The organism is Flavobacterium sp. JAS (assembly GCF_020991455.1).
Lineage (GTDB): Bacteria > Bacteroidota > Bacteroidia > Flavobacteriales > Flavobacteriaceae > Flavobacterium.
Window position 1 is genome coordinate 1 of sequence record NZ_JAJMOX010000013.1, and the last position, 223,674, is coordinate 223,674.

Genomic DNA, 223,674 nt, shown 5'->3' on the forward strand with positions numbered 1-223,674 from the left:
AACGTGCCTTGTAGCGAAGAAGAACACCAAATGAACAGAAGAAGTGAGTTTCTTATTTCGGCATTATGATAAATTTTTGTGAAAAAACAATTTTAGGTTCGATTTTTGTCTATACTGTATGTAATTAATTTAATTTTATAAAAAATTGAAATCATGAAATTAGTAAAACAATTATTTATAGCAATATTATTTTTTGCTGTGAGCTCTTCGCATGCACAGGTATCGGTCAATGTCAATATCGGAACTCCACCAGCTTGGGGGCCTGTAGGTTATACCGATGTACGTTATTATTATTTGCCTGATTTAGAAATGTATTATGATATTAATGCATCAAGTTACCTCTATATCAGCAATGGAAGATGGTTAAGAGCCAGAAGTTTACCAAGTCATTATAGAAATTATGACTTATATAACGAATATAAAGTTGTCCTTACCGATTACAGAGGAGACAGACCTTATGACAATTATAAAGTTCACAAAGTAAAATATGGTAAAGGTTACAAAGGAAAACCACAAAAAACTATTGGTCAAAAACCAGGTAAAGGCAACAACAAAAATTATAGTGGAAACAATGGAAACGGAAATGGCAATGGAAACGGGAAAGGAAATAATGGAAATGGAAAAGGCCACGGAAACGGAAAACATTAAACTATAATGCTAAAAAGGGGTTTTCGTAAATCCTCTTTTTATATAAATACTAACACAAGAAGTTTTAAATAAAATTGTATAAAAAAACCTGTTCATTTACTTGAACAGGTTTTATATTTTTATTTAATAATGAGTTTTTAAAACTAACTATTTCTTCTGTTGCCCCGGTGCATAAGCTTTGGCACTCTTACTTCCATTCATCTTTTTTGCCTGCCCCGGAGGAATTTTTCCAGAGTTTGAAGATGAATTATGACCTGTATGAACAGTATGAACACTACAGCTTGTAACAAATAATGTAAACAAAATAGTAACGAAGAAGTATTTAAAAGATCCGGTAATTTTCATAGGTTTTGTTTTTGATTTGGTTTCCAAAGTTACATTTTTTCCTATCATATCATAAAATGATTTACGTTTTTTTACTGCAGCCCGAATACTTCTCCTGTATTATACCATAAACTTGTACACTGAAATATTGTCAAACCTTAAAACTGTTTTTATTGTAGTTTTTGATTATTTTAAATATATTTGAGATATGGATACAATTAATCAAAACATCACCACCAGACCAGCTACAAGTACAGATTTACCGCAGCTTAATGAATTCCTGCAATTTTTGGTTGAGGCAGAACGTCCTTTTGATCCCACCTTAAAAGATGGAAAAATCTTTTATTATGATATTCAAGAACTTATACTAGATAAGGATACAGAAATTTTGGTCATCGAAGATAATAATGAAATTATAGGATGTGGCTACGCCCAAATTAGATCGGCTAAAGCATATCAACATCACGAACTTTTTGGATATCTTGGCTTTATGTATGTAAAACCAGAATTTAGAGGAAGAGGCATTAACAACTTATTATTAAACGATCTTAAAAAATGGATCTTATCAAAAGGAATTACTGAGGTTCGACTGGAAGTTTACTCATATAATGAAGCTGCTATTAGAGCCTATGAAAAAGCAGGTTTCAATAAAATAATGACCGCAATGCGTTGTGAAATTGACTAGTTCCTGGTCATAAAAAACTGCACTTCTTTACATTTCCATTTCAAACATCAAACAGACACTGCAGAATAGAACTTCTACGAAAATTTTAAATAAGTTTTTTTATCTTTCGCAAAATCACTAACTTGTTAATAATTAGGTACGCTACACATCTTTGAATTATTTTTTTTAATAGTTCCATTTCTACATTTTCCTAAAATAAATTATATCGTAGTATACCTGAAGTAAATATTCTAACATTAAAAAAAGGATTTATTATGCGAGTATCAGTCATCCGAAAAAATATAATATTTACCCCTGATTCCAAAAGAGTTGTTGCCCGATATTTTATGAATGGCGATGACCGAACCCAACAAATGGTACTACGCATAATGATGCTGGATGAAAAGCAAGTGCTGGAAACTCTAGAACAGACACTTCGTGAATTTGCCAGACGTCATCGAAATATTTCGTCCATATTTTTTCAACATTGCGAACGAATAAGAAGTCTGATAGAAGCATTGCAAATTGATTATGAAGCAATGTCTCTGGACAGAAAAATGCTTATAGGTTCTTATTGTACTATGGAATACGCCATAGAATCGGCAGCTATTTTTAATCCATCTATTATTGAGGATCTTGATCAATCAGGGCTCGAAGCAGGTGAAAAACGTGTTATTATTTCTTTTAGAGCAACTGGTGAAGGCCATATTTCATCAATTGTTTTTAGAAGAGGAATTCTCGACAGGAATAATAACCTGCAAGTCATGAAAATTGGCCATAATATTGATAAGGCCGAGATTAATCATAAATCTACTTTCAATAAAGAACGATTTTTACTGAAATTGTCTGAAATGCATACGCAGGACAAATACATCACACAAATTATGCAAGAGCTGCCTGACGATTTTGAGTATGCTGTTCTAAAAAATATAATTACAATAGCCTTAAGCGACCCATCAATTCGCGAAGAAAGAAAAATTGCTCTAAATGAAATAATGTGGCTGGCCAAATCATTTTACGATTTAGAATTCAAACATGATTCTGATATTACCGAGCGCGTTATATTTCCGATATCAGATTCTGAAAGCCGCGGAATCGAAGATGCTCGTTTTGTCCGTTTTGTCGACGACGATGGTTCTACTCGCGTTATGGCTACTTATACAGCTTATAACGGTCACGCTATATTACCAAAGCTTATTTCCACCGAGGATTTTTACTCCTTTAGAGTAATGCCTTTGCATGGTATTGGTGCTCAAAATAAAAATCTGGCATTATTCCCCAAAAAAATCAACGGAAAATTTGCCATGCTTGCCAGAATCGATGGTGTCAACAATTATATCATGTATTCTGACAGAGTTACACAATGGAATAATCCTGTGCTCCTTCAGGAACCGCGTTATACCTGGGAATTTACACAAATAGGAAATTGTGGATCACCACTTTGGACTGAAGAAGGCTGGTTGGTTATTACCCACGGCGTTGGTACAATGAGACGCTATTGCATTGGCGCATCCTTGTTTGACCTCGATAATCCAACTAAAGAAATTGGAAGACTGCAAGAACCACTGCTTTCCCCACTGGAAGATGAGCGAGAAGGTTATGTCCCAAATGTTGTTTATTCCTGCGGTGCTATTATCCACAACAATAGTTTAATTTTACCCTACGCCGTATCTGACTACTCCTCTACCTATGCCATAGTTGATATGGTAGAATTATTAGATGCGTTGAAGAATAGTCAGTAAATTATTTTTTAAAAACTCCAAATGTAAAATTCTGAACAGTATCGAAAGGAGTTTTATGATCAACGGTAAAAGAATCTAATAACTCAAAATCTGGGGTAAATTTTGCTTTCAAAGCACTTTCTGAATATTGTTTTATTGGTATACCGCTACATTTTAAAGGTCCGGTTTCTGAGAAAGTTCCTATTACTAAAATGCCATTTTTACTGATTCCGTCTTTAGCAGCTTGCAAATAAGATACGATATCCTTCTCCTCCGTTAGAAAATGAAAAGCCGCACGATCATACCAAAAATCATATTTAGTAGTGGGTTTAAAATCTGTAATATCACTAACAATCCAATTTACCTTTTCTGAATCGTTCAATAAACGCTTTTTGGCTTTAATAATCGCTTCTTCAGAAATGTCCAAAACAGTAATATTATTATATCCCAATTGCAGTAAATGATCGACAAAAAAACTATCTCCTCCGCCAATATCAATAATAGCAGCATCCAACGGAATAGCATATTGCTGCAATAAATCAAGTGACGTTTGAGGAATTGGTTGATACCAACTAACTTCTGTAAGTGCTTTAGTTTGATAAATATTTTCCCAGTGTTTCTTCTTATCCATTTCTTTATGTAATAACTAATGTTTTATACTGCAAAAATATAAATAAACAGCTTTAGTTTTAAAGCATCTTATATTGTAAATCTATAATTCTCTATCTTTATAAAAATATTTTATAACAATGACCATTCAGCAACTAAAATATATTGTAGCCTTAGACGAAGAACGCCATTTTGCACGAGCGGCAGAAGTTTGTATGGTAACTCAACCCGGACTAACGATTCAGCTAAAAAATCTTGAAGAAGAAATTGGAATCAAAATTTTCGATCGAAACAAAGTACCCTTAACTCCTACTCTGCTTGGAATTGAAATTATAAATAGGGCTAAAAAAATTCTCCGTGAAGCCGATGAAATTCGGGATTTTGTGGTTAACGAAAAAAACAAACTCGAAGGAGAAGTCAAAATTGGAATAATCTCAACATTATCGCCTTATCTGATTCCGCTTTTTATAAAGGCAATGAAAATAGCAACGCCAAAAATGCAATTCATTATCAAAGAAGCCAATACGGGTCAGCTTATGAATGATGTGATGACAGGCGCAATTGATGTGGCAATTATGGCGACACCTACCGGAAACCCAAATTTGATTGAACATCCGGTTTTCAAAGAACCTTTTGTTGCTTATTTAAATACGGTGCATCCCATGGCTGCCGAATCTCACTACGAGTTACAGCCTTCAGACAAAACCGAATTGCTTTTACTGCATCATGAGTATTGCTACAATGCACAACTACTGGATATTTGCGACATTAAAAATCCGGGAAAAATTAAAGATCAGTTCAGTTACGATATCAGCTCTATTGAAACCTTAAAAAATCTGGTAAGAGCACAATTAGGATTTGCCATTATACCACAACTTTCGATGATTAACGAAGTCGAAACAGGTCTTTTTAAACATTTTAAAGAACCAAAACCGGTACGCGAAATCAGTCTTGTAGTATCTGATACTTTTTCGAAAAAACTATTACTCGAAAAAATGAACGAAGCAATCTGGAATTGCCTTCCGGAATCCTTGCAGCAAAATTTTGCCTACCGAAAAATAAAATGGAACGATTCGCCATATTTTATCAAAGCCACAACAAGATAGATTTTATAAAAACTAAATGATGCTATAAGCATATATTTTGTGCCGTTAGGCACTAAAGGTCGGTAGAAAATATAAATTGTAATAAAATTAGCATGCCGTAGGTATGCAATGGGAACGTTTCATGGCGTACCTACGGCACGCCTGCAAAATCCCTAATCTCATTTAGCTACCGACCTTTAGTGCCTAACGGCACATTTAAACTACGCATTGTATAAAACATAAAAAAAAAGCCGAAACACTTTTCAGTATTTCGGCTTTTTTATGAATAAGATGTTTGTATTATTTTGCGCTTAAATCTTTGGCTGCACCAATAATTACATTAGCAACTGCCTCTGGTTGAGAGATAAAAACACAGTGGCTTCCTTTTACTTCTGTAACTTTAGTTTTAGAACGTTTGTACATTGCATGTTGAATAGAAGGATCAATACTTTTATCTTGTGTTGCAAGAACAGCATAAGCAGGTTTATCTCTCCAAGCCGCTTTTGTTACAGGCGTTCCAAATCCTTTAGCATAAAATGCACCTTGTGAGGCATACATAAAAGCAGCTAATTCTTTGCTTACATCAGCACAAAATCCTGCATGAAATTTAGCTTGATCATAATAAACAATTCCTTTATCGTTAGGAGGTAAAACACCATTTTCAGGAGCCGGAGGTGCAGTTTGCAACCATTGTACAGTTGTTTCTCCATTATCTGGCTGGAAAGCCGCTACATAAACCAATCCAACAACTTTTGGATGATTTCCGGCTTCAGTAATTACAGTTCCTCCCCAAGAGTGTCCTACCAAAATTGTTGGTCCATCCTGATTGTCAAGTACTACTTTTGTTGCTGCTACATCATCTTCAAGAGAGCTTAAAGGGTTTTGAACAATTGTTACTTTATATCCTTTTTTTGAAAGGACATCATATAAATTTCTCCATCCAGAACCATCAGCGAAAGCTCCGTGTACCAAAACCACATTTTTAACCTTTGTTGCCGGCGCTTGCGCATTTGCATTTGTAGCAAATAAAATACTCATAATTAATGCTGCAGACATGAATAAACGATTCAATTGTCTTTTTAAAATTGCTGTTCCCATTTTTTTATTTTTTAAGATGTTATTGATTTGATTTATTAAAGTTATTGAATTTTATTAAAATATTAATTATCAAGATAGTAGAGTTATTTTTAAAGCTATTTCTGTATTAAGCAATTTTGAAATTGGGCAAATTTCTTTTGCTTTTTGAGCAGTTTTTTCAAAATCTTCTGTTGAAATTCCAGGAACAGATCCTGTAAGTTCAAGAGTAATTAAAGTAATTGTACCATCTTCAAAAGTTACTTTGGCAGTTGTATTAAGGTCTTCCGGTACAAAACCGGCTTCTGATAATAAAAAGCTCAATTGCATGGTAAAACATCCTGCATGTGCCGCAGCGATCAATTCTTCAGGGTTAGTTCCTACTCCTTCTGCAAAACGAGTTTTAAAAGACAGTTGAGCATTGTTTAATGTTGTACTTTGTGTAGTAATGGTTCCTTTTCCTTCCATTCCTGTACCTTTCCAGTTTGCGTTTGCGTTTCTTGTAAATTTCATGACTAAAGTTTTTAATGTTATAAATTTTTGATTTTCAAATAATTGTTCTGATTTGATAGGACAAATGTATGGCGACTATCTTCATTAATCAAATTGATAATTTTGTAGTCTTATAAATAAATTTTATAATCTTGATTTGCAATTTCAGAAAATGCCCGCCATTTATGGAGATCCATACCATAATGTTCTCTCTGCTCCTGCACTAGTATTCCATAATTATTTTAGCCAACATATATGCCATGATCAAAATACCTTGGAAAACCTGTTATTTGTATCAAAAAACTTTTCTTGCAATTGCCATATTTCGCTATAACTTCACAAATGATAATGATATCTCAACATAAATTATTAATATTCAAAATTTTACTAGTTTTAAATTCTAAGACTAAATGAAATTTCCAGAAACAAAAGCCTCTCTATTTTGATAATTAATTTCTACCAAAGGCAATAAATCTCCATCAACGAATGTTATCTAAGTAGGCATTAATCAGTTTTTAATGCTTTAAATTAATTTAAGAAGTATGAAAAAAATATTGTTTATAATTATAATAACCGGGGTTTCTCTACAAGGATATGCGCAAAAAGAAGTGAATGGTAAATACAAACCAATTCCGTCTACCAATTCTGAGGTTAAAGAAATTCTACCACCAACAGAAACGCCACCAACCGTAGATACACCGCCAGTAAAAGACCCAACCGTTTTAAAAATTAATCCGGATGATCTGTATAAAAATAATATTCTGTATAAACGAGAAGCCAATGTTGAAGGCGTTTTTTACAGAAGAAATGAATATTTAGGAGGTTTTGTAACCAATACAACTGTTTCTACTATTCGTTATCGTGATGCCGCTTTTGTAGATGGCGACAAGATTAGAGTTTATTTGAATGATAAAGTGATTGAAAAGGAAGTAAGGTTAAATGGTGATTTTCAAGGATTCAAAATAAACTTAGTAAAAGGAATTAATAAAATTGACTTTGAAGCTTTAAATGAAGGTTCTGCATCACCAAATACAGCCGAATTTCAGGTTTATGATGATAAAGGTACTGTAATCGAAGCCAGCCAATGGAATGTTGGTACTGGTTATAAAGCAACTATTATATTGTATAAAGAATAAAAACTGCAATTTTCTAATTGAATGCAAAAAACAAAAAATCCCATTTTCATGAAATGGGATTTTTTACTTTTAACTCTTTTTATATTAAGACGTTTTTCGATAATTAAGAATGGCAGCAAAATTCAACACAATTGCAAAACCCATTATTATCAGAATATGTTTTGAAATATCCCTAAAACCGCTTCCTTTTATGATAACCATTCGCATCACATCTATAAAATAGCTTATCGGATTAAATTTCGAAACCTTTTTTGCCCAATCCGGCATGCTGTCAATTGGTGTAAACAAACCACCCATTAAAACAAAGATCATCACAAAGAAAAACATGATTAACATTGCTTGTTGCTGCGTTTCGCAAATGGTTGATATCAATAAACCAAAGCCTAAAATTGCCAATAAATAAACGCAAACAAAGGCATATAAAACCAATAAATTTCCTAACGGAATTATGCCATAAAATAACCATCCAACCAATAATCCCAGGGTAAATACAACATTGCCCAGAATCCAGAACGGAATCAATTTCCCTAATATAAAATGATATTTTTTGACCGGAGAAACATTGATTTGCTCAATTGTTCCGGCTTCTTTTTCTTTTACAATATTCAAAGCCGAAAGGAATCCGCCCACAAGGGTAACCAAAATCGCCAAGATTCCCGGAACCATATACAATCTATAATTCATATGCGGATTGTACCAGTTTGAAGAAGCAATTTCTATTTGCGGCATTGGATTAAAACTGCCTTTCGGATTATTCTTCACTCTCAATTCATTGTTATAATCTCGTATAATATCAGAAATATATCCGGCACCCAAACCTGCTTTCGTTCCGTTTATGGCATTTACGCCAATAAAAAGCTGTTGGTGATTCTCGCGCATTAAATCCTGCTCAAAACCGTGTGGAATTTCCAGAATTAAATCGGCGCGATCTTCTTCAACCTGAGTAAAAGCTTGTTTATAAGAGTCGTTGTAACTGCGAAGTTTAAAATATCCCGAAGCCACAACTTTATTAATCAAATCTCTCGAATAATCAGATCGGTCATTGTCTACAACTGCCAGATTGATGTTTTTAATTTCATAATTCGCAGCAAGTGGTAAAATAATAAGCTGTATAACAGGCATTACCATTATCACCGCCAATATAGCGCGATTGCGGAATATTTGTTTGAATTCTTTGATGAGCAAAAATTTTATAATTCTCATTACAAACGTATTTTAAAGCTTTTAAGGCTAATTATCAATAAGAAAAGCGTAATCCCAAAGAGAATCAGAGTTTCTTTCCACACATACGAAAATCCTAATCCCTTGATCATAATTCCTTTTACAATGATGTAATACCATTTTGAAGGCACTATATTCGAAAACCATTGCAAAGGAACCGGCATATTCTCTATCGGGAACATAAAACCGCTAAAAAGCAATGTCGGCAAAAGCATTCCTAATAAAGAAATCAACATGGCAGTTTGCATCGAATCTGTTTTTACCGAAATAAATATTCCTAACGTTAAACAGGTTATGATAAACAAAGTGCTTTCGGCAAAAAGCAACAAAATATTCCCCACAATAGGAAGATCAAGCACAAAAACGCTCAATGCTAAAATAGAAATCACATTTACCATCGAAAGCAACAAATACGGAACTGCTTTTGAGAGTATTACCATAAGAGGTTTAAAAGGCGAAACCAAAAGAATTTCCATTGTTCCGGTTTCTTTTTCTTTCACGATAGAAATTGCCGTCATCATGACACAAACCAGCATTAATACCAAAGCCATAACTCCGGGAACAAAATTTGGAGCACCTTTTAACTGCGGATTATACAACATTTTTACTTCTGGTTTAATTTGATACGGAACTGGATTATTTTCCTTCATTTGCGCCTGATAATCGCCTATTATCGATGATAGATAATTGGTTAATGTTGTCGCATTATTAGGGTCTGATGCATCTGCAATAACCTGAATCTGCGCTTTGTTCTGATGTAATAACTGATTGTTAAATCCTTCCGGAAATACAATTGCCATTTTTATTTCTCCAGTTCTAAAAGCCGCTTCGAGTGCTGCACTTCCGGCAAGGCTTTTCGTAATTTCAAAATAACGGCTCGCTTCGATTTTAGTAATGATTTCCTGCGAAGCCATATCTTTAGCATAATCGACAACCACGATTTCCGAATTTTTTACTTCGTTTGTCAAGGCAAAACCAAAAATCAGGATTTGCACAATTGGCATCCCAAACAGAATAAATAGTGTTTTCTTGTCGCGCAGTACGTGCAAAAACTCTTTCCTTACAAATGTCAAAAACTGTTTCATATCTCTAATTATTCTCCGCGTTTTGCTTCTCTTGCTAAATGATAAAAGACCTCGTCCATTGTGGCAGAGTCAAATTGTTTTTTTAGATTAGTTGGCGTATCCAGTGCTTCTACCCTGCCATCGACCATTATTGAAACTCTGTTGCAATACTCCGCTTCATCCATATAATGTGTCGTTACAAAAATGGTAATTCCGTTTCCTGAAGCTTCATAAATTAAATCCCAAAATTGCCTACGAGTAACAGGATCAACACCTCCCGTTGGTTCATCAAGAAATACAATTTCCGGTTTGTGAATTATCGCAGTCGAAAATGCCAGTTTTTGTTTCCATCCTAATGGAAGTGAACCTACTCTTTTATTCGCCTGATCTTCCATGCCTAATTGTTTTAAAAGTGAAGCGCTATTTTCTTTAATCGCTTTATCCGAAAGTCCATAAATTCCAGCAAAAAATGTAATGTTTTCCTGCACCGTCAAATCATCATACAAAGAGAATTTCTGACTCATATAACCAATACTCTTCTTTATTTTCTCTGTTTCTTTATACACATTAAATCCAGCAATTGTAGCTTCTCCCGATGTTGGAATCGATAATCCACACAGCATTCGCATTGCGGTCGTTTTTCCCGCTCCATTTGCTCCAAGAAAACCAAAAATTTCGCCTTTTTGCACGTCAAAAGTGATGGAATCTACGGCTGTAAAATTTCCAAATCGTTTGGTTAATGCATTGCATGAAATTACTTTTTCATTCATAATTGTTGATTTTAAACCGTTTTGGTAAGCTACTATTAATACAAACCTTTCTCAATCTTGTCATTTCGACGGAGGAGACTCGAGCGATAGCGAACAGACGAAGTAAATCCTCGCAAGAAACTCCGCAATCAAAAGTCTTAATCTTTGTCGAGCTACTCGCGGAGATCCCTCGTTCCTCGGGATGACAAAAATGCGCTGACTCACTTTAAGTATAAACTACAACATCTTTGTCAAAGTTCAAAACTTTGACAAATGTCATGACCTCCCTAATCTTTAACTCAAGAGCTTAATAAAGCTGTCTTCAATCGTTACTTCAGATTCTTTTATCTCGATATTTTTAATTCCTTTACTTTCTAAAAACTGCTTTAAATCTCCTTTATCAGGATTTCCTTTGAAAGAAAAATGAGCAAATTCTCCAAAAGCATAACTCGAAAGTCGGTTGGGATATAATGCCAAAGCTTTTAGAAGCGGATACATTTCGGAAGCTTTTACCGCAAAAAGCACATCTGGATAATTACTGATTATATTTTTGGGAGTATCTATCGATAATATTTTTCCGTCTTGTATCAAGGCAATTCTATCGCAAAGATTGGCTTCGTCCATATAAGGCGTTGATACGATAATGGTAATATCCTGCTGTTTTAGTTTCTTGAGCATTTCCCAAAATTCCTTTCTTGAAACGGGATCAACTCCGGTCGTTGGTTCGTCCAAAAACAAAACATTAGGTTTGTGAATCAACGCACAGCACAGTGCCAGCTTTTGTTTCATTCCGCCTGATAGTTTTCCTGCTCTTCGGGTTTTAAAAGGTTCAATCTGAATGTAAATATCTTTTATCAAATCATAATTTTCCTCAATCGTGGTTCCGAATAAAGTGGCGAAAAAATTCAGGTTTTCTTCGACAGTCAAATCCTGATATAACGAGAATTTTCCGGGCATATATCCAATTGTGTTCCGAATCGCTTTAAAATCTTTTACCACATCAAGACCATCAACTGTAGCCGAACCCTGATCTGCAAGTAAAAGTGTCGTCAGAATTCTGAAAATACTGGTTTTTCCAGCACCGTCAGGACCAATTAAGCCAAAAAGTTCGCCTTTATTTACGGAGAAAGAAACATCGTTTACGGCGACTTTCTTTTCCTTCCCGTAGGTTTTGACAATATTTTTTACAACAACGGATTCCATTATTTCGAAAGTTTTATTTCGCCATACATTCCAATTTTAAGATAACCCTCATTTTTGACTCTAACCTTCATGGCATAAACCAAATTGGCACGTTCGTCTTTTGTCTGAATCGTTTTTGGCGTAAACTCCGCCTTATCGCTAATCCACTCTACAACACCTTCATATTCTTTATAGGTTTTGTTTGTGGCATCAACAAAAACCTTCACTTTATCATTCAATTTAACCGTTGGTAATTGATCTCCGGTAATATAAACCCTTAAAATTATAGTCGATAAATCTGCGATTTTATACAGTGGCTTGCCAATCGTTGCCATTTCGCCAGCTTCGGCATATTTTGTCAAAACCGTTCCATTGGTTTTGTTTACGATTTTCGATTTTGATAATTGGTCTTTAATTTGGCTTATTTGCACTTTCAAAGTTTGTGTTTCATCATCGATTCCGGTTGTACTAATATTCAGCTGAGTTTGCAAAGCGGTAATTTGTTTTTGAATCACAGCAACTTTTGTTGTAGCATCATCAAGTTGTTTTCTGGTTGCTGCATCAGCTTTTACAAGATTTTGCATGCGTTGCTGATCGATTTTCGCCTGACGCAATTCTTCTCTGTAAACATCCAATTGCGAATTGATATCCGGTTTTTTACTTTGTGTTGCTTTAATTTGCGCCAATAATTGATCTCGCTTAAGCGAAAGTTGGATCGTATCGATATAACCCACAACCTGACCTTCTTTTAAGGCATTTCCTTCCTCGACTTTTAATTCTTTGATTATTCCGCCTGCTTCTGCCGGAATAATCGTTTCTACGGCTTCAAAAGTCCCCGTGGCATCAAATTCATTCTTATTATCAGAACATGATGTTGCAAATGCTGCTATTGTTATGAATAGTATTCTTTTCATCTTTATAATTAATTACCGGTTATTAATTTTTGTCTGTATTGCGCCAGAAGCAAATCTGTTTCATGGATTATTTTGTTCTGTGTTGCCGTATTTTCCTCGTTTACTTCGCGCAAATAATCACTGGAATCAATGACACCGTTTTCTAATTGTGCCAAAGCTGCCTTTTTTACATTATTTCTAAGTGTTATAATTTCATTGTCCGAAACAAGATATTCTTGCAGTTTTGTGATTTCGGCATTTTGCTGTTTCACAGATTGATTGGTATTGAAAAGGAAAACTTCTTTATCGACTTCGAGTTGTTGCTTGTTGATATCGATAATCTGCTTTTGTTTTTTATCCGTATAAAGTCCGGTTAACGACCAATTAAGTTTAACACCTCCAATATAATAACCTTTCCAGCCTTCTTCGAGCATATTCAATCCCGGATTTCCCACACCGCCTTGCACGAAAAAATTAAACTTGGGTAAATTCTGAATTTCAATCGTTTTTTTGCCGAGTTCCAAACTTTCATTTCGATAACTAAAAAGTTCCAGTTCAGGACGTTTTATTTCTGTTGAATTGACAACATTTGCGGGAGTTTCCAGTTGTGTGTCCGAAGCCAATTCTGAGTTAATGAAAAGCCCGAGCATGTCTAAATATGATTTTTTGTAATTGCGAATCCCAATTGCCATTTGATCAACTTTGAGGTATTCTGCTTTAAGTAAATCTAGATTACTTCTATAAGCTGTACCGTTTGCAAGTTGTGCCTCGACGGTTTTCATTCCGATGTTGATGTCGTTTTTAAGCAAATCATTCTGACGAAGCTGTTCTTCAAAAACAAGGATTCCGAAATAAAGCTCGGTAATACGCTGTTTTACGGCATACAAATCGACTTTGAGTTGTTGTTCCGAAACTTTGGTTTGCTTTTCGACAATTTCTTTCTGTTGTTTCAAAGCACCGCCGTCATAAATAAGCTGATTTACTTCCGCGTAAGCGCGGTATTGATCGTTCTTTAAAATAGGCACTTCAAGCCCCGGAAGCCGAACGGGCAATTTTGTAACATCTGATTGATACGTCGCCTGACCAAAAATGTCAAACTTTGGATAATATCCTTTTGCAATATTATCAATCGTGTATTCGCTGCTTTTGACAATCAAATCTCTTTTTTTAGATAACGGATAATTTTCTTCTGCCAATGCATAACAGTCATCAAGCTTTAAGATCTTGCGTTCTTGCTGTGCATAAAACTGAAATACAGGAAAAACAACCAGTACAACAACTAATAACCTTTTCATAATCATTTTTTTTTATTATTTAAACCCGTTAGGTGTAATTACTAAAATTTCATTTAACACATAGAAACATAGATTTTGAATCTGTAAAAAGAGTATAAAAAGAAACATGTTTCTCACACATAGCTATGTGTGTTAATGCAAGTGAAACGCCTTTTTTGAGCGTACAGAGGCTATGTTTCTATGTGTTAACAATAATTACGCTCACAACTTATTTAATATTTCGTTTTAATCATTTGATTAAATTAAGTCCAAAAAAATAGCTACGAATCAATCATAGCTTTAAACCATTTTACAATTAATACCTTTCTTTCTTCTGTAAAATCACTTAATTGATTTGCTGAAAGAATTCCTGTAGACTCTAAAACAGGTTTTGCAATAAACGGAAAAATACACATCGATAAAACGTTTATAATAAAATGCAACGGATGTATATCTGGTCTTCTTTCTACTAATTGCTTCACAAAATAAGATTCTGTCAACAATTTTCCAGCTTGCATTTTATTACCAAAATGCTCCGGATTGTTTCGTATTTCGCTTAAAACAAACAATGGCAATCCAGGATTTTGCGTCAGCATTGTAATATAAGCGTCCGCAATCAAAGTTACTTTTTCGTCTAGAGAAGTATTTTGATTATTAACAATTGGTGCAATTACTCCAAACAATTTGGCTACTTTCTCTACCATTACTAGCTCAAAAAGTTTTTCTTTACTTCTAAAGTAATAGTTTAATAAAGCGAGGTTAATTCCTGCTTCTTCAGCAATATCACGAGTACGCGTAGCCGAATATCCTTTTTGTGTGAATACAGTGCGGGCTGCTTCTTTTATTTTTTCCTCGGTGCTTGCGTCTTTGCTTTTTGGTGCCATAATTTTTTTAATCTGAGGCAAAGATATAAATTAATTCTAGAATTAAACACAAGATTTAATCAAATGATTAAAAATTAAAAATAACTAATTTTAAAATCCATCGAAAAGTGAAAAAATTTAACAGATGACTTTCTAACAAAAAAAGAAGCTAATTCTATCGTTTGAAGTGTGTTTATCTGGCCATTTTATTCCTTTTTTTAATTCCAATAGAAACAAACTTTTTCTAACAACATCAGCAAACAATAAACATAAACCGTAATTAACTCCTTATAAAATAATTAAATCGTTTATTTTTTAACATTATATTATTATTTTTATTATCATTGTAGCACAGTATAGTATAGTACTGCATCTTAACTATTTAAAATAAATTATTATGCAAGAAAAAATTACAAAGGAAAAAATTTCGGTTAAAGTATTTCTTACCGTCATAGTATTATTATTTGCCCTATCGGGTTCAGCTCAAACTTATGAGTTCGAAAATGGCACACGTACCAATAACGCCAACATACAAAACTGTGATGCCTGTTCCGGCACAATAGTGGGTAATTTGGGTGGCGACAGCAGTGTTTCTGTAAATGTAACTGTAGCGGCTACAGGCTGGTACAATTTGCAATTATTCTATTGTACAGGCGATCCAAGAACGATTCGTTTAACGGCAGGTTCGGCGACATCCATAGCGATTCCGTGTGAGCCAAGCGGTGGCTGGAGTACCGCGGCTTCAAAAAACATAAGTGTTTATTTAAACAGCGGCACTACTACCCTACTTTGGGATAACACGAGTTCATGGGCGCCTAATCTGGACAAATTTGTTTTGACTCCTATGGGTGCCTCTAGTACGCAAACAGTGAATTTTGGAACCAATAATAGTGTGGTTTACAATTTAACCAATAAGACTTACAACGTAAAATTCAATGGTGCAACGGTAGTTACAAATGCATCTGCTTATGCTTTTAGTGATCAACAATATGTGAGCAGTAATTTTGCAACAGCGGTTTACACGACAGAATCCTTTACAGATAATATTGGCAGCGGTACGAAGCATATTTTCACTTTAAGTGGAAATTATACGCTGGGCATGCAACAGATTTTCTACACCTATACCAATAAAAATTATCTTGCCGTTCAGGTTGTCCTTACTGGAAATGGCTCTAATTGCTATAAAATGTCGCCATTGACCAGTTATCAGGTTACACCAAACTTTGGCAGCGGAGACACCAGAGCTGTATTTGTGCCTTACGATAATGATGCCTGGGTTCGCTACAATGCTTATCCACTTAATTCTGCTGATTTTACAGCGTCTGAGGTTACTAATATTTACAACAATACTAATCGAAAAGGTTTGGTTATAGGGTCTTTAGAACATACAAAATGGAAAACCGGGATTACTGTAAATGGCGGCGGAACCACATCTGCTTATGTTTCGGTTATTGCAGGATGGACAAAAAAGGAAATTACAAGAGATACTCGTGGTCACGGTTGGGTAAATGTTGGTCAAACGAGTTGTCCTTCGCCAAAGGTAATTATTAGTGCTAATGACGACTGGAGATCTGGTTTTGAAGAATTTGCTCAGGCAAATGCCACGCTGCAACCTAAATATATTTTTGACTGGACGGCTCCAAAGCCTATGGGTTGGAACAGTTGGGGCGCTATGCAGACTTCTATCAACTTAACTAAAGTGAATACGGTTGTAGACTTTTTTCATGACGATGCTCCGGCATTCAAAACCGAAGACAACACGTTATTCATCGACCTTGATTCGTATTGGGATAATATGAGCGATGCACAACTGGCACAATTTGTTACGTATGCTAAAAGCAAAGGTTTTAAAGCTGGTATTTATTGGGCTCCGTTTGTCGATTGGGGAAAATACAATCGTCAGGTCGAGGGCAGTTCCTACAACTATAATCAATGTTGGACTACAGTTAACGGAGCACCTTTTGAGCTTGACGGCGCTTATGCGATGGATCCTACAAGTCCGGGAACTAAAGCAAGAATACATTATTTCATTAATCGTTTTAAAGCTGCCGGATTTGAAATGGTAAAAGTCGACTTTTTAACACACGCCAGTATAGAAGCCGATAGTTTTGTGAACTATCAATTGCATACTGGTATGGAGGCTTATCAGGAAGGGATGAAATACTTAATTGACGAAATTAATGGAACCATGTTAGTTGAAGCTGCAATTTCGCCAAATATTGCAACGGGACCTTATGTTCACGTGCGCCGTATTGCCTGCGACGCTTACAGCAGCATTGGCGATAGTGATTATACACTTAACAGTACAACTTATGGCTGGTGGCAAAATCAGATTTACGATTATCTGGATGCAGATCATGTGGTATTTGGCAGTGTTACCGCGGGAGAAAACCGTGCGAGACTTTTAAGCAGTGTTGTTACGGGAACTATTACAAGTGGTGATGATTTTTCTGTTGCAGGTGCGTGGAAAGCGAAAGCACAATCTCTTTTGCAAAATAATGACGTTATGAATGTTGCCCGAGCCGACATGGCATTTCGTCCTGCGGATGGTAATACGGGTTACAATGCTGCTAATATTTTCTCGGCTACGCATAATGATGTTGTTTATGTTGCGGTTTTTAATTACAGTGATGCAGCAGTAACTAATAATGTTAGTTTAAGTCGCCTTGGTTTAGGATCTGGAAATTATACGGTTAAAGAATTATATTCTGGTACAACAAGTACAACGCAAGGAACATTAAGTGTTCAGTTGCCAAAAGCAGATGCTGCATTGTTTGCCATTTCTCTTGGGTCGACATTGAGTGCGCCCGGTTTTTTGAAAACCTCCGCAACCAACTATATTTTCCCGAATCCGGCATCGAATACGTTTAGAATAAAATTTGATCATTCAATCAATGGTCCGGTTGGGCTTTCTATGTATGATACGGCGGGAAAAGAAATCTGGAAAACGACTATTATTGCCGAAGATATGATTACTTCTGAAATTCCGGTAAATGGGCTGGCTAGAGGTATTTATATGATCAAAGTTTCTACAGAAGGAAATCCGGTACAGAGCTTTAAATTCGTTAAAAACTAAAGTTTATAATTTGCTCTGATTCTAAACTAAAAAATCCCATTTCTTAATTGAAATGGGATTTTTTTATGTTGAAAATTATTAATTCTTTGAGGAATATTTAAACACATAGAAACATAGATTTTGTAAACTCATAGAAGGCGTTCCACTTTTTTTAACGCACATAGTTAGAGCTATGTGAAAGAAATTTATTTCTTTTTTATGTTCTTTTTTGCATTTAAAATCTATGTTTCTATGTGTTAAATAAAATTTTATAGCTTACCAAATCATAACAAATTCACTTTTACGCTGTTTATTTTTCCTTCAAATTTATAAGGCGCTTTTTTGTAATAACGCATCGAAACTGAACCTCCTAAATCCTCGCCTACATCAAAGGTTTCGCTGGCTGTAAACGCGGCAGGAACAGTTCGTTTTACTTCTCCTTTAGCATATTCTTTCCCGTCTAAAGTTATTACAACTTCGGCGGCGGCTCCGGGTTTCGCAATTGTTGTCAGGACTTCAACCTGATGTTTTCCGGCTGTTAGTTTTTTATCGGCTTCGACCGTATATCTTTCAATAATCAGCATATTATATTCATATACTAATTTTCCGTTTTCCATAAACAAAGTTACACCTCCTCCATTGCCTCCTAAGGCATACAATACTCCTGAAGTATTCTCCTTTACATCCATATCAATGACCACTTTGTTGCTCTTTTTTCCTAAACCGGGTGCACTAAATTCGGGCATTCTTTTAGTATTTTTATCAAAAACCCATGAATTATACGGCGATCTGATGACATCTTCAGGATGAAGACGCAGCCAGATTCCGGCACCAATAGGATAATCTTTATTGTCTTTTGCCTGTTTATTGAAAACCTCCTGAAGCTCTTTTAATTTTTCAGGATTTTTTGCTGCGAGATCGTTAAACTGAGTAAAATCTTCTTTTATGTTGTAAAGTTCCCAAACATCTTTTGTTGAATCCCATTGTGCCAAACCTTTCTGAGCCGGAATCCAAGGATATAGCGGTCCGAAAGTACAAGCGTACCAACCATCTTTGTAAACACCACGGCTTCCGTTATTATCAAAAAACTGAACTTTAGATACTTCTTTAGCTTTAGCATCATTAAACGTATATTTCATACTCACACCGTCCATTGGCATTTGTTCAAAACCGTTTACCACTTTTGGAGCCGGAATATTTAAGATATCATAAATCGTTGGTACAATGTCATTGATATGATGAAACTGACTGCGCGGCGTTTTATCCGGTTTAATCATTTTTGGCCATCTGATAACCATCACATTTTGAGTTCCTCCAAAATGTGAAGCTACTAATTTTGTATATTTAAAAGGTGTGTTTCCTGCCCAAGCCCAAGAAGAATGATAATTATTTTCTAATAATGGTCCTCCAATTGCGTCTAAACCTCCCAGTTTCTCTAAAGCAGCCAATTGTTGCTCGATAGTATTTGAAACTCCATTTTGAGCTAATAATTCACTTATAGAACCGTTTTGTCCTTCTGCACTTGAACCGTTATCACCCCATATAAAAAACACGATCGTATTTTCTTTTTGTCCGTTGGCTTCAATTGCATCCAAGACCCTTCCTACTTCATGATCTGCATGTTCTACATATCCGGCAAACACTTCCATCATTCTAATTTGAAATGCTCTTTCAGTTTGCGGAATACTTTCCCATGAAGCCATCGTTTTATCACGGGCTGTAAGTTGTGCACTTTTTGGAATCCATCCTAATTCTTTCTGACGTTTGAATACTTTTTCGCGATAAGCATCCCAGCCATCATCAAATTTTCCTTTGTATTTATCTGCCCATCCCTTAAAGATATGATGCGGTGCGTGACCTGCACCCGGGGCAAAATAAAGTAAAAACGGTTTATCGGCCGCGTATGCTTTATGCTGACTCATCCAGGTAATGGCGTGATCTGCTAAATCTGTTGTTAAATGATAATTTTCAGTTTTTGGAGGTTCTACCGGTGTAAAGTCGTCTACCAAACGAGGTTCATATTGTGATGTTTCGCCGGCAAGGAAGCCATAAAAGTGCTGAAAACCATAATTTACCGGCCAATAATCAAATGGTCCGGCAACTGTAGTTTGATTTGCAGGCGTATTATGCCATTTTCCAAAGGCTGATGTACTGTAGCCATAATTTTTTAGGACCTCTGCAACTGTAGCGGCTTCTTTGGGTATAATTCCCGTATATCCATCCCAGTCTACGGCTCTTTCGGCAATTGTTCCGCTGCTGACTCTTGTATGATTACGCCCCGTTAACAAAGCCGCTCTGGTTGGCGAACATATCGAGGTAGTATGAAATTCATTGTAAGCAATTCCTTCACTATAGACTTTTGAAAGTGTTGGCGTATTCACCCCGCCGCCAAAAGTAGAAGGTGTACCAAAACCCACATCATCCATTAAAACAATAACAATATTGGGTGCATCTTTTGGTAAATGTTCGGGCTGTGCTCTTCGTTTTTGTGTGCTTTCGGCAAGAGTTTCATTGGCAACACTGGCACTTGGAACCGGAGGAAATGGCAAAACATCCTGAGCATGAAGATTTGCAATTGTTCCCAATAAAAGTAAAAAAACTAAAATTGTTCCGTTACGGAAACCTTTATAAAAGGATATTTTTCTAATGTCATTTGATTCCTTCTTAATAAAATAAATTTCACTCATTTTTAACTGATTTTAGAATTTAATTATAGGTGTTTTCGGACAATCAAAACAATAAAAAGCTCTTAGAATCTAAGTACTTTCGGGAATGCGTTTTTCATGGGGAAAATTTTAAACGCTCAATTACCATAAGATAATCGATATAAAAAACTGATATTATGGCATTTGATGTCTAAATTACAAAAATTAGCATCATAAAATTGGTGAGGCTTAATTATTTTTAACAAAAAAAATAGGAAGAAAAACTAAACCAAAAGTATTCTCTTTCTTACTCTGGTTTTGATTGATTTAGAAATTATTTCGTGAAGATTATAAAGCAAAAATCCCATTTCGCACTGAAATGGGATTTTTAATTATTTTAGATCATTGTCAAACCTTGAAACTTTGACAATGTTTATTTAAATATATCGATTAACAATATTCTCAAAAAGTTCTTGTTTTCCGCTTTGTAATTCCAGTTCTCCATTTTCTCTCGCAATACTGTACAACTCTTTAAAATTTAATTTACCTTCTTCAAATTCTTTCCCTTTTCCACTATCGAAAGAACTGTAGCGCTGTTTTCTCATGTTTTCATAAGGCGAAGAAGTCAAAATTTTATCTGCTGTCAACAAAGCTCTTGCAAAAATATCTGCACCTCCAATATGTGCCAGAAAAATATCCTCCATATCCGTGGAGTTTCTTCTGATTTTTGAATCAAAATTTACTCCGCCACCCTGAACTCCTCCCGCTTTCAGAAAAACCAACATTGCCTCTGTAACATCCTGAATATTGTTTGGAAACTGAGAAGTATCCCAACTATTCTGACTATCTCCTCTATTGGCATCAATACTTCCTAACATTCCTGACATTGCCGCTACTTCAAGTTCGTGCTGAAAAGTGTGCTGAGCCAATGTTGCATGGTTTACCTCGATATTTAGTTTAAAATCTTTCTCTAAACCATATTTATGTAAAAAACCAATAGTAGTTGCGCAATCAAAATCGTATTGATGTTTAGACGGTTCCATAGGTTTTGGTTCAATCAAAAAGGTGCCTTTAAAACCTTGTCCTCTCGCATAATCCCGTGCCTTTTCTAAAAATGTTCCCATATGATCCAGTTCTCGTTTCATATCTGTGTTCAATAAAGTCAGATATCCTTCGCGAGCTCCCCAAAAAACATAATTTTCGCCATTAAGTGCAATAGTAGCATCTAAAGCCAGTTTTACCTGAGCAGCAGCTCTTGCAACTACCTTAAAATCCGGATTTGTAGCAGCTCCGTTCATATAACGTGGATTAGAAAAACAGTTTGCAGCGCCCCACAGCGCTTTTATACCTGATACATCTTGTTTTTCTTTTATATAGTCTGTCATAGTGGCTAATCGCAACTCTGACTGAGCAAAAGTCTGTCCTTCCTGAACCAGATCATAATCGTGAAAACAATAATAATCAAAACCCATTTTGCTTATAAATTCAAAAGCAGCATCGGCTCGGTTTTTTGCGGCCTGAATTGGCTCTCTAAATTCGTTCCAGGCAAGAGTTTTAGTTGCTTGTCCAAAAGTATCCGCGCCATTACCGCCGAAACTGTACCAATAGGATATAGCAAATTTAAAATGTTCACGCATAGTTTTACCTGCGACAATTTGTTCCGGATTGTAATATCTGAAAGCTAACGGATTATCTGAATCCTTTCCTTCAAAATTAATTTTATCAATTCCTTTATAATACTCTTTGTCTCCTAAAATTACCATTATATTTACCTTAAAATTAACCTATTTTTTTGTCTTTAACCCTTGCTATATCACAGAACCAAAGATATAGTTTAAATGACCCTCTGAAAATAAAAACATGTTTCAAAATTTTATTTTAAAGCAGATTTTGTTACAAATTCAAGGTCATAAAATAACCGAACTAACAAAATATCTTCCTCAAAAATATCAATTTAATATTCTAAAATTCCGCATAACTTTCTCTTAAATTGCTGTCTAAATGTACATTAAAATTTTGATTTCAATTGTTTTTAAATAAAAATTTAATACGTTTTTACTTTGTAAAAAATAGCCGTTTTTTAATTCTTATCTCTCTTAAAATCACGTCTAAAAAAACTTAATCAATTGATTTTTAAACAATAAATCAATATAAAACACAAATAAATGTAGTATTTTTATAACAAAGTAAATAAGTGAGTCTACTATGAAAGAAATAAAAAGCACAAAAAATACTTTAAACACCCTCAAAAAAAGAGTACTAAATTTCTTCTCTAAAAATGGCAAACTACTCGTGCAAATTGCCTTGACATTTATCTTTTTTCTGATCGCTTTTTCGTTTATCAAAGAAGAACAAAGCGAACTTTATCAAATCAAAAACAGCATTACCGAAGCAAAACCGATTTGGATAATCATTGGCTTTTTAACCACCCTATTTTACATCTTTCTGCAAGGATTAATGTACGTCGTTTCATTTGCTGCCATTGGTGCAAAAATCACCCTGAAAGATGCTATCTCTTTATTTCTAAAACGCAATTTTATAAGCGTGTTTATTCCTGCGGGCGGCATCACTTCGCTTTATTTTTTTACTGAGCCTTTGTTAAAAAAAGGAACAACAAAAACAGAAGTTCACTTAGCTTCTGCGATTTATGGTTTCGTTGGCATTGTGTCTGTAGTTCTTTTTGCCATACCATTATTTCTCTTTTCATTATTAAAAGGATCTATTGGTTATGATGAGTGGTTGGTTTTGGGTCTCGTAATCGTCATTATTCCGCTGTTTTTTCTTTTGTTTAATTCTTTAATTCAGAAGGGAAAACTTTATAGGTTTATTTTGAGAAGCTTTCCTAAAATTGAACCATTTCTAATTGATTTACAAGAACATAAAATCAACCGAAATAAGTTTTTAAAAATTGTTCTTTGCTCTGTACTAATTGACGCTGTTGGAATCACACATATTTACATTGCTATGAAAGCATTGCAATTTGAGTCGTCTGTTTTTGCTGCAACAATGGCTTATGTTGTTGCGGTTATTTTCCTGATTATTTCTCCATTTTTAAGAGGTTTGGGCGCTGTCGAAGTTTCGATGGGTTATGTATTAATTAAATATGGTTTTAATAATATGGAGGCGGTTGCAATCACCTTATTCTATCGTTTTTTCGAATTCTGGCTTCCATTGTTTGCGGGTATAATGCTCTTTGTTTCCAAAATTCAAAAGCTTTTAATGCGTATTATTCCGGCCTTGCTTCTGCTGGTTCTTGGTATTGTCAATATTGTTTCTGCAATTACACCGGCGATTCATAGCAGACTCCATACGCTTAAAGATTTTTTGCCTCTCGAAGCAATCCATACTTCAAACTATCTGGTACTATCAACAGGTCTATTTTTATTAGTAACTTCGGCATTTATGCTAAAAGGTCTCCGCATAGCCTGGTGGTTTGCTATACTATTATCTATAGTCTCTTTGATAGGAAATCTAACCAAAGCCATTGATTTTGAAGAATCTATTGTCGCGCTTCTGGTGCTTTTTGTTTTGATTGCCACAAGAAAAGAATACTATGTAAAAACAAACCCAAGGCTTGGTATTATTGGCTTACAAACCTCCTTGTTAAGTATTCTTGCGGTTTTGATTTATGGCGTTTTAGGCTTTTATTTCTTTGATAAAAAGCATTTTAATATTGATTTTAGTTTAGGACAATCGATTCAATATACGATTCAGAATTATTTTCTGATTGGCAGCGATAATCTGCATCCAACAGGAACTTTCGCAACGCATTTCCTGGCTTCACTCAAGATTAGCGGATTCCTTTCGTTTTGTTTTTTAATCTATACTTTGGTAAAACCTTCGATCTTAAAAAGCGTAGCGACTGATGAAGAAAAAGAACTCGTAACCGAGCTAATGCACAAATACGGAAACTCAAGTCTGGGGTATTTTAAGACTTATTTTGATAAATTATTCTTTATTTCTAAAAGCAAAAATGCCTTTATTTCGTATCGATTAGCAGGAAATTTTGCTGTTGCTTTAGAAAATCCTGTTGGAAGTTCTGATGAAGAAATAAGACTTTGTATTCTTGAATTTGATAAGTTTTGTTACGATTTTGGACTCAGAAGTATGTATTATCGAATACCTCAGACGAGCCTTAAAACATATACTGAAATTGGTAAAAAGCACTTTTTTCTCGGGCAAGCTGCGGTTGTTGATCTCAGAGAATTTCATCTGGAAGGACAAAACAAAAAATCATTGCGAAATGCTTTAAAAAAAATCACCGATCTGGGCTTGCAAACCACTATAAATGAACCACCAATAAAAGACGGATTACTGCAACAACTTAAAGCTGTAAGCGATCAATGGCTTCAGGAAACTTCGAGAAAAGAAATACTTTTTTCGCAGGGAATTTTCCTGTGGGAAGAACTCAAAAAACAAACTATTATTACCGTCGAAAACAACGAAGGAAAAATTCTTGCCTTCATAAATATTATTCCGGATTACGCTAAAGACGAAAGCACTTATGATTTGATTCGAAAAACAGACGACGCTCCAAATGGTATTATGGACTTTATTATGGTCGCACTTTTTAATTATCTTAAATCAAAAGATATTATTTATGTCGATCTTGGCCTGGCACCAATGAGCGGACTCGAAAATCCGCAGACGATTCAGGAAAAGTCAATGAAATATGCGTATGAAAAAGTAAGGTCCTTTTCGCATTATAAAGGTTTACGCAACTTCAAAGACAAATTTTCTCCTTCGTGGCACAATCAATATATTGTTTTTGAAGATGATTATGATTTGATTCAAATACCTCGAATTTTATCTAAAGTAATAAAGCCTTAATCTTAAAAATGAGTTTTAACTCTGCGGAACCAAATCATCTAAATCCGACAAAGTATAAAATTTAAGATCGTTTTGTTTCATGTATTTACAGATAAACTCCAAAGTTTCGATTTTTGTCTGATAATTTTCAGTTACATTTTTAACCGGTTTATGTCCGCAAAGAAGTAAGATTTTGTTATTCTTTTTGGCATAATCCAGTAACTCTAAAAGATACGGAATACTAAAATGAATGTGGCTGTTGTCAATATCAAACGCAAATACAATTTTTGACTTATTAAAATAGCTATCTTGTTTTTCAGGGATTTCCCCACCAAAAGCCCTTCCTCTAATAATTTTAAATTGTTTAGATAATGCGCTATCAAGTGCATCAGATCTTTCTCCATAAGGATATGCAAATGAAGTTACTTTAAACGAGTGCTTTTTCATGGACTCCATCATAGGATCTATTTCCTGCTTCATATAAGCATCAATTCCGTATTTTTGAACAAACTTTATCGCATTGTAGTGGTGATATCCGTGTCCGGCAATCTCATGTCCTTCTTTTTGCATTTCAAGAAGTTTTTTGATCTCAGGCTTACCAATAAAATCTATTCTGCAAACGTTAAAAGTCGCTTTCCAGCCATATTTCTTCAAAACCTGATCAGCATCATACCACTCGTCTACATAAGCATCATCAAAAGACAAAATTACTCCCGCTTTATAAGCTTTCGGTTCTTCTTTTTGCTTTTTTGATTCGCAGGAAAATAAAGTTAAAAGCATTAAAAATAATATTGTTTTCAAAAAAAAGATCTTCATAAAGCACTTTGTGTATTAGATAATTATAGTTTAACTGCTTTTAACCAAAATAGATTCTGATCTCTCAAATATAATCCTTTTCAATGTCTAATACATAAAAAAAGCGATCCAATGTAGATCGCTTTTTTATTTATATAAAACCAAATCGCTTTTATTTATTCTGAAAACTAAGACTCTTGCTAATTACACTGCTTAATCTGTATTTATTAAAAATGATAAAAAGAATACTGATAAATATGATTAAAGAAATGTTTGCTGCCCCTAGCAATAATTGGCTTTTTACAGCATATAAATTTACAAATCCGTAGCTGAATACAGAACTTACCATATAAGTAGCTCCGCCTGTTAAGCCACTTGCCACGCCTGCATTTTTAGAAAAAAGGCTTAAACAATATCCATAAATTGTATTAAAAATAAAACCACCGCAAATATTTACTCCCATTGTAAAACCTACTAAAGTATAAATATTACTGACCATGGGAGCCGTAGAAATCATAAGTAATACCAAAACTGCCTGCAAAGAAACTGCCACAGCTACTTTTTTACCCAAAGGTTTATGAATAAGTGATTTTGAGATAATTCCGCCCGTCATTACAGACAAACCAGACAATAAGGAACTGTAACCTGTAGTAACAGCCGAATAACCTAAAACACGCTCTACAATAAATGGACTTGACAAGTTGAAAATAACAACCAGACCAAAACAGATACCCAGAATTACGATTCCTAATGTAAAGTCAGGTGTTTTGATCATTCCGATATAGGTTTCTGCAATGTTTTTTAATTTAAAAGGATGAAAATACTTTAAAGATTCGCCACTATAAAGAAGTTCTAAAATCAAGAATAGCAATGATAATCCGCCAAGAAAATAAAAGTTTGATCGCCAGCCAAAGATATTTTGCAAATATCCTCCTAAAAACGGCGCCATAATAGGTGCACACGCCCAAATAATAGAAAATAAACTAATATAACTTTTTAACTTCTCGCCCGAAAAAAGATCAACAAAATAGGCTCGTTTTGCTATAACAATAAAGGCAATGGCGATTCCCTGTATAATTCGCATGGCATATATTACGTAGATATCCGGCACAATGGCAATAACAAAACTGGTTAAGGAAAATATAGCCAGTGAAACAATACTAATCTTAAAACGTCCGAAACTGTCGAGTATGCTTCCAATAAAAATCTGACTGATTCCTAAACTGAACATAAAAAACACAAGTGAAAGCTGAATCGCTGAAGCAGAAACATTCAGGTCTTTTGCCATGGCGGGAAGCGAAGGCAAATAAATATCAGTTGCAAATCCTGATAAGGGAATAAGGGCAAGGGCTAAAAAAGTGCTAAAACCTTGATGGTTTTCTTTTAAATTTCTCATTTCTAAAAATTAATTATTAATAAATAGACCGATCGGTCTAAAAAAGATCAAAAAAAAACTATAAAACATAAGTTTCAAATTCAGTTTTGATGCTGTCTAAAACAATATTCATTTGTTCGTTAGTATTTAATATTTCACGGCATAAAATGGCGCCTTCAATCATGGCAAAAACTTTTATGGCAAAATGTTCCGGATTTATTTTTGATGACAGTTCGTTATTGGCAACACCATTTTCAATAAGAGTTGCAAATCTTCTTTGAGCAGAATGAATCGATTTTTTGACGTATTCTTTGATAATAGGATTGGTGTCGTCTGCTTCTACTCCAAAATTCAATATCGGACAACCGCCAACGGTATTTTTATCATCGCCGTAAGCTTCCAGTAAATTTATAAATTTGGCTTTAGCCGAAATACCCTGAGCGACAGCAGCATCTAATTTAGCAGCCAATTGTGATCTTAAATATAAAAACGATTCGGTACAAATTTCTTCTTTATTCTCAAAATTGCCATAGATACCACCTTTTGCTAATTTTGTAGCTTCCATAATATCACTCAATGAAGTACCGGCCATTCCCTTTTTATTAATAATAGGTGCCGATGTCTCAATAATAAATTGTCTGGTACGGTCTGCTTTACTCATCACTTTAGATTTAACGGGACAAAGATAAGACCGATCGGTCTAAATATGCAAATCTTTTAACTTTTTTTTAGTTTTTAAAGAAAATCATGCCTTCATCCCTTGATTTTATTGCAAAATATTCTACTTATTTTCGAAGTAAAAAATAAAAAAACTCACCAGATTATGATGAGTTTTGAAATTGAAAATATAGTAAATAAGAAATTACCAGCCTTTTACCGCTCCGCCTTTAAATTCGCGAACGGCAGCCTGCTCTACTTCTACAGATTGAAAAGCTTTTACAAATTGCTGTATTCTTTCATCTTTTTTGTTGTCTTCACGACTTACGATAAGGTTTACATAAGGAGAATCTTTATCTTCTACAAACAAAGCGTCACGTGCAGGAACTAATCCGGCTTGAGAGGCAAAAGTATTGTTGATGATTGCAATCGTTACATTTTGATCGTCTAAAGCACGCGGCAATTGTGGCGCTTCCAATTCTAATATTTTTAGATTTTTAGGATTCTCCACAATATCTGTTACTTTAGGCAATAATCCCACATTTGGGCGCAATTTCAACAATCCGTTTTTTTGTAAAAGTAATAAAGAACGTCCTCCGTTTGTTGGATCATTTGGAATAATAATCGTGCTTTCGTTTTTTAATTCCGAAAGATTTTTGATCTTTTTAGAATAAGCAGCAATTGGATAAATAAAAGTTTTTGCAATTATCGACAATTTATAGCCACGTTGTTTTGATTGCTCGTCAAGATATGGTTTATGCTGAAATGCATTTGCATCGATATCACCTTGGCTTAAAGCCTCATTTGGAATTACATAATCGTTAAACGAAACCAATTCTACATCAAGACCGTATTTGTCTTTTGCTACTTTTTGCGCTGCTTGTGCCACGGCATATTCCGGTCCTGTTGCAACACCCACTTTTATATGGTGTGGATCGTCGTTTTTACTTTTACCACAATTAGCCAATGATAATGACAAGGCTATAACTCCGATTGTTTTTAAAAATTTTATCTTAGTAATCATTCTATTTTTTTAATTTATAATTAATATTTATCTGTTGTGTTTTTTAACCGCAGAGGCCGCAAAGCTTTTTTACGCAGATTTAAAAAGATTTAAGCTGATGAACGCAGATTATTAAATTCAAATCTGCCAAATCTGCGTGAAACAAAAAATTATTCACTTAAATAAACTTAGCGTCTTTGAGCCTTTGTGGCAAACTTATTCTATTATCTATGATCAAATCGTTTTGATAAGCTGTCGCCCGCAAATTGTATCAGAAACACCAATAGTACAAGCAATGCCAAAACCGAGTTCATAGTTACGGCATCGTATCCAATATATCCGTATTGATACCCAACTTGTCCTAAACCTCCTGCTCCAACGGCTCCACCCATTGCCGAATATCCAACAAGTGTAATCAGCGTTATGGATGCTGCGTTTATTAAAGATGGCAAAGCTTCGGGAAGTAAAACTTTGTATACAATTTGTAAAGGTGTTGCGCCCAAAGCTCTTGCTGCCTCGATTAATCCTGACGGCAAACCTAGTAAACTATTTTCTACAAGACGTGCAATAAACGGTGCTGCGCCAATACTTAACGGAACCAATGCAGCGCTAACGCCAATTGAGGTTCCTACAAGTGCGCGTGTAAACGGAATCATCCAGACAATTAATATAATGAATGGAATAGAACGAAAAATGTTAACCAAAACTGACAAAGTTCGGTTTAAAACCGGTTGTTCTAATATTTGATTTTTTCGGGTCAGAAAAAGTAAAATTCCTGTTGGAAGTCCCAGCACAAAGCCAAAAAAACCAGAGACAAATGTCATAACGATTGTTTCCCAAGTGCCTTTTAATAATAATTCAAGAATGGATTCAGACATAACCTATGATTTCTGTTTTAATGTGTTTAGAAATAAAATATTGAATTGCAGCTTCGTAATTCTCCTTTTTACCGGACAATTCGATCAGCATAACTCCGAAATTAACATCTCCGGCCTGATCCATTTGTGCGCTGACAATCTTAAAATTAGTATCAAATAATCTCGAAACTTCAGAAATAACGGGTTCATTTACTGATTTTCCGGTCATTTCAAGTCGTAACAACGGACTTAAACCTTCGCTATCTTCCTTTTGAAGTCTTTCCTGATAAACAGTTGGAATATCAATATGTAAAGACGACGAAATAAATTCTTTTGTTAGTTCATGTTTTGGATCTGCAAAAATTTCTCCAACACTTCCCTGCTCTATTAGTTTTCCGTGGCTGATTACAGCAACTTCATCACAAATTGATTTCACAACTTCCATTTGGTGTGTAATCAATAAAATCGTGATATTAAGACGTCGATTGATATCTTTTAATAAATTCAGAATCGATCTTGTAGTCGCCGGATCCAATGCACTAGTGGCTTCATCGCATAATAACACTTTTGGATTGTTTGCCAAAGTTCTCGCAATTGCCACTCTTTGTTTTTGTCCGCCCGAAAGACTTGCAGGATAATCGTTTGCTTTTTCGGCTAAGCCAACTAATTGCAGCAATTCTAAAACGCGGGTTTTAATATCTGATTTTGAAGCTCCAACAAGTTCTAACGGAAATGCAACATTCTCAAAAACAGTTCTGGACGAAAGCAGATTAAAATGCTGAAAAATCATCCCGATTTGTCTTCTTTCAATCGCAAGCTGCGCATTTGATAATTGCATTAACGATTTTCCATCTACGATAATCTCTCCGGAAGTTGGTCTTTCTAACAAGTTTACACATCGAATTAATGTGCTTTTTCCTGCTCCCGAAGTTCCTATTACGCCAAAGATTTTCCCTGGTGGAACTTTTAATGAAACATCTGATAAAGCCGAAACAATCCGGTTTTTCTGATGGAAATTTTTAGTAACATTTTTTAACTCAATCATTTTTTATTCAAGTTTGTTTTGGGCAATAAAATTTTTCATTGCTTTAGAAATTGATAAATTTTAAAATAAAAAAAGCCTCTCAAGTGTTCATGAAAGGCCTTAAAGTATATTAAACTTTTATATCAGCCAGATCAAAACATACGCATAGCAACATCACAACACATCATCATGCTGCAGCTATAATACATTATATTCTGGTTATTGTTTTTCATTTCTGCGGCAAATTTAAAGAGTTATTTTTAATTTTTATGCATAAAACACTAAAACTTTCATTATCCCATCAACGTAATAGGTTAATTGATAATGAAAATTGAGGAATCTTAAAAAAATAATGAGGTTTTATATCCTTTTTCACCTCTTATTTTGATTTCTAAAAACTTAAAAAGAACTAAAAATCAGACATATCAAAATTTTTCGTACCTTTTCTATGCTAAAAGTCTGTTAAATACCCCCTTGTCTATAAAACTAAACTGTCAAATTTTACGTATATAGAGAAATACGGTAGTCTGGAATGGTATATATTCAAATGGTAATAGGTTTTTGGAACATATTGAATTATATCACACTCCAGACTATCGTTTTTTTTATTAAACTTTAAATTGTATTAGAGTGGAAAAATTAGACATTCAGAGATTAAAAAAAGCTTTAGAGTATCTGGAAAGCAAACAGCGAGAATTAAAAAGAGAGCTTCAAAATGACACCCGAAGTATTGAATCTTTGATTAATTATTTAAAAAAAGATATGCTGGAACAGTTTCGCTTATCTAATTATGATCCAAAAATTAAACCTGAGGTCAAAAACACGGAAATTTTTATTAGCAATGTAAAAAATATTATAGAAAAAAACTCTTGATTAGTTCTAAAAAAAATTAAAGCTCCGAATGAAAATTCGGGGCTTTCTCTTAATTATTAATATCTAAAAGTGAATCTTCTACTTTTTATAATTCTTCTAAAACAGTAAATCCCCAAGCTGGCAGGGTAATTTGGCTTTGTGATAGCTGTTTTTCATCTGTCAATAAAATTTTTGCTTTTGCGTAAGGATAAATAAATGATTTAGATTCTGCCGAGTAATTAAAATAGTAATGAATAACCTTGCCCAATTGATTTGTTCCTGATTTCACGACAATTGGAAACTTCAATTCCTGATCTTTTCCCCATAAACCAGCATTTTTAACCGCTCCTTCAAGCACTTTTTCTGTAATTGATGCGGTTGCTCCAAAACCTATATAAGTAGCAATACCTTTTCCGTAATTATTTTGTGTTACTGCGGCATAAATTCCCCAAACCGGATGATCGTACCAAGCTAAAACTTTTGCTGTAGTTGGCACTAAAAATTCCATCCATTTCTCTGCTTTATTCTGCTCTGCTCCTACTTGAAACGGATCGCCTTTTAGACTTACCTTCTCAGGAACTGTAAATTCTGAATAAGTAATTCCACAAGCTTCACTAATAATTCCCGGCTGACGAACCACTCTTACTTTATTGTGTTCATCGGCAAATCCACTTTTAAAAGTATAAACAATATTTCCTCCATTCTTTACAAAATTATTCAAACGAACCAATAAACTATCTGGCGCAGCATATAAAGCCGGTACGATAAGCAATTTGTAATTTTCTATTTGAGTGCTTGACGGATCAACAAAATCAACACCAACATTCATCTTATAAAGAGCATCATACATTGGTCTCAAAGTGCCATTGTAACTTCCGGGGCCAAAAGAATTATATGCTGTCAAAGCCTCATTACTGAATAAAATAGCAACATCATTTTTCTTTTTAAGATGAAGTAAATTTTGGCTTAACTTCTTAAAATCGGCACCAATGGTTTTTGCTTCGTCATAAGTTGGATTTGGTTCAAAATCGTGACTCAACAATCCTTTCCAATACGTTTCTGCCGAATTGTGAATGGAATGCCAATGCCAATACGAAACCATATCTGCGCCAGAAGCCAAATGACTGAAAGCCTGTAATCGCAACTGACCCGGATAAGGAACCCATTCCGGAAACCCCTGTGCTTCTGTTTCGATTACAAAATAATTTTGTCCACCTTTCATGGAACGTGCAACATCGCCTCCAAAAGAAATTTCTAATCCAGTAAGCTTACTTTGCGATGGATGATAAATATCGACACCGGAAATGTCTAATACTTTTGACACAGCAAAATGATCTACTTCCGGCTGAATTCCGTATGAATGTCCCCACCAGTCAAAATCGAAATTCTGAGTAACAAACTGATCCGGTTTTTTGTATTCGCGTACAATTTTAGATTGCCATCCTAAATATTCCGTAACCAAAGAGCGCTGGAATTTAGCAAACTCAGCATTCAGACTCGCATTGATACTTCCGTTTACAGACGGAAAATCATTCCAATTATTAATTCTATTACTCCAATAATCCAAACCAAATATTTTGTTTAAATCGTCAAGCGAAGGATATTTGGCTTTCATATACGCCACAAATTGTGCTTGTACATTGGGACCGCTTGTTCCGTAGGCTTTGGTTTCATTATCAATTTGATATCCAATAATTGCGGGATGATCTTTAATATGTTCCAGCATTTTTCGGATTGCTTTTTCGGCATAGGCTCTAAAATGTTCGTTTGCAATATCCATATTCTGACGTGGACCATATTGATTTGGGCCTCTATTGGTAATCGCAAGTACATCAGGATATTTTTTTACCAACCAGGTAGGAACTGCATAAGTTGGCGTTCCAATAATAACACTTATACCCGCTTTTTGCATGGCATTGAGCACACGATCAATATGACTAAAATCGTAAATACCTTCCTGTGGTTCCATGGTGCTCCAGGTAGATTCAGCAATACGAACGACATTGATACCTGCTTCTTTCATCATTTTTACATCTTTATCAAGACGTTCATACGGCATATATTCATCATAATAAGCAACGCCATAAAGCAATTTATTCTGCTTTATTTGTGCAACAATCGAATTAAAACTCAAAACAAACGTAAAAATAATACTTATAAAGAAAGGTGATCTTTTTTTCATACCGGTAAATATTTTTTTACGAATATAAATAAAAAAGTGTAAAAACAACACTTTATACATTAACCCCTGACAAAGACATTATTGTAACAGAGAAAAAAGAGGGAAATTATTAAGTTGGCTTACCGAAAATTAGACAATTATTGATATAAAAATATTTTATAAAAAAAGAGCTGATTTTTTAAATCAGCTCTTTCTATAAGATTTAGAAACTTGCAGCAAATTCTTTTGCAAAATCTTCTAATTTCGTCTTTCCGTCAACAGAAATTTTATGGCTTAAAAAATCTTCCTGAATTTTTCCACTTCTTAAACCCGCTCCCATTTCTGTATATAATCCGGCCATTTCATCCGGTAATCCTGCCTGTTTCATTCCGCCAAGAGATTGTTCGTCTGTAAATTCTACCCACGGCAGCTCTGGTTTGCCAATTGCCAGACCTAAAACTTTTGCCACTTCATTTGGCGTACGTACATCACTAATAATGTAACGAACATTCTTTCCTGTTGTTGTTTTTTGTAACTCTTCGGCTGCTGCAGTTGCAATATTTTCAGGATGTACAAAAGGCATTTTTGTTTCTGCTGAATAATTGGCACCAATAATCCCCACTCCTTTTATCATCGGAACATCATTGTACAAATTCGTATAGAAAAATCCGGCACGAAGAAAAGTAACCGATACATCTTCTAATGTTTCGTAGATTTTCTCAATATTGTGAAGTCCCGTAATTGGTCCAGTTCCGCCAGGTAAATCAGCGCCAATACTACTTAGCATTACAACACGTTTAACTCCCGCAGCTACAATTGCTTCTGCGATCGCTTTTCCGGCATCAGTCGTATTTGCAATGATATTTGAACCTCCCATATTTGGCGGCGTTAACGCAAAAACAGCATCCGTTTCGGCAAATGTATTTTTCAAAAAAGCAGCATCACCAACAGATCCAATTGCAGCTTTTGCGCCCAAAGCTTCAATAGCTTCTACTCTATCTGGACTACTGCTAACTACAGTTACCTGATTTCCTGATGCGATAAGTTTCTGAGTCAAAGGTTTTCCGATGTTTCCTAATGAACCTAAAATTGTAATTTTCATATCTTATTATTTTTTATGGTATAATTGTTTTTTATTATCTGCAACAAAGGTATATTTGCACTTACTTTTACACAAGTACTTACCCTAAAGTATGCGCAAATGACAGCAATCAAAGAATCCTCGACAATTCAGGAAAATAAGCAATATGCCTTAGATACATGCCCTGTAACGTATGTTATGGAAAAAATTGGCGGCTATTGGAAACCTATTATTATATATCATCTTTCTGGCGGAAGTAAACGCTATAGCGAATTAAAAAGAGCTATTCCGGCAGTGACAGAGAAAATGTTAATTCAGCATTTAAAACAGCTCGAGACTGATAATCTTGTTATTAGAGAAGCAAAACCGGTTGTTCCGCCTTTTGTAACCTATCGTTTGAGCGCTGCCGGAAGTGGGCTAATGCCAGTTATCGAAGCAATGGCAACCTGGGCTTTTAAGGATAAAGAAGATGGGTTTAACGAAACCTCATCTGGACTGTAGTTTTTGTGTAAATTGGTATAGAAAATTGGTCCACTACAACAATACTTTTGTATAAAAATTTTATTCAAATGAAGAAAGTATTAGTTTTAAATTCAAGTGCCAGAAAACATAATTCTAAAAGCAGAAAACTTACCGAAGTATTTACAGAACACTGGAAAAACATCCATAATGACCTTATCAATTATCGGGATTTAAGCGAAAGTCACGTTCCTCACATCAACGAGAATTGGATTGCAGCGGCTTTCAAACCGGAAGTTTCGCGGTCCTTGCAAGAAATTGAGGCCTTAAAAATAAGCAATGAATATATTGCCGAATTACGCGAAGCCGACGTTATTGTAATTGGTGCGCCTATGTACAATTGGTCTATTCCGAGTACGCTTAAAGCTTATATTGATCAAATTTTGAGGGTTAATGAAACCTGGAAACTTAATACGGAGAATATTCAGAATCCGTATATTGGTTTGCTTGAAAACAAAACTGTATTTTTATTGCTTTCCAGAGGCGCTCAGGGTTATGAAAAAGGAGAATATAACGAGCACATGAATTTTCAGAGCAATTATCTAAAAACCGTTTTTAATATTATTGGCATTACAAATATTCATACCGTTGCCGTAAACGGAGAAAGTTTTGATCCCGAAAAATATCAGCAATCTATACATGATTCACATCAAGCTATAAAAACACTGATTGAAAACGAATTAAACTGATTTTATTAAACACGAATTTCACAAATTTACACGAATTCTTTCGTGAAATTAATTAAGAACCAAATTTACCATTTCAATTAGTGTAAATTTGTGAAATTCGTGTTTAAAATTACTTCTTTAATCGATTAGCCAAATGAACAGCGGTCAATTCAAATCCGTTTTTTAAATATACTTTTTGGGCTGTATTGTTTGTAAAACCTGTGTCCAGAACTACAGCTTCTTTATTGAGCGAAATCGCGACCTCTTTTACATGATTTAATAATTGAGTAGCAAAACCTTTTCCTCTATACTCTTCCAGCGTGCACAAATCATCAATATAAATAATGTTTCCGCTATGCAAAGAAGTCATAATTCGGTATCCAGCAAAAGCAGCGACCTTATCACTATCCATGATTCCGGCGATGCTGTACTTTTCGTTTTGCATCATTTCTGCAATAGTTGCGTTCCAGTTATTCTTATCCAAATGTGGTCTTAAAACATAAGCTACATCCCAACATTGATTGATTTCTGTTGTTGTTTCGATTTTTTTAATCTGATAAATAGACTCCATAATTGTGTTTTTTATACAAAATTAGGCCAGAGATCAGAATGTAAAATACCCCAATTCTAAAATCGATAGTAGTCCAGAAGTCTTATTGAAGTACGTTTTTCAGAATAACTAATGCTTTTTCCATTTCAATTTCGGTCAAAGAAGCAAATCCCATTCGAATTGCATTTGGAGAGAAATTATCGTTTTTGTAAAAATTGCCGTTACTAATCGAAAGTCCTTTTTTAGCGGCTTCATCAGACATTTTTATCAAATTAATGTTGTCGTTAAAATTCGCCCAAACTGCCAATCCGCCTTCGGGAATCCTGAATTCTATTTCGTTTTTAAAATCAGAAGTCAGAAGTTCACAAAAATGATTTCGGCGTTGTTTGTAGATTTTTAATGATTTTCTGAAATGCCTTTCCATTTCTCCATTTTCAAACATTATTGCAAAAGCTTCTTCGAGAAGTGTATCACCTTGTCTGTCAATCATTTTTCGTAAAGATGCCGTTGCTTCAATAAACGCTGGTGGTCCAACCATAAAACCAATTCGCAGGGCGGGTGCAAAAGTTTTTGAAATCGATCCAATATAAATCACATTCTGATTGTGATCAATACTCGCCAACGGCAAATAAGGTTTGTTATCATAATGAAAATCAAAATCGTAATCGTCTTCTATAATTGCAAAACGATATTCTTTGGCAAGATTCAATAGTTTTAAGCGGCGCTCCATACTCATCGTTACTCCCGTTGGACAATGGTGGTGTGGAATAATATAGACTGCTTTTATCTTTTTGTGTTTCAGGACTTCCTGCAAATAATCAACGTCCATTCCGTTATCGTCTATTGGAATTCGTTCTAAATTTGCGCCACGATATTTAAAAGTATCATCGGCAGTTGTAAAACTCGAAACACCAACAGCAATCGTATCATTTGGATTTAGAATTAACTGCGACGCCAGATAAATTCCCATTTGGCTGCCTTTTGTAATAATAATATTTTCGGGCGAAACCACTAAACCACGTGTGTTCGAAAGATAATTGCAAATCGCAATACGAAGATTTTCAGATCCCATTGTACTACCGTATTTCAGGAAATTTTTACCGTAAAACTTTCTGGATAAACTTCGGTATTCCCGCATTAATTGGTCTATCGGCGCTAAGCGAACATCGGGAAAACCATCATCTATAACAATAGGATCTTTATGAATGGATGTACTGGAAAGGGTAATTTCTTTCTCAAAGTTATTCGTCCATAAAAAACCTTCCTGAAACTGACTTTTATTGATTTCCGGCAATTTTACTTTTGAAATTATAGGCAATTTCGAAAGTACAAAAACGCCTTTCCGATCTACAGATTCTGCCCAACCCTGACTAATTAATTCTTCATAAGCCAACTTAACCGTATTTCTATTAATCCCAATTAATTCTGATAAAACACGGGAACTCGGCAACGCATCTGACGGTTTTAATGTTCCATTGGTTATTAATGAAATAAAGGTATTGCACACTTGTATATAAAGTGTGATCGACGATTGGCGATCAATTTGAATTAAAGATTTATACGGTAACATCTGGGCTGTGGTTTTTATATAAATTGGCTCACAAAGTTACCCAACATCTTTTTACTTTTACATAAAAGATTTATCCAAATGAAAAATATAACAATACCACAAGCCGGTTTAATTTTAAGGATCGTTTTAGGAATTACCATGTTATCTGCAGTTGCAGATCGTTTTGGACTTTGGGGCGCGCCCGGAGATCCGGGAGTTGCATGGGGAAACTGGGAGAATTTTATTGCCTACACCCAAACCTTAAATTCTTTTGCCAGTAAATCTGTGGCGGGAATATTGGGCGCTTTGGCTACCTTTTTAGAAATTGTCTTGGGTATCTTCCTAATCATCGGATTCAAAACCAGAATCGTTGCTTTTGGAACTTCAGGATTAATGCTGCTTTTTGCTTTAAGTATGGCGATTTCGGTTTCTATAAAAGCCCCTTTCGATTATTCAGTTCTGACAAGTTCTGCCGCAGCATTATTACTTTCTACAATAGAAAGAACTTCTTTTGCCTTTGATAACAAATTCAGGAAAATATAAAACACTATATAAACTAATTTTTAAAAAGCCCTGAAAGTTCATTCTTTCGGGGCTTTTTGGCGTTTTGTAGTTTTAATTATTTGAAGTTAACCAAACCTTTCCCAATTCAAAAAAGGCAAATTCTGATTTACATCTTAAAAAACTGATATCATGTTATTTAAAAAATAATTCGTCATAAAAAACTTATCAATTCTAATATAATTTTAATAAATTTAACAGTAAATTATAAGGTACAGAATCCTTTGTGTTAGCCTACTTTATAAAATATCCTTTATTTCCAAATAAGCATAAGCCAACAAATTAAAAATTCCAGATTTATGAAAAGAACTATTTTGATTAAAAGAATTTCGCTTGCTTTCCTTTTTATTATTTGCTGCCAAAAAATATCGGCGCAGGCAACACCACTAAGTAAGGCAAAACCAATACCAGGAAAAGAAAACTGGCAACCGGCTGTTCCAAATCCTGAACAGGATAAAATAGCCGTCGATAAACTGGCTGCACTTAAAAAGAAAACTGGAAAAAAGCCGAATATTATCTGGTTCTTAATTGATGATATGGGCTGGGGAGATCCCGGATTTAATGGCGGAGGAGCTTCAATTGGAGCTGCAACCCCCAACATGGATCGATTGGCAAAAGAAGGATTATTGTTGAGTTCTACTTATTCACAGCCAACCTGCACACCTACCCGATCTGCTATTTTAACGGGACGTATTCCTGCTCGAACTGGACTTACAAGACCTATTTTGGCAGGTGATGTTTTGACAGCAAATCCTTGGGCAGATGAGATTAGTTTACCTAAAATATTGAGTCAATCCGGTTATAAAACAGTTCTTACCGGAAAATGGCATGTGGGTGAATTAGAAGGAATGCGCCCTTTTGAAATTGGTTTTGACGAATACTACGGTTATTATGCTGCCGAAAAAGAAATCACTCAATCTTTTGACAAAAGACGTTATCCTGACTTGGTTTTAGATCCTTTTAAATTGGAAGCTTACAATAAAATGGGAGCTTCTAAAGATTTAGTTTATGGGAAAAAAGGCGGAAAAGAGGAACTAATTAAAGCTACAACAAGCACAGAAGATATTGCAGAAGCGGATCAGACTCTGGAAGCTTTTTCGATTAAAAAAATCAAAGAATTTGCCAAATCCGGAGAGCCTTTCTTTATAGAACATGCTTTTATGAAAGTGCATACAGACAATTGGGCTTCAAAAAAATATGAAGGAAAAAGTGATAGTAAATATCCATACAAAGATGGCGTTGTTGAAGTTGATGGCATTATTGGAGAAATTGTAGCCGAACTTGAAAAAAACGGCTTACTTGAGAACACTTTTATTTTTATAACTTCTGACAATGGTCCGCAGGGAGATTCATGGCCAGACGGTGGTTACACACCTTTTAGAGGTACAAAAGGATCTGCTTGGGAAGGTGGAACACGTGTTCCGGGTGTTGCATACTGGAAAGGAATGATCACACCAGGACGCCAAAGTGCACAATTATTTGATTTAATGGATTTATACAATACTAGTGCTTACATTGCTGGCGCTTTTGACAAAATCCCAACCGATCGCCCAATTGATGGTATTAATCAAACTTCGTTTTTATTGGCTGATAACGGGGTTTCGAATCGCGACCGGGTTTATACTTGGGTTGAAACGCAATTAATGTCGATTCGTCTTCATGAATATAAAATGTATTTTAATATCACAGAATCTCAAGATCCGCATTTGATGATCGATCAGTCTACGGTAACCAAAACCGGACTAGCACCATGGTTATTCAACTTATACATTGATCCAAAAGAAACCCGAGTTGTAGGTCACGCCCTCAACGCCTGGACGGCTCCAATGGCAGCCGAAGCAAAATATCACGCTGCCTCTTTTGTAAAATTTCCTCCTAAAAAAGTAGGATTAGGACAGTAATTTTTTTTAGCCACAGATTGAAATGTGATTTTTGATTTGTGTTGTATATAGAAGCTCCCCTTTTGGGGAGTTTTTTATTTGTTCCTACTGAAATTAAACAAAACATTATCAATCAACTAAATTCAAAAACATGGAAATTCTATAACTTTTTTCTAAAATTATGTAAAATTTTATAAGAACTAAATCCCCAATTTACGTGCGTCAATGGAGGTATTCTATTCCTGAGTGTGTTTACACATAAATTTTAGTTGTTTTAAAACACCTTAAGCCTTACTTATTCTCCTTAGTTATCGTTTTTTAGTAAATTTAAAATTAGATAAGAGATTGGAAAAAATACACATTCAAAGATTAAAAAGGAGTTTACAATATCTGGAAAGCAAACAGAGAGATTTAAAAAGACAACAGGATAACGATACCCGAAGTCTTGACTCCATCATAAAATATTTAAAAAAGGACATAATCGAGCAGTTTAAACTATCAGATTATGATCTTTCTATTAAACACGAAATCAAAAACACCGAAACTTTTATTAGCAGTGTACAAAAAATAATAGAGACCAATTCTTAAAGATTTACTTTAAAAAATGGTCTCTAAATAGTAATACTTTCTAACTAAAATAAGGAATTATTCAGGTTTTTGTAATTTCTTTAAGTTAGCGTATGACAACACTGCAGTAATACGAACCATATTTGAATCAGCGCCATTATCTCCAGCGATAATAGTACCATAAGTGGCATTTAATCCTAACATTTTCAGCAACTGATAACCTACAGTAAAACCTCCACCAAGGATATTCTGTTTATTGTCCTGATCAATTCCATCAACAGCAACATCTCCTCCGTATTGGTATCTTAAATCGGCACTAGCCCAAAATTTATCAGTAATATTATGCGATAAGTGATTCTCAAGAGAATATAAGGCATGTTGTTGTGTTTTATTTGCCATCGATATAACCAAAGGATCGTTATTTGGTGTGTACATGTGAATTGAAGGATATATTTCAAGCCAAGTTGGTCTTTTAGGATCTTTGCTAAGCCAAAGATCTATAGGAAAACCAATTTCAAAAGTCAATCGGTTTGAGCCTAAATTAAGAGGTTTTGTATTGTCATAAGAACCCGAATACCATAATCTGGTGTAAACCATCATCGAGAATGTCTTTTTTTGATATTGGCTGTATTCAATAACATTTAAAGCGGGCTGATTTATCAATCCTAATTTAAAACCTATAAAACCGTCAGCAAAACCGGAAGAACTCAAATGCGGAGCCGGAAGACCTGGCTGATTTGCTGCTAATCTTCCCGAAACATCACCAGGAACTGCATTTAGCATAACCTGAGCGTATCTATTGGCAAGTCCGAAATTGTAAACCAATGTTAGCGGAAATGCATCAATATGCAAATCTGCATCTTTTACCAGGACATTTCCCGGAGTAATATTCTGATTCATTCCCATCCATTTTGGTAAAAATGCAAATGTTCCTTTTGGACTCCACAGTAAATTTCTTGGACCATCGCCTTGAGCAAAAGTCGATAAACTTATACTTAAACATAATAAAATCAAAACTAATGAACCGTTTGGTCTCTGTTTTTCCATATTTATTGCAATTAAATGATAACAAATTAACTTTTCTATGAGCGAATAATCTAAATGATATTAGACTACACTAATGTATAACTAATTAACTTACAAATCAATAACAAACAGTTTCATTTTATAATTTGAAACGAATAAATAGAACTTAATAAAATCTTCTAAGCCTTGTTCCCTTTTTGTTTCTGATTTTACTTTTTAATATTTTATTATGAAATAAAACTTTTCACCAGAAAATATCAATTCGTAAATTAGCCACAACAAAATTTATTAGAATGACAGTACTTACATTTACGCTGATTATGATTCTTGGTGCTTTTCTAGCAGGTTTTATTGGTTCATTATCAGGTTTAGGTGGCGGAATCATTATTATTCCTCTTTTAACAGTCATTCTTAATGTCGATATTCATTATGCAATTGGTGCCGCTTTGGTTTCTGTAATTGCAACTTCTTCTGGTTCAGCTTCGGCTTATGTGAAAGAAGGAATTACCAATATGCGTTTGGGAATTTTTCTCGAAATTGCTACAACAATTGGAGCCGTTTGCGGAGCGTTACTTTCGACAATTGCGCCAACCTCATTTATAGCCATATTATTTGGACTTACTTTAATTTTCTCGGCTATTAATTCTCTTCGAAGAAAAGAAGAGCATATCGTTTTAGAATCAAGTCCATTGGCCAAAAAACTGCGATTAAACGGTACTTATCCCACGCATGACGGCGAAGTAATAAGCTACGGAACCAAAAATGTTGTTGGTGGTTTTGGTATGATGGGAATCGCCGGAATGATGTCAGGATTATTAGGAATTGGTTCGGGTGCTTTTAAAGTGATTGCGATGGATAATATCATGCGAATTCCGTTTAAAGTATCTACCACAACCAGTAATTTCATGATGGGTGTTACAGCAATGGCGAGTTCTGTAATCTATATTCAAAAAGGTTATATCGAACCCGGAATTTGTATGCCTGTTGTAATTGGAGTTTTGTTTGGAGCTATGGCTGGAGCCAAAGTATTAGTGCGAACAAATCCTAAAAAACTACGAATATTTTTTGCCTGCCTGATTTTTGTACTTGCAGTGAATATGATTTATAACGGAATTAATGGAAAAATCTAAGGTTATGCAAAACGAAAAATTTGGAGAAAAAGATTTTCAAACCATCATCGGAAATTTATTGCGTTACGGCGTCTGGACTTCTTTGTCTGTCGCTTTTATTGGCGGAATTGTTTATTTATTCGGACACAGCTCAGATATTGAAGATTACTCGGTATTTCATGAAAATGATCGCAATATATTCGAAGTAATTTCGGCTATTTATAAGGGCGCAATTCAGGGAAATGGTGAATCTTTAATCTTTGTTGGAATTATTTTACTCTTTCTAACACCCGTTTTTCGTGTATTACTTTCTTTGTTTTCTTTCCTTTTAGAAAAAGATTATCTTTATGTTGTCATTACACTAATTGTGATCCTGATCATTTTAACTAGTGTATCTTTCGGGTTTTCACATTAGTAAGGCTGTATGCTTTAAGTATTAGGCGTTAGGCTTCTTTGGAACGCTTAAAACGTATTGTCTTTAGCTTAAAGCTAATAATATAATTGAGAATGCTGTAAGCTTTAAGCTGTAGGCTATAGGCTTTTTGAAGGGCGTAAAGCGTATTGCCTTTAGCTTAAAGCTAATAAATAAATATTGTTGGATTTAGACATTTTTGGAAAGCTTAAAGCGTATTGCCTATAGCTTAAAGCTAATTACTAATGCTAATAAATAATAATTGCGATAACTATAAGTATCGGCTTCTATAAAAAGCTTAAAGCTTATAGCGTATTGCCTAAAGCTTAAAAAAAATGGAAATAGGAATAGACAGTTTTGCTTCGGCGATGTACGGAGACAACAACACTTTGAGCAGTGTTGATGCAATGGAACAATTGCTTCAAAGAATTGAGCTGGCAGATCAGGCCGGACTTGACGTTTTTGGAATTGGAGAACATCATAAAAAAGAGTTTTTAGATTCGGCTACCGTTGTGATTTTAAGTGCCGCTGCTGCAAAAACAAGTCGCATTCGTTTGTCCAGTGCTGTTTCGGTGTTAAGTGCGGCTGATCCTGTGCGCGTTTACCAAAGCTTTGCAACGCTTGATTTAATTTCGAAAGGAAGAGCTGAAATTGTCGTAGGCCGTGGATCTTCTATTGAAGCTTATCCCCTTTTTGGATTTAATCTGAATGATTACGATGCACTTTTTAAAGAGAAATTAGAACTTTTTCTGCAAATTAGAGACAATGAATTTGTAACCTGGTCAGGGAAATTTCGCCCTGCTTTGAATAATCTTCCTATTTATCCAAGAGCCATACAGGAAAAATTACCAGTTTGGCTTGGTGTTGGCGGAACTCCCGAATCTTTTGTCAGAGCCGGAAGTCTTGGTTTACCTTTAATGGTGGCTATTATTGGAGGTCAAACGCATCGTTTTCGTCCTTTAATTGATTTGTACCGTGAAGCCGGAAAAGCTGCAGGTTTCAAACCCGAAGAGCTTAAAGTGGGAATACATTCCCCAGGCTATGTGGGAACTACAACCGAAAAAGCAATCGAAGAATATTATCCGGGTTACGCTGAACTTTGGACAAAATTAGGACTCGAACGCGGCTGGCCACCCGTTACAAAAGCCAAATTTGACGGACTTATCGACGATCTGGGCGTTTTAATTGTAGGAGGTCCGGAACGTGTTGCCGAGAAAATTTTAAAACACGGCGAAGCACTTGGAGGAATCTCAAGATTTACTTTCCAAATGGATAATGCAGGACTTACACATACGCAGTTAATGAATGCAATAGAACTTATAGGTTCAAAAGTGATTCCGTTGATACGTAAAGGATAAACTTTTATTTGCCCACGGATTGTGCGGATTAAACGGGTTTTCACTGATCTGTTTTAAAGAAAACTGTCAAAAGAAAACTTTATAATCAGTGCAATTTATAGCAAAAAGATATCTTCATTTTATTATAAAAGAAAAACCAGCGAAAACCCGTTCAATCCGCGTCATCCGCGGGCTAAAAAAAACATAAAAAAAGCATCCGCTGCTAACGGATGCTTTTTGTTTATAAAGAGATTATTCTTAGAATTTATATGTAACACCAACTCTAAAGTTTCTTGGTGCTTCTGTTTGCCAGTAATAAGCATTAAGCCACTCATAATAAGATCCGCTGTAAAGATATTTATCCAAAATATTAAATACGTTAGCCGTAATTTTTACTTTTCCTGTTTCATAAGATAAACCTCCGTCAAGTCTAAAATAGTTTGGCAACTTTTCAGCTCCTGCGCTCCAGGTATCTGTTTGACGGCCTGCAAGATAAGTTCCTCCAATAGAAGCACCTAAACCTCTAAGTTTACCACTTTGTAGACTATAATTTAACCACGCATTTGCAGTATGTTTAGAATATCCTGGTACAACAGAACCTACGCTTATCGTAGAAATTGCTGAACTTGTTACCACAGATTCTGTAAAAGCATAATTGGCAATAAGATTAAGACCGTCTAATAATTTTCCTCTAACGTCAAATTCAACACCTTCGGCTCTTTTTTCTCCCAAAACAATTTTAAAAATATCATTTGGACCATTATTAGGATCAGCCGTAAGTTCGTTTTGTTTTACAATTCGATACGCTGCCAATGTAGTACTCCAAGAGCCGTCAAACCAGTCTTTTTTCACACCAAATTCAAGATTGCTTCCTGTAAGTGGTTTTACTTTATCGCCATTTTTAATGATACCCGATTGCGGTAAAAAAGCCTGATCATACAATCCGTAAACTGCCAAATTATCTGTTACAGAGACACTAACACCTACACGTGGTGTAATATGGCTGTCTGCCTGAGTTTCACCCCAGCTTGTTTGACTAATCCAGGTATATCTTCCCGCAAGAGTTAATCTAAGTTTATTTTCAAAAAAGCCAAGTTCATCCTGAATATATCCTGCCGCATATTCTGAATTCATTTTTCCGCCAGCTCTTACAGAAAGCGGTGTTGTGTGATCAAAAGCAGGTAAACCATTCGATGGCGTACCATAATTTGGGTTATATACATTAAATGGATTGTCTACAGTATCAAGATCATGAGATTGTCCCCAATCTGCCATATAATCTTTATTTCCTAAATCTACGCCACCTAATACTTTATGCGTTACAGGTCCTGTTTTGAACTTTCCGTTAACGAATATCTGACCTAAATACATATTACTATCAGCATCCCAAATACCAACGTTTCTAATGATTTCTCCCTTTTTCAAATTACCTTCAGGAACTCCGTTAAAATCTCTGTCCACCGGACTAGGACCTACAACACCCGGCCAAGAACTATATCCTTGCTGAATGTATTTAAAGTAAGAAGTTTGTGCCGTAAGTTTCCAGTTATCGTCAAACTTATGCTCAAACATAAGGTATCCGCTATGATCCTGAATATTAGTATCAGGCAATCCCGGTTGTGTCATTGTAAATCCAACAGGCAAAGTCGCATATCCTTCAGATTTAGGACCAAAAACATAATAAGAACCTACCTCAGTCATGTTGGCGTATTGAAAATTGTATTCAGCCGTAATTTTTGTATTATCATCAATTTGATACGAAACTACCGGAGCTAATACATAACGATTGTTGTGTTCATATGCACGGTGCGAACCTTTGTTTTGAGCCGCTCCGTTGAATCTGTATAATAATTTTCCTTTTTTATCTAATTTCCCGTCAAGGTCAATACTCACTCTGTAAAAATCGTAGCTTCCGCCTAATACAGAAACCTCACCTTTAGTAATTCCCGTTGGTTTTTTAGTAACCACATTATAAAGTCCGCTTGGATCTCCGCTGGAAAGCATAAATCCTGCAGGTCCTTTTACAAATTCAATATGATCTACAAAACTCATGTCTTCCGTAAGAGGTCCCCAGAAAGACGAAACTACATTGAAACCATTACGAAAAGCCTGAATTTGAGAACCACGCATCGTAATATTCGTATATAAATCTCCCCAGTGTTCTAAACGAACCGCTCCACTCACGTTTCTGATAACTCCGTCACTCATACTTGTAATTTGTTGGTCTTTTAAAGTCTGACCGCTTACAATCTGGATATTTTGAGGGATTTCAAGTACAGGAGTCTGCAAACGCAATGATAGTGAAGGTTTGTCTTGTTTGTACTTGTTTTTGGTAATGACTACTTCATCAAGATCTTCCTGACTTTCAGAAAGTGTGAAGTTTTTAGTAGTCGTTTGTTTTGCTTTAACTACAATTTGATCTTCAACTTTATGAATTCCAACCGATCTGATAATAATTGTATAGCTTGCTGGTTTAACATTTTTAATCTCGTAGTATCCGTCTTCGTTAGTAACGGCAATGTATCGTGTTCCTTTAAGAATAACAGAAATATTTTCGGCTGGTATATTTCCGCTTAGCGAAACTTTTCCAGTTACTTTTCCCAGTTCCTGACTCATCATTTGCAGTGAACTTAGAAGCATCAGACAAAATAAAACTTTTTTTATAGTCATTATATTCATTTTAATTGGTTTTGATTTTCGTGGCAAAAGTAATTGCTAAATCTTTCTTAAACAAGATTATTTTTAATTATTCTAAATAAAAACAAATTGTAATACTCCAGTTAAAAATTCAAAACAATATTATCTTACAAAAACTCAAATTATAAATAAGTCTCCTTATCTTTAAGCTGAAAAATTAAAAATCGATCTTTCAAAACAAACCTCAAACTATGAATAATACCAAAACTGTTAGAAAAGTAGCCATCGTGGGTTACAATCGAATTCCGTTTGCGAGAGCAAATACGGCCTACGCCGAAGTTGGAAATACAGAAATGATGACCGCCGCCCTAAACGGACTTATTACCAAATACAAACTTGAAGGCAAATTGTTAGGGGAAGTTGCCGGAGGTGCAGTAATTAAACATACTTATGATAATAATTTGATCAGAGAATGTGTCATGAAAACTTCTCTTGATCCCGCAACTCCAGCTTGTGACTTACAGCAAGCTTGTGATACCGGAATTGAAAGCGCCATTTATATCGCCAACAAAATTGCGTTGGGACAAATAGAATCCGGAATTACCGGAGGTGTTGATTCTATTAGTGATATGCCAATCGCGGTAAGCGAAAAACTGAGAAAGATTTTATTGAATGCCAGACAAGCAAAATCATTAGGCGAAAAAATCAAGTTGTTTTTAAAACTGCGTCCAAAAGATTTGTCGCCATTGGTTCCTAAAAATGAAGAATCTCAAACCGGGCTTTCGATGGGTGGTCATACTGAAATTACGGCCAAACATTATCAAATTTCCCGTGAAGATCAGGATAATTTTGCCCTTAAAAGTCATTTGAATATGGCAAAAGCTTATGACGAAGGTTTTTTTGATGATATGATTACTCCGTTTAACGGACTTGAAAAAGATAATAATCTAAGAAGAGACAGCACCATTGAAAAACTGGTAAAATTAAAACCTGCATTTGATAAAATAAACGGAACGCTTACAGCAGGAAATTCCACTCCGCTTACAGATGGTGCTTCATGCATACTTTTGGCAAGTGAAGAATGGGCTTTGGCGCAAGGACTTCCAATCTTAGCCTACATTTCTTTTGCCGAAATTGCAGCGATTGAATACGTCAAAAACCAGCAAAACCTTTTGTTAGCGCCATTATTTGCTGCCAGTAGAATGCTTGATAAAGCGGGTTTGACTTTACAGGATTTTGATTATTATGAAATTCACGAAGCTTTTGCCGCACAAGTTTTAGCAACTTTAAAAATCTGGGAAAGCCCGGAACTAAGCACTCAAATTGGACTCAAAAAGCCTCTTGGTGCTATTGACAGAAATAAACTAAATGTAAAAGGAAGCAGTCTTGCCGCAGCTCATCCTTTTGCTGCAACAGGCGGAAGAATAATTGGCGTCATGGCAAAATTATTAAACGAAAAAGGTTCCGGAAGAGGATTTATTTCCATTTGCGCTGCCGGCGGACAAGGCGTTACTATGATTATTGAGAAATAATAATTGAACGTAATTATCTTTGTCAAAGTTTAAAACTTTGACAAAGATTTGACAATTCAAATCATAATTATAATCCACATAAAACCCGACAGGTTTCAAAAACCTGTCGGGTTTACTACATACGAAAATGTCCAACTCTCGTACTTTTTATTTTCAATTTAAAAAGCAAATTCCTCAACTGCAGACAAAGCTTTAGGTAAAGCATTTTCGGCAAAATCAGGGATAGCAGTTCCTTCAACGCGGAAAGTTGTAACATCGGTTATTCCTAAAAAGCCTAATACGGCACGCAAATACGGTTCAGAGAAATCATAACTTTTGTATGGTCCTTCAGAAAATATAGCGCCCGAAGCAATAGATAAAAATACTTTCTTATCAGTTAACAACCCTTTTGGTCCACTGGCATCGTAACTGAAAGTCTTTCCTGCCCTTGCAACCTGATCAATCCAGCCTTTTAATACTGCCGGAATTCCAAAATTGTAAAGAGGAACCCCAATCACAATGATGTCAGCTTCTAAAACATCTTTTGTAGCTTCATCAGAGTATTTAAGAGTCTCTTTTTGGACTTCTGTTTGCTGTTCTGCCGGAGTATAAAAGGCACTAATATCCAACTCACTTAAATAAGGCAAAGGAGTTTTAGAAAGATCAAGCGTTTCTACTGTACTTTCAGGATATACCGCTTCCAGTTTTTCCAGAACGGCATTCGATAATTTATTACTAAATGAAGCATCGCCTTTGATGCTTGTTATTATATTCAGAATCTTTTTGCTCATAGCATTACTATTTGTTTTACGATACAAACTTATCTACATTTGCTATCTCTTTTATAGTACTATCCTCAAGGATAGCGCTATCCTTGAGGATAGTAACATGATAAATATGAAAACAAAGAGCGAAATAACAAAAGAAATGGGCTGTGGTGGTGAACCAGAAGAATGCCTGGGAGCATTATTACCGGTAAGAGATGCTTTGGAAGTTTTAAGCGGAAGATGGAAGCTGCCAATTTTGATTGCATTATCGAACAGACCAAAACGATTTAAGGAGATTTCTAAAGATGTAAAAGGGATTACGGATAAAATGCTTTCGAAAGAACTTAAAGATCTGGAGATAAACAAACTGGTTACCAGAACTGTTTATGATACTTTTCCGCCAACTGTTGAATATGCAAGAACAGAACACAGCCATACTTTATATAATGTCATTGGAGCATTGAATGAATGGGGAACTTTACACCGAAAAGAAATCATTGGACATTAAATATTTCCATAAAATCCAAACCCGACAGTCCCGAAGTCCAATATCATTAAGTTAAGGGAAAATCTATAAAATCACTTAACAGTTTAATCAAGAAAGTAATTAGAAAAATCTGTTTTTATCAGCGTTTTCGTTTTAGCGAATCAGTAAAATCAGCGTCTAATTTTGACGCGGATAAAACAGATTTACTTTGTAAAAACGCAGATAAAAACGGATTTGATTTGCAATAATTTTATTTTCTAAAAGCTTAACTTAATGGCATTGCCCGAAGCCTCGAGATGAAAACTGCCGGGTTTATTTTTTATAAAATACTACACAAAACTGTAACAAAATCAAAAAACACGTCTCTATAATAAAAAAGTCATTGTAAAATCAACCTATACTTTTTATTATGAGAACCTTAAAACTAGTTACTTTACTTATTCTCAATTTCTTTTTATTTTCGAAAACAAATGCCCAAACGAATCAAAATGACAGTATAAAGCTCGATTATACTAAGATTTATGCTTTGGCATTAGACGGAAATCCAAAACAGGCTTTACCATTATTAGAAATTGATTCCACTAAAAAAATAGCTTCAAAAGACTTAAAATTCAAAAACAATTTTGAAAACCGCTTTAAGTTTAAAGAAGACAAAAGTGATTTTTTGGAAACCCGAAAATCAAAAATAGACGAATTATTAAAAATTTACAGGGATTACTGGCGATTCTCTTTCTTAAATAAAGAAAAGAAAACGGATACACTTATTATGAAAAATGTTTCTAATTTTCTTAAAGCTAATCTTCCATCTGCAAAAAACTTAATTCTTAATGAAGACAGCATCAGTGTTTATCAAAAAAAGTACATCACTGATTTGGGCTATCATACTACGGGATTTGGAAAAACGGGAGGTTTATATGATTTATTAGTTTGGAAAACAGAAAAAGATACCATTTATAAACTCAATTATGAAGGAAAGGAAACCGCTGTCAAAGTTTATTTTATGGATGATTTTATAACCTTAGGCTGGAGCGAATATGCTACTTTAGGACGATACCATCCAGCAGGCTGGGCACATACAGATGCCTTGTTTTGTGTAAAAAAATCATACGATTTAAAATCAGAAAATTTTAGAGTGAGTTACCTTGGTCATGAAGGCCGACATTTTGCTGATTATAAATTGTTTCCAAAATTAAAAGGCGTTGGTTCTGCCGATTTAGAATACAGGGGAAAACTCACTGAAATAGCTCTTTATTCTAAAGACGGACTATACAAAAGATTAGAGTTTTTTATTAATAATGGTAATTACGATAGCCAGAACGGTCATTCGATTGCAGCTTATTGTGTGGTTAGGGATTTATCCAAACAATTATTCAATACCGATTATGAAAGAAACTTAGACAAATGGAAAGCAATTCCGGTCAATAAAATAAATGAAGCTGCCGCCAAAATCCTCGAAGAAAACACCAAAGCATTAGAGAAAATTCCAAATGTAGAAAAGTTTATCAAACAATAATTCTGTTGATTTATCTTAGAACTAAAGAAAGTTTAGCAGAAAATATCTTTTAATAAATTAGTCCAAATTAGCAAAAAATAGTTTTTTCTTTACAAAAAACCGTTTTTTTATAGTAAATTAGATCTCCTTAACGTTCTAATTAAGTTTTTTATTAGAATTTGTGTATGAATTCATTTTAAATAAAATAAAAATGATAGACTCAAAAATACCCGAAGGTCCACTTGCTGATAAATGGAATAATTATAAAGCAAAAGCTAAACTTGTAAATCCTGCCAATAGAAAAAAACTAAATATCATAGTGGTTGGGACTGGTCTTGCGGGGGCTTCATGTGCTTCATCACTAGCAGAGCAAGGGTATAATATCAAATCATTTTGTTTTCAGGATTCTCCAAGAAGAGCCCATTCTGTTGCTGCTCAAGGCGGAGTTAATGCTGCAAAAAACTATAAAAATGACGGAGACAGCACTTTTAGAATGTTTTACGACACTATAAAAGGTGGCGATTTTAGATCTCGTGAAGCCAATGTTTACCGTCTGGCGGAATGTTCTGCACATTTAATAGATCATGCCGTTGCACAAGGCGTTCCTTTTGCCAGAGAATATGCCGGATATCTTAATAATCGATCTTTTGGAGGTGTTCAGGTTTCAAGAACCTTCTATGCCCGCGGACAAACGGGGCAACAACTTTTACTTGGTGCTTATCAGGCTCTATTACGTCAGGTTTCATTAGGAAAAGTAGCCATGCATACCCGTCACGAAATGCTGGAATTAGTGGTTATTGACGGAAAAGCAAAAGGCATAATCGCCCGAAATCTTGAAACCGGAGAACTCGAGCGTCACGTTGCTGATGCTGTTGTATTAGCTTCCGGAGGTTACGGAAAAGTATATTATTTGTCTACATTGGCAATGGGCTGTAATAGTTCGGCCATTTGGCGTGCACATAAAAAAGGCGCTTATATGGCGGGTGTAAGTTGGATTCAGTTTCACCCTACTTCACTTCCACAACACGGAGAAAATCAATCTAAGTTGACTTTAATGTCGGAATCTTTGCGTAATGACGGACGAATCTGGGTTCCGAAAACCGCTAAAGACGACCGAAATCCAAATACAATTCCCGAAGAAGAGCGCGATTATTATTTAGAGCGCAAATATCCTTCTTTTGGAAATCTGGCGCCAAGAGACATTTCGTCAAGAGCTGCCAAAGAAAGAATCGATGCCGGACATGGCGTTGGACCAATGAAAAATGCTATTTATCTCGACTTTTCGGATGCCATAAAAGCGCAGGGAAAAGATAAAATCGAAGCTAAATACAGTAATCTTTTTGCGATGTACGAGAAGATTACCGGAATCAATGCGTATAAAGAACCAATGCTAATCTCGCCATCGGCACATTTTACGATGGGCGGACTTTGGGTTGATTATGAATTAATGAGTACAATTCCTGGATTATTTGCTCTCGGAGAAGCTAATTTTGCTGATCATGGCGCTAATAGATTAGGCGCAAATTCATTGCTTCAGGCGTGTGTAGACGGTTATTTTATTGCACCTTACACGATTCCGAATTATTTGGCGGGCGAATTAAATACTCCAAAACCAACTATAAATCATCCCGCTTTTGACGAAGCCGAAACTTCGGTAAGAGCACAATTAGATAAATTCTTAAATAGTAAAGGAACACTTTCAACCGATTATTTCCATAAAAAAATCGGAAGATTGCTTTACGAAAAATGCGGACTTTCGAGAAGTAAGGAAAAACTGGAAGAAGCCTTAAACGAAATCAAATCACTAAAAGATTCTTTTGAAAAAGATCTTCTAATTACCGGAGACGATACGCTAAACAGCGAACTGGAAAAAGCCGGACGTATTGCTGATTATATCGAATTAGCTGAATTAATGTGTCACGATGCCCTACAACGAGAGGAATCCTGCGGCGCACACTTTCGGGAAGAATACCAAACTCCTGATGGTGAAGCGGTTCGGAATGATAAAGATTTCTGTTATGTTTCGGCCTGGGAATGGAAAGGAAAAACACAAAATCCTGGATTACACAAAGAACCTCTTGTCTTCGAATCAGTCGAACTTGCTGTTAGAAGCTACAAATAATCAAAAGTTAAGAATATGAAACTATATCTTAAAATATGGCGACAGCACAATACTTCTTCCAAAGGAGAAATGGTAAATTATGAAATAGATAAAGTTTCTGAACACATGTCTTTTCTGGAAATGCTCGATCTTTTGAACGAATCTTTAATTCAGAAAAAAGAACGTGTTATAGAATTTGATCACGATTGCAGAGAAGGAATTTGTGGGCAATGCGGTGTTATGATTGACGGTAGAGCGCACGGACCTTTAAAGAATACCACAACTTGCCAGCTTCACATGAGAAGTTTTAAAGATGGGGATACCATTTATATTGAGCCTTTTCGTGCCAAAGCATTCCCTGTTTTAAGAGATTTAAAAATTGATCGATCTGCTTTTGATTCCATTATTGAAGCAGGCGGTTTTATTAGTGCATCAACAGGTCAGGCGCCGGAAGCAAATACTATCCCAATATCTTACGAAACTGCCGAAGCTTCCTTTGATGCTGCGGCTTGTATAGGATGCGGAGCCTGTGTAGCAACTTGCAAAAACGCAAGTGCTGCTTTGTTTGTAGGCGCAAAAATTACACATTTGGCTTTGCTTCCACAAGGGAAAATAGAGGCTTCAAAAAGGGTTTTAACAATGGTAAATCAAATGGATTCTGAAGGTTTTGGAAATTGCTCTGATACAAGAGCTTGTGAAATCGAGTGTCCGCAAGGTATTTCGATTCTTTCTATAGCAAAAATGAATTTAGAATATAGTAAAGCTTTGATTTTTAGAAAATAATACAATATATAACTTAAAATATTTATTTAGACACATAGAAGCATTGGTTTTTACACTCAAAAATTGGCATTTCACTTATCTAAAACATGCATAATGCTCTTCATGAGAGAAATGCTGTTCTTTTTTTGAAGCCTTTTTGCCCCTAATTCTCTATGTTTCTATGTGTTAAATAAATATGATCTTTAAAATTAGATTGCAAACTTTTTAGTAAACCCGACAGGTTTTAAAAACCTGTCGGGTTTCATCATAATATCAAAGATTATATTGCAAAGTAAGGCGACAAAATATCTTCAAAATTGTATAATCCTTTTTGTTTATTTTCTAAGTTTTCGGCAACAAAAACAACTCCGTTCCCAAATGCTTCCCTAGAAATCGATTCGTGAATTAACCGAACCGTTTGATATGGAAATCCAAATATAACCTCATGTTTCCCAACGATTCCTCCTGCCCTAACCGAGTTTATATTGTCTTTATCAAGATCTAAGGCTTCTGCAATTTTAACAGCCGTCCCTGATGTTCCTTGTTTCTTTTTAAAATGTTCCTCATTAACTTCAATATCAACCCAAGGCGCAATCTTTTTTAGAAATTTAGCTGCAAAAAGTAAATAATTCACTCCCAAAGTAATATTTGGAGACCAAAATACGGTTGTTTTGTGCGCTAATTTCTTTAATAACTGCAGTTCTTTATCTTTATAATGCGAGATTGCCGAGATAATTTTAACCTTTCGCTGCGCTGCAATTTCTCCGTAAGTATAAATTCCTTCACTTGATGAAAAATCAATAATTACATCAACGGGATGTTTATCCAGTAATTCTTCCATGGTAGTTTTAGAGCTAGAGTAAATTAGTCCCGGCTCATCTGACTGAACTCCTAAAAATTCAGGAACAGATCTGTGTTCTAAAGCAGTACTTTGTCTTAGAACCCATTCCAGGCAAAATTTATTATTTTCGAGTAGTACTGATGCAACTGATTTTCCAGTTTTTCCGAATCCGATTAGTCCTATTTTCATAATTTATTTTTTTTTGAGCAGTACGCTCGTTAATAGAAATTGGCATGTTTTGAAGTTTATGCCAAATCAAAAATTTAATTATTATCTAAGTTGATAATTGTCCTCTAGTAGTAAAAATAGGAATTATATAACGGGATTACGAACAAATACTGAGATATGTAACAATAAAAAGCCTTATTAACAAGAATAATAGTGTGAAAGTATTTTTCATAAAAACTTTGCGTCTTTGTGACTTTGCGAGATTATTTTTTAAGTTTTTTTTACATAACAGCGAGATTTTCGGCAAAGTCGCTAAGGCGCCAAGTTTAAAACTTAAAATAAAAACTTTTTGATTCTGTGACTTTGCAAGATTATTTTTTAAAATGAAATGAAAAATTCCGATTAATACTACAGATAATATTTGCTTAATATATCTAAAAAAAAACGATACAAAAAAATCGATGTGAATGTGCAACTTAACATATTTTCAGTAGTTTTACGACCTGATTGCCCCAAACAAAATCAGTAAATAATGGCCTACAATAATAAAGAATTAGTACGTTTTTTAGACGCACAAAATAAATTATACCTATCGGCACTTTCCGAAATTAAAAAAGGAAAAAAAGAATCTCCATGGATGTGGTTCATTTTTCCTCAGATAAAAGGGCTTGGTTCCTGCGATACCTCAAAATTCTACGAAATTAAAAATGCCGACGAAGCAATTGCTTTTTTAGAACATCCAATTCTTGGAAAACATCTTCTGGAAATTACCGCTGAACTAATCAAAACAGATGAAAAAACTGCCGTAGATATATTTGGGAATCCTGACGACGAAAAACTGCAATCCTGTATGACTTTATTTGCCAGTATTCAGAATTCCGAACCAATGTTTGAAGAAGTATTAGACAAGTATTTTGATGGCTCTTCTGATTTTCATACACTACAATTGTTGTATAGTAATTTTTAGTTTTAATTATAATTAGTGCAAACAATAAATCTAAAATAATATCCAATTTTAGTGTATTTCTAAATAAGATATCTATATTTGCAACAAAGTTGCGTTATATCAAAAGCTGTAAAGTCCGCGACACATAAGGATTTCCAAACAAGAATGAAAAAGAGAATTGTCTTAATTAATCTTTTTATGTCTGTTACCGTATTGTTCGCAATGCTGTTTCAGACGATACATTCTTACGAACATGTTTACAAGCAATTAACCGAAAAACGTTGTAATCATCATTCTGTTGTTGGACAAAAACAAATTACGCACAGCCATACTGTAGACACTAATTGTCACGTTTGCCATTTTGCGTTTAGTACATTTATTCCAAATTCATCTCAGGCTTTATCCTTTCATAAAGTAACTATTGAAACTTCTTATGTATACTATTATACAAAAGTTGCTTCAAACTTCTTTAAAGGCAGCCTTTTTGCCCTTAGAGCACCACCTTCAATCATTTAGTTTACTACATTTTATTCGAAAAATTAAAATGCTCCTTGCCTATTCTCGATAATCGATAGTGGGTAAAACTTATTTGTAGCTCTATTTCGATTATTTTCTAAAATAAAAGAAAATGATGCGTCATATAGGCTCAAAAACGTATGCTTTTTTTCAAATTCAAATAGAAATTCTTCTATTAAAATAGCTGTAAACTATCCCCTCCTTTTAACAAAGTTCTAAAAACTGGCTTCCTCAAGCTCAGACTAAAAACTATGGATAAAAACTAAAAAATCACCCAAATACATAAAAATTATGCTTATAGCCGAGAATCTAACTAAAAAATACGGCGATCATGTCGCATTAAACAAACTGAATTTGACCATTAAAAAAGGCGAAATCTTTGCGCTTTTAGGGCAGAATGGTGCCGGAAAAACCACTACAATTAATCTCTTTTTAGGTTTTATCGAACCAACTGACGGAGAACTAAAAATCAATAACATTTCGGTTATAGAAAATGCACAGGAAACCAAGAAATATGTTGCTTATATTCCCGAAACTGTCATGCTATATCCTAATCTTACGGGCTTAGAAAACTTAAAATTTTTCTCGTCTCTGGCGGGGTTCAAATATTCTGCAGGAGAATTGACTTATTTTCTCTCCAAAGCAGGTTTACAAGTTAAAGCACACGATCAGAATCTTGGTGGATATTCTAAAGGAATGCGTCAAAAAGTAGGTATTGCCATTGCGATTGCCAAAAAAGCCAAAGTGTTACTATTAGATGAACCAACGAGCGGACTTGATCCTAAAGCATCTAACGAATTCTCTCAAATCCTGAAAGAACTTTCGGCAGACGGAACAGCGATATTAATGGCAACACACGATATTTTCAGAGCCAGAGAAGTCGCTTCACACATCGGAATAATGAAACAAGGAAACCTGGTAACGGTTATCGAAGCTGACAAAATATCGGCGAACGAACTCGAAAATCTGTATTTACAAACTGTATAAAAGGGAATAGCATTTTCTAAATCCAACCAAAAAAAATGAAACACTTAATTTTTTATATATTATTATTCAGCAGTTCTCAATTTGTACAATCTCAAACAATTAATAAAAAAACGAAAGATAGTATTGCTTCCGATTCTATCAAACACAACGAACTTCAAACTGTTGAAATCATTGGCCGTTCAACAAAAAAATACAACAGCGATTATTCTTTTGCAGCAACAAAAACGGCTGCACTTAATAAAGATATTCCGCAATCTATCTCAACTATTACTAAGGAATTAATTGCTGACAAAGGCGCTTTTTACCTTGCCGATGCTGTAAAAATGGCAAGTGGCGTAATTCCGGCGAGTTATTACAATCAATATACGATTCGCGGAATTAGTCAAAACGAAGAAGGTCAGATTGTAAACGGAATGCGAACACGCCAATATTACTTTCTACAGCCTTTGACCAATAATATTGAACGTGTCGAAGTTATCAAAGGACCTTCAAGCGCTACGTTTTCATCCGTAGATCCGGGTGGAAGCATCAATTTGGTTACCAAAAAACCTTTGGCTGTCGACCGAAAAGAAGTGAGTTTGAGTGTAGGAAGTTTTAGCACACTACGCGGAACTTTAGATTTTACAGGACCTCTTAACGAATCTAAAACTCTTTTATACCGTGTAAACGGTGCCTATCAGGAAGCAAAATCATTCAGAGACTTAGTAAGTAATAAATCGTTTTTGATCTCTCCATCGTTCAGTTATATTCCGAATGAAAAAACCGCTATCAATACCGAATTGATTTTAAGCAATATGACAGGAACGCTCGATCGCGGACAGCCTATTTTTGGTGCCGTTGCCGGAGTTACTAACTTAAACCAAACGCCAATTAGCCTAAATCTTGGTGCTCCAAGTGATTTCTTTAAATCGAAAGAAATGATTTTGATGACTAATTTCGCTCATAAATTCAATTCTAAAATTGGTTTTAATGCGCAATACATGAAACAAACCTGGACCGAGAATCTTCAAGAACACAGAACTACAAATGCTTTTGCAGTCGATATGAACAATAAACCTGTTACAAATCTGGCGATGATGCAATTTGTGCAGCGTCAGCAATATTGGGATGTAGACAATTTGAGTACCTATTTTAATTTTGATTTAAAAACAGGAAAACTCAAACATAAATTACTAGCAGGTTACGATTTAACCAGTTGGAACAAAACCAAAGGCGGCGGACAAAATGCAGCAAGAGGCTATTTACTAAAAGACGGATCAGTTGCGAGTACTTTTGTTCCGGCAAACGCTGCCAATTACCAAACTACAACTGTTGACGGGGTAGTTTTGCCAAAACCGAACGTCAATTACTTCAATTTAAACAATCCAACTTATAGGCTAACAAGTCCTGATGATTATACGCTAAATGTTAGAACTGCATTGCCATCGGCGTTAACGACAACAAATGCGATTTATATTCAGGATCAGATTCAATGGGAAAAATTTACTTTTTTACTGGGTTTGCGAAACGAATGGTTTGAAGACATTACCAATTACGAATCAAACAATGAATTGAAAGTCAAAAAGACAGCTTTGTTGCCACGTATAGGGCTTACTTACGCAATTAACGACGAAATCAATGTCTATACGACTTATCTTGAAGGTTACCAGCCACAATCGAATACAGTGACTTTGATGCCGCAAACGGGAACTTTACCCGCAGGAAGTCTGTTTGATCCGCTTGAAAGTAATCTGAAAGAAGTAGGTTTAAAAGCAACTTTCTTTAATAATTCAATGAGTTTTAATGCAGCGGTTTACGAAATCAATCAACGCAATATTTTGATGAATGCCAATGATCCTGCAAATCCTGATTTATTGATTACCAGAGGCGCTGAAAGAAGTCGTGGTTTTGAGTGCGATTTAGCGGGTTATATCACCGCCGATTGGCAAATAAACGCTTCATACAGTTATATCGATGCCAAAATTACAAACGATCGCGATCCGGCTTTAATTGGCGCCAGAAAACAAAATACACCAAAAAACAGTGCAAATTTATGGACACGCTACAACTTCAACTCAGATTCGGCTTTGAAAGATTTGGGTATTGGTTTCGGAATGCAATATCAAAGCAGTAAAGTGCCTTGGTTTACAAGAGCATTCACACTTCCTGATTTCACCGTTTTTGATGCCGCTTTATATTACAAACCTAACAAAAGCAACATGCAAATTGCTGTAAATGCGGGTAATTTATTTAATAAAACCTATTGGTTAGGCGCACAAAATTACTTGCGATTATTTCCCGGAGCTCCCCGAAACTATAGCCTTACCGTAACTTATAAATTTTAATTGGTATGAAATCCTTACACATAGAAATTTTAATCGCCAAACATCTCAGGAATTCTGTTTTTAAAAATACAGCTGTCTTTATCATCACGCTTTTTATTGGACTTATTTTACTTTACGCCGCTTTTTCAGGTTGGGAAAATTATACCAATCAAAACCAAACAAGCGAAAAATACCAACACGAATCTCGCAAAGACTGGCTTAACAATCCGGACAAAAACCCACACAGAATGGCACATTACGGAAACTTTGCTTTTAGAAAAAGTACTCCATTAAGTGTTTTTGAATTTGGAATGGAACCGTTTTTCGGGAACGCCATATTCTTGGAAGCGCACAAACAAAATACCGCCAATTTCTCTGAAGCCGGATTTTCGAACAGTATGCTTCGTTTTGGAGAAATTAGTATTGCGATGGTTTTGCAAGTATTACTCCCTTTATTGATCTTTTTCTTAGGATTTAATTCGGTCGCAGCCGAAAGGGAAAACGGAACCCTAAAACTTCTTTTAAGTCAGGGAATCAATTGGAAACAGTTATTAATTGGTAAAACATTAGGAATCGCTTCCGTTATTATGATGCTTTTTCTTCCAACAATATTGGTTCTTGTTTTTATATGGTTATTGCTTCAGAATTTTATTATTTCGGCAGATGAAACAATCAAGATGTTATTGTTTATTGGGTTTCATTTTATATATCTGATGTTCTTTTGTGTCATTGCTGTTTTAATTTCCGCTTCAAGCAAAACATCCAAAAAAGCATTGATTTCATTGATCGGAATTTGGTTGGTTTTCACCATAATTCTACCTAGAACTACTCAGGCAATTGGCGCTTATATCTATGAAACGCCTTCTAAAATACAATTCAACAGCAATATCGAAAAAGACATTCTGAAACAAGGCGATAGTCACAACCCTAACGATTTGCATTATAAAGCCATTAAAGATTCGTTATTGAGCGTCTACAAAGTCGATTCGGTACAAAAACTTCCCTTCAATTATTCGGGTTTTATTATGACCGAAGGAGAGAAAATCAGTTCTAGAATATACAATCAGCATTTAGAAAACTTATTGAAGGTTTACGAAAAGCAAAACAGTTTTTCTAAGACCATTTCTTTTGTAAATCCGTACATCGCCATAAAGAATTTATCGATGGGATTATCAAACACGGATTATGATTCGTATATCGATTTCCAGAAACAAGCCGAAGTTTACCGCTATACTATGGCACAAAAAATGAACGCTTTGCAGGTAAAATACATCAGCAATAATAAGCCAAAACCAACTGATAAACCTTTGACTATTGGCAAAGAACATTGGGCTGATTTGGCCGAATTTCATTATGAACCAAAAAGAATCCGGGACGTTTTAAAATCTGAAATCGTTTCTGTTCTTTCTATTATTCTCTGGATTATAATGCTGTTTCTTTTGATTCGAATTGCAGCTAAAAACCTTAAAGCCATCTAATATGTTAGCATTACTTTTTAAAAATTTCATACGATCTAAGGGAACCAAAATTGGACTGATTTTCCTTTTAATCATTGGATTCATAAGTCTATTAATCGGACAACAATTTCAGCAGAAACAACAAAATAATATCACCGAAGCGGCAATATATCAAAAAGAACATATTGCCAGAAATGCTGCTTTCCATAAAAACGAAATTGGACTTCTACTCTACTACATCAAGTTTTCACTGGTCAACAAAACATTGCCTATTAATAGTCTGGCAATTGGTCAGCGTGATGTAAACCCTTCGATACAAAGTGTTACGATTCGCGGTTTAGAAGCTCAGAAATACGACTCAGAACTCAATAATCCTAATAATCTGTTATCGGGAAATATCGATTTTAGCTTTGTCTTGATTTATCTTTTTCCGCTCTTGATTATTGCGTTTTCCTATAATTTGGTTTCGGAAGAAAAAGAAAGCGGAACCTGGGAAATTGTTGCAACACAAAGCCAAAACACTTTTGTATACGTTCTGAAATTATTCTACATCAGAATTCTAAGCTTAATAACACTATTAACTATTGTATTTATTGCGGCCATTTTACTTTTAAAAATCCCATTTGACCAATCACTTTTTACATTTTACATACTTGGTGTTTTGTACATTCTGTTTTGGTTTGCCGTAAGCTTTTTTATTGTTTCATTGCAAAAACATTCTAACTTTAATGCCGTTATTTTATTGACGATTTGGTTGTTTTTAATTATCATTTTACCCGCAACAATCAATACTTATATTGTCAATAAATATCCAATTCCCGAAGCTTTAGAATTGACTGTAAAACAACGAAATGCGTATCATGAAAAATGGGATATGGATAAAAAAATTACGATGGATAAATTCTACAATCATTATCCACAATTTAAACGTTATCCTTTGCCAAACGCCGAATTTAGCTGGCTTTGGTATTATGCAATGCAACAAGCGGGCGACGACGATTCGGCACAACAATCAAAAGAATTAGAAAACAAATTGCAACAACGAAACAAAGCAAGTCAGAATATCGCACAATTTATTCCCACTTTACACACTCAAATTCAGCTGAACGAAATTGCCAAATCAGACTTAGGAAATCAGCTTTTATTTCTGAAAGAAACCAAACAATTCCACGAAAAAATGCGTTTGTATTTCTATCCAAAAATCTTTGATAATGCAGAAGTTGAAAAACAAAACTGGTCGAAGTTTAAGGTTGAAACTTTTAATGATCCATCTGAAATAAACTTTTCAAAAGCATTTTTACCGTTATTAATTTTCAATCTGTTATTGATTGGTTTAGGCTGGCGAAATTTTAATCGTAAGGTTATTTAACCGCAAAGTTTTTTTACCGCAAAGTACGCAAGGTTTTTACGCAAAGTTCGCAAAGCTATTTCAACATATAGCTTTGCGAACTTTGCGTTTTATAAAAATCCTGCATAGCAAAAAACTTTGCGTGCTTTGCGGTTAAATATCCCAACAATTAAAAAGTCGTATTACTTTATAAACTGAATAATAAATCCGCCTTTAGGAGCTAAATTATATTTCCAGTTTGAAGTTAAAGGATACGTTTCGACTTTAAATTCCATTAATGCATCTTTTCCTTCAGATATAACTCTGAATTTTGAAAAGCCCTTACCGTATTTTTTAAGATCGATTGAAACCGGTGATGCTGAATTTGTACCATTTATCCCTACGATATAAGAAAGATTGTCTTTTTGACGAGATAAAACGATTGCTTTTCCCGGTTCTGCAACTATATAATCTGTTTTATCCCAAGTTGCAGGCATCTCTTTTAATAAGTTTTTAAGTGCATTAGGAAGTGAATTAAAAACCTCTTCCGAATCTGCGAAATGAATAACGCCCGAGGTATAAATCATAGCCGTTGCCAATTCATGAACTGCCGTATTTAAACGTGTATATTTTCTAAAAGTCAACGCAAACGGCGTATAATCAGCTGGCCCTGCTACGTTTCTTGTAAAAGGTAATACCGTATTTTGTTCAGCAGCTTTTTCTGGAAATCTTGACTCATAAAAATAACTTTCGGTTCCTAATATAGCTTCTGCTGTTACAAAATTTGGCCAAGTTCTGTGCCATCCTCTTGGTACCGTTGTACCATGAAGATTTACCAATAAATGTTCTTTAGCTGCATCTTCAAAAACACCTTGCAACGCAGCCATAACTTCTTGACGATCTGAACACCAAAAGTCTATCTTTACACCTTTTACGCCCATTTGAGCCAATTCTTTGAACCTTTTTTTCCTTTTTTCCGAATCAAAATACTCTGCCGAATATCCCCAAACTAATGGTTGAACTCCTTTTGATAATGCATAATCAATAATTTTTCCTTCTTTATTCGCCTTTTCCCATCCCGCATCAAAAAGCGTATATCTAAACCCAAATGAAGCCGAAACATCCGTAAACTTATTATACATTTCTGGCGTAAAATCTTCAGGATGTGACCACCATGACCAAGCTGCTTTTCCAGGTACAATCCACGAAGTATCTTCGATTTTAGAAGCCGGAGCCAAATCCGTAATCATAGTAGATAATAATATATCTCCCACTTTATCACCAATCATAATAACTCTCCAAGGCATTGTCCACGGTAAACTTGATTCAGGATATGCCTCTTTATCCGGCAAAGGCAAAGTGAATTTCTCGTCTTTTTTAGCAAATGCAATACTGTAAATTCCGTCTTTAGAATCCGGTTGTAAATGACATCCGGAGAATGAACCATCTGTTCCCGATTCTGCAATTAGAACCCAGTTTTTAGTATTATTTACATTAAAAAGTGCCGGCATACACCAACCCACAGATTCATTTCGTGCGCCACTTATTGGATCACCCGACTTTACATTAACATAAAAATCTTCATAACCCGGAGTATAATCTCCCGCTTTATTATAAGGCTGAAGCCAGCCTTTTGCATTTTGCTCAATATGAAATCCTGTAATTTCATTTTTAAGAACTCTCTTTTGTGGCTCTTTGTCAGTGAATTTATATCTAAAAGCAACACCTTGTTCTCCTGCAATTAAATCGATTGTCATTAAAGCGCCTTGTTGGTTTTTGAAAGTTATGCTTTTAGTTTCAAAAACATGATCGGCAACTTTATTACTGGCAACTTTAAGTTCATATTTTTCACGCTTTTCTTCAATTGTTGAAACTTTTACAACGGACAAACCAGATGTAAAATCATTGTTTTCGAAAGTCAAACCAAGCGGAGAATCTAAAATTATCATTTTATCCTTGCGCGTAACTTTATAAGACAGTTTTCCTCCTTCGGCTAAAGACAATTCAATTTTATTAAGATTGTCTTTTGACTTCAGAGAAAATCCTTCATTTTGTGCTTTAACGCTGATATGTGCAAGAAATATTGCAGGTATCAGCAAACTTAAAGAGCGATGAATAAACATTTTTTTCATTTATATAGTTTTTAGAGATTAGTTTTTAAAGTTTTATTGGTTTGTAAAGTTTTTTGGCCACGAATTGCACAAATTTTCACAAATTAATTCGTGCTGATTCGTGAAATTCGTGGCAGAAAGAAAATAATTTAATCTGTGGCATATTTTGGAATCATAACATCAAAAGCATAAGTAATCGTTTCGTTATAAACCTGTCCAGATTTAAATATTGTATTGGGAAAATGAGCATGATTGGGACTATCCGGATAATATTGGCATTCTAAACAAAGTCCGTCAAAAGCTTTGTAATGTTTTGAATGTTCTCCAATTGTTGCGCTGTTTAAGTAATCTCCGGTGTACAATTGCACGCCTGGATACGAGGTATAAACACGCATTAATCGTCCCGATTTTTCTTCGAACAATTCGCAGACAGCATTTTCATTGGCAGAAGTTCGATCTAAAACATAATAGATATTCAATCCGTTATGTTGCATGACATCGGTTAGTTTGTAATTAAAAAACAAATAGTTATCTGCTGGAATTATTTTTCCTGTCGGAATATAATCCGGAATATTTTCGAGAATTTTAATCGCCTGAATATTCAGCTTATGATTGTGTATTTTCTCGGCGCAAGCGGATAAATTAAAATAGGAATGATTGGTAAAATTGAGCGGCGTTGGTTCATCAGCTACAGCCAAAAATTCAATTTTAAGTTCGTTTTTATCCGTCCATTTATAAATGATTTTTGCGCTTACATTTCCAGGAAAACCACCTTCTTCATTTTTGCTTTCTAAAGAAAAAACCACCGAATCTTCGTTTACAATAAAATCAAATATCTTGTTATTAAATCCTGCCGAACCGCTGTGATTGTTGTTTTCCCCATCATTTTTATCGAGATAATACGTTTTATTTTCGATAGAAAACTCGGCATTATTAATTCTGTTTGCAAAACGTCCAACCGTTGCTCCTATATAAGCAGTATCTTTTAAATAACCTTCTAAAGTTGGAAATCCAAGAACTACATTTTCCAGAATTCCATTTTTATCCGGCACAACTATGGATTTTACTATGGCTCCATAATTAAGCAGTTCAACGTAATTTCCTTGAACATTTTTTAATCGGAATTTAAAAATTTCTTTTCCTTTATACGAACCAAAAGGCTCATAAGTAATAGTATCTGAGGGATTCATATTGTTTTATAAAAATGGTAAAAACACTATCTGTATAATAGTATTTCAAATGTAACTTTGATTATTTGCATCAAAATGGACATTTTTTCCTTAAACATGGATTAAATTACGATATTTGAAAAATAGATTCTAAAAAATGAAGAATTCATCACAAAAGGAAAAGATAAAAGTAAAAGAGGGCTTTTTAGGACAACGCATGATTGTGATTCCTAAAAACATACTTTCGGAAATAAAGAATAATGGACTTATATCAAGTTTGTATTTTACCGATATTGGCGTTTTCCCAAATGCAAGTCATCACTCGATGAAACGCAAACACGGAAGCAAACAATATATCCTGATTTATTGTTATAAAGGTGAAGGCATTATTAGCAAAGAAAACAAAACCATAACGCTCAAGGCGAATACCTTTTATATAATACCTCCCGAAGTTGCACATGATTATTATGCTTTAAAACAAAATCCGTGGAGTATTTTCTGGTTGCATTTTACAGGACCACAAGCACCACATTTCTACGAAAAATTCATAACCGAATTTCCTGAGACAGCACCACAATTATCGCTTGAAGAAAGACGAATCGAACTTTTTGAAAACATTCTCGATGTTATGGAAGACGGTTATAGCGCGAGTAATCTCGAATATGCCAATCTCTCGTTATGGCAATTACTGAACGCTTTTTTATATGAGCGATTCTTTATCAAAAAAAACAGAAAATTTTCAGAGGATAATACTATTGAGTCTGCAATTGACTATATGAAAAAGCATTTGGATTTATCCTTAAAAATCAATGATGTAGCCGCGTATTTTAATTATTCATCTTCGCACTTTTTTACCTTGTTTAAGAAGCAAACTGGTTACTCCCCAATACATTATTTCAATTACTTAAAAATGCAAAAAGCCTGTCAATATCTAAGCTTCACGACTATGAGTATTAAGGAAATCAGCTTTACTTTGGGGTTTAATGATCCGTTGTATTTCTCTCGTTTGTTCAAAAAGATAATGAGTACGTCGCCCATTCAATATCGCACAGAATACAAGCAGTAACGCAATTGATTTCGTATTTTAACACAGAGCATCATAAAATCAGATTATAATCCATCTATTCAAAAAAAATATCCATAATTCTAAGGTTCCTATTCCGCTAATTTTACAAAAGCTATTAAAACCTTTTTATGAAAAATTATAATTATACCTTTTTACTATCAATTAGCCTTGTCGCAGCATTGGGTGGTTTACTCTTTGGTTACGACTGGGTTGTAATAGGTGGTGCAAAACCATTTTACGAAATTTATTTTGGCATTTCAGATTCTCCTGCTTTACAAGGCTGGGCAATGAGTAGTGCACTTTTGGGCTGTGTTGCGGGTGCAGCCGTTGCCGGAAAACTTGCAGATACTTACGGAAGACGTCCTATGTTAATCGCTGCCGCAGTATTATTCTCTATATCGGCGATTGGAACCGGAGCTTCAGAAACCTTTACGATCTTTATTATTTGGAGAATTATTGGTGGAATCGGAATTGGGATTGCATCGACAATTTCACCCTTATATATTGCCGAAATCGCGCCACAAGAAACCCGCGGACTTTTTGTTTCAATCAACCAACTTACTGTAGTTATTGGTATTCTTGCCGCTCAAATCACTAATATGTTGATTACCGAGGTTATTCCGGCTGGTTATTCTCATGCTGAAATTCTGGCTTCCTGGAACGGACAAATGGGTTGGAGATGGATGTTTTGGGCAGGATTTTTTCCGGCTGTTCTCTTCTTTATTTTAATGTTTTTAATTCCGGAAAGCCCTAGATATTTGGCGAAAAAAGGAAATCACGATACGGCAGAAAAAACACTTACTAAAATTGGCGGATTAGCGTACGGCAAAGAAGAAATTGTAAAAATAAAAGAAACCTTCACACACGAAACTGAGAAAACCGATTTCAAAATGCTGTTGGACAAAAAAGCATTACCTATACTTGTAATCGGGATTGTTTTGGCCGCTTTCCAACAATGGTGCGGTATCAATATCATTTTTAATTATGCTCAGGAAATCTTTGTTTCGGCTGGTTATAGTATTAATGATTTGTTCATGAATATAGTAATTACGGGAAGCATCAATCTTGTGTTTACACTTGTTGCCATGGGAACTGTTGATAAACTTGGGCGTAAAAAATTAATGCTTTTTGGCTCTGGTGCACTTGCCGTAATCTACGCTTTATTAGGTTATTTTTATTATACGAATGTTACCGGTTTCCCATTATTATTACTGGTACTATTGGCCATTGCAATCTACGCAATGTCCCTCGCTCCTATTACCTGGGTGATTTTATCTGAAATTTTCCCTAACCGAATCCGTGGTGTTGCAATGTCCGTAGCCACATTTGCCCTCTGGATCGCCTCTGCACTTTTGGTACAAACCTTCCCCATTTTCAACGAATATCTGGGCACATCAGGCACTTTCTGGTTGTATGGAATTATCTGTGCCTTAGGATTTGTGTTTGTATTTAGAAAACTTCCTGAAACCAAAAACAAAAGTCTTGAAGAGATTGAAGAACTGATGGTTTCTGATAAAAAATCAAAGAATATTCAATAATCTAAATTTCATTACATCATGCAAAAAGTAAATGTTTGGAAGGAAAAAATAATCCTACCAACCTATGAGGTGGGCAAACCTGAAAAAAATCCTGTATTTATTGAGAAAAGAGTGTATCAGGGAAGTAACGGATCTGTCTACCCTTATCCGGTTATTGAAAAAATCGCAGACGAAAAAATCGACAAAGAATATCAAGCGGTTTATCTTGAAAATGAATTCGTTAAAATAATGATCCTGCCTGAACTTGGCGGACGTGTTCATATGGCGTATGATAAAACCAAAGAACGTCATTTTGTATATTACAATCAGGTGGTAAAACCGGCTTTGGTAGGACTTACAGGTCCGTGGATTTCTGGCGGAATCGAATTTAATTGGCCGCAACACCACAGACCAACCACTTTTGATCCTGTTGATTTTACAATTGAAGAACACGAAGACGGAAGCGCAACAGTTTGGTGCAGTGAAGTCGAGCGTATGTTTAGAACCAAAGGTATGGCGGGATTCAGATTGTATCCTGACAAAGCCTATCTGGAAATTAAAGCACAATTGTATAACAGAACATCGTTCCCTCAGACTTTTTTATGGTGGGCAAATCCTGCTGTAAAGGTGAATGACGATTATCAATCGGTATTTCCGCCGGATGTAAATGCTGTTTTTGATCATGGCAAACGTGATGTTTCGTCTTTTCCAATTGCGAAAGGGACGTATTACAAAGTAGATTATTCACCGGGAACTGATATTTCCCGTTATAAAAATATTCCGGTTCCAACCTCTTATATGACGATTGCATCCAAATATAATTTTGTGGGCGGATATGAAAATGATTCAAAAGGCGGATTATTGCACGTAGCCAATCACCATGTCTCTCCGGGAAAAAAACAATGGACTTGGGGTCACGGCGATTTTGGTCGTGCCTGGGATCGCAATCTTACCGATGAAGATGGTCCGTATATCGAATTAATGTGTGGGGTTTATACGGATAATCAGCCAGATTTTACGTGGATTATGCCAGGTGAACAAAAAGATTTTACGCAGTATTTTATGCCGTATCGCGATTTAGGAATCGTGAAAAATGCGACCAAAAATGCAATGGTTAATTTGGAAAGTATCGATAATAAATTAATCATTAAAGCTTATACAACAGGAGTTTATCCGAATACTACGGTTACTTTAAAGAATAACGATACTATTTTATTCCAAAAACAATACGATGCTTCGCCCTACAATTCATTCGAAGAAACGATTGATTTTAATAATACTTCTTTAGAAGGATTATCAATTTCTGTAACGGATGCTGATGATAAAGTTTTGGTTGATTGGATTTACGAAGGACCAAATGAAGCCGAAATTCCCGAAGCTGCAAAACCTGCTCTTGCTCCTGAAGATATTGAAAATAACGAACAATTGTTCCTGACAGCGCAACATTTAGAACAATACAGACACGCCACATACAGTCCGATTCCGTATTATAAAGAAGCTATAAAACGTGATGCTGGAGATATTCGTTCGAATAATGCGATGGGATTATGGTTGATGCGAAGAGCAAAATTCACAGAAGCTGAACCTTATTTTAGAGCGGCTATCAAAACATTGACCCAAAGAAATCCAAATCCTTATGAAGGTGAAGTGTATTTTAATTTAGGATTGTGTCTTAAATATCAGAATAAAAACCAGGAAGCTTACGACGCTTTCTACAAATCAACGTGGAATGCGGCCTGGCAAAATCAGGGCTATTTTTATGTCGCGCAATTGGATGCTTTAAACGGGGATTATGAATTGGCATTAACACACATCAAAAAAGCAATTTCTAAAAATACCGAAGATCACAAAGCATTGCATTTGCAAGTTACCTTTCATAGAAAATTAAATCAAAAAGAAAAAGCGCTTCAATTGGCGAATACTTATTTAGAAAATGATTGTTTCAATTTTGGATTGCTTTACGAGAAATACCTTTTAAGCAATGACAAAAAAGACCTTGCTTATTTCAACTCATTGATCAGAGACAATATCCATACATATATAGAATATGCTTTAGATTATGCTTTGGCAGGTTTGTATAATGAAGCTGTAAGTTTATTATCTGAAGGTTTAAAAGACGAAGAAACATATCCAATTGCGTGGTATTATGCGGGTTCTTTCTATGAGAAATTAAATGATTTCGGTCAAGCCGAAGAATGCTTTAAAATGGCTTCTCAGGCAAAACCGGATTATTGTTTCCCAAATCAGATTGAAGCTGCTTTAGTACTTCAAAACGTGATTAAAAAGCAAAATAATGATGCAAAAGCGCTGTATTATTTAGGAAACTTTTGGTACGCTTCAAAATTTTATGACGATGCTATTTGTTGCTGGGAACAATCTGTTGCGATCGATGATCGTTTCCCAACTGTACATCGTAATTTGGCTTTGGCGTATTATAATAAATTAGAGAATGAACAAAAAGCACTTTCTAGTTTAGAAAAAGCATTTTCGTTAGACTTGACTGATTCCAGAATTTTAATGGAGTTAGACCAATTGTACAAACGTTTGAACAGAGATTTAGTTTTCAGACTGGCTTTCTTAGAAAAACATTTAGAATTGGTAATTCAACGTGATGATGTTTACTTAGAAAGAGTTGCTTTGTACAACCTTTTAGGAAAACACGATAAAGCCCTAACCTTATTACAAAACCGAATTTTCCATCCATGGGAAGGCGGTGAAGGAAAAGTAAGCGGCCAATATCTGGTTTCTTTAACTGAGATTGCCAAACAGCAAATCTCAGAAGGGAATTACGACGAAGCAATCGAAAACTTAGAACAAGCTCAATTTTATCCTGATAATTTAGGTGAAGGAAAATTACCGGGCGCTCAGGAAAATGATATTCATTATTGGTTGGGTGTTGCTTTCGAAAAGAAAAACAATCTCGAAGAAGCTAAAAACTGGTGGAATAAAGCCACTCAAGGATTAGAAGAACCTACAGCAGCTATTTTCTATAACGATCAACAACCGGATAAAATTTTCTATCAAGGTTTGGCATTCTTAAAATTAAACCAACAATCTGAAGCTGATAAACGTTTTGAAAAATTAGTCGCTTACGCTAAAAAGAATCTAAACGATCATGTTACAATCGACTATTTTGCAGTATCACTTCCGGATCTTATGATTTGGGAAGACGATTTAGATAAACGTAACAAAATTCACTGTTTGTATATGCAGGGATTAGGGCTTTTAGGCTTGGATAAAAAAGCGGAAGCCGAAGAAGTTTTTGAAAGTGTTTTATCTGAAGAAAAAAGTCATTCAGGAGTTACGATACATTTGTCTTTATTGAAGAATGAAGAATCGGTATCTTTATAATTGTTAATTGTTGATTATTAATGGTTAATTCTTGAAAAGAGAAAAAGGTTTGATGATTAATTTCATCAAACCTTTTTTTATTGTCATAATCTTGTTATCCGTAGAATGGAATATGGCACGCGGATGTTACGGATTCGCTTCGCGAAAACGCGGATAAAAACGGTTTTTTTATTTTGCTTACATTAGTTTATTTCAATCTTGTCATCTCGACCAAGGAGAGATCACACTCGTAGATTGACAAAGATTGTTTTTTTTCGTTGTGGCGTTTCTTGTGTGATCTCTCCTCTGTCGGGACGACAAAAATATACATACAAATAGTAAAGAAAAAATCAGCTAAAATCCGTTTAATCCGCCTAATCCGCGGCTAATTTTTTTTTCATAAAAATTCAAATCTTACTCAACTGGTCTGTCTTCCAATTTAGTCCCCCATTTCTTATTCGGTTTTGATCCCATAGTAAATTCTAAAATTCCGCCTGCATCAATATCCGCTTGACGAATAAACGTTTTGGTATAAGATTTACCATTTAGTTTAGCACTTTGGATATAAATATTTTTATCAGAAACATTGTTTGCTATAACTTTAAACGTCTTTCCATCTTTCACTTGAATCGAAGATTCTTTAAGAATTGGTGTTCCAATAACATAGATGCTGCTTGAAGGATTTACAGGATAAAATCCCATCGCACTAAAAACATACCAAGCCGAAAGTTCACCGCAATCATCATTTCCGGAATAACCTGACGAAGTCGTATTGTACATTTTCTTCAATATCTCTGATACATATTTCTGGGTTTTCCAAGGTTGCCCAGCATAATTGTATAGATAAGCAATATGATGACTTGGTTCATTTCCGTGTGCATATTGTCCGATGAAACCAGAAGCATTGTCATTTACTTCTTCTGGTTTGTCTTCTAATGTGAAAAAAGTATCGAGTTTTTTAGTAAAAAGATTATCACCGCCAACTAGATTCACCAATCCTTTTACATCTTGCGGAACGTACCAAAAGTATTGCCAGCCATTTCCTTCCGTAAAAGAATATCCACCGTTTGCGCCATATTTTAACGGATTAAATGGACCAATCCAATTGCCTTTATCATCTTTGGCTCTGAAGAAACCAATTTGTTTGTCGTATAAATTTTTATAGAATTGCGAACGTTTTGTAAAATGATTGTAGTCATCGGTTTTACCCAATTTCTTTGCTAATTCTGCCACACACCAATCATCATAAGCCATTTCTAAAGTCAAGGAAACGGATTGTGATTTTAAATTCTCAGGAATATAGCCATATTTCTCCCAAATACCAAATGGCGATCCCGGATGTTCACATGTTGCGGAATTCTTTACGGCTTCAAAAGCTAAATCTTTATCAATTCCTGGCAAGTTTTTAAGCACAGCATCAACCACAACCGGAATGGCGTGATTGCCTATCATACAATAGTTTTCCTGTCCCCATAATTGCCAGATTGGCAAATAACCAAAAGCTTTGTAATACGTCAACATACTATTTACAAAATCGGCTGAACGTTCCCGTTGGGTTATCGTATATAATGGATGAGCACCACGATACGTATCCCACAAAGAGAAAGATGAATAATACGGTTTGGATGAATTTTTGACAGTATAATCAGCTGATGGATAATCTCCGCTAACATCTGATAAAGTATTTGGCTGAATAAATGTGTGATACAAAGCGGTATAAAAAATTTGTTTTTGCTCTGTTGTTCCTTCAATTTTTATTTTGCTGAGTTCTTTTTCCCAAACAGTATCAGCGGTATTTACAGTTCCTTCAAAATCCCAGGCGGGAATTTCAGCTTGTACATTCAATCGTGCATTTTCTATACTGGTTGCCGAGATTCCCACTTTTATCAAAACTTCTTGTTGTTTTGAAGTGTCAAAGTCCAGAATGGCTCTTATTGCATTTCCGTTTACTACTTTAGGATTATCATAAACATTTCCACCATCTGTTACATGATTGTGAATTATAGGCTGTGAAAACTCTGCGTGAAAATACACTTTTCGCATTGGTGCCCAACCGGTAATAATACGATATCCTTCAATTGTATGATCGTTAAGAAAAGAAAGTTGCGATGCAATAATACGTGTATTCCAATCCGATTTTTTCATCGAATGATCTAAATCGATTACGATATGCGCTTCTTTATTTTTAGGAAAACTGTATTTATGAAAACCTGCATGTGATGTGGCTGTCAATTCTGCTTTTATCTGATAATCCAAAAGTTCCACGCTGTAATAACCCGATTTTGCTGATTCTTTATCATGAGAAAATTTGGATTGATAGGCATTTTGTCCTGCTGCTCCTTTGACAATTGTCCCACTAAATGGCATCAACATAACGTCGAATAATTCGGCTACACCAGTTCCGCTAAGATGTGTGTGGCTGAAACCTGCGATTGTAGTGTCATTATAATTATAGCCACAGGCAACGCTCCAATCTGGCGTATTGCGAGTATCAGGACTCAATTGTACCATCCCGAATGGAACTGTTGCGCCGGGATAATTATTTCCTGAAAGTGGTGATCCGTGTGCGGCTCCGGTACCAATAAACGGATTTACGTGAGCTGTGATTTTATCAGAAGTTTGTGCTTCAAGAACTATGGAACTTAACAATGTCCCAAAGAGTATTATTTTATTTATTTTCATTGTATGGAATTTAATGAAATATCGTTTCATGATTTTTTTGAATAGACTCCAGCTTTAGCTGGAGATCAAAAGAGTCGAATATAAAAATAGGCTTTAGCCGAAATCTTAGCGTATTTCGGCTAAAGCCATATTGATGTTCATCCGTCCTGCAAGGTTTTCAAAACCTTGTAGGTTTAGCCAATATAGTTTAGTAGATGTGATCGACAATCATTGTCGAGCTACTTGCGGAGATTCCTCGTGCCTCGGAATGACAAATAAGATCGGATATTTTCAATCTCACAGTTTTACTTCTAATCTTATTATGCAATCTATAACTACAAGGTTTTGAAAACCTTGAAGGTATTGTAAACTATAATTTAGAAGATGTGATTTCTTTTAATTCTCCATTAACCTTAACTTTCACTTTGGTTGGTACAGGAGATAAAACTTCATACTTCGTTACTTTACCTTTTTCCCATTTGATATTTATGGTAAAATTTCCTTCGGCTTTCAGTCCTTTTACTTCACCTTCGTTTAACCAAACGTCTGGCATTGCAGGCAATAATTCAATAAATCCGGCATGACTTTGAATCAACATTTCGCCAATTCCGGCAGCTGCACCAAAATTTCCATCAATTTGAAAGGGTGGTCCTGCAGAAAGTAAATTTGGATAAACTCCTCCTCCTGCTCCATAATTGATGTTCGTTGCAAGTGTTGGTCTTAATATTGTTTTTAATAACCTATAGGCTTTGTTTCCTTCTTTCAAACGTGACCAAAACAACATTTTATAGGCGATTGACCAGCTTGGTCCGTCATCTCTTCTTACTTCAAGTGTTTTCTTGATTGCCTCTACAAGTTCAGGTTTGTTTTCAGGAGTTATTAAAGATCCTGGATATAATGCGTACAAATGCGATATGTGGCGGTGTTGTGGGTCTTCTTCTTTATACGGTTTTAACCATTCCATGATTCTTCCGTCAGGACCAACAACTCCAGGTGGCGGCAATAATTTTAATTGTTTTTCCAGTTCAATGCTTAAATCATTGTCTAAACCTAGTTTTTTAGAGGCTATTATCACGTTGTTAAACAATTCACGAATAATCTGATTATCGATTGTAGGTCCCATACAAACGTGAGAAGCCTCTCCGTTTGGTAATAAAAATGAATTCTCAGGTGATACAGATGGCGAAGTTACCAACCAACCCGTTTCTGGATCTTTCACCAACATACTTTTATAAAACTGAGCTGCTCCTTTTAATACCGGATAGATCTCAGCCAAATATGCCTGATCATTTGTGTATAAATAATGGCTCCATAAATTGTTACACAACCACCCCGATCCCGATTTTGTGATTCCCCATGAAGCACTTTCGCCAGGTTCTGTAAAACCCCAAACGTTAGTAATTACGTGCGCTACCCAACCATCTGCATTGTAATACGCTTTGGCCGTTTTTTCTCCGTTTGGTACCATTGCTTTAGTCAGATCTTTTAACGGAAGATTTAATTCTGATAAATTAGCTGTTTCCAGTGCCCAGTGATTCATTTGAACATTTACGTCTAAATGATAATCTGCGTTCCAAGGTGTTTGCACGTTATTTGCCCATAATCCTTGCAAGTTTGGTGGCAACAATCCTACTCTGGTGCTGCTGATACTTAAATAACGTCCGTATTGATAAAACAAAACCGGAAGTCCGGTATCTGCATCTGGTTCTTTTATAAAGGTATCTAAACGCTCATTTGTAGGTAATGCTTTTTTCGCAGTTTTTCCGAAATTTAATGTCACACGATTGAACAATTTTTGATAATTTTCAATGTGATTTTTCTTCTGATCCTGGTATTTCTTTTGCATTGCTGCATCCAAAATTTTATCTACTGAAGTTTCGAAATTTTTATCTTTATAATCTGTTCCTGCAGATATAAAAATCACGACTTCGGTTGCATTTTTTATTTCGATTGTATTATTTGTATACAAAGCATTACCATCTGTTATTTGAGCTTTTACTTTTGCTTTGTATTTCATTCCTTTTCCGTCAGTTCCGTTGTTTAACTGCCCTGTCATTACTAAAGAATTATCGGTGCCGTTTACGGTTTTAAAACGTTCCGGTCTGTCTAACTGAACAGTAAAATTTAGCTTTCCTTTTTTACTTGAAGTTAATTTGATAAAAGAGGCATCATCACCAAAACCTGCAAAATATTCACGTTTGTAAGTTACACCATCAATTGTAAATTGAGTCGCCGCAACTGCCGTTTGTATGTCTAAATTTCTGGTGTAATTAACGGGTTGAGATTTTGTTTTATAATCAAATTTTAGCGTTAAATCTCCCAAAATCTGATACGCTCCAAATGGCACATCAGCTCCATTTCCGCTTCCGGAACCAGCACCTTTGCAAATAAAATGTTCGTCAATCAATTTTTGGGCATCTTTGTTTTTATTAGCTAATAACAATTCTCTAATTTGTGGTAAAAAAGAATACGCTTGATAATTATTAGCATCTTGCGAAGACCCGCTCCATAAAGTGATTTCATTCAAAACTAATTTTTCGGTTGTCACTCCGCCATCCGGCATGATTCCTAAACGCCCGTTTCCTAATGGTAATGTTTCTTCCCATTGAGAAGCTGGTTTTGTATACCATATCTCTAATGGATTTGTTTGTGAATAGCCTAGTAAAGGCAATAATATAAAAAGCAGTGCTTTAAATTTTTTAATATTCATAATTCTCATTTTAAATTATTCTATATATTCTGCAAGGTTTCCAAAACCTTGTAGGTTTAAAATTATCTTGTAATGCGCAGCTATACACTAATAATTACAGGCAAAATCTGAGTTCCTGAAATAAAAATCACTGAACTTCATATTGCTATTTTATGGATTTACAACTTGTAAATAATTATATAAATGAATGCCATTTTGGAATAAGCTTTTTCTAACAGAAAACTCACTTAGTACTGTTATTGCCTAAACCAAAATGGCATTGCAAATCAAACCTGTGATCCAAACCAAATCACATGACCAAAAAAATTAAAAAAAATTACATTAAAACTATTTTTAAGGATATTAATAACCCGGATTTTGATCAGCATCGCTAATATCATCATTAAGCTTGATCTCTCCGATAGGAATAGGATAACGGTTATGAAATGCAGCAATTGTACCGTTTTGTTTTGCCCATTTGTTACGGGCACTTACTAATTCCACCAATTTTCCTGTACGAATAAGATCCATTCTTCTCCAGCCTTCAAATGCTAATTCACGCATACGTTCGTCAAGGATTCTATCTCTGAATTCTGTTTGAGAAAGTCCGCTCCAGTTCATTCCTGTTGGCAATGTTCCTCCAAAAGCTCTTGTACGAACTTGATTTACATATCCTTCGGCATCAGAAGTACTTCCTAATTCATTTAAACATTCTGCGTAGCAAAGCAACACATCTGAATAACGAATGTATGGTTTGTTTTTTCCTGAATTCCAGAACGATTGCTTTCCTTGTACACGAATATCTTCGTATTTTTTAATGTGTGGATCCAACTCATCACCACCAAAACCGGCAGGAAGTGATGGTTTAACTCCTTTATATGTAAAATCATAACGAATACTCGCGTCTTTACGTACATCACCTGCTTCCCATAATCCGCCATCAGCTTTATCTTTATAGCAGTACTGAGTAGGAAGTATAAGATCATAACCTCCAAAATAAGCATATTGGTCAATATTTGCCAAAACTCTTGAACCTGTTTGCCACTGTATCTGGTTATTATCAGGCCAGTTATTAGTATACTGCCATTCATATAAGGATTCTGAAGAATTGGCATGATCCGGACTAAAAATATCTGCGTAATTAGGCAGTAAACTATACTTCCCAGAAGTAATAACTGCTCCAAACCATTGCTTTGCTTTAGTATAATCACGGTATCCTGACGCTTCGGGAGCATATAGATATACTTTTCCTAAAAGTGCCTGAGCTACACCTTTTGCAGGAAATGCAGGATTGCTCTGTGTTACAGGAAGTTTTTCAACTGCTCTTTCTAAATCGGCAACTATATAAGAATAAACCAAAGCCAGAGGTTGACGTTTTAAACCAAATTCTGCCGATTTTGCTTTATCATTAATCGGTATTTCTCCCCAGTATTGTGTTAGTTCAAACATTAATGTTGCTCTTAAAAAACTAGCTTCTCCCATTAAAAGATCACGTTTTGTACTATCTTCTTCGGTATTGATTCCTAATGCTCTAATAGTTTGTGCAGCTACTTCAATTACTGGCCATCTGTCATTCCACAATTGTCCAATTGCCTGATTCTCCTGGCTTAGAAAACCATTGTACAAATCAAGTCCTGCCTGGTTTGCATCTCCGGTTACCTGCAAAGCTCCTTGTTGTGCTTCATCTGTACCAAGAGAAGTATAAAGTCCCGCACGGTCTTTTTGCATATTCCTCCAATTCGTTATAGCTCCCAAGAGAACAGGCTCTATTTTACCTAAACTGCCGTATGCCTGGGCAGCAGTAAGTGAACTTTTAGGCTCTTCCTCCAAAAAATCTGACGAACAGGAAGCTGATAATATTGCTAGCGCTATAAAGGCTATAATTTTTGCTTTCATAAAATAATTTTTTAAATTAATTTGATTAAAGAGATACATTTAATCCCATAACTAGCATTCTGGATATAGGATAAGAATCTCCTCCTTCAGGATCATACCCTTTATATTTAGTTACAATAAATAGATTAGATCCTGTTACATAAAACCTTACATTTTTAAGAAAAACACTTTCTGCAACCTTGTCTTGTAATGTATACGATAATGTAAGTGCATTTAATCTTAAGAATGAAGCATCTTGTATTGCCTTATCTGTCTCACCTAAAGTATATCTTCCTCCTCCATAATAGGCTCTTGGTACATCTGTATTGGTATTGGTAGGAGTCCAGCGATCCAAAAGATCTGTATGTGCTGCACTCATCCCTCCTGAGTTCATATAGCTTTCGTAGGTTGAACTTGGTCTCTTACCTCCTATTGAATATGAAAATACTGCATTTAATGCAAAACCTTTGTAATTAAGATCTGTAGAAAAACCTCCATAATAATCAGGATTCAAATCGCCAACCACATACCTGTCTTTATCGTTTATTACACCATCGCCATTGCGATCTTTAATTTTAATATCTCCAGCCTGAACAGTTCTACTTCCATAATTTACTCCACTAAGGTTTTCTCCCTGCTGTGCAATACCATCATAATCAAACACATAAACAGTGTTTACCGATTGGCCTAAGAAAAAGTTCCCCGTACGTTGGATCTCATTGTTACTATAACCACCCAAGTTATATATCTCTGTAGCATCTCCATAAAGTTTTGTAACCTTATTTTTTGCCGATGATATGTTGGCAGAAACATTCCATTTAAAATCTTTGTTTTTAATAATGTCTCCGCTAAGTTCTAATTCTATACCTTTATTAGTTGTAGAACCAATATTATCCAGCTTATATTTATACCCTGATGAAACCGGCATATTACGCAACATTAAAAGATCGTCATTATTTATATGAAAATAATTAGCACTTACAGTCAGCCTGTTATGAAAGAAACCAGTATCAAGTCCAACATTAAATTGTTTTTGTTTTTCCCATCTTAAATCAAAATTATCAATATAATTATCAGACACGTAAGTCCCTGAATTATTACTAACTTGTGCATTATATAAGGCAAAATACCTGTAAGCATCTACATTTTGATTACCCACCATACCATAACCTACACGAAACTTAAGCTGATTTAGTTTTTCAAATCCCGAAAGGAAATTTTCTTTAGCAACATCCCAACTTCCTGCTATAGAAGGAAAGGTACCCCATTTGTTATTAGGTCCAAATTTAGAAGAACCATCTCTTCTTATTGTTCCTGTAATATTATATTTACCATCATAAGTATAGTTAGCTCTTGCGAAATATGATTGGTTTGAATAATCTGTAAAATTCGAGCTTAATTGCGCATTATCTTTTTGATATGCACCTGATAATGCCATATAAGTCAAATCATCACTAACAAATCCACGAGCTCTTACATCAGTACTATTACCAGAATTACTCATTACAGAAAATCCTCCCATAACACTTACGTCATGTTTTAAAGCAAAAACTTTACTATAACTTACGGTATTATCCCACTGATAATTCAATTGTGAATATCTATAATGATGCGCTTCCCCATCCATAGAATTTCTAAGTGACTGTCCTGTATAACTTGGCACATAATCAAAATTTGCCTGATCTGTAACATCTACAGATAAAGTAGTTCTGATATCAAGTCCCTTTACCGGTTTTAGACTTAAAAAATTACTGCTTGTAAGTCTGTTACGTGTACTTGAATTTATGATATCAAGACTTTTTATCGGATTATAAAGATTCTGGTCAAACACTTCACCATATCGAAGATAAGTAGCTTTAGAATCTATAGGTAATAGTGGATTTGCTCCCAATGCCACACCAAAGGCACTACCCTCCTGATAATTGCTCTTGCTTCTTGAAAAAGTTGTATTGGTACCAAACTGCAGCCATGATTTTAAATCCTGCGTAAGGTTAATTTTTCCATTATATCTTTTAAAATCAGAGTTTTTAAGAAGTCCCTCTTGATTAACATAATTAAAACTTACAAAATAAGTCCCTTTTTCTCCGCCTCCGCTAAAACTTAGATTATGATTCGTTTGAAAACCTGAACGCGTTACCTGATCCAGCCAATTGTAACTTTTACCTGTTCTGTAAGATTCCAATTCATAAGGCGCAAATACAGTCGAACCATCTGACTTAATTTGATTAACATAAGCAGCACGATCAGCTCCGGGATTCTCATCCATATAACGATTCGCATAAGCATCAACCCTTAGATCAAATAATTGTTGGCCATTCATCAACGGTATAGTCCTTGCAAATTCAGATACACCTGTCCATGTATCATACTGTATTTTTGCTTCTCCTGATCTTGAACCTTTTTTTGTCGTAATTACTATTACTCCATTAGCAGCTCTTGAACCATATAATGCAGTAGCAGAAGCATCTTTAAGAACTTCCATACTTGCAATATCGTTAGGGTTAATGTTTTCAAAATTGCTATCAGTAACCAAACCATCTATTACAAATATTGGGTTACCGCCAAAGTTTAGAGAATTATTTCCTCTAATTCTTATTGAACCTGTTTGACCAGGTACAGCACTTTGTTGTACATATACACCTGAGGCACGCCCTTGTAACGCCTGCACTACATTTGGCGTAGGAACCTCTCTAAGCTTATCACCAGAAACACTACTTACAGCCCCTGTCAGATCTCCCTTTTTCATTGCAGCTCCAACTATTATAACTTCACTTAATTCCTGAGAGCTTGGTTTTAAAGAAGCATTTACAACCGGCTTATTGGCCGCAATACTTTGCGTATTAAATCCTATGAAACTAAATTCTAAAGTAGATCCAGTTTTAACATTTGCTAATTTGTAACTTCCGTCAATGTCAGTTACAGTTGAGTTCTGTGTACCCTTTACTACAACTGTAGCGCCAGGCAGTGGTAAATTTTCATTATCTGTAACTTTACCGGTGATGGTTTGGGAATAAAGTGTACCGGCGGACATCATAACTACTAAGAAGCATAAGTATCTTATTGCGATTCTCATAATGATTTGGTTTTTAGTTAATAAAATATTGAGTTGGTTTTTTTTATATTGAGCACTTAAAATACGAGAAAACGAATTGACTTATACTATACTATACTACAACACTACAAACATACAAATATTTTCATAACATCCAAATTATGTTTTAAGAATCTGTTATTTTTTTACGTGATTTATTTCGGCATTTGTATAAATAATAATACTTAAAAAAGAATAAGAGAAAAAAAGCAAAGAAAAAGTAAAGAAATCTCAGACAAAAATAAAGCACATGTGCCTTAAAAAAGAGAAAATAAGTACTTTATAGGGGTTTTTATAGTCCCGAATTTATTTTTAAGCTAACTCGCCATAAAAAAGAAAAAACAGAAATAAACAGAAGAATTATTAGTCAAATCATTCTTAATAAATCTTTTGAGGACGTTTTGTCACTTCGTCGGAGGAGAAATCACACGTGTAACTCGGCAAAGATTGGCGATTTTAGGGACGGAGTTTCTTGTGTGATTTCTCCTATGTCGAAATGGCAAGATTGTGGTTACTTTGCGTTTCAAGGGATTGAAATCCCTTGCTACAAAATAAATCATTCCTTCGGGATTTTATAAAGAGTTCCGAAGGGGCAACGAATATTGTAGGGATAGATTTCAATCCGTCCATCGCAATCAAAATCGATAATTATTTGAAAGAAAAAAAGACACACTGCTGTGCGCCTCTACGTTAAAACCTTTGTCCCTTTGAACCTCAGAACCTTTGAACCTTCCTCCTACGCTATCCCCCATTTCGAGAATAAAATAAAGATAGCCACCATTCCTATCAACAGCGCACCAAAATACCAATAACGGTTTTTCCATGGTGATAATTCAACAGATTCAAGTTTTATTTCGGTATACTTATAATTGGGATAAAACCTGGAAGCCACCAACATACATATTGTAGTAAAAACAAATAATAATGCCAACATGTGCAGGTAATGCAACTCAATTTCCAGAATATAATTAAAGATTACATAACTTAAAATAAAGAATATCATTCCGATTTTAGCTGCTTGTGGCGGAACTTTTTTGGAAACAAAACCAACCAGAATAATCGTAAAAATCGGCAAACAAAACATTCCAGCAAGCTGTTGCAAATACGTATAGAAACCAGCTTTGCTAAACATGATAAACGGAGCTGAAAACATGGCTAAAGCCGAAATAATTATTTCGAATTTACGTCCCGTATAAACCAGATGTTTCTCTGTAACTTCTTTATTTCTTTTTTCTAACCAAGGCTTATAAAGATTGAGCACAAACAATGTACTGCTACTATTCAAACCTGCATTAAATGTACTAATTGCCGCGCCCAGAACTACAGCAGCAGTAAGGCCAATCATAATTCCCGGCAAGGTATCTTTTACAACAAGAGGGAAAACTTCGGCAGTATTTTCAAGGTTTTTATACAAATGAACTCCAATCAATCCGGGAATATTAATAATAAAAGGACATAACAATTTCCCTAAACACGCCAATCCCATTCCTTTTTGACTGTGCGAAAGACTTTTTGCCGAAAGTGCCTGCTGTACAATAAACTGCTCCATTCCCCAATAGTACAGGTTCATGATAAACATTCCGGTAAAAATAGTACTTAACGGTATTTCATCTTTTGGTCCTCCAATAGCGTTTAAATGTTCTTTATTCTGCGAAAGCATAATATGCAAACCTTGTGACCAATCGCCATGACCTAAGAATTTGAATCCAAAATAAGGAAAAGCAATCCCAATGGTCAATAATCCGATACTTAAAATGGTGTCGCTTATAGATATCGCACGTAAACCTCCAAGTACAGAATAAGCGCAACCTGTTAAGCCTATCACCCAAACCATAATCCAGATATTTTGCCAATACGTTAATTGCAAAGGCAATAAAAAGTTGAACATTCCGGTAAGGGCAACCGCGCCACCGTATAAAACTGCGGGAAGTAAATTAACAATATAACTGCATAGAAATACAATTGAAACCAATCTTTTGGTCGATTGATCGTAGCGTTTTCCTAAATAATCCGGAATTGTCATCGCTCCGGTACGAAAATAAATAGGCAAAAAATACTCTGCAACTAATAACATTGCCAGCACAGAACTCACGCCCCACGCTATAACGCTCATGTTATTGGTATAAATAGATTCGTTTTCGCCTATAAATTGATTCGCACTTATATTGCTTAACAACAATGCTCCTCCAACGATGAAAAAGTTATTGTTGTGATCTGCAAAAAAAAGTCCATCTGTGGTTTGTACCTTCTTTTTACGCGTTTTTATTGCTGAAATAAAGGCAATCAGACCTGTAATTAGTAAAAAACTAACAATGGACAATACACTCATAAACTACAACGAATTTCGATCCACAAGAACTGTTGGAATAATCTCTTGAATCTTTTTACGATTCAGGACAAAATTTGCCGCTTTTTTTCCCATTTCAGAGAAATCCGTAGAGAATGTAGTAACCCCGTCAAAAATGATCTCTTTTACGATATCATCATTATGCGAAATAAACCCAATATCTGTACCGATTTTAAGGCCTTTTACTTTAGAATCTTTCAGCATTTCCCAAAGTTCAAGGTTGTGAATCGTGAAATATACTTTTCCTTTTTCAAGAGATCCTGAAACGTATTCTTCTTTAATTACACCTTTGATATTATAATCTTTCATGAATCTTTTAAACGAATTTAAAATTTCATCAGGTTCAGCAGACGATGGTTTAAAGAAGAAAATAATCTCGTCGTATTTCTTAATTTTATCTTTTAGCTGTACAAAAGCGTTGTATGACGAATCGCCAAACTCTTGTGCAACATAATTGTAATCTTCATCTGTTTCTATGTAACGATCCACAAGCAAAACCCTGTTAGTTGGCAATTGTTTTAAAACTGCTGGAGTTTTTGGGCTCGGGATCGGAGCGATAACAAACATTCCGTATTTTCCCTTCATATTTTGAACAATACTCTCGAATGTATCAAAATTATTATGGTGAAAAAAGATATCCAACTGAACATTTTTTCCAAGACCTTTTCTGAAATTTTCATAAAATGTTTCCTGAAAAATATCAAATGCAAATATTAGTAAAGCTACTTTTAGCTCTTGTTTAACATCATTTGTTGCCACAAAATAGCCCAGTCGATTTTTAGATTCGATGATTCCTCTGTGTACAAGTTCTTTATATGCCTTGGCAATTGTTTCTCTGGCAAAACCTAATTCGCTTATAAAAGTATTTACCGATGGAAGTAAATCACCTTTTGTGACTACCTTTTCATCAATGGCATTAATTATTCCTTGAACCAATTGCTCATGTTTAGAGAAGGAATTTATAGATTCAAGATTTTTTATCTGTTGAATAATTTGCTTCATAAAACGTTATAATAGGTATTTAATTAGAAATATATTACAAATATATACTAATGTTCGAGATTTAGTTTAGGCCTTAGTAATTTTTAAAACAACACTGCTATTTGATGAATTCACATTTGGGTTAATTCCAACCTGCATTAAAAAATCACCTGAGTATGTTACCGTTTCTACTGCTGCTTTTTTATCCGGATAAATGTTGATTTCTTCTACTTTATAGTTTTGCCCCGCTTGTAATCCTTTTAATTTTATAGGAAGATGTGTTCCTGCTTCATATCTTGAATTTACCAAATAGTTGAAAACTACCGCTTCGTTACCATTTTTATTCACAAACATTACAGAAGCTGCATCATTACCCCAAGGATTTTGCAAACGATATTGATCTCCTTGCCAGATTGTATTGCTCAAAGAACCGTAGTTTTTTATGGCTTGTTGTGCATAAGCCAAGTCTTTCTCGTTAAGATCTTTAACTACAATATCAAAACCTAATCTACCCATCATGGCAACATCAGTTCGGTATTTAATAAGCTGTTTTCCCCAATCTGTAACATGCGCCGCAATCGTCAAAGCAGGATAAAAATACGAGTATTCCCATTGCATATATACACGTTCTAACGGATCTGTATTATCACTTGGCCAGAATTCTGTAAAATATTTCAATGCCGCATAATCTACTCTACCGCCACCGCCAGAGCAAAGCATCATTGGCACTTTTGGATATTTTACACGAATACGTTCCAGAACTTTATAAAGTCCGTTTACATAATCTGTATAGAAATTATTCTGTTTGTCTTTTAAATTAGAAGAATAAGCATTGTAAATCACTGCATTACAATCCCATTTGATATAAGCCAATTCTGGATTTTCAGTAAAAAGATTGTCTACAACTCCGTAAACAAAATCCTGAACTTTTGGGTTTGATAAATCTAAAACCAATTGATTACGGAAATAATGCTCCGCTCTTCCTGGTTGTTTTACAATCCATTCCGGATGTTTTTTATACAAATCACTCGCTGGATTTACCATTTCAGGTTCAATCCAGATTCCGAATTTTACCTGATTGTCTTTTGCCGTTTTCACTAAAGTTCCAATTCCGTTTGGTAACTTCTTTTTATTGACATCCCAATCGCCAAGAGCCGCGTCGTCGTTGTTACGAGGATAATTGTTTCCGAACCATCCGTCATCCAATAAAAACATATCTACACCTAGTTTTTTACTATCGGCGATAAGCACTTTTAGTTTGTTTTCGTCAAAATTAAAATAAGTCGCTTCCCAGTTGTTTAGCAAAGTCATACGACTACCTTTTCCTTCTAATATTTTGTAATTTCTTGACCAATCGTGCAAATTACGGCTTGCATTTCCTTTTCCTTTTGAGGATAAAGTGTACCAAAATTTAGGCGTTGTAAATACTTCGTTTTTAGGCAAAGAATAATTTGCCGCAGCATTGTTAATCCCCGAAATAACACGAAGGTTATTTAAAGGATCTAATTCTAAATCTGTTCTGAAATTTCCTGACCATTCTAATCCAGCAAACAAAACTTTTCCTTCGTCTTCAGTAGATGGTTTGTCCAGAGAAACCATAAATACAGATGGCTGAAATAAGTTGGCACGAGAACCTAATTTAGTATCTAAAACTTTAATTCCATGTGTCAGTTTTGTTTCTTCAGGCTGCATTTCTTTTGCCCAATCACCATGATATTGGTTTAGGTAAAAATTGCTGTATCCTTTTAAATATAAATTTGCCGAAGCGTATTTGTTCAACGTAATATTTGCTTTTTCGCTATGCTGAATTGTTGTCCATTGTTCGATCACATCAGTATCATAATACGCCTGAATAAACATATGAACTTCAACCGGATATACAGGATCTTTAAGGGTAATTTCGGTTTGAGAAATTCCTGTACTTATCGTTGATGTTTTATGCGTTACATATAATAAATCCAATGACATATTTCCGTCAGCGTGTGTTACGGCAATTGCAGGTTCTAACAAATTTTTAGATCCAGATGGCGTATAAGCTGCGTTGTAAATCCCCGAATAATCTGTTCCCTGACGAAACTGACCTTGAATTTTTACATACTCAAAATCGTTTGCCAGTTTTTCTCCTAAATAAATGGTGTTCAATTCTTTCCCCGGAGTTACCTGCAAAACAAGTGCATTACTTTTTGTTTTTACCGAGATAATTTGTTGCGCCGTTATTGTGCTGCAATAACTCGTCAGAATAAAAAATGCGATCGTAAAAGACTGCCTTAATGATATAAATTGTTTTTTCATTTTATTATATGTTATTTTCTTATTTCTTTTCTTGTGTAATTCCCGCCCAATTATCTGTTCTAAAAGATGATGCAGCCAAGCCTGATGCGTTTGTTAAATTTCCATCAGGATTATCAGCCCAATTGTAGCGAACTGCAACGGGATTTGGAACTTCCTGAGCGTAAACTTCGACTTTGCCATTTACTATTTTTGCCATTGCCCAATAAAACTTCTTGTCAGCTCCAGCAATCGAAAATCCTTTTAATTCGCTGTTTTTGGCTTTGATATTCTCCTTAAAATCAAAATCGATGGTAGCAATATTTCCTTCTATTTTATACGATTTATAAAGCGGTCCTGAATAATCGATTTTAGTATTATAAACTTTTGCCAAAGCTATATTTGCCAATCGCCCTCCAACATCTTGTTTGTTTTTTGGGTGAATATCTTCCCCATTTCCAATATCAGTTGTAACAGCCATTCCTGTATTTGGTAATTTCAAAGCCATGAATTGTGCTTCACGCAACTCTGCCCAATCAGATGCTGCAGGTTGTTGTTTTCGTTCTTTATAATTTGCCAATTGAACAAAGAAAAATGGCAAATTTTTATCTTTAAATTTTGCTCTCCAATCGTTTATCAACAACGGAAATAAGGTTTGATATTGGTGTGCTCTTTCAGCATTATTTTCGCCCTGATACCAGATAACACCTTTTATTTTATAATCTAACAAAGGCGCAATCATCGCATTATAAATCGCACTTGGTCTGTTTTGTCCTTGTGCCAAATAAGGTTTTACAGGTAAATCTTTACTGTCAACACCAATAGTATATTTCCAATTTCCGGCTAATAAAATACTTTCTTTTCCAGATTTCAATGAGAAGTTTTCTTCACCATAAACACCGCCATTTCCTGCACCGTCAAAAACTCTGATTGTAATTGTGTTTTCTCCTTTTTTTAGGTATTTTGAAGGAATTGTATAATGACGTTCTACATTATAGCCTTTGGTTTCACCAATATAATTGCCATTAATCCAAATCATATCATCATCATCTGCAAAATAACTTAGACTAAAGTCTACACTATTATCTGAGATTGTAAACTTTTTTCTAAACCAGACTACTCCATCAAAATTGCCTAATCCGTTACTATCAAAAAACGATGGTAATTTCATTGTTTTCCATGAAGAATCATCAAAATTGGGTGTTGCCCAAATCACTTTTCCGGTCTCAAATCCTTCATCAGAACCTGCTACTTTCATTTCCCAATTTGCCAGATCAACATTGTATTTTTGTAATAACGCTGCTGCATCCGTTTCTGATTTCATCGCCTGAATTTCAGTATCAAAATCATGAATTGTGGTTAACGCTCCAGAACTTGTCCAGGCTTCAATTGATGTTCCTCCCCATGAAGAATGAATTAAACCTATTGGAATCTTCTTTTCGTTGTAAATCTTTCTGGCAAAAAAATACGCCGTTGCACTAAAATCAGCAATCGTTTTTGGGCTGCAAACATTCCATCCGTCGTGTTGTACTTTTAAGGTATTTAATGGTAAAGTACTCTCTATATGTTCAGCCTGTAATAATCGTATTTGAGGATAATTAGCGTTTTCTATTTCTTCCTTATAATTATTGATTTTCCCCCAACCTTCAAGAGGCATTTCCATATTACTTTGTCCGGAACACAACCAAACTTCCCCAATTAAAACATTATTTAGCGTTTTAGTTGTTCCGTCATTTATCGTAATTGTATAAGGTCCTCCGTAAACGGGAGTTTTTAAAACCACATTCCATTTGCCATTTGCAACATTGGTTTTGTATGTTTTTTTATCCCAAGATGTAATTATTTCAATAGATTTTCTGTCGCTTTCTCCCCAAAACGGAACTGCGCTTTTTTGCTGCAAAACCATATTATCAGTAAAGAAAGAAGGCAATGATACTGTAGCATGAACGCTATTTGACGATAAAATAAACAAGGTAAATAATAGAATCGTCTTCTTAAAAAAGTGTTTTTTCATATTACCTCAATTAACGATTTACGATTTTATACAAATGAGCATCTTTTGCACCAAGTGTAACATTTATAGTATTGTTTTTTACCTCTGTATTTTCAGAAGTAAAAAGATTCTGCAGTTTATAGTTACCATTTTTTACGCCTAATCTTTCTAGTGGAAGTGCGTAATTTTTGCTTGAAACACCATAATTTAAAACTGCAACGTACCAATCATTTCCTATTTTTTGTTCGAAAACTTCGGTCGTTAATTTTCCTGTATTTCCTTCTACCGGACGAAAAGCCACGCCGTGTGAAACAATTTGAAGCAATTCTTTATTCTGAAGCCATTCTTTTGCACGTTTGCTCCAGATTCCGTCTTTGCTATAATCGTCACCCGTAATCAATGTTCCGGTAATTACTGCCGAGATTAATCTTGCACGATTTTCGCCTTCCGTAACATCGGCAAAAACCACGTGATCTGCATCAATATAATTGTAAGCATACGTTTGCCACCAACCATAATTGACACTATTTAAGGTATATTGAGTTTGTTCGATTGTTTTCCAGGCATCGCACGCAATACGACGAACGTGTGCATAACGTGATGTTGCTATATTTGGAGAAATCGCCGCATAGATTAACATTTGTCCGTCAAGTGCATTCACTAAATGCTCCATTCCAACTTTGTAAGCCTGCATTCCCGTAGTAACATTTTTGTCATAAAACGAAGTAGATTCCGCAGCAGCGTGAACTAAAAAGTCGATTTTAATCATTTTAAAACCACACGCTTTTAGCTTATTAATCACATAATCCACACGCTTAAGCGTTCCCGGATGTGTAGGATCGATAGCGCGAGCACCGTCAAAATCAAAATAAGTATTTCCGGTTTTCGTCCACATTTCACCAAACGTATAATCACTTCCTTCAGCTTTGCGATTTGGACCATCTTTCCAGCCCCAATCTGTAAACGGTGCCCAATAAGCGCCCGGTTCAAGACCTCTGCTTTTGCAATAATCTGCGAATTCTTTTAGTTTGCTAAAATCTCCCGTAAAACCACCTTTAACCATATTATCCCAAAAAGAATCGAGATCGATAAAAGCGGTATTTCCAACACGAAATTGCGGAACTGAATTAGCAAAGAAATCAGCCACTTTGGTCGTATTATCATAATTTATTTTTCCCATCAAAACACCCCAACTGTTCCAGCCAACCGGAGTTGGTTTATCCCAATTAAAAACAAAAGGCTTTTCTACAACACGATTTGTTTTGGCATATTCTTCCATTCCGTTTCTCCAATCTGAGTAATATCCAATAAAGAATTTCGGAGACAAAACCTTATCCCCTTTTACAAGACCGTGCGCAATACTATCACGTGTTACTTCTTTTTCTGAATATCCCGCCCAAGCCGAAAATAAAGGTTGTTTGTTTTTATTGATGGTTTTTACAGCACTTTTCCAAACGGTGTGTTCAAGCGAACCTATTATAAAACCATTTCTCGATGTATTATTAAAAAGGATTCCAACTTCTGCACTTGTGTTCTGGGAAATGGTATCTAATTTTTTTGAATTGTAACTTATAAAAGCATCATTATCATAAGGAACAAAAACGGTTTGTAGATTTTCTATTTTGTCAAAACCAACTTTTCCTAAATCTAAAGGCGAAATGTAATTGGTTGCGATTTGTTTTCCGTTGCCTAAAATTTCAATTTGAGTTATAAAATAGTCCTTATTATTATAAGTTATAAAACTTTGGATTAGCGTTGGATTGTTTTTCTCTTTATAGGTAAGCGTATATTTTAAACCTTTTCCTAAATTATCATTAATCGTTTCTTTTGATAAAACAGCAGCCGGATAATCAGTAACCGAGATTGTTTTACCATTTACAACAACCGAAGCTTTTGCACCAGAAAAAATATTTTTTCCAGATTGACTTACTGCAATTGTTTTTTGTTGAACATCATAAGTAATAATTCCGCTTTTACCAAAAGTCATCTTGATGCTGTTTTGGGCTTTCGCCGAATTGCAAAAAGTGACCATAAATAAAATCGATAAAAACATGTTTTTTAATAGAAAAAGATGCTGCTTCATTAAATAAAAGATTATTATACTATTCTATACTACAATGATACAAATTAAAATTTATTTACCAATAGTTAAACTAAAAATTTTTAATTATTGAAGGCTTTTTCATCCTATAAGGAATATAAGTTCCTATGAAAGTTTGAAAAAAGTAGAATTTCAGTTGAAAAACAGAACTCTTGTCCCTGAACATTTCCACGTTACAGAGGCTAAACTTTTGCACATCATCAATCTATCAGAAGAAAACTAAATACTAAGGATTTGAATAACTAAATGTTGCAGTGCATTACAAATTTCTTAACTGTCGTTATACTAATTTAAAAGCCTATCTCAAATAAATGAAATAGGCCTTTTTATTAAAAAATTATCTCTAACTTTTCATTTTACTTTATTTTGAAAGCTCCTTTAGCTCTTTTATCTTCTTACTTATTCTAGTTTGGTATCCCGGATCTGTATTTAATTCCACTGCTTTGGTATAACTCACTATAGCATTTTTTATATCTTTATTTACTTCATAAGCTTCTCCTAAACTGTCATAAACATTACTCGATTTAGGAAATTCTTTGGCATTTAAGCTAAACACCGAAACTGCTTCAGGTACTTTTTTATCCACATATAAAAGCATATATCCAATTCTATTGAGATGTTCTTCAAAATTAACATTTGAATACTTTGGATCTTTTCTTAAAGTTGCAAAAGTGTTTTTAAAGCCTGAAACGTTTTCCTGTGCGCTTTTCATTAGAGTTTCATAGGCAACAAAACCATAGTCTATAATATCATTATCAACAAGATAGGCGATATGATTAACAATATCTTCGACATTAACATCACTTCCTATGCCATTTGCCAGAAATATAATACTCAGATTGTCCTTTGGGAAATTTCTATAGGCAGCTCTTCTTCCTCCCGAAAAACCGTATGATTTATGTTCGTTTATAACACGTTCATCCCAGCCATAAGTAAATTTGTAATCTGTTTTGCTGTACGGAAATAACTCCCACATTGTCTTTTTAGTTTTCTCATTAATGAGTTTATTTTGATTGAATTTACTGTCCCATTGTATAAATTCATCCATTGTAATATTAATACCATTGCAACTGTTTAAGTAACTTTTGTTATTTGAAAGTCCTATTTGCATATTACCACCAGAAAAATTATTGTACGGTGTAACCCTATTCAAAATAATATCTCTCGAATCTGTAGAGAAAAAAACATTCGTATTGGCCGTTTGATTTCCAAACTGATTTCCAATTATAAACATTTCGATATCTTGTTTGCTTATGGTTTCAATAATTTTCTGAAGCAGCCAAAAATTGGTTTGATTGTATTCGTATTTTGAACCTTTCTCAAATTGAATGGCATCAGCAAATACTTTTTCTTTAGCTTCATTTTCTGGCAATTGTTCGTAATTTACGATATCCGGAAGTCCGGAAGAATGTGTAACTAAATGTTTAACTTGAACAGAATTCCAGGTTGAGGGTAAATCCGGAAGGTATTTTGAAATTGGATCTTCTAATGCTAATTTATTTTGCTCAATTAATTGAAAAATTCCTGTAACAATCATAGTTTTTGTTAGCGAATAAATTCTAAAAATAGATTTATTAGATACTGGAACATCAAACTCAATATTTGCTTTTCCGTAATTATTTCTGTGGATAATTTTATCGTTTTTAATTACTGCAACAGCAATTCCAGGCATATTATATTTACCAACAACCTCAGCTAAATACTGATCAATTTGTGTATTTGGATTCTGCGTTGTTTTTGCTTTTTCTTGTCCTGTTACGACCGTAAAGGATAATATGGCAGCAAGCGAAATAAATAGTTTTAGCATAATAAATTTGTTTTTCGGTTAAAGGTTTTTTCTTTTTTATCTTTTATAACAATTACATTTTATAATTAGCAAAATCTATTCATAATATATAAAATTGTCGCTTTTTGTCTCTAAAATTGTATAAATATAACCGAATTTTTTCATTGAAAAGCTTATACGCAAAACTTCTCTATAATAATTTCTTATTCTTTCATTGAAGTATAAAATCGCTAGTCAATCAGAATACTGTGGGCATTTTTTAAATTTGTTTGAGACCAAATGAAGCTTTTGCCTCTTTATAAAATACCACAATTATGAAATTAGAACACATACAGATTCAAAGCAACAATATTCTGGAAACCGCTGCATTTTATAAAGATACTCTGGAACTCCCAATTATAGAAAAAACTTCACAAACCGTTACCATTAAAGCGGGGGATTCAATCTTAAAGTTCATCGAAAATCCTGATTTCAATTCTATCTATCATTTTGCTTTTAATATTCCTGAGAACAAACTTGAGGAAGCGATCAATTGGTGCAAAAACAAAATAGATTTACTAATTATTGAAGATCAACGCATCATTGCCAATTTTGAAACCTGGAATGCCAATGCCGTTTATTTTTACGACAACAATGGTAATTTATTAGAGTTTATTGCCAGACATGATCTTGATAATTTGCAAATAAAAGAATTCAGTTCTAAATCAATTTTATGCATTAGCGAAATTGGAATTGTTGATGAAAATCCAATGGAATTAGGAGAGCAATTAATAGAAGATCATGATCTTGCTTTTTTTTCTAAAAACTTTAACAGCGAAAATTTTGCTGCTATTGGTGATGACGAAGGTTTACTGATTATTGTAAAACCGTATCGAAATTGGTATCCAACCCAAACACCTTCTAAAAGGAATAAAACAGATATTGGATTGGAAAATAACGGAATCAAAATTGAATTAAATTTTTAGTGTTAATTCTAATTTCTCAAAACTTAATATTTCCTATTTTTATAGAAAATCTTTTTACCACTAAATAAAACTCCAAAAAATGCCATTTGTCCGAATCAGTTTACCGAAAAAGCTTTCGCTGGAAACCAAAAACAATATTTCAGCAGCGATACATCAATCTTTAATAGAAGAATTTAATATCCCTACAGCTGATTATTTTCATGTAATTGAAGAATTGGAAACGCATCAAATAAAATATCCTGAAAGTTATCTTGGAGTGTCACATTCTGAAGAAATTGTTTATGTTCAGATTATTGCAGGACAAGGAAGAACTTTGGATCAAAAAAGAAAATTATACAATCAAATTGCTACCAGAATTTCGACGGCAACAGAAATCCTGATCAATAATGTTATCATTGTTTTATTAGAAAATAATGGTCTTGAAAACTGGTCTTTTGGTAATGGTGAAATTCAGGAATCTACACATTTAAAAGAATTACAATCTAAATAAACTTTTAGGTTGTAATTCATTAAAAAGCTTCCCCAATACGGAAGTAAATTCCCCAGTCTCCTTTCCCAACGGCGCCATCAAGTCCAATATTAAATTTTTCCTTCTTAAAGGCTCTGTAGCGATAGCCTACGCCCGCTCCCGGATATAATTTCCAGTTAAAACTAGTTGTATCAGATCCGTAAATCGTGGCTACGCCGGCAAAACCAACAACGCCCATTCTTTTACCAAAATTGTATCGATACTCGCCTTGCAAATCTATAAGTCCGTCGCCACGATATTTCCCTTCAGAATACCCTCGGATATCTTCACTACCAATAGTTACCTGCTGTTCGAAAGCAATATTCCCTAATCCGAATTTGCCAGCAAAACGAGCCGCTAATACATCAGTTCCGTTTCGCATTGGAAAATATTTGTTGTATTCTGAGAGAATTTTATTGGCGCTCACATCATTTCCAAACCATGTAGGATAGGTAAGCCATCGTATTCTTATTTTATCGCCTTTGGTTGGGTAGTAAACGGCATCCCGAGTATCATATAGCGTAATTAACTGCAAACCATTTGTGTGCGTTATAGATGACGGTTCTATATTATCCTGATAATTGGTATTGTAATGCGCATAAGAATAGCCTAAACCAGCGTACAAACCTTTTATTATTTTGCGTTGTACACTAAAGTTTACTATAGTCATTTTAGTACCATAATCGTAAAAATCTGAGGCATTAAGATCATCTACATAAAACTGTGCGTTTTTATTACCTGTCATCAGGAAAGCTTGTATGCGCCATTTATCCTCATCAAAATACCATTTGTTGAATGAGGATACAAAATAAGATTTGTTGGTAGTATAAATTGCCGAAATACCGGATAATGATTTAGGAGAAATAGTATCGGCTTTATTCAGTCTATACATCATCATGGGGATTGCTCCAAACATAAAATCCAGAGTTCTATTGTAACTAAGATAAGGCATTACATTAAAATCAATATTCTTGGTTTTTGGCTTTGCTGTCTGGGTACTGTCGGCAGGTTTTGTCTGCGCCCAAGCCGTCGAACAACTTAAAAACAATAGCATTAACACGAAAAGTACTTTCTTCATAATTTTGTTTTTGATGTATAAACAAAACTAATACTTCACTTAAGAACAATGCTTTAATTTTACAAATCTTGAGTTTCATCTTATAAAATGAAACCAGCTTTATCCTTTTATTTACTGTCTAAATAAAAATCGCCGCGAAATTGCGGCGATTACCTAAAACTTCATCTTTTGAATCCTAACGGCATTTAGTATTGCCAAAAGTGCTACTCCAACATCGGCAAAAACGGCTTCCCACATCGTTGCAAGTCCACCTGCGCCCAGAATTAGTACAAATGCTTTGACTACAAATGCCATAGTAATATTTTGCCAGACTATCTTTTTAGTTTGTTTCCCAATGTTTATCGCCATTGGGATTTTACTTGGTTTATCGTCCTGAATTACAATATCGGCAGTTTCGATTGTGGCGTCGCTTCCTAAACCTCCCATCGCAATCCCAACCGTGCTTAAAGCGATAACCGGAGCATCATTTACACCATCGCCCACAAAAGCTACGGTTTCGTTTTTGGCTTTGATCTCGTTCAGTTTATTGACTTTATCCTCTGGCAATAAATCTCCAAAAGCATTTGAAATTCCTAGTTTATTGGCAACAAATTGCACCACATTGGTTTTATCACCGCTTAACATAGTTACTTTAACGCCTAATGCTTTTAGTTTGTTTACCGTTTCCTGTGCATCGACTTTAATTTCGTCAGCAATAGTCAGATATCCTGCAAACTTTTTATCGTAAGCAATAGCAATTGTAGTGTACACTACTGCATTTTGATCAACATTATAAGCAATATTAAATTTATCCATTAGTTTGAAATTCCCAACATGCAATTCTTTTCCGTCAATTTCGGCTTTTAATCCGTGTCCGGAGATTTCCTCTACATTTTTCAGTTTTATCGAAGCATCAATTGGCCCCACATGATTGTGAATCGCCGTCGCCACCGGATGTGTACTCTGACTTTCGAGAACATTTACCAGTTTCAGGATTTCTTCTTTATCAAAATTATCCTGAATAATAACTTCCTGAACTTTAAAAACGCCTTCGGTCATTGTTCCGGTTTTGTCCATCACAACATTCTGAATCGTTGAAATACTGTCCAAAAAGTTACTTCCTTTAAAGAGGATTCCGTTTTTACTCGCAGCGCCGATTCCGCCAAAATAACCCAACGGAATACTAATCACCAAAGCGCAAGGACAAGAAATTACAAGGAAAACCAGAGCTCGATACAACCAATCACTAAATACGTAATTGTCTACAAAAAGCATTGGCAGCAAGCAAATCGCAATCGCCAGATAAACTACGATTGGGGTATAAATCTTGGCAAATTTCCGAATAAACAATTCCGCAGGAGCTTTTTTAGTCGTAGCATTCTGAACCATTTCCAGAATTTTAGAAAGCTTACTATCATTATAAGCCGTCGTTACTTTCACTAATGCAATTGTGTTGCTATTAATCATTCCGGCCAAAACAACTTCGCCTTTTACTTTAGTATCAGGCTTACTTTCTCCCGTAAGTGCCGCAGTATTAAATGAAGCAGTATCTGATACTAATTCTCCATCTAAACCTAGTTTTTCTCCCGCTTTAAGCTGAATTATTGATCCTATTTTAGTATCAACAGCTTTAATTTTTGTTGTAACATTATTCTCTAAAATATTTACCTCATCCGGTCTTTGGTCTAATAAGCTTTTGATATTTGATTTTGCCCTGCTTACTGCCAATCCCTGAAAGTTTTCTCCAATGGTATAAAACAACATTACAGCAACTCCTTCAGGAAATTCACCAATTGCAAATGCGCCAATTGTAGCAATACACATCAGAAAAAACTCTGAATATACATCGCCTTTCCTAATGCTTTCATAAGCTTCTTTGAGCACGGGAAGTCCAACAGGCAAATAAGCCACAACGTACCAGGCAATTCTAACATAACCTGAAAACCAGGTTTGCGGAAAATAATTATCTAAACCAATCCCAATAAGCAATAAAACAAATGAAATTATAGCCGGGACAAACATTTGAAACAAACCGCCTTCTGTACCGTGTTCGTGATCATGATCGTGTCCGTCATTGTCAGTATGGCTATGATCTTCGTGGGCTGAGCAACATCCTGATTGGTTGATTTTCTTTTTAATTACTTTTTCTTCTATATGTTGATGTTCCATAGGAAATTCTCAGATTGAAATTTTATTTAAATATGTTCTAAATTTAAGGATTTTGTCGCAATTGTTTCTATGTAAAATTATTTAATCTCGTAAAGTCGCAGAGTCGCAAAGTTTTTATTGCGTTATGCTTTTTTTTAAGTTTTAAAAGATTAAAAACTTTGCGACTCTGCGACTTTGCGAGCAAATTTAACCACATTTCAGAACTTGAAACCTGAAACAAACAAAACCTGAAACTTTTTAATGATCATGTTCTCCCCCGCCCTTCAATGCCGAGAGTAAATAAAAAGCCCCTTTAGTAACAATTTTAGCGTCTGCATCAATTTTATCTACAAACTTCACTTCAGTAAAACCTAGATCTGTCGTTCCTGGAATCACTTCAATCGCTTTAAAATGAATTTCCTTTTCATGTGGTGTTCCTTTTTCTCCTTCTTTTTCTTCGTGTTTCTCTGCATGTTCATCTTCTTCAACAAAAACAAAATACTTATCTGCATTTTTAACCACAGCGTCTTTTGGTAAAGCCGGAACTGTCGTATTGGTAATGTTGATATTCGCCGAAACATACATTCCCGGAATCAGTCCTTTTGCATCTTCCGATTCAATTTTGGCGTGGACAGCAACGGTTTTACTTTCGTTAGAAAAAGATTTATTGATTCCGAAAATCTTTCCTTTTATCGATTTGTTTGATTGATTTGTAAGCACGAAATCAATTACCTGCCCAACCGAAATTGAGCCTAAATCTTTCTCATAAACATTCAGGTCTAAGTGCATCTGGCTATTGTCTACAACTTCAAACAATACAACTCCGGTTTGTGCATAGGCTCCTTTTGCTATTTTTATATTCCCCACATAACCGCTGATTGGCGCCACAATTGGAACTAGTGAAGTACTTCCTTTTGTACTTACATGCAATGCTTCTAATTTGTTTTTTGCGGCTTGTGCTCTGGCTCTTTCGGCTGCTAATTTTGCTTTTACTTCCTGAAAAACTTTCCTCGGATTTACATTTTCATCGCTCAATGTTTTCTGGCGATTGTATTCTAATTGCAAATATTCGATATTGGCTGTAGCCGAATGATATTCTTCCTGCATTTCGATAACTTCCAGATTCTGAATCGTAGCCAAAACTTTTCCTTTGTTGACAAAAGTGCCTTCCAGAACAAAAATATCCTTAACTGTTCCTCCTATCAAAGTCGAAACTTCGGCAGAATTTTGTGGCGGAACTGTCGTGTAACCGTTGGCTTTTATGACTTTGTTCAGATTTCTGTTTTCTACAACTCCAGTTTCGATTCCTACTGTTTTATATTGAGATTCGGTTAATTCAACTTCTGTTTGCGCTTTTTCTTCTTCCGGCGCTTCTTCTGTTTTTTTCTCATTACATGAAGTAAAAACTATGCTATACGCAATAAGCAATAAGCTATAAGCTAATTTTCTTTGCGAACTTTGCGATAAAATCTTTGCGAACTTTGCGGTTAAATTTATTTTCATTTTAATTGTTTTTGATAGTTGGAAATTGAAGTTCGATAGCACTTTGATTGTAGTTATGAGTCGCCTCTGTATATTGTTTTTTAATATCAATTGCCTGATTTAAAAAACTGATGTACGACCAATAACTCATATCGCCATTGACATAACTTTTTTGCGCTGTGTTAATAATCTGATCTGCATATTGCAAACCTTCTTTTTGATAATAATCTAGTGCTTTTTGCTGCTTATCAAAATTGTTTTGCAATTCTTGTTTTTGCAGATTCAGCGTTAGTTTATTTTTATCTAAAGCTAATTGTGATTGCGAAATACTAATTTCAGAAGCTTTGGCTTTCGCCGAATTTACGCCGCCAAACAACGGAATTTGCAATCCTGCCGTAAAACCCTGAAACAAAGATTCGGTGTTGATGGTTTGTGCAAAATAGCCCAATCCAAGTTTTGGAGTTCGCATCGCTTTGTACGTATTGGTTTCTTTTTGATATACCGAAATCTGCTGTTGGTAAAAATCAGTTATTAAACCTTCTGCTTTCGAATTTCCTTCTTCTTTCAAAATTGCATATTGTAATGAAGTTTTATCATCAGGAACAATGTTTTCATCCGTCTGAATAAAAAATTGCAATTGCTTTTGATAAATCACCAAATCATATTCTAATTGTGCCTTTTGGGTTTCAATCTCTTTTACTTTCGCTTTAGCACTAATAACTTCAATGTTTCCACTTTCTCCGGTTTTAAAACGAAGCTCTGCATTCTTTAGAAATTTGGTATAAATATCATTCAATTCCGAGTTTAATTTCTGAATCGAAACACCATACAAATATTGGTAATACGATAATATTACGGCTTTTTCTATTTCGTAAGAAGACAACGCTTTTCGTCTTTCGGCCAGTTTTACCAGTTCTTCCTGCAATTGTCGATTGGCTTTGGTAATATTCCCTATTGGAAAAAACTGCTGAATCGAAACGTTGTGATCAAAATCGGCGCTATTGAATTGTCCGCCCTGATATTGCACTTGCAACGGTTCTGGCTGAAATGCGGTCTTTTTTAGAACCGTTTGTTTTTCAATTTCTTTATCAGCGATTTTTAAATCTATGTTGTTTGATTTTGCAAGTTCTATTGCTTTTTCTAAAGTTACCTTTTCTTGTGCCGATGTTAATGTGGTTACTAATAGGAACGCTATTAACCACAAAGTTTTATTTGCCAATAGCAGCTTATTTAACCGCAAAGTTCGCAAAGGAAGATTCGCAAAGTTCACAAAGGTTTTTGTGTATATTATATTTTTTGAATTCATTTTTTTAATGTTTTAATTTCTTTGCCTTGATTTTTTGTTTCTCGCAGATTTTGCAGATTTAGGAGATTCTTTTATTTATTTTCTAATAAATCTGCTCAATCTCCCACCCGAGCGATAGCGAACTGGCGAAGCAAATCTGCGAGAAAAATCATTTTGCTCAAAGTAGTTATTGTCTAATTATCAAATTTTCTCATTATCTAATTATTCTTTGCGGTTAACTCCTCGTTCCAATAACAAATACAGAATTGGCAAAACGATTAACGTCAATAAAGTTGCCGATACTAATCCGCCAATAACTACAGTTGCGAGAGGCTTTTGAACTTCTGCTCCACCGCTTGTCGATAATGCCATTGGCAAAAATCCAAGTGAAGCTACGGCTGCGGTCATTAAAACGGGACGTAATCTGGTTTTAGTTCCAATTAAAACTCGTTGCAGCGGATCTAATATTCCTTCTGTTTTCAATTGATTGAAATACGAAATCAATACGATTCCATTTAAAACTGCAATTCCGAATAAGGCAATAAAACCAATTCCTGCGGAAATACTAAACGGCATTCCACGCATCCAAAGCGCAAAGACACCACCAATTGCCGATAACGGAATGGCTGTAAAAATCAATCCTGCCTGTTTGAAACTTTTAAAAGTGAAATAAAGCAAAACCAATATTAATCCCAAAGCGATTGGCAACGCTACCGAAAGTCGTTCGGTGGCTTCAATCAGGTTTTGAAACTGTCCGCCGTATGTTACATAATACCCGGGAGGAAGTTTGTAATTCTTATCTAATTTTTGCTGAATTTCCTCGACAACGCTTTTAATATCACGGCCACGAACATTTAGCCCAACAGTAATTCTACGTTTACCGTCTTCGCGGGTTACTTGCACCGGACCTTGTTCATAATCAACAGTTGCGACTTGCGAAAGCGGTACTTGCTGTCCGTTTGGCAACGGAATAAACAAATTGCTTACATCTGTAATATCTGCGCGATAGTCCTGATTCATTCGCACGACAACATCAAATCTTTTGCTTTCGTCGTAGATTTTACCGGCACTTTCGCCTGCAAATGACGAACGGATAATTTGATTGATATCAGAGATATTCAATCCGTATAAAGCGATTTTATTATAATCGTATTTAATCGTTATTTGAGGTAATCCCGTTACTTTATCGGCTTTTAAGTCGCCAATTCCTTCGATGTTTTTAATTTTCGAAATTAATTCATTTGCTTTAGCATCCAGAATATCTAAATCATCACCAAAAATCTTAATCGCAATATCGCTGCGGCTTCCGGTCATTAATTCGTTAAAACGCATTTGTATAGGCTGCGAAATCTCAATATTGGCACCTGGAATCACTTCCATTTCTTCTTTCATGGCATTCGCCAAATCTTCCCAATTATGGTATTTTCCGGTCCATTCTTTTTTGTCTTTCAAAACAATAATCAAATCGCCGCTTTCAATAGGCATTGGATCGGTTGGGATTTCTCCACTTCCAATTTTGGTTACGATAGTTTTTATTTCAGGGAATTTGGCTTTTAAAATCTGTTCATATTTTGTGGTGGTTTCTACCATCTGCGTAAGCGAACTTCCGGTCATAATTGTGGCATTTATAGCCAAATCGCCTTCTTCGATAGTTGGGATAAATTCTCCTCCCATATTATTAAAGACGATTAACCCAAGCGCAAATAAACCTAATGAGAGTCCTAAAACAATCTTTTTAAATTGTAATGCTTTTTCGAGAAACGGCGTATAAATTGACTCTAACCAAGTCATCATTCGATCACTGAAATTCTCTTTATGTTCTGTGTTTTTAGACAAGAACAAAGCACTCATCATAGGAACATAAGTCAGCGAAAGTATAAATGCTCCTGCAACTGCAAAACCAACGGTCATCGCCATAGGTTTGAACATTTTTCCTTCTGTTCCTACTAAAGCCAGAATTGGTAAATACACGATCAGGATAATAATTTCGCCAAAAGCGGCACTATTTCTAATTTTTGAAGCCGAGTTGTAGACTTCGATATCCATTTCGCTTTGCGATAATTCTTTCTTTCTTCTCAGTTTTTGCAGATGATGCATTGTGGCTTCAACAATAATCACGGCTCCGTCAACAATGATTCCAAAGTCGATTGCTCCTAAACTCATCAGGTTTCCACTTACGCCAAAGGCATTCATCAAAATAACCGCAAAAAGCATTGCTAACGGAATCACAGACGCTACGATTAAACCAGCGCGAAGATTCCCCAGAAATAAAATCAGGACAAAAATCACGATCAGTGCTCCTTCTAATAAGTTTTTTGTTATTGTTCCTATTGCATTATCTACTAGTTTTCCTCTGTCAATAAAAGCTTCGGCAACAACACCTTCTGGCAGGCTTTTGTTAATCTGAATCATTTTTTCATGAATTCTGTTAACTACTGCACTGGAATTTTCTCCCTTTAACATCAAAACTAATCCGGACACGATTTCACCTTTGCCGTCTTTGGTTGATGCTCCGTAACGTAAAGCAACGCCTTCACGAACTTCGGCAACATCACGAACTAAAACCGGAGAACCATTGCGGTTTTTCACTACAACATTTCCTAAGTCTGTGATTCCTTTTGCCATTCCTACACCACGAATGAAATAAGCTAACTTATCTTTTTCGATATAAGCACCACCAGTGTTTTGGTTGTTTTTTTCAAGTGCCTCAAAAATTTCAGTAATTGTAACACCCAAACTATTTAGTGTATTTGGGTTTACGGCAATTTCATATTGTTTTAGTTTTCCGCCCCAGGCACTAACTTCTGCAACGCCTTTAACGCCCTGCAATTGCGGAATTATAATCCAATCCTGAATGGTTCTTAATTTTACCGCATCATATTTGTCTTCATAGCCTTTTTTGGCATAAACATCATATTGGTAAATTTCGCCTAAACCGGTTGTAATTGGCGCCAATTCTGGCGAACCGGCATAAGCAGGAATATTTTCTTCGGCTTGTTTTAAACGCTGGAATATTTGTTCTCTGGCCCAGTAAATATCAACATCGTCGTCAAAAACAACGGTAACAACTGATAATCCAAAACGAGAAATACTACGGAGTTCGATAATATCCGGGACTGTTTTTACAGCTTGTTCCAGCGGATATGTAATTAATTGCTCCACTTCCTGACTTGCCAATGTTGGCGCAGTTGTAATAATCTGTACCTGATTATTGGTCACATCCGGCAAGGCGTCAAGTGGCAATTTTTTAAGCGAATAGCTTCCCCAAGCTATTAAAATAAGGGTAAATAGTAGTATAACGAATTTGTTCTTTATACTAAACTGTATGATTTTATCTAACATTTTAATGGTATAATGATGTGAGAAATCAGGCAAAGTGCTGCCTATTTTAATACTGCGGAAAATCCACAATTCTCTAACCCAAATCCCGAAACGTCGGGACGGGCAATCATTATGCTATTTGAGGGGGTTGCCAAATACTTCCGTAGAAACTGGAAGCAAAAACAGAATTATAACTTGGTAATTGAATTGAAATAATTGAAGTAAGGACAGGGAAATCAAAACTTGCAGTAGTTTGATAACTCAAAATCTGTGCACCACAACAATTGCAAGCGCAAAATGGTGAACATAAATCATTGTCTTTATCGTGCGAATGATTTGCTTCTGATGAAAACTGGGCAGTTTTATGAGCAGCACTATTTACTTCCATATCTGCACAGGGCATATTTGAAAGTGCCATTAAATAAACTGATAATATAATTGTTATCCATTTCACGGCACAAAAATACTATTTATTTCGATTCAAAAACTTAAAAATTTAGAAATGATGTTCCTCAAAAAGAATAAATGCCTTACAAATCCAATTGAAAATTTTTCGCAAAAAATGTGCACTTTCTCGAAAATTATTGCAACTGGTAAGAAAATTTATTTAACTTTAACACTAATTAACATATAATACAAAAACAAAATACCTATCCATTTTTAATCCAATTTATTGAAATACAAAAGATAAGAAGACATTTCTTTAAGAATACATTAGTACATATTTTTTTTACGCAGTTCTATTTTAAATAATTTTATAATACTACAAAATCAATGAAATGTAATACACTAATATTAGCCTTATTATTCTTTAGCATGCCGATTTTTGCACAGGTTTACACCGATAAAATCGTAGGGCAAAAAAATCAGCTTCTTAAAGATAGTCTTAAAATCGAAAACTACCCTTATGCTTTGCCTATCTGGGGAGAAAAAGTGGCCCAAAAAGGATATAACTTACCTTACTCTGCAGGACTTTCTGTAAATTATTTTTGGCAGGATTCTGAGATTATCATCAATGACTTAGAAGTAGGTTTTAATAATGGTCCTATGTATAATTTGGACGAAATTGTTCGTTTTGATAAATCTTCTGTAGAAGCAGGAGCTTTAACGATCAGACCTGATATTTGGCTGCTTCCCTTTTTGAATGTGTACGGGATTTTTGGAAAAGCAAATACTGCAACCAAAATCAATGCTGGAATTTGGGTTCCTGATGCTGATAATAATTGGTCGCAAGTTGCTAGTTTTAGCACTAAAGCAAATTTTAATGCCACTACATTCGGACTCGGTTTAACGCCAACCATAGGTATTGGAGGCGGCTGGTTTGCCCTCGATATGAATATGTCCTGGACCGATATAAGCTCTTTAGACAAACCTGCGTTTTCTTATATTTTTGGGCCTAGACTGGGTAAAACTTTTAAATTGAATAAACCCGAAAGAAATATTGCGCTTTGGGTTGGTGGTTTTAGAGTTCATATTTCCGGAGATACCAACGGAAACATTGCAATGTCTGACGTATTTGATTTAAGCAATGCTCAGGAAAAAGTCGACGAAGGATTGACAAAAGTAACCGACAATCAAACTAAAGTAGACAATTGGTGGAATGGATTAACGCCCGCACAACAAGCAAATCCAATAAATGTTGCCAAACATAATACTGCAAACCGGGCACTCGAAAAAGCCGGAACATTCTTAACATCTTTAGACGGTGCTTTGAGTACAGCTAGTGATTCATCTGTTCAATATTCGCTTCAAAAAGCACCAAAAGACATGTGGAACTTCCTGATAGGAACTCAATTTCAATACAATAAACATATTATGTTTCGTGCAGAAGTTGGTTTCTTAGGCAGCCGTACACAAGTTTTAGGTGGTCTTCAGTATCGTTTTGGACTTTAAACCCAATTATATGAAAAAAGGTTTATTATTGCTTATCACATTGCTTTGCTTTGCTCCTGCTCAATCACAAGTTTTAATTTCCTTGATTTTTGGAGACAAACTTAATTCTCCATTTTTAGAATTCGGTTTAGAAGGCGGTGTCAATTTCTCTACGATTTCCGGTTTGGATACTTCCGGCACTGAACCCGGATTTAATCTTGGTTTTTATTTTGATATTAGATCTAAAAAAAATCCGGCATGGATGATCAATACAGGTGTTATTGTAAAATCGCCAATGGGAGCGCACGGTTTACCGGTGTATTCCTTAAACGATGAAAATCTGGATAGTACGTTTGCCGGAGGAAGTGTTAATCGCGAAATCCGCTATTTTAACGTTCCGATTTTAATTAAATACCAATTCAAAAACAGAATTTACCTCAAAACCGGGCCTCAATTTGGTTTATTAGCCAAGGCTTTTGACCAATTCAAGAAAGAATACGATAAAGATGATGTGGTTTATAAAAAGAATATCAGAGATCAAATACGTGTTATTGATGCAGGAATTGCACTTGGCGCAGGTTATCACATGAATGTTGGAAACGGTTTGAATTTTACGGTTCAATATTACTACGGATTGGTGCCCGTAATGAAAGGCGACGGTCCAAATGTTTACAACAGATCTTTGTATATAACGGCAGGAATCCCAATTGGAAAAGGAAAAGCAGCGCAAAAAAGGGCTGAAAAAGAAGCTGAACTTAATAAAGTAATCCTGCCGGAAGATGAAACTCCTAAAAAATAAGTTTTACGTATAACTATAAATTAGTTTTAACAGACAGAAACATCGTATTTTAGCTTTAATAAAGGCGTTTTACTTATTTAAACGCACATAACGAGCTTCGTGTTAGATTTTTTTATGACCCGAGCGAAGTAAAACAGATGCGATAATTACACCCAACGTGTTAAATAATGCCCTAAATCTAATCAGAGACGGAAAAACTTAGATCAACACATACTTTGTGTCACAACAAATAAAAAACAGCTCTAAGGAGCTGTTTTTTATTTGTATTAATTTAAAGAAGCCATTAAGCGCTTATTAACTAACTTTTTTTCGATTGAATCAGCTAACTAGTACCAATGGTATTTTTCTTTAAAATGTTACGTCAAATAGCTTCATCTTGCTAATCTAATGCATGGATCGCTTTCAGCAAATTTCTGCACGAAATACTTTTGATTTCCTTTATTGATCTTTCATTTTAATAAACACTTTTGGACTACAAAATTCACTCTTAATTACATCGCAGGATTTGCCACAAAAATCATTTTGCATCTTAACTTCTTTGTGACAAAAGGAACCAAGAGTCAAATGTTTTTTTGACGAAAAACAGCAATCTCTAAAAATATTCGGTTCCGAAATGAATGCTAACAATGAAAAAGTAAATCAACGAATAACTTTTCAAAAGCACACCGTTTGTAGTTTTGATTGTCTGCATAAATAAGAGTTTACACTGATTTTAAAATAAAAGTAAACATTTAAATAAAACTTATTAAAGCCACTGATAATCAACACTAAACATGTTTTTATTATTTAAAATAAGAATGAATTATTATTTTAAATTTGCTAACAAATTAGAACAAACTCATCTGAACAAATTTCTCTAACCGAATGTTTAGACAATTTCGAGAAAGAAACAAAAGTCCTACTTGCAATCCAGAGCTTTTTTAAGTCAAATTTTTCAGCATTAAAATTAAAACAAATCAATTCAATAACATAAATTATTAGTTTATATAAAACAAACTAATACTAACATAATAACATATTTATATAATAAATAAAATATAATATTTCAAATAAAAAAAATCTAAAAACCCTCTGAACGGATTTTTAAGAAAGCAAAGTCAAAAATCACATCAGAAACACAAAAGATAGAATTAAAAAAGGCCAAAACTATAATTTTATACATCCAAATAATTGCAAAATCGGCACAAGAGAACTAAAAAAATCACAGAGAAATCGAGCATCAAAAATTCGCTTACTTCTAGGGAGTATTGCCGCAAAATTTACTGTTTTTTACCAAAAAATTTCCATAACTTCACATTATAGCATTAATCTAAACAACTTAAAAAGAATACTTTTAAAACTTTATATAAAGTAATTAATTAACATCTTAAAAATCTAAGTACTTTTTTATTTTTTCACTTTTTATGTCTCTAATTTTAATAATTGGCGCAAAAAAACTCCCCTATTATCTTTCAACTCCTTGATACTTTTTGAGTCTAAATATTCCGAATAAAATTTATAAGGGTAAAAAATCATATTTCTCGAAGGTTTTTCATTTTTAAAAATTCATTTGCGATACAACCCCTATCCTTTTTTATTTTTCCAATATTAATCTCCTGGCACAAAATTTATCGTAGAAATTAATCTTGAAACAGAAACCGATTGAGCATATTCTACTTCAAAAAGGACTACAAAAACAGCATTAAAATTTCACAATTAACCCTTGCTTCCATCTTTAAAATTAAGGCATAAAAAATCCCAATTCTTTCGGAATTGGGATTCGTAATTCTATTTGTGTAAACAATATTTTTAACTTTCGTATGAAGGAAACAAATAAGCAAAAACATCAAAATCGGCATTATTAAACTTAAAGCTGCTTACTTTTTTAATTCCCATTTTTTCATGCGCTCTTAAAGAAGCTTCGTTATCGCTTTTAATAAATAAGATTCCTTCTCGATTGGGTTCCTTTTGCAAAAGCTCTCTAAACATCAATTGCGCTAAACCTTTTCCGCGTTGTGTATTACTAACGCATACAGGCCCGTAAATGTACGAATCAGCATTACCGGTATACGAAGTAAACATCGCGTCTACAATCGCCACATTTCGCCTTTTATTTACATCTTGAGAAGTCGTCAATAAAAACCCAACAACCTCATCATCTACAATAGCGACAATTTGAGGCATATCGCTCATCATTTCCTGAATTTGCTCCGGCGTAAGTTCAGCTGATAAACTTCCGCCCTGAGCGATTTGATTTTCTTTCTGAAGCTTTACAATTCCTGGCAAATCTGCTGGTGTGGCTGTTTTTATGATTGTGTTTGATGTGTTCATTGCGAAGATGATTTTTTTAATTAAACCTTGCAACCGTAAAAGAAATAAATAACATTCCTGTTACGAGGATTATAAAATAAAGGAATTTCTTAATGTCTTCAAAATTTCGTCCTTCTTTCAATATTAATGTTCTGAAACTCTTTGAAATCAAGGCTGAAATTGAACTTAAAAAAACAAATCCAAGTGCAATATTGGCTCCAATTCCTATCGAAAAGCCTTTTTCTTGCGGATTAGTAAAAATTGGAATGAAAGACCACAATAAAAGTAGGTTCCAAATCAGTACAAAAAATATAACTGCTGATTTTTTGATCGGAAAACTGCCTTGCCCCTGTTTCTTTATAATTTCTAAATCGGCTTCGCTTAAAATGCTATTTGTATTACTCAAAAAACCTGTTTTTTCAATTTCTTTAAGTACAAAACTTGGATCTTTAAAAGTCCAAAATATTACTTCTGAACTATAATTTTCGATTCTATGAATGATTTTAATTCCGTTTCCTATAACAGGAATTGATCTATAAGGTTTTAATTCGAAATATCTTTCGCCTGAAAAATTAGATTCCCCACAATCGAAGCGTCTATTTTTAAAACATTCTTATCAACATCTAGTTTCGCAAAAGGATAACTTGCATTTGCTCTTCCAATTCGTGCGCCTCCGGTTAAGGTAAATCTTTCGTTCATGTTTTTTTTGTTAATGGCAGTAGTCTCTAAGTTTAATAGTTTTTAGTGCAATTATAAATTGTTTCTCTGTTTTCTCTTTCAAATTTCGCCCATAAAATGACATACTCACTTTATTATATTCTTTTGTACTTCCTTCTAAGCTATCAATAAAAAGTCCGGTTGTTCCAAGCTCTTTATTTGTGGGAGTAATTAATTTTGCATTAAAACAATCTATTTTCTGCATAACAAATTTCTGCTTTAGATATTTCTTATAGTCAATATCACCTGACAATGAATCTACAACTAGATATTTTGCTTTTTTCAAGCGTCCTTTTTGTTCTTTACTTAATTCGTCATAACCTTTTTTGTCATAAACCAATGGAAAATCATTTTTCATTACATCCCCGGAATACCCACCAATATCAAAAATCAAAGTGTCTTTTTGATCCGTAACTATTCCTCCAACATAACTATCTGTTCCTCTAATTATAATTTTATTCCAATTTTGAGGAACCGTCATTTCAAAACTTATAAAATCAATAGTTTTGAATTTTGATTTTGGCGTGCAGGAAATTATTAAAGTAGAAAATAGAATAAGGTAAATTGTATATTTCATTTAAGGCTTTATTGGTTCATATTTAGTTTTATGTTTCAAATTATACCCCAATATCATCAATTGAATCTTCAGTTTGAGGATTAGTTCTTATTAATTTCAAACTTCTTTTAAACATAAATCTGATTAATAAAATAACTAAAACAATCATAAACAAACAGCCCAAAGTATACCCTATTCCTTCTGATGTATTTTTATTAATTTCTCTTATACAATCAAAAACAGTTTTAAAACAAGTAATAAGTAGAACAAACGACAATATGACTGCTACTATCATTAAGCAAATTCCACCGATTTTTTTAAGTATTTTCATAAATTTTTAATTCTCTTTTAAATTAATTTGTAGCCTTATTTAAGCAACCGAAGTTTCTTCAATTTTATCAATAACCCATTTTTCCCCTCGTTTCTTAATGTAGATTCTAAAACCGTTTCCGCAATGTCTTCCACAAGAAAACCCACCGTCTAAGACTCCAAACTTTTTGTCTTTATCAAATTGTATTCTTGTAAAAAAGACAGCACCGGAAAAAACAAAATCATATTTCTTTCTCCAAAATTCGTATTTATCTTTTGGAAATTCAGAAATGTTTCTAAGTTCAAATCTATGTTTAATTGGAATATTTTTGAAATCTATTATATTGGTAGAATCTCCTTCTACAATTGGATAAAAAGATTTAGCGCCTTTAAAATACTGTTCTAAGTATCCTTTTAAATCTTCATTACTCTTCTCAATTTCGGGATTGAATGCTATAATTATTTTCGAAGTATCTTTTTCAATTTCTCCCTGATTACGCTTCCATTCTTCTATTTTTTGTTTTTGTTCTTCAGTGCCTTTTGTTGAGTCAATGCTGATAATATGTCCCTCTAAGTCACAATTTTCTTGTCCATAAATAGGAGGTTTACTAAACGTTATTCTTGAATCATAACAAGTAGAATCAATCAAACTTGGAAAAATTTCGGTCATTACATTTTTTTCGAATTCTAAATCACTAATCTTCTTTTGACAACTCACAAAGAGAAGTATCATAATAAGTAAAGGCAATTGTAATGGTTTTATCATAACTCGTAATTGGTTTGAAAATCGGTTTTCCTGTGCTAATATAAAACTATTTCTATTACAAAATAACCTACAATAAAAGCATAATATCCAAATCCTGTAACATTATCTAAAAATGCTGTAAGACATTCTTTTACAATCTCGATAATTTTACATTATAACATTTAAACTATAAAATCATGAAAAGAATACTAATAGCCGGAAAAGCAATTTTGGGAGCAGGACTAATTATACTATTTCTGAATTCTTGTAAAAATGAAACTAAACAAGAAGATCCCAAAGAAGTTGCTGAAGACACAAACGAAGCCAAATTTGACTCTATTGCGGAGAAAAAAGATGATTCGGAATTTTTAGTAGATATCGCAGAAGTGAATCTTGCTGAAATCGAAATCGGAAAACTGGCACAAACAAAAAGTACCAATCCTGAGGTGAAGAAATTTGGAAAAATGCTCGTTGATGAACATACCAAATCGGCTTCTGAAGTTAGTGCTTTGGCAAAAGCCAAAAACTTCACTTTACCTACTTCGATTACCGAAGATGGAAAAGAGGAATACAACAAACTAAATGAAAAATCTGGTCTTGATTTTGATAAAAAGTTCGCTGATATGATGATCGACGGACACGAAAAAGCGATTAAAGAATTGACTAAAGCTTCTGAAGAAGCCAAAGATCAAGATGTAAAGCTTTGGGCGTCAAATAACATTTCGGCTCTTACGGCTCATTTAGAGCACGCCAAAATGTTGAAACAGGATTTGGATAAAAAATAATCCTTTTATAGGTTCTAAGGTACTAAGTTGCTAAGTCTCTAAGTTTTTTTTTAGCTTAGAGACTTAGCTTTTTTTATGTTCCAAGTTTTTTTATACTTAGAAACTTAGAACCTTAGTAACTTAGCTACTTTAGGGAAGCCATATCAATTACAAAACGGTACTTAATATCTCCTTTTAGTAATCTTTCGTAAGCGTTATTTACATCGTTAACACCAATTATTTCGATGTCGGCAGTGATGTTGTGTTCTGCACAGAAGTCCAGCATTTCCTGAGTTTCTGCGATTCCGCCAATAGCTGATCCTGCAAAACTTCTTCTTCCTAATAAAAGACTAAATGAAGTTACAGGAAGTGGTTCCATAGGCGCGCCAACCAAAGTTAGCGTTCCGTCTACTTTTAGTAAATTCAAATACGAATCGATATTATGTTCTGCCGATACGCAATCTAAGATAAAGTTCAATGTTTTGGCATATTTAGCCATTTGCTCCGGATCTGTAGATAAAACTACCTCATCTGCTCCAAGACGTTTTGCATCTTCGGTTTTAGACAATGAAGTTGTAAAAACTACCACATGAGCACCCATTGCTTTTGCCAATTTGATTCCCATATGTCCTAAACCACCAATACCAACGATTCCTACTTTTTGTCCAGGACCAACTTTCCAGTGTTTTAGTGGAGAATAAGTAGTGATTCCGGCGCAAAGTAATGGTGCAACTCCGGCAAGATCCAGTTTATCTGAAATATGTAATACATAATTTTCATCGACTGTAATACTTTGGGAATATCCTCCAAATGTTTGTCCGCCTAAATGTTTGTCTGGAGAATTGAATGTTAAGATGCTTCCTTCATCACAAAATTGCTCTAAATCATTTTTGCAATGCTCACATTCTCTACAAGAATCTACCATACATCCTACTCCTGCAAGATCGCCAACTTTGAAATGTTTTACGTGATCTCCAACTTTTGTTACTCGACCAACAATTTCGTGTCCGGGAACTATTGGATAAACGGTTCCATGCCACTCGTTTCTGGCTGAATGCAAATCTGAATGGCAGATTCCGCAATATAAAATTTCTATTTCTACATCGTGCGCCAGTACTGTTCTACGCTTGATGTCTAAGGTTTGTAACGGGGCTTCAGCAGCTTCTGTACCAAAGGCTTTTATGTTTTTTGTTTCCATGAAAATGTTTGTTTTAAGTTTTTTTGTTTCAGTTTGAATGTGGCACGAAGGCACTAAGACGCTAAGTTTTCTTTGTCTTGGTTTGTTTTTTGTTTCTCGCTGATTCTGCTGATTTTTGTTTCTCACAAAAACGTAAAGTTTTTTTGTTTCTCGCAGATTGAGCAGATTGAGCAGATTTTTTTCCTTTGCTTTCTGTGGAATATGTTGCCAATCTTTGTCGAGCTACTCGCGGAGATCCCTCGTTCCTCGGGATGACAAAAATGAGCAGACTAATTTTGAATTGAAATCATTAAATTGAAATTCAATATTAATCAAGTTTCAGAATTATCTAATTATCTAATTGAGCTATTCCCAAAGCTATAATACTCTTCATCGGTAACGCTTTCCAGCCAGATTCCTTTTCCTTTGTCGATTTCTGTGATAATAGAAATATGCGAAAACTTGCTGAAAGGTGTTGCGCCATACCAATGTTCTACGTTTGGTAAAATAGTAACAACTTCGTCTTTATGAAGCAATCGAATTGCACTGCCTTTTTCCTGAAAATAACCAATTCCGTCTGTTGCAATAAGCAATTGCAAACTAGGATTGATGTGCCAGTTGCATCTTGCGCCGGCTTCAAAGGCAACTTCTTTGATTACGGTATTATCGGGGTGAATATTACTCGTTTGTTTTTTATAGGAAACATCGCCAGTCATAAATGTATTTGGGATTTTTCCTTCTTCAATAACTGAGGTATAAAGTGTTGACATAAAAATGATTTTTTGAGATTGATTTTTAATTTAAAAATGATCTGACATTACCCTGTTAATTAATTGTCAGACTAGAACAACACTTTTTCTTTAATTATTTAAAGCTATTGTATTGTTCATCGGTTACCGGTTCAAGCCAGTCTACAATACCTTTTTCTGTATTTGTACTGATTGCGATATGAGTAAATTCGCCATCTGGAGAAGCTCCATGCCAATGCTTAATTTCGGGCTGAATGTTTACAACATCACCTTCTTTTATTAATTGAATTGGTTTGCTAACTTCCTGATAATAACCTGTTCCTTGGGTAACGATAAGAATTTGTCCGCCCGGATGTGTATGCCAATTGTTTCTTGCTTTTGCTTCGAAAACTACATTTCCAACGGCTGTATGTAAAACCGGATCATTTGGAACCAACATCTTCACCCATGCTTTTCCTATAAAATAATCCGCTGAAGCTAAATCTCCTTTCGGGAAAATAGATTCATTTAATTGATTTTCTGGTTCTTTCATAATTATTTGTTTTTTAATATCGGTGCTGAGAACTAAATCAGAAAGCTAGAATGCGCTTTATAGAAGTTGTATTTAGTCAGCAAAAAAACCGATAAGGGGTTAGTACTAATTATTTCAGGGCAAAATTACTTTGACAACAACAATTAGAAATAACAATATTCAAACAAAAAATTAAGAATATGAAACAATTTACGTTCTTAGCGATTTCGGAATTGTTCCGGTAAGTCTTTTAAAGTAATTATTAAAATAGCTCGGATATTCAAATCCAAGGGAATATCCAATGTCTGAGATACTCCAATCTGTATGATGCAATAATGCTTTTGCTTCGCTGATGATTCTTTCGGTAATGTGTGCTGTGGTTGGCTTTCCGGTAATTTCTTTTACAGAACGATTCAAATGATTAACATGAACTGCAAGACTTTGTGCATAATCCTGAGGCGTTTTTAATGCCAATGGTTCGTTTTTTGTCTCAATAGGGAATTGTCTTTCTAATAATTCCAGAAACAAAGAGGTGATTCGGGATGACGCATTTTTATGTTTAAAGAAGTTTTCCGTTGGCTGCATTTTCATCGATTCATGAATAATCAGGTTGATGTAATTGCGAATTAAATCGTCTTTAAAAACATAATCAGTATCCTGTTCTTCAATCATTTTCTTAAACAACGAAGCCACAAACAACTCTTGTTCAACAGATAAATAAAATATAGGAGTTCCACCGATTTTAAACAAAGGCGATTCATGAAGACTTTCTGAGCGATCATTTGCCTTTAGAAATTCTTCGGTAAAAACACAGGCATAACCGTTATAGGCGGGTGAAATAATTTCCCATGAATATGGAATATGCGGATTTCCGAAGAATAATATAGTTCCGTCAGTTTCAATTCCGCGATCTGCGTAATGAATAAGGCTTTTGCTGGTATTAATACAAATTTTATAAAAATCTCTGCGGTTATACGTTGGAATTGCACTCACATCGTTACTTACTTCATAAACTTTAAATCCTTTTAGTTTTAAGTCAGAAGTATTAAAATCGGCTGTTTTAGAAACTATTTGATCACTCATTCAGCAAAGTTATGAAAATCAAACAAAAATAAGGTTTTGGAAACGTTAAAGATTAGAAATGCTTTCCTGAAGATTATATAAACTGCAATTTCTCTTCTTCTAAATCCAGATAAAGCAAATGTTTGCGGATAATTTCTTCATCCAGAATTTCTTCTTTATTTCGATCCAAAAGCCAATTTCGCTGATGCTCAAGCAGATTCAGGTAAACAACTTTGGCTTCGTCAGACATTAGGATACTATTGCTCGTATTTAGATTAATATCTTCCCATTTACAAGCGATTTGCTGTAAAACGGGCTGTCTCTCTAACTCATTGCCATAAGTAGTTCTAAGATGATTTAAGGCATGATCTGTCAATTCTCTTTTGATCTGATTGTAGATTTCTTCATCCGGCAATGTATAATCAGGATCCTTCAGGTGAAACTTCTTAATTAAATAAGGCAATGTCAATCCTTGCAAAAGCAAAGTGGTTAAGATTACTACAAAGGTGATAAACAAAATCAGATTTCGTTGCGGAAAAGGCGTTCCATCACTCAATTGCACGGGAATTGATAAGGCTGCCGCCAAAGAAACTACGCCGCGCATTCCGGTCCAGCCTATTAAAATTGGGCCTTTAAAACCCGGATGTCTCGCATCTGCCACTTTTATAAAATTTCTGGCAATAAGAGTGATAAAAACGGCACTAAAAGCACATAAAATTCTGCCCACGATAAGCACGGCTGTAATTAGTAATCCGTAACCAATTGCAGACGAAAGACTAACATCTCCGAGTCCTGAAACTATTTCGGGCAAATCAAGTCCGATAAACATAAATATTAAGCCATTTAGGATAAAACAGAAGCTTTCCCATACATTAACACCTTTCAGACGCGAACTGCTGCTTAAAAACGAAAGTCTGTAATGCGATAATAACAAACCTCCGCTCACTACGGCAAGAACGCCTGAACTGTGCACTTCTTCGGCAGCGATATATATTATATAGGGTGTCACGAGAGAAAGTATAATATCAGAGTTAGCATCTGTAGGCAAATATTTATGCAATTTCATGGCTACGAAACCTATTGCAACTCCAATACCTATTCCGCCCACTAACATCCAGCCGAAACTTGCAATAGCATCTTGCCAAATAAATTGACCTGTTCCGACTACTATCAATGCAAATCTGAAGATAATTAGCGAAGATGCGTCGTTTAAGAGACTTTCGCCTTCTAAAATAGAAGACATTCGGCGGGGTACTTTTACAAATTTAAGAATCGCTCCTGCGCTGACAGCATCTGGCGGAGAAATGATTCCACCAAGCAAAAAACCAAGCGCCAGTGAGAATCCGGGAATAAAATGATTGGCTACCAAAGCCACAGAAAATGCAGTAAAAAACACGACTAAAAAAGCAAAACTACAAATGATACGTCGCCAACGCCATAATTCTTTCCAGGAAATATTCCACGCAGCTTCATACAATAAAGGCGGAAGGAAAATAACGAAAATCAATTCGGGATCGATACGCAGCACCGGAATTCCCGGAATAAAACTAATTGCCAATCCTCCTAAAACCAATAAAACAGGGTAAGCAACTTTGATTTTATTGCTCAGCATTATTAATAAAAGAATAACGATAACAATGATTAAATAAAACGGAAAATCGTGCAGCATTTGGAATGACTTTGTTTTAGAAATATATAGTTGAACCTAAAGCAATTATAAAATCTCTTTATCTGCTTTACAAGATCAATATTAGGAAATATTTTTATATAAAATACATTCGGAGCTTAAAACGTAAAACATTAGCACAAATCTTTTTATAAACAATAGAAAGTCTGTTTTCTTTTCAGAATCTTCAATGCTTTCATTGGTCATTATTCTTCGAAACCGGTTATAGAAGTCAATAAAATATCATTAATAAATGGATCGATTCCTCTTTTGATTTAGAACCTAAAAACGGCATTTAAAATTTAGAATCATTCTATTGGCTATACTTTGTTAAAATATTTTCTTTTGATGTAATTTTATATTAAAATTCAAACAAAAACAAGTATATCATGAGTGTTATTAAAGATGAAGAGAAACTTCTTAGCACTATCAAACGCATTGATCAGAAGATTGACAAAATCAACGATCAAAAGATAAATGCCTTTTTCGAGTCCCTTGGATTAACGGAAAGAGAAGATGTTCCCAAAGATTTTCTGACTTGGGAGACCATTCTTATTGTTGTACCGGATCGTCATATCTCGCACGAATTAAAGTATTACAAGTTCTCTATTTCAAGGCTTTTTTTCGTTACAAATCCTTATGCGGATCAAATTCACATTTATGATTTTAACGAATGGAAAAATACGACGCGCAATAAAACTCAACTCCAAATTAGAGAAATCCTCAAAACAAATTTTGGAGGTGTTAAGAAGCCACATAGCGATTCACATTAAAAAGTCCGATTTCAACGAATCGGACTTTTTTAATTTAAAAAACGATCCAAATATTATTAAAATGTAAATTAGCTTTATTTTTGATTTTAGAAACAACTAATTAACATTCAACTTACTTCAATGAAATGGATTACTAGAGAAAGACCCAAAATTGACCGAATTGCGTGTCCGTGGTTAATACAAAAGTTTGTTGATCACGAAGCTGAATTTATTTATGTTCCCTTTGACGAAGTTATCGCTAAAGCTGAAGAATTAAATGCGATTCCGTTTGACATTCCTAATGTAGAATTTACGCATTATAACGAAGAATGTACTTTTGATTACATTATAAAAAAATACCAGATTAGTGATCCTGCGGTTTTAATCATGGCAAAAATTGTTCGCGGTGCAGATACGGACAAACATGATATTACAAAAGAATCAGCGGGATTATGGGCTATTTCGGCGGGACTTTCGCACAATATCACAAACGATGCTGAATTGCTAAAAAACGGAATGATCCTTTATGATGCACTCTATAGTTGGGCAACACATTTGTACAAACAAAATCATTTGCAAAACAGTCCTTTCGAGAATTTACTTCATGAAGTTTATAATAAATTTTTAATCGAAAAAAAATCAAACCAGAAAACACCATTATGGGTTAAGGATTTAAAAGCCATTATTCAGGATCAAATTGATACTCAGTTTACTTTTGATCTCAAAAAAATTTCAAATGATTTAGATCTCAATCCCTCCTATTTATCCCGCGAATTTTCTAAATATTTTGAAGATTTAAATTTTGGAGATTATGTTCGAAAATTACGTATCGAAAAAGCCATAAATCTGATTCAGAATTCGACTTATACGCTTACCGAAATTGCTTATATGACGGGCTTTTCAGACCAAAGTCACTTTACAAGAATATTCAAATTGCATACGGGCAAAAATCCTTCTTCATACCGAAAAAATGCACGGAAAAAGTAATCCTGATACAAAAGGTAAATAGCATTCTATTTATAGTTTTCAAGTCTGTATAGTTTTGTTTTGTAAAACCAAACTATTATGAATTCGTTGAAACACTTTGTTATTCTTGCTTTATTCTTATTAAGCGCGCCAATTTTTGCTCAAACCACTTATCCTAAAATTACAGGATATTTTGGCATTCTTCATCCTATTGTAACTGTTAGTAACGAGCAAACTACTCTAAACTTTAGAGATTATTATGCCATAGGTTTCCCAACGGGAATTAACATCTGGAAAAGCTCTAAAATAGGTTTCTCTTTTGAAATTGTTCCCAATATAAAAGCCGAAGACGGTCACGATAAAGTAACTAATGTCTTATTTCATCCCGGTGTTTTAGTGGCTTTAGGCAATGGTTATACTTTTGCCGGGCGTGCAGCATTTGAAAGCAGCGGAAGATACGGTGTAACGCCTGTAATCAATAAAACTGTTCTAAAAAGTGACAATTGCAGTTATTTTGTTGCTGTTCCTTTACCGGTACGATTTGGTAACGATCATCCTGCTACTTTTACAGTTGGTTTTCAATTTGGAATTGCTTTTTAAAAACACCTTCAATTATGACAAATCCAAAATACACATTAAGAGAATTAACTTTATATTTTCTGAAATTAGGAACCATTGGTTTTGGCGGTCCGGTTGCACTTGTAGGTTATATGCACAAAGATTTAGTCGAAAAACGAGAATGGATATCAGAAGATGAATATAAACAAGGATTAGCATTGGCACAATTAGCTCCGGGCCCGCTAGCTGCGCAATTAGGAATATATCTTGGTTTTGTGCATTATCGAATTTTAGGAGCTACTTTGGCTGGATTTGCATTTGTATTGCCTTCGTTTATAATGGTTGTACTCTTAGGAATTGTCTATAAATTATATGAGGGATTATCCTGGATTCAAGCTGTTTTTTATGGTGTAGGCGCTGCCGTCATTGGCATTATCACAATAAGCTCTTATAAACTTACGGTGAAATCTATTGGTAAATTTAGCTTTCAGTCTCTCCGCGCTAATTGGCTGTTATGGCTGTTTTTTATTACTACATTAAGTGTAACTTTTGTAACGCAGCAAGAACCTGTTTTGCTGTTTATTGCAATAGGTTTTTTATATATGATTATAAAAGCACGACCCAAATGGCTGAATTTTAGGTCTCTAAATTCGGTTTTGTTTTTTCAAATTTCATTTTGGGAATATGAAAGCTCAACTCTAACAAAAATCGCCATTTTCTTTGCTAAGGCCGGAACATTTGTATTTGGCAGCGGACTTGCTATTGTACCTTTTTTACACTCGGGCGTTGTAACCGAAAATCATTGGCTAACAGAGCAACAATTTATTGATTCTGTTGCAGTGGCAATGATTACGCCTGGTCCTGTTGTAATTACAGTAGGTTTTATTGGGTATCTCGTTAACGGATTTTTAGGTGCTTTGGTTGCGGCTCTGGCTACATTTTTGCCTTGTTACTTATTTACTATAGCAATGGCTCCTTATTTTCATAAAATTGCAGAAAACAAATCAGTTAAAGCATTTGTTGATGGTATTACTGCAGCTGTTGTTGGAGCATTAGTAGGTTCTGTTTTTGTAATTGCTTCCCGAACCATAATTGACATCCAAACACTATTAATTGCCGTCATTACAGTTTTTGCTTTAATTTATATCAAAAAAATTCAGGAACCAGTCGTTATACTTGTTGCCGCTGTTTTAGGAATATTGATAAAACTTATATAATTTCAAAAATACTGATGAACTTTTGTTCTAGTTTTTTCCGATTTTTCTCTACTTTCCATTTCGAATAGAAAGCCATAAAAAGCAAAAACAAATTAACAATAGTAGACGCTCTTCGAAGTCCTCTTGCAAAAAACAGAAAAAATATATTTATCGCCAGAATAAGTATTATTGGAGAATATTTTACCCAAAGCAACTGAAATTTATTATTTAGTTCAACACTATAATCTACTTTAAGTGTACTATTAATGTTCTTGTATTTACCTTTTATAATATAAGGCGTTGACGACGATATTGAATTTATTGTTAACTGAAAACTTTTATCATCAAAAAGTCCGTAAAAAGGTTTTGCAACACCAGATATAGGAAATACTCTAACCTGTCCTAATGTTGATTTTAGAGAACCAATCTCTGTATTATTCTGTAATCTTGTGCGGAATTCAGACAAACTGAGTTTTGATTCCATTTGACTTTTAATTTGCTTTTACTTTTTCTCTAATAAACTCTTCACCATTTCATTCAAAGCATTTCCATGAATATTTTTGGCTAGAATAATTCCGTTTTTGTCTATTAAAAAGTTTAATGGTACCGATTGAAGCATATAATCACCAACAACTGGAGATTTCCAATATTTTAAATCACTTACTTGTGTCCACGGAAGTTTTTGTTTTGCGATTGCGCCTAACCATAACGGCTTTTTAGTATCCATCGAAACGCTGTAAATTCCAAACTTATCAGGATAAGCATTGTATAGTTTTATTAATTCCGGATGTTCTTTCGTACATGGTCCACACCAAGACGCCCAAAAATCAACTAAAACCAATTCTCCTCTAAAAGAAGAAAGTACAACATTGTTTCCTTTTGTGTCCGGAAGATCAATTTCAGGAGCAATATCTCCTACTTCAACTCCAACAACCTGAGCTTTTGAGCTGGTTATTACACAACATAAGAATCCTAAAATAAGTAAAGTTTTTTTCATAGTTTGATTAATGTTTTTAGATAAATTGGGGCTTTTTTAATCTTGCAAGGTTGTTTTTTTGTCATTTCGACAAAGGAGAAATCTCCACAAGTAACTCCGCAACGAAAATCCAATCTTTGTAGAGCTTCTCGCGGAGATTTCTCCTTCGTCGAAATGACAATATTGCACATAAACTCGGTGACTTTGCGAGATTAATCTACAAGCAAATATAAATACTTCTTCATAAATCCTCTCCTCTCTTCTTAAAATTATGCTAAATATTTTTTCTTTAATTGGTATATCGGGAAAAGTCGATATATTTGTGCCATGGAAAATATAGAAATCTTTAAAGCATTATCTAATAAGTCCAGATTGCAAATGCTGGAATGGTTAAAAGAACCCGAAATAAACTTTCCGGATCAGCTTCAGCATTCAGGATTTGAACACGGAGTTTGTGTTGGTCAAATACAAGCCAAAGCCGGTTTGACGCAATCAACAGTTTCTGAATACTTGTCTATTTTGCAGCGTGCAGGATTTATAGAATCTAAACGCGTTGGACAATGGACCTACTATAAACGCAACGAAGGTGCCTTTGAAGCACTCAGTAAATTAATTCAATCTAATTTGTAAATTACTTATGAGTACAAACAACCTGTTTTCGCCATTTAACTTAAAAACGTTAAATCTTAAAAACCGAATCGTAATGGCGCCTATGACGCGCTCATTTTCTCCAAATGGAGTTCCAACTAACGACGTAGCTTCTTACTACCAAAAAAGAGCCGAAGGTGAAGTTGGTTTAATATTATCTGAAGGAACTGTTATCGACAGAGCTTCTTCATCAAACGATGCCAATGTACCACACTTTTATGGAGATGAATCTTTAAAAGGATGGAAAAACGTAATTGACGAAGTTCACGCTGTTGGAGGTAAAATGGGGCCACAAATCTGGCACATGGGAATTATGGACAATCACCATTCAGGATGGGTTCCGCCAGTTCCTTTTGAAGGTCCGTCTGGTTTAAACCGACCTGATTTCAGAAATGGTGTAACAATGACTGAAAAAGATATTGAAGATACTATTATCGCTTTCGGAAAAGCTGCCGCTGATGCTAAAAGATTAGGTTTTGACACGATCGAAATTCACGGTGCACACGGTTATTTAATTGACCAGTTCTTTAGAGCCGAAACTAATTTGCGTACGGATATTTATGGTGGAAAAACTTTACCGGAACGTAATCGTTTTGCTATTGAAGTTGTAAAAGAAGTTAGAAAACAAGTAGGTAACGACTTTGCTGTTATTATGCGTTTTTCTCAATTTAAACCTTCTGATTACAACTATAAACTGGCGAAAAATCCACAGGAATTAGAAGCTTGGCTTACGCCTCTTGTTGATGCCGGAGTAGATGTTTTACACTGTTCTCAACGTCGTTTCTGGGAACCTGAATTCGAAGAATCTGACCTGAATTTTGCCGGTTGGGCTAAAAAAGTAACCGGAGCGCTAACAATTACTGTTGGTTCTGTTGGACTTTCAAGCGATTTCTTTGGTGCTTTTGCAGGAGAAAGTTCTGAGCCAACTTCACTAGAAGAATTAAACAGACGTTTCGACAGAGGTGACTTTGATTTGGTTGCGGTTGGAAGACCTCTTTTATCTGATCCAAATTGGGTTGCTAAAATTAAAACTGGTAAAACAGATCAATTGAAAGGTTTCAGTAAAGAAGCTTTGGGAGCATTAGTTTTAGAATAATTTTTTTTTAGGTACAGAGTTACAAAGGTTCAAAGGGACAAAGTTTTCCCTTTGAATCTTTTAGTTTTTTGGCTGTGTAATATTGCCCGCGGGTTGTACGGGTTTTACGGATTTTCGCTGATTTTTTTTAATCATTTTAATCTTGTATCCAGATAGCTATCGGGAGTGGCAAAAAAAAAGATGCACTGCTGTGCATCTCTACTTGTATCTTTATTAAAAAACAAAAGGGATGAAAACATGAAATTTCATCCCTTTTTTGAATATCTATAACTAACAAAATTTAGAAATTCAATTCGTTATTCGGCGATTTCTGCAATGACCTTTTTTCTTTTTTGAAATTTCCCCTGAAGCCAATTACGAACCGGTTCATCATAGAATTTCAAACATAAGTAGGCAATTACTATACTGGAAACCAAAACTCCGATTCCGATAACATAACCGTCTTTTAAAGGGATTTTGTTTTCGAATACCCAAGCGGTGTACCAATAAATTAATGGGTAATGTATGATGTAAATTGGATATGAAATGTCTCCTAAAGCTTTGCATATTTTCAGCGAAACCGCATTTTTTATCTCTCCTCCTGCTCCAATCGCAACAATTAACGGGAACATTAGAATAATACAAAATGATTCATATAAACCATTCATCCATAAACTGTTTTCGTCTCCAATTCTTGGAATGCTGAATATTACAAAAATCATAATACTGCAAATCCAGAAAGCTCCTTTTATGTGAATTAATTTTCCTAAACGAGAAAGCAAAACTCCGGCAAAAAACGGATACAATAAACGCGTAAAACCAACATTCATTTGTTCCAGATTTAATGACCAACCGCCAATAACATCTCCTTTTGGTCCAAAAACAGTATAATTAATCAGCATTCCTGCGAAGATTAAAACAAAGATTCCCAGAACTTTATTAGAGAATTTACGAAAGAATAATGCATACATAATATTAGCAATATATTCAAAGAAAAGCGACCATGCCGGTCCGTTTAACGGATGCATTTCACCCCAGCCTCTTATTTCTAAAGAAGGTGGAATTGGCAGTAATGTAAACCCTATTACCATTGTTAAAATCACTTTCCAAGCCTCCATTCCAGCAATTTGAGGAAATACAGTGTCTGAAGCCTGAAAATAATAGAATATAGCTCCAATGATCATTCCCATAATTACCATGGGCTGCAAACGGATTAAACGTCGTTTGTAAAATTCCCATTTATTCATTTTTCCCCAACGATCGTCATAAGCATACGCCACAACAAATCCCGACAAAAGAAAAAAGAAATCAACGGCAAGATAACCGTGATTCATTATTTGTTTAAAACGGCTTCCTTCATTAAAGGTTTCAAAAATGTGAAAAATAACTACTAAAATTGCGGCTACTCCACGCAAGCCATCAAGAATTTCGTAATGTTTTTTTGGTTTAATATCAATCATAAAAAAATGGTTAATGGTTAGTTGTTTATTGAGTTTAATTAACCGCAAAGTTCGCAAGGTTTTACGCAAAGATCGCAATGAAAAGTTCGCAAAGCTTTTTGCAAAACTACATAATTATCTAATTTTCAAATTATCTCAATTATCTAATTATTTACTCCTGATGATTTTTAAGCCACTCTAATCTGCGTTGATCCGGTAAGTGTGTTACTTTGAAATTTTCAAATTTGGCTTCAAAGCCTTTTCCGTCTGGCGATGCAGCCATTAAACCAACCATAACCGGTGTATTGTCTTGCAATGGTGCGTTTCTGGTAAGAATATAATTTTTATCATCATACGAAAAGAAAACCTCAACAGCATCTAATCTTCTTACCACTTTTATCCATACAAATGGCGGTGCTTTATCCAGAGTTGTTACACTCCAATCACTTTTATCGTGCGTTACAACGGTACTGATATTAAATTTTCCGTCAACAAATTCAACTCCGGTTTTAATGTAGTTTTTCTCGTCAATACGAAGCATTAATCCCATTTGGTCAAAACGAGCGATATAATTACCGGTTAATTTTACTTTGGCTTCAAATTCTCCGCCATAAGTTGTATAATAAAATGGCGCGTCGTCGACCGTGAATCCGTAATGCGAAATACGCCAATAATCACTATTAGCAGTAACATTCATAATCAAAGCATTGTTTTTAATTTCCCATTTTTCAGGTTCATTAAACCATTGCATTTTATTTAAGGTCTGCGCCGAAAGGTTCTGTGCTAAAAACAAAACCAAAGCACTTAGTACAATTTTTTTCATGTCATTTATTTTTTTAAACAATAAAGTATTTTGCTTTTGAACCATTAAGATATTAAGTTTCATTAAGTCGCAATACTTAATTTTCTTAATGCATTTTTTTTAAGTACAGTAAACACAAAGCTTTATTAACTTAATATCTTAATGGTAAAAACCTTTTTCAAGTTTAGTTAAACACAAAGCTTAATCAACTTAATATCTTAATGGTAAAATATTTTTAAGCTTATTTCTCAATCTCTTAATGGTAAAATAATTTAAAAATAAAGCTGCAACCTTTTACAATTGCAGCTTTACAACCAACCAATTTAGAAATGATAAAAACTATTTAAGTGAGAAGCCCACTTTAGATTTTATGTCTGTAGATGATGCACCAATGATTGCTTCAAAGTCTCCAGGTTCAGCAACCCATTCGTGTTTTTTATCATCAAAAAAGCTTAATGCTGTTTTATCAACTGTAAATGTTACTATTTTTTCTTCTCCCGCTTTAAGCGAAATTTTCTCAAAACCTTTCAATTCTTTTATCGGACGTGGCAATGATGATTTCAAATCACTGATATAAAGCTGAACTGCTTCTGAACCTTCACGTTTTCCTGTATTTTTGATTTTAACAGAAAATGTAATCTGATCTCCAGCTGACATTTGTTTTTTGTCTGCCGTTACTTTTCCGTATTCAAAAGTCGTGTAGCTTAAACCGTGTCCAAAAGAGAATAATGGTTTTGCTTTTTGTTTGTCGGCCCAACGGTATCCAACAAAAATGCTTTCTTTGTATGTTACGTCATCTCCACCCGGAAACTCTCCTAATGCATGAGCTCCGTTATCAGATAATTTTACTGGGAAAGTAAACGATAATTTTCCTGAAGGGTTAACATCTCCAACCAAAACTGCCGCCAAAGCAGTTCCTGCTTCTGTACCTAAAAACCAACCTTGTACAATTCCCGGAACTTCTTTTACCCACGGCATAGCCACAGCATTTCCTGAGATATTTACAAAAACGATGTTTTTATTTACTTTAACCAATTCTGCAATTAATTGGTCCTGACCGTAAGAAAGTCCTAATTCCTGACGATCAAATCCTTCTGCATCTTGTTTGTCACTTTTGTTTGTTCCTCCAATAAAAAGAACAATATCAGCATCTTTAGCTGCTTTTAAAGCTTCAGCAGTCAATTCAGCAGGAGAACGTTTGTCTTCTAAACTTACTTTTGCCACTACTCCATTGTAATTACTTGTTGGATCTCCCACATAACCACGAGCGTAAACAATTTCAGCCTGATTGCCAATTCTTTTCTTTAAACCTTCAAGCGGTGTGATTTCGTATCTTGCTTTAAGCGAAGAACTTCCTCCACCAACAGTCATCATTTTAATAGCATTCTCTCCAATAACTGCAATTTTCTTAGTTTTAGAAAGATCAATTGGCAAAATATTGTTTTTGTTTTGAAGCAATACAATTCCTTCTTCCGCAATTTTTAAACCTGCCTGAGCATGTTCAGCAGTTCCAAAAGATCCAAAAGGTCTGTTTCTGTCCATTGTTGTTAAGAAAGATAAACGTAAAATACGACGTACTTTTTCGTCCAATTCTTTAGTTCCAATTTCACCTTTAGCAATCATTGTAGAATATGGTTTTGCTAAATAATAGTTGTCATAAGCATTGCTTGTTCCCCATGAAAGTCCGTTCGTCCATGAACCAAATTCCATATCCAAGCCATTATGAATCGCTTGTTTTGTATCATGAACTCCTCCCCAATCTGAGACTACAACACCTTTGAACCCCCATTCTCCACGAAGAATATCGTTTAATAAATACTCATTATGACAACAATGTTGTCCTTTATATCTATTGTATGATCCCATAATTGCCCAAGCATCACCTTCCTGAACAGCAGCTTTAAAAGCCGGTAAATAAATCTCGTATAAAGCACGATCATCAACAATTACATTTACTGAATTACGACCTGTTTCCTGATTGTTTAAAGCGAAATGTTTCACACATGCTGCAACTCCGTTTGACTGTACTCCTTTGATATAAGGAACTACCATTTTTGACGTTAGGAAAGGATCCTCTCCCATATATTCGAAGTTACGACCGTTTAATGGGCTTCTGTAGATATTAACTCCAGGTCCTAACAATACATTTTTATTACGATATCTTGCTTCTTCTCCAATTGATTTTCCATATAAAGAAGACAATTCTTTGTTCCATGTTGCAGAAAGTGCCGTTAAAGCCGGAAATGCAATACAAGAATCATTTGTCCAACCTGCCTGATCCCATTCATCCCATTTAACCTCCGTACGAATTCCGTGTGGTCCATCGGTCATCCAGTTTTCAGGAATTCCCAAGCGCGGCACACCAGGTGAACTAAATTTTGATTGCGCATGAATCATGGCGATTTTTTCATCGATTGTCATTTTAGAAAGCACATCTTCTACACGTTCATTAATTGACTTTTTATCATCTAGATAAACCGGAACTTTATTTTGTGCATTTACACCGAAAGAGCCTAACAAAAGTAAAACAACAATTGTTTTAACGTTTTTAAACATAACTATTAATTTATTAAAGCATTTATATAATTAAAGGTTGCTGTTCTCGAAAACACCTTTAATAATATTGTAAAGCTAAAACGTTATAGTTCGTGTTGAATTTTTAAACGAAAAAAAGTAGTAAAATAAAAAATCAAATTATTCATTATCAATGTTTTAATAAAAAATAATTATCAAAAAAAGTAGTGGTTTTAAAAAAAATAATTAGATTTTTAAGGTAATTAAGCCAATTTTCATGACCATTTCTTCAAAATCATTTCGGGAAACTGCCGCTTTATTTCTTGCTCTTGTGCGATAATTGTAAATTGTACTTAAAGAGTATCTCAAAAATGCCGCAATTTTTACGCTGTCCGTAATTCCAAGTCGGATTAAAGCAAAAATGCGAAGCTCTGTATTTAGCAATTCTCCTTGTTTTAAAACAATTTGTTCTTCGCTAATTAGTAAAGCGTTAAAGTCTTTTACAAAAGTTGGATATAAATTCAGGAAGATAATATCAAAATTCTTGTACAATTCCTCCAATTCATTATCAACTAAAGTTGTTGACTTTAAAATTTTATAAATTTCGTCGAACTGTTTCGCAGTCGCTTTCTTATTTAAAATAATGCGATAGTTTTCTAGTTTATTGATATAAGTCGAACACAAATTAAAGAAATGCGCAATATACTCTTCCTTAATATGATTGGACTCTGACAATTGTGCATTACGTTCCTGCAATTGACTGTTCGTTTCCGTAATATCTTTGTTTAATTCGGCCAGTTTTTGACTTGTTATAAAAAGCTCTCCACGAATTCGGGATACTTTTTTCATTTGTTTGTACACATAAATAACCGCCACAATCAAAAATGCCGTCAAAATACTAATGCACAAAAGATACATTTGCAACTGCATTTTTCTTTTGGCTTCTCTTTCTAAATATGCCGTGTTAATAATCGAATATACTTCAGACATTTGCAGGGTTCGAAACTGTACATTACAAAACAGAGCATCTGCAATTGCAGATTGTGTTAATCTATAAGCCATGTCTACATCACCAATTTCATAAAAAACCAAAGCCAGTTCCTGCAAAGAAGCATTGTCTTTTATGGAATGTTTAATATCCGATAAAGCTGAAAGTGCGTAATATTTTTTTCTTAATTCTAATTGATGTGTGGTTTCATAAATACTTCCTAAAAGGTATCCAATCATTGCATATTGTGTATCATCCTGATTTGCTGTTCCTAATAAACGCATCAATTTTTTCTGGGCAATACCAAACTGTTTGTGATGAATATTTCGCTGAATCACATTGATTTTATATTTCAACGTTTCAGGATTTAAAACTGTCAGTAACGAATCACGGTACATCGCAATTTGTTTGATGTACTTTGGGTCGTAACTGTTGGCTACATAATGCTCATAAAATTCGCGATAAGCTTCGTAATACTCTGGAAGCAATTCTTTTGATAATTTATTTTTGTTGATCGCTTTTAGAATAGCTTCTGATTCGCGATATTTTCCCGAAGAAGAATAAAGTGTTACTAATTCAAGATTTGCAAGGTCTTTTAAATCTTTATTTTGAAGCTCGTCTGCAAGTTTCAGATTTTTCTTGACGTAATGAATAGCCGAATCTGAATTGAATTTTAGATACTCTTTATATAAAGTCTTGTTGAAATTGTACTCCTGTTCTTTCGTTAAGTTATCAGATTTGATTTTCTTGAAGTTCAAAATACGCTCTTCTTTTAACTGAACATATCGTTCCTTGTTTTTTAAAGCATTGTCTAACTGTGCTAAAATAGCATCTGTACTATCCAATGAATAAACAGGCAGGTTGACAAGAACAATTAACAGGAATAACAAATATTTTTTCAAGCTGAGTAAAGATATATAAGACTTACAAATATAAGAAAGTCGTGCTATAAATTTGAATTATTTATGAAGTCTGCTCATTTTACTGGATATTAAAAATCATAACAAAATTTTGAAATAATAATCTTTATAAAAAGGCTATTTTAAAGCAATCATGAGAATGTTTTCATAATTTTGGTTAAACTAAATTTTTCAATAATCTAAACATAAACACTCATGCCACACTTTGTTATTGATTGCTCTGAAAACGTAATCCGATTGAAATCTGCAGATGATATAATGCAGGAAGTTTTTAATGCGGCTTTATCAACAGAACTTTTTATTCCTTCTGAAATTAAGGTTCGTATTAATCCATTTTCGTATTATAATAACGGAAATTCTCTGAACGATTTTATTCATGTTTTCGGATATATTCTGGAAGGCCGAAATACAGATCAAAAAGCTCAATTATCAAAAGCAATTGTATCTAAACTGAATGCTACACTTCCTGAAGTTCCGGTTATTTCGATTAATATTAAGGATTTTGAGAAGGCAAGTTATTTCAATAAATCGATGATTTAGATATAGTTTTAAGTCTTCTGTGATATAAAAATAACTATATCATTACTGATTTTGATATAAAATAATTACATTCTTTATTATAAAAAATAGTCACGAATTCACGAATTATTTCAGATAAACTTTGAAAAAAATTCGCGAATTCGTGGCTAAAAATATTATAGAACCGCAATTGGCGCGGCCAGACAACTCTCCGGAATATTGAATGCATTTACTAATGAAACCGCATCTGGTCGAATATCCCAACAAAGCTGGTTGACCATTTTTCGAATTGCTTTGGTTTTTACGGCTTCCATATAACCGTCTTCAAGATACCATGCTTTGTTTTTTTCAAATTGCGAAAGTGCGTATAAATGATTCAATTTTGTCAATACCTCTTTTGTCTTTTGATCTTTTACTGTTTTTATTGCCAATTGAAATTGTTCCAGAACTACTCTTTCCAAATAAGCCTGAGCTACATCGATCATTTGATGCTGAACTACATTAAAAGCATCATATGGTTCTAAACCTCCGTCAACTAGTTTTTTGATACGTCTTGCAGCCGATGCTAGTATCGCCTTTTCTCGATGAATAAAAGCTTGTAAATGAAACTCGCCATCAAGCAAGTGTTCGTCATCTGTTCTTCGGGTTGCAATTGGATTTTTCTCTGTAATTGCTGTTTTTGCATTTTCGTATACATAATTGATGATTCCTAAAGAACCCATTTCTCCAAACGATTTTCTAAACTCGGATAAACGGTTTTTAGCCACCAATTGCATCAAGACTGTATTATCACCTTCGAATGTGGTGTAAATTTCGGTATCATTTTTTAAAGCATTGATTCGGTTTTCAGATAAATATCCTTTTCCTCCGCAGGCTTCGCGACATTCTTGCAAAATATCTCTTGTGCTCCAGGTCGAATAGGATTTCATTCCGGCTGCCAAAGCTTCAATTTCCTGCATTTCGGCTTCGGTTCTGTTCAGAAAACGGGTTGTAAGATATTGCAAACCAAAATGTACGGCATACGTTTTTGCCAATGACGGAATCAATCTTCGTTGATGCATTCTGTAATTTAAAATTGGAACTTCTGATCCGCCTTCGGGACCAAATTGTCTGCGTTGATCGCCGTATCGAATGGCAATTGTTAATCCTGATTTGGCTGCAGCCAAAGCCGAACGCGGAATCCCGATTCGTCCTCCAACTAAAGTGCCTAACATGGTAAAAAAACGTCTATTATCACTCGGGATTGGGCTTTCAAATTCTCCTTTATCATTTACAGAAGCAAAACGATCAAGCATATTTTCTTTCGGAATCACAACGTTATCAAAACTTATGGTTCCGTTATCCACGCCGTTTAAGCCCATTTTATGACCACAATCGCCAATCGTAACTCCTTTTAAAGTATTTCCGTTTGTATCCCGAAGTGGAACTACAAAAGCATTCACGCCATAATCGTGATTATCGATAATTAGTTTCGCAAAAACGGTTGCCATTTGTCCGTGAACTGCGGCGTTGCCAATATATTCTTTTTGAGCATTTTTGTTTGGTGTATGAATTACAAACGTCTGATCGTTATGATTGTAAGTTGCTGTAGTTTCAAGTCCTTTTACATTTGAACCGTGATGCGTTTCGGTCATTGCAAAACAGCCCGGAATTTTTAATGTACCAATATCTTTTAAGTATTTGGCATAATGTTTCTCTGTCCCTAACGACTGAACGCTCATTCCCCAAAGTCCAAACTGAACGCCAAATTTTATCACTAAACTTAAATCGTGATAACTTAAGGTTTCCATAATCGCAAAATAATCAGCTATGTTTTCTCCTCCGCCATATTGTTTTGGATACGCCATATTTCCCAAATTTTCATCTGCGAGGATTTTGCACCAATTATAAACTGTTTGACGATAGACATTTATATCTGTCGAAGTTTCGTAAGCAAGCTCTGGTTTTGAAATAATCGATTTTACTTTTTTGATAATTGCAGCTTCTTTTCCATCCAGAAGTTCTGTTATTTTCTGAATATCAAAATCACTGTTGGTTTGAGAATTTGCAGTAAAAGAACTCGCTTTTGTTTTGAAATTCTGAATTACTTCTTCTCCCAAAACTCCCAGATCATTCTCTAGTTTTATAAAATTGGATTTCAGTGCCGAAATATCCAAATCCTTTTCTGAAAGTGCTACCGCAATATCAAAAATCGATTTTATGTCTGTTTTATTCTGAATGTTTTTTTCAATATCCAATTTCCATTGGGAGAGTTCATTTCGCGAAGGCGGATTTGAAATATCAACTTTAGAAAGAAGCTGCTGTTTTTCTTCGGGCGAAAGCCAAGTCAAATCATTAATGAATTTCTGAATTGTAGTAAACTCTTTTTGAGTCAGCAAATCATCAGACCATACTAAATAAAACAACGGAGTAAAGGCTTGGAGCTTGGTATTTTTCATAAATATATGGGATTCAATTAGTTTTTTACCACCGATTAAAAGGATTAATTTTTGTTTCGAAAAATAGCCACAAATTCACGAATGATTGTGTCAAATAGATTGAAAAAATTCGTGAATTCGTGGCTAAAAAATCCGTTAAATCCTTTTAATCTGTGGCCTAATCTTTTTACACATTATTGCATAAAAAAACAGGACTGAAAATACTCAATCCTGTTTATATATGCTGTTAAGATTCTGGTAATTTTAATTAAAAAGAAAAAAGGTAGCCGCGAATTTCACGAATTTTCGCTAATTTTTTCTTTGCAACCCATTTAAAAAACAATTATAATTCGTGAAAATTCGTGTAATTCGTGGCAAAAAAACTTCATAAAAAAACAGGAATAAAACTAATCATTCCTGCTTTGAATATCCTGAAAGTTCTGGTAATTTAACTTCTAAACCAATAAAAAATATAAATAACCTTTCATTATTTTAGAACCTTTGGATATTGTTGTAATCTTTGCTTAATAGCAAAAATATGGTGTGAATTAAAAACCAATACTGCAAGAAAAACGATTCCGTATGCCAGAATTTGTATTGGTCCGAATTTTTCTTTGTATAAAAACATCGCCAATAGAAAAGCTATCATTGGATTTATATTTAAAAGCATCCCGACTGTTGATGAATTAATTCCCGAAAGGGCATATAAATTAAGGAACAACGGAAAGATTGTAAACAAAATTGCAATGGTTTCGATACAGAAATAAAACTTAAATTCTGTTGGAACCGGGCCGCTATAAGCCGGATAAAATGGCAATAAAAACAAGGCAGCCATCGTAATATGGAACGTTAGCACTATAAATTTATCAAAGCCTTTGTTGATACGCTGACTTACCAAATAGGATGCGTACGTAAAACCAATGATGATACTAAAAAACATGTCCATAATATTGGCGTACGACAAAAGCACACAGCCGGAAACACTTAGTCCAACTGCCATCCATTGTGTTTTGCTTAGTTTTTCATGCAAAATAAAATACGCTAATAAAGTGGTTAAAATTGGACAAACCAAATACGCCAAAGAAGTGGCTTTTACGCTAACGTGATTCATTACATAAATGAATGTGAACCAATTTGCCATTAGAAAAACGCTTCCGCCGATATTTAATAAGACAGTCTTTTTCTTCTCGGCTTTCGAAAATCCTTTGAAGGTTTCGATCGCTTCTTTGACTTTTTTTCGTCTAAATGTAGCAGAAATCAATAACATTAGAATACTACAACTAAAAACACGGTAGAATAAAATATCTAAAGAGGCATAGTCATGTATTGGTTTTAAAACCAAACTGAAAAATCCCCAGATTACAAAACAGGTAATCGCAGCTATGTAGTATTTTGTTGTTTTCACGGAAAGCTTTTTTAAATGATTTTCTGATATAACAAATTTCTAAAAAATAAAATAGCAATACAGATACAGTTTTTGTAAATTGCACCATAACAGTTTTTTTTATGAAAAATTCAAATTACTTATATCTTCAGTTTGCTGACAGAATCGAAAAACAGATAAAATCCGGTGTTTTAAATGTTGGAGACAAACTTCCGTCTATACGTGAAGTCTGCGCCGAAACGGGTTACAGCATGAGTACAGTTAGTAAGGCTTATTATGAAGTCGAAAGCCGTTCTTTAATCGAATCCAGACCGCAATCCGGTTATTATGTAAGTAATACTTCGGCGAGAATAATTACTGAACCTTCGCCAAGCAGTCCAATTTTGAGATGCCAAAACGTTGACAGACAAGATTTAATCGATCAGGTTTATGGTAATATGACGGATCAGAGTATTACGATGCTTTCGCTGGGTTTTCCGTCTAATGAACTTCTGCCAATTGCCAAATTAAACAAGGGAATGGTTCAGGCGATGCGTCAACTGCCTAATAGCGGAACGAGTTATGAGCAAGTTAAAGGGAATCCTAATCTAAGACGAGAAATTGCCCGATGGTCTTTTACCTGGGGCGGATCATTAACTGAGGAAGATATTATTACGATGCCGGGCTGTACAAGTGCGATCTCGCATTGTTTGATGACACTTACTAAACCGGGAGATACTATTATTACGGAGAGTCCGGCATATTTTGGAATCTTGCAATTGGCAAAATCTCTTGGTTTATACATCATGGAATTACCCACCAATATGACCACCGGAATTGAACTTGAGGCTTTAAAAAAAGCACTTTCGTCTAAAAAAGTGAAACTTTGTTTATTGATGAGCAATTTTAGTAATCCGTCTGGAAGTATGATGCCAAACGAGCATAAAATTGAGGTTGTCAGATTAATGGAATTTTACAATATTCCGTTAATCGAAGATGATATTCACGGTGATTTGTACTTTGGCGCAAGCCGACCAACAAATTGTAAAACTTATGACGAAAGCGGTATTGTGCTTTGCTGTAGTTCGGTTTCTAAAACTCTGGCTCCGGGATATCGTGTGGGTTGGGTTTCGCCGGGGAAATTCAAAAAAGAAATATTAAGGAATAAAATTTATCATACGCTCTCCTCTCCTACCATTACACATCAGGTTGTGGGAGATTTTTTGAAAAACGGTCGTTATGAAAATCATCTTCGAAAAATACGTCAAATCCTGAATCAGAATTGTAATAATTATATCAATACTGTTCTGGAATCTTTCCCAACAGGAACGAAAGTAAGTCAGCCTCAGGGTGGTTTTTTTCTTTGGCTTGAAATGGACAAAAACTTTGATACGGCAGCTTTTTATCATTTGGCGATGAAACACAATATTAGTATTGCGCCGGGAAGAATTTTCTCTTTGCAGGATCAGTTTTCTAATTGCATGCGATTGAGTTTTGGTTTGCCGTGGACGAATGAATTACGTCAATCGATACAAACACTGGGAAGATTGGCGGGAAAATAAAACTCAATTGACTTTTTAGACCTTATCCAAAAGTTTAATTAAACACATAGAAACATAGCTTTTGTGATGTAAAAAAGGCGTTTCACTTTGCATTAATACACATAGCTATGTGTGAAGAAATGTATTTCTTTTTAGTATTCTTATTTTAAATACAAAAACCTATGTTTCTATGTGTTAAAACAATTTACAGGTTGTTCTAAAAACAAAAAACAACACCAATTAAGGTGTTGTTTTGCGAACAAATTAAAACCAATATTAATTTATAAAACGAAGTAAGCGTCGTTTTCCGCTTTTTTAGGCTCAGGCTTAAGATCAAATTCTTTGATAATATCAAATTCGCTTTGAAACTCGTTTAGCATTTGCATCAAATTCTTTTCGATTGTATTTGCAATCGCTGTAACTGGCGTATCTGTTGGTCTGTTTTCGAATGGATCCTGCAAGTGAATTGCCATTTTTTCGATCAAAAAGAAAGTTCCTCCAATCATTGTAATCAACGGAACTGCAAACCAGCTCAACAAACTAATCAATCCAAAAGGCAATAACAGGATGAATAAACACAAGGTCATTCTGATATACATGCTGTAAGTTGTTGGAAAAATGGTGTTTTTAATACGCTCACATTTTCCCATTGCATCACATAATCTTGTCAAAGTTGCGTCGATTTCTACTTGTTGGTATGCATTAAGACGTTTGTCTTTTCTGGCAATTCTTAAATCTCTGGCATGAAGCAGTAATATTGCATTTGGAATATTCTGATGATTTTTTATAAAATTCAATTCTTCTTCACTAATCAAATCTTTGATAGGTTTTATGGCATCTTTATTTCGCAAAGCCTGACCTAAACTATAACACCACGCAATTTGTCTTTTGGTGAAGTTTTCTTTAAACTCATTTGCTTCTACAGAGAAATCCGGGTCTTTATAAAAAGTCAGCATTTGTCTAACCAAAGTTCTCGACTCATTTACTACTGATCCCCAAATAATTCTTGCTTCCCACCATCTGTCGTAAGCCTGATTTGATTTGAAAGCCAATAATAAAGATATAATTGTACCTACCATTGTTGGAATCGCAATTGGTATTTCGATCGCTACGTTGATGAAATAATGGTGAAAAATTTCGAATAAAATAGTGTAAGCCATAACTAACCCCAATTCTACTTTGATTTTTCCGATAACATATCGCATTGGTATTCTTTTCTTTAATAACATATTTTTCGTTTTTAATTAAAACTATATTTTCTCAGAAGTTCTGGTTTTAAACCAACTCTTCGTACAGCGAGAGCACCGGAAGTCCCAATTTCTCGTTTATATTTTCTTTTTTTGTTTTCTTGAATTTGATTTTCTCTCCTTTGCGTGTTTCTACTAACAAATCGATATCATATTTTGAAATTGCTTCGGATAAATAAGGGGCAAAATTTTCGTAATTATCATCAAAATTGGCTGTTTGGCTTACAATTTCATAAGAGAAATTATCGTTCAAAAATTGCTGAACATCCTTAACATGCATATTTGCATTGCCGTTTTCTATATAAAGTGCTTTATTGAAATCGTCTTTGGCCTGCTCAAGTCCTAAATGTAAAATGGGACATTTTTGGTTTCCGGCTAATTGAATTAAATATTGATGAATACGTTTTGTTTCTTGCTTATAAGAATGTGTCAGAATTACCAATTTTATAGAGAAAACATCAATAATGCGTTTAAAAATTGGTGAAGAAAGTCCGTATTGATTCTGTACTTTAATTTTGCAGTTTGGCGTGTGTTCGATCATGTATCGGCACGTTTCCAGAACTTCTTCCTGACTTGCTGTAAGTCCGGTTCTCATTTCACGTAAAAAATGTGACGAAGAGAAAACATCCGGAGTATCAGAAACCATCATTAAAATGATTTCACAATTTGATTCTTTTGCTTGGTTAATTGCTGATTTTACAGCGCAAATAGTATCATCTTTTAAAGTAGTAGGTATAAGGAAATTTTTCATAAGTATAATCGTTTAGTTTATACATACAAAATAACTCCGCGTAAATTAGAAGGGTCTTAATCTAAAATTAGAATTTCCTAAGATTCAACATTAGAATTTTTAATGTTGCTTTTCTTGCTCTTTGATTTATTAAAAACAAGAGTCACAATCGTTCCTTTATTCTGTTCTGATTGTACTTGGATTTCGCCATCATGCATACGGATAATTTTTGAGGCCAAAGGAAGCCCTAAACCGTAACCTATATACTTGGCAGCAATTTTTCCTCTAAAGAAAGGTTCATACAAATGCGGAATATCCTCTGGCGGAATCCCGATTCCGATATCATTGATAGATATTTTAATCCAATCCTGATTGGCCGACAATGTTACGAAAACTTCGTTATTATCAGAATATTTAACTCCGTTTGTAATAATGTTGTTTATCGCTAATTCTAAAAGAGGTTTATTACAAGGAATTAAAAGCAAATTAGAATCTTTTGGTGCAAAATTAAGTTTAATGCTCACTCGGTTATCCGGATAAATCTTGTCCAAATCCGATTTTACATCCATTAATAACTCGTCAATTCTGGCAATATCTAATACTTGTTTCTTTCCGTCGTAGCCCGTTTGTGTTAATTTCAGCAAACTTTCGGTTAAGTTTCCTAATCTCGAAGCCTGACTGTAAATATTCTCTAAGGATTGAATGTATTCCGAAACTTCTCTTTCTTTAAGAAGCATAATTTCAGACTCGGCAATAATGGTTGTTATTGGCGTTTTTAATTCGTGAGAAGCATTATTAATAAAATTAGCCTGAATTTCAAAAGAGGTTTCCAAACGATCCAACATATCATTAAAAGTCTCGGTAAGATCTGAAATCTCGTCTGAGTTTTTAACCGCAGGCAATCTGTTATGCAGATTTGATGCACTTATTCTATTAACTTCCTTAGTAATTCTCGCTACAGGATTAATAACACGTTTGGCAAGAAAACGTCCTAAAAAGAAGGCAAGAAATATAAAACCTATACCACCAAAAAGCATAATTTTTATGATATAAATTGTCGTTGTTGGACCTTTTCGATCGCGCGCGCCAACAATTACAATATATTTCTGATTGTTTTCTGTGAAAATTTGTCCTAAATAATACTTATTATCTACTTCAAAATAATCTTTACCCGTTTTTAGAATATTGGTATAAAACTCATTCGGAAGATTTAATTTTGTATTGTAATCAAAACTATTGGCGCTGTTTATTTTCAGCACAAATTCTTCTTCTTCAATAAGTTCTTCCAGTCCGTTTTTCTTCAGATTACTGTAATATTTTATCTTTTCAGGATCATTCTGAAAATGAATTGAAGCCACAATTTTAGCTCTGTCTTCTAGTCGTTTTAAGAAATGATAGCGATTATTTTCACGGAACAAGACAAAAACGATAATACACAATAATAGTGTACTAAAGGAAGAAAGTGCTACATAAGTAAAAGTTATTTTTTTTCTTACATCCATTTTATGGCTTTAAAATATAACCTAAACCTTTCATGGTATGAATAAGTTTAGTCTTAAAAGGTTTATCTATTTTTTTTCGTAAATACGTGATATAAACATCGACAACATTGGTGTTCATGTCAAAATTAATATCCCAAACATTGTCTAAAATCTGATCGCGAGACACTATTCTGCCCGTGTTTTTAGCCAAATAATACAGTAATTTGAACTCTTTTGCGGTTAAAATAATCGATTCTCCATCTCTTTTTACAGATTTGGCTTTTCCGTTTATTTCCAAATCACTAATTACAATAGTATCAACTTTTTCGGTATCCTGATTTGCTCTTCGGTTTAAGGCATTTACTCTGGCATCAAGTTCTCCAAATTTAAATGGCTTTACCAAATAATCATCGGCTCCGGCATTCAATCCCGTTACAATATTCTCTGAAGTTCCAAGTGCTGTCAAAAGCAAAACCGGGACAAAATTCTTGGTGGCACGTAATCTTCTGCAAATTTCGATTCCGTTAATATCCGGTAACATTACGTCTAAGATTACAACATCAAAATCATAATTATGAATCATTTCGAGAGCCGTTTTACCATCAAGAGCAACGCTTACTTCGTTATTGTTTTCGGCAAAACCCTTTCGTAAAATCGATAAAAGATTTGGTTCGTCTTCGACTATAAGTAATTTCATCTTAATTTGTGTATGGTTAACAAAAATAAGGATTGAGTTTAAAATATGAATCAGAATATTTTAATAATTATGATTTAATTGTGAAGCGTGTAACTTTTTGCTTTTAAAAAAAAGAAGTCAACAATAGTTTACATCTTAAAAAGTTTCTCCTGCATTCAGGTAAAATCCTTTAGAATTATTACCCCAGGCATAATCAACTATTAAATTGGTTCTCGTTTTTTTATCTATTAAGATTCGCAAACCAACGCCTGCTGCGGGCTGAATCGAGCTAAAAAGATGCGTTTCGGTTTCGTTATTGCTTGCGGTTACAAAGTTTGTAAATACAGTTCCGCTAAGCATGTGATTGCAGGTAATTGGAAATCTTAGCTCCGTTGAAAGGTAAACCAGATTCTCTCCTCTAAACAATCCCTGGGTATATCCTTCTCCGCTTCGGCTTCGCTGGTCCCAGCCAATTGCGGGTAAATTCAAATACGGAAGTTTTCCTCTGGTTACAAATTGCCCATACGTCCAAACTGCCAGAATGTAGTTTTTGTTTTTGTTCGAAAGCGGAAAAAAGCCTCGATATTCTGTGTACAAAACATTACTATATCTTTGATTGTTAAATAATACCGGATTAAAACGATAGTTAATGTTTGCAAACCATCCGTGTGTCGCATTTACCTGATTATCTCTTGAATCGTGTACCAAATTAAGACTCATACCACTCAAAAAATACTCCAAATCATTAAATCCATATTTTTGACTGTAGTTATAATGGTAAGTGAATTGTCCGTTTTCTACATCCAAATCTTTATCTTTTATACTCGAATACCAATCGAGATTAATTCCGCCGCCAACATAAAAATTTTCAGCCACTTCAAAAGAAACGGTTTGATGAAACTTGAAATAATTATAATCCATTGGCTGTGCAAGAGAGTCAATACTAAATCCTTTTTCTTTGCTGTGATGCGGAATAATATCAGTTCCTAACCCGTAGTTAGGCTGCGAAAAAATATACATTCTATAATCACCACTTAAAAAAATCCTGTTGTTTTTAAGCAGTATATTGTTCTTGACATTTACTAGCCATTGCTTTTTGGTTGTATACGTTATGCCAAGATTGGCGATAGAATATTTATCTGTTTTTTGTTTTCCTTTAAAAGTATATTGGGCAACTCCTCCAAAAAAGAATCCCGTTGCCGGCTGAGAACCAATTGCCGGAATAACTAAGAAAAAATTGTTTTTTGTGGGCTTAACAACATAAACCGAATCTTTCTTTTTGAAGATTTCCAGTATTGTTTTGGGCGGACATTCTTCAGGATTGCTAAGTTCTGTTTGTGCAATCAGACTTAACGGAAGAAAAAAGAGAAACCCGAAGATTGCACACTTACATTGAAAGTAATTATTTTTTAAAAAATTGACCATTCGTAGTTTTAATTTTTTGAAATAATACTCAACTCTAATGTAAATATAGAGCTAATTTTCAAGATTTTAGCAAACAATTCTTATAAAGAATACTCGTTGCTTGTAATTACTAAAATTTCATTTAACACATAGAAACATAGATTCTGCACGCTCAAAAAAGGCATTTCACTTCTTTAAAAGTCACAGAGTTCAGCTATCTGTAAGAAACATGTTTCTTTTTACACCCTTTCTACAGATTCAAAATCTATGTGTTAAACGAAATTCCATGACCAGAAACACAGTAATTACGTATAATTTTATTTAATTAATTAAAAATATAAAAATTATAGTGTTAAATTTATATTTTGTAATCTTTTATTTACTTAATTTACACTTAACTAAAAATAAAAGCCATGAAAAATAAATTAACGAATACCCTGTTTGTGTTCATCACAATTTTTACATTATTTTTTTCAAGTTGTCAAGTTGAAGAAGCCACAATTACTAGTGATACAAAATCTAGTAATTATAACGTGAAAAATATCTCTAAAGACGAAATAAATACTAACTCGAAGATTGTCGAGAAACTCCAAAAGTTATCAAGCCAAAAAAATAGTACTTCGGCAAAAAACATCACATTCAACAATTTGGGATTGACCATCCAAACGGATCACGCCAGATATATTGAAGATGGTAATTATCACTCTTACACATTTGCAACGTTACAGAAAGATACTGAAAATATAAAAAATGTCCTTTTCTCTCTTAACGAAAAAGGAGAATATGACGCTTATCTGGTAGAATACGATTACAACAAACTCGATTTAGCCAAGTTCACCAACCACAATAAACCCGGTGAAGTAAAAATGACGCCAATAAACCTCAATATAAATTCGCTAACCGCAAAATCTGCTCCTTTATGGGTTTGCAAATATGAATATCGATTGGTAAGTTCAGGTGATTTAGTTGGTGCTGAAAATGTTACAAGTGAATGGGTTTTAGTTGCAAGTAGTTGTGCCATTGTTTATGCTACAATTATCGGTGAGGATAATAGCACAACAAATTATGGAAATGGAACATCATCTAATACAACAAACGGTTATATGAACCCTACCACGGGAGGTGGCGGAGGAAGCATTGCAACCTCTCCATTATTTGCGTTTTATGACGAACCGGAAATTATTAAGATCGAATTTGTCAAAAAACACTTAAATGTTGGTGGGCGACAAAAACGTTTTTTAGAAGCGAATGGCGAAGTAGCTTTCTCTTTCTACGATTACCTTGCAAAAAATCGAATTTCAGAAGAGTCTAAAAGTTTTGGGAGTGAACTACTAGATATTATAATGACCGAAACAACAGTAGATTTAAATGCAATTAATTTTGTTTTAGATGCTAAGACCAAAAACAAGATTACTACAGATCTAGATGATGCCTTTTTATTATCTGTAGACAAATATATGGATGCAGATATGGCTGCAATAAATGCCAGCGATCCAGATTTAATAATTTATTTTGGTGTACACCATATCACAAAGATTTTACGTCTAAAAAAATTAAATCCAGAATGGAGTTTTACAAAATGCTATTGGGAAGCCAGTAAAGAAGTTGTACATATTACATTAGATGCATTTGGAATGGTACCCGTTGTGGGTGAAATTGCAGATATTAGTAATGGAGTTTTGTACACTATCGAAGGTGATGGTGTTAATGCAACATTAAGCGTGGCTAGTGCAGTTCCTATAGCGGGATGGGCAACGGTATCTACAAAATATGCATTTAAAATTAACACTGTTTATTCTATAAGTACGAAAGTAAAACTAGTTTGGAAAGTTACGGGTGATTTAATTACTTTTGGATCTAGAAACCAATTAAGAAAAGTTTTAGGATTAGCTGTAGGAGATCTTAGACAAGCTCACCATATAATACCTTGGAACAAACAATCTAAATTTGCAATACAAAAGGCTTCAAAATCACAACATGCATTCCATATGAATGAAGCATTAAATGGGATACCACTAAGTAATGCTGTACATAACGGTAGTCATGCTCATTATGATGATTTAATCCAGAGATATCTCGATGAAATCCCCTCAAATGCGACACCTGATGAAGCGTATGCAAAAGTAATGGAAATTTTAAGTAAAGTCAGAACCGCAATTCAAAATAATCCAGGAGTACATATAAACCAATTAAATTTTTAAATTATGAATTATTACTCTATTGGGCATTCATTAAACAAGAAGATCTTAGGCCACTATCCTCAAGTTAAAAAAATTATTCACCATTGTGATATTTGGGAGGATCCCTTTTTTATTGATCGATTTAGTTTTGAAAAGATTAATATTAATCCAATCATTTCTAATGCTGCTTTACATTCTACTTCTAAATTAACTGATTTAATAGATGTTAGAGGTGATATTGGTTTTTTATCTAAAATTTTAATTAGTGGTAAATTAAAATCTATATTAGAAAAAAAAAGAACCAGCGGCTTTGAATTCTTTAAATCACCAGTCTTTTACAAAGAAAATATCATTGAAGATTATTATATTTTAAATATGTATGAAAACAATAATGACTTAATTGATATAAAAAAATGTAGAATTCAATATCATAAAAAAGCCGATGATTACAAGTTTACCTACAATACAAATACTGAATATTTAACATTCAATAATTTTGAAAGTTTTAATTCAGTTTTAAATATAGCTACTAAGAATAATGAACTTTTTTTCATTGATAAAATTGTTTTAAAAGATGGGATAAATGAAGATTTTTTTATGTTACAAAACGTGCAAGGTGGCACAAAATATGTTGTTTCTGAAAAACTCAGAAAAGAAATTGAAGATGCTGGTTGTATTGGTATTGAGTTTCAACCAATCGAATTATCTGCGGTTGAATGGTTACATGGTGGCGAAAGAGAGAAAACTTATGGGAAAGCATAAAACTTTCAAAAATTAATTTAAGGAGAGATCATGGAAAAATACGACAATGATTTAACATCGGACACCATAACAGATTGGATAAATGAAGATAAAGGTTTGCAAAAAATAATTCAAGAAATTGAAAGCAAAACCGAATCATTTGAAGAACAGGCAGAATTAGCTTTTCATCTAGTTTCGGCATATTTTGATGTGCCAAAATTAGAAAGTGAAGATCAATTAGATGGCGACTATGACGAGTTTATGAATACTTGTGTATATGAACAATTAGGATTGTTAAAATATTTAGAGCCTAACGAGGATATTAGAGGACAAGTGCTAACTGCAATTTATTTTTTAAAGTATGATTATAGAACTGATATACAATTTGTTTTTGAAAAGTATTATGCAAATCATAAAGATGAAATAACAGGAATAGGTTTTAAAGGTGAGAATTCTAAAGTTGAAATAGTATTTGTTAAAAAAGGAGAAAGTTGGTTTGACTTGGGGTGTACTTATTTTACAAGATACCTATAATTTAAGAAAACCAGTGAAGCCAGCTTCACTGGTTTTAATTAGTTTATTGTAAAAATCGTCAATCTATTTTAAGACTACTCAATATTTTATACGAATCTCTTATTTCGTAATAAACTTAGGATGAATTAGGTTGTCTAACGAATAAATTTCGTTCCATTTTTCCTGAGTGATTAGTTTTCTTTCGATTACTGCAATTTGATGCACGCTTTTATTCAATTTTAAAGCTTCTCCGGCAATACTTGCACTTTCTTCGTAACCTAAAATTGGATTCAATTGTGTCACGATTCCTATGCTGTTCATCACCATATTGTAGCAATGATCAACATTTGCAGTAATTCCTACTATACATTTATCGATTAAAGTCTGAATTGCATTATTAAGATAATCTAATGATGTAAACATGGCAAAAGCAATAACCGGTTCCATTACATTTAACTGTAATTGCCCAGCTTCAGCTGCCATTGTAACGGTTAAATCCTGCCCTATTACATAAAAACAAGTCTGGTTTACCACTTCCGGAATTACCGGATTTACTTTACCCGGCATAATTGAAGATCCCGGCTGACGCGCCGGTAAATTGATTTCGTTGAAACCTGTTCTTGGCCCTGAACTCAATAATCTTAAATCGTTACAGATTTTAGAGATTTTTACCGCAGTTCTTTTCAGAGTTCCCATAATTTGAACGTAAGCTCCGGTATCTACTGTAGCTTCAATTAAGTCTGGTGAAAGCGTTAACGGAATACCTACTTCTTTGGCTAAATAACTCACACAAATTTCCGGATATCCTTCTGGTGCGTTTACTCTTGTTCCAATTGCTGTTGCTCCCATATTGATTTCTAAAACCAAACTTTGAGCATCTTTTAATCTTCGAACGTCTTCTCCTATTGTGGTGGCATAAGATTTAAATTCTTGTCCTAAAGTCATCGGAACAGCGTCTTGCAATTGCGTTCTTCCCATTTTCAGAACGCTTTTAAATTCTTCTCCTTTTGCTGCAAAAGCTACTTCTAAACCTTCTAATGTTTTTATAAAGCTTTCCATTTTCAGATAAAGGGCAATTCTAAAAGCCGATGGATAGGCATCGTTTGTAGATTGCGAACAGTTTACATGATTGTTGGGATGCAGAAAATTATATTCTCCTTTTTTATGTCCAAGATACTCTAAACCAATGTTTGCGATTACCTCGTTTGCATTCATATTTACCGATGTTCCGGCTCCACCCTGAATTAAATCGCTTACAAATTCCTGGTCAAATTTACCTGCAATTACCTGATCACTTCCGTAGCAGATTGCTTCCGCAATTTTAGGATCAAGTGCTCCACAATCTTTATTAGCCAAAGCTGCGGCTTTTTTTACATAACCTAAAGCTTTGATAAATAATGGCTCTTTTGAAATTGGAATTCCTGTAATATTAAAATTCTCTACAGCTCTAAAAGTTTGGATACCATAATACAGCTGATTCGGAATGTCTAATTCTCCTAAAAAATCATGCTCTTTTCTTGTTGATCCCATATCATATAAATTGTTACGTTTTTACTTTAAAAATCACTGTAAAGCTACATCAAATTAGGACTATAATAAAATATAGAATCTTAAAAAAATCATAGAATTTTCAATAATTTAATTAAATATTTAAAAAAGCAATACCCAAAGGATCTCAAAAACCTAAATCCCTAAGAATATCATTAATAGACAAATACAACATTCTGAAAAACACCGAATTGTTTTTTACTGCTATTTTTATCAAAAGCCCACTTAAATAATGCTTTTAATTATTATCTTTTCACTCTCAAACAACCATTAAAAATAGCATTGAAAAAAGAGTCTGAATATTTCCTTGATAAAGAATACGATACCAAAACTTATGGTAGAGATGATCTTAATTTTAAGGATTTTGAATGTTGTATTTTTAATAATTGTAATTTTTCGGCATGCACTTTTTTAGCTGTTACTTTCATTGATTGCGTTTTTAATGACTGTATTTTTAATGAAGCCAAAATCAATTATGTAGCTTTTAGAACGGCAACTTTTAATCGATGTGAAATCAAAGAAGTGAATTTTGCCATGTGCGACAAACTCATTTTTGAAGTTCATTTTTACGATTGTATTCTGGATTTTTCGAAGTTTTATACCTTAAAAATAAAAGGAACCACATTCAACAGTTGCAGTTTAGTTGCAGTAGATTTTATGGCAACAGATCTTACAAGTGTTTTATTTGACAATTGTGATTTATATCGATCAGAATTTGACAAAGCAATCGCCAATAAAGCCGATTTTAAAACAAGTTACAATTACACTATTGATCCCTCAAAAACTAAATTAAAGAAAGCTGTTTTTGCTTTGAAAGAGGTGAAAGGGTTGCTATTTAAGCATGATGTGATTGTGAGTTAGGAGAATTAAGAAACAGCGTAACAAGACAGATTTTAATATATTTTACTAAGAAAACACACAGTTTGTCATTTCGAGGAACGAGAAATCCTCGCAAGTAACTCTACAAAGATTGGCGACTTTTATGTGTGGAGTTACTTGCGAGGATTTCTCGTTCCTCGAAATGACAAGATTGGGTTTTGATTGCGAATGATGGATTAAAATCCATCCCTACAATATATTTTGTTCCTGCGGAACTGCCTAAAAAATTCCGGAAGAATAATTTATATTGCACCAACGTCCAAAGGCTTCGGGATTAATCCGTTAAAACGAATAAAGATTTGATTTTATTATAGAAACTGAAATGACAAGAATGATGAAAATTATTTCTAGATCTTTTTCTTCATCACATAATCTTCCATCAAGTAACCATTTCCAATCTCGATGTTCACTTCATCGATAACTTCAAAGCCTATTTTTTTATAAAAACCTAAAGCCGAATTAAATCGGTTTACGTTTAAAGATAAGGCGTTTGAACTGTTTTCTGAAGCTAATTTTCCAATTTCATCAACAACTTTTTTACCGATTCCTTTTCCTTGGGTTTCCGGTAAAAGATAGATTTTATGAATTTTGGTTACTGCATCTCCAGTATAATTATGTTCTATCCCGATAAAACCTATATTAGTTTCCTCTTCATAAATCATATAAAATAACTGTACTTTTTTGTTGTATTGTTCGGTTAAAGCTTCATCAGAATAAAAAAGACCTAACATATAATCTAATTGCTCTTTTGATAAAATCTCACCGTAAGTAATTGGCCAAGTAATATTTACTATATTCTGAATTTGTTTAATATCGCTGATAGTTGCTTCTGAAATCGTGATCATATTATATTTAAAATGCTTTTATTATTTAGTAAAAATTTGATTTTCCTGTTCGCTTACTCTTATAAAGGTAGTTCGTTTGGTTAATTCCTTCAATCTTGAAGCGCCTACATAAGTGCAAGTACTTCTTATACCTCCTAAAATATCTAATACGGTATTGATGACATTTCCTTTAAAAGGAACCTGAACTGTCTTTCCTTCGCTTGCTCTGTATTCTGCAACACCTCCAACATGTTTGTCCATTGCGGTTGTTGAACTCATTCCGTAGAATTGCTTGAATTTTTCACCGTTAACTTCTATCAGTTCTCCTCCGCTTTCAGTGTGTCCGGCAAGCATTCCGCCTAGCATTACAAAATCTGAACCTGCACCAAAAGCTTTTGCAACATCGCCCGGAGTACTGCAACCGCCATCACTGATAATGTGTCCGCCTAAACCGTGAGCAGCATCGGCACATTCTATAATCGCCGAAAGTTGCGGGTAACCTACACCCGTCTTTACACGTGTAGTACAAACTGAACCTGGTCCAATTCCGACTTTTACAATATCGGCACCAGCCAATAAAAGCTCTTCCACCATTTCGCCTGTAACTACATTTCCGGCAATAATAACTTTATCAGGATATTGTTTTCGGGTTTGTTTTAAAAACTGTACAAAATGTTCTGAATATCCATTGGCAACATCTATACAAATAAATTTAAGCAACGGATTTGCCGTTATGATTTGTCCGATTTTTGTAAAATCTTCTTTTCCGGTTCCGGTACTAATGGCAATATAATTGTAGAAATCCGGTGTTACTTTCTTCAGGAAATTATTCCACTCATCTAATGAATAGTGCTTATGAATGGCTGTAAAAAGTTTTTCTTTGGCAAGAACTTCAGCCATTTCAAAAGTACCAACCGTATCCATATTGGCCGCCATAATTGGAATCCCTGTCCAGATTGCGGTACTGTGCAAAAATTTAAAATTTCGTTCTAACGAAACTTCCGATCTGCTTTTAAGCGTTGATCTTTTTGGTCGAATCATCACATCTTTAAACCCTAATTTCAGATCAGTTTCTATTCTCATGGCTTTGAATTTTCTGTTACTTTCAAATGTAAGAATTTTAGAATTTAGAATGCTGATTTTAGAATGTTAAAACTTTGTGGTTAATTTTGGCACGCGGATGACACGGATTCGCTAAAGCAAAAACGCGGATTTATGCGGATTTTTTTTAAATTTCTCATTGGAATGCGTTCTCCCGATAGCTATCGGGATCGCTCAACGTGACAAACTTGAAACTTGAAACAAAAGAAAACTTGAAACTTTTTTCTATCCGTGAATCGTTTCACCTTTTCCATAGTTTGTGATGATAGATTCTTCGTAGGCAAGCCATTCTCTCCAGCGTTTTTCGACGTCGATTCCTACTCCATATTTTCTGGCGTATGTGATGAATGTAACGTAATGTCCGGCTTCGCTTTCCATTAAATCTCTGTAAAAAACAGCCAATTCCTCATCTTGAATGTTTTCAGATAAAACTTTAAAACGTTCGCAGCTTCTGGCTTCAATCATTGCTGAAAATAATAATCTTTCGACTAAACCTGAAACACGGCTTCCGTCACCGCTTTTCTTCATGTACAAATACAATTCGTTTACGTAATCGTCTTTGCGTTCTCGTCCTAGTTTTAATCCTCTTTTGATGATTATATTGTGAACTTGCTCAAAATGGTCAATTTCTTCTTTGGCTAAAGCCAATAAATCTTTCACTAAATCCTGATGTTCTGAATTATTGGTGATAATTGTAATCGCGTTTGTTGCTGCTTTTTGCTCACACCAAGCGTGATCTGTCAAGATTTCTTCAATATTTTTTTCTACAATATTTACCCATCTTGGATCTGTTGGCAATTGTAATCTTAATACGCCCATGTTTTTTTGTTTATTTTGTTTCAGGTTTTCTTTGTTTCAAGTTGCTTCGCCGCCTCGACTTTAGTCTCGGAAATACTAAAACGAAAAAAGTTTAAAGTTCTGTTCTACGTTTTTCTCCGCATTACAAAACTTTAAACTTGAAACTTTAAACTTGAAACTATATTAATATACGAAAATTGGTCTTTCGCTCATCATTTCGTTTACTTCGTTTGCTACTTCTTCGATAACTGCTTCATTTGTATGATCAGTAAGTACTTTATCGATTAAAGCTACGATTGTTTCCATATCTTCTTCAACTAAACCACGAGTTGTGATTGCAGCTGTTCCTACACGAATTCCAGAAGTTACAAATGGTGATTTGTCATCAAACGGAACCATGTTTTTATTTACTGTTATTTCAGCTTTTACTAATGCATTTTCAGCTTCTTTACCAGAAATATTTTTATTTCTTAAGTCAATAAGCATCATGTGGTTATCAGTTCCGCCAGAAATAATGTTGTATCCTCTTTTTACAAAAGCATCTGCCATAGCGTTTGCATTTTTTTGTAATTGCATAGCATAAGTAAAGAACTCATCTTTAAGAGCTTCACCAAAAGCTACAGCTTTAGCAGCGATAATGTGCATTAAAGGTCCTCCTTGGTTTCCTGGGAAAACAGCAAGATCTAATAATGAAGACATCATTCTGATTTCTCCTTTTGGAGTTTTTAATCCTTGTGGATTTTCAAAATCTTTCCCCATCAAGATCAAACCTCCACGTGGTCCACGTAATGTTTTGTGTGTTGTTGTAGAAACAATATGACAATGTGGAATTGGGTCATTCATCAATCCTTTTGCAATAAGACCTGCAGGATGAGAAATATCAGCAAATAAGATTGCTCCTACACTATCTGCAATTTGTCTGAAACGTGCAAAATCCATATCACGAGAATAAGCCGAAGCTCCTGCGATGATTAATTTTGGTTGCTCTTTTGTAGCAATTTCCTGAATTTTATCATAGTCTAAACGACCAGTTTCAGCATCTACACCGTAAAAAACCGGTTTGTATAAACGTCCTGAAAAGTTTACAGGAGAACCGTGAGTCAAGTGACCACCATGAGATAAATCGAAACCTAATATAGTATCACCAGGATTTAAACATGCATGGTAAACTGCTGTATTAGCCTGAGATCCTGAGTGTGGCTGCACGTTTGCATATTCAGCACCAAATAATTCTTTGGCTCTGTCAATTGCAATTTGCTCAATAACGTCTACTACTTCGCAACCGCCGTAGTATCTTTTGCCAGGGTATCCCTCAGCATATTTATTAGTTAAAACAGAACCAGCTGCTTCCATTACCTCATCACTTACAAAATTCTCTGAAGCGATAAGTTCTAATCCGTGAATTTGTCTGTCTTGTTCCTCTAGTATAAGGTCAAAAATTTGTTCGTCGCGTTGCATTTTTTCGTTTTTCGTTAATTTCCTGCAAAAATACAAAAAAACGTTTGCCAAACTGTTAGATTATGATATATTTGACATAGAATTTTTCAACAAATAATTAACACTCACATGCCAATAACCGCCAACGATACCAAAAGAAAATCATGGTTAGAAGTACCAGAAAATAGTGACTTCCCTATTCAAAATATTCCTTTCGGTGTATTTCTTACTAAAGAAAATGTCGTTACAGTAGGAACGCGAATTGGCGATCATGCCATAGATTTAGGAGCTTTACAACAGTTAAACTATTTTGAAGGAATAGATTTAACAGATGATATGTTCATGCAGGACACGCTAAATGATTTTATTTCTGACGGAAAAAAAACATGGCGTCTCGTTCGAAATCGCATTGCCGAGATTTTCGACGAAAACAATCCACAACTTAGAGATTCAACAAAAGATCGCGATATTGTTATTTTTAAAATTGACGATGTTGAGATGCAATTGCCTGTTTTAATTGGTGATTACACTGATTTTTACTCTAGTAAAGAGCACGCAACAAACGTAGGAAAGATGTTTCGTGATCCGGAAAATGCTTTATTACCAAACTGGTTACATATTCCGGTAGGATACCACGGAAGAAGCTCAACTATTGTTCCGTCTGGGATTCCGGTTCACAGACCAATGGGACAAACTTTACCAAACGGTGAAAAATTACCTGTTTTTGGTGCTTCTCGTTTAGTAGATTTTGAACTTGAAACGGCTTTCATTACTACTGATGTAAATGTAATGGGAGAAAACATACCTACTTATGAAGCCGAAGATTATATTTTCGGAATGGTTTTATTGAATGATTGGAGCGCGCGTGATATTCAGAAATGGGAATATGTGCCTCTTGGACCATTCTTAGCTAAAAACTTTGCAACGTCAATTTCTCCTTGGATTGTAACTATGGATGCTTTGGAACCTTTTAGAACTAAAGGGCCTAAACAAGATCCGTCTCCGCTTCCTTATTTACAAACTAAAGGAAAAAAAGCGTTTGACATTCATTTAGAAGTTTCAATTCAACCTGAAAATCAAGAAGAAACAATCGTTTCTCAATCAAATTTCAAATATTTATATTGGTCAATGGCACAGCAATTAGCACATCATACTTCAAACGGATGTCGTGTAAATTCTGGTGACATGATGGGTTCCGGAACCATTTCTGGTCCAACTCCTGATAGTTTTGGTTCTATGTTAGAATTAACTTGGGGAGGAAAAAATCCAATTAAATTAAAAGATGGTGGAGAACGTAAATTTATTGAAGATAATGATACGGTAATCATCAGAGGTTTCTGTGAAAATGCAGAAGTTCGTCTTGGTTTCGGAGAGGTTTCCAGCCAATTATTACCTCCTTTTATCAGACCATGAAGAGATACTAAAATATCAGAAGATATATAAATGAAAAAACCTTGTTAGTTACTAACAAGGTTTTTTTATGTTTTAATCTCGCAAAGACGCGAAGTCCCAAAGTTTAAAGTATAAATACTTTAAAAACCAAGCTTTGCTACTTCGCGTCTTTACGAGATTAAAAAAATTAAGCCGGAATCTGTTGACTCAAACAATGTAAAGTTCCAAATCCCCAGATAAAATCAATACAACTTATTCCGATTACTTCTCTATCAGGGAAACATTCAGATAATATATTTAATGCTACTCTATCGTTACTGTCATTAAAAGTTGGTACTAAAACACATTTGTTCAGGATTAAGAAGTTAGCATAACTTGCAGGCAATCTTAAATCTTCAAAATCTACACGTTTTGGCATTGGCAATGCCACAATTGTTGGAGATTTTCCGTCTTCTAGTTTAGCATTTTGCAAACGTTTCAAATTATCCTGTAATGGTTTGTAATTTGAATCGTTTTTATCTGTTTCTACAATCGTTACAATTGTATCTTCATTTACAAATCGGCATAAATCGTCGATATGTCCGTGTGTATCGTCGCCTTCTATTCCGTCTCCAAGCCAGATTACATTGGTAACTCCTAAATATTCTTTAAAAACAGCTTCGTAATCTTCTTTAGTGAAGTTTTTATTTCGAACCTGAATTGTTGGATGCATTAAACATTCTTCAGAAGTCAATAAAGTTCCTTTTCCGTTTACATCAATCGCGCCGCCTTCTACAATTACCGGTTTTCCTTTGTACATCACCTGTGTTAGGGGAACATCAATAAATTCAGCTATTTTGCCTGGAACAAATTTATCTAACTGATAGTTTTTATATTTTGCCCAACCGTTAAAATTGAAGTTTAGTGCTTCTCTTTTTGAACCATTTTTTACAATAATTGGCCCTGAGTCACGCATCCAGCTTCTGTTTGTTTTATGAACAATAAAAGAAACATTGGCAAGGTTTACACGTGCCCTTTCTAACATTTCGGCTACTTTTTCTTTCAGTTTTTCATCGGCTACGACTAAAAAAACAGTTTCAAAAGTGGCTACTTTTTTAATAAATTCTACAAAAGCCCATTGAACAGCCTCGTATTTTCCTGGCCAGTCATTACCATTATGCGGAAAACACAATACAATTCCTTGTTGTTTTTCCCATTCTGCTGGAAATCTTCTATTATTTGTTGACATAAAGTGATTCTAAATTTGAAAGTATGCAAAGATAAACATTCGGGAGGATTATAAAATAGTAGTATGAAATCTAATTGGAATTAAGCCAAAATATCTGATAAAAATTAAGTTAAAGATTAAATAATGAAGACTTAATATAGGTCGAAGTTCTGCGAATTAAATTTGGCAAAACTAAAAAAACACAAAAATGAAAAAACTAAGTATCTCATTATTAACAGCTGTAATTATTATGACGAGCTGTAATAACGACGAAAACGCAAAAAACGAAACTCCTGAAGTTGTTGTGAATGAAAATCCTGCAACTTTTAAAGAAATTGGTTCTATCACTATTGGTGGTGAAGCTGCAGCGGAAATTTCGGCTTATGACGAAAAAACAAAAAAACTTTTTACAGTAAATAATAGCGGAACAAACCAAATCGATGTAATTGATCTAACTGATCCTACAAAACCAACCAAAATTGGTAAAATAGATTTAACACCATACGAAGGAGCTTCAAATAGTGTTTCTGTTTTTGAGGGAAAACTTGCTGTGGCTTTAGAATCGACAGTTAACAAACAAGGAAATGGAAAAGTAGTTGTTTTTAATACTTCTGATTTAAGCTTAATCAAACAAATTACGGTTGGTGCATTGCCAGATATGATAACTTTTTCGCCTGACGGAAAATACATTATGACAGCTAACGAAGGGGAACCAAATACGGATTATTCACAAGATCCGGAGGGAACTATTTCTATTATAGAGGTAACTAACAATTATGCGGTTACTACTTTAAATTTTGCTTCTCTTAGCGGTCAGGCTGCTACTTTGCAAAAAGACGGTTTCAGAATCTCGAAGTTTGCAAAAAGCTTTGCTCAGGATATTGAACCAGAATATGTAACAATTTCTGATGATTCTAAAACGGCTTGGGTTACTTTACAGGAAAATAATGGTGTTGCAAAGGTAGATTTGACTTCTAAAACTATTACGGCAATTTATCCTTTAGGTTTTAAAGATTTCAATACTGCTGACAATGCAATTGATGTAAGTGATAAAGATGACAAAATAGCTTTTAATCCATGGAAAGTAAAAGGAATGTTTATGCCGGACGGAATTAGTCATTTTATAGCAAATAATACTCCTTATTTTGTTACGGCAAACGAAGGTGATGCAAGAGAATATACAGCTAATACTGATATTAAAAGAATGAAAGATATGAAGTTGGACGCAACAGTTTTTCCTGATGCTGCAACTTTAAAATTGGAACCAAACTTAGGCAGATTAAATCTTGTTGCAGACATGGGAGATAACGATGGTGATGGTGACCTGGATGAAATGGTAGCTTTTGGCGCTCGTTCTTTTTCTATATGGAATGGAAACACTGGAAAAATAGTGTATGACAGTAAAAATGATGTAGATAAAAAAACACAGGAATTAGGAACTTACGATGACAAACGCAGCGACGATAAAGGTTCTGAACCTGAAGCTGTGGTTGCTGTTAAAATGGGAACTCAAAATATTCTGTTTGTTGGCTTAGAAAGATCTGATGCTTTTATGACTTATGATGTAACAAATCCGGCTTCTCCACAATATCTACAAACAGTAAAAACGGGCGATGCACCAGAAGGAGTTCTTTTTATTCCGGCTTCTAAAAGTCCAACAAAAAGAAGTTTATTAGTTGTTAGCAGCGAAGGCGATGGAACTATAAAAATCTATCAGCCAGATTTAAAATAATTTTCACATTCATTTGTTTAAAAAAGGGTAAAACATACGTTTTACCCTTTTTTTATATCATTTATTGAGCTTATTTTAACTAATTTACATAATTAAAAGCTAAAATATGGGAATTATGTAAGAGCAAATAGAACACATTCTAAAACGTGTCCTATAAATTTGTTATGAGTTTAAAATAAAAACCAACTTAAATTTTGATATCATGAAAAAGAAATTAGTTTCCGTATCCTTATTAATACTATCATTTGCAGCAAATGCACAAAATATGGCGACAACTTCAACGAAGCCTCAAATCGATAAACCTGCCTACGATAGATGGTCTATAGAATTAAATGGTGGTCTAAACAAACCCATGCGAGCAATAACTCCTGGTTATTCTACAGCAACCCTTAGCCCTTTTCACGCAGATTTAGGTGTGAGATATATGTTTAATCCTAAATTCGGTTTCAAATTGGATTTCGGATATGATCAATTTCAAGAACGCAACGACACTCCAGACTTCAAAAGCACCTATATTAGAACAAGTTTACAAGGGGTAATTAATCTTGGCCGAACATTAAATTTCGAAACCTGGACTAATACATTTGGTTTATTGGCGCATGGTGGTTTTGGTGTTTCTCAATTAACATCTGACAAAGGTTTTGATGGTGAAGATTACATGGCCCACGGAATTATTGGTTTAACAGGACAAGTTAGACTTAGTAACAGTATTGCTCTAACTGGGGATCTTACCGGAATTGTTAACGGAAGACAAAACCACAACTTTGACGGAATGGGAGTTCCAGCCACTGGTTCGTTAGACGGAGTATTATTAAACGCCTCTGTTGGTTTGACTTTTTACTTAGGTAAAAATGAAAAACATGCTGACTGGTATTCTGAAGATAATGAAAGACTAAATAAATTAGAAGACAGAGTTACTTCAATTGAAACCGGTCTTATCGATACTGACAAAGATGGTGTTGCTGATTTGTATGACTTAGAGCCAAACACTATTTCAGGAGTTGCCGTTAATACAAAAGGACAATCTATTGATAACAATCAAAATGGTGTGCCTGATGAATTAGAAAGTTATTTAGATAAAACTTATTCTAAAAAAGGCAGCGAAACCGCAACAAATAATACTGTAGAAGAATTGATTAACGGTGGATATGTAAATGTTTACTTCGATTTTAACTCTTCAAAACCAACAAACGCTTCGTTATCTGGTGTTGATTTCTTAGTGAAATACTTGAAAAACAATCCTAACAAATCTGCTGATATTATAGGTTATGCTGACGAAATTGGAAATTCTAGCTACAATACTGAATTATCAAGAAAAAGAGCTGAAGCTGTGAAAAAAGTAGCTACAAATGCCGGAATTGATGCTTCAAGATTGAATGTAATTGCAAATGGCGAAGATACTTCTGTGAATAAAAAATCTAAAGAAGCTCGTCAAATCGTGAGAAGGGTTACTTTCCAGGTAAAATAAACACTTTAATACAATTAAAAAAGGCTGCTTCAAACAATTGAAGCAGCCTTTTTATTTTTATTCTAATAAGAAATTAGTCTATTGCTCTTTTTGTAATATCCCCAAAAGCATCGATTCTTCTGTCTCTGAAAAATGGCCAGTTCTGACGCACATTTTCTTGTAAATCCAAATCAACTTCGGCTATTAAAATTTCTTCCTGATCGTGTGAAGCCTGAGCTAATATTTCACCTTGTGGTCCCGCAATAAACGAAGCTCCCCAAAACTGAATTCCCTCTGTTCCTTCTATATATTTTTCTAAACCAATTCTGTTTGCTGCGGCAACAAAAACTCCATTTGCAACGGCATGACCTTTCATAACGTTCATCCAGGCGCCATATTGGTTTTCACCGTATTGCTCTTTTTCTTTTGGATGCCATCCAATTGCAGTTGGATAAAACAACACTTCAGCACCTTTTAAAGCAGTAATACGAGCTGCTTCCGGATACCATTGATCCCAACAAATAAGTGTTCCTATTTTTCCTTTTTTAGTTTCAATTGCCTGAAAACCTAAATCTCCCGGAGTAAAATAGAATTTTTCATAGAAATGTGGATCGTCCGGAATATGCATTTTACGGTATAAACCAGCTTCCGTCCCGTCAGTATCAATGATGTAAGCACTATTGTGGTAGATTCCTGCCATTCTTTTCTCGAAGAAAGGAACAATAATTACTACTCCTAATTCTTTTGCCAAAGCGCTAAAAGCAATAAACGAAGTACTGTAAAGTGGTTCTGCTAATGCAAAATTATCTACATCTTCACTTTGACAAAAATAATGACTGCTATATAATTCAGGAAGTAAGATAACTTCTGCGCCTTTATTGGCAGCATCTTTTACCCAACTAATACATTTTTTAAGATTATTTTCGGCAACATCATTTAGATTTAACTGAATAACGGCGATTTTATATTTTCTTTTCGGCATGACATAAAATTTAGAGTGCAAAAATAGTAATTTTTAGAGGAATGACAAAGAGTTGTTATTAACCGCGAAGTCTACAAAGATTTACTCAAAGTTCGCTAAAAAACTAATCTTCGACGTTTATATGTAAAATCACAAATTCGCAAAGTTTATTTTCTTTACGATTATAGACAAATGCTTATAAAAAATTAAATCTGATGCACTTAAAAGAAAACCATTTTACAAATATCATATTCCTTCAACAGAATCAAATATTTATAAAATGGCTTCTAACCTAAAAATTTATCGACGCAGAACTATTATTCTATAACCACTTTCTGAATTAAGAATTCAGTCTCTGATTTTTGGAATTTAATTTCAAAAGTTCCTTTTGCTGTTGCTTTAAATTTGTAAACTGCTTTTTGAGGTTGTGGAGTTTGTAATGTACAAACATCAGATGGATATTTAACTTCAACTCCCAATCCTTTTACTGCACCAATTGTTACTTCTGTAAATTTATTGAATACTCCACAAGCTGTATCTGGAGTGTAAGTCACATCATAACTTAGTTCATCATTTACTTTTCCGGTTGCAGGTCCTTTAACTTCTGTTGCAAAAGAAATTTTTGCTTTTTCTACAGGAGTGGTTACTTTATCATCATCATTACTGCATGAAACTAATGCTGTTCCTAAAAATAATACTACTAAAACCGATTTAAGTTTAAAATTTTTCATATAAAATAATAATTAATTGTTAATTACTATGAAGATGGGAATGCGTTGCATTGGTTGCTTTACACAAATGTTAAAAAATCAAACAAAAACATTAAACAATTGTAAATCAAAAACTTATTTAACTAAAAAAAAATACGCAACTACCGTTATTTCTTATAAAAACTAAAATTTATGGCATAGCCCCGGTAGGAATGGCGTCCTTTTTTTTCGTCCGCCGCGGCGGACAAAAAAAGATATAGTGGATAACGGGACTGGTGGTCTTTTGAAAATGATTATTTTGCTCAAAAAAAAAAAAAACACCAGCCTTTCGACTAGTGTTTCTGTATAATTTTATGATGATTTTATTCTGCTACAGCTTTCTTTGGAAGTATCTTTTTGATAAGATTTACGAGCCCTAAAACTACAAGCCCTAATGCAAGTCCTATTACAAATTCTTTTACAATTAAAGGCAGAGGTAATTCTGGAACCAAATGATGGAAAAAGGGAATATAATGTACAAATATTCCACCAGCAACCAAAATCAAGGCAATTGTACCAATAACGGTTAAACTTTTAATGACTAAAGGAAGGGCTTTAACCAATATGTTTCCTATAAATTTTAAGACACTTTTATCTTTTTTACTGATTTGGATTAATTTAAATCCTGCCTCATCCATTCTTACTATCAGCGCTACAATACCGTACACACCTATTGTTGCAATTAAGGCAATTATTGAAACAACGACTATTTGTTGTGTAATTGGTTTGCCAATTACGGTTCCAAGTGCAATAATCACTATTTCAACTGATAAGATAAAATCGGTTATAATTGCTGATTTTACTTTTCCTTTTTCTGCTTCTAGAATTTGTTCTTCTGTTAGAACTTCGTCAGTGATTCCTGGAGACTCTTCGTGTTCGTGCGGAAATATAAACTCGTATATTTTCTCTGCTCCTTCATACGCTAAAAAAAGTCCGCCCAGTACTAAGATTACAATGATTGCAATAGGAAAAAATGCACTTAATAAAAAAGCGATCGGCAAAATGATTACTTTATTAAGAAGTGAACCTTTGCTGATTGCCCATAATACCGGAAGCTCTCTGGAGGAGGCAAATCCAGAAGCTTTCTCTGCATTAACTGCTAAATCATCTCCTAAAATACCTGCTGTTTTTTTTGCTGCAACTTTACTCATTACTGCAACATCATCCATAATTGCTGCGATATCGTCTAATAGTACGAAAAAACCTGATGCCATTCTACTCTTTTTGTTTTAAAAAACTGCGTAATTCATTGGCTCTGAATATCCAATTTAATCAGCGAGTTTGATTGTTTACTGGTGCTAATCTAAGACTTTTTTGTTGATTTTTCTAGTTAAAAATTAGTGGCATTGCCCTAAAAGCACCCAGATAATTATAAAAACGAAAATAGTTCCAAAACATCCTCCGCCTAACTTTTTAGCACCGTAACCTGCTATTAATCCTCTAAAAATATTGTTCATTGTTTTTTGATTAAGGTTATTTGAATTAATTTTTAAATCATTATTGTAAAGGTCAAGACTTTATTTGATATTATCTTATATTACTTTCAAAAAAAGTTATATTATTTGTGAATTGCAATTCTTATTTTAAACAAAAAAACACCATTTGTCGCGACGAATGGTGTTTCTATGAATATTTCAAATAAAACTGATTCTGAATTTAATCAGTTGTTACATTATTTCCACCATTTATTAATGTTGCTTTATCTATAATACCTTGACCTGTTGGAGGGGCTATTGGATTTTGAGCATTCAATCGAATATTTTTTCCTTGACTGGGAGAAATATTTAATAGTTTGGCCAGAATTAAATTGACCTGAGAACTTGTAAGTGCATTAGTAGCAAGATCAACGCTAGCACCTTTACTACCCACAGAAGTTAAAGAAGGAAAATCTACAGAGCTAAGCTTAGAATTCTGATAAAAATAAAACCCTTTTACTTTACCTAATAAAGGAAAAGAAACAGATGTCAAAGCTGGATTATTTCCTATACTAAAATCATATCCCCTTACTGTTTTCAGAACCGGAAATAAAATTGAAACTATTTTTTCATTACCAGCTATGTATAAACGGTCATTGATTTCAGTAAGATTACTTGAATTAATGGTAGTCAATTGCAAATTATCATTTATCTCTAAGTTTATTAAAGTTTTTATAGCGCTCAAATCCAGAGTTTTCAAATTTGTTGTCTCTTTAACATAAACATTCTCTGTATTTGGTCCATACTCAGCTACTATTTGTACAACTGCCTGTTCATCTGTAATATCACCTGTTAACACTATGCTTGTTTTTCCGTTATTTTGACTACTCCCGGCATATAAGGCATATGGCACACTCAAAAGCTGGCTTGTTCCACTAATTGTGTAATTACTTCCACCTGTTGGGTCTATTTCTGTTTTAATGAAATGCGATCCAGCACCCCAATTTACTCCTGCAAAAGTCCCTGTAACAGGCGTTCCTCCTCCTATTTCTATTGTTGCTAATCCGTTAGTATTTGTTGTTGTCGTTTGTGTTTCAACATAGCTGGCTGTGCCACTTGCTGAACCTAATAAAATACTGCTTTTTATACTTACTAAAGTACTTGCAACCAATGTTCCGTCTGCTTTACGAATAACAGATTGGTAACTCATTTTCTGAGGAGCTTGTGCAAATAAAATGGTAAAAGAACTTAATAATAGTAATGCCAGAGTAATTTTTTTCATATGTTTTTCTGCTGTTTGAATGTTATTTTTTTATGATTTTAAATGTTTTTATTATTTTGTTGCTATTGCTTACTACCAGAAAATAAATCCTCTGATTTAATTGTTGCATTGACACTGCCGTTTCAGATGATGTTATTCTCAAATTCTTAGATACTATTTTGCCATTGATATCAAATAAATTACAAGATAAATCATCCCATTTATTATCAGTCACAACTAAATTAAGTATATCGATCGTAGGATTAGGATAAGCAGTCATTACAAGATTAATTTCTGTAAATTCATCTTTTCCTAGTGTTGCTATTTCATAAGGCTGTTGAACACCTTGCGAAACAGATCCAGCAGATCCCGGTAAACTGGTATAAGCTATCTGACCTATTGAATAACTTGACGAACCTCCGGTTCCGGTTCCGGTTCCGCCTGCAACTACCACACTACCCTGCGAATAACTGTTATTAATAAAAGTAATAGTGGTAATAAATAGAATTAAAAAAGTCTTCTGGTTTCGTTTCATATAATTGATTTAATCGTTAATTGTTTATTTGAATAAAATCATGATTTGATCTTATTCGATAAATTAAAAATAATTTTAATCTATAATTTTAACTTCGTGATTCAAATATATAGCAATTCTTACAAAAAATATTATCTAAAAGAATAGAAATAAAAAAAATTGACATAAAAAAACACCATTCGTCGTGGCGAATGGTGTTTTTATTGAAATGTAAAGATGCACTGCCGTGCATCTCTACGGTAAATTATTTTTCAACATGGGTTTGATTTCTAAAAACCAATTGCCCATCAAAAGCATCTATTAAAATAATGCTATCTGTTGTGATGTTTCCTGCCAAAATTTCTTTCGACAATTGATTCAACACTTCTCTCTGAATCACACGTTTTACTGGTCTTGCTCCAAATTGCGGATCATAACCTTTGTCTGATAAATACTTAATCGCTTCTGGCGTAGCATCCATAGTGATACCTTGTAAAGCCAACATTTTTGTAACACTCTTAAGCTGTAAACTCACAATTCTTGAGATATTATCGACTGTTAAAGGCGTAAACATTACAATCTCATCAATACGATTTATAAACTCCGGACGAACGGTTTGTTTCAGCAATCCTAAAACTTCAACTTTTGCAGCCTCAGTAGCAGCTTCTATGCTTCCTTTTAAGTTCTCGAATTTCTCTTGTATAATCTGACTTCCCATGTTGGATGTCATGATGATAATTGTGTTTTTAAAATCAGCCAAACGTCCTTTGTTATCTGTCAAACGACCTTCATCGAGCACTTGCAATAAAATATTGAAAGTATCCGGATGCGCTTTTTCGATCTCGTCTAACAGAATTACAGAATACGGTTTTCTGCGAACGGCTTCTGTCAATTGACCACCTTCGTCATAACCTACATATCCCGGAGGCGCACCAACCAAACGGCTCACACTGTGACGTTCCTGATACTCACTCATATCGATACGCGTCATGGCGTTTTCGTCATCAAAAAGATATTCTGCCAGGGCTTTTGCCAACTCTGTTTTACCAACTCCGGTTGTTCCTAAAAATAAGAAGGTCCCAACTGGTTTTTTCATATCCTGCAAACCGGCGCGGCTTCTGCGAACGGCATCACTCACAGCCTCAATCGCTTCTTCCTGACCTACAACACGTTTGTGCAATTCGTCTTCAAGATGTAGCAGTTTTTCTCTTTCGGTCTGAAGCATTTTCATTACAGGAATTCCTGTCCATTTTGCTACAACTTCGGCAATGTCTTCGCGAGTTACTTCTTCTTTAATCAAAGAATGACCTGATTGAAATTCCTGCAATTGCTTTTGCAAAACATCCAGACGTTCTTGCGCTTCTTTAATTTTTCCGTAGCGTATTTCGGCTACTTTTCCGTAATCACCATCACGTTCCGCACGTTCTGCCTCGTATTTAAAATCTTCAATTTCTTGTTTTACGGACTGAATTCCGTCAACAATATCTTTTTCAGATTTCCATTTTACATAAATTACATTGCGTTCTTCTTTCAGATTCGCCAAATCCATGCCTAAAATTTTCAGCTTACTTTCTTCTTTTTCACGTTTAATGGCTTCAATCTCAATTTCCAACTGCATGATTTTACGATCCAAAACATCTAATTCTTCTGGTTTTGAATTGATTTCCATACGCAGTTTAGAAGCTGCTTCGTCCATTAAATCAATGGCTTTGTCCGGTAAAAAACGATTCGTAATATAACGTTGCGAAAGTTCAACAGCAGCAATAATTGCCTCGTCTTTAATCTGAACTTTATGATGCGTTTCGTATTTTTCTTTTATTCCACGTAAAATCGAAATCGCACTTTCGGTGTCCGGTTCATCAATTAATACCTTTTGGAAACGACGTTCTAAGGCTTTATCCTTCTCAAAATATTTTTGATATTCATCTAAAGTCGTTGCTCCAATAGCTCTCAACTCACCACGAGCCAAAGCAGGTTTTAAAATATTAGCCGCATCCATTGCACCTTCTCCTCCACCAGCGCCTACAAGTGTATGAATTTCATCGATAAACAAAACGATATCACCCTCGGCAGCTGTAACCTCTTTTACCACCGATTTTAAACGCTCTTCAAATTCTCCTTTATACTTTGCACCTGCAATAAGTGCTCCCATATCCAATGAGAAAACGATTTTATCTTTTAAGTTCTCAGGCACGTCACCATCAACAATTCTATGTGCTAAACCTTCGGCAATTGCTGTTTTACCAACTCCCGGTTCTCCCACTAACATTGGGTTATTCTTGGTTCTACGGGTCAAAATCTGCAACACACGACGGATTTCTTCGTCACGGCCAATAACCGGATCGAGTTTTCCTGTGCGTGCTAATTCGTTTAGATTTTTAGCGTATTTATTTAGTGAATTATAAGTTTCTTCAGCTGAAGCTGATGTTACTCTTTCTCCTTTACGAAGTTCTTCGATAGCAGCTTTAAGGCCTTTTCCGGTAACTCCCTGATCTTTTAAAATTTGTGAAACTTTGCTTTTTGATTCAAAAATTGCTAAAATTAAATGTTCAATAGAAACATATTCATCGTTCATTTTTTGAGCAATAATCTCTGCTTCATTCAGTGTTTTGTTTGCTTCTCTTGAAAGTAATATCTCTCCTCCTGAAACTTTTGGAAAACTCTGAATTGTACTGTCTAATATTTGTAAAAACAACGGAACATTTACATTTAGTTTTTTCAAAATAAACGGCGCAACATTTTCGTCTACTTCAAAAATAGCCTTAAAAATGTGTTCGTTTTCTATTTGCTGCTGTCCGTTGCGTTGGGCCAATTGCTGTGATAGCTGAATGGCTTCCTGCGACTTAATTGTAAATTTATTTATGTTCATATGTATGTGATTTATGATTGATTTTACTTATAAATTTCGATACCTTTAAAATTACAATTTATTGAATTAAATTTTTAACTTTAAATGATATAACTTTGCATCAGATCTTTCAAATTATATTCCACACTAAAAACACAGACAAAATGGCGCTTAAAATCAGTTTTTAACTAATTCTAAACGTCAAAAAGTCATAAAATACGCCAAAATATGAGTTTTTTTAATTCAATCTTCGGAAATTCAGAGAATGCAGACGCTCCAAAAAGTAATGTAAATTGGACAGAATTAACCGACATAGCACAATTAATGGAAATTGAAGCTATCTCAAATGCAAAACCGGTTGTCATTTTTAAACACAGTACAAGATGTAGTATTAGCCGAATGGCTTTGAAACAATTTGAACGTGAATACGATTTGAACGAAACTGTTGATGCTTATTTTTTAGATTTAATTGCAAATAGAGATGTTTCAAATGAAATTGCAAATAAGTTTAGCGTTTATCATGAATCACCACAACTTATTTTAATTAAAAACGGAAAAGCTATTTACGATGTTTCGCACAGCGATATTGATGCTGTAGCGTTGAAAACTAAAGTTTAGTTTTTTTTTTGTGAAATGTAAAATGTGAATTGTTAGAGATTAAAACATCTAACAATTCACATTTTACATTTCACACTTCTAGAAAGTTCCTTCTGAACCTCCTCCACTAAACCCTCCTCCTCCAAAATCCATTGGAGATTCTGATTTTACTTCTGGTTTTAAACCAAATGTTGAAGCAACGATTAAAGCTTCGGCATTTAAAATAGAATTCGAATTATTGATTCTATCGGGTTTAAAAGTCAATCCGGTTTCGTTGTCTTTTAATCTTTTAATTGAAAAATATGCTATTACGAATAAAACTAACCCACCTAGTGTTAAGGCAACTTCTATTGGTAAAACCGAGTAATAGAATCGAATGGTATAAATAGAAAATCCGATGGCTAAAAAGCTTATCCAAAGCATGATTCTATCTTTTGTTTTTAAGGCTTGAACCAAATAAACAATCGGGACAATTAGCGTAAAAGCATAAAAGAAAATCGCAAAAGGAATATCTTGTCCAGGAAGTACTTCATTTCCTAAAAGCATTACAGAAAGTTCTCTGACTACCAAATAATTACAAGAAAGATAAAACAATATCAAACAGAAACTATTGACTAACAAAAGCCCATTGTAATAATAGCTTTCCTTGAGATTATTAATCGTTTTTTTAGTAAAAAAGTAAAATACCGCGGCAAATATCATGGCTACAAATGGTAAAATAGTTTTTCCAATAGCACCAAACTCAAACAAGCCATAAAATAAAACAGCCGAAGAAGCTAAACAGAAAACTAACAGCGAGAGTAGATGTAAATATCTTCTATACAATACAAACGAAGCTATTGCTACGAAAATAGCAATGACTAATTCGTATCCATCTGTAGAAATTCCGATGGCAATTCCTAAATTCAAAAGTGCTCCCAAACAAAAGGCATCATCTAAACCGTGACTATGATATTTTTGATTGGCTAATAATTCGGCTCCTGTAAAACCGACTGCAGCAAAGATGTAACAGCAAATTTTAAAGAAAAAATTCTCACCACTTAAACCAAATAACGAAATTGCGCCGCATATTGATAAATACAAAAATGATCCTAGTAAAAAGAATCCTAATCGTACCAAAATATTACTGCTACCTTTAAAATCAGGCAATTGTTTTTTAATTAAATCTTTTTGCTCTTTACTTATAAAACCTGCGTTTTGTAAAGAATTTGCTTCTTCCAGCAAAGCCAAATCATCTAAAAATTGTTTATCGTGTAATATCATTTGGCAATTTCTTTATTGAAGTTTTTAATAAGTTTAATAAATAATACTATTGAGCCTATAAAATAAGCAGGCAACATAAAAATGAATAACATCCAGACATCACTAAAGTCAATATGTTCAAAAATTCTAAACAAGAATATATTAAAACCAATATAAGCATAGACAATCATAAAAACATATAGCGAAATCGCCTTGAGATTGTGACTAACTTGATAAAAATAATAAGACGAACCTGCCAGAACAAAAGCGAAAATCATCCAAATACCATCACTATAATAATCCACCAGACTATTGATAGAAGCAATACTTATGATATGCAAAGCAAATGTTAGATAAATAATAGTAAAATGCGTTTTTAGCTGAATTTTGGTGCTGTAAACTGTCCATAGAATAAGTAAAACTCCAAGCATTATTGCGGAATAACTTAAAGTTTGATCTGCATAAAAATTGCTATTATTTAGTAAATCCTGTGGTGTTACCGAAAGCCCAACATACGCTGCCAAACCTGTAATAGCAATTGTTAGAACACTTTTATTATCAAAATAATAAGCGCAAAAGAAACTGACCAATGTTGGAATTAAAGTTGCCAATCCGTAATGTGTTCCGAAGGGTTTGTATTGAAATTGCAGATAACCTATAAAAATACACGTTAGAATATTCGCAGCCAAAACTAAATATTCTAAAACCGGATGTTCAAAAGTAGTTTCCGATTTTTGGAAGCCTTTTGCATTTTTAAAGCAATAATAAAAACAAACTCCAATAACGATCAATAATAACGAAAGAATCGCAATATGGCCAATACTGTCAATGTTTTTATAAATCAAAATTCCGATTCCGGATGTAAACAACAAAACCGATAAATAGAGAAATAATTTCAATTCTGCATTTAGCGAAAAAATATTCAGATTACGATAAGCCATAATTTCCTGATACTGATTTTCGGTTATTAGATTTCTTCCTAACAGAGATTTAGTAGCCTCTTCTTCAAACTTCCTCATGTTTTAAATTTATAATTGCAAATCAAAAATAGTGTTTTTATTTGTAAGATGAATATTGTGAAATGTTAGATGTTAGATGTTACTTAAAAAGAGAAACCCGAATCAAAGATTCGGGTTTCTCTTTTTTTATGAATAGTAATTGTTTTTTCATTTTACAATTAACATCTCACTTTTTACAATAAACATTTCATTAAAAAGCTGCTTTCATCTTCTCTTTGATTGCATTTAGGCACAAATTATTGATACTGCCTTCATGCGTATGTTTTGTTTCTTTTGGAGATTGATACGTTCCTGCCTCTAATTGTTCTGCAACGGCTTTGTATGCATCTCTAAATGGCATTCCGGCAACAACCATTTCGTTTAAAGTATCTACCGTAAACAAATAATCGTACTTTTTATCTTTTAAAATATTGTCTTTTACCGTAATATCTTTTACGGAGAAAATCGCAATATCCAAACATGCTTTCAGGTTTTGAAGTGCAGGGAACAAACCTTCTTTCAAAAGCTGTAAATCTCTGTGATAACCGCTTGGTAAATTATTAGTGATTAAAGTGATTTCGTATGGAAGTGCCTGAATCTTGTTGCATTTTCCTCTAATTAATTCAAATACATCAGGGTTTTTCTTGTGTGGCATAATGCTCGAACCTGTTGTAAGATGTGCCGGTAAACTGATAAAATCAAAGTTTTGACTCATATACAAACAAACGTCCATTGCAAATTTTGACAACGTTGCTGCAACGCTGCTCATGGCAAATGCTACAGTTTTCTCCGCTTTTCCACGGCTCATTTGAGCGGCAACAGCGTTGAATTTTAAGGTTTCGAAACCCAATTCCTGAGTGGTAAAAGTTCTGTTGATTGGAAAAGAACTTCCGTAACCTGCCGCAGATCCTAACGGATTTTGATCCACAACTTTTAAAGCTGCGTTCAACATCGTAATATCATCAATTAAACTTTCGGCGTAAGCTGAAAACCACATCCCGAATGACGATGGCATTGCGATTTGTAAATGTGTATAACCCGGCAATAAAACATTTTGGTGCTTCTCTGCCGATTCCATTAACAAGTCAAACAAGGTTTTTACTTGTTCTTTTATGGCTTTTAATTCGTCTTTTAAATATAAATGAACATCTACTAAAACCTGATCGTTACGAGAACGTGCTGTGTGGATTTTTTTTCCGGCATCGCCAAGTTTTACGGTCAATAAATATTCTATTTTGGAATGTACGTCTTCAAAACTGTCTTCGATTTCGAAATTTCCTATTACAACATCTGCAATAATTTCGTTTAAAGCATCCACTAAAGAAGTTGTTTCTTCCGGAGTCAATAATCCAATTTGCCCAAGCATTTTGGCATGTGCGATTGAACCTAAAGCATCGTATTTTGCCAGAACCAAATCCAGTTCACGATCGTTTCCAACGGTGAAATGTTCGATTTGTTTGTCTGTTGCAATTCCTTTTTCCCAAAGTTTCATAGATAATGTTTTTTTTCGCCACGAATTCACGAATTATTTTTGATAATCTTTGAAGATATAAATTCGTGAATTCGTGGCGTTTATTTTTTCTTATAATTTAAAGAAATCGGTTAGTATTTTGATATACAAATCGACTCCTTCCTCGATTTCGTTGATGAAAATAAATTCATCTGCTGAATGTGACCGCAGCGTTTCTCCTGGTCCTAACTTTAAAGACTGACAACTCAAAACAGATTGATCTGAAAGTGTTGGCGAGCCATAAGTTGTTCTTCCTAAAGCGATTCCAGCTTGTACCAAACCGTGCGCAACCGGAATAGACGATGCGTTTAAATGCATTGATCTTGGTGTTACTTCGGCATTTACATTGGCTTTTACAACTTCCAGAATTTCGGTATTTGAATAACAGTCTGTTACACGAATATCTACAACTAAATCACATTCTGACGGCACAACATTATGCTGTTTTCCTGCACTGATTTGTGTTACGGTCATTTTTACGGGACCTAAAACATCTGAGATTTTATCGAATTTATAGTTTTTAAACCATTCCATTACCGGAATTGATTTGTATAATGAATTATCATCGTTTTGGTGCGCAGCGTGACTTGCAGTTCCTTTTACTTTTACGTCCAAAACTAACAAACCTTTCTCAGCTACAGCCAATTGCATTAATGTTGGTTCGCCTACAATGGCGCAATCTAACTCTGGTAAATGCTTTAAAACGCTATTTAAACCATTTTTCCCACTGCTTTCTTCTTCGGCGGAAGCCACAATTACAATATTATGAGACAGGTTTTGATTCTCATAAAAATGAACAAACGTCGCCAATAACGAAACTAAACATCCTCCGGCATCATTGCTTCCTAATCCGAATAATTTACCATCTTTCTCGATTGCTTTAAACGGATCGTTTGTGTAAGCTTGGTTTGGTTTTACGGTATCGTGGTGCGAATTCAGTAAAAGTGTTGGTTTATTTTCGTCAAAATATTTGTTGAAAGCCCACACATTATTATTTTCTCTTTTAAAAGGAATTTTGTTTTGATTGAACCAATTTTCTATTAAAAGTGCCGTCTGATCTTCTTCACTTGAAAATGAAGGCGTTTCAATTAGATTCTTCAATAATGCAATTGCTTCCTGGGTAAGCGTTTCTATATTTTTCATAGGTGTAGGTTCTCTGCCACGAAGGCTCAAAGTCACAAAGTTTTTTATTGATTTTGTTAATCAATTTTGTGACGATTTTAATTTGCGCAAATTTCTAAAATTAATATTTAAAACAACTTCCGCAGCTATCTTTTTTTGCCACGAATTACACAAATTTTCGCTAATTTTTTTAAATTTTAATTCGTGAAAATTTGTGCAATTCTTGGCTATATCTTTTATAACGTAATCGTTGTGTGTAAAACGTCCGGATTCTGTAACATTCTGTGATGTCCGATTTTGATTTTCTGAACGCCACGAGATAAACTATTGAAACAATTATCCAATTTCGGTATCATTCCGGAATGAATTACTTTTTCAGCTTTTAGTTTGTTGTATAATTCTTCGTTAATTTCTGTTATTACAGATGAATCGTCTTCTGAATCTTGCAAAACGCCTTGTTTTTCAAAACAATATGTTAGTGTAACATCAAAAACTTCAGACAATGCAATTGATAATTCGCTTGCAATGGTATCGGCATTAGTATTTAAAAGTTGTCCGTTTTTGTCGTGCGTAATGGCGCAAAAAACAGGAACAATTCCAGCTTCAAGCAACGTTTTTAATAATGATGTATTAACTTGTTTTACATCGCCCACAAAACCGTAATCTATTGTTGGGTGATTTCGTTTTGTTGATTGAATCAAATTTCCATCAGCTCCGGAAAATCCCATTGCATTGTTATTTTTTGCCTGCAATTGTGCCACAATATCTTTATTGATTTGTCCGGCGTAAATCATCACCACAACGTCAAGCATTGGAGCATCTGTAATTCGGCGACCTTCAATCATTTGGGGCACTAAACCAATACTCTGAGCCATTTTTGTAGCCGATTTTCCACCACCGTGAACTAAAACTTTATAACCTTCAATCTTAGAAAAGTCGGTTAAGAATTGTTCTAACTCGGTTGGGTTATCGATTATGTTTCCACCAATTTTTATTACTTTAACTTTTTTCATGAGGGACAAAGGTTCAGAGGAACAAAGGGACAAAGTTTAGATTCAGTTTGTAAAAACCTCTGAACCTTTGCAACTTTGTACCTTTGCACCTTCAAATTATAACTTCTTTAAAATCTTCTGCAAAACTAATTGTGCTGAATACGTTCTGTTATTCGCTTGCTGAATTACGATTGAATTTTCGCTGTCGATAACTTCATCGCTTACAATTACATTACGACGAACCGGAAGGCAGTGCATGAATTTTCCGTTATTGGTTAGAGCCATTTTTTCGGCTGTAACTGTCCAGTTTGGATCTATGTTGGTTACTTTTCCGTAGTCGTTGAAGTTGCTCCAGTTTTTTACGTAGACAAAATCAGCGTTTTCAAAGGCTTTGTTTTGATCGTATTCAATTTTGCAGTCTTTTGTAATTTCCGGGCTCAATTCGTAACCTTCAGGATGTGTGATTACAAAATCCATATCTTTTTGCATTTGCATCATCTCTACAAATGAATTCGCAACTGCCTGAGGCAAAGCTTTTGGATGTGGCGCCCACGAAAGCACTACTTTTGGTTTATGTTTCGTTTTGTATTCTTCCATCGTAATGGCGTCTGCCAAAGACTGCATTGGATGACGAACAGCACTTTCCATATTTACTATTGGCACAGTTGCGTGTTTCAAGAATCCTGAAATTACCGTTTCGGCATAATCTTTTTCTTTGTCTACTAAACCTGCAAAAGCACGAATGGCAATAATATCACAATACTGAGAAACTACTTCTGCAGCTTCTTTAATATGCTCGGAAGCGCCGGAATCCATAATGGCTCCGTCTTCGAATTCTAATGTCCAGCCTTCGTTGGTGAAATTCATTACCATAACGTTCATTCCTAAGTTTATAGCTGCTTTTTGAGTACTCAAACGCGTTCTTAAACTTGGATTGAAGAATAACATTCCCAGAGTTTTATTTTTCCCTAGGTCTTGATTTTTAAGTGGGTTCTTTTTGATTTTCAACGCACTTTTCACCCATTTTGATAATGAGTTGATGTCTTTTATTGAAATATAGTTCATGTCTTTTTATTGTTTAATCGTTAATTTGTTTAACTGTTTATTTGCTTGATCGATTAACCGAATTAACGATTAAACAAATAAACACTTCTACACAATTTTCGTAAAAGGAATTTCTCCTTTTAAAGCCTTCAAAATAAAATTATCATTTAATCCGTTTACGATCCAGGTTTCGATATTAGCTGCTTTTGCAATTCCGGCTGCTTCTATTTTTGACTGCATTCCACCTGTTCCGTGTGATGATTTTGATTCTCCGATTTCTTTTTCTAATACTTTCAGATCGTTTACCAATTTTATCGTTTCAGGATTTTCATCATGGATAGAATCTTTCGTGTAAATTCCGTTTGTATTGGTGGCAATAATCAGAATATCAACATTTAAAAGAACTGCCGTTAAGGCTGCTAATTTATCATTATCTCCAAACCGAATCTCATCTGTGGCAACGGTATCGTTTTCATTAATAATCGGAATGTAATTGTTCTCGACCAAAACATTTATTGTATTGACAATATTGACTTTCGACTGATCTTTTTCGAAATCGGAATACGACAATAAACATTGTGATGTCAATAATCCTAAATCACTGAAGTTCTCATGGAAAATCCGCATTAAATGAGGCTGTCCAATCGAAGCTAAGGCTTGTTTCAATGCAATTTCTTTACCTTTACTCTCCAATTTCACAAACTGTTTGGCGGCTGCGATTGCTCCTGAACTTACGATTACAAATTCGTAATCTTTGTTTAAGGCTGCAATCTGCATTCCGAGGTCTTCAATTTTACCCCGCGAAATATGATTGGTTTCTTTGGTTAAAGTATTACTTCCTATTTTTAATAAAATCCGTTTTTTGCTCATTTTGTTTTGGTTTTGCCACGAAGGCTCAAAGGCACAAAGTTTTTTTTTAATATTGTGAACGTTTATAAACGCTAAGTTCGCAAAGCAATATCTATAGATAAGATCAAAATTATCTAATTATCTAATTGATAAATTATCTCAATTATCTAATTTGTCCTTCTCCGTACACGTACCATTTATTGGTCACAAGATGCTGAAGACCAATTGGTCCGCGTTGATGTAATTTATCAGTGCTTATGGCTAATTCTCCGCCAAGACCAAATTGTCCGCCATCTGTGAAACGGGTTGATGCATTGTGATAAACTGCTGCTGCATCAATTGATTCCATGAATTGCTTTGCAATATTTTCATCTTTTGTAATTATTGCTGCCGAATGTCCGCCACAATATTTATTGATTTTTTCGATTGCATGTTCCTCTGAATCAATTGTTCCGATTACGATTTTATAATCCAGAAACTCTTCATACCAAATATCTTCGTTTTGAAGCGTTTCTGTGTCTTCAAAGCTTTTTAGCGATTCGTCAACAATAACTTCTACTTTATTTTCGATTAAAGTTTCAATTAAAATAGCTGTAAAACCTTCAAAATTTGGTAATCTTGAATCTATTAAAACTTTATCTAAAGCATTACAAGCCGAAATTTTAGAAGTTTTAGCGTTTAAAATTACTTTTAAAGCTAAATCTGTATCTGCATCATGGTGAACGTACACAAAATTATTTCCACGTCCACTAACAATTACCGGGCAAGTGGCGTGTTGTTTGACAAATTCAATTAATTTTTCTCCGCCTCTTGGAACAATTAAATCGACTTTTTGAGTTGGTTTTTCTAAGAAAGCTTGTGTTTCAGCCCGATTATAGTTTAGATATTCAACCCAATCTTTTGAAATTCCATTTTCTTCTAAAGCCTTGTGCCATAAATCAATAATTTTCAAATTTGATCTTAAAGATTCTTTTCCTCCTTTTAATAAAATCTTATTTCCGGATTTAAAGGCAATTCCTCCTGCTTCTATGGTAACGTCGGGGCGTGATTCGTAAATAATTAATATCGTTCCGAAAGCTGCTGTTTTATTAACAACTTTGATTCCATTATCATGAACAAAATGAAAACGCTCTACTCCAACCGGATCATCCTGTGACGCCAACTGGTTTAAGGATAAAATCATCTCGTCGACTTTTTTATCATCTACTTTCAAGCGTTCTTCCATCGCAAGATCTGAGCCGTCATAAGCGAGTAAATCTTCCTGATTCGTTAGAATAATTTGATTCCGCTCCTGCTCGACCACCTTTGCCATAGTCCGCAAAACAAGATTGCGTTTTTCAATTGATAATGGGTTCATTTTTTTGGTTTAATTGGTTAATCGTTAGTTTGTTTAATCATTAACCAGTTAAACGATTAAACAAATTAACAGTATATGGTAACTTAATTTTGAAGCTCTTCTAAACTTTCTTTTAAAGCTACAATAAAAGTATCAATATCTGATTTTTTCACAGTCAACGGCGGCAAAATTCTTAATAGATTTTTGTTGTTTGCGCTTCCTGTAAAAATATGTTTCTCGATAATTAGTTTTTTTCTTAAAGCCGAAACATCAAAATCAAATTCAACGCCAAGCATTAAACCTTTTCCTTTTACTTGTTTGATTCCCGGAACTTGTTTGATTTGTTCTGTGAAATAAGCCGAAACTTCGTTTACATTATCTTGTAATTTCAGTTTTTCGATTACGTCAAGAACCGCAATTCCTGCTGCACAAGATAAATGGCTTCCGCCGAAAGTGGTTCCTAATAATCCAAAACTTGCTTCAAATTTTGGCGAAATTAAAATGGCTCCAACCGGAAATCCATTCCCCATTCCTTTTGCAACCGAAATAATATCAGCGTTGATTCCGTGATGCTGAAAAGCGAAAAATTTCCCGCTTCTTCCGTATCCTGATTGTACTTCGTCTAAAATCAAAACAACATCATGTTTTTTACATGCTTTTTCTAAAGCCTGAAAAAATTCCGTTGTTCCTTCGTCCAGACCTCCAACTCCTTGAATTCCTTCGATAATTACAGCTGAAACATCTCCTTTTACAAGTTCTGCTTCAACTAATTCGATTTGATTTAGAGGTAAAAAAGTAACTACTTGTTGTGCATTAATTGGCGCAACGATTTTCTTATTATCTGTAACTGCAACTGCCGCAGAAGTTCTTCCGTGGAAAGAATTATGAAAAGCTACAACTCTTGATTTTCCGTTATGAAAAGAAGCTAGTTTTAAAGCATTTTCATTCGCTTCAGCTCCAGAACTGCATAAAAACAATTCATAATCTTCTAATCCAGAAAGTTTTCCTAATTTCTGAGCTAATTCTACCTGCAAAGGATTCTGAATTGCATTCGAATAAAATCCTAAATGATCCAGTTGATTTTTTAATTTGGCTACATAATCAGGTTGCGTATGGCCAATCGAAATTACACCATGTCCGCTATATAAATCTAAATATTCTACTCCGTTATTGTCTGTAATTGTGCAATCTACTGCTTTTACAGGTGTTATATCGTAAAGTGGGTATACGTTGAATAAATTCATGTCTATTTTGTTTATTTTGTTTCAGGTTTCATGTTTCAAGTTATTTGTGGAACTTGAAACTTGGAACTTGAAACTAGATTAAGCTTCAGTATTTATATTTCAAGTACGCACAGAACGTGAAACTTGAAACTTTAAACCTGAAACAAATTTTTCCTAAAATCCGCTTGGTTTCAAATGTAAACCAGTGGTTTCTTCTAATCCAAACATTAAATTCATGTTTTGAATGGCTTGTCCTGAAGCACCTTTGGTTAAATTGTCAATGATTGAGGTAATCAAAATCCGGTTTCCTTTTTTCATTAAACTGATGATACATTTGTTGGTTTGAACGACTTGTTTCATATTGATATTTGTCGTTGTCACGGTTACAAACGGTTCGTTTTTATAGAATTCCTGGTATTTTGCAACGGTCTGTTCCAGGCTTTCATCTGAAATTGTATATAAGGTTGCAAAAATTCCTCTTGGAAAATCTCCTCTATTTGGAATAAAAAGCAATTCACTTTCGAAATCTTCCTGCAATTGAACCAGACTTTCACCGATTTCTCCTAAATGCTGGTGTTCAAAAGCTTTATAATGCGACATATTGTTGTTTCTCCAACTGAAATGAGATGTTTCTGAAAGTCCAACTCCTGCGCCTGTACTTCCGGTTGTGGCATTAATATGAACATCATTATTCAGTAAATCATGTTTCGCTAATGGCAATAGAGCCAATTGAATTGCTGTAGCAAAACAACCCGGATTTGCTATATAATTCGCTTTTTTAATATCTGCTTTATTCAATTCGGGTAAACCGTAAATAAAATCTTTTCCTTCAAAATGAGCATCTTTGTTCAATCTGAAATCATTTCCTAAATCGATGATTTTGGTATGACTTGCAAATTGATTTTCCTGCAAAAATGAAATCGATTTTCCGTGACCTAAACACAAGAAAACAACATTTACATTTGGATTTACAACATCAGTAAAATTCATTTCAATATCTCCCATCAAATCTTGGTGCGCTACAGAAAGCGGCTTACCTGAATTTGTTGTGCTGTAAACAAAATCGATGTTTACATTGGGGTGATACATTAATATTCTGATAAGTTCTCCGGCTGTGTAGCCCGAACCACCAATTATTCCGATATTAATCATAATCTAAGTGGTTTACAGATGAAAATATGTTTTGTGCATTTCCTAAAATCTTAATAAATCCTTTTGCATCGTCAGATGTCCATGCATTGTTCATTTCGCCATATTGACCAAAACCTGTGTTCATCAAATCATTTTTAGATTCAATTCCGTCAAGCGAAAAATGATATGGTTTTAATGAAACCGTTACAGTTCCGTTAACCGTTTTTTGCGTGTCTTGCAAAAATGTCTCGATGTTACGCATTACAGGATCTAAAAACTGACCTTCGTGAAACAACATTCCATACCAGTTTCCTAATTGTTCTTTCCAATATTGTTGCCATTTACCAAGTGTATGTTTCTCTAATAAATGGTGCGCTTTGATGATAATTAACGGTGCAGCAGCTTCAAAACCAACTCTTCCTTTGATTCCGATAATTGTATCACCTACGTGAATATCTCTACCAATTGCGTAAGCATTTGCCAGTTTTTCAAGCTTTACAATATTCTTTTCCGGAACATCTTTTTTACCATTTAAGGCAACTAATTCTCCTTGTTCAAAATGTAAAGTCACTTTTTCTTCGCCTTCTTTTTGCAATTGCGATGGATAAGCTTCACTTGGCAATGGCTGGCTTGAAGTTAAGGTTTCTTTTCCTCCAACACTTGTTCCCCAAAGTCCTTTATTGATCGAGTATTGTGCTTTTTCCCAAGAATAATGAACTCCGTTTTGAGCCAAATAATCCACTTCTTCTTGTCTTGAAAGTTTTAAATCTCTAATTGGTGTAATAATTTCAATTTCCGGAGCAATGGTTTGGAAAATTAAATCAAAACGAATCTGATCATTTCCTGCACCTGTACTTCCGTGTGCAATTGCGCTTGCTCCTACTTTTTTAGCATATTTTATGGCTTCAATTGCCTGAAAAACACGCTCTGCACTCACTGATAACGGATAAGTATTATTTTTTAATACGTTTCCGAAAATCAAATATTTTATAGCTTTATCATAATATTTATCTACGATTGTAAGGTTTGCGTGTTGTGCGCTTCCTAATTCGTAAGCTCTTTCTTCAATTGCTGATAATTCTTCTTCGTCAAATCCTCCTGTATCTACAAGTACGGTGTGAACTTCGTATCCTTTTTCATTTTTTAAATATTTCAAACAATACGAGGTATCTAATCCTCCACTATAAGCTAATACAACTTTTTTCATTTTTTATAATTTAGGCTAATACTTTCGTATTTAGCAAGTTTGAGATTTCTTTTTTAATTTATTCTTAGGTTAAAAAAATAAACGACAATAGTTTATTTAAGAATAAGGCTTGTTTAATTTTCTTTAATCTGCTTAAAACAGCCTCGTTGAAAGGGTGTCTTGGCGGATCTTTTTGTTTTTCTTTTGGGTCGTACAACATTCCGGTGCAAAGACACATTTTGTTTTCTTTGCTTTTTAGAATTTCATAATTAGTGCAGGTTTTACATCCTGACCAAAAACTTGGATCTGTAGTAAGTTCAGAGAAAGGCACTGGTTTGTATCCCAAATCAGAATTGATTTTCATTACTGCCAAACCTGTCGTGATACCAAATATTTTAGCATCAGGATATCTTTTTAGCGAGTAATCGAAAACTTTTGATTTGATTTTTTTTGCCAAACCTAAACTTCTATAATCCGGATGAACAATTAAGCCAGAGTGTGCCACGAATTTTCCGTGTTGCCAACTTTCGATATAACAAAAACCTGCAAATTTTCCATCTGCTAAAGCAATCATTGCATCACCGCTCGACATTTTTTTCTGAATGTATTCAGGAGTTCTTTTAGCAATCCCTGTACCTCTTAATAAGGCAGATGATTCTATTGTATCGCAAATTTCCTGTGCGAATTTGAAGTGTTCTTCCTGAGTAACAACAATAGAGATTTTCATTTCAATAGTTGAAGTTAGAGTTAAAAATTAAAACGTATTGTTTAGTTTGAAATCCAGAAATCAATCCAATAAAAATAGACAAAAAAGCAGTAACATTCTCAAAATCAAAACATTGATTTAGAAAATTCAGAAAATAATATATACTTTTAGGATATGTTTGTCCAATGGACAAATTATGTGATTTCAAAATGAAAAATGAATATAAATAAATACGCGGCGAAAAACTCTGTGAATACTATAGAGATAGTATCCGTACTTCGGGAGAAGTTACAGGTGAGTTTGTCCGTGACAAAGAAGTTATATGTAAACTTATTTTATTCATCGGTGCAAAAGTACACTATTTTTTTATTCACAAAACAAAAAAATAAAATTCTAACATTTTTTTAATGTAATGTTATTTTTATTTAAGCTACTAAGTCGCTAAGATTCTGAGGTTCTAAGTTTTTTTGAAACTTGAAACTTGTAAAACAAAAAACCCGATAGTTACAGAATAACTATCGGGTTTTAAATGTTTTAGTATTTTATATTTCTAGTTCTTAGTAAACGGAATAGTTTGTCCGTTACCCAAAACTATCATATCAAAGCTTGTTTTTGCTTCATTAAATTTAAATTTTAATCCGGCACTTGTTGATTCAAAAGTATCCTTTTCGTTTACAACAGAATGCACTGTGAACTTAGGGAAATTTGTAATTTCAACGTTCAGAGTACTGTTTTTTTCTGTGAATTCAATTTTCAATGGTGCTCTGGAAGTTGAATAAGTTCCTAAATAACCATCTAAAATTACATCTTTCTCTATTGTACCTTTTCCGGCTGTCCAGATATTATTTGCTTCATTATGATCTGGAAAAACGTGATCAGGATCAAGTGTTATACTTTCAATTTCCTCAGTAGAATTATGTTTGAAAGACCATACATTATTACGCTGCCAAACTTCTACAGGAACAGTAACTCTTGAAACTTTACCGCTTTTTGTTTTAACATCTACAACGATTGGCATTGGCATTTTATCAAAATTTTCAACTGTAATTACAACTCCTTTTGATGGATCGTTTTTTACATATTTAATTGAATTTATACCTTGATCAAAACGCCAGTTGTTAACGTACCAACTTCTCCAGAACCAGCTTAAATCTTCACCAGCTATGTTTTCCATAGATCTAAAAAAGTCATCTGGTTGAGGATGTTTAAAAGCCCAACGCTCAACATAAGTACGGAAAGCAGTATCAAAACGTTCTTTCCCTAATACTTGTTCTCTTAAAATTATCAATCCTGAACTTGGTTTAAAATAACACAACATACCAATATTAGCTTCCTTCATATTATCAGGAGAACTCATTATAGTTTCAAGATCAGGTCTTGTAAAAGGTTCTGCGTTTTTATGCAAATCAGTTGGTTCTTCATTATACTCGCCTTTATTAAAATCAGCGGTACTTAATGAATTTATAAAAGTATTAAAACCTTCATCCATCCATGCAAATAAACGCTCATTTGAACCTACAATCATAGGAAACCAAATGTGTCCAAATTCATGATCTGTAACTCCCCATAAGTCTTTTCCTTTAGATTCCCATCCGCAAAAAACAATTCCCGGATATTCCATTCCACCTTCATTTCCTGCTACGTTTGTCGCTGCCGGATAAGGGTATTCAAACCATCTTTTAGAATAATTCTCGATCGAAGCTTTTACATATTCAGTAGAACGTCCATAAGCATCCTGCCCTGCACTTTCTACCGGATAAGCAGATAAAGCCAATGCTTTTTTACCACTTGGTAAGTTAATTTTAGCTCCATCTAATATAAAAGCAGGAGATGATGCCCAAGAAAAATCGCGAGCATTTTTTATTTGATAATGCCATGTTTTTTCTCCAGTCGCATTTGTTTTTGCAGTTGCAGCTACTTCTTCGGCAGAGCGAATCATAACTGTTTTATCGCTTTGAGATGCTTCTTTATAACGCTTAAATTGTTCAGCAGGTAATACTTCTGCTCCATTTAATAATTCTCCAGAACCTACAACATAGTGATTTGCAGGAGTTGTGATCTTTACATCAAAATCTCCATATTCTAAATAAAACTCAGAAGCACCTAAATAAGGAGCCGTGTTCCAACCTCTTACGTCATCATACACACACATACGTGGGTACCATTGCGCAATAGTAAAAATTTTACCATTTTTAGTTTCCAAAACTCCCATTCTGTCAGATCCTTCAAAAGGAGCGATGAAAGAGAATTCTATTTTGATTTTTACCGCTGCACCTTTTGACGCTAATTCTTCAGGAAGAAAAATTTGCATTCTGGTGTCTGTAATTACATATTTAGCATCAACTTCTGCCTTTTTCTTTCCAATAGAAATTACTTTTACTGATTTTATCTTATTTCCACCGTCAAAAACCTGACCTTGAGCTCCGTTACGGCTTCCCGTTAATGGCACAACAGCATTTCCTCGAGAATCTTGTTTGAATAAATTTTGATCCAGGTTTAACCAAACAAATGACATTTTGTCCGGACTATTATTAGTATATGTAATTTCATCTGTACCAATAATTTCATTTGTTGTTCCGTTTAATTTTACGGTTAATTGATAGTCCGCTCTGTTCTGCCAATATTCAACACCAGGCTGACCACTTGCCGAACGGGTTGATGTACCATTTTTAGTGTAAAAATGTGGTGCAAACGCATCGTGATAATTGTAGTTGTTAACTGGATTTACTGCTGTTCCTGTTGGCGTTTGTTGCGCCCAAACAGAAGAAATTCCAACAAAGAAAGCCATGGTTAAAAGGCCTTTAAAGGAATGCTTTTTCATATTTTTTAGCTGTTTATGTAGCAAATTAATGAAAAAAAAAGCTATGCACAGAGAAAACTTAAAAGATAAATTTAATTTTAGCAAAATTTTATCAAAAAAATATTTTTAAGCATTTTCCTAAAAAACTAAAATTTATAAAATATATTTACATATCTATAAAATTCATTCATTTCAATAATAAAAACTTTGAATACAACTATTTCAAACTCAACATTAAGCGCATCAATAAAACACTCGGGAGCTGAATTATTTTCTTTAAAAAACAATCAAAACAAGGAATTTATCTGGGAAGGTAATCCTGATTTCTGGGGAAAGCACTCACCTGTCCTATTCCCGATTGTCGGAACTTTAAAAAACAATCTTTATACTATAAATGGCGTTGAATATCAATTACCCCGTCATGGTTTTGCCCGTGATATGGAATTTCAATTGATAGAAAAAAATGAAAATAGTGCTGTTTTTTCATTACAATCTAATGAAGAGACATTAAAAAAATATCCCTTTCAATTTGAGTTACAACTTAGCTATACTTTAAATGACACAACATTAGATATAGAATATAAAGTAATTAATAAAGGAGAAACTAAAATGCCTTTCTCTATCGGAGCTCATCCTGCGGTAGCTTTACCCGAAGCTTTTGAAAATTATGCTTTTGAATTCGAAAAGAAAGAGGTCCTGAAATATTATCTTTTAGAAAATGATTTAATCTCAAACAAAACTAAGGTTTTAGAAACTTCTGACAATTTAGTTCCCTTAAGCTATAAATTATTTGAAAATGATGCGTTAATCTTCAAAACATTAGAATCAAATTCACTTACAATTCTTGAAAATTCAAAACCTTATATAAAAGTTGCTTTTGAAGATTTTCCTAGTTTAGGAATTTGGACTAAAGACAAAGCGCCATTTATATGCATTGAACCGTGGTTGGGATATTCTGACACTGCCGAAAACTCTGGTGATTTGTTAAAAAAGGAAGGAATTTTAATTTTGGATAGTAGTCAAATTTTCCAGGCAAAATTTAGTATACAAATATTATAATCATAAAGAAATGCTAGAATTTAATTTTACTCCATTTCCAGTTATAGAAACGGAACGTTTATTATTAAGAAGAGTTACAACTGATGATGTAAATGAAGTTTTCGAATTACGCTCAAATCCCGAAAACATGAAATACATCCCTAGACCTTTGTCAAAAAGTACAGATGATGCCCTGAAGCTTATTGCTGAGATTGAAGACAAAATCGACACAAACATTGGAATCAATTGGGGAATCACCTTAAAGGACGATACTAAACTACTGGGGATTATTGGTTATTACAGAATGCAACCGGAAAATCACCGTGCCGAAATTGGATATATCTTACTACCTGAATTTCACGGTAAAGGTATCATCACAGAAGCAGTAAATCAATTAATAAAATATGGTTTTGAAGATTTAAAACTACATTCCATAGAAGCTGTTATTGATCCTGAAAATTTTGCTTCTGAAAAAGTATTGCAAAAATGTGGTTTTGTAAAAGAAGCGCATCTTAAAGAAGTTCTATTTTACGAAGGTCGTTTTTTAGATTCTGTAATCTACTCATTATTAAATAGTAAGTAATTCCAAAAGTAGTTGTCCAAAAAATATTCCTGTTAAATTAAAGTACTAAGGCAATAGGTATTATTGGTTTCCGTTATATTTGCACGCAAAATAAGCGATAAAGCCTTATTTTAAATACCACGTAAATCAATTTTATGAGAAAATTTTTAATCCTACTCGTTCTTTTCTTTTCTATCCAATCTCAAAGTCAAACTTTTATTAAATTTAATGCAGCAACTGCGCTATTAGCAATACCAAATGTTGGGATTGAAACTAGTATTGGAAAAAAATTGACTTTTAGTGTTGATGTTATGGCATCTTTCTGGCAGTCTTTTGACGGTCATAGCCCAATGGAATTTTATACATTAACTCCAGAACTTCGTTATCATTTTAAAGAAAAATATAATGGCTTTTATGTAGGTGGACATGCTGGACCTGATGTTTATAAAATACAAAAATGGAATTATTGGGACACTAATAAATACGAACATGGCTTCGGATACAGATTAGGTGTTACAGTTGGATATAATATCAAATTAAGTGATAAATTTTTACTAGACGTTTTTGCAGGCGGTGGTTGGCATCAAGGTTTTTACCATGGATATTACAACGACGGAACTCCTGGTCGATACGAAAAAGCAGCAAATTGGAATAAAAGTGGAGAATGGCTTCCTTACCGTGGCGGTGTTATGATTTCTTATAAATTGTAATTATTTTGTAAACTTAGGTAAGGACTTAAGATATAAATCTTCTACTTTTTTTCGAGCCCAATCGGTTTTTCTTAAAAAAGTTAAGCTTGATTTGATACTAGGATTTGATATGAAACATTTTATCGGAATTAATTCTCCTAAAGTATCAAAACCATAATAATCAACTAATGATTCTAAGATTTTTTGAAGTGTAATTCCGTGTAAAGGATCTTTAGATTGATTCTGCATTTTATACTTTTTAAATAATATTAAAAAGACCGTGCTTTAAAAAAAGTACGGTCTTTCTTTTTTACAAAATTAGTAAATTGAAATCTAAATCAATCCACTATATATTAGAATATAAATTTAAATCCAACAGAAAGCGGAGATGTTAAATTTGGATTACTTCCAGCTAAAGCTGTATTATAAAAAGGGTCAACATTTGCTACGTGTGCCAATCCAAAATTCGTTACTGTAGTTTTTTCACCATCTTTAGGATCAATTGTAGTTGATGTAAAATTCGCTAAATCATAAGAAAACTCAACTGAGAAGTTTTTCGTTACGAAATAATCAAATCCGCCTGATACAGACAAACCAAGCTGATTTACTTTTAAATCAGTTTCTTTTTCTTTTCCAGTAATAATTGGAACAGCAAGTTGTCCAAAGAAATAAAGAGAACCAGCAACATTCCAATATTTTCTTGCTAATGGCTGAATCACTATTAAATCTGTTTTTGCTGCAGTTCCTGCTTTCGAATCAGCCTTAATATTAATAAAACCAAGACCTGCTCCCACTGCTACTGAAGGCGTAATAAATGTACCTACAATTGGTATAACTGATAAATTTGTATTTTTTAGATCAGCCATTTTTGTTTGTTGGTATCCAAATTGAGATGTTGCAAACCAAGCTCCTTTTAAACCTTGATTAGAATCTTGAGCTTTTGCAGTTAAACCAATAAATACAATACTAATTAGTGTTAAAATTTTTTTCATGTGTAAGTTTGTTTTAAATTATTTAACAAACTTATAGGTAAGCTTTTTTCTTATAGATGATTAAAATCATAGATTAAAAAAAAACTTTAATTATCTTAGAACTCATTAAAGTTTTTCATTTTTGTTTTACATTTGCCATTATGTTAAAAACAGTCAACATCCTTAATAAAAGAGCACGTTTTGATTATGAGATAATCGATACGTATACTGCCGGAATTGTTTTATCGGGAACCGAAATCAAATCAATACGATTGGGTAAAGCCAATATCACTGAAAGTTTTTGTGAATTTAGCAATCTGGAACTTTTTGCTATCAATACTTATATTGAAGAATATTCTTTTGGAAATCAATTCAACCATAAGTCCAGAAGTGAGAGAAAATTACTTTTGAACAAAAAGGAATTAAAAACGCTGCACAAAAATGTTCAGGCAAAAGGACTCACAATTGTTCCTTTAAAATTGTTTACAAACGAAAAAGGATTAGCAAAACTGCAAATTGGCCTTTGTAAAGGAAAGAAAAATTACGACAAACGTGAATCTCTTAAAGAACAAGATACTAAACGTGATTTAGACCGAATAAAAAAAGCTTACAACTAAAAAATTATCTCTTTAATTTTCTTTTAAAGAAGTATTTATAAATATTTTATTGTTATTTTTACTACAAACAATTCAACCTTAAAATATGAAAAAATATTTAATTTTGTTAATTGCCGTTCTGGCACTTACAAGTTGTGGTAGTAACACTTCTATTATTAACAGTTGGAGAGACCCGAAAATAACCGTGGCTCAGGAACACTTTAAAAAAGTATTAGTTGTTGCTTTAGTCAAAGATGAAGCTTCAAGAAGAGTATCTGAAAATAGAATTGCAGCAAGTAATCCTATTTTTAAAACATCTTACCAATATTTAAACGAAAGTACTAAACAACTTACTAAGGAACAAAAATTAAAAATTTTACAAGACGAGAATTTTGATGGTGTAATTACAATGCGATTAGTAAGTACAGACAAAGAAACCACCTATGTTCCCGGAACTTACACAGGAATGTATTATGGTGGATTTGATGGCATGTACACCGGAATGTATGGTTATGGTTTTGGAAACTGGTACGGAATGTATTCCCCAAATTTCTATGATCCGGGATATTACCAGGAAACAACTTCATATATGGTAGAAACAAATATTTTCTCCTTAAAAGAAAATAAGCTAATCTGGACCGGAACTACAAAATCTGATTATGTTACCGATTTAGGACAAACTGTTGACGCAATTATGCAAGCAGTTGTAAAAGAAATGAGAAAAGACGGTTCTTTACCTCCAAAATAAAAATAAGTAAAAAAGCAGTATTTCGATATTGCTATTTTATTTTATAAAATTATGACTAATTTTGTCAAGACAATTTATAGTTTATCAAAAATGAAATCACTTCTTAAAAATGCAAGAGAACAAAAGGGCTTAAAAACACGCGAAGTAGCACAGCTTCTTGGCATAAATCAAGCCTTAATAAGTAAATTTGAAAGTGGTTCGCGAAAACCAACCAAAGATCAGGTTATTAAGCTCTCTCAGCTTTTAGAAATTGATTATGAAACTTTAATGGTTGCCTGGTTAAAAGAAAAAATCCTTTATGAGATTGGTGACGATGAATTTGCATTAAAAGCACTTGAAGTTGCTGAAAAGGAAATCAAATACAACAAAACAGTTTCAAACTTAAAATTATCAACTACTTTAGAAAAAATCTTAAAAGAAATTGATGTTCTAAAAGAAAAACTAGACACTTACAGACAATTTGATAGCTATAAAATTACTCAGGCTCTTGAACTCGAATATACTTTTGAAAGTAACCGAATTGAAGGAAATACAATGACACTCCGTGAGACCGATTTAGTTATAAATGAAGGCTTAACGATTTCAGGAAAAAGTATGAGAGAACATCTTGAAGCTATAAACCATCAGGAAGCAATTGGTTTCATTAAAGATTTAATGAATAAAAATAATTCTTTAAATGAGCGTGATCTTTTATCAATCCATAATTTGATTTTAAGAGGTATAATTCCAGAAGACGCCGGTCGTTATAGAAAAGTGCAAGTCATGATTCAAGGAAGTACACATATGCCTCCACAACCTTTTATGGTTGCTAAAGAAATGGAAGAGTATTTTATTTGGTATGAAATCAATAAGAACAAATTACATCCTGTCATTTTAGCAGCCGAAATGCACGAAAGATTAGTTACAATTCACCCATTTATTGATGGAAACGGAAGAACTTCACGTTTGGTTATGAATTTAATTTTAATGCAAAAAGGTTATTTAATAGCTAACATAAAAGGAGATTACGAAACCCGAGTGCAATATTATCAATCATTAGAAAAAGCACAAACCAAAAACGACAAAGAAGATTTTTTACTTTTTATAGCACAAAATGAAAAAGAAAGCCTGGAACGCTACATAAACATTATTGGTCAATAAAATAAAAAAGCCCAACAAAATTGGGCTTTTCTTTTAATTTTTATCTTCTAATAAAGGAACAAATCTAAATTCTCCAAACTCATGTTTTTCGAATTGTGTTTCGTTTTTTCGAATCAACAAAGTCATAATCTGAACATCTTCTCCTAACGGAATTACCAATCTTCCTCCTATTTTAAGCTGCGCCATTAACGGTTGCGGAATAAACGGAGCACCTGCAGTAACAATAATACTATCAAAAGGCGCATAACTTGGTAAACCTTTGTAACCATCGCCAAAAGACAAGTGCTTAGGGCGAATGTTTAATTTAGGAAATAAATTCGAAGTTGTTTTAAACAACTCATTCTGTCTTTCAACACTATAAACTTTAGCGCCCAACATACATAAAACTGCAGTTTGATAACCAGAACCTGTACCAATTTCCAGAATTTTATGTTCTTTTTTAACTTCTAATAGTTGCGATTGAAAAGCGACAGTATATGGTTGTGAAATAGTTTGCCCCGCTCCTATAGGAAAAGCCTTATCCTGATAAGCGTAATCTTCAAAACTTGAATTTAAAAAAAGGTGTCTTGGGATTTTTTTTATCGCATCCAAGACTGCTCTGTCAGTAATTCCTTTTTGTTCTAAAGTGCTTACTAATTGATTACGAAGTCCTTGATGTTTGGCAGTGTCTTTCAAAATGGGTAGGTTTTATTTTGGCAAAAATAAGAAACAAAACAGTAAATCAAATATTGATTTTTAATTATTAAATCGCTAAATCTTTATTGCATTCACTTTTACTTTCGACAAATAAATTATATTTTTGTTTAAAATACATTCTCATGTTAAAAGTAGGAGTTTTAGGTGCGGGTCATCTTGGTAAAATACATTTACGCTTATTACAACAATCTGACAAATACGAACTAGTTGGATTTTACGACGAAAATCAAGAAAATGCCGAAAGAATTTCAAAAGAATTCGGTTATAAAAACTTCAGTACTATTGCAAAATTAATCCACGCTGTGGATGTAATCGATATTGTAACACCAACTCTTTCGCACTATAAATGTGCTAAAGTAGCCATCAAATCAGGAAAACATATCTTTATAGAAAAACCAATTGCCAATACTGTTGAGGAAGCCGAAGAGATTATTGCTCTGGCAAAAGAATACAACGTAAAAGGTCAGGTTGGTCATGTTGAGCGCTTTAATCCAGCGTTTATTGCTACAAAAAACATGATCGAAAATCCAATGTTTATCGAAACACATCGTTTGGCCGAGTTTAATCCTCGTGGTACAGATGTTCCTGTGGTATTGGATTTAATGATTCACGATATTGATGCTATTTTAAGTGTTGTAAACTCAAAAGTAAAAAGTATCAACGCAAGTGGTGTTTCTGTTATCAGTGATACTCCGGATATTGCAAATGCCCGAATCGAATTCGAAAATGGTTGTGTGGCAAATTTAACTGCAAGCAGAATTTCGATGAAAAACATGCGTAAAACACGCTTTTTTCAAAGAGATGCTTACATTTCTGTTGATTTTCTGGAGAAAAAATGTGAAGTGGTTCGTATGAAAGATGCACCGGAAATTCCAGGAGATTTTGATATGATTCTGCAAAATGCTGAAGGTGTAAAAAAACAAATCTATTTCACTAATCCTGATGTAGAACAAAACAATGCAATTCTTGACGAATTAGAGTCATTTGCTAATGCAATAAATACAGACACTACACCAGTTGTAACTCTCGAACAAGCAACAGATGCACTAAGAGTAGCGTATCAGATTATTGATTGTTTCGATAAATAATTAAAATCCCTTAAAAATAAAATTAGCCACGAATGCACAACTTAATTAGTGAATTCGTGGCTAAAATCATAAATATAATATCAAAAAATAAATGAAAACTATAGCTGTAATTGGTGCAGGAACAATGGGTAACGGAATTGCTCATACATTTGCACAAAGTGGTTTTACCGTAAAACTTATTGATGTTTCAGAGAAATCACTGGATAAAGGAATGGCAACAATTGCTGCCAATTTGGACAGAATGCTTTCTAAAGGTACAATCACTCAGGAAGATGTTGCAAAAACTATCACCAATATTATTACCTATACTGATATTAAAGACGGAGTTGTTGGCGTAGATTTAGTAGTTGAAGCTGCAACAGAAAATGTAGAATTAAAACTGAACATCTTCAAACAATTAAACGAAGTTTGTTCACACAATACAATTTTAGCAACAAATACTTCTTCAATTTCAATTACGCAAATCGGAGCTGTAGTTGCACATCCAGAGCGTGTTATCGGAATGCACTTTATGAATCCGGTGCCAATCATGAAATTGGTAGAAATCATTCGCGGATACAATACCAGCGACGAAGTAACCAAAATTATCATGGATTTATCTGAAAAATTAGGTAAAACTCCAGTTGAAGTAAACGATTATCCAGGTTTCGTGGCAAACAGAATTTTAATGCCAATGCTAAACGAAGCAATCGAAACGTTATATAATAAAGTTGCCGGTGTTTACGAAATTGACACTGTGATGAAATTAGGAATGGGACATCCAATGGGACCACTTCAATTAGCTGATTTTATTGGCCTTGATGTTTGTCTTGCAATTCTAAATGTAATGTATGAAGGTTTCAAAAACCCTAAATATGCTCCTTGCCCATTATTAGTAAATATGGTAAGAGCTGGAAAATTAGGAGTAAAATCTGGTGAAGGTTTTTATGATTATAGTGAAAGTAAAAAAGCAGAGAAAATCTCTAAGCAGTTTGTTTAATTGACAAACATAAAAAATTCTTTTACAAAAATATGATCACATTTGAAGGTGAATATAAAAGTTTTAAAGCTAGAATTTTCAGTCAAAAAACTTTAGGTTTTTTATTTGTTTTTATATTTTATTCATATATATTTTCTCGTTTTTTTGAAGTAGATACTTTAAAATATTATACCTATTTTCTGGAATTCGTCTTTTTTGTATTATTTATTACTGTCACTATAAATACAAGTAAAAACATTATTGACAAAATTAGTATTGATGAAAACAATATTACTTTAAGTGGAGAAAATTTCAATGAAAATTGGAAAAAATCACTAAATATTAAAGAAACTAATATTCAGATACGAATTAATGCTTCTCAAAAAGGAATACGTGGATCGACTTTTTACTTAAAAATAAAAAACAAAAAAGATAATTACACCATAAATTCATTCGAAACATACACTGATGAAGGAATAATGCATATTTTCAATGCATTTAAGAAATTTAAAGACGAAAAAATAATCATAGACGAAAGGCTGGTAATATTGCAAATACAAGAAAAAATAGAAAAATGTCGATAGCGTCAAATTTAAATACAATCAAAACAAGTTTACCAGAACATGTAACATTAGTTGCAGTTTCTAAAACCAAACCTGTTTCTGATTTAATGCAAGCCTACGAAGCCGGTCAACGCATTTTTGGTGAGAATAAAATCCAGGAAATGGTTGATAAGTACGAACAAATGCCAAAAGACATTCAGTGGCACATGATTGGTCACGTACAATCGAATAAAGTCAAATTTATGGCACCATTTGTGAGTTTGATCCACGGAGTTGACAGCTTGAAATTATTTCAGGAAATCAACAAACAAGCATTAAAAAACAATAGAATTATCGATTGTTTGCTTCAGATACATATTGCCGAAGAAGAAACTAAATTTGGTTTGGATGAAAATGAATTAAATGCACTTTTATCTTCATTTGAATTCAAAGAAATGAAAAACATTCGTATCTTAGGATTAATGGGAATGGCAACATTCACAGAAGATCAAAACCAGATTAAAAAAGAATTTATACATTTAAAGTCTATTTTTGATTCGATTCAATCAATCGAAAATGAAAATTTAAAATTGAATACAATATCCATGGGGATGTCTGGAGATTACCAACTTGCCATAGAATGCGGCAGCACAATGGTTCGCATTGGAAGCAGCATTTTTGGAGGTCGTTGATTTTTTCAATATCAATTGCAATTGCAAAAATCAAAATTCAATTTTAAAAGTATAAATCAATAATTTAAATGGAAAAAATATTCAATTTTGAAGATCGATTAGTTCGATTTGCTGGAGAATGTATTTTCTTTACAAGACAATTAGAGAGATTATTTGAAAATGAATATTATAAAAATCAATTAATTAGATCATCTGGAAGCGCTTCCTTAAATTTTGGAGAAGCACAAGGCACCATAACTGATAAAGATTTTATTTTTAAAGTTTCATTAGTTGTAAAAGAATTAAAAGAATCCAGAAACTCATTAAAGATTCTAGATTATATTAAAGAAGGTGATAGCGATAAAAGAAGTAAGCTTCTAATTGAAGTAGAACAACTTATTGCAATTTCATCAAAAATGATAATAAATAAAAAATAATTCAATTCCAATGACAATAGCAATTACAATAACAATTTTCAAAAATTGAAATTGATTTTTAAAATTGATATTGCCATTGATTTTTGAAATTGACATTTAAAATGTACGCAATACTAGACATAGAAACCACTGGAGGCCAGTTTAATGAAGAAGGAATTACCGAAATCGCCATATATAAATTTGATGGTCATGAAGTAGTTGACCAATTCATTAGCCTTGTTAATCCTGAAATTCCGATTCAGCCTTTTGTGGTGAAATTAACCGGAATCAATAATGCTATGTTGCGTTCGGCACCAAAGTTTTTTGAAGTTGCAAAAAGAATTATAGAAATCACTTCAGATTGTATCATTGTTGCACATAATGCTTCTTTTGATTATCGAATTTTACGTACCGAATTCAGACGTTTAGGTTACGATTTCGAAGCCAGAACGCTTTGTACTGTAGAGCTTGCCAAAAAATTAATTCCGGATCAACCCTCTTATAGTTTAGGAAAATTAGTTCGTGCACTCGGGATCCCAATGGCAGACAGACATCGTGCCAGCGGAGATGCAATGGCAACAACCAAGTTATTCAAAATGCTTCTTGAAAAAGACTTAGAAAAAACAATCGTAAAAGATTTTATAAAACTCGAAGTCGAAAAAGGAATTGCTCCAAAATTATTGGATCTTTTAGCACAAATGCCTGCAAAAACCGGTATTTACTATATATACAACGAAGGCGGAACTTTGATTTACATTGGCAAAAGCCAAAATATCAAGAAAAGAATCAACCAGCATTTTACTGGAATCACCACAAAAAGTAAAAAAATTCAAGCCGAAGTTTTCACCATAACTTATGACGAAACCGGAAGCGAATTAATTGCGCTTTTAAAAGAAAGTGAAGAAATAAAAATACATCGCCCGAGGCACAATCGTTCGCAGAAAAAAACGGTATTTCCATTTGCTATCTATGCAGAAAAAGATTCAAACGGTTATTTGAACTTAAAACTTCAAAAAGCCGATGGACGTAAAAAAGAAATTACATCATTTGCTTCTTTACAGGAAGGCAAAAATATGCTTTTCAAATTCACCGCTAAGTATCATTTGTGCCAAAAGCTAACTGGATTGTATCAAACTAAAAAAGAGTGCTTTCAATATAAAATAAAAGAATGCGACGGTGCGTGTATTGGCGAAGTAAGTCCCGAAGAATACAATGCAAGGGTTCAGCAATTTATATCCGAAAATAGTTTTGAAAACAAAAGTATGATTCTGCTTGACAGAGGTCGAAATGTGAATGAAAGAAGCGCTATACTAATCGAAAACGGAATTTATAAAGGCTACGCTTATTACGACCTTAATTATCAAATTACAAACATTGAAATTCTAAAAAATATCCTAATTCCAATGCAGCACAATCGAGATGTAAAAAACATAATTCAAAGCCACATCCGAAAAACCAAGTCACCCAAAATTTTATATTTTTAACAAATAAAAACTTTCATTATCTTTGTAGATATGAAAAAAATAAAATCAAAATACGATATTTTCAGGCAAAAAACCCAAATTATTATTTATGGCAGTAACACCTTTGCAGGACGTCTGTTCGATTTAATACTTTTAGGGTTAATTTTACTGAGTGTCCTTTTGGTCATGATGGACACAGTCGAAGGTATCAACCAAAAATATCACTCACAACTTCTTATTTGTGAATGGATTATTACTGTTTTCTTTACCATAGAGTTTATTTTACGTATTATTTCGATACAAAAACCCCTAAAATATATTTTTAGCTTTTATGGAATAATTGATTTAATGGCAATATTACCCATGTTTTTATCGATTTTTTTTCCAGCTACAAATGTTTTAACCATAGTAAGAGTCTTGCGTTTCTTCCGATTGTTTAAAATCCTGCATATCCCGCAAATTTCGCAACAATCCAAACAACTTCGGGAAGCTATGGAAGCCAGCAAAGAAAAGATTTTGGTATTTATCTACTTTATACTAATTAGTGCAGTAATTATTGGTTCACTAATGTATGTTGTCGAAGGCAAAGAAAGTGGCTTTACCAGCATTCCTACTGGCATTTATTGGTCTATTGTTACCTTAACGACAGTTGGTTATGGAGATATTTCGCCAGCGACACCTTTAGGGCAATTTTTAGCTTCATTGGTAATGATTATGGGTTACGGCGTCATTGCGGTTCCGACCGGAATAGTTACTGCAGAATTTGCAAAAAGCAGCCTTAGGGGCAATTCTATCAATACTAAAAAAACCTGCAAAAAATGTCAATCACAAGTACATTTTGATAGTGCAAAATACTGTCACGAATGCGGAACCGAATTGACAAATAATTAATTTAAGAAGCTATTCCAGCTGTACATTGCAACTCCTCCTTATCTTTGTTGTTTTTTTAAGGCATAAAAGGAGCTTCTAAAGTCGCTCTTTTATCCCAAAAAAACTAACAAATATAAGTCCGGGGTTTCCATTCCCATCTGGGCTAAAAAATATGAAATACTTAATAACCATCGTCGGACCAACAGCCATAGGCAAAACAGCCTTAAGTATTGCTTTGGCACAACGTTTCAAATGTGAAATCATTTCTTGCGACAGTCGTCAATTTTTCAAAGAAATGACAATTGGTACGGCAGTTCCAAATCAGGAAGAATTACAATCAGCAACACATCATTTCATCCAAAATAGATCTATTTTCGAAAATTATACCGTTGGTGATTACGAAAAAGAAGCACTTCTTAAATTAGAAGAATTATTTCAGAATAATGATTATGCAATACTAATTGGCGGTTCAGGATTATATGTAGATGCCATTTTAAAAGGTTTCGATGAATTTCCTGAAATCGACTCAAAAATACGTTCTGAAGTAAACTCGAATTATGAGAAACTCGGAATCAATTATTTACAAGAACAATTACAGCTTTTAGATCCTGAATATTTTCAAAAAATAACCATTGAAAATCCACAGACTTTACAAAACCCACAGCGAATGATGCGCTTTGTAGAAGTTTGTATCGGAACTCAAAAACCATATTCTTCTTTTTTAAACCAGAAGAAAAACAATAGAAACTTCACTCCTATTTTAATAGGTTTAGAAGCTGACCGACAAGTAATTTATACCCGAATCAATCAGCGTGTTGACATTATGATGAGCCAAGGTTTATTGGAAGAAGCAAAAACACTTTATCCTAATAAAGCGTTAAATGCGCTTCAAACCGTCGGTTATAGAGAATTATTTAGTTATTTTGACGGAGAATTCACTTTGCCATTTGCAATTGAAGAAATCAAAAAAAATACCAGACGTTTTTCCAAAAGACAACTTACATGGTTCAAGCGAAATGAAACTACAAAATGGTTTGATTACGCAACAGATAGAAAACAAATAATAGATTATATAGAAAATCTTCTAAAGTAAAAGCAAAATAAATTTTCTGTATTCTATTCTCTAAATAAATTTAAAATTACAAAATGCCAATATCTCCTAATTTCACGTCGGTTTTAAGTAAAGACTGGGAAATCAATTTCACGCAATGCACACCAAATGGCTTCCTAAAATATACTGACTTATGTAATATTTTACAACTTACCGCTGCTGCACATTCTGAAGTTGGCGGAATTAGCTTTTTTGATATGCAGGAATTCCATCAAGCCTGGGTTTTAAGCAGAATGCGTGTTGAAATCTCTGCTTTACCAAAATGGCAAGACGTTGTAACCGTAAAAACATGGATCAATAGCTTAGAAAATTCTCGTTCTGTTCGTGCACTTGAAATGTATGTAAATGGCAAAAAAATAGTAGGCTGCGAAACCTATTGGGCCGTTTTTAATACTCAATTACGCCGTCCTGAAGCTTTGGCTTTACCCTATGAACATTTTGAGTTGTTTCCTGACAACAGAGCAACAAACGACGGTTTTTCCAAGATAAACATCAATCATGAAAAAGAAGCCATTTTTGAAAAAACGGTTTACTTATCTGATTTAGACATTGTAAATCACGTAAATAATGTGAAATATCTAGAATGGTGTTTGGATCATGTTGATGAAAAACGAATCTTGAAACAAGAAGTCAAAAGCTTTGAAATGAATTTCATGAAAGAACTTTCATTAAAAGACAAAGTAGTAATTCACGAAAGTGAAGACGATAATCATACCAATGCAAAATTTAGCATTACGAAAGGTGATAAAACCTGTTTTGCTTTAGAATTACATTGGAAATAATATAACGTTTTCAATTTTGAATATTGTGTAGTCCCTACAGGACAAATATTCATTCTTCTAATACTATTTCTACCAGTATTTAATCTCTACGAGATATTTTAAGAATTCATAACAAAATAAAATACTCCGCTAGGAGTTATATGTTGGTAGATAAAGAATTTAGCACACCACTAAAATATCCAGTAGGGACTACACAATTTTACAAATCATTCAGATATATAAAAACAATGCGATTCAAAATTTGAATCGCATTGTTTTTTGTTTTAAATCAAAATTTAATTTGATTTCTTTTTCGAATCCTTCTTTGATTTTTTGGACTTCTTTTTCTTCTCTACCAAATCTATTTTTCCTTTAATTCGTTTCTCTACTTCAATAATATCAGACTCAAAGGCAAACTGTAAAGCACAAAGTTTAGCATTTTTGATCTCCCTCAGAGCTTCTTTAAATTGTTCCTGCGCTTCAAGAAGAATAGCTTTCTTCACAAATATTTCCGATTTATTTATTCCTTTTACCGTTAAAGCAAAGTCAATTAGCTTTTGCGCCTCTTCATAATCTTCGTTTAAAATCAAAGTATGTAAATAATGTGGATAAACTTCAAGTGCATGAATATTAATAGCCAAAGCTTCTTGAAAATAATGTTTTGCTTCTTCATAATTCCACAATTGTTCCGTTTGAATTCTTCCATACAGACACAAAACCATTGTATTTTTGGCATCATAAGAAAAAGCATAATCTAAAGATTCAATAGTTTCTTCAAGCGAATACGGGTAATTATCTAAAGCCTGAAAAAGGTATTTATCAATTGTTTTCATTTCGTAAATCTGTTTTTAGTTTCTGACGAGTTCCTTTGTAACTTTTCTCTACTTTATTCTTCTTAAAATCAGTTCCGATAAAAACCCTAACAGGATTTCCACGTTGAATATTCAACTGGTTTTCCCATTGTTTTCCTACATGATTTTTAAGTTGTTGCAAAGTTTCGTCTTCTAGTTTTTTTAATAATCTTTCTGTTGCCAGTTTTTTGTTTTGGTGTTGTGAACGACTGTCCATAGAAACAACTGCAATTCCTGTTGGAATATGTGTTGCTCTAATTGCCGAACTTACTTTATTCACATGTTGTCCGCCAGCACCGGAACTTCGCATTGCCTGATACTGAATATCATTTTCTGAAATTGATGCATCCTTTTGCGGTTCAATCTCAAAAATGCCAATAAACCAGTTTTTTCGTTTGTGCATTTTTCTAAACTGACTCTGACCAATCCATTGAATTGTTCCTATCCAGGAATTGGCAAATGTTGCTGCATTTTTTCCTTTTATAGAAATTGTTGCAGTTTCAACTGTACCGTTTTCCTGACCAACTTCTCTTTGCAATAAAGTGGTTTCTAATTGTTGTTCCTGAGCTACGTCTAAAACTTTTTTAAGCACTTGGGCAACCACCCAAGTGCATTCTGCAGGTCCGCGACCTGCGGTTATCTGTATTATTCTTTCCATTTTTAATTTCTTTTATCGGTCCATTCTAACGATTTTAGGCGTGAAAGTTCCCAGAACTTCAACCAAATCTGTTTGATTTCCCATCACCTTTGTAATGTCTTTGTACGCCATTGGTGCTTCATCGATATTTCCACCAATTAAAGTGACATCATTAGTTTTTAAAACCTTCTTAATTTCACTTTGCGTAAACATGCTTTTACATTTAGCACGAGAAAATAAACGTCCCGCACCATGCGATGCCGAATTTAAACTTTCTGAATTCCCTTTGCCTTTCACAATATATCCCGGAGCGGTCATAGATCCTGGAATGATCCCCAATTGACCTTCAGCAGCAGGTGTTGCACCTTTTCTGTGTACGATACATTCTTGACCATTTACCATTTCTTTCCAGGCAAAATTGTGGTGATTTTCAATTGTAACCACTACTCTTTTTCCTATCGCTTTGGCAATTCTTCTATGAATATCGTCGTGACAGGCTTTTGCATATTCTCCCGCCAAATTCATTGCCAGCCAGTATTCCTGACCATCATGTGTGTTCAAATCTAACCAAGCCAAATGCTGAACATTTTTTGGTAAAGGGCATTGTTTCGTTGCCAGATAGGTATAATGTTTAGCAATATTTGCTCCCAAACCACGAGAACCACTGTGTGATAAAACAGCAAAATACTCACCAACTCCAAGCTTCCATTCGTTCTCAGGATTGTCAATTTTTGCAATTCCAAATTCTACAAAATGATTTCCTCCGCCTGAACTTCCTAATTGTTTGTAAGCCTTAGGCAAAAGATTCTTCAATAGTGGAATATCCTGAAATTCGCTCTTATAAAAAACTTCATGATCCGCTTTTGTAGCATGTGTTTCATTCATTCCAAATTTGGTATTGTCTTTTAAAATTGCTTGCAACTGATGTTCTTTTCCTTTGAAATAAGATGCCGGTATATCAAATATTGACAAACTCATTCGGCAACCAATATCAACTCCAACTCCATACGGAATAACCGCGTTATCTGTTGCTAAAACACCTCCAATTGGTAATCCATAACCTGAATGTGCATCCGGCATTAAAGCTCCTGCAACCGAAATTGGCAATTTTAAAGAATCATACAACTGAAATTTTGCTTGTTGATCGATTTCATTTTCACCAAAAATGGTAAAAGGAGCACGAGTTGTTTTTAGTTGATGCATTCTTACGTGAACCGGGTTTACCAAACCTTCTGCTACTTTTCCCCAGGTTCCGTGCCCTTCAAATTTTTCCGGATGAAGCAAAACCTCTTTGGCTTCTGTTAGAATAGATTCTTTTTTTTCTCTTTTTCTATATCTGTTTATTTGCCCTAAAGCTATATTTATTGAATTGTTTTTTGGAAAGCCCAACTTAATCAGGTCTTTTCCGGATAATTTATTTCCCATAAATTTTTTATTATTCTTGTTGTTTTGCAAACAAATGTTTTTCAAAACTAAACGGTTTGAAAAAAACACAAGCGTACGTGATCTTTTATCCTTTCGGACAAATAATTGAATTGTTATTCGGGAAAATTTGAAGTGTCTAGAATAAAAAAAGCCCGAAACTAAATGTCTTCGGGCTTTTTTATATATCTAAAAATGAATTTCTAAGATTGAAATAAGCCACGAAGAAGCGCTGCACCAAATCCGTTTGGTGTGAAGCTTTGAGATGATGATGTAAGTACAAACATTTTTCTTCGTTATTAAAGGGTTATTAATTTTTTCGTCTGCAAATATTGTGAATTGTTTTTTGATTTTCCAAATTATTATAGGAAAAATTCGTGTAAAAAATATTTTTAGATTTTCAAAAGTCTAAAAAAACGTTATTATCTATCTAAAAACTAAAGCCATAGCCCTGATAGAAGCGGCATCCTTTTGTGGCAGTCCCGAGGCTTCGGGAGCCACAAAAGATACAAGCGGATAGCAGGAAATAGTTCCAAAACTTTAAAATTCTAATTTTTAAATTCCAAATTCCAATTTTTTCACTGTGAAATCTTTGTCAAAGTTTGAAACTTTGACAAAGATGAAATCGTGTAATTTACAGATGAAAAATATAAGCATAAAAAAAGCCCTGATTTCTCAGAGCTTTAATATTTTTTTAGTTTGGTGAACTTTTGTTATTTTGTTATTCTGTAACTTTACTTTTAACAACTAATCTAAATCCTTCTCCGTGAATGTTAAGGATTTCAACATCTTCATCTGCTTTTAGGTATTTTCTAAGTTTAGCGATGTAAACATCCATACTTCTTGAAGTAAAGTAGTTGTCATCTCTCCAGATTTTTGTTAATGCTAATTCTCTTGGCATTAAATCATTTTCGTGAAGAATTAACATTTTAAGTAATTCGTTCTCTTTTGGAGATAATTTTATTGGTTCGTCGTTTTCGAATGTTAAGAATCTAAGTTTAGAATTTAGGTGAAATTTACCAATATTAAACTCAAATTGAACTTGTTCTGCTTTTGTATCAGCAGATTTTCTTTGGATGATTGCTTTTATTTTCATCAATAAAACTTCTGAATCAAAAGGTTTATTCAAATAATCATCGGCTCCAGCTTTGTATCCTTTTAATACATCTTCTTTCATAGACTTAGCTGTCAAGAAGATAATTGGCACTTCGCTGTTTTTTTCTCTAATTTCTTTGGCTAAAGTGTAACCATCTTTATAAGGCATCATTACGTCAAGAATACATAAATCGTATACATCTTTCTTGAATTTCTCGAAACCTTCCATACCGTTTTTAGCTAAAGTAACTTCAAAGTCATTTAACATTAGATAATCTTTAAGAACTGCCCCAAAATTAAGGTCATCTTCTACTAAAAGTATTCTTTTGTTATTATTTTCCATATTTTAATTTATTAATGGTATTTTTATTATAAAGGTGCTACCTTTTCCTTTTTCGCTTTCAACATATACTTGGCCATTATGATCTTCTACTATTCTTTTTACATAAGCAAGACCTAAACCATGTCCTTTTACATTATGCAAATCTCCTGTATGTTCTCTGTAAAACTTTTCAAAAACTCGTTTTTGAGCTATCTTACTCATACCAAGACCATTATCTTTTACTTTTATCAGAATCATGTCTTTGACATTTTCTGTAAAAATTTCTATTTCAGGAGCATCAGGTGAATATTTTATGGCGTTTTCTAAAATATTAACCAATACGTTTGTAAAATGCACTTCGTTTATCAAACATGTTGTTCTCGCTGCATTAAAGTGTTTTACTACCGTACCTTGTCTGTCTTCTAAAATTAAATTTACGTGCTCAATTGCATCATCAATTATATCATGAATTACGGTTGGTTCTTTCGTGATATCAAGTTCTCTTTTTTCTAATTTAGAGATACGCAGAACGTTTTCAACCTGAGCATGCATTCTTTTATTCTCGTCCCGAATCATTTGAAGATAGCGAAACACTTTCTCTTTATCTTCAATAATCTTAGGATTTCTAATTGCGTCGAGCGCTAAATTTATTGTTGCAATTGGAGTTTTAAACTCGTGCGTCATATTATTAATAAAATCTGTCTTGATTTCAGAAATATGTTTTTGACGCAACAATTGATTTAATGCACTAGTATACGCTACTATTATAATTAATGTAAAAATTATCGACAACACAGTGATACTCAACAACTCAGACAGTAAAAATTTCTTTTTATGCGGAAAAGTTACATACAATTCATATCTACTACTTCCTTCATTATCTGTGAATATTGGCACGTGATAGCTTGCATCTTTATCATAATGAAATCCATCGGATTTTATTTTTGTCGATAATCCACTATTTAGAACTCCAAACTCAAATTTGGTTTTTACACCATATTCTTCTAATTCTTTCTTTAGAAGGTTTTGCAATTTTATTTTAGAAATTCTTTCATCGATTGGCAATGCATCTGCAAAATCCTTTATCGAAATTTCCATCTGAACTTTATTCAAAACATCCAAACTACCTGACTTTTCAATCTTTAAATCTGGAATTATGCTTTGTCCTAAAGTATTGTTGTCAATATTGTTATTGTTATTATAAACTTCAGTTACTCTTTTAGAGCTAAAATTTTTAAATCTTTCGCTGCTAAACTTTTTATTAAAAAGCGAACCACTTATATCGTAATCTTCAGATGTAAGTGTGTTAGAATAAACTATCGTTTTATTTGTTTTTGTATTTCTCTGTACATATAATACTTCAAGTAAATCTTCTTTCTTTGGAATTTTACCAGTACTGTCTTTTAAACGATTCCATTTGTCATAAAAACCATACTCTTCCTGCTGTTCAAGTTTATCAGCAACATTACCGATTACTTGGGTAACGTGGTATTTAAATTGCTCGTCATTATTTTTGAACGAAGAATTGAACCAATATACTTGAACCAGAATAATCCCTATTAAGGATAAACTCATCAGTAAAACAAGTATTCTAAAAAATAATTTATTCATCGAAACAAAATTAATATTTTAACAATATACTAAATAATACATTAACCAAATATTAACATTTAAGACTGATTTTGTTTTATATTTAAAATTTTAAGAATTTTAACAACTTCTTCTTTAGCAATTTTAAGATTACTGTTATTAATTACAAAATTGCTTAAGGAAATTCGTTTTTCATCATTCCACTGCATTTTTATTCTACTTAAAACCTGTTCGCGTGTGGTATTATCTCGCTTTAGAACTCTTTCGATTCTAATTTCTTCTGGGGCAGTAACTGTTACAATAACATCGCAATCTTTATAACGACCACTTTCAAACAAAATTGCGGCTTCGTACACCACATATTGATATTTTTCATGTTTTGATAACCAAATTTCAAAATCCTCTTTTACAGCAGGATGTACAATTGCATTTAATTTCGCTAACTGATCTGCATTATTAAAAACAATTTCTGCCAGTTTTGCTCTATTTAAAGCATTATTTTCAAAAAGTGTTTCTCCAAAAGTTGCTTTTATTTTATTTACAATACTTTCAGATTGCATTACTTTTTTGGCTTCATCATCAGCGATATAAACAGGAATTCCCATTTCTGCAAAATAGTTTGCAATAGTTGTTTTTCCACTTCCTATTCCACCCGTTAAGCCAATAACTTTTGTCATATTATAATTTAAAAAACATACGTGGAAAAGCTTCTTGCGGTTTTTTCTTTAAAAGGATAATTTTTATGAATGATTCTAAAAATCCTGTACCGTAACCATAAAATTGTTTCCAAACTGCAACAACAGATAAATATCCAATTTTAATGCTTTTATTTTGAATACCGGCTGTAAGAAAAATTATAACGAAATATACAAAATATAATTGTAATAAAATATCAATATTGAAAATTAATAGTAAAAAAGCTAATAATAATCCGATGATAAAAAGTGTAGGAAAGAAAAAAGTTAGCTTATTATGTTCTGGGTACCAACTGTTTAAAATAGGTCTGGCAATTCCGAACTTATGTACCTGAATTGAAAATTTTTCCCAATCAATTCTTCGTTTATGATAAACATAAGCTTCTGAAAACAATCTGGTTTCAAAACCTAAATTCCACAAACGAATTGACAGATCCGGATCTTCTCCCGGATGAATGTTACCAAAGCCTTTTGAGGCTTCAAATGCCTTTTTTGAAATTCCCATATTGAAACTTCTTGGCTGAAACTTATTAATTTTTTCAGAACCACCGCGAATTCCTCCTGTTGTCAAAAAGGAAGTCATTGCAAAATTAATTGCTTTCTGAATATTTGAGAAACTATCTAATGCTTTATCCGGACCTCCAAAACAATCCACATAATCCTGATCTAAGGCTTTTCTAACTTCTGTTAAATAGTTAGACGGAATAATGCAATCTGAATCAAAAATGATAAAATAATCTCCTCTCGCCTTTTGCATCCCGAAGTTTCTCGAATCTCCAGGTCCAGAATTTTCTTTGAAATAATACGAAATATTCAATTTTCCCTGATACTTCATTACAACGTCTTTACATGGAATTGAGGATCCATCTTCGACTAGAACAATTTCAAAAGCTTCATTATAATCAGATTTTGAGAGACTTTCTAAAAGTTCATCTACTTCATCTGGGCGATTATACACTGGTATAATTAAAGAAAAAATCATAATGGGATGTGCGTATTAAAGTGGGAATATTTTAAATTCAAAAATTTTAACAAAGATATGTTATATTCATAAAAAAACCATTCGCAGTGGCGAATGGTTTTCATTTATACTAGTATTTTTTTTCTTTTTATTTGATACTATCGATATTTACAACTTCATTTGCTTCAGCTGTATAATCAACTCCTGCAAATTCAAATCCGAACAGATTCAAGAAATCGTTTCTGTATCCTGCTAAGTCTCCAATAGCCGGCAATGTTTCAGTTGTAGCTTCTAACCAAAGTTTAGCCACTTTTTCCTGAACATCGTCACGCATTTCCCAGTCATCAATTCTGATTCTTCCTTTATCATCTGTAGGAACAGGTGATCCAGTGTATAATCTGTCTTGAAACAAACGTTGAATTTGCTCGATACAACCTTCATGGATTCCTTCTTCTTTCATGATTTTATATAAAAGAGAAATATATAAAGGAATAACAGGAATTGCTGAACTTGCTTGTGTAACCAATGCTTTGTTTACTGAAACATAAGCTTGACCTCCAATAGATTTTAAACTATCAGTGATAGAAAAAGCTGTAGCTTCTAAATGATCTTTTGCACGACCAATTGTTCCTTTACGGTAAACTGCCTCTGTCAATGATGGCCCGATATAAGAATAAGCAACTGTTGTAGCTCCTTCAGCTAATAAGTTTTCTGCCTTTAAAGCATCAATCCACATTGCCCAGTCTTCACCGCCCATTACAGCTACAGTATTTGTAATATCTTCATCGTTTGCCGGAGCAATAGAAACTTCAGTAACATTTCCTGTATGAAAATCTACTGTTTTATTTGTAAATGTTTGCCCGATTGGCTTTAAAGTTGAACGGTGCAAAACTCCTGTTACCGGGTGTTGACGAACTGGCGAAGCTAAACTGTAAATTATAAGATCAACTTGTCCTAAATCAGCTTTAATTAAATCCAGTGTTTGTCTTTTTATTTCGTTTGAAAAAGCATCTCCATTGATACTTTTTGCATATAGACCTGCTTTATGAGCTTCAGCTTCAAAAGCTGCAGAATTATACCATCCTGGTGAAGCTGTTTTTCCTTCAACTGGTGGTTTTTCAAAGAATACTCCAATAGTTGCAGCATCAGATCCAAAAGCACTTGTAATTCTTGAAGCTAAACCAAATCCTGTAGAAGCTCCGATAACTAATACTTTCTTTGCTCCGGCAATTGGCCCTTTTGATTTTATATATTCTATTTGATTTTTAACATTTTGCTCGGCTCCTTTTGGGTGAGATGTCAAGCAAATAAATCCTCTCATTCTAGGTTCTATAATCATGTTTTTACTGTTTATTCGTAATTGGATAATTCTTCTTAAAGAACATTAACTTCTTTACGTTTGTTTAATTAGCTTTAAGATGACAAATATAAATTATTTCTTTAGTTCAACAAGGCTTTGGCATGATTTAAAGCCGAATCTGAAACGACTGCTCCGGATAACATTTGAGCAATTTCAATAACTCTTTCTTCCTGAGACAAAAGCTTCAACTCTGATTGTGTATCATCACCAATCGTAGATTTCGAAACTTTAAAATGCGACTCTCCTTTTGCTGCTATTTGTGGTAAGTGTGTAATAGCAAATATTTGCATTTTTGAACTCATTTCTTTCATGATTTCTCCCATTCTAATCGCTATTTCTCCAGAAACTCCTGTGTCAATTTCATCAAAAATCAAGGTTGGAAGTTTTGAATATTGCGCCAAAATTGCTTTGACAGCCAACATAATACGAGACATTTCTCCTCCAGAAGCTACTTTTTTCAATAAACCGAAATCAGTTCCTTTATTAGCAGAGAATAAAAATTGCAATTCATCTTTTCCGTTACTGAAATACGTTTCTGATGGCAACAATTCCATATTAAAACGAACATTTGGCATTCCTAAAGTTTCTAATATTGAAATCAATTGATTGGATAAAACCGGAATCGCATTTAATCTATTTTGATGAATTGTTACTGAAAAAGCGTCCAATTCTAAAGTTTTTTGGTCTATTGATTTTGATAAAACTGCTATTTCTTCTTCGATATTATCTAATTCAAGAACCTTATTTTCCAGGTTAGCCTGGATTTGTAATAATTCGTCTACAGAATTAACCTGATGTTTTTTTTGCAAATTATAAATTAATTGCAATTTTTGACTGACCAATTCAAGTTGTGCCGGATCATTCAATAATTTTTCAGAAGCATTTTGCAATTCTCTTGAAACATCATCAAATTCAATTGCAACGCTTGTTATTCTTTCAAATAAGCTTTGATATTCTGTCGAAAATGGTGCTATTTTTTGCAAAGACGCTTTAATCTCGTTTAGATTATGAAAAACACCAAATTGTTCTTCATTAGCAACTACAAGAGATTTATCAATTGATTCTTTGATAATCTCAACATTACTCAGTTTCTCGTAATCCGATTCTAATTCTTCTTGTTCTCCAGATTTTAACTTAGCAACAACCAATTCATTCAATAAAAAAGTATTGTATTCCTGCTCTTTTCCCGAATCGCTTTGTTTTTTCAATAAAGCATTCAGTTTCGTTTTATCAGTTTTATATTCTTTTAGCAGTTTTTGGTACGCTAAAATTGTTTCAGCATTATTTGCAATTGCATCAATAATTTTGAACTGAACACTTTCGTCTGATAATTCTTGTGTTTGTTGTTGTGAATGTATATCAATCAAAAACAAACTTAAATCCTGTAATTCCTGAAGATTTACGGGACTATCATTTATAAAAGCACGAGATTTTCCCGAAGGCAAGATTTCACGTCTAATAATAGTTTCATCTTCGTAATCAAGATCATTGCTTTCGAAAAATTCTTTTAAATTGTATTTAGAAATTTCAAAATGAGCTTCAATTACACATTTTTCTTCTTTATTTTTTAACGAAGTAAGATCGGCTCTTTTTCCTAAAACAAGACCAATTGCACCTAATATAATTGATTTACCCGCACCTGTTTCACCTGTAATTATAGAAAAACCTTTTGAAAAGTCTATAGCAAGTTTTTCAATTAGAGCATAATTTTTAATTGACAGCGAAGTAATCATAGAGAAATTTTGTAAATATAAAAGTTAATGAAGTGTGTAAAATTAAACAACTAAAATTTAATTTGCGACCACTTAGTAGAATTCAATGGTGAGACTTTATTCAGAACATCTGTTAAATCTGTAATAGGGATACTTGGACCTCCTGAAAATATAGAGACAATTTCGTCTGATTTTGCATCAAAAAACACTCTTGTCAAAAATGCATTCGGTTTAACCGAATTCAATTTGCCTATAATCATAAGAGCTGATTTTATTTTTTCTTTTGAAGCTTTCAAATCCTCACTCATTCCATCCAATCCTGTATGATATGCATACATTACCTGACGCAAATCACTATACATTGGCGAAACCATGTCATTTATTAAATAATAGCGATTCTGAATTCCATCAGCCTGGCTCCAACCTTTAAAACCACCTTGTTGCGCCACATTTGCAATATTCTGAGCTGTTTCAAGATATTGATTTCCAGCACCCATTTGAAAAGTATCAGCATCCATTCCTAAAATTAAATAGCTGTAAAAAGAAATTACAGAAACTAAATTTGAATCGAATGTTGTAGGATTAAACAATAATGGTTCATACTCTGTATATCTGAAACTAAAATCTTTGTCATTATAATTAAAAACAGGAGACGAATAAGTTGAATTAAAAATCAAACGAGACGATTGCACCTGAATGGTTCCGCTAAACTGATCTGAACTATTAGAAGATAATGTAATATACATCGAACAGTTGATACGTTCGTTTTGTTTTAAAACCGATCCCGTCCAATCTGTTTTATTCACAAACTCAGACAAAGAAGTCTGAAGCGTTTTAAAAACTTGCTGATTAGGATTTGGCAATCTCTCAGTATTAATAGTTACAGTACAATTTAGCTGTTGTGCCTGTGTAAAGCCAAAAATAAAAAAAAACAAAAGTGCAACTATTTTATTCATAAGAAAGGTAATTTGGATTTTACTACAAAAGTAATACTATTCTTGCTTTTAGTTCGTATTTTAACTCTTTATGATTTCACAAAATGCGAAATCACTTTATTTAAAATATCAACGGCCACAAATTCTTTCGATTTTAATTCCATTGGCTCAATTTTAAAGTTTTTATCAATAAAAGTAACTTTATTGGTTTCTTTTTTAAAACCGGCTCCTTCATCTTGCAAGGAATTTAAAACAATCAAATCTAAGTTTTTTTTCTGAATTTTCAGCTTAGCATTCTCAATTTCATTTTCGGTCTCTAATGCAAACCCAATTAAAAATTGATTTTTTTTGATTGTACCCAATGATGCTAAAATATCTTTGGTCTTTTCTAATTCGATTGTAAAATCATCTGCCGCTTTTTTAATCTTTTGCGAAGCTACAACTTTAGGCCTGTAATCTGCAACGGCTGCGGCTGCAATAGCCACATCAACATCATTATAATGTAAATGACAAGCATCATACATCTCCTGCGCCGAAACTACATTGATCACTTCGACTAAACTATTTTTAGCTTTAAAATGTGTTGGTCCTGCGACTAAAATTACCTGAGCTCCTAAATTAGCTGCTTCATTTGCAATATCAAACCCCATTTTTCCAGAAGAATGATTTCCTATAAAACGCACAGGGTCTATTGCTTCGTATGTTGGTCCGGCAGTAATTAGTATTTTTTTCCCTTTAAGAGGTAATTTACTTTCTAAATCAGCTTCCAGGAAAGCAATAATGTTTTCAGGTTCTGCCATTCTGCCTTCTCCTGATAAACCACTTGCTAATTCTCCATTTTCAGCGGGAATCATCACATTACCAAATTGCTTTAAAGCAGCAAAACTGGATAATGTTGATGGATGTTTATACATGTCCAAATCCATTGCCGGAGCGAAATAAACAGGACATTTTGCCGATAAATAAGTTGCAATTAAAAGATTATCACAGTTGCCGGTTGTCATTTTTGACAATGTATTGGCTGTTGCTGGAGCAATTAACATTAAATCGGCCCAAAGTGCCAAGTCAACATGATTGTTCCAAACGGCATCTTCATCCTCTTCATTAAAGAAACTGGAATATACAGGATTTTTTGATAACGTAGATAACGTAAGTGGAGTTACAAAATCCTTAGAAGCAGGTGTCATTATCACTTGGACATGTGCACCTGCTTTTATAAAAAGTCGTACTAATGAAGCTGTTTTATAGGCTGCAATTCCACCAGAAACTCCCAGTAAAATCTTCTTCCCTTTTAAAACTGACATTTATACTATATTATTTATTATTTGTTTGAACCTCTGTGGTAAGTTTTACCATCTAACCATTCCTGAACAGCTAAAGCGTGTGGTTTAGGTAATTTTTCGTAAAATTTAGAAACTTCAATTTGCTCTTTATTTTCAAAAACTTCTTCAAGACTGTCATTGTAAGTAGCAAACTCTTCTAATTTTTCAGTTAATTCTTTTTTAATTTCAGAATTAATTTGATTTGCTCTTTTAGCCATAATGGTAATTGCTTCATACACATTTCCTGTTGGCTCTTCAATAACTGTTTTATTGTAAGTTATTGTATTTACAGGAGCATTCGTCTTTTTTAAATCCATGACTTTATTTTATTTTAGTAAATTTTTGTAAATCAGTTTCAACCTTAGCATTCATTTCGTCTGCTTTCTCTTTGTATTTTGTAGCGCTGTTAAACTTAATTAAGTTGTTATACGCTGCTTTTGCAATATTTAAACGTTCTTCCATTTTTGCAGGAATACTGTTTATTGCCAATTGGTATGCCGAATCATATTTGTAGAACAACGCATCTTCTTTGAATGGTGTTCCCGGAAAATCAGCGATAAAATTATCAAAAGCAATTAATGCTGATTTATAATCTGAAATCGTATTGTATCCTTTAGCATTTTCGTATGCTTTTTTCTCTAGTTTACCGTTCAAAATTTTAACAGCCTCATTTGCCTGAGCAATGTATTCAGAGTTTGGATAGTTATCAATAAACGCTTGTAATTTCTCTAAAGCTTTTACTGTATCTGTTTGATCTAAACTGTAAACAGGAGCTAATTTTGAATAACTGAAAGCTCCAAGAAAAGCTGCTTCCTGAACTTTCTCACTACGAGGATATCCTGAAACAAAGCTTTCGAACTGGTAACCAGCTAAATAATATTGTTTTGTCTTATAATAAGACTGAGAAAACATATAAAATAATTTTTCTGCCTGAGGCTTACCTCTATATGTAGGTGCTAATTGCTCAAAAAGACGAATCGCTTTTGAATATTTTCCTGCATCATACATCTTTGTTGCTATATCAAACTTTGCCGCAACATCTTCATTTTTCAATGCTTTTTGGTAATCACTACAAGAACAAAAAAGGACAACAACAATTAATAGAGATACTATTTTTTTCATTTTCTTACTTTTATTATGATTTCTTAGACAATTATGCCAAAGCAAAATCACACCGAAGTTCCGGTGGCAAATTTAGTTATTAATTTAGCTACTACAAAATATTTTTTGGTATATTAAAATACCGGTAATCTTACTGTTATTTAATGCTGTTTTTAACAAATTCATTCAATCTGTTTGCCAGAGATTCATCGACAGTTACCAAAGGTAAACGCACAACATTCTCAGCAATATCAAGGGCTTGAAAGACTTGTTTGATTCCGGCAGGATTTCCTTGCTCAAAAATCATATCAATACAATCTGATAAAAAGTATTGTGTTTTAAACGCCTCATTTACTTTTCTATTCAGTCCTAAACGGATCATTTCTGAAAATTCTTTCGGAAAACCTTGTCCAATTACAGAAATTACTCCTGCTCCACCGGCCAAAACAATTGGCAATGCAATCAAATCGTCTCCTGAAATTACAAGGAAATCTTTTGGTGCATTTTTTATTAATTGCATAGCCTGAGCCAAATCGCCCGCAGCTTCTTTTATTGCTACAATATTACTAAAATCATTTGCCAAACGCACTACTGTTGCCGGCAACATATTACTTGATGTTCTTCCCGGAACATTATATAAAATTACCGGAATTGGCGAAGCTTCAGCAATTGCTTTAAAATGCTGATAGATTCCTTCTTGTGTTGGCTTGTTATAATAAGGAGAAACAGAAAGAATGGCTTCAAAAGCTGAAAAATCTCTTGTTTGCAATTCCTCAACAATTTGCATTGTATTATTTCCTCCAACACCAAGAACTAAAGGCAATCTTCCTTTATTGACATCGATTACTGTATTAATAACCAATTCTTTTTCGGCTTGTGTTAAGGTAGCATTTTCTGCTGTTGTTCCCATAACTACAAGATATTCAACCCCTCCATCAATCGAAAAGTTAACGATGCGGTGTAAAGCTTCAATATCTACTGAAAAGTCTTTTTTAAATGGAGTCACAAGCGCAACACCAGTTCCTATTAATGATTGCATATTCTAATTTATGTTTTATTTTATACTCTTTAAATACTTAAACAATTCTGTGACGAAAAGTTTATAATCCTCTATAGTGGTATTCATCATCCAGCGGTTTACGCTTTTATCGATTGATGAAAATCCTACTTTAAATTTAGCTTTTGATTTACTGGTTATCATCATCAAAATACTTTTTTCGATATCATAATAACTAATCAAAAGATCAAATTCTGTGTCTATAAATTCATTCAGAAAATCTTCTGTAACCTCTGCTCTCCAATTGATATTTTTTTTACCAAAAGTAGGTATCGAATACGTTTCTTTCTGCTTAAATTTATCTCTATACGCAACAACTTTTATGCTTTCAGGCTTTATTCCCTGTAGGGTTAGTTCTTTTACTAACTCTTTTGAATGATGAAATTCACTCTCATCTATCAATAAACCAATTGTTTGTATATTGCTTGTAAAGACTTCGTTTTTGACATTACGCAGGTTATTTTTTAATGATTTTTTTACAAAAAATTCCTTTATATAATTTAAAAACATAGTACTTTTACCAGATTACAAAATTAATTATTTAAGTCGCATTTAAGATGGTAAAACTAAAAAAGTATAACGGATTTTTGAAACTTTTTGTTATATTCTTAACACTTTTTTTTATATTTTCCTGCAGTCAGAAAAATTATAACTTAACGAAGATAGAAGGAAAACAGCTTCCAATTACAGAAAAGGATGCAGAAACTCCTGAAATTGAAAAATTTATAAAGCCATATCGCGATCATATCAACAAAGACTTGGACAGCGTTCTTGCTTATTGTCCTGAAACACTTGATAAAAGTACAGGAAAATGGCAAACTACCATTGGAAGTTTATTGGCAGATGTTTGTGTAGAAAGAGGAAATCTAGTTTTTAAGGCTCGTGAGAAAAAAGAGATAGATTTATGTTTATTAAATCACGGGGGGATTCGCGCTATTTTACCTAAAGGTAATGTAACAACAAGAACTGCTTTTGAGATTATGCCTTTTGAAAACAATCTGGTTGTTGTAGCCTTAAAAGGACAACAAATTCTAGAAATCGCGGCTTATATTATTAAGGAGAAAAAACCTCAGCCTTTATCAGGAATGACTTTTACAATAACAAAAGACAATACAGCTAAAAATATTTTGATTCAGGGAAAACCTCTTGATATTAACAAAGTCTATTATGTAGCTACAAATGATTATTTGGCAAATGGTGGCGACAGCATGACTTTCTTTGCTAAAGGTGTTCAAAAATTTGACTTGAATTATAAACTTCGAAATGTATTGATTGATTATTTTAAACAAGTTGATACAATTCCGGTACCTAAAAATATCCGAATTACTGAAGAATAAAAAAAAATCGCCACGAATTTCACGAATTTTCACTAATTACTATTCGTAAAATTCATTGCAGAAAAAAACTTAATTACAATATCGTTTCCTCAAAAAATATACAAAATGAAAAGAAGAGAATTTATCGAAAAAACAGCCGCAAGTACAGCCTTATTAAGTTTAGGATTGTCATTAAGCAGTTTTGGAACTAACGATATAAAACACTTAACGATTCTACATACTAATGATGTTCACAGCCATATTGATCCTTTTCCGGCTGATGATCCCCGTAACCCAAACAAAGGCGGTGTCTCTCGACGTGCGGCACTTATTGAAACCATTCGTAAGGAAAATCCAAATGTACTTTTATTAGATGCCGGTGACATTTTTCAGGGAACTCCATATTTTAATTATTATGGAGGTGAACTTGAATTTAAGTTAATGAGCATGATGAAATATGATGCATCAACGATAGGAAATCATGATTTTGATAATGGTCTTGATGGTTTGTACGCTCAAATGCCTCATGCCACTTTTGAATTTATCAACTCTAATTATGACTTTAAAAATACGGTCATGAACGGACTTGTAAAACCATACAAAATCTTTAATAAAAATGGTATTAAAATTGGTGTTTTTGGTGTAGGAATTGAACTTGCAGGCTTGGTAGATAAACAAATGTACAAAGAGACCGTTTATAACAATCCTGTAGAAGTTGCTCAGGACATGACACAATTGTTGAAAAAAGAAGAAAAATGTGATTTAGTTATTTGTCTTTCGCATTTAGGCTATAAATACAAAGACGACGAATCTAAAATTTCTGATTTAAAATTTGCTGCACAAACTCAGGATATTGATTTGATTATTGGCGGTCATACACACACTTTTCTGGACAAACCAACTGTTGTAAAGAATAAAGCCGGACAAGATGTTTTGGTTAATCAGGTAGGTTGCTACGGAATTAATTTAGGAAGAATAGATTTTTATTTTGATAAAGATAAAGCGCATACTAATCAGGGGAAATCAATTGTTGTATAATATTTTCTTCTGAATTCTAGCTTTTTCAAGGAAATATTCGACCATAAAAAAGTAAGCCAAAATTTGAGTCACATCCCGAATTAAAACTAAAACTACTGAATAAGAGAAGTATTCATTGAAAATATAGAAGATGTCTGAAAATATATAACTAATGGCCATTAGAGACATTAACAATGCCAGATGCGTTCCTTTAGTTATATAACTTATAAACGAGAAGCAACTTAAGGCGCTTAGAACTATCCCGTAAAAAGTATAAAGTATATTGTACTTTTTCATGCTATCCAACTGCAAACTTAGCACTGAAATAAGCAAATAAACTATAAATATAACAACTATAGAGATTGGCAAAATATCTTTTTTTGCCAGTCTTATACGTTCGTGTTCCTGCATAAAAAGTTTTACTATTAAGAGATAGACAACTAAAAAACTTAATACTCCGCCAATTTCAGAAACTTCAACATCCATTAAATCAAACACCTGACCTACAAAACAAAACAAAAAGATCAGACCTTCTGTTTTTCCTATTTTAAGCTCGCTGCTAATTAAGAAATAAATAAAAATTGACGGAACGACAATTGCTTTTGCATACATACCCAAGAAATCTTGTCCCGTCCAATCAAAAATGATTGTAAACAGTAAAGCTAGAAAGAATAAAATCAACGATGGTTTATTCGCTTTCATTTAATTTGGTTATAAAATCTTCCTCTGATAATATAGGGATATTTAATTTATTGGCTTTTTCTAATTTTGCCGGTCCCATATTATCTCCCGCAACAACAAAATCAGTTTTAGCAGAAATTGAACTTCCTACTTTTCCACCATTATCTTCAATGGCTTTCTTTAGCTCATCTCTTGAAAATTGAGCAAAAACTCCTGAAACTACAAATGTTTTCCCGACAAATTTCTCTGTAGCATTTGGATTTATTTTTTCGACAATTTCAAATTGAACACCATGATTTTTCAGGCGTTCAATTATAGTTTTGTTTTCTTCATTTTCAAAAAATTCAATTACGCTTTTAGCAATTCGTTCCCCAATTTCATCAACCAAAATCAAATCCATTAGAGATGCCTGACTTAACGCTTCTATGTTTTTATAATGTTTGGCCAATTTCTTAGCTACAGTTTCTCCAACAAAACGAATTCCAAGTGCAAACAAAACGCTTTCGAACGGAATTTCTTTTGATTTTTCAACGCCTTTTACCAGATTTTCAGCCGATTTTTGTGCCATTCTTTCCAAATGTAAAATATCTTCGACTTTCAATTCGTATAAATCAGCATAATTATGTACTAAATCATTCTTGAAAAGCAGCGCTACAGTTTCTCCTCCAAGTCCTTCAATATCCATTGCTTTTCTTGAGATATAATGTTGGATTCGTCCGATAATCTGCGGAGGACAACCGTAAAAATTTGGACAATAATGATTGGCTTCGCCTTCGTTTCTAACTAATTCTGTCTGACATTCAGGGCAATGTGTGATATATTGGGTTACTTCTGAATTTTCGGGGCGTTGTGATAAATCTACTGCAATAATTTTAGGGATAATCTCACCTCCTTTTTCAACAAAAACAGTGTCATTTATTCTTATATCTAATTTCTCAATTTGATCTGCATTGTGCAAAGAAGCTCTTTTTACAATAGTTCCAGCCAATTGCACTGGCTCTAAATTTGCTACTGGAGTAATTGCTCCCGTTCTCCCAACCTGGTATGAAATTGATTTTAATGTGGTTGAAACTTGCTCTGATTTAAATTTGTAAGCAATTGCCCAACGGGGTGATTTTGCTGTATAACCTAATTCTTCCTGATGTTGAATACTATTTACTTTTATTACAACTCCATCTGTTTCATAAGGTAAATTATGACGATGTACATCCCAATAATCGATAAAATCGAAAACTTCCTGCATATTATTCACCAATTTTGCTTCGTTTGGAACTTTAAATCCCCATTTTCTGGCTGATTCTAATCCTTCAAACTGAGAAGAAAAAGGTAAATTATTTCCGGTTACAAAATATAATAAACATTCTAATGGGCGTTTTGCAACCTCAGCACTGTCTTGCAGTTTTAAACTTCCTGAAGCTGTATTTCTTGGATTTGAATAGGGTGTTTCTCCAATTTCAATTAATTCCTGGTTCATTTTTTCAAAACCTGCAAAAGGCAGAATAATTTCGCCGCGAATATCAAATTTATCCGGATAGTTTCCTTTTAACTGTAAAGGAATCGATTTTATGGTTTTAATATTATTAGTCACTTCATCTCCCTGAAAACCATCTCCGCGTGTTAAAGCCTGAACTAGTTTTCCGTTTTCGTAAGTAATACTTATCGAAGCTCCGTCATATTTCAGCTCGCAAGTGTATTGCAAAGCGACATTTCCTAATACTTTCTGAATTCGGTTTTCCCAGTCCAATAAATCTTCTTTAGAATAAGAATTATCCAGGGAATACATTCTATATTGATGCGCAATTGTTTTAAAATTCTTGGTAACGGTTCCTCCTACTCGCTGCGTTGGCGAGTTTTCATCAAAAAATTCAGGATGTTTATTTTCTAAATCTTGTAGTTCTTTTAATTTAATATCAAAATCATAGTCAGAAATTGTCGCGTTATCTAACACGTAATAGTTGTAATTGTGTTGATTAAGTTCGTTTCTTAAATTCTGGATTGTTTCTTGAATATTCATAAGATAATAAAATGATGCGGGTTGTAATTTAGAATAATTGAATATCAAAATTAGGATTTTTTTGTTCAAAAACAGTAAAAACCAAAAGTTTTATAAAATCAAAAATCAAGCTGCAAAATGATGCAGCCTGATTTTCTTCTTGTCCATTATTCTTAAAAAAGAATTAACAAAACCAACTTCCAAATGGTTTCTTCGCTCTATTCTTTACTACTGATAATCAAATTATTAGATCGCAAGTATAAAACTATTTCTGGATAATAATGAAGTCTGAGCGTCTGTTTAATAAATGTTCCTCTTCGGTACATTTTATACCATTTTTACATTTATTAATTATTCGACTTTCGCCATAACCTATTGCACTTTCTATTCTTGAAGCGTCAATATCCTGCGAAACGATATAATCACGTGTTGCTTTGGCTCTGTTGTCTGATAGCTTCATGTTGTAAGCATCTTTCCCACGGGAATCTGTGTGTGATTCAATTTTGATTTTAACGTTAGGAAATTTTCTCATAACAAAAACTACTTTAGACAATTCTTCAATTGCAAGTGGCGTAATATCATATTTATCATAGTCAAAATAAATAGGCTTAACATCCACTTTTTCAACTCCTTTTTTCTTAACTACTAAATCATCGTAATTACTAAGTTCGAAGTTAACGTCTTTAATTTCGCCTTCGTTTTCCAAGGTAGTTTCAACAGTTTTTTCGTCGCTGCTGTAATTAGGCTTTGCCGCAATCATTTTAATCACTTTTCCACAAGGAACAGTAACCACATATTTACCATCATAATTTGTTTTAGTTTCTGCAAGGATTTCACTGTAAGAGTTATATGCCATGATTGAAACATCTGTAAGCGGTAATTTTGTTTTTCTGTCAAATGCCATACCTGAAATGTTTTGATTGCAAACAGGTTTTCCTTTTATGAAGGAATAGATATCGTCATCGCCTTTACCTTCGGCTCTGTTTGAGGAAACATAACCATAACTGCCTGTTTTATCAATTAAAAAAGCAAAATCATCTTTGTTGCTATTTATTGGAGCTCCCAGATTTTTTGGCGTTGTAAATGTTCCATTGGCTGAAAAGTTACTTTCGTACACATCTAAATCTCCCCTGCCGTAATGTCCATCTGAAGAAAAGTAAAGTACTCCGTTACGGTAAAAAGGAAAAACATCATTTCCGATGGTGTTAATCTTTGGTCCCAGATTTATTGGGGAACCCATCGTGCCATCACTGGCAATTTTCACATAATACAAATCACTTTCACCAAAACCTCCCGGCATATCTGACGCAAAGAAAAGATATTGACCATCGTCACTCAAAGAAGGATGACCAACTGAGTACTCATTACTGTCAAAGGGTACTTTCTGCGGGTTTTCTAATTTTCCATCGGTCATATCACCTTTTATAATTTGAAAATTATTGACCTTTTCCTGATCAATAACCAATTTATTTTTCTTTACAATATTTGTAGAATAATAAATTGTTTTTCCGCTGGCATCAAAACTTGCCGTTGCTTCGTGATATTTAGTCATTACATTTGGAAGAAATACTTTTTCATTAAACAAACTTCCGTCTGCAGGATTTCGCTCAGCGATATACAAATTCAGAAACGGCTGGTTGTTCCAGGTGTATAATTTTTGACTGAATTTTGTGGTATCTCTTGCTGATGTAAAGACTATTTTTTCTTGATAAAAAGTAGCTCCAAAATCGGATTTACTGGTATTGATATCTAAATTTTTTAAGGTGTAAAGAGATTTTGCTTTAGACAAACTATCCATTTGCGCTTTTTGAGCAACGTAGCGATTGATCTCGTTTTTATCTCCTTTTTTATTCAGATATTCTTTTGTGATTTTATCTGCTTCATCATAATCCATAACCGCTTTCATGGTCTGGATGTAACGCAAATAATAAATATCAGTCAAATTATTGCCTTGTACTTCATATAATTTTCGATACCATTTTAGTGCATTTTGGGCATCTGAAATAAAATAATACGAGTCGGCAGCATTCTTCAACGTCTGAGCAGATGGATTCTCTATCTTTTGTAAAATTTCCTCATACGCTTTTGAAGCATCGGCATAAGAATAATTTCTAAACAGGGCATCCGCTTTTTTTAGATTTGTTTGAGCAAAACCTAATGTAAAACTCAATACTAAACTCAGGATATATAATTTTTTCATAGGTTGTTTTTTTAGAAGAATCGAGGAGATTTAATTTTGCGTTCACCTTTATTGAACTGATATTTCAAGATGAATTCATGTGTCCCATCGTTGTATTTGTTCAATTGACTTACCGTATAATCAAAAGCATATCCTAAATAGAAGCTTTTAGATATTTGAAAACCTGCCAGAATACTTACAGAATCATCTGTTCTGTACGCACCTCCGATAACAAATTTTTCTGCAATCATAAAATTCGCCGAAATATCAGCAGTAAGTGGTGCTCCACTCACTGCTTTTACTAAAAATGCCGGTTTAAATTTCAAATTCGGATTCAAATCAAAAACATAACCTCCCATTAAATAATAATGCAAACGATCATAATTAATAGATTCCTGAACGTCGTCATAATAATCACTTTGAATAAAGCTAGGAACCGAAAGCCCTAAATACCATTTATCGGTATAATAATAAACTCCTGCTCCAATAGCTAATTTTGCCTGATTATCAACATTTTGATTTAACAAAACATCATTATTATCATAATATCTCCCTTTTGACCAATCTATATTCAACATTCTCATACCCGCTTTTATCCCAAAGGCTAATCTCTTTTCATAGCCTAGCGCTATTGAATAAGCGAAGTTTCCGTCAAGATACAATTCGTTTGAAGGACCAATTTTGTCGTTAACGACACTTAATCCTAAACCAATTTTCTCATTTCGAAGCGGTGCGTGAACAGAAAATGATTGTGTTTCTGGTGCTCCAGAAATACCTACCCATTGTGAACGGTGCAAAAGCGTTGCGTCTATCGTGCCGGTAGACCCAGCATAAGCTGGATTTACCGCCATCGCATTATACATATACTGTGTGTACTCGGGATCCTGTTGTGCACTTGCACAAACTGTGACAAACGAACATATTAAAATGAAATACGTTTCTAATGATTTTATATATAGTTTCATAACGATACTTATTTAGTTTAATTAATTAGATGATTAATAACAATGCTTATCTCATTATAGATAACCATCCTTTTTTAACCGATCCATCTCCAATGGCTATCACATAAAAATAAGTACCTGTTGGCAACATATCTCCTCTATTAACTACACCTGATACATTGGCAGTTCCGTCCCAGTCATTTTCATAATGCTGTTTACTATATACTAATGAACCGTATCTGTTAAATACTTTCAACTCGTTATTTGGATATGTTTCGATACAATCAATTCTAAAGAGATCGTTTGATCCATCATTATTTGGAGTGAACTCGTTATAAACTGTCAAACAAATTGGCTGTACTGTAGCAGTAGCCGTGTTGTTTGCTGCATCAACATCCAACGGAGTCGAAACTACGATACTGGCAACATTTGTATAGTCACCGCTTGGTAATACCTGAGCTGTAACAGTTAACGTAACACTTTGTCCAGAATTCAGAGTTGGAATTGTCCAAAGATGTGTAATTGGGTCGTATGTACCTACTGTTGTATTAGAACTAATTAAAGTATACCCGTTTGGCAGTAATTCACTAACGATCGTATTAATAAAATCACCTTCTCCAACATTGTTTACGGTAATTGTAAATGTTACCTCATCACCAAAATTTGGTGTTGGATTACTAACTGTATTGGTAATCGTTAAATCAGAACATGTAGCAACTGTAACGTTTAATGATTTTGTTGTGGTTTCATCACAATTATTTGTATATGTTACCTCAACTTTACCTGGTCCTATATCAGACCATGAAACTGTTACTGATCCATCTGCATTTCCTCCGCCGGAAACTATTTTTCCATTAGTAATTGTCCAAACATAATTTGATTTTCCGTTTGCTATTGAATAAGTAACTCCTTTGAAAACACATGGTGTGTCATCTGTAGTTGCTAATTGTACTAAAGCATCGTTTTCAAAATTAACAACCACTCCTAATCTTGTAGCGCCCTCACAACCATTTGTTGTATTGCTTAAAGCACCTGCATAGTATGTTGCTGCTATTAATGGTGTGTTTGCTGCTAACGGTGTTCCGCCGGTTGCAGATGAATACCAAACTACGTTAGGTTCGTTTACCAATATATTTGCTAATGTTGGCAACGCTGATAAACAGAATGTTTGCGTTGTTTTAGGTGTAGTAATAACACCTGGTGTATTTACACTTACCGCAACTGCTAATCTTACCGGATTTTCACAACCTGAATTGCTTGAAACAACTCCATAATATGTTCCGGTAGCTAAAGCTGTTGTCGCCGGAATTGCTGTTCCTCCAGTTGGCGTACTATACCAAATTACATTTGCTTCGTTTACCTGAATATTAGAAACTTTTGGTGCATTTATTGAACAAAAGTCTTGTGAAGCATCTGTAGTTGTTGGCGTTGGACTCGGATCTGAAACTGTAACAGTAACTTGCAAACGAGTTGTACTCTCACATCCTGTTATCGGATCTTTAATATTTCCGTAATATATACCATTAGTTAAAGCTGTTGTAGGTGGAATTACTGTTCCCCCTGTTGAAGCGGTATACCAAACTACATTAGCTTCGTTTACCTGAATACTTGCAACTGTTGGCACATTTACAGAACAGAAATCTTGTGTAGTATCTGTTGTTGTTGGATTCACTGTGTTTCCAATAGTAATTGTAACTTTTAATCTAGTGTTACTTTCACAACCCGTTACCGGATCTTTTATGGCTCCAAAATAATCTCCGCTTACTAATGCTGTTGTTGGAGCAATTGCTGTTCCGCCTGTTGCAGCACTATACCAAACTACATTAGCTTCGTTTACCTGAATATTAGAAACCTTAGGCAAATCACCTGAACAGAAAACCTGAGTTACTGCTGTTGTTGTTGGTGTTCCCGGATCTGTTATACTAATTGTTACTAGTAAACGAACTGAACTTTCACAACCTGTAACTGCATCTTTTAATGTTGCATAATAAGCACCATTTGCTAAAGGTGTTGTTGGAGTAATTACTGTTCCTCCGGTTGCTGCAGTGTACCAAATAACATTACTTTCATTTACCTGAATGTTTGCTACTGTTGAAGCATTAACTAAACAGAAATTTTGTGTAGTATCTGTCGTTGTTGGCGTAGCCGGATCAGTTACACTTACTGCAACTTGCAATCTTACTGCACTTTCGCATGTAGTTGTTGGATCTACAATCGATGCAAAATAATTTCCTGTTGCTAAAGCTGTTGTTGGTGCAATTACTGTTCCGCCTGTTGCTGTGGCATACCAAACTATACTTCCTGTTGCTGGTGTATTAACCTGAATGTTTGCTACAGTTGGAGCATTTACTAAACAGAAATCTTGTGTTGTATCTACTGTAGTTGGTGTTCCAGGATCAGTTACGCTGATGTTGATCGCTAATCTCACATTGCTTTCGCAAGTTGTTGTTGGATCTTTGATTGCGGCGTAATATGTTCCAGTTGTTAATGCTGTTGCTGGTGGAATTAAATTTCCTCCGGTTAAAGCATCGTACCAAACAATATTTGTCGCTGGACTTACGTCGATTGTTGCAAATGTTGGTGCATCAATCAAACAGAAATTCTGCTCTGTTTTGGTAATTACTGGTGTTCCCGGATCAGTCACGCTGATGTTGATCGCTAATCTAACTTTACTCTCACAAGTTGTTGTTGGATCTTTGATTGCTGCATAATAAGTTCCAGTTGTTAATGCTGTTGCTGGTGGAATTAAATTTCCTCCGGTTAAAGCATCATACCAAACAATATTTGCCGCTGGACTTACATCAATTGATGCAAATGTTGGAGCATTTACTAAACAGAAATCTTGAGTTGTTTTAGTAATTACTGGTGTTCCAGGATCAGTCACGCTGATATTGATCGCTAATCTAACT

Annotated in this window: 185 protein-coding genes; 68 read left to right on the forward strand and 117 right to left on the reverse strand. The window is 34.1% G+C overall.

Annotation, left to right across the window (positions count from 1 at the left end):
* The first annotated feature begins 153 nt into the window (after positions 1-153).
* Positions 154-648, forward strand: a complete 495-nt coding sequence (locus LPB88_RS19085) for a hypothetical protein (RefSeq protein ID WP_230717271.1) — start codon at positions 154-156, stop codon at positions 646-648.
* A gap of 147 nt (positions 649-795) precedes the next feature.
* Here LPB88_RS19085 and LPB88_RS19090 read toward each other — a convergent pair whose 3' ends face one another.
* Positions 796-1,041 (reverse strand): hypothetical protein, encoded by a 246-nt coding sequence (locus tag LPB88_RS19090; protein ID WP_370635878.1) that lies wholly within the window; start codon positions 1,039-1,041, stop codon positions 796-798.
* A gap of 139 nt (positions 1,042-1,180) precedes the next feature.
* Here LPB88_RS19090 and LPB88_RS19095 point away from each other — a divergent pair, with 139 nt between their 5' ends.
* Both LPB88_RS19095 and LPB88_RS19100 read left to right on the forward strand, forming a co-directional pair.
* Positions 1,181-1,657: a GNAT family N-acetyltransferase gene (locus tag LPB88_RS19095; protein WP_230717272.1), complete on the forward strand. Its 477-nt coding sequence runs from the start codon at positions 1,181-1,183 to the stop codon at positions 1,655-1,657.
* A gap of 254 nt (positions 1,658-1,911) precedes the next feature.
* Positions 1,912-3,378 (forward strand): glycoside hydrolase family 130 protein, encoded by a 1,467-nt coding sequence (locus LPB88_RS19100; RefSeq protein ID WP_230717273.1) that lies wholly within the window; start codon positions 1,912-1,914, stop codon positions 3,376-3,378.
* A gap of 1 nt (position 3,379) precedes the next feature.
* On the opposite strand, the gene LPB88_RS19105 is transcribed toward LPB88_RS19100, so the two are convergent.
* Positions 3,380-3,988, reverse strand: a complete 609-nt coding sequence (locus LPB88_RS19105; protein WP_230717274.1) for a trans-aconitate 2-methyltransferase — start codon at positions 3,986-3,988, stop codon at positions 3,380-3,382.
* Between the two features lie 118 nt (positions 3,989-4,106).
* On the opposite strand from LPB88_RS19105, the gene LPB88_RS19110 reads away from it, so the two are divergent.
* The gene (locus tag LPB88_RS19110; protein WP_230717275.1) at positions 4,107-5,072 is read left to right on the forward strand and encodes a hydrogen peroxide-inducible genes activator; all 966 of its coding nucleotides are present in this window, start codon (positions 4,107-4,109) and stop codon (positions 5,070-5,072) included.
* Positions 5,073-5,351: 279 nt separating this feature from the next.
* On the opposite strand, the gene LPB88_RS19115 is transcribed toward LPB88_RS19110, so the two are convergent.
* Positions 5,352-6,149 (reverse strand): alpha/beta hydrolase, encoded by a 798-nt coding sequence (locus LPB88_RS19115; protein WP_230717276.1) that lies wholly within the window; start codon positions 6,147-6,149, stop codon positions 5,352-5,354.
* Positions 6,150-6,218: 69 nt separating this feature from the next.
* On the reverse strand, positions 6,219-6,638 hold the full coding sequence (locus LPB88_RS19120) for an OsmC family protein (RefSeq protein ID WP_230717277.1): 420 nt from the start codon (positions 6,636-6,638) through the stop codon (positions 6,219-6,221).
* Between the two features lie 521 nt (positions 6,639-7,159).
* Between LPB88_RS19120 and LPB88_RS19125 the strand changes: the two genes are divergently transcribed.
* Positions 7,160-7,753 carry a hypothetical protein gene (locus LPB88_RS19125; protein WP_230717278.1) on the forward strand — a complete coding sequence of 198 codons (594 nt, stop codon included), beginning with the start codon at positions 7,160-7,162 and terminating at the stop codon, positions 7,751-7,753.
* 84 nt (positions 7,754-7,837) lie between these two features.
* On the opposite strand, the gene LPB88_RS19130 is transcribed toward LPB88_RS19125, so the two are convergent.
* From LPB88_RS19130 to LPB88_RS19160, 7 genes are all read right to left on the reverse strand, one after another.
* A complete protein-coding gene (locus LPB88_RS19130) occupies positions 7,838-8,956 on the reverse strand; it encodes an ABC transporter permease (protein ID WP_230717279.1) in 1,119 nt (372 codons plus the stop codon).
* Complete coding sequence (locus LPB88_RS19135; RefSeq protein ID WP_230717280.1) at positions 8,956-10,059, reverse strand: ABC transporter permease; 1,104 nt, start codon at positions 10,057-10,059, stop codon at positions 8,956-8,958. Before LPB88_RS19135 ends, LPB88_RS19130 begins: the two co-directional genes overlap by 1 nt.
* A gap of 8 nt (positions 10,060-10,067) precedes the next feature.
* On the reverse strand, positions 10,068-10,808 hold the full coding sequence (locus LPB88_RS19140) for an ABC transporter ATP-binding protein (RefSeq protein WP_230717281.1): 741 nt from the start codon (positions 10,806-10,808) through the stop codon (positions 10,068-10,070).
* Between the two features lie 273 nt (positions 10,809-11,081).
* Positions 11,082-11,990 carry an ABC transporter ATP-binding protein gene (locus LPB88_RS19145; protein ID WP_230717282.1) on the reverse strand — a complete coding sequence of 303 codons (909 nt, stop codon included), beginning with the start codon at positions 11,988-11,990 and terminating at the stop codon, positions 11,082-11,084.
* Complete coding sequence (locus LPB88_RS19150) at positions 11,990-12,883, reverse strand: HlyD family secretion protein (protein WP_230717283.1); 894 nt, start codon at positions 12,881-12,883, stop codon at positions 11,990-11,992. The genes LPB88_RS19145 and LPB88_RS19150 overlap by 1 nt, the downstream gene beginning before the upstream one ends.
* An 8-nt stretch (positions 12,884-12,891) precedes the next feature.
* Complete coding sequence (locus LPB88_RS19155; RefSeq protein WP_230717284.1) at positions 12,892-14,157, reverse strand: TolC family protein; 1,266 nt, start codon at positions 14,155-14,157, stop codon at positions 12,892-12,894.
* A gap of 260 nt (positions 14,158-14,417) precedes the next feature.
* Positions 14,418-15,020: a TetR/AcrR family transcriptional regulator gene (locus LPB88_RS19160; RefSeq protein ID WP_230717285.1), complete on the reverse strand. Its 603-nt coding sequence runs from the start codon at positions 15,018-15,020 to the stop codon at positions 14,418-14,420.
* Positions 15,021-15,396: 376 nt separating this feature from the next.
* Between LPB88_RS19160 and LPB88_RS19165 the strand changes: the two genes are divergently transcribed.
* A complete protein-coding gene (locus tag LPB88_RS19165; protein WP_230717286.1) occupies positions 15,397-18,075 on the forward strand; it encodes a T9SS type A sorting domain-containing protein in 2,679 nt (892 codons plus the stop codon).
* Positions 18,076-18,338: 263 nt separating this feature from the next.
* On the opposite strand, the gene LPB88_RS19170 is transcribed toward LPB88_RS19165, so the two are convergent.
* Both LPB88_RS19170 and xylA read right to left on the reverse strand, forming a co-directional pair.
* Positions 18,339-20,741: an arylsulfatase gene (locus tag LPB88_RS19170; protein ID WP_230717287.1), complete on the reverse strand. Its 2,403-nt coding sequence runs from the start codon at positions 20,739-20,741 to the stop codon at positions 18,339-18,341.
* A gap of 395 nt (positions 20,742-21,136) precedes the next feature.
* Positions 21,137-22,462 (reverse strand): xylose isomerase, encoded by a 1,326-nt coding sequence (gene xylA, locus LPB88_RS19175; RefSeq protein ID WP_230717288.1) that lies wholly within the window; start codon positions 22,460-22,462, stop codon positions 21,137-21,139.
* Positions 22,463-22,904: 442 nt separating this feature from the next.
* Here xylA and LPB88_RS19180 point away from each other — a divergent pair, with 442 nt between their 5' ends.
* Complete coding sequence (locus LPB88_RS19180) at positions 22,905-25,529, forward strand: phosphatidylglycerol lysyltransferase domain-containing protein (RefSeq protein WP_230717289.1); 2,625 nt, start codon at positions 22,905-22,907, stop codon at positions 25,527-25,529.
* Positions 25,530-25,544: 15 nt separating this feature from the next.
* On the opposite strand, the gene LPB88_RS19185 is transcribed toward LPB88_RS19180, so the two are convergent.
* The 6 genes from LPB88_RS19185 to metN form a co-directional block, all read right to left on the reverse strand.
* Positions 25,545-26,309, reverse strand: coding sequence for a polysaccharide deacetylase family protein (locus LPB88_RS19185; RefSeq protein WP_230717290.1), 765 nt, complete (start codon positions 26,307-26,309; stop codon positions 25,545-25,547).
* Between the two features lie 166 nt (positions 26,310-26,475).
* Positions 26,476-27,699 (reverse strand): MFS transporter, encoded by a 1,224-nt coding sequence (locus LPB88_RS19190; RefSeq protein WP_230717291.1) that lies wholly within the window; start codon positions 27,697-27,699, stop codon positions 26,476-26,478.
* Positions 27,700-27,757: 58 nt separating this feature from the next.
* Entirely contained in the window at positions 27,758-28,339 is a 582-nt protein-coding gene (locus LPB88_RS19195) for a TetR/AcrR family transcriptional regulator (protein ID WP_230717292.1), read from the reverse strand.
* A 201-nt stretch (positions 28,340-28,540) separates the two neighbouring features.
* Positions 28,541-29,359, reverse strand: a complete 819-nt coding sequence (gene metQ, locus LPB88_RS19200; RefSeq protein WP_230717293.1) for a methionine ABC transporter substrate-binding lipoprotein MetQ — start codon at positions 29,357-29,359, stop codon at positions 28,541-28,543.
* Between the two features lie 203 nt (positions 29,360-29,562).
* The gene (metI, locus tag LPB88_RS19205) at positions 29,563-30,216 is read right to left on the reverse strand and encodes a methionine ABC transporter permease MetI (RefSeq protein ID WP_230717294.1); all 654 of its coding nucleotides are present in this window, start codon (positions 30,214-30,216) and stop codon (positions 29,563-29,565) included.
* Positions 30,209-31,240 carry a methionine ABC transporter ATP-binding protein MetN gene (metN, locus tag LPB88_RS19210; RefSeq protein ID WP_230717295.1) on the reverse strand — a complete coding sequence of 344 codons (1,032 nt, stop codon included), beginning with the start codon at positions 31,238-31,240 and terminating at the stop codon, positions 30,209-30,211. The genes metI and metN overlap by 8 nt, the downstream gene beginning before the upstream one ends.
* A gap of 609 nt (positions 31,241-31,849) precedes the next feature.
* Here metN and LPB88_RS19215 point away from each other — a divergent pair.
* Entirely contained in the window at positions 31,850-32,092 is a 243-nt protein-coding gene (locus LPB88_RS19215) for a hypothetical protein (RefSeq protein WP_230717296.1), read from the forward strand.
* 85 nt (positions 32,093-32,177) lie between these two features.
* Here LPB88_RS19215 and LPB88_RS19220 read toward each other — a convergent pair whose 3' ends face one another.
* Both LPB88_RS19220 and LPB88_RS19225 read right to left on the reverse strand, forming a co-directional pair.
* The gene (locus LPB88_RS19220) at positions 32,178-34,253 is read right to left on the reverse strand and encodes a beta-galactosidase (protein ID WP_230717297.1); all 2,076 of its coding nucleotides are present in this window, start codon (positions 34,251-34,253) and stop codon (positions 32,178-32,180) included.
* A gap of 202 nt (positions 34,254-34,455) precedes the next feature.
* A complete protein-coding gene (locus LPB88_RS19225; RefSeq protein WP_230717298.1) occupies positions 34,456-35,334 on the reverse strand; it encodes an NAD(P)H-binding protein in 879 nt (292 codons plus the stop codon).
* A gap of 99 nt (positions 35,335-35,433) precedes the next feature.
* Between LPB88_RS19225 and LPB88_RS19230 the strand changes: the two genes are divergently transcribed.
* Together LPB88_RS19230 and LPB88_RS19235 are read left to right on the forward strand one after the other, a co-directional pair.
* Positions 35,434-35,814, forward strand: coding sequence for a helix-turn-helix domain-containing protein (locus LPB88_RS19230; protein ID WP_230717299.1), 381 nt, complete (start codon positions 35,434-35,436; stop codon positions 35,812-35,814).
* Between the two features lie 68 nt (positions 35,815-35,882).
* Positions 35,883-36,521, forward strand: coding sequence for an FMN-dependent NADH-azoreductase (locus LPB88_RS19235; RefSeq protein WP_230717300.1), 639 nt, complete (start codon positions 35,883-35,885; stop codon positions 36,519-36,521).
* A gap of 109 nt (positions 36,522-36,630) precedes the next feature.
* On the opposite strand, the gene LPB88_RS19240 is transcribed toward LPB88_RS19235, so the two are convergent.
* Positions 36,631-37,071: a GNAT family N-acetyltransferase gene (locus tag LPB88_RS19240; protein WP_230717301.1), complete on the reverse strand. Its 441-nt coding sequence runs from the start codon at positions 37,069-37,071 to the stop codon at positions 36,631-36,633.
* 82 nt (positions 37,072-37,153) lie between these two features.
* Positions 37,154-38,620, reverse strand: coding sequence for a PLP-dependent aminotransferase family protein (locus LPB88_RS19245; protein ID WP_230717302.1), 1,467 nt, complete (start codon positions 38,618-38,620; stop codon positions 37,154-37,156).
* A gap of 78 nt (positions 38,621-38,698) precedes the next feature.
* On the opposite strand from LPB88_RS19245, the gene LPB88_RS19250 reads away from it, so the two are divergent.
* From LPB88_RS19250 to LPB88_RS19260, 3 genes are all read left to right on the forward strand, one after another.
* Positions 38,699-39,142 (forward strand): DoxX family protein, encoded by a 444-nt coding sequence (locus LPB88_RS19250; RefSeq protein ID WP_230717303.1) that lies wholly within the window; start codon positions 38,699-38,701, stop codon positions 39,140-39,142.
* A 317-nt stretch (positions 39,143-39,459) separates the two neighbouring features.
* Positions 39,460-41,061, forward strand: a complete 1,602-nt coding sequence (locus LPB88_RS19255; RefSeq protein WP_230717304.1) for an arylsulfatase — start codon at positions 39,460-39,462, stop codon at positions 41,059-41,061.
* 324 nt (positions 41,062-41,385) lie between these two features.
* The gene (locus tag LPB88_RS19260; RefSeq protein ID WP_230717305.1) at positions 41,386-41,628 is read left to right on the forward strand and encodes a hypothetical protein; all 243 of its coding nucleotides are present in this window, start codon (positions 41,386-41,388) and stop codon (positions 41,626-41,628) included.
* Positions 41,629-41,685: 57 nt separating this feature from the next.
* Here LPB88_RS19260 and LPB88_RS19265 read toward each other — a convergent pair whose 3' ends face one another.
* Complete coding sequence (locus LPB88_RS19265) at positions 41,686-42,654, reverse strand: transporter (RefSeq protein WP_230717306.1); 969 nt, start codon at positions 42,652-42,654, stop codon at positions 41,686-41,688.
* A 272-nt stretch (positions 42,655-42,926) separates the two neighbouring features.
* Here LPB88_RS19265 and LPB88_RS19270 point away from each other — a divergent pair, with 272 nt between their 5' ends.
* The 3 genes from LPB88_RS19270 to LPB88_RS19280 all read left to right on the forward strand — a co-directional run bounded on the left by LPB88_RS19270 (position 42,927) and on the right by LPB88_RS19280 (position 45,512).
* A complete protein-coding gene (locus LPB88_RS19270; protein ID WP_230717307.1) occupies positions 42,927-43,763 on the forward strand; it encodes a sulfite exporter TauE/SafE family protein in 837 nt (278 codons plus the stop codon).
* A 4-nt stretch (positions 43,764-43,767) separates the two neighbouring features.
* Positions 43,768-44,157: a DUF1634 domain-containing protein gene (locus tag LPB88_RS19275; protein ID WP_230717308.1), complete on the forward strand. Its 390-nt coding sequence runs from the start codon at positions 43,768-43,770 to the stop codon at positions 44,155-44,157.
* Between the two features lie 332 nt (positions 44,158-44,489).
* Positions 44,490-45,512 (forward strand): LLM class flavin-dependent oxidoreductase, encoded by a 1,023-nt coding sequence (locus LPB88_RS19280; RefSeq protein ID WP_230717309.1) that lies wholly within the window; start codon positions 44,490-44,492, stop codon positions 45,510-45,512.
* 237 nt (positions 45,513-45,749) lie between these two features.
* Here LPB88_RS19280 and LPB88_RS19285 read toward each other — a convergent pair whose 3' ends face one another.
* The gene (locus LPB88_RS19285; RefSeq protein WP_230717310.1) at positions 45,750-48,161 is read right to left on the reverse strand and encodes a TonB-dependent receptor; all 2,412 of its coding nucleotides are present in this window, start codon (positions 48,159-48,161) and stop codon (positions 45,750-45,752) included.
* 218 nt (positions 48,162-48,379) lie between these two features.
* Here LPB88_RS19285 and LPB88_RS19290 point away from each other — a divergent pair, with 218 nt between their 5' ends.
* Positions 48,380-49,660, forward strand: coding sequence for an acetyl-CoA C-acetyltransferase (locus LPB88_RS19290; protein WP_230717311.1), 1,281 nt, complete (start codon positions 48,380-48,382; stop codon positions 49,658-49,660).
* A 158-nt stretch (positions 49,661-49,818) separates the two neighbouring features.
* Here the strand turns inward: LPB88_RS19290 and LPB88_RS19295 are convergent, their stop codons facing one another.
* Positions 49,819-50,430, reverse strand: a complete 612-nt coding sequence (locus LPB88_RS19295; RefSeq protein ID WP_230717312.1) for an FMN-dependent NADH-azoreductase — start codon at positions 50,428-50,430, stop codon at positions 49,819-49,821.
* A 106-nt stretch (positions 50,431-50,536) separates the two neighbouring features.
* Here LPB88_RS19295 and LPB88_RS19300 point away from each other — a divergent pair, with 106 nt between their 5' ends.
* From LPB88_RS19300 to LPB88_RS19315, 4 genes are all read left to right on the forward strand, one after another.
* The gene (locus tag LPB88_RS19300) at positions 50,537-50,914 is read left to right on the forward strand and encodes a helix-turn-helix domain-containing protein (protein ID WP_230717313.1); all 378 of its coding nucleotides are present in this window, start codon (positions 50,537-50,539) and stop codon (positions 50,912-50,914) included.
* Positions 50,915-51,302: 388 nt separating this feature from the next.
* Complete coding sequence (locus LPB88_RS19305) at positions 51,303-52,406, forward strand: hypothetical protein (RefSeq protein WP_230717314.1); 1,104 nt, start codon at positions 51,303-51,305, stop codon at positions 52,404-52,406.
* 190 nt (positions 52,407-52,596) lie between these two features.
* On the forward strand, positions 52,597-54,507 hold the full coding sequence (locus tag LPB88_RS19310; protein ID WP_230717315.1) for a fumarate reductase/succinate dehydrogenase flavoprotein subunit: 1,911 nt from the start codon (positions 52,597-52,599) through the stop codon (positions 54,505-54,507).
* 15 nt (positions 54,508-54,522) lie between these two features.
* A complete protein-coding gene (locus LPB88_RS19315; RefSeq protein ID WP_230717316.1) occupies positions 54,523-55,269 on the forward strand; it encodes a succinate dehydrogenase/fumarate reductase iron-sulfur subunit in 747 nt (248 codons plus the stop codon).
* Positions 55,270-55,528: 259 nt separating this feature from the next.
* On the opposite strand, the gene LPB88_RS19320 is transcribed toward LPB88_RS19315, so the two are convergent.
* Positions 55,529-56,278 (reverse strand): 4-hydroxy-tetrahydrodipicolinate reductase, encoded by a 750-nt coding sequence (locus tag LPB88_RS19320; RefSeq protein WP_230717317.1) that lies wholly within the window; start codon positions 56,276-56,278, stop codon positions 55,529-55,531.
* Positions 56,279-56,789: 511 nt separating this feature from the next.
* On the opposite strand from LPB88_RS19320, the gene LPB88_RS19325 reads away from it, so the two are divergent.
* The 6 genes from LPB88_RS19325 to LPB88_RS19350 all read left to right on the forward strand — a co-directional run bounded on the left by LPB88_RS19325 (position 56,790) and on the right by LPB88_RS19350 (position 63,835).
* Positions 56,790-57,224: a DUF1810 domain-containing protein gene (locus LPB88_RS19325; RefSeq protein WP_230717318.1), complete on the forward strand. Its 435-nt coding sequence runs from the start codon at positions 56,790-56,792 to the stop codon at positions 57,222-57,224.
* Positions 57,225-57,368: 144 nt separating this feature from the next.
* Complete coding sequence (locus LPB88_RS19330) at positions 57,369-57,719, forward strand: hypothetical protein (protein ID WP_230717319.1); 351 nt, start codon at positions 57,369-57,371, stop codon at positions 57,717-57,719.
* 291 nt (positions 57,720-58,010) lie between these two features.
* The gene (locus LPB88_RS19335) at positions 58,011-58,706 is read left to right on the forward strand and encodes an ABC transporter ATP-binding protein (protein WP_230717320.1); all 696 of its coding nucleotides are present in this window, start codon (positions 58,011-58,013) and stop codon (positions 58,704-58,706) included.
* A 35-nt stretch (positions 58,707-58,741) separates the two neighbouring features.
* Entirely contained in the window at positions 58,742-61,030 is a 2,289-nt protein-coding gene (locus LPB88_RS19340; RefSeq protein ID WP_230717321.1) for a TonB-dependent siderophore receptor, read from the forward strand.
* Positions 61,031-61,035: 5 nt separating this feature from the next.
* Positions 61,036-62,487, forward strand: a complete 1,452-nt coding sequence (locus LPB88_RS19345; protein ID WP_230717322.1) for a DUF3526 domain-containing protein — start codon at positions 61,036-61,038, stop codon at positions 62,485-62,487.
* Between the two features lies 1 nt (position 62,488).
* The gene (locus LPB88_RS19350; RefSeq protein ID WP_230717323.1) at positions 62,489-63,835 is read left to right on the forward strand and encodes a DUF3526 domain-containing protein; all 1,347 of its coding nucleotides are present in this window, start codon (positions 62,489-62,491) and stop codon (positions 63,833-63,835) included.
* Between the two features lie 161 nt (positions 63,836-63,996).
* On the opposite strand, the gene LPB88_RS19355 is transcribed toward LPB88_RS19350, so the two are convergent.
* Both LPB88_RS19355 and LPB88_RS19360 read right to left on the reverse strand, forming a co-directional pair.
* Positions 63,997-65,925 (reverse strand): glycoside hydrolase family 97 protein, encoded by a 1,929-nt coding sequence (locus tag LPB88_RS19355; protein ID WP_230717324.1) that lies wholly within the window; start codon positions 65,923-65,925, stop codon positions 63,997-63,999.
* A gap of 128 nt (positions 65,926-66,053) precedes the next feature.
* Positions 66,054-67,094 carry an aldose epimerase family protein gene (locus LPB88_RS19360; RefSeq protein WP_230717325.1) on the reverse strand — a complete coding sequence of 347 codons (1,041 nt, stop codon included), beginning with the start codon at positions 67,092-67,094 and terminating at the stop codon, positions 66,054-66,056.
* 136 nt (positions 67,095-67,230) lie between these two features.
* Between LPB88_RS19360 and LPB88_RS19365 the strand changes: the two genes are divergently transcribed.
* From LPB88_RS19365 to LPB88_RS19375, 3 genes are all read left to right on the forward strand, one after another.
* On the forward strand, positions 67,231-68,139 hold the full coding sequence (locus LPB88_RS19365) for an AraC family transcriptional regulator (RefSeq protein WP_230717326.1): 909 nt from the start codon (positions 67,231-67,233) through the stop codon (positions 68,137-68,139).
* A 128-nt stretch (positions 68,140-68,267) separates the two neighbouring features.
* Positions 68,268-69,677, forward strand: coding sequence for a sugar porter family MFS transporter (locus LPB88_RS19370; protein WP_230717327.1), 1,410 nt, complete (start codon positions 68,268-68,270; stop codon positions 69,675-69,677).
* An 18-nt stretch (positions 69,678-69,695) separates the two neighbouring features.
* A complete protein-coding gene (locus LPB88_RS19375; protein WP_230717328.1) occupies positions 69,696-73,007 on the forward strand; it encodes a DUF5107 domain-containing protein in 3,312 nt (1,103 codons plus the stop codon).
* Between the two features lie 393 nt (positions 73,008-73,400).
* On the opposite strand, the gene LPB88_RS19380 is transcribed toward LPB88_RS19375, so the two are convergent.
* The 10 genes from LPB88_RS19380 to LPB88_RS19425 all read right to left on the reverse strand — a co-directional run bounded on the left by LPB88_RS19380 (position 73,401) and on the right by LPB88_RS19425 (position 94,799).
* A complete protein-coding gene (locus LPB88_RS19380; protein ID WP_230717329.1) occupies positions 73,401-75,668 on the reverse strand; it encodes a GH92 family glycosyl hydrolase in 2,268 nt (755 codons plus the stop codon).
* A 349-nt stretch (positions 75,669-76,017) separates the two neighbouring features.
* Positions 76,018-78,357 (reverse strand): glycoside hydrolase N-terminal domain-containing protein, encoded by a 2,340-nt coding sequence (locus LPB88_RS19385; protein ID WP_230717330.1) that lies wholly within the window; start codon positions 78,355-78,357, stop codon positions 76,018-76,020.
* 342 nt (positions 78,358-78,699) lie between these two features.
* The gene (locus tag LPB88_RS19390; RefSeq protein WP_230717331.1) at positions 78,700-80,232 is read right to left on the reverse strand and encodes a RagB/SusD family nutrient uptake outer membrane protein; all 1,533 of its coding nucleotides are present in this window, start codon (positions 80,230-80,232) and stop codon (positions 78,700-78,702) included.
* Positions 80,233-80,257: 25 nt separating this feature from the next.
* Positions 80,258-83,284, reverse strand: a complete 3,027-nt coding sequence (locus LPB88_RS19395; protein ID WP_230717332.1) for a TonB-dependent receptor — start codon at positions 83,282-83,284, stop codon at positions 80,258-80,260.
* A gap of 754 nt (positions 83,285-84,038) precedes the next feature.
* Positions 84,039-85,631 carry a solute:sodium symporter family transporter gene (locus tag LPB88_RS19400; RefSeq protein WP_230717333.1) on the reverse strand — a complete coding sequence of 531 codons (1,593 nt, stop codon included), beginning with the start codon at positions 85,629-85,631 and terminating at the stop codon, positions 84,039-84,041.
* 3 nt (positions 85,632-85,634) lie between these two features.
* The gene (locus LPB88_RS19405; protein WP_230717334.1) at positions 85,635-86,651 is read right to left on the reverse strand and encodes a GntR family transcriptional regulator; all 1,017 of its coding nucleotides are present in this window, start codon (positions 86,649-86,651) and stop codon (positions 85,635-85,637) included.
* A gap of 66 nt (positions 86,652-86,717) precedes the next feature.
* On the reverse strand, positions 86,718-88,922 hold the full coding sequence (locus LPB88_RS19410) for an alpha-galactosidase (protein ID WP_230717335.1): 2,205 nt from the start codon (positions 88,920-88,922) through the stop codon (positions 86,718-86,720).
* Positions 88,923-88,941: 19 nt separating this feature from the next.
* Complete coding sequence (locus LPB88_RS19415) at positions 88,942-90,912, reverse strand: sialate O-acetylesterase (protein ID WP_230717336.1); 1,971 nt, start codon at positions 90,910-90,912, stop codon at positions 88,942-88,944.
* 10 nt (positions 90,913-90,922) lie between these two features.
* Positions 90,923-92,878, reverse strand: coding sequence for an alpha-galactosidase (locus tag LPB88_RS19420; protein WP_230717337.1), 1,956 nt, complete (start codon positions 92,876-92,878; stop codon positions 90,923-90,925).
* 475 nt (positions 92,879-93,353) lie between these two features.
* Entirely contained in the window at positions 93,354-94,799 is a 1,446-nt protein-coding gene (locus tag LPB88_RS19425; RefSeq protein WP_230717338.1) for a serine hydrolase domain-containing protein, read from the reverse strand.
* Positions 94,800-95,092: 293 nt separating this feature from the next.
* Here LPB88_RS19425 and LPB88_RS19430 point away from each other — a divergent pair, with 293 nt between their 5' ends.
* Both LPB88_RS19430 and LPB88_RS19435 read left to right on the forward strand, forming a co-directional pair.
* Positions 95,093-95,743 carry a VOC family protein gene (locus LPB88_RS19430; RefSeq protein WP_230717339.1) on the forward strand — a complete coding sequence of 217 codons (651 nt, stop codon included), beginning with the start codon at positions 95,093-95,095 and terminating at the stop codon, positions 95,741-95,743.
* 79 nt (positions 95,744-95,822) lie between these two features.
* Complete coding sequence (locus tag LPB88_RS19435) at positions 95,823-96,233, forward strand: tautomerase family protein (protein WP_230717340.1); 411 nt, start codon at positions 95,823-95,825, stop codon at positions 96,231-96,233.
* 19 nt (positions 96,234-96,252) lie between these two features.
* On the opposite strand, the gene LPB88_RS19440 is transcribed toward LPB88_RS19435, so the two are convergent.
* The 6 genes from LPB88_RS19440 to LPB88_RS19465 all read right to left on the reverse strand — a co-directional run bounded on the left by LPB88_RS19440 (position 96,253) and on the right by LPB88_RS19465 (position 105,998).
* Positions 96,253-97,329 carry a BamA/TamA family outer membrane protein gene (locus LPB88_RS19440; RefSeq protein ID WP_230717341.1) on the reverse strand — a complete coding sequence of 359 codons (1,077 nt, stop codon included), beginning with the start codon at positions 97,327-97,329 and terminating at the stop codon, positions 96,253-96,255.
* A gap of 153 nt (positions 97,330-97,482) precedes the next feature.
* Entirely contained in the window at positions 97,483-99,477 is a 1,995-nt protein-coding gene (locus LPB88_RS19445; protein WP_230717342.1) for a heavy metal translocating P-type ATPase, read from the reverse strand.
* Positions 99,478-99,714: 237 nt separating this feature from the next.
* Complete coding sequence (locus LPB88_RS19450) at positions 99,715-100,959, reverse strand: efflux RND transporter periplasmic adaptor subunit (protein ID WP_230717343.1); 1,245 nt, start codon at positions 100,957-100,959, stop codon at positions 99,715-99,717.
* A gap of 1 nt (position 100,960) precedes the next feature.
* Positions 100,961-102,157, reverse strand: a complete 1,197-nt coding sequence (locus LPB88_RS19455; protein ID WP_230717344.1) for a TolC family protein — start codon at positions 102,155-102,157, stop codon at positions 100,961-100,963.
* Between the two features lie 288 nt (positions 102,158-102,445).
* Positions 102,446-105,565: an efflux RND transporter permease subunit gene (locus tag LPB88_RS19460; protein WP_370635884.1), complete on the reverse strand. Its 3,120-nt coding sequence runs from the start codon at positions 105,563-105,565 to the stop codon at positions 102,446-102,448.
* 109 nt (positions 105,566-105,674) lie between these two features.
* Positions 105,675-105,998: a DUF6660 family protein gene (locus LPB88_RS19465; protein WP_230717346.1), complete on the reverse strand. Its 324-nt coding sequence runs from the start codon at positions 105,996-105,998 to the stop codon at positions 105,675-105,677.
* 320 nt (positions 105,999-106,318) lie between these two features.
* Here LPB88_RS19465 and LPB88_RS19470 point away from each other — a divergent pair, with 320 nt between their 5' ends.
* Positions 106,319-107,437: a hypothetical protein gene (locus tag LPB88_RS19470; protein ID WP_230717347.1), complete on the forward strand. Its 1,119-nt coding sequence runs from the start codon at positions 106,319-106,321 to the stop codon at positions 107,435-107,437.
* A 10-nt stretch (positions 107,438-107,447) separates the two neighbouring features.
* Positions 107,448-108,215 (forward strand): porin family protein, encoded by a 768-nt coding sequence (locus LPB88_RS19475; RefSeq protein WP_230717348.1) that lies wholly within the window; start codon positions 107,448-107,450, stop codon positions 108,213-108,215.
* 1,788 nt (positions 108,216-110,003) lie between these two features.
* Here the strand turns inward: LPB88_RS19475 and LPB88_RS19480 are convergent.
* The 6 genes from LPB88_RS19480 to LPB88_RS19505 all read right to left on the reverse strand — a co-directional run bounded on the left by LPB88_RS19480 (position 110,004) and on the right by LPB88_RS19505 (position 112,852).
* Positions 110,004-110,525, reverse strand: coding sequence for a GNAT family N-acetyltransferase (locus tag LPB88_RS19480; RefSeq protein ID WP_230717349.1), 522 nt, complete (start codon positions 110,523-110,525; stop codon positions 110,004-110,006).
* A 16-nt stretch (positions 110,526-110,541) separates the two neighbouring features.
* Complete coding sequence (locus LPB88_RS19485) at positions 110,542-110,910, reverse strand: hypothetical protein (RefSeq protein WP_230717350.1); 369 nt, start codon at positions 110,908-110,910, stop codon at positions 110,542-110,544.
* 137 nt (positions 110,911-111,047) lie between these two features.
* Positions 111,048-111,203 (reverse strand): hypothetical protein, encoded by a 156-nt coding sequence (locus LPB88_RS19490; RefSeq protein ID WP_230717351.1) that lies wholly within the window; start codon positions 111,201-111,203, stop codon positions 111,048-111,050.
* 10 nt (positions 111,204-111,213) lie between these two features.
* Positions 111,214-111,798: a hypothetical protein gene (locus LPB88_RS19495; protein WP_230717352.1), complete on the reverse strand. Its 585-nt coding sequence runs from the start codon at positions 111,796-111,798 to the stop codon at positions 111,214-111,216.
* A gap of 40 nt (positions 111,799-111,838) precedes the next feature.
* Positions 111,839-112,108 (reverse strand): hypothetical protein, encoded by a 270-nt coding sequence (locus LPB88_RS19500; RefSeq protein ID WP_230717353.1) that lies wholly within the window; start codon positions 112,106-112,108, stop codon positions 111,839-111,841.
* Positions 112,109-112,147: 39 nt separating this feature from the next.
* Positions 112,148-112,852: a hypothetical protein gene (locus tag LPB88_RS19505; RefSeq protein ID WP_230717354.1), complete on the reverse strand. Its 705-nt coding sequence runs from the start codon at positions 112,850-112,852 to the stop codon at positions 112,148-112,150.
* Between the two features lie 176 nt (positions 112,853-113,028).
* Between LPB88_RS19505 and LPB88_RS19510 the strand changes: the two genes are divergently transcribed.
* Positions 113,029-113,616 (forward strand): DUF4142 domain-containing protein, encoded by a 588-nt coding sequence (locus LPB88_RS19510; protein WP_230717355.1) that lies wholly within the window; start codon positions 113,029-113,031, stop codon positions 113,614-113,616.
* Between the two features lie 124 nt (positions 113,617-113,740).
* Here LPB88_RS19510 and LPB88_RS19515 read toward each other — a convergent pair whose 3' ends face one another.
* From LPB88_RS19515 to LPB88_RS19535, 5 genes are all read right to left on the reverse strand, one after another.
* Positions 113,741-114,793, reverse strand: a complete 1,053-nt coding sequence (locus tag LPB88_RS19515; protein WP_230717356.1) for an NAD(P)-dependent alcohol dehydrogenase — start codon at positions 114,791-114,793, stop codon at positions 113,741-113,743.
* A 332-nt stretch (positions 114,794-115,125) separates the two neighbouring features.
* The gene (locus LPB88_RS19520; RefSeq protein ID WP_230717357.1) at positions 115,126-115,542 is read right to left on the reverse strand and encodes a cupin domain-containing protein; all 417 of its coding nucleotides are present in this window, start codon (positions 115,540-115,542) and stop codon (positions 115,126-115,128) included.
* Between the two features lie 94 nt (positions 115,543-115,636).
* On the reverse strand, positions 115,637-116,053 hold the full coding sequence (locus LPB88_RS19525) for a cupin domain-containing protein (protein WP_230717358.1): 417 nt from the start codon (positions 116,051-116,053) through the stop codon (positions 115,637-115,639).
* Positions 116,054-116,242: 189 nt separating this feature from the next.
* A complete protein-coding gene (locus LPB88_RS19530) occupies positions 116,243-117,115 on the reverse strand; it encodes an AraC family transcriptional regulator (RefSeq protein WP_230717359.1) in 873 nt (290 codons plus the stop codon).
* Between the two features lie 73 nt (positions 117,116-117,188).
* A complete protein-coding gene (locus tag LPB88_RS19535; protein WP_230717360.1) occupies positions 117,189-118,763 on the reverse strand; it encodes a Na+/H+ antiporter in 1,575 nt (524 codons plus the stop codon).
* A 386-nt stretch (positions 118,764-119,149) separates the two neighbouring features.
* Here LPB88_RS19535 and LPB88_RS19540 point away from each other — a divergent pair, with 386 nt between their 5' ends.
* The 4 genes from LPB88_RS19540 (at position 119,150) to LPB88_RS19555 (ending at position 122,253) form a co-directional block, all read left to right on the forward strand.
* Positions 119,150-119,533, forward strand: a complete 384-nt coding sequence (locus LPB88_RS19540; protein ID WP_230717361.1) for a hypothetical protein — start codon at positions 119,150-119,152, stop codon at positions 119,531-119,533.
* Between the two features lie 120 nt (positions 119,534-119,653).
* A complete protein-coding gene (locus LPB88_RS19545) occupies positions 119,654-120,499 on the forward strand; it encodes a chromate resistance protein ChrB domain-containing protein (protein WP_230717362.1) in 846 nt (281 codons plus the stop codon).
* Between the two features lie 78 nt (positions 120,500-120,577).
* Positions 120,578-121,078 carry a hypothetical protein gene (locus tag LPB88_RS19550; protein WP_230717363.1) on the forward strand — a complete coding sequence of 167 codons (501 nt, stop codon included), beginning with the start codon at positions 120,578-120,580 and terminating at the stop codon, positions 121,076-121,078.
* A 14-nt stretch (positions 121,079-121,092) separates the two neighbouring features.
* Positions 121,093-122,253, forward strand: a complete 1,161-nt coding sequence (locus LPB88_RS19555) for a chromate transporter (protein ID WP_230717364.1) — start codon at positions 121,093-121,095, stop codon at positions 122,251-122,253.
* Here LPB88_RS19555 and LPB88_RS19560 read toward each other — a convergent pair.
* Together LPB88_RS19560 and LPB88_RS19565 are read right to left on the reverse strand one after the other, a co-directional pair.
* A complete protein-coding gene (locus LPB88_RS19560; protein WP_230717365.1) occupies positions 122,246-122,716 on the reverse strand; it encodes a hypothetical protein in 471 nt (156 codons plus the stop codon). The genes LPB88_RS19555 and LPB88_RS19560 overlap by 8 nt on opposite strands.
* An 18-nt stretch (positions 122,717-122,734) precedes the next feature.
* A complete protein-coding gene (locus LPB88_RS19565; RefSeq protein WP_230717366.1) occupies positions 122,735-123,229 on the reverse strand; it encodes a TlpA disulfide reductase family protein in 495 nt (164 codons plus the stop codon).
* Between the two features lie 306 nt (positions 123,230-123,535).
* Between LPB88_RS19565 and LPB88_RS19570 the strand changes: the two genes are divergently transcribed.
* Positions 123,536-123,838: a helix-turn-helix transcriptional regulator gene (locus LPB88_RS19570; protein WP_230717367.1), complete on the forward strand. Its 303-nt coding sequence runs from the start codon at positions 123,536-123,538 to the stop codon at positions 123,836-123,838.
* 7 nt (positions 123,839-123,845) lie between these two features.
* On the forward strand, positions 123,846-124,952 hold the full coding sequence (locus LPB88_RS19575) for an NADH:flavin oxidoreductase (RefSeq protein WP_230717368.1): 1,107 nt from the start codon (positions 123,846-123,848) through the stop codon (positions 124,950-124,952).
* A gap of 296 nt (positions 124,953-125,248) precedes the next feature.
* On the opposite strand, the gene LPB88_RS19580 is transcribed toward LPB88_RS19575, so the two are convergent.
* From LPB88_RS19580 to LPB88_RS19595, 4 genes are all read right to left on the reverse strand, one after another.
* Complete coding sequence (locus LPB88_RS19580; RefSeq protein WP_230717369.1) at positions 125,249-126,391, reverse strand: acyltransferase; 1,143 nt, start codon at positions 126,389-126,391, stop codon at positions 125,249-125,251.
* A gap of 151 nt (positions 126,392-126,542) precedes the next feature.
* Positions 126,543-127,193 (reverse strand): DUF1349 domain-containing protein, encoded by a 651-nt coding sequence (locus LPB88_RS19585; protein WP_230717370.1) that lies wholly within the window; start codon positions 127,191-127,193, stop codon positions 126,543-126,545.
* 318 nt (positions 127,194-127,511) lie between these two features.
* Positions 127,512-129,728, reverse strand: a complete 2,217-nt coding sequence (locus tag LPB88_RS19590; protein WP_230717371.1) for a glycoside hydrolase family 3 C-terminal domain-containing protein — start codon at positions 129,726-129,728, stop codon at positions 127,512-127,514.
* A gap of 204 nt (positions 129,729-129,932) precedes the next feature.
* Positions 129,933-131,576, reverse strand: a complete 1,644-nt coding sequence (locus LPB88_RS19595; RefSeq protein WP_230717372.1) for a DUF6377 domain-containing protein — start codon at positions 131,574-131,576, stop codon at positions 129,933-129,935.
* A 213-nt stretch (positions 131,577-131,789) separates the two neighbouring features.
* Between LPB88_RS19595 and LPB88_RS19600 the strand changes: the two genes are divergently transcribed.
* Positions 131,790-132,134, forward strand: coding sequence for a 5-carboxymethyl-2-hydroxymuconate Delta-isomerase (locus LPB88_RS19600; RefSeq protein ID WP_230717373.1), 345 nt, complete (start codon positions 131,790-131,792; stop codon positions 132,132-132,134).
* 155 nt (positions 132,135-132,289) lie between these two features.
* Here the strand turns inward: LPB88_RS19600 and LPB88_RS19605 are convergent, their stop codons facing one another.
* A complete protein-coding gene (locus LPB88_RS19605; protein WP_230717374.1) occupies positions 132,290-134,551 on the reverse strand; it encodes an acyl-CoA dehydrogenase in 2,262 nt (753 codons plus the stop codon).
* 466 nt (positions 134,552-135,017) lie between these two features.
* Entirely contained in the window at positions 135,018-135,935 is a 918-nt protein-coding gene (locus LPB88_RS19610) for an EamA family transporter (protein ID WP_230717375.1), read from the reverse strand.
* A 101-nt stretch (positions 135,936-136,036) separates the two neighbouring features.
* Between LPB88_RS19610 and LPB88_RS19615 the strand changes: the two genes are divergently transcribed.
* On the forward strand, positions 136,037-137,455 hold the full coding sequence (locus tag LPB88_RS19615) for a PLP-dependent aminotransferase family protein (RefSeq protein WP_230717376.1): 1,419 nt from the start codon (positions 136,037-136,039) through the stop codon (positions 137,453-137,455).
* Between the two features lie 260 nt (positions 137,456-137,715).
* On the opposite strand, the gene LPB88_RS19620 is transcribed toward LPB88_RS19615, so the two are convergent.
* The 5 genes from LPB88_RS19620 to LPB88_RS19640 all read right to left on the reverse strand — a co-directional run bounded on the left by LPB88_RS19620 (position 137,716) and on the right by LPB88_RS19640 (position 142,993).
* Positions 137,716-138,663, reverse strand: a complete 948-nt coding sequence (locus LPB88_RS19620) for a bestrophin family protein (protein ID WP_230717377.1) — start codon at positions 138,661-138,663, stop codon at positions 137,716-137,718.
* 46 nt (positions 138,664-138,709) lie between these two features.
* Positions 138,710-139,432, reverse strand: coding sequence for a hypothetical protein (locus LPB88_RS19625; RefSeq protein WP_230717378.1), 723 nt, complete (start codon positions 139,430-139,432; stop codon positions 138,710-138,712).
* A gap of 77 nt (positions 139,433-139,509) precedes the next feature.
* On the reverse strand, positions 139,510-140,913 hold the full coding sequence (locus LPB88_RS19630) for a HAMP domain-containing sensor histidine kinase (protein WP_230717379.1): 1,404 nt from the start codon (positions 140,911-140,913) through the stop codon (positions 139,510-139,512).
* 1 nt (position 140,914) lies between these two features.
* Positions 140,915-141,589 (reverse strand): response regulator transcription factor, encoded by a 675-nt coding sequence (locus tag LPB88_RS19635; protein ID WP_230717380.1) that lies wholly within the window; start codon positions 141,587-141,589, stop codon positions 140,915-140,917.
* A 135-nt stretch (positions 141,590-141,724) separates the two neighbouring features.
* On the reverse strand, positions 141,725-142,993 hold the full coding sequence (locus tag LPB88_RS19640) for a BamA/TamA family outer membrane protein (RefSeq protein WP_230717381.1): 1,269 nt from the start codon (positions 142,991-142,993) through the stop codon (positions 141,725-141,727).
* 392 nt (positions 142,994-143,385) lie between these two features.
* Here LPB88_RS19640 and LPB88_RS19645 point away from each other — a divergent pair, with 392 nt between their 5' ends.
* The 3 genes from LPB88_RS19645 to LPB88_RS19655 are packed head-to-tail and all read left to right on the forward strand — an operon-like array spanning position 143,386 to position 146,427.
* Positions 143,386-145,173 (forward strand): AHH domain-containing protein, encoded by a 1,788-nt coding sequence (locus LPB88_RS19645; RefSeq protein WP_230717382.1) that lies wholly within the window; start codon positions 143,386-143,388, stop codon positions 145,171-145,173.
* Positions 145,174-145,176: 3 nt separating this feature from the next.
* Positions 145,177-145,914 carry an imm11 family protein gene (locus tag LPB88_RS19650; RefSeq protein ID WP_230717383.1) on the forward strand — a complete coding sequence of 246 codons (738 nt, stop codon included), beginning with the start codon at positions 145,177-145,179 and terminating at the stop codon, positions 145,912-145,914.
* A 30-nt stretch (positions 145,915-145,944) separates the two neighbouring features.
* Positions 145,945-146,427 (forward strand): hypothetical protein, encoded by a 483-nt coding sequence (locus tag LPB88_RS19655; RefSeq protein ID WP_230717384.1) that lies wholly within the window; start codon positions 145,945-145,947, stop codon positions 146,425-146,427.
* 99 nt (positions 146,428-146,526) lie between these two features.
* Here the strand turns inward: LPB88_RS19655 and aspA are convergent, their stop codons facing one another.
* Complete coding sequence (gene aspA / locus LPB88_RS19660) at positions 146,527-147,936, reverse strand: aspartate ammonia-lyase (RefSeq protein WP_230717385.1); 1,410 nt, start codon at positions 147,934-147,936, stop codon at positions 146,527-146,529.
* 300 nt (positions 147,937-148,236) lie between these two features.
* Here aspA and LPB88_RS19665 point away from each other — a divergent pair, with 300 nt between their 5' ends.
* A complete protein-coding gene (locus LPB88_RS19665) occupies positions 148,237-148,815 on the forward strand; it encodes a pentapeptide repeat-containing protein (RefSeq protein ID WP_230717386.1) in 579 nt (192 codons plus the stop codon).
* Positions 148,816-149,180: 365 nt separating this feature from the next.
* Here LPB88_RS19665 and LPB88_RS19670 read toward each other — a convergent pair whose 3' ends face one another.
* The 4 genes from LPB88_RS19670 to glyA all read right to left on the reverse strand — a co-directional run bounded on the left by LPB88_RS19670 (position 149,181) and on the right by glyA (position 153,014).
* Complete coding sequence (locus tag LPB88_RS19670) at positions 149,181-149,678, reverse strand: GNAT family N-acetyltransferase (protein WP_230717387.1); 498 nt, start codon at positions 149,676-149,678, stop codon at positions 149,181-149,183.
* A gap of 21 nt (positions 149,679-149,699) precedes the next feature.
* The gene (guaC, locus tag LPB88_RS19675; RefSeq protein WP_230717388.1) at positions 149,700-150,740 is read right to left on the reverse strand and encodes a GMP reductase; all 1,041 of its coding nucleotides are present in this window, start codon (positions 150,738-150,740) and stop codon (positions 149,700-149,702) included.
* A gap of 243 nt (positions 150,741-150,983) precedes the next feature.
* Positions 150,984-151,577: a tRNA-(ms[2]io[6]A)-hydroxylase gene (locus tag LPB88_RS19680; RefSeq protein WP_073393768.1), complete on the reverse strand. Its 594-nt coding sequence runs from the start codon at positions 151,575-151,577 to the stop codon at positions 150,984-150,986.
* A gap of 162 nt (positions 151,578-151,739) precedes the next feature.
* Positions 151,740-153,014, reverse strand: coding sequence for a serine hydroxymethyltransferase (gene glyA, locus LPB88_RS19685; protein ID WP_230717389.1), 1,275 nt, complete (start codon positions 153,012-153,014; stop codon positions 151,740-151,742).
* Positions 153,015-153,122: 108 nt separating this feature from the next.
* Between glyA and fahA the strand changes: the two genes are divergently transcribed.
* Positions 153,123-154,406, forward strand: coding sequence for a fumarylacetoacetase (fahA, locus tag LPB88_RS19690; protein ID WP_230717390.1), 1,284 nt, complete (start codon positions 153,123-153,125; stop codon positions 154,404-154,406).
* Between the two features lie 166 nt (positions 154,407-154,572).
* On the opposite strand, the gene LPB88_RS19695 is transcribed toward fahA, so the two are convergent.
* Positions 154,573-155,613 carry an agmatine/peptidylarginine deiminase gene (locus LPB88_RS19695; RefSeq protein ID WP_230717391.1) on the reverse strand — a complete coding sequence of 347 codons (1,041 nt, stop codon included), beginning with the start codon at positions 155,611-155,613 and terminating at the stop codon, positions 154,573-154,575.
* Positions 155,614-155,800: 187 nt separating this feature from the next.
* On the opposite strand from LPB88_RS19695, the gene LPB88_RS19700 reads away from it, so the two are divergent.
* Positions 155,801-157,324: a choice-of-anchor I family protein gene (locus tag LPB88_RS19700; RefSeq protein WP_230717392.1), complete on the forward strand. Its 1,524-nt coding sequence runs from the start codon at positions 155,801-155,803 to the stop codon at positions 157,322-157,324.
* Positions 157,325-157,526: 202 nt separating this feature from the next.
* Complete coding sequence (locus LPB88_RS19705) at positions 157,527-158,792, forward strand: OmpA family protein (RefSeq protein WP_230717393.1); 1,266 nt, start codon at positions 157,527-157,529, stop codon at positions 158,790-158,792.
* A 73-nt stretch (positions 158,793-158,865) separates the two neighbouring features.
* On the opposite strand, the gene LPB88_RS19710 is transcribed toward LPB88_RS19705, so the two are convergent.
* The 6 genes from LPB88_RS19710 to clpB all read right to left on the reverse strand — a co-directional run bounded on the left by LPB88_RS19710 (position 158,866) and on the right by clpB (position 166,540).
* Entirely contained in the window at positions 158,866-159,753 is an 888-nt protein-coding gene (locus LPB88_RS19710) for a carbon-nitrogen hydrolase (protein ID WP_099711870.1), read from the reverse strand.
* A gap of 296 nt (positions 159,754-160,049) precedes the next feature.
* Entirely contained in the window at positions 160,050-160,463 is a 414-nt protein-coding gene (locus LPB88_RS19715) for a hypothetical protein (RefSeq protein ID WP_230717394.1), read from the reverse strand.
* A gap of 341 nt (positions 160,464-160,804) precedes the next feature.
* On the reverse strand, positions 160,805-161,695 hold the full coding sequence (locus LPB88_RS19720) for a DUF808 domain-containing protein (protein WP_230717395.1): 891 nt from the start codon (positions 161,693-161,695) through the stop codon (positions 160,805-160,807).
* Between the two features lie 442 nt (positions 161,696-162,137).
* Positions 162,138-163,178 carry a hypothetical protein gene (locus LPB88_RS19725; RefSeq protein WP_230717396.1) on the reverse strand — a complete coding sequence of 347 codons (1,041 nt, stop codon included), beginning with the start codon at positions 163,176-163,178 and terminating at the stop codon, positions 162,138-162,140.
* Between the two features lie 22 nt (positions 163,179-163,200).
* Positions 163,201-163,692, reverse strand: a complete 492-nt coding sequence (locus tag LPB88_RS19730; RefSeq protein ID WP_230717397.1) for a T9SS type A sorting domain-containing protein — start codon at positions 163,690-163,692, stop codon at positions 163,201-163,203.
* 244 nt (positions 163,693-163,936) lie between these two features.
* Positions 163,937-166,540 (reverse strand): ATP-dependent chaperone ClpB, encoded by a 2,604-nt coding sequence (clpB, locus tag LPB88_RS19735; protein ID WP_230717398.1) that lies wholly within the window; start codon positions 166,538-166,540, stop codon positions 163,937-163,939.
* Positions 166,541-166,747: 207 nt separating this feature from the next.
* Between clpB and ytxJ the strand changes: the two genes are divergently transcribed.
* On the forward strand, positions 166,748-167,137 hold the full coding sequence (ytxJ, locus tag LPB88_RS19740) for a bacillithiol system redox-active protein YtxJ (RefSeq protein WP_230717399.1): 390 nt from the start codon (positions 166,748-166,750) through the stop codon (positions 167,135-167,137).
* A gap of 78 nt (positions 167,138-167,215) precedes the next feature.
* On the opposite strand, the gene LPB88_RS19745 is transcribed toward ytxJ, so the two are convergent.
* The 13 genes from LPB88_RS19745 to LPB88_RS19805 form a co-directional block, all read right to left on the reverse strand.
* On the reverse strand, positions 167,216-168,379 hold the full coding sequence (locus LPB88_RS19745) for a hypothetical protein (protein WP_230717400.1): 1,164 nt from the start codon (positions 168,377-168,379) through the stop codon (positions 167,216-167,218).
* Positions 168,376-169,377, reverse strand: coding sequence for a DUF2157 domain-containing protein (locus tag LPB88_RS19750; protein WP_230717401.1), 1,002 nt, complete (start codon positions 169,375-169,377; stop codon positions 168,376-168,378). The genes LPB88_RS19745 and LPB88_RS19750 overlap by 4 nt, the downstream gene beginning before the upstream one ends.
* A 190-nt stretch (positions 169,378-169,567) precedes the next feature.
* The gene (argH, locus tag LPB88_RS19755) at positions 169,568-170,848 is read right to left on the reverse strand and encodes an argininosuccinate lyase (RefSeq protein ID WP_230717402.1); all 1,281 of its coding nucleotides are present in this window, start codon (positions 170,846-170,848) and stop codon (positions 169,568-169,570) included.
* A gap of 90 nt (positions 170,849-170,938) precedes the next feature.
* Positions 170,939-172,009 (reverse strand): M20 family metallo-hydrolase, encoded by a 1,071-nt coding sequence (locus tag LPB88_RS19760; RefSeq protein ID WP_230717403.1) that lies wholly within the window; start codon positions 172,007-172,009, stop codon positions 170,939-170,941.
* 215 nt (positions 172,010-172,224) lie between these two features.
* Entirely contained in the window at positions 172,225-173,001 is a 777-nt protein-coding gene (gene argB / locus LPB88_RS19765) for an acetylglutamate kinase (protein ID WP_230717404.1), read from the reverse strand.
* Between the two features lie 96 nt (positions 173,002-173,097).
* The gene (locus LPB88_RS19770) at positions 173,098-174,045 is read right to left on the reverse strand and encodes an N-acetylornithine carbamoyltransferase (protein ID WP_089350997.1); all 948 of its coding nucleotides are present in this window, start codon (positions 174,043-174,045) and stop codon (positions 173,098-173,100) included.
* An 87-nt stretch (positions 174,046-174,132) separates the two neighbouring features.
* On the reverse strand, positions 174,133-174,894 hold the full coding sequence (gene proB, locus LPB88_RS19775; protein ID WP_230717405.1) for a glutamate 5-kinase: 762 nt from the start codon (positions 174,892-174,894) through the stop codon (positions 174,133-174,135).
* Positions 174,895-175,036: 142 nt separating this feature from the next.
* Complete coding sequence (locus tag LPB88_RS19780) at positions 175,037-176,230, reverse strand: glutamate-5-semialdehyde dehydrogenase (RefSeq protein ID WP_230717406.1); 1,194 nt, start codon at positions 176,228-176,230, stop codon at positions 175,037-175,039.
* An 83-nt stretch (positions 176,231-176,313) separates the two neighbouring features.
* Positions 176,314-177,453: an aspartate aminotransferase family protein gene (locus tag LPB88_RS19785; RefSeq protein ID WP_230717407.1), complete on the reverse strand. Its 1,140-nt coding sequence runs from the start codon at positions 177,451-177,453 to the stop codon at positions 176,314-176,316.
* Between the two features lie 153 nt (positions 177,454-177,606).
* On the reverse strand, positions 177,607-178,584 hold the full coding sequence (gene argC / locus LPB88_RS19790) for an N-acetyl-gamma-glutamyl-phosphate reductase (protein ID WP_230717408.1): 978 nt from the start codon (positions 178,582-178,584) through the stop codon (positions 177,607-177,609).
* Entirely contained in the window at positions 178,577-179,770 is a 1,194-nt protein-coding gene (locus LPB88_RS19795; RefSeq protein WP_230717409.1) for an argininosuccinate synthase, read from the reverse strand. The genes argC and LPB88_RS19795 overlap by 8 nt, the downstream gene beginning before the upstream one ends.
* A 64-nt stretch (positions 179,771-179,834) precedes the next feature.
* Entirely contained in the window at positions 179,835-180,476 is a 642-nt protein-coding gene (locus tag LPB88_RS19800; protein ID WP_089350989.1) for a GNAT family N-acetyltransferase, read from the reverse strand.
* A 529-nt stretch (positions 180,477-181,005) separates the two neighbouring features.
* Positions 181,006-183,276: a M1 family metallopeptidase gene (locus LPB88_RS19805; protein WP_230717410.1), complete on the reverse strand. Its 2,271-nt coding sequence runs from the start codon at positions 183,274-183,276 to the stop codon at positions 181,006-181,008.
* 186 nt (positions 183,277-183,462) lie between these two features.
* Here LPB88_RS19805 and LPB88_RS19810 point away from each other — a divergent pair, with 186 nt between their 5' ends.
* The 3 genes from LPB88_RS19810 (at position 183,463) to LPB88_RS19820 (ending at position 185,565) form a co-directional block, all read left to right on the forward strand.
* Positions 183,463-184,314 (forward strand): aldose 1-epimerase family protein, encoded by an 852-nt coding sequence (locus tag LPB88_RS19810; protein ID WP_230717411.1) that lies wholly within the window; start codon positions 183,463-183,465, stop codon positions 184,312-184,314.
* Positions 184,315-184,324: 10 nt separating this feature from the next.
* Complete coding sequence (locus LPB88_RS19815; protein WP_230717412.1) at positions 184,325-184,876, forward strand: GNAT family N-acetyltransferase; 552 nt, start codon at positions 184,325-184,327, stop codon at positions 184,874-184,876.
* Positions 184,877-185,010: 134 nt separating this feature from the next.
* Positions 185,011-185,565, forward strand: coding sequence for a DUF3575 domain-containing protein (locus LPB88_RS19820; protein ID WP_230717413.1), 555 nt, complete (start codon positions 185,011-185,013; stop codon positions 185,563-185,565).
* On the opposite strand, the gene LPB88_RS19825 is transcribed toward LPB88_RS19820, so the two are convergent.
* Together LPB88_RS19825 and LPB88_RS19830 are read right to left on the reverse strand one after the other, a co-directional pair.
* The gene (locus tag LPB88_RS19825) at positions 185,566-185,793 is read right to left on the reverse strand and encodes a VF530 family DNA-binding protein (RefSeq protein WP_230717414.1); all 228 of its coding nucleotides are present in this window, start codon (positions 185,791-185,793) and stop codon (positions 185,566-185,568) included.
* A gap of 104 nt (positions 185,794-185,897) precedes the next feature.
* Positions 185,898-186,536 carry a porin family protein gene (locus tag LPB88_RS19830; RefSeq protein ID WP_230717415.1) on the reverse strand — a complete coding sequence of 213 codons (639 nt, stop codon included), beginning with the start codon at positions 186,534-186,536 and terminating at the stop codon, positions 185,898-185,900.
* Between the two features lie 140 nt (positions 186,537-186,676).
* Here LPB88_RS19830 and smpB point away from each other — a divergent pair, with 140 nt between their 5' ends.
* From smpB to LPB88_RS19845, 3 genes are all read left to right on the forward strand, one after another.
* On the forward strand, positions 186,677-187,132 hold the full coding sequence (gene smpB / locus LPB88_RS19835; protein ID WP_099711846.1) for an SsrA-binding protein SmpB: 456 nt from the start codon (positions 186,677-186,679) through the stop codon (positions 187,130-187,132).
* Between the two features lie 85 nt (positions 187,133-187,217).
* Positions 187,218-187,859, forward strand: coding sequence for a hypothetical protein (locus LPB88_RS19840; protein ID WP_230717416.1), 642 nt, complete (start codon positions 187,218-187,220; stop codon positions 187,857-187,859).
* Positions 187,860-187,949: 90 nt separating this feature from the next.
* Positions 187,950-188,999, forward strand: coding sequence for a Fic family protein (locus tag LPB88_RS19845; protein WP_230717417.1), 1,050 nt, complete (start codon positions 187,950-187,952; stop codon positions 188,997-188,999).
* Between the two features lie 33 nt (positions 189,000-189,032).
* Here LPB88_RS19845 and LPB88_RS19850 read toward each other — a convergent pair whose 3' ends face one another.
* Positions 189,033-189,674, reverse strand: coding sequence for a protein-L-isoaspartate(D-aspartate) O-methyltransferase (locus LPB88_RS19850; protein WP_230717418.1), 642 nt, complete (start codon positions 189,672-189,674; stop codon positions 189,033-189,035).
* A gap of 143 nt (positions 189,675-189,817) precedes the next feature.
* On the opposite strand from LPB88_RS19850, the gene LPB88_RS19855 reads away from it, so the two are divergent.
* The 9 genes from LPB88_RS19855 to LPB88_RS19895 all read left to right on the forward strand — a co-directional run bounded on the left by LPB88_RS19855 (position 189,818) and on the right by LPB88_RS19895 (position 197,596).
* The gene (locus LPB88_RS19855; protein ID WP_230717419.1) at positions 189,818-190,783 is read left to right on the forward strand and encodes a Gfo/Idh/MocA family protein; all 966 of its coding nucleotides are present in this window, start codon (positions 189,818-189,820) and stop codon (positions 190,781-190,783) included.
* Positions 190,784-190,874: 91 nt separating this feature from the next.
* Positions 190,875-191,762, forward strand: a complete 888-nt coding sequence (locus LPB88_RS19860) for a 3-hydroxyacyl-CoA dehydrogenase family protein (RefSeq protein ID WP_230717420.1) — start codon at positions 190,875-190,877, stop codon at positions 191,760-191,762.
* A gap of 32 nt (positions 191,763-191,794) precedes the next feature.
* Complete coding sequence (locus LPB88_RS19865) at positions 191,795-192,325, forward strand: hypothetical protein (protein ID WP_230717421.1); 531 nt, start codon at positions 191,795-191,797, stop codon at positions 192,323-192,325.
* The gene (locus tag LPB88_RS19870; protein ID WP_230717422.1) at positions 192,316-192,975 is read left to right on the forward strand and encodes a YggS family pyridoxal phosphate-dependent enzyme; all 660 of its coding nucleotides are present in this window, start codon (positions 192,316-192,318) and stop codon (positions 192,973-192,975) included. Before LPB88_RS19865 ends, LPB88_RS19870 begins: the two co-directional genes overlap by 10 nt.
* A gap of 68 nt (positions 192,976-193,043) precedes the next feature.
* A complete protein-coding gene (locus LPB88_RS19875; protein WP_089350975.1) occupies positions 193,044-193,391 on the forward strand; it encodes a four helix bundle protein in 348 nt (115 codons plus the stop codon).
* 101 nt (positions 193,392-193,492) lie between these two features.
* Positions 193,493-194,854 carry an exonuclease domain-containing protein gene (locus LPB88_RS19880; protein WP_230717423.1) on the forward strand — a complete coding sequence of 454 codons (1,362 nt, stop codon included), beginning with the start codon at positions 193,493-193,495 and terminating at the stop codon, positions 194,852-194,854.
* Positions 194,855-194,884: 30 nt separating this feature from the next.
* Positions 194,885-195,724, forward strand: coding sequence for an ion transporter (locus LPB88_RS19885; RefSeq protein WP_230717424.1), 840 nt, complete (start codon positions 194,885-194,887; stop codon positions 195,722-195,724).
* 151 nt (positions 195,725-195,875) lie between these two features.
* Positions 195,876-196,796: a tRNA (adenosine(37)-N6)-dimethylallyltransferase MiaA gene (gene miaA / locus LPB88_RS19890; RefSeq protein WP_230717425.1), complete on the forward strand. Its 921-nt coding sequence runs from the start codon at positions 195,876-195,878 to the stop codon at positions 196,794-196,796.
* 53 nt (positions 196,797-196,849) lie between these two features.
* Positions 196,850-197,596: an acyl-[acyl-carrier-protein] thioesterase gene (locus tag LPB88_RS19895; protein ID WP_230717426.1), complete on the forward strand. Its 747-nt coding sequence runs from the start codon at positions 196,850-196,852 to the stop codon at positions 197,594-197,596.
* 275 nt (positions 197,597-197,871) lie between these two features.
* On the opposite strand, the gene LPB88_RS19900 is transcribed toward LPB88_RS19895, so the two are convergent.
* The 15 genes from LPB88_RS19900 to LPB88_RS19970 all read right to left on the reverse strand — a co-directional run bounded on the left by LPB88_RS19900 (position 197,872) and on the right by LPB88_RS19970 (position 213,145).
* Positions 197,872-198,408 carry a hypothetical protein gene (locus tag LPB88_RS19900; protein ID WP_230717427.1) on the reverse strand — a complete coding sequence of 179 codons (537 nt, stop codon included), beginning with the start codon at positions 198,406-198,408 and terminating at the stop codon, positions 197,872-197,874.
* Positions 198,395-199,084 (reverse strand): peptide chain release factor H, encoded by a 690-nt coding sequence (gene prfH, locus LPB88_RS19905; RefSeq protein ID WP_230717428.1) that lies wholly within the window; start codon positions 199,082-199,084, stop codon positions 198,395-198,397. Before prfH ends, LPB88_RS19900 begins: the two co-directional genes overlap by 14 nt.
* A 12-nt stretch (positions 199,085-199,096) precedes the next feature.
* Complete coding sequence (locus LPB88_RS19910; RefSeq protein ID WP_230717429.1) at positions 199,097-200,488, reverse strand: RtcB family protein; 1,392 nt, start codon at positions 200,486-200,488, stop codon at positions 199,097-199,099.
* 718 nt (positions 200,489-201,206) lie between these two features.
* Positions 201,207-201,923 (reverse strand): response regulator transcription factor, encoded by a 717-nt coding sequence (locus LPB88_RS19915; protein WP_026985497.1) that lies wholly within the window; start codon positions 201,921-201,923, stop codon positions 201,207-201,209.
* Between the two features lie 3 nt (positions 201,924-201,926).
* A complete protein-coding gene (locus LPB88_RS19920) occupies positions 201,927-203,513 on the reverse strand; it encodes a sensor histidine kinase KdpD (RefSeq protein ID WP_230717430.1) in 1,587 nt (528 codons plus the stop codon).
* Positions 203,514-203,572: 59 nt separating this feature from the next.
* Positions 203,573-204,169 (reverse strand): dephospho-CoA kinase, encoded by a 597-nt coding sequence (gene coaE / locus LPB88_RS19925; RefSeq protein ID WP_230717431.1) that lies wholly within the window; start codon positions 204,167-204,169, stop codon positions 203,573-203,575.
* A gap of 1 nt (position 204,170) precedes the next feature.
* Positions 204,171-205,169 carry a glycosyltransferase family 2 protein gene (locus LPB88_RS19930; RefSeq protein ID WP_230717432.1) on the reverse strand — a complete coding sequence of 333 codons (999 nt, stop codon included), beginning with the start codon at positions 205,167-205,169 and terminating at the stop codon, positions 204,171-204,173.
* A gap of 127 nt (positions 205,170-205,296) precedes the next feature.
* Positions 205,297-206,487 carry an enoyl-ACP reductase FabV gene (gene fabV / locus LPB88_RS19935; protein ID WP_230717433.1) on the reverse strand — a complete coding sequence of 397 codons (1,191 nt, stop codon included), beginning with the start codon at positions 206,485-206,487 and terminating at the stop codon, positions 205,297-205,299.
* A gap of 101 nt (positions 206,488-206,588) precedes the next feature.
* The gene (gene recN, locus LPB88_RS19940) at positions 206,589-208,241 is read right to left on the reverse strand and encodes a DNA repair protein RecN (RefSeq protein ID WP_230717434.1); all 1,653 of its coding nucleotides are present in this window, start codon (positions 208,239-208,241) and stop codon (positions 206,589-206,591) included.
* A gap of 50 nt (positions 208,242-208,291) precedes the next feature.
* Positions 208,292-209,176 (reverse strand): DUF4835 family protein, encoded by an 885-nt coding sequence (locus LPB88_RS19945; RefSeq protein WP_230717435.1) that lies wholly within the window; start codon positions 209,174-209,176, stop codon positions 208,292-208,294.
* A gap of 68 nt (positions 209,177-209,244) precedes the next feature.
* Positions 209,245-210,459: a bifunctional phosphopantothenoylcysteine decarboxylase/phosphopantothenate--cysteine ligase CoaBC gene (gene coaBC / locus LPB88_RS19950; protein ID WP_230717436.1), complete on the reverse strand. Its 1,215-nt coding sequence runs from the start codon at positions 210,457-210,459 to the stop codon at positions 209,245-209,247.
* 17 nt (positions 210,460-210,476) lie between these two features.
* On the reverse strand, positions 210,477-210,794 hold the full coding sequence (locus LPB88_RS19955) for a DNA-directed RNA polymerase subunit omega (RefSeq protein WP_007807938.1): 318 nt from the start codon (positions 210,792-210,794) through the stop codon (positions 210,477-210,479).
* 4 nt (positions 210,795-210,798) lie between these two features.
* The gene (locus LPB88_RS19960; RefSeq protein ID WP_230717437.1) at positions 210,799-211,599 is read right to left on the reverse strand and encodes an outer membrane protein assembly factor BamD; all 801 of its coding nucleotides are present in this window, start codon (positions 211,597-211,599) and stop codon (positions 210,799-210,801) included.
* Between the two features lie 136 nt (positions 211,600-211,735).
* Positions 211,736-212,617 carry a 4-hydroxy-tetrahydrodipicolinate synthase gene (dapA, locus tag LPB88_RS19965; protein ID WP_230717438.1) on the reverse strand — a complete coding sequence of 294 codons (882 nt, stop codon included), beginning with the start codon at positions 212,615-212,617 and terminating at the stop codon, positions 211,736-211,738.
* Between the two features lie 15 nt (positions 212,618-212,632).
* Positions 212,633-213,145 carry a hypothetical protein gene (locus LPB88_RS19970; protein WP_230717439.1) on the reverse strand — a complete coding sequence of 171 codons (513 nt, stop codon included), beginning with the start codon at positions 213,143-213,145 and terminating at the stop codon, positions 212,633-212,635.
* Between the two features lie 47 nt (positions 213,146-213,192).
* Here LPB88_RS19970 and LPB88_RS19975 point away from each other — a divergent pair, with 47 nt between their 5' ends.
* Both LPB88_RS19975 and LPB88_RS19980 read left to right on the forward strand, forming a co-directional pair.
* The gene (locus LPB88_RS19975) at positions 213,193-213,972 is read left to right on the forward strand and encodes a 5'-nucleotidase C-terminal domain-containing protein (protein ID WP_230717440.1); all 780 of its coding nucleotides are present in this window, start codon (positions 213,193-213,195) and stop codon (positions 213,970-213,972) included.
* A 105-nt stretch (positions 213,973-214,077) separates the two neighbouring features.
* The gene (locus LPB88_RS19980) at positions 214,078-214,989 is read left to right on the forward strand and encodes a bifunctional UDP-sugar hydrolase/5'-nucleotidase (RefSeq protein ID WP_230717441.1); all 912 of its coding nucleotides are present in this window, start codon (positions 214,078-214,080) and stop codon (positions 214,987-214,989) included.
* Here LPB88_RS19980 and LPB88_RS19985 read toward each other — a convergent pair.
* The 5 genes from LPB88_RS19985 to LPB88_RS20005 all read right to left on the reverse strand — a co-directional run.
* Positions 214,975-215,670 carry a lysoplasmalogenase family protein gene (locus LPB88_RS19985; protein ID WP_230717442.1) on the reverse strand — a complete coding sequence of 232 codons (696 nt, stop codon included), beginning with the start codon at positions 215,668-215,670 and terminating at the stop codon, positions 214,975-214,977. The genes LPB88_RS19980 and LPB88_RS19985 overlap by 15 nt on opposite strands.
* Positions 215,657-217,663, reverse strand: coding sequence for an NAD-dependent DNA ligase LigA (gene ligA, locus LPB88_RS19990; RefSeq protein ID WP_230717443.1), 2,007 nt, complete (start codon positions 217,661-217,663; stop codon positions 215,657-215,659). The genes LPB88_RS19985 and ligA overlap by 14 nt, the downstream gene beginning before the upstream one ends.
* Positions 217,664-217,907: 244 nt before the next feature.
* Complete coding sequence (locus LPB88_RS19995) at positions 217,908-219,842, reverse strand: OmpA family protein (RefSeq protein WP_230717444.1); 1,935 nt, start codon at positions 219,840-219,842, stop codon at positions 217,908-217,910.
* An 11-nt stretch (positions 219,843-219,853) separates the two neighbouring features.
* Complete coding sequence (locus LPB88_RS20000; RefSeq protein ID WP_230717445.1) at positions 219,854-220,786, reverse strand: type IX secretion system membrane protein PorP/SprF; 933 nt, start codon at positions 220,784-220,786, stop codon at positions 219,854-219,856.
* A 46-nt stretch (positions 220,787-220,832) separates the two neighbouring features.
* A partial coding sequence (locus tag LPB88_RS20005; RefSeq protein WP_230717446.1) for a gliding motility-associated C-terminal domain-containing protein occupies positions 220,833-223,674 on the reverse strand: 2,842 nt, incomplete at its 5' end.

Bases quoted from the DNA above. Each gene is read 5' to 3' on its own strand.
- LPB88_RS19715 (WP_230717394.1), bottom strand. From the start codon at position 160,463: ATGAAAAATTTTAAACTTAAATCGGTTTTAGTAGTATTATTTTTAGGA.
- coaE (WP_230717431.1), bottom strand. From the start codon at position 204,169: ATGACAAAAGTTATTGGCTTAACGGGTGGAATAGGAAGTGGAAAAACA.
- LPB88_RS19725 (WP_230717396.1), bottom strand. From the start codon at position 163,178: ATGAAAAAAATTACTCTGGCATTACTATTATTAAGTTCTTTTACCATT.
- LPB88_RS19495 (WP_230717352.1), bottom strand. From the start codon at position 111,798: ATGAAATATACAATTTACCTTATTCTATTTTCTACTTTAATAATTTCC.
- LPB88_RS19155 (WP_230717284.1), bottom strand. From the start codon at position 14,157: ATGAAAAGGTTATTAGTTGTTGTACTGGTTGTTTTTCCTGTATTTCAG.
- LPB88_RS19140 (WP_230717281.1), bottom strand. From the start codon at position 10,808: ATGAATGAAAAAGTAATTTCATGCAATGCATTAACCAAACGATTTGGA.
- LPB88_RS19225 (WP_230717298.1), bottom strand. From the start codon at position 35,334: ATGAAAATTACAATTTTAGGTTCATTAGGAAACATCGGAAAACCTTTG.
- LPB88_RS19640 (WP_230717381.1), bottom strand. From the start codon at position 142,993: ATGGTCAATTTTTTAAAAAATAATTACTTTCAATGTAAGTGTGCAATC.
- LPB88_RS19960 (WP_230717437.1), bottom strand. From the start codon at position 211,599: ATGAAAAAAATAGTATCTCTATTAATTGTTGTTGTCCTTTTTTGTTCT.
- LPB88_RS19695 (WP_230717391.1), bottom strand. From the start codon at position 155,613: ATGTCAACAAATAATAGAAGATTTCCAGCAGAATGGGAAAAACAACAA.
- argH (WP_230717402.1), bottom strand. From the start codon at position 170,848: ATGAAACTTTGGGAAAAAGGAATTGCAACAGACAAACAAATCGAACAT.
- ytxJ (WP_230717399.1), top strand. From the start codon at position 166,748: ATGAGTTTTTTTAATTCAATCTTCGGAAATTCAGAGAATGCAGACGCT.
- LPB88_RS19535 (WP_230717360.1), bottom strand. From the start codon at position 118,763: ATGCTGCACGATTTTCCGTTTTATTTAATCATTGTTATCGTTATTCTT.
- LPB88_RS19785 (WP_230717407.1), bottom strand. From the start codon at position 177,453: ATGAATTTATTCAACGTATACCCACTTTACGATATAACACCTGTAAAA.
- miaA (WP_230717425.1), top strand. From the start codon at position 195,876: ATGAAATACTTAATAACCATCGTCGGACCAACAGCCATAGGCAAAACA.
- LPB88_RS19875 (WP_089350975.1), top strand. From the start codon at position 193,044: ATGGAAAAAATATTCAATTTTGAAGATCGATTAGTTCGATTTGCTGGA.
- LPB88_RS19160 (WP_230717285.1), bottom strand. From the start codon at position 15,020: ATGGCACCAAAAAGCAAAGACGCAAGCACCGAGGAAAAAATAAAAGAA.
- LPB88_RS19555 (WP_230717364.1), top strand. From the start codon at position 121,093: ATGACAAATCCAAAATACACATTAAGAGAATTAACTTTATATTTTCTG.
- LPB88_RS19915 (WP_026985497.1), bottom strand. From the start codon at position 201,923: ATGGAAAATAATAACAAAAGAATACTTTTAGTAGAAGATGACCTTAAT.
- LPB88_RS19320 (WP_230717317.1), bottom strand. From the start codon at position 56,278: ATGAAAATAGGACTAATCGGATTCGGAAAAACTGGAAAATCAGTTGCA.
- LPB88_RS19435 (WP_230717340.1), top strand. From the start codon at position 95,823: ATGCCATTTGTCCGAATCAGTTTACCGAAAAAGCTTTCGCTGGAAACC.
- ligA (WP_230717443.1), bottom strand. From the start codon at position 217,663: ATGAATATTCAAGAAACAATCCAGAATTTAAGAAACGAACTTAATCAA.
- glyA (WP_230717389.1), bottom strand. From the start codon at position 153,014: ATGCAACGCGACGAACAAATTTTTGACCTTATACTAGAGGAACAAGAC.
- LPB88_RS19975 (WP_230717440.1), top strand. From the start codon at position 213,193: ATGGTAAAACTAAAAAAGTATAACGGATTTTTGAAACTTTTTGTTATA.
- LPB88_RS19830 (WP_230717415.1), bottom strand. From the start codon at position 186,536: ATGAAAAAAATTTTAACACTAATTAGTATTGTATTTATTGGTTTAACT.
- LPB88_RS20000 (WP_230717445.1), bottom strand. From the start codon at position 220,786: ATGAAACTATATATAAAATCATTAGAAACGTATTTCATTTTAATATGT.
- LPB88_RS19240 (WP_230717301.1), bottom strand. From the start codon at position 37,071: ATGGAGTCTATTTATCAGATTAAAAAAATCGAAACAACAACAGAAATC.
- LPB88_RS19895 (WP_230717426.1), top strand. From the start codon at position 196,850: ATGCCAATATCTCCTAATTTCACGTCGGTTTTAAGTAAAGACTGGGAA.
- aspA (WP_230717385.1), bottom strand. From the start codon at position 147,936: ATGGGATCAACAAGAAAAGAGCATGATTTTTTAGGAGAATTAGACATT.
- LPB88_RS19705 (WP_230717393.1), top strand. From the start codon at position 157,527: ATGAAAAAGAAATTAGTTTCCGTATCCTTATTAATACTATCATTTGCA.
- LPB88_RS19825 (WP_230717414.1), bottom strand. From the start codon at position 185,793: ATGCAGAATCAATCTAAAGATCCTTTACACGGAATTACACTTCAAAAA.
- LPB88_RS19570 (WP_230717367.1), top strand. From the start codon at position 123,536: ATGGAAAATATAGAAATCTTTAAAGCATTATCTAATAAGTCCAGATTG.
- LPB88_RS19095 (WP_230717272.1), top strand. From the start codon at position 1,181: ATGGATACAATTAATCAAAACATCACCACCAGACCAGCTACAAGTACA.
- LPB88_RS19120 (WP_230717277.1), bottom strand. From the start codon at position 6,638: ATGAAATTTACAAGAAACGCAAACGCAAACTGGAAAGGTACAGGAATG.
- LPB88_RS19235 (WP_230717300.1), top strand. From the start codon at position 35,883: ATGAAGAAAGTATTAGTTTTAAATTCAAGTGCCAGAAAACATAATTCT.
- LPB88_RS19625 (WP_230717378.1), bottom strand. From the start codon at position 139,432: ATGAAAAATTTCCTTATACCTACTACTTTAAAAGATGATACTATTTGC.
- LPB88_RS19440 (WP_230717341.1), bottom strand. From the start codon at position 97,329: ATGAAGAAAGTACTTTTCGTGTTAATGCTATTGTTTTTAAGTTGTTCG.
- LPB88_RS19820 (WP_230717413.1), top strand. From the start codon at position 185,011: ATGAGAAAATTTTTAATCCTACTCGTTCTTTTCTTTTCTATCCAATCT.
- fabV (WP_230717433.1), bottom strand. From the start codon at position 206,487: ATGATTATAGAACCTAGAATGAGAGGATTTATTTGCTTGACATCTCAC.
- LPB88_RS19380 (WP_230717329.1), bottom strand. From the start codon at position 75,668: ATGAAAATAAATAAAATAATACTCTTTGGGACATTGTTAAGTTCCATA.
- LPB88_RS19340 (WP_230717321.1), top strand. From the start codon at position 58,742: ATGAAACACTTAATTTTTTATATATTATTATTCAGCAGTTCTCAATTT.
- LPB88_RS19415 (WP_230717336.1), bottom strand. From the start codon at position 90,912: ATGAAAAAACACTTTTTTAAGAAGACGATTCTATTATTTACCTTGTTT.
- LPB88_RS19370 (WP_230717327.1), top strand. From the start codon at position 68,268: ATGAAAAATTATAATTATACCTTTTTACTATCAATTAGCCTTGTCGCA.
- LPB88_RS19410 (WP_230717335.1), bottom strand. From the start codon at position 88,922: ATGAAAAAACAATTTATATCATTAAGGCAGTCTTTTACGATCGCATTT.
- metQ (WP_230717293.1), bottom strand. From the start codon at position 29,359: ATGATTACTAAGATAAAATTTTTAAAAACAATCGGAGTTATAGCCTTG.
- LPB88_RS19315 (WP_230717316.1), top strand. From the start codon at position 54,523: ATGAAACTATATCTTAAAATATGGCGACAGCACAATACTTCTTCCAAA.
- LPB88_RS19255 (WP_230717304.1), top strand. From the start codon at position 39,460: ATGAAAAGAACTATTTTGATTAAAAGAATTTCGCTTGCTTTCCTTTTT.
- LPB88_RS19870 (WP_230717422.1), top strand. From the start codon at position 192,316: ATGTCGATAGCGTCAAATTTAAATACAATCAAAACAAGTTTACCAGAA.
- LPB88_RS19125 (WP_230717278.1), top strand. From the start codon at position 7,160: ATGAAAAAAATATTGTTTATAATTATAATAACCGGGGTTTCTCTACAA.
- LPB88_RS19550 (WP_230717363.1), top strand. From the start codon at position 120,578: ATGAATTCGTTGAAACACTTTGTTATTCTTGCTTTATTCTTATTAAGC.
- LPB88_RS19900 (WP_230717427.1), bottom strand. From the start codon at position 198,408: ATGAAAACAATTGATAAATACCTTTTTCAGGCTTTAGATAATTACCCG.
- LPB88_RS19090 (WP_370635878.1), bottom strand. From the start codon at position 1,041: ATGATAGGAAAAAATGTAACTTTGGAAACCAAATCAAAAACAAAACCT.
- LPB88_RS19250 (WP_230717303.1), top strand. From the start codon at position 38,699: ATGAAAAATATAACAATACCACAAGCCGGTTTAATTTTAAGGATCGTT.
- LPB88_RS19245 (WP_230717302.1), bottom strand. From the start codon at position 38,620: ATGTTACCGTATAAATCTTTAATTCAAATTGATCGCCAATCGTCGATC.
- LPB88_RS19500 (WP_230717353.1), bottom strand. From the start codon at position 112,108: ATGAAAATACTTAAAAAAATCGGTGGAATTTGCTTAATGATAGTAGCA.
- LPB88_RS19995 (WP_230717444.1), bottom strand. From the start codon at position 219,842: ATGAAAAAATTATATATCCTGAGTTTAGTATTGAGTTTTACATTAGGT.
- LPB88_RS19310 (WP_230717315.1), top strand. From the start codon at position 52,597: ATGATAGACTCAAAAATACCCGAAGGTCCACTTGCTGATAAATGGAAT.
- LPB88_RS19795 (WP_230717409.1), bottom strand. From the start codon at position 179,770: ATGAAAAAAGTTGTATTAGCTTATAGTGGAGGATTAGATACCTCGTAT.
- LPB88_RS19865 (WP_230717421.1), top strand. From the start codon at position 191,795: ATGATCACATTTGAAGGTGAATATAAAAGTTTTAAAGCTAGAATTTTC.
- LPB88_RS19130 (WP_230717279.1), bottom strand. From the start codon at position 8,956: ATGAGAATTATAAAATTTTTGCTCATCAAAGAATTCAAACAAATATTC.
- recN (WP_230717434.1), bottom strand. From the start codon at position 208,241: ATGATTACTTCGCTGTCAATTAAAAATTATGCTCTAATTGAAAAACTT.
- LPB88_RS19630 (WP_230717379.1), bottom strand. From the start codon at position 140,913: ATGGATGTAAGAAAAAAAATAACTTTTACTTATGTAGCACTTTCTTCC.
- LPB88_RS19880 (WP_230717423.1), top strand. From the start codon at position 193,493: ATGTACGCAATACTAGACATAGAAACCACTGGAGGCCAGTTTAATGAA.
- LPB88_RS19230 (WP_230717299.1), top strand. From the start codon at position 35,434: ATGACAGCAATCAAAGAATCCTCGACAATTCAGGAAAATAAGCAATAT.
- LPB88_RS19265 (WP_230717306.1), bottom strand. From the start codon at position 42,654: ATGGAAAAACAGAGACCAAACGGTTCATTAGTTTTGATTTTATTATGT.
- LPB88_RS19360 (WP_230717325.1), bottom strand. From the start codon at position 67,094: ATGAATCCCTCAGATACTATTACTTATGAGCCTTTTGGTTCGTATAAA.
- LPB88_RS19515 (WP_230717356.1), bottom strand. From the start codon at position 114,793: ATGGAAACAAAAAACATAAAAGCCTTTGGTACAGAAGCTGCTGAAGCC.
- LPB88_RS19510 (WP_230717355.1), top strand. From the start codon at position 113,029: ATGAAAAGAATACTAATAGCCGGAAAAGCAATTTTGGGAGCAGGACTA.
- LPB88_RS19405 (WP_230717334.1), bottom strand. From the start codon at position 86,651: ATGAAGCAAATTATTCAACAGATAAAAAATCTTGAATCTATAAATTCC.
- LPB88_RS19680 (WP_073393768.1), bottom strand. From the start codon at position 151,577: ATGGGCGTATTAAGATTACAATTGCCAACAGATCCAAGATGGGTAAAT.
- LPB88_RS19425 (WP_230717338.1), bottom strand. From the start codon at position 94,799: ATGCTAAAACTATTTATTTCGCTTGCTGCCATATTATCCTTTACGGTC.
- LPB88_RS19350 (WP_230717323.1), top strand. From the start codon at position 62,489: ATGTTAGCATTACTTTTTAAAAATTTCATACGATCTAAGGGAACCAAA.
- LPB88_RS19285 (WP_230717310.1), bottom strand. From the start codon at position 48,161: ATGACTATAAAAAAAGTTTTATTTTGTCTGATGCTTCTAAGTTCACTG.
- LPB88_RS19560 (WP_230717365.1), bottom strand. From the start codon at position 122,716: ATGGAATCAAAACTCAGTTTGTCTGAATTCCGCACAAGATTACAGAAT.
- LPB88_RS19720 (WP_230717395.1), bottom strand. From the start codon at position 161,695: ATGGCATCAGGTTTTTTCGTACTATTAGACGATATCGCAGCAATTATG.
- LPB88_RS19330 (WP_230717319.1), top strand. From the start codon at position 57,369: ATGAAAAAGAGAATTGTCTTAATTAATCTTTTTATGTCTGTTACCGTA.
- LPB88_RS19525 (WP_230717358.1), bottom strand. From the start codon at position 116,053: ATGAAAGAACCAGAAAATCAATTAAATGAATCTATTTTCCCGAAAGGA.
- LPB88_RS19445 (WP_230717342.1), bottom strand. From the start codon at position 99,477: ATGGAACATCAACATATAGAAGAAAAAGTAATTAAAAAGAAAATCAAC.
- LPB88_RS19635 (WP_230717380.1), bottom strand. From the start codon at position 141,589: ATGAAATTACTTATAGTCGAAGACGAACCAAATCTTTTATCGATTTTA.
- LPB88_RS19710 (WP_099711870.1), bottom strand. From the start codon at position 159,753: ATGCCGAAAAGAAAATATAAAATCGCCGTTATTCAGTTAAATCTAAAT.
- LPB88_RS19970 (WP_230717439.1), bottom strand. From the start codon at position 213,145: ATGTTTTTAAATTATATAAAGGAATTTTTTGTAAAAAAATCATTAAAA.
- LPB88_RS19780 (WP_230717406.1), bottom strand. From the start codon at position 176,230: ATGAACCCATTATCAATTGAAAAACGCAATCTTGTTTTGCGGACTATG.
- LPB88_RS19985 (WP_230717442.1), bottom strand. From the start codon at position 215,670: ATGAAAGCGAATAAACCATCGTTGATTTTATTCTTTCTAGCTTTACTG.
- LPB88_RS19420 (WP_230717337.1), bottom strand. From the start codon at position 92,878: ATGACTTTTGGTAAAAGCGGAATTATTACTTATGATGTTCAACAAAAA.
- LPB88_RS19475 (WP_230717348.1), top strand. From the start codon at position 107,448: ATGAAAAAAGGTTTATTATTGCTTATCACATTGCTTTGCTTTGCTCCT.
- LPB88_RS19800 (WP_089350989.1), bottom strand. From the start codon at position 180,476: ATGAAAATCTCTATTGTTGTTACTCAGGAAGAACACTTCAAATTCGCA.
- LPB88_RS19390 (WP_230717331.1), bottom strand. From the start codon at position 80,232: ATGAAAGCAAAAATTATAGCCTTTATAGCGCTAGCAATATTATCAGCT.
- LPB88_RS19170 (WP_230717287.1), bottom strand. From the start codon at position 20,741: ATGAGTGAAATTTATTTTATTAAGAAGGAATCAAATGACATTAGAAAA.
- LPB88_RS19930 (WP_230717432.1), bottom strand. From the start codon at position 205,169: ATGATTTTTTCTTTAATTATACCAGTGTATAATCGCCCAGATGAAGTA.
- proB (WP_230717405.1), bottom strand. From the start codon at position 174,894: ATGAGCAAAAAACGGATTTTATTAAAAATAGGAAGTAATACTTTAACC.
- LPB88_RS19365 (WP_230717326.1), top strand. From the start codon at position 67,231: ATGAAGAATTCATCACAAAAGGAAAAGATAAAAGTAAAAGAGGGCTTT.
- LPB88_RS19620 (WP_230717377.1), bottom strand. From the start codon at position 138,663: ATGTTATTAAAGAAAAGAATACCAATGCGATATGTTATCGGAAAAATC.
- LPB88_RS19505 (WP_230717354.1), bottom strand. From the start codon at position 112,852: ATGATAAAACCATTACAATTGCCTTTACTTATTATGATACTTCTCTTT.
- LPB88_RS19545 (WP_230717362.1), top strand. From the start codon at position 119,654: ATGAAATGGATTACTAGAGAAAGACCCAAAATTGACCGAATTGCGTGT.
- LPB88_RS19300 (WP_230717313.1), top strand. From the start codon at position 50,537: ATGAAAACAAAGAGCGAAATAACAAAAGAAATGGGCTGTGGTGGTGAA.
- LPB88_RS19840 (WP_230717416.1), top strand. From the start codon at position 187,218: ATGAAAAAATATTTAATTTTGTTAATTGCCGTTCTGGCACTTACAAGT.
- LPB88_RS19520 (WP_230717357.1), bottom strand. From the start codon at position 115,542: ATGTCAACACTTTATACCTCAGTTATTGAAGAAGGAAAAATCCCAAAT.
- LPB88_RS19385 (WP_230717330.1), bottom strand. From the start codon at position 78,357: ATGAATATTAAAAAATTTAAAGCACTGCTTTTTATATTATTGCCTTTA.
- LPB88_RS19980 (WP_230717441.1), top strand. From the start codon at position 214,078: ATGAAAAGAAGAGAATTTATCGAAAAAACAGCCGCAAGTACAGCCTTA.
- LPB88_RS19105 (WP_230717274.1), bottom strand. From the start codon at position 3,988: ATGGATAAGAAGAAACACTGGGAAAATATTTATCAAACTAAAGCACTT.
- LPB88_RS19730 (WP_230717397.1), bottom strand. From the start codon at position 163,692: ATGAAACGAAACCAGAAGACTTTTTTAATTCTATTTATTACCACTATT.
- LPB88_RS19290 (WP_230717311.1), top strand. From the start codon at position 48,380: ATGAATAATACCAAAACTGTTAGAAAAGTAGCCATCGTGGGTTACAAT.
- LPB88_RS19115 (WP_230717276.1), bottom strand. From the start codon at position 6,149: ATGGGAACAGCAATTTTAAAAAGACAATTGAATCGTTTATTCATGTCT.
- clpB (WP_230717398.1), bottom strand. From the start codon at position 166,540: ATGAACATAAATAAATTTACAATTAAGTCGCAGGAAGCCATTCAGCTA.
- LPB88_RS19110 (WP_230717275.1), top strand. From the start codon at position 4,107: ATGACCATTCAGCAACTAAAATATATTGTAGCCTTAGACGAAGAACGC.
- LPB88_RS19645 (WP_230717382.1), top strand. From the start codon at position 143,386: ATGAAAAATAAATTAACGAATACCCTGTTTGTGTTCATCACAATTTTT.
- LPB88_RS19855 (WP_230717419.1), top strand. From the start codon at position 189,818: ATGTTAAAAGTAGGAGTTTTAGGTGCGGGTCATCTTGGTAAAATACAT.
- LPB88_RS19270 (WP_230717307.1), top strand. From the start codon at position 42,927: ATGACAGTACTTACATTTACGCTGATTATGATTCTTGGTGCTTTTCTA.
- LPB88_RS19885 (WP_230717424.1), top strand. From the start codon at position 194,885: ATGAAAAAAATAAAATCAAAATACGATATTTTCAGGCAAAAAACCCAA.
- xylA (WP_230717288.1), bottom strand. From the start codon at position 22,462: ATGGTAATTTTAGGAGACAAAGAGTATTATAAAGGAATTGATAAAATT.
- LPB88_RS19670 (WP_230717387.1), bottom strand. From the start codon at position 149,678: ATGATCACGATTTCAGAAGCAACTATCAGCGATATTAAACAAATTCAG.
- LPB88_RS19650 (WP_230717383.1), top strand. From the start codon at position 145,177: ATGAATTATTACTCTATTGGGCATTCATTAAACAAGAAGATCTTAGGC.
- LPB88_RS19860 (WP_230717420.1), top strand. From the start codon at position 190,875: ATGAAAACTATAGCTGTAATTGGTGCAGGAACAATGGGTAACGGAATT.
- LPB88_RS19165 (WP_230717286.1), top strand. From the start codon at position 15,397: ATGCAAGAAAAAATTACAAAGGAAAAAATTTCGGTTAAAGTATTTCTT.
- LPB88_RS19345 (WP_230717322.1), top strand. From the start codon at position 61,036: ATGAAATCCTTACACATAGAAATTTTAATCGCCAAACATCTCAGGAAT.
- metN (WP_230717295.1), bottom strand. From the start codon at position 31,240: ATGATTGAGTTAAAAAATGTTACTAAAAATTTCCATCAGAAAAACCGG.
- LPB88_RS19355 (WP_230717324.1), bottom strand. From the start codon at position 65,925: ATGAAAAAAATGTTTATTCATCGCTCTTTAAGTTTGCTGATACCTGCA.
- LPB88_RS19580 (WP_230717369.1), bottom strand. From the start codon at position 126,391: ATGATTGATATTAAACCAAAAAAACATTACGAAATTCTTGATGGCTTG.
- guaC (WP_230717388.1), bottom strand. From the start codon at position 150,740: ATGAGAATAGAAACTGATCTGAAATTAGGGTTTAAAGATGTGATGATT.
- prfH (WP_230717428.1), bottom strand. From the start codon at position 199,084: ATGGAAAGAATAATACAGATAACCGCAGGTCGCGGACCTGCAGAATGC.
- LPB88_RS19805 (WP_230717410.1), bottom strand. From the start codon at position 183,276: ATGAAAAAGCATTCCTTTAAAGGCCTTTTAACCATGGCTTTCTTTGTT.
- LPB88_RS19085 (WP_230717271.1), top strand. From the start codon at position 154: ATGAAATTAGTAAAACAATTATTTATAGCAATATTATTTTTTGCTGTG.
- argB (WP_230717404.1), bottom strand. From the start codon at position 173,001: ATGAAAAAAGTTAAAGTAATAAAAATTGGTGGAAACATAATCGATAAC.
- fahA (WP_230717390.1), top strand. From the start codon at position 153,123: ATGCCAATAACCGCCAACGATACCAAAAGAAAATCATGGTTAGAAGTA.
- LPB88_RS19600 (WP_230717373.1), top strand. From the start codon at position 131,790: ATGCCACACTTTGTTATTGATTGCTCTGAAAACGTAATCCGATTGAAA.
- LPB88_RS19770 (WP_089350997.1), bottom strand. From the start codon at position 174,045: ATGAACTATATTTCAATAAAAGACATCAACTCATTATCAAAATGGGTG.
- LPB88_RS19100 (WP_230717273.1), top strand. From the start codon at position 1,912: ATGCGAGTATCAGTCATCCGAAAAAATATAATATTTACCCCTGATTCC.
- LPB88_RS19565 (WP_230717366.1), bottom strand. From the start codon at position 123,229: ATGAAAAAAACTTTACTTATTTTAGGATTCTTATGTTGTGTAATAACC.
- argC (WP_230717408.1), bottom strand. From the start codon at position 178,584: ATGATTAATATCGGAATAATTGGTGGTTCGGGCTACACAGCCGGAGAA.
- LPB88_RS19955 (WP_007807938.1), bottom strand. From the start codon at position 210,794: ATGGATTTAAAAAAGACGAATGCTCCTGTAAATACAATAACTTACAAT.
- LPB88_RS19540 (WP_230717361.1), top strand. From the start codon at position 119,150: ATGAGTGTTATTAAAGATGAAGAGAAACTTCTTAGCACTATCAAACGC.
- dapA (WP_230717438.1), bottom strand. From the start codon at position 212,617: ATGCAATCATTAATAGGAACTGGTGTTGCGCTTGTGACTCCATTTAAA.
- LPB88_RS19220 (WP_230717297.1), bottom strand. From the start codon at position 34,253: ATGAAAAAAAGATCACCTTTCTTTATAAGTATTATTTTTACGTTTGTT.
- LPB88_RS19400 (WP_230717333.1), bottom strand. From the start codon at position 85,631: ATGAGTGTATTGTCCATTGTTAGTTTTTTACTAATTACAGGTCTGATT.
- LPB88_RS19145 (WP_230717282.1), bottom strand. From the start codon at position 11,990: ATGGAATCCGTTGTTGTAAAAAATATTGTCAAAACCTACGGGAAGGAA.
- LPB88_RS19615 (WP_230717376.1), top strand. From the start codon at position 136,037: ATGAAAAATTCAAATTACTTATATCTTCAGTTTGCTGACAGAATCGAA.
- LPB88_RS19845 (WP_230717417.1), top strand. From the start codon at position 187,950: ATGAAATCACTTCTTAAAAATGCAAGAGAACAAAAGGGCTTAAAAACA.
- LPB88_RS19745 (WP_230717400.1), bottom strand. From the start codon at position 168,379: ATGATATTACACGATAAACAATTTTTAGATGATTTGGCTTTGCTGGAA.
- LPB88_RS19430 (WP_230717339.1), top strand. From the start codon at position 95,093: ATGAAATTAGAACACATACAGATTCAAAGCAACAATATTCTGGAAACC.
- LPB88_RS19590 (WP_230717371.1), bottom strand. From the start codon at position 129,728: ATGTTTAAAAACGTTAAAACAATTGTTGTTTTACTTTTGTTAGGCTCT.
- LPB88_RS19135 (WP_230717280.1), bottom strand. From the start codon at position 10,059: ATGAAACAGTTTTTGACATTTGTAAGGAAAGAGTTTTTGCACGTACTG.
- LPB88_RS19815 (WP_230717412.1), top strand. From the start codon at position 184,325: ATGCTAGAATTTAATTTTACTCCATTTCCAGTTATAGAAACGGAACGT.
- metI (WP_230717294.1), bottom strand. From the start codon at position 30,216: ATGTCTGAATCCATTCTTGAATTATTATTAAAAGGCACTTGGGAAACA.
- LPB88_RS19750 (WP_230717401.1), bottom strand. From the start codon at position 169,377: ATGAGGAAGTTTGAAGAAGAGGCTACTAAATCTCTGTTAGGAAGAAAT.
- LPB88_RS19395 (WP_230717332.1), bottom strand. From the start codon at position 83,284: ATGAGAATCGCAATAAGATACTTATGCTTCTTAGTAGTTATGATGTCC.
- LPB88_RS19180 (WP_230717289.1), top strand. From the start codon at position 22,905: ATGAAAGAAATAAAAAGCACAAAAAATACTTTAAACACCCTCAAAAAA.
- LPB88_RS19195 (WP_230717292.1), bottom strand. From the start codon at position 28,339: ATGAGTAAAGCAGACCGTACCAGACAATTTATTATTGAGACATCGGCA.
- LPB88_RS19490 (WP_230717351.1), bottom strand. From the start codon at position 111,203: ATGAACGAAAGATTTACCTTAACCGGAGGCGCACGAATTGGAAGAGCA.
- LPB88_RS19920 (WP_230717430.1), bottom strand. From the start codon at position 203,513: ATGAATAAATTATTTTTTAGAATACTTGTTTTACTGATGAGTTTATCC.
- LPB88_RS19305 (WP_230717314.1), top strand. From the start codon at position 51,303: ATGAGAACCTTAAAACTAGTTACTTTACTTATTCTCAATTTCTTTTTA.
- LPB88_RS19295 (WP_230717312.1), bottom strand. From the start codon at position 50,430: ATGAGCAAAAAGATTCTGAATATAATAACAAGCATCAAAGGCGATGCT.
- LPB88_RS19375 (WP_230717328.1), top strand. From the start codon at position 69,696: ATGCAAAAAGTAAATGTTTGGAAGGAAAAAATAATCCTACCAACCTAT.
- LPB88_RS19910 (WP_230717429.1), bottom strand. From the start codon at position 200,488: ATGGGAAATAAATTATCCGGAAAAGACCTGATTAAGTTGGGCTTTCCA.
- LPB88_RS19700 (WP_230717392.1), top strand. From the start codon at position 155,801: ATGAAAAAACTAAGTATCTCATTATTAACAGCTGTAATTATTATGACG.
- LPB88_RS19760 (WP_230717403.1), bottom strand. From the start codon at position 172,009: ATGAAAAATATAGAAACGCTTACCCAGGAAGCAATTGCATTATTGAAG.
- coaBC (WP_230717436.1), bottom strand. From the start codon at position 210,459: ATGTCAGTTTTAAAAGGGAAGAAGATTTTACTGGGAGTTTCTGGTGGA.
- LPB88_RS19335 (WP_230717320.1), top strand. From the start codon at position 58,011: ATGCTTATAGCCGAGAATCTAACTAAAAAATACGGCGATCATGTCGCA.
- LPB88_RS19530 (WP_230717359.1), bottom strand. From the start codon at position 117,115: ATGAGTGATCAAATAGTTTCTAAAACAGCCGATTTTAATACTTCTGAC.
- LPB88_RS19450 (WP_230717343.1), bottom strand. From the start codon at position 100,959: ATGAAAATAAATTTAACCGCAAAGTTCGCAAAGATTTTATCGCAAAGT.
- LPB88_RS19275 (WP_230717308.1), top strand. From the start codon at position 43,768: ATGCAAAACGAAAAATTTGGAGAAAAAGATTTTCAAACCATCATCGGA.
- LPB88_RS19605 (WP_230717374.1), bottom strand. From the start codon at position 134,551: ATGAAAAATACCAAGCTCCAAGCCTTTACTCCGTTGTTTTATTTAGTA.
- LPB88_RS19945 (WP_230717435.1), bottom strand. From the start codon at position 209,176: ATGAATAAAATAGTTGCACTTTTGTTTTTTTTTATTTTTGGCTTTACA.
- smpB (WP_099711846.1), top strand. From the start codon at position 186,677: ATGTTAAAAACAGTCAACATCCTTAATAAAAGAGCACGTTTTGATTAT.
- LPB88_RS19655 (WP_230717384.1), top strand. From the start codon at position 145,945: ATGGAAAAATACGACAATGATTTAACATCGGACACCATAACAGATTGG.
- LPB88_RS19325 (WP_230717318.1), top strand. From the start codon at position 56,790: ATGGCCTACAATAATAAAGAATTAGTACGTTTTTTAGACGCACAAAAT.
- LPB88_RS19480 (WP_230717349.1), bottom strand. From the start codon at position 110,525: ATGAACACATCAAACACAATCATAAAAACAGCCACACCAGCAGATTTG.
- LPB88_RS19460 (WP_370635884.1), bottom strand. From the start codon at position 105,565: ATGTTAGATAAAATCATACAGTTTAGTATAAAGAACAAATTCGTTATA.
- LPB88_RS19575 (WP_230717368.1), top strand. From the start codon at position 123,846: ATGAGTACAAACAACCTGTTTTCGCCATTTAACTTAAAAACGTTAAAT.
- LPB88_RS19150 (WP_230717283.1), bottom strand. From the start codon at position 12,883: ATGAAAAGAATACTATTCATAACAATAGCAGCATTTGCAACATCATGT.
- LPB88_RS19190 (WP_230717291.1), bottom strand. From the start codon at position 27,699: ATGAGAAATTTAAAAGAAAACCATCAAGGTTTTAGCACTTTTTTAGCC.
- LPB88_RS19585 (WP_230717370.1), bottom strand. From the start codon at position 127,193: ATGAAAAAAATTGTACTAAGTGCTTTGGTTTTGTTTTTAGCACAGAAC.
- LPB88_RS19470 (WP_230717347.1), top strand. From the start codon at position 106,319: ATGAAATGTAATACACTAATATTAGCCTTATTATTCTTTAGCATGCCG.
- LPB88_RS19280 (WP_230717309.1), top strand. From the start codon at position 44,490: ATGGAAATAGGAATAGACAGTTTTGCTTCGGCGATGTACGGAGACAAC.